Source organism: Streptomyces sp. NPDC027672, from assembly GCF_055566335.1.
In genome coordinates this window covers 1-182,127 of the sequence record NZ_JBVHSO010000016.1, presented here as the reverse complement: position 1 = coordinate 182,127, position 182,127 = coordinate 1, and the positions used below count along the sequence as shown (strand labels likewise).

The following is a 182,127-nucleotide window of genomic DNA, read 5'->3' as shown; positions in this document are numbered from 1 at the left end:
CCCGGGCGGCTGGTGCGGGTACTGCTCCATCCTGGTCACCGCCAGATCATCCCAAGAACGAGTGGGGGCCCACTGTTCAGCGCGCCACACATGACGCTAGCGTGGAGGCACCTTTGCACACGCGGGAGCTCGGAGCACCGGGCTGAGAGGGCGCTGACCTCCGTAGACGCGATGTTTCACGTGGAACGAGCGATGGTCCACGGGGAATGTCGGCAGACGGGAACCGCTGCGTCGACCGCCGAACCTGTTACCGGGTAATGCCGGCGTAGGGAGTAGGTCTCATGACCAACAAGGACGCACGCACGCCTGCCTCCGTCCAGGACGAGAAGTCCCCGGAGGCCGGGAAGTCCATCGGCTGGCACAAGGCGTATGTCGAAGGCTCGCGCCCCGACCTGCGCGTGCCGGTCCGTCAGGTGCATCTCACCAACGGGCAGTCGGTCACGCTGTACGACACCTCGGGCCCGTACACCGATCCACTCGTCGACACGGACGTCCGCAGGGGACTGTCACCGGTGCGGGAGAACTGGATCATCGCCCGTGGCGACACCGAGGAGTACGCGGGCCGTCCGGTCCGTCCCGAGGACGACGGGATCAAGCACACCTCGCCGCGCGGTGGACTGCGGAACCTGGACGCGGTCTTCCCCGGACGTCCCCGGCAGCCTCGGCGGGGCCGCGACGGCCAGGCGGTCACGCAGCTCGCGTACGCCCGCCGGGGCGAGATCACGCCGGAGATGGAGTTCGTGGCCCTCCGGGAGAACGTCTCTCCCGAGGTGGTCCGCGAGGAGATCGCGGCGGGCCGGGCGGTACTGCCGGCCAACGTCAACCATCCGGAGATCGAGCCGATGATCATCGGCAAGCGGTTCCTGGTGAAGGTCAACGCCAACATCGGCAACTCCGCCGTGACGTCCTCCATCGAAGAGGAGGTCGACAAGATGACCTGGGCGACCCGCTGGGGCGCCGACACGGTCATGGATCTGTCCACCGGGCGCAATATCCACACCACCCGCGAGTGGGTGCTGCGCAACTCCCCCGTCCCTATCGGCACGGTGCCGCTCTATCAGGCCCTGGAGAAGGTCGACGGCAGGGCCGAGGAGCTGACCTGGGAGATCTACAAGGACACCGTCATCGAGCAGGCCGAGCAGGGCGTGGACTACATGACCGTCCACGCGGGCGTCCGGCTTGCGTACGTCCCCCTCACCGCCAACCGCAAGACCGGGATCGTCTCGCGCGGCGGCTCGATCATGGCCGCGTGGTGCCTGGCGCACCACAAGGAGTCGTTCCTGTACGAGAACTTCGAGGAGCTGTGCGAGATCCTCGCCGCCTACGACGTCACCTACTCGCTGGGCGACGGGCTGCGGCCGGGGTCGATCGCGGACGCCAACGACGAGGCCCAGTTCGCCGAGTTGCGGACGCTCGGAGAACTCAACCGGATCGCCAAACGGTTCCACGTACAGACGATGATCGAGGGCCCCGGGCACGTCCCGATGCACAAGATCAAGGAGAACATCGACCTCCAGCAGGAGATCTGCGATGAAGCTCCGTTCTATACGCTCGGCCCGCTGACCACGGACGTCGCGCCGGCGTACGACCACATCACCTCCGGCATCGGTGCCGCGATGATCGCCTGGTGGGGCACGGCGATGCTCTGCTACGTCACGCCCAAGGAGCACCTGGGCCTGCCCAACCGGGACGACGTCAAGACCGGTGTCATCACCTACAAGATCGCCGCGCACGCGGCGGACCTCGCCAAGGGGCACCCCGGTGCCCAGGAGTGGGACGACGCCCTGTCCGACGCCCGCTTCGAGTTCCGGTGGGAGGACCAGTTCAACCTCGCCCTGGACCCCGACACGGCACGTGAGTTCCACGACGAGACCCTGCCGGCCGAGCCCGCCAAGACGGCCCACTTCTGCTCCATGTGCGGTCCGAAGTTCTGCAGCATGAAGATCTCGCAGGACATCCGGCGTGAGCACGGGGGCAGCCGGACCGAGATCGAGGAGGGCATGGCGCAGAAGTCGAAGGAGTTCGCGGCCTCCGGCAACCGGGTGTACCTGCCCATCGCCGACTGACCCGCGGCCTCCAGGACGCCGAGCTACCCGGGGCGGCGCGGCGGCCGCCCCGGAGGGCGTTCTCCTCAGACCGTCTCCCGCGCCACAGGCTTCTCGGGCTCCTGGCGGGACGGCCATGCGCCGCGGTCTCCTGGCCGGGTGGGCGGCCGGGTCACTCGGGCCGGTGCTCCGGGCCGCCGAAATCCGGGCTCGTGTAATCGGGGCTGGTGTAGCCGGGGCGGTCGGACCCGGTGCCGTCGGCGGGGCTGCTGAAGCCGGGCCGGCCGTAGCCCAGTCGCGGCATGCGGCCGGTCGGCGCGGACGGCGCCGGGTGGTGTGCGGCGGGACCGGGCCCGGCCAGCGCCTCCCGGAGGAAGGGCAGGATGCCACGCTCCAGCAGGGCGTCCCGCCACGCCTCTCTGGCTCTGGCCAGCTCCTCGTGTGCCGTGTCCCGGGCCCGGGCGTCCGCCGGGGCGCGGTTGCGCAGCGCGGCGAGCAGCAGTCCGACGGCGGCAACCAGGATCGTCACCGCGGTGAGGGCGCCGAACACCCAGCCGGTGGTGAGCAGGGTCCGGGCGAGGGCCTGCCCGGGGTCCAGCACCTTCAGGATGTAGCCGACGAGCAGGAAGATGACCGCCGCCGTCCCGGACAGCAGGGGCGCCAGGACCGCGATCACCGCGACGGCGCCCGCGCCGGTGCTCCCGGCGGCTTCACCGAGGGCGGTGGAGAGGTCGGTGCCGGGCGAACCAGAGCCGGGGGCGGCGGAGTCGGCGGTGGCGGACGGAACGGACAGCGCCGGCTGGCGCAGCGCGTCGCGGAGTCCGACGTAGCGCTGGTATTCGGCCGCCGCGGCTGCCGTGATCAGGGCCGAGGCGTCGAGCGCCATGGTGCGCAGTTGTCCGGCGTCGAACCGGTCTCCGACAGCGGCCAGTTCCGGCCGGTGCGGAGCGGAGCGCAGCGCCTCGCCGAGGAGCCGCTCGAACTCCTGGTGGTCCTCGCTCCGCAGGTGCTGCGGAAGGCTGTTCATGTGCATCCCCCGATGCTCCGTAGGGCTGGGACCCGCACGGTGACGGGCCCGTCGGGCAGAAACGGAGGGGAGCCTGCTACGGGTAAGGCGATGGTAGAGCCGGGACGGCGCGCGGTGACAGGGGATTGCCGGAAATTGCCGTCCGGCCTGCGCGGACGCGACCGGCGGGCGGTGCGCCTGAGGACCGGTCAGTTCTCCAGGGGAAGCTCTTGGACCAGCAGCTTTCCGGCCATGGTCACTCCGCCGTCCATGGCGATGGCGAGTCCGCCCGCGTAGACGTGCGGTCCCTCGACCACCGGGCCCGTGCTCTCCTCGCCGTCCTCGGAGCCGACTTCGCCGAGCAGGTAGGGAATGGGACTGTGCCCGTGAACGACCCGGGTGCCGCCGTACGTATCGAGGAGGGCACGCACGGCGTCGGCGCCGCCCTCGTCGCGGAAGGAGAAGCGCTTGGTGAACTTGCGGAACAGGTCCCAGACCTCGTCGGCGTCGTTACGGGTCAGAGCCTCGCGGACGGTGTCGTTGACCGCCTCGATGGAGTCGCCGTAGTCCAGGTAGGCGGTGGTGTCGGAGTGGATGAGCAGATAACCGTCGACCATCTCGACCGCGTCCAGCCGGGCCATCCACTGCAGATGGTGGTCCTGGAGACGGTCCATGTCCGTCTTCTGGCCGCCGTTGAGCAGCCAGGCCGCCTGGAAGGTGGCGGTGCCCGCGCCGGAGTTGACGGGCGTGTCGCCGAACCGCTTGGCGCCGAGCAGCAGCAGCTCGTGGTTGCCCATGAGGGCCTTGCAGTAGCCGCCCGCCGCGGCGGCCTCGGCGGACAGCCGCATGACCAGGTCGATGACGCCGATGCCGTCCGGGCCGCGGTCGGTGAAGTCGCCGAGGAACCACAGCCGGGTGGTGCCGGCGCACCACTGGCCCGAGGCGTCGATCAGGCCCTGTTCCCGCAGGGCGGCCAGCAGCTCGTCGAGATAGCCGTGGACGTCACCGACGACGTACAGCGGTCCGGGGCCAGCCGCGGGCTGCGGGGCCGGGGCGGCGGGAGCCGGTTCGACGGGGACCTGGAGGGTGTCGCCGCGGTTGATGACCGGCAGGTCGCGCTGGGTGGGGGTGTAGCCGTCGGGGTACGCCTCGTCGCCGGCCGGGAGGGCGTCACCGGGGTGGACGCCGTGGACGTACGGACCGGTCTCGTGCACGTACGCGGGTACCCGGAAGTCGCGCAGCGTCGCCGTCCGCTCCGCCTCGGGTCCCTGACCGGCCCCCTGAGTCATCAGACCCCTCCACCATCGCGCCGCATCTGCACCGCTTCGGACTGCCTGGTCGCAGCGGTCCGCGGTGTCGTGGGCCCATCATAGGAACGCGCGTCGCGCCGTGTGATGACCCAGGGGTGGTGAATCGGAACAAGACTCCAGTTCACCGCGGCTTTCGTCCCGTTTGAGCAGATGTTCGACCGGCTTTCGGCCGATCGATCCCCGGACCGGCCGGTCACCGTATCGCACCGGCCGGGCGCACGCCGGACACGCGCCGCTCCGGAGGCGTGTCGCACCGGACGGCGCGGCACGCCCGGGCGCTATCTGTCGTCCGGTGTCCGCGGCGGGCTGACCGTCGTGCGCGGGGACCGCCGCTGCGAGGAGGTGCGCACGATCAGCTCGGTCGGTATCACCTGCTCGACCGGCTGCTCGGACTCGACGCCCTCGATGGCGTCGATGAGGAGCTGGACGACGGCGGTGCCGATGCGGCGCGGCTTCAGCGAGAGCGTGGTGATGGGCGGCTCGGTGCTGGCGTACATGATCGACTCGCTGCAGCACACCAGCAGCAGGTCGTCCGGGACGCGCAGGCCGTAGCGGCGCGCGGCGGCGAGCAGGTCGGTGCCGTTGGGGTCGAACAGTCCGTACACCGCGTCGGGCCGGTCGGGCCGGGCGAGCAGCCGGTCGGCGGCGACGGCGCCGGCGCACGGATCGTGTGCCGGGTACGCCTCGTAGACCGGGTCCTGGCCGACCCGTTCGCACCAGCGCAGGTAGGCGGTGGTCGACAGGTGGGTGTAGGTGTCCGTCGAGGTGCCGGTCAGCAGGCCGATGCGGCGGGCGCCGGCGTCGGCGAGGTGGTCGAGGATGCCGAGTACGGCGGCCTCGTGGTCGTTGTCGACCCAGGCGGTGACGGGGATGGAGCCGGCCGGGCGGCCGTCGGAGACGACCGGAAGTCCCTGCCGGACGAGTTCGCTGACGACCGGGTCCTGGTCGGAGGGGTCGATGACGACCGTGCCGTCCAGGGCCACGTTGGACCAGACGTCGTGCCGGGAGGTCGCGGGCAGGATGACCAGGGCGTAGCCGCGGGCGAGCGCGGCGGAGGTGGCGGCCCGGGCCATCTCGGCGAAGTACGCGAACTCGGTGAAGGTGAAAGGTTCATCCCCGTACGTCGTCACGGTCAGGCCGATCAGGCCCGACTTGCCGGTACGGAGGGTGCGGGCGGCGGCCGAGGGGCGGTACCCGAGCCGGTCGGCGACCTCGCGGACATGGCGCCGGGTGGCATCCGGGAGACGGCCCTTGCCGTTGAGGGCGTCGGAGACGGTCGTGATGGAGACCCCGGCGGCGGCGGCGACGTCTCTGATGCCCGCCCGGCCCGGCCGACTGCCTCGACGTGAGGTTTCCGCGCGGCTCACCTGGTGCTTCCCTGCTGCTGTCATGGCGAGCCGATAGTAGGGCTCATGCGGTGGGGTAGTGCGGACGCATATGCACGCATTGGCAGGCACGTTTCTGCATGGCCGTATGGGGTGAACAGCCTTAGAAAACAAGGTAGTTGAGCCCATTAGTGATAAGACATGCCTTGTCAATGCGGATGGGCCTGCCAACTGTCCGAGGTCTCGAAGAGGTCTCAACTCACCTTCACGAGGGACGCGCGCCACGGCGCAAGCTACCGGCGCATAGATATATGTACGGTGCGCCCCCGAAACGTACGCCTTCGTACAGGGATGCCCGTGATGCCTTCCGGGGCGGCGGGGGCCGCCTCTCCTCCGGTACCGGCGCCCGCGTGCTCCGCCCTTGCCGGACCTGTACGCAGCGGGGCGGAATCCTCATAAGGTGAGGAGTATTGGATGCCGGCGGTGTCGACGGTCCGCCGGTGGTCGCGAGGAGGACTGCGGTGAGCGAGACGAGCCCGAAGCTGCGCGCCGAGCTGGAGGGTATCCCCACCTACAAGCCGGGTAAGCCCGCCGCGGCCGGCGGACCGGCCGCCTACAAGCTGTCCTCCAACGAGAACCCGTACCCGCCGCTGCCGGGTGTGCTGGAGAGCGTGACCGCGGCGGCCTGCGACATCAACCGCTACCCGGACCTGGCCTGCGCCGGGCTGATGGAGGAGCTGTCCGAGCGCTTCGGGGTGCCGCTCTCCCACCTGGCCACCGGGACCGGCTCGGTGGGGGTCGCCCAGCAGCTCGTCCAGGCCACCAGCGGCCCCGGTGACGAGGTGATCTACGCCTGGCGGTCGTTCGAGGCGTACCCGATCATCACGCAGGTCAGCGGGGCCCGGTCGGTGCGGGTGCCGCTGACGCCGGACGATGTGCACGACCTGGACGCGATGGCGGACGCGATCACCGACCGGACGCGGCTGATCTTCGTCTGCAACCCGAACAACCCGACCGGCACGGTGGTGCGGCGGGCCGAGCTGGAACGGTTCCTCGACCGGGTGCCCGGCGATGTGCTGGTGGTGCTGGACGAGGCCTACCGGGAGTTCATCCGCGACCCCGAGGTGCCCGACGGTGTCGAGCTGTACCGGACGCGGCCCAACGTCTGCGTGCTGCGGACCTTCTCCAAGGCGTACGGGCTGGCCGGGCTGCGGGTCGGTTTCGCGATCGCCCATGAGCCGGTGGCGGCCGCGCTGCGCAAGACGGCGGTGCCGTTCGGGGTGAGCCAGCTGGCGCAGGAGGCGGCGATCGCCTCGCTGCGGGCCGAGGACGAGCTGCTCGGCCGGGTGGGCTCGCTGGTGTGCGAGCGCACGCGCGTGGTCGACGCGCTGCGGTCCCAGGGCTGGCAGGTGCCCGAAACGCAGGCCAACTTCGTCTGGCTCCGGCTGGGGGAGCGGGCGGCGGCGTTCGCGCAGGCCTGCGAGGAGCACGGGGTCGTGGTCCGGCCGTTCCCGGGCGAGGGTGTGCGGGTGACCGTCGGGGAGAACGAGGCGAACGACATCTTCCTGAAGGTGGCGGAAGCGTTCCGCAAGGAGATCTAGGACCTCTGAACGGCTTGGGCGGACTCGTCCGAGCCGTGTCCGGACCGGGCCGGGACCACGGGGTCTGGTCCGGCCCGGTCCGAAGGTGTAGAGCCGGCCGGCGTCGGCTCTACTCCTCGGTCAGTTCCACCCGGACGGGGTCGCCGTCCCGCACGGTCGCCAGAAGGCCGGCGTCCCCGTCCAGGCTGCCGAGGATGTTGCACGGGCTGGCGAGACGGCACTCGGTCCCCTGGGAGAGGGGCGTCGGGCCGTAGGGCAGGGCGAGGGCGTCTCCGTCCGTCCAGAAGGCCACCGTGCCCGGTTCCACGACCTGGCGTGCGTCTGTTTCACGTGGAACAGAGACGCCTGTGTCGAAATACACCTCCTCACCCCAGGTGCGCGCCGTCGAGGCGAGGCGCAGGGCCTTGGCGAGGGCCTGCGTGGTCGGGGTGCCGGCGTCAAGGGTCGCGGTGAGGTTGCCCGCGGGCCAGGAGATCCGTATCCGCATGGCGCGCAAGTCAACAAGATGTTGAAGGTACTGCCAAGACCTTGACGCGGCGGCGAAGGGGGGACCCCCCTGTCGCGACCGAAAATCAGTGGGTCATAATGGCTTGTGAATGTGAACGCGTTCACAAGCGCGTCCCGTTTGCTCCTGTATGCGGGTGGCAAAAGGGGCAAACCGCCGCTGTACGACGCCGTAGTAAGGAGAGTGCCGACGTGGACCTGGCTTTGGCGCCGGAGACACTTGCGCGCTGGCAGTTCGGCATCACCACCGTCTACCACTTCCTGTTCGTTCCGCTGACGATCTCCCTGGCCGCGCTGACGGCCGGGCTGCAGACGGCCTGGGTGCGCACGGAGAAGGAGAAGTACCTCAGGGCGACCAAGTTCTGGGGCAAGCTCTTCCTGATCAACATCGCGATGGGTGTGGTCACCGGCATCGTGCAGGAGTTCCAGTTCGGCATGAACTGGTCGGACTACTCGCGCTTCGTCGGTGACATCTTCGGCGCCCCGCTCGCCTTCGAGGCGCTGATCGCCTTCTTCTTCGAGTCCACGTTCATCGGACTGTGGATCTTCGGCTGGGACAGGCTGCCGAAGCGGATCCATCTGGCCTGCATCTGGATGGTCTCGATCGGCACGGTCCTGTCGGCGTACTTCATCCTCGCGGCCAACTCCTGGATGCAGCACCCGGTCGGCTACCGGATCGACCAGGCGAAGGGCCGGGCGGAGCTGACGGACTTCTGGGCCGTGCTGACCCAGAACACCGCCCTCAGCCAGGCGTTCCACACCCTCTCGGCGGCCTTCCTGACCGGTGGGGCCTTCATGGTGGGCGTCTCCGCCTACCACCTGGCCCGCAAGAAGCACATCGGGGTGATGAAGACCTCGCTGCGGCTCGGCCTGATCACCGTCGTCATCGCCGGACTGCTCACCGCGATCAGCGGCGACACGCTCGGCAAGGTGATGTTCAAGCAGCAGCCGATGAAGATGGCCGCCGCCGAGGCGCTGTGGGACGGCCAGCAGCCGGCGCCGTTCTCGATCTTCGCCTACGGCGATGTGGACAAGGGCCACAACAGCGTGGCCGTCGAGATCCCGGGCCTGCTGTCCTTCCTGGCCGACGACAACTTCACCTCGTACGTCCCCGGCATCAACGACGTCAACAAGGCCGAGCAGCAGAAGTTCGGGCCCGGCGACTACCGGCCCAACATCCCCGTCGCCTTCTGGGGCTTCCGCTGGATGATCGGCTTCGGCATGGCCTCCTTCACCATCGGCCTGGCCGGACTCTGGCTGACCCGCAAGAAGTTCATGCTGCCGCAGCACCTCAGGACCGGCGAGGACGAGGTGCCCCACCTGGTGCTGTTCAAGAACAAGGCGCTCAGCCCCGGGCTCACCCCCTGGTTCTGGCGCATCGCGACCTGGACCATGGCCTTCCCGCTGATCGCCAACTCCTGGGGCTGGATCTTCACCGAGATGGGCCGCCAGCCCTGGGTCGTCTACGGCGTGCTGCGGACCCGGGACGCGGTCTCCCCTGGTGTCTCCCAGGCCGAGGTCCTCATCTCGATGGCCGTCTTCACGGCGCTGTACGCGGTCCTCGCCGTGGTCGAGGTCAAGCTGCTCTCGAAGTACGTCAAGGCAGGCCCGCCCGAGCTGAGCGAGGCCGACCTCAATCCGCCCACGAAGCTCGGCGGCGACACGCGTGACGCCGACAAGCCGATGGCCTTCTCGTACTAGGCCGGAGGAAAACAGTCATGGAACTTCACGACGTCTGGTTCGTCCTGATCGCCGTCCTGTGGACCGGCTACTTCTTCCTGGAGGGCTTCGACTTCGGAGTCGGCATCCTCACCAGGCTGCTGGCCCGCGACCGGCCCGAGCGCCGGGTGCTGATCAACACCATCGGCCCGGTCTGGGACGGCAACGAGGTCTGGCTGCTCACCGCGGGCGGCGCCACCTTCGCCGCCTTCCCGGAGTGGTACGCCACCCTCTTCTCCGGCTTCTATCTGCCGATGCTGGTCATCCTGGTCTGCCTGATCCTCCGGGGTGTGGCCTTCGAGTACCGGGCCAAGCGGCCGGAGGAGAGCTGGCAGCGGAACTGGGAGACGGCGATCTTCTGGAGTTCGCTCATCCCGGCGTTCCTGTGGGGCGTGGTCTTCGGGAACATCGTGCGGGGCGTGAAGATCGACCGGAACTTCGACTACGCCGGCAGCCTCTGGGATCTGTTCCACCCCTACGCCCTGCTCGGCGGCCTGGTGACGCTCACGCTGTTCACCTTCCACGGAGCGGTGTTCACCGCCCTCAAGACCGTCGGGGACATCCGGGCACGGGCCCGGAAGCTGGCCCGGTGGGCGGGCCTGGCCACGGCCCTCGTGGCGCTCGCCTTCCTGCTGTGGACCCAGGCGGACAGCGGTGACGGCGCGAGCCTGATCGCCCTGGTCGTGGCCGTCGCCGCCCTGGTCGCCGCGCTGGTGGCCAACCAGGCGGGCCGGGAGGGCTGGGCGTTCGCGCTGTCCGGCGTCACCATCGTGGCCGCCGTGGCGATGCTCTTCCTCTCCCTCTTCCCGAACGTCATGCCGTCCACCCTGAACGGGGACTGGAACCTGACGGTCACCAACGCCTCGTCGAGCCCTTACACCCTCAAGATCATGACCTGGCTGGCGGCGATCGCCACCCCGCTCGTCGTGCTCTACCAGGGCTGGACCTACTGGGTGTTCCGCAAGCGGATCGGCACGCAGCACATCGCTCCCGACGCTGCCGCCGGAACCGCGCACTGAGTCCGCCGAGGGTGGGTTTCACGTGAAACACACCCTCTGGGCCGAAGGGCATGTTTCACGTGAAACCCATCGATCCCCGTCTGCTGCGATACGCCCGCGCCACCCGTTTCTTCCTCGTGGCCGCCGTCGGTCTGGGAGCCGTCGGGGCCGGAATGGTCATCGCTCAGGCGATGCTCGTCGCCGAAATCGTCGTCGGCGCGTTCCAGCACGGACAGTCGGCCGCCGATCTGCGCACCCCCTTGCTGCTGCTGGCGGGCGTGGCCGTGGGCCGGTCGATGGTCGCGTGGCTCACCGAACTCGCGGCTCACCGCGCGAGCGCGGCCGTGAAGTCGGAGCTGCGCGGACGGCTGCTCGACCGGGCGACGGCGCTCGGTCCGGGCTGGCTGAGCGGGCAGCGGACCGGCTCGCTGGTCACTCTGGCCACCCGCGGGGTCGACGCGCTGGACGACTACTTCTCGCGCTATCTCCCGCAACTGGGACTCGCCGTGGTCGTGCCGGTGGCGGTGCTGGCCCGGATCGTCACCGAGGACTGGGTGTCGGCGGCGATCATCGTCGGCACCCTGCCGCTGATCCCGCTGTTCATGATGCTGATCGGCTGGGCGACCCAGTCCCGGATGGACCGCCAGTGGAAGCTGCTGTCCCGGTTGTCCGGTCACTTCCTGGACGTGGTCGCGGGACTGCCGACGCTGAAGGTGTTCGGCCGGGCCAAGGCGCAGGCCGCGTCCATCCGGCGGATCACCGACGAGTACCGGCAGGCCACGCTGCGGACGCTGCGGATCGCCTTCCTCTCCTCCTTCGCGCTGGAACTGCTGGCCACGCTGTCGGTCGCGCTGGTCGCCGTGACGATCGGAATGCGACTCGTCCACGGCGACATGGACCTGTACACCGGCCTGGTCATCCTGGTGCTGGCGCCCGAGGCGTATCTGCCGCTGCGGCAGGTGGGAGCCCAGTACCACGCGGCGGCGGAGGGACTGGCCGCGGCGGAGGAGATCTTCTCCGTGCTGGAGACCCCGGTGCCGGCCGCGGGCAGCGGAGCGGTGCCCGCGGGCGCCATTGCCTTCGAAGACGTGGGCGTCCGCTATCCCGGCCGCTCCTCGGACGCGGTGAGCGGTGTGTCGTTCACCGTCGAGCCTGGTGAGACCGTCGCCCTGGTCGGGCCGAGCGGAGCGGGCAAGTCGACACTGCTCAGCGTGGTGCTGGGCTTCGTACGGCCCACCGAGGGGCGGGTGCGGATCGGCGGCGCGGATCTCGCCGGCCTCGACCTGGCGCAGTGGCGGTCACGGATCGCCTGGGTGCCGCAGCGGCCGCACCTGTACGCCGGGACCATCGCGGAGAACGTGCGGCTGGCCCGGCCCGGGGCCGACGACAGCGCCGTACACCAGGCTCTGCGGGACGCGGGTGCGTGGGAGTTCGTGGCGGCGCTGCCCGAGGGCGCGGACACCGTGCTCGGGGAGGACGGCGCCGGGCTGTCGGCGGGCCAGCGGCAGCGGCTGGCGCTGGCGCGGGCGTTCCTCGCGGACCGGCCCGTGCTGTTGCTGGACGAGCCGACGGCCGCGCTGGACGGGGCGACGGAGGCGGACGTCGTGGCGGCGGTGCGCAGGCTCGCCGCCGGGCGGACCGTGCTGCTGGTCGTGCACCGGCCCGCGCTGCTGGACGTGGCCGACCGGATCGTACGGCTGGACGGCGCCGGGCTCCTGGAGCACCCGGAGTACGGCCGGCCGGTCCGGGACCTGCCCCTGGATCCCGGCCCGCGACCGGCCTTCGCCGCACCCGGCCGGCCCGCAGACGAACCGGGCCCGCGACCGGCCGTCGCCGCATCCGGCCGGCCGGAGGACGAACCGGGCGGGTCCCGGCCCGGCGGGCGCGAGCGGGATGTGCTCGCGCGGGTCCGAGAGCTCGGCCAGGGCTCCCGGGGACGGCTCCTGGGTGCCCTGCTGCTGGGCGCGCTGGCGCTGGGGAGCGCCGTCGGGCTGATGGCGACCTCCGGCTGGCTCATCTCCCGGGCCGCGCAGCAGCCGCCGGTGCTGTATCTGATGGTGGCCGTGACCGCGACCCGGGCCTTCGGGATCGGGCGGGCCGTCTTCCGGTACGCCGAGCGGCTGGTGTCGCACGACGCCGTCCTGCGGATGCTGGGCGGCACCCGGGTCGCGGTGTACCGGCGGCTGGAACGACTGGCACCCGCGGGGCTGCGCGGTGCCCGGCGCGGTGATCTGCTCACCCGGCTGGTCGCGGACGTGGACGCCTTCCAGGACTACTGGCTGCGCTGGCTGCTGCCCGCCGGAGCCGCCCTCGCCGTCTGCGCCGCCTCGGTCGGCTTCACGGCCTGGCTGCTGCCCGAGGCCGGCGCGGCCCTCGCGGCGGGCCTGCTCGCGGCGGGCGTGGGCGTCCCCGCGCTGACCGCGACCGCGGCCCGGCGGACCGAGCGGCGCCTCGCGCCCGCCCGGGGAGTGCTCGCGACCCGCGTGACCGACCTGCTCACCGGTACCGCCGAGCTGACCGTCGCCGGTGCGCTGCCGGCCCGTGCGGACGCGGCCCGGCGGGCCGACGGCACCCTCACCCGGATCGCCGCGCGCGCCGCCGCCGTCACCGGACTCGGGGACGGCCTGACCGCGCTGATCGCCGGGCTGACCGTCACGGCCACCGCGCTGTGCGGCGCGCAGGCGGTGGCGGCCGGCCGGCTGGGCGGGGTGGCGATGGCCGTGGTCGTGCTGACCCCGCTGGCCGCCTTCGAGGCCGTACTCGGACTGCCACTCGCCGTGCGCTACCGGCAGCGGGTGCGCCGCAGCGCGGAGCGGGTGTACGAGATCCTGGACGCCGCCGACCCCGTGCGCGAGCCGGACGTGCCCCGGCAGGTGCCCGCCTCGCCGTTCCCGGTGGTCCTCAAGGGCGTGACCGCGCGGTACCCGGGGCAGCGGCGGCAGGCGCTGGCCGGGCTGGACCTCACGCTGGAGCAGGGGCGCCGCATCGCGGTGGTGGGAGTCTCCGGTGCGGGCAAGACGACCCTCGCGCAGGTGCTGCTGCGGTTCCTGGACGCGGAGGCGGGCTCGTACACCCTCGCCGGTGTGGACGCGGGCGCCCTGGCGGGGGACGACGTGCGGCGGCTGGTCGGGCTGTGCGCGCAGGACGCGCATCTCTTCGACAGCTCGGTGCGCGAGAACCTGCTGCTGGCCAGGAAGGACGCGACCGAGGCCGAACTGCGCGGAGCGCTGGCCCGGGCCCGGCTGCTGGACTGGGTGGACTCGCTGCCCGACGGCCTGGACACCCTCGTCGGCGAACACGGGGCCCGGCTCTCCGGCGGGCAGCGGCAGCGGCTGGCGCTGGCCCGCGCGCTGCTGGCCGGCTTCCCGGTGCTGGTCCTGGACGAGCCCGCCGAGCACCTGGACCTGGCCACGGCGGACGCGCTCACCGCCGATCTGCTGGCCGCCACGCAGGGCCGCACCACGCTGCTGATCACCCACCGGCTGGCGGGGCTCGACGCGGTGGACGAGGTGATCGTGCTCGACGCGGGCCGGGTGGTGCAGCGGGGGCCCTACGCGCGGCTGAGCGCCGAGGACGGGCCGCTGCGGGAGATGGCCGCGCGCGAGGCCGCGGCCACGGCACCGGCCGGAGCGCGCTGAGGCCCGGCGCCCCCGACCACCGCGGACGCCCGCTCCCGACCACCGCTGACGCCGGACGCCCGCGCCGACGACCACCACGGACGCCGGACACCCGCGCCCCCGACCACCGCCGACGCCGGACGCCCGCACTCCGGGCCACGGGTGCCGGACGGGCCACCCGCGCCCTGGGCCACGAGTGCCGGGCGGGACGATGCCCCCTGGACCGCGTGCGGCCTACGGCAGGCGGCCGGCGAGGAGTCGTTCGATCACCACGGCCACACCGTCGTCGTTGTTGGCGACCGTGCGGCCCGACGCGGCGGCGACGGCGTCCGGGTGGGCGTTGCCCATCGCGTACGACTGGCCGGCCCAGGTCAGCATCTCGACGTCGTTGGGCATGTCACCGAAGGCCACGACCTCCTCGTGCGAGATGCCACGCTCGGCGCAGCACAGGGCGAGGGTGCTGGCCTTGGAGACGCCGGAGCCGCTCAGTTCCAGCAGGGCGCTGGGGCTGGAGCGGGTGACGTTGGCGTGGTCGCCGACCGCCAGGCGGGCCAGGGTGAGGAAGGCGTCGGGGTCGAGGGTGGGGTGGTAGGCGAGGATCTTGAGCACGGGCTGGTGGGCGTCCGGGCCGTCGGCCGAGAGCAGTTCCTCGGCGGGCAGGAGGGTGTCGGGCACCTCCATGTGCAGCTTGGGGTAGTCCGGCTCCTGGTGGAAGCCGTAGGTCTGCTCCACCGCGAACACCGTGCCGGGCGCCGCCTCGCGCAGCAGCCGTACGGCGTCCAGGGCATGGTGCCGGGCCAGTTCGCGGACCTTCACGAACCGGTGGGCGCCGGGGCCGCCGTGCAGGTCGACCACGGCGGCGCCGTTGCCGCAGATGGCCAGGCCGTGACCGTGGACGTGGTCGCTGACCACGTCCATCCAGCGGGCCGGCCGGCCGGTGACGAAGAAGACCTCGATCCCGGCATCCTCCGCGGCGGCCAGCGCCGCGACGGTCCGTGCGGAGACCGACTGGTCGTCGCGCAGCAGGGTGCCGTCGAGGTCGGTGGCGATCAGCCGCGTCGGCAGGGCGGCGGCAGGGGTCCCGGGCTCTCTGGTCGCTGAGGTCACCCGGCCATTCTCCCGCAGGGGTCCGCACGGCCGTGCGGGGGTGTGCACGGATGAGACGCGGCCGGCGTTCCGCGGGCTGGCGGGAGGCGCCGGCCGCCGGTCAGGCGAGCTGGGCGGGGGCCTCCATGGCGATCCGCTCGAAGACCTTCTCGTCCGTGGCGAACACCGAGTCCGGGACGGGCCAGTGCAGCACGATCTCGGTGAAGCCCAGTTCCCGGTGGCGGCCGGCGAAGTCCACGAACGCGTCCAGGGAGGCCAGCGGCCGGCCGCGGTCCGGGGTGAACCCGGTGAGCAGGACCTTGTCCAGCTCGGCCAGGTCCCGCCCGGTGGCCTCGCACGCCTCGGCCAGCTTGCCGAGCTGTCCGCGCAGGGCCGCGACGGACTGCTCCGGCGTGCCGGTCTCGTACAGCTTCGGGTCGCCGGTCGTCACCCACGCCTGGCCGTGGCGCGCGGCGAGCCGCAGACCGCGCGGGCCGGTGGCCGCCACGGCGAACGGCAGCCGGGGGCGCTGCACGCAGCCCGGTATGTTCCGCGCCTCGTGGGCCGAGTAGAACTGGCCCTCGTACGACACCGCGTCCTCGGTGAGCAGCCGGTCCAGCAGGGGCACGAACTCGGCGAGGCGGTCCGCGCGCTCCCGCGGGGTCCAGGGCTCCTGGCCGAGGGCGGTGGCGTCGAAACCGGTGCCGCCCGCGCCGATGCCGAGGGTGACCCGGCCGCCGGAGACGTCGTCCAGGGTGATCAGTTCCTTGGCGAGGGTGACCGGGTGGCGGAAGTTCGGCGAGGTGACCAGCGTGCCGAGGCGCAGCCGCTCGGTGACCCCCGCGGCCGCCGTCAGCGTCGGGACGGCACCGAACCAGGGGCCGTCGCGGAAGCTGCGCCAGGACAGGTGGTCGTAGGTGTACGCCGTGTGGAAGCCGAGCTGTTCGGCGCGCATCCACGCCGAACGGGCACCTTCGTGCCAGCGGCGGTACGGGAGGATCACGGTGCTCAGACGCAGACTCATGCGTCCGAGCGTAAGCGGACCCGCGGACGGAACCGGCCGGTCCGGACGGCCGGCTCCGGTCACGGGAGACGCAGATCACACGGGTTGTCCCGGAACCGGGTTTGATCCACAGCCAAGCCCGGTTATCCACAGGCCATGTGGCGAAGTTGTGGACAACCGGTGGACCGCGGGCGGGCGGCCGGCCGCGCCCGCGGGCTCGCTCACAGCCGCGGCTCCACCCGCGCGATCCGCCGCAGCAGTCCCGGCGCGAACCGCGACAGCAGGTGGGCGCCCCGGGCCTCCGGGGTCACCGGTGCCACCGGCTTGTCGTGGACCACCGCGTCCAGGATCGCGTCGGCCACCTTCTCCGGCGGGTAGTTGCGCAGGCCGTACAGCCGGGCGGACCGCTGCTGCCGGCGGCGCTGCTCCGCCTCGTCGACGCCGGTGAAGCGGGCCGTGGAGGTGATGCCCGTGTTGACGAAGCCCGGGCAGACCGCGGTGACGCCGATGCCCTGGCCGGCCAGCTCGGCGCGCAGGCACTCGGAGAGCATCAGCACGGCCGCCTTGGAGGTGCTGTAGGCCGGCAGGGCGCGGGAGGGCTGGTATGCCGCCGCCGAGGCGATGTTGACGATGTGGCCGCCCTGGCCGCGCTCGGCCATGCGGGCGCCGAAGAGGCGGCAGCCGTGGATCACGCCCCACAGGTTCACGTCCAGCACCTTGCGCCAGTCGTCGGCCGTCGTGGTGAAGAAGGAGCCCGACAGGCCGATGCCCGCGTTGTTGACCAGCACGTCCAGCACGCCGTACGCGCGGTGGACCGTCTCCGCCAGCTTCTCCATGGCCTGCTCGTCGGAGACGTCGGCGGGCTCGGCCCACGCCTCGGGCGCGCCGGCCAGCCGGCACAGCTCGGCGGTGCGGGTCGCCGCCTCGGCGTCGCGGTCGACGGCGATCACGCGCGCGCCGGCCTCCGCGAAGGAGAACGCCGTCGCCCGTCCGATGCCGCCGCCCGCGCCGGTGATCAGCACGAGCTGCCCCGCGAACCGCTCGGCGTGCCGGCCCGTGGGCCGCTCGGCGGGCCGGCCGCCCTCCACGGACCGGACGAACTCCGCGATCCAGGAGGACACCTGGTCAGGGCGGGTGCGCGGGACCCAGTGCCGGGCCGGCAGCGTCCGGCGGGTCAGCCGGGGCACCCAGCGGTCCAGGTCGTCGTAGAGCCGCTCCGAGAGGAACGCGTCGCCCCGGGGGGTGATGAGCTGCACGGGCGCGTGCGCGTAGGCGTCCGGGCGTGGGCGGCGCAGCCGGGCGCGGACGTTGTCCCGGTAGAGCCAGGCGCCGTGGGCGGCGTCGGCGGGCAGGGAGGCGGTCGGGTAGTCACCGGCCGGCACCCGCTCGACCCGCTCCAGGATCCCGGGCCAGCGCTTGCCGAGCGGGCCGCGCCAGGCCAGCTCGGGCAGGGCGGGCGTGTGCAGCAGGTAGACGTACCAGGACTTGGCGCCCTGGCCGAGCAACTGGCCGATCCGCCGGGGCGTCGGACGCTTCAGCCGCGCGTTGATCCAGTGCCCGAAGTGGTCCAGGGACGGACCGGAGATCGAGGTGAAGGAGGCGATGCGGCCCTCCGTGCGGGCGGCCGTGACGAACTCCCAGGACTGCACCGAGCCCCAGTCGTGCCCGACGAGATGCACCGGCCGGTCCGGGCTGACCGCGTCCACGACGGCCAGGAAGTCGTCCGTGAGCTTGGCGAGCGTGAAGCCGCCGCGCAGCGGCCGCGGCGCCGTGGAGCGGCCGTGGCCCCGGACGTCGTAGAGCACCACGTGGAACCGGTCCGCCAGACGCGCGGCGACCGGTGACCAGACCTCCTTGCTGTCCGGGTAGCCGTGCACCAGGACGACCGTCGGCTGTGCCGGGTCGCCCAGTTCGGCCACGCACAGTTCGACCCCGCCGGTCGTCACCCGGCGCTCGCGCGCGTCTTCCCGTGTCACTTCGCCTCCGCCCAGCGCCGCACGTGCGGCAAGTCGTCGTCCAGCCAGAACGCGCTCTCCTCGGCGTCCCGGGAATCGGTCACCACCAGGATCTCCTCGAACTTCGCGCCCGTACCCCGGAAACCGAGGTGCGGTTCGACCGCCCACAGGCCCGGCCGCGGCGGATGGTCCGAGAAGCGGTACGGCGACCACAGCGGCGACCAGCCCTCGCGGTGGCCGTGCAGCGCGTCGGCGGCCAGGCCCTTCAGCGACTGCGTGCCGAACCCGAACAGGTGCGGGGAGAAGCGGCGCGGCCTCACCCGGTCCACCTTGTGGGCGATCACCCCGAAGGGATAGGCGCGGTGCCGGTTGGCGTAGCCCTGGCGGACCATGAGCCGGTCCACGTCCTGGTAGATCTCCCGCAGCGGGCGCCGCTCGCGCACCTCGCGCAGGATCAGCTCCCGGTGCGCCTCCAGATCGGCCATCAGCCGGTCCTGCACCGGGTTCACGCCCAGCGAACCCGAGTAGCCGATGTCCGCCGTGTATCCCTCGTAGACCGGTGCCATGTCCAGGATGAACGGCATGCCCGGCTCCAGGGCGCGGTCGGTCGGGAAGAACTGGAGCGGGAGGCGGAAGTTCACGAACGCCGTGCGGTCGCCGAACCAGGCGAAGGGCAGATGGAACCAGTCGCGCACCCCCCGTCCGCGCAGCCACTCCCGCTGCATCCGCGCCGCCTCGCGCTCGGTGACGCCCGGTGCGAGGCGGGCCGCGACCGCCTCCGCGCACTCGTAGGCGAGGCGCTGCACCCGTCTGAACCCCCGCAGGTCCGCGGAGGGTCCGCTGCTCACTGCCGTCGTCATGCCGCCCCGTCCCGTCGAGCGCGCTACGCGTCCGTAACTTGACACGGGTGAATCTCGCAGCTTGTTAGAGGCGGCGTCAATAGGCGGGATCAAGGGCTGTGGACGACAGCCGTCCGGCGCCCCGGGGGGACCCCTGGGTGGGGAACCCCGAGACACCCGTACTACCTGGGACTGAGACGCAAACGGCTCTGAGGTCTGACGACGGACGTGGTCCGGATCACTACCGTCGGAGAGGTGACTGTGATCGCGACCGAAAGCCTGAGCAAGCGGTTCCCCCGGGTGACCGCGCTCGACCGGCTGTCCGTGGACATCGGGCCCGGTGTGACCGGACTCGTCGGAGCCAACGGCGCCGGCAAGTCGACCCTGATCAAGATCCTGCTGGGGCTGGCCCCCGCCACGGAGGGCCGGGCCCGGGTGCTCGGCCTCGACGTCGCCACCGACGGCGCCGCCATCCGTGAGCGCGTCGGGTACATGCCGGAGCACGACTGCCTGCCGCCGGACGTCTCGGCCACCGAGTTCGTCGTCCACATGGCCCGCATGTCCGGCCTGCCGCCCGCCGCGGCCCGCGAGCGCACCGCCGACACCCTGCGCCACGTGGGGCTGTACGAGGAGCGCTACCGCCCCATCGGCGGCTACTCGACCGGCATGAAGCAGCGGGTGAAGCTGGCCCAGGCCCTGGTGCACGACCCCCGGCTGGTCTTCCTGGACGAGCCGACCAACGGCCTCGACCCGGTCGGCCGGGACGACATGCTCGGCCTGATCCGCCGCATCCACACCGACTTCGGCATCTCGGTCCTGGTCACCTCGCACCTGCTGGGCGAACTGGAGCGCACCTGCGACCACGTCGTCGTCATCGACGGCGGCAAGCTGCTGCGCTCCAGCTCCACCACCGACTTCACCCAGACCACGACCACCCTCGCGATCGAGGTCACCGACAGCGACGCCCACCCGGACGGCACCCGCGCGCTCCGCGAGGCGCTGCACGCGCGCGGGGCCGAGACGCACGCGGAGGCCGGCGGACTGCCCGGCGCCGGACACATCCTGCTGCTGACCGCCACCGGCGAGGAGACGTACGACCTGGTCCGGGACACGGTCGCCGGACTCGGCCTCGGCCTGGTCCGCATGGAGCAGCGCCGGCACCACATCTCCGAGGTGTTCACCAGCGAAGAGCAGCGGAAGGAGGCCGTCGGACATGGCGGTTGAGCATCCCCCGGCCATGCCGGCCGGCGACCAGAGCCGCATCCACGACATCGGCTACCGCGGCTACGACGGCCCCCGCCTCGGCCGCTCCTACGCGCTCCGCTCGCTGTACTCGCAGTCCCTGCGGGGCGCCTACGGCCTCGGCCGCTCGGTCAAGTCCAAGGTGCTGCCGATGCTGCTGTTCGCGGTGATGTGCGTGCCGGCCGCCATCATGGTGGCCGTCGCCGTCGTCACCAAGGCGCACGAACTGCCGCTGTCCTACACCCGGTACGCGATCGTCATGCAGGCCGTGATCAGCCTGTACATCGCCTCCCAGGCCCCCCAGGCGGTCTCCCGCGACCTGCGCTTCAAGACCGTGCCGCTGTACTTCTCGCGGCCCATCGAGACCGCCGACTACGTCCGCGCCAAGTTCGCCGCGCTCGCCTCCGCGCTGTTCGTCCTCACCGCCGCCCCGCTGCTGGTGATGTACGTGGGCGCGCTGCTGTCCAAGATGGGCTTCGCCCACCAGACCAAGGAATTCGCCCAGGGACTGGTCGCCGTGGCCCTGCTCTCCCTGCTCTTCGCCGGCATCGGCCTGGTCATCGCCGCGTTCACCCCGCGCCGCGGCTTCGGCATCGCCGCCGTGATCGCCGTGCTGACCATCTCCTACGGCGCGGTCTCCACGCTCCAGGCCATCGCCGACACCCAGGGCAGCGCCGGCGCGGTCCCCTGGATCGGCCTGTTCTCCCCGATCACGCTGATCGACGGCGTGCAGTCGGCGTTCCTCGGCGGCACCTCCGCCTTCCCCGGCGGCTTCGGCCCGTCCCGCGGCGAGGGCGTGGTCTACGTCCTGTGCGCGCTGGGCGTGACCGCCGCCTGCTACGGCATCCTGATCCGCCGCTACCGGAAGGTGGGACTGTGACCGTCCTCAGCATCGACCACGTCTCCCGCTGGTTCGGCAACGTGGTCGCCGTCAACGACATCACCATGACCATCGGCCCCGGCGTCACCGGCCTGCTCGGCCCCAACGGCGCCGGGAAGTCCACCCTGATCAACATGATGGGCGGCTTCCTCGCCCCCTCCACCGGCACGGTCACCCTCGACGGCCGCCCGGTGTGGCGCGACGAGTCCGTCTACCGGCACATCGGCGTCGTCCCCGAGCGGGAGGCGATGTACGACTTCCTGACGGGCCGCGAGTTCGTCCTCGCCAACGCCGAGCTGCACGGCCTCGGCGACAAGGCCGCCCGGCGCGCCCTCGCCACCGTGGAGATGGAGTACGCGCAGGACCGGAAGATCGCCACGTACTCCAAGGGCATGCGCCAGCGCGTGAAGATGGCCAGCGCCCTGGTGCACGACCCGTCGCTGCTGCTGCTGGACGAGCCGTTCAACGGCATGGACCCGCGCCAGCGCATGCAGCTGATGGACCTGCTGCGCACGATGGGCGACGAGGGCCGCACCGTGCTGTTCTCCTCGCACATCCTCGAAGAGGTCGAGCAGCTCGCCCGGCACATCGAGGTCGTCGTCGCCGGCCGGCACGCGGCCAGCGGCGACTTCCGCCGCATCCGCCGCCTGATGACCGACCGCCCGCACCGCTACCTGGTGCGGTCCAGCGACGACCGGACCCTCGCGGCGGCGCTGATCGCCGACCCGTCCACGGCCGGTATCGAGGTCGACGTCACCGAGGGCGCGCTGCGCGTCCAGGCCGTCGACTTCGGCCGCTTCACCGCCCTGCTGCCGAAGGTCGCCAGGGACCACGGCATCCGGCTGCTCACGGTCTCGCCGTCCGACGAGTCCCTGGAGTCAGTCTTCTCGTACCTGGTCGCGGCGTAGGAGGCCGAAGATGTACGACCCCACCGTCGCCCGACTCACCTACCGGGCCCTGCTGGGCCGCCGCCGGGCGCTCATCCTCGGCGCGCTGCCCCTGCTGCTGCTCGTGATCTCCGTGGCCGTGCGCGCCCTGACCGGGGCCGACGACCAGACCGCGGCCGACGTCCTCGGCGGTTTCGCGCTCGCCACCATGGTGCCGCTCATCGGCGTCATCGCGGGCACGGGCGCGATCGGCCCGGAGATCGACGACGGCTCCGTGGTGTACCTGCTGTCCAAGCCGCTCAAGCGGCCCACGATCATCTACACCAAGCTCATCGTCGCCATCGCCGTGACCATGGTCTTCTCCGCGGTGCCGACCCTGATCGCGGGCCTGATCCTGAACGGCAACGGCCAGCAGATCGCCGTCGCCTACACGGTCGCCGCGCTGGTCTCCTCCATCGCCTACTCGGCACTGTTCCTGCTGCTGGGCACGGTCTCCCGGCACGCGGTGGTCTTCGGGCTCGTCTACGCCCTGGTCTGGGAGGCGCTGTTCGGCTCGCTGGTGCCGGGCGCGCGCACGCTGAGCGTCCAGCAGTGGTCGCTGGCCGTCGCCCACAAGGTGTCCGGCACCGATCTGGTGACCTCCGACGTGAGCCTGCCGACGGCCACCGCGCTGCTGGTCGCGGTCACCGTCCTGGCCACCTGGTACGCCGGCCAGAAGCTGCGGTCGCTGACGCTGGCCGGCGAGGAGTAGCCGGCGGGCGGCGCCGGTGGCGGGGCGCCCGGTTTATTCGATGGCGTCCAACTCGGCAGAGGTGCACAGTGGTTGTACCGATCCGCCGGGAACGTCCCGGCGCCGCGTACCGGGAGTGGAGGCGGGCGATGTCCATGCACGGCACTGCGTCCGGCTCCCGACAGGGCAGCCTGAGGCGGGCTCCGGAGTGAGCACCACTGCTCCGTAGGGCCCAGGGAGCTGCCCGGGGCGGTCGCTTCGAGCACGTGGGCCTCTTCGCTCACGTGGACCGCCCACCCGGGGGATTGGCCGAGTGGTAAGGCACCGGCTCACCGAGCCGTGTCGGGCCGTGACACGCCCGCGCACGTTCGATCCGTGCATCCTCCGCGATCCGTCGCCGTCCGGGAGCCTTCCGGCCCCGGGCGGACCCGTGCCTGTCCGGCATGATCCGGACGAGAGGCCCTAGGCGAGCAGTCGCTCCAGTACCACCGCGATGCCGTCGTCCTCGTGGGAGGTCGTGACCTCGTCGGCCACCGCCTTCAGTTCCGCGTGCGCGTTGGCCATGGCCACGCCCCGGGCGGCCCAGGCGAACATCGGGATGTCGTTGGGCATGTCACCGAAGGCGATCGTGTCGGCGGCCTTCAGGCCCAGCCGGCGGGCCGCCACCGACAGACCCGTCGCCTTGGACAGGCCGAGCGGGAGCAGCTCCACGATGCCCGCACCCGCCATGGTCACCGTGACGAAGCCGCCGGCCGCCTGCCGGGCCGCCTGCGCCAGCTCGTCGTCATCCATCGTCGGATGCTGTATGTAGATCTTGTTGAGCGGAGCCGCCCAGAGGTCGGAGACGTCCCTGAAGGGCGTGCCGGGCAGGCTGCCCGTGAGCGCGTACCCCGGGCCCACCAGCACGTCCCCGTCCAGGCCGTCCCGGGTGGCCGCCAGGTACAGCGGACCCACCTCGGCCTCGATCTTGGCCAGGGCCACGCCCGCCAGCTGCCGGTCCAGGGTGACCGAGGTCAGCAGACGGTGCGCGCCGGCGTCGTACACCTGGGCGCCCTGGCCGCAGACGGCCAGGCCGTCGTAGCCGAGACCGTCCAGGACGTGCCGGGTCCGGGAGACCGCGCGGCCGGTGACGACGATGTGCACCGCGCCCGCCGCGGTGGCCGCGGCGAGCGCGTCACGGGTGCGCCGCGACACGGAGCCGTCCGGGCGCAGCAGTGTTCCGTCGAGGTCGGTGGCGACCAGTCCGTACGGGAAGGTCACCGGGCCACCGGCTCCAGGACCTCCCGGCCGCCCAGGTACGGGCGCAGCACCTCGGGGACGCGGACGGAGCCGTCGGCCTGCTGGTGGTTCTCCAGGATCGCCACGATGGTCCGCGGTACGGCGCACAGCGTGCCGTTCAGGGTGGCCAGGGGCTTCACCTGCTTGCCGTCGCGCATCCGGATGGACAGCCGGCGGGACTGGAACTCGGTGCAGTCCGAGGTCGAGGTCAGCTCGCGGTACTTGCCCTGGGTCGGGATCCACGCCTCGCAGTCGAACTTGCGGGCGGCCGAGGAGCCGAGGTCACCGGAGGCGACGTCGATGACGCGGAACGGCAGCTCCAGCGAGGTCAGCCACTGCTTCTCCCACTCCAGCAGGCGCTGGTGCTCGGCCTGGGAGTCCTCGGGGGCGACGTACGAGAACATCTCGACCTTGTCGAACTGGTGCACGCGGAAGATGCCCCGGGTGTCCTTGCCGTGCGAACCGGCCTCGCGGCGGAAGCACGGGGAGAAGCCCGCGTAGCGCAGCGGCAGCCGGTCGGCGTCGATGATCTCGTCCATGTGGTAGGCCGCCAGCGGGACCTCGGAGGTGCCGACCAGGTACAGGTCGTCCTTGTCGAGGTGGTAGACGTCCTGGGCGGCCTGGCCGAGGAAGCCGGTGCCGGCCATGGACTGCGGGCGGACCAGCGCCGGGGTCAGCATCGGCGTGAAGCCGGCCGCGGTGGCCTGCGCGATCGCCGCGTTGACCAGGGCCAGCTCCAGCAGGGCGCCGACGCCGGTGAGGAAGTAGAAGCGGGATCCGGAGACCTTGGCGCCGCGCTCGACGTCGATGGCGCCGAGCAGCTGGCCCAGCTCCAGGTGGTCGCGGGGCTCGAAGCCCTCGGCGGCGAAGTCCCGGATCGTGCCCCGCGTCTCCAGCGTGACGAAGTCCTCCTCGCCGCCGACGGGTACGTCGGGGTGGACGAGGTTGCCGAGCCGGAGCAGCAGCTCCTGGGTCTCGGCGTCGGCCGCGTCGCGCTCGGCGTCGGCGGCCTTGACGTCGGCCTTCAGCTGCTCGGCCCGCTTGAGCAGCTCGGCCTTCTCCTCGGCGGCGGCCTTGGGGATCAGCTTGCCGAGCTGCTTCTGCTCGGCTCGCAGCTCGTCGAAGCGGACGCCGGAGGACCTGCGCCGCTCGTCGGCAGACAGGAGGGAGTCGACGAGCGCGACGTCCTCTCCACGGGCACGCTGGGACGCGCGCGCACGGTCGGGGTCCTCACGGAGCAGGCGAAGGTCAATCACGGGCCCAAGGCTACCGGTGCGGGGTCGCGGCCCACGAATCACTATTCCGGTGAGTTCGGATTCGCTCCGTACGTTCCGTTATGCGGTAATTGCCGGGTGTGTTCTGATCTTTCGCTTCGCGCGTCAAGGCGAAAGTGTCTCACTCCCTGGGACGGAGCAGGTGCCCGGTGCCCGGTTGACCGGATTCCCTTGTGGAGAGCGGGATTTGGCGGACCGGTTGTCCACAGAGATCCACACCTCGCACAGAGTTATCCACAGGCTGTGGGAACGATCTGTGGACTTCGGAAATGATCACCTCGGAAACCGTGACTGCACCGATGAATTCCCGGGTCAAACCCGAGCGACACCCACTTTCGGGTGGAAAACGGTCGCCCCAAAAGATGAACCTCAGGAAACAGATGCACGAAGGGTGACCCGGAGGGTAGTGGTCCGCGCGGGAACCCACAGGCCGATTTGTCGACCCGATCGCCCCGTCCTGTCGACTTGTCCCCAGGTCGAGAAGGGCCCCTGTGGATAACTTCTGTGGATAACGTTCGTGTGCAGGTACGACTGGTCAGAACCGGCCGTCCTGGCAGCGCGCCACCCAGTCCGCCGCCGCCATGAACTCCTCGTCCGACATCCCCGGCGGCGTCGGCCGGGCCTTCTCCAGGGCGATGTCGGCCCGCGGATACGAGCCCAGGAAACGCACCTGGAGGCAGATCCGCCGCAGCCCCATCAGCGCCTCCGCCATCCGCCGGTCGGCGATATGGCCCTCGGCGTCGATGCAGAAGCAGTAGTTGCCGATGCCGGCGCCGGTCGGCCGGGACTGGAGCAGCATGAGGTTGATGCCGCGCGAGGCGAACTCCCCGAGCAGATCGCGCAGGGCGCCGGGGTGGTCGTCCCGCTGCCACAGCACCACCGAGGTCTTGTCCGCCCCGGTGGGCGAGGCCGGCCGGGCCGGGCGGCCCACCAGCACGAACCGGGTCTGCGCGTTCTCCGCGTCGTGGATCCCGGTCTCCAGCGCTTCGAGGCCGTACCGGGCGGCGGCGAACTCGCCCGCGAAGGCGGCGTCGTAGCGGCCCTCCTGGACCAGGCGGGCGGCGTCCGCGTTCGAGGCGGCCGACTCCCACCGGGCGTCCGGCAGATGCGCGCGCAGCCAGTTGCGCACCTGCGGCTGGGCCGCCGGGTGGGCGGAGACCGTCTTGATGTCCGACAGGGTGGTGCCGGGCCGGACCAGCAGCGCGAAGGTGATCGACAGCAGCACCTCGCGGTAGATCGTCAGCGGCTCGCCCGCGACCAGCTCGTCCAGGGTGGTGGTGATGCCGCCCTCGACGGAGTTCTCGATCGGCACGAACGCGGCCTCCGCCTCGCCGGCCCGGACCGCGTCCAGCGCGGACTGCACCGACACATACGGGATCAGCTCCCGGGTGGCGGCCTCCGGAAGCGTGCGCAGGGCGACCTCCGTGAAGGTGCCCTCCGGGCCGAGATAGGCATAGCTCGCTGGCATGCTCCTCACCCTAATGGCCGTAGAGGGCCCCGACGCAGGTGTCTCAGGAATGCCACTCGACCGGGTGGTTTGAGCGCGGTTCATCCTTCCAGCAGCCGCTGGCCGACGTATTCGCCCTTCGCCGCGCCGCCCGGCACCGCGAACAGCCCGCTCGCCTCGTGCCGGATGAACGGCGACAGCGCGTCGCCCCGGTCCAGCTTGCGCTGTACCGGGATGAAGCCGCGCACCGGGTCCGCCTGCCAGCAGACGAAGAGCAGGCCCGCGTCCGGGGTGCCGTCCGCGTCGATGCCGTCGTGGTAGGAGAAGGGCCGCCGCAGCATGGCCGCGCCGCCGTTCCGGTCGGGCCGGGTGATGCGCGCGTGCGCGTTCAGCGGGACGGCGTAACCGCCCCCGGCGTCGGTCTTCTCCAGGTCCATCGGGGTCGTCTCGTCCCCTCCGGACAGCGGCGCCCCGTCGGCCTTGCGGCGCCCGATGACCTGCTCCTGGGCGGTGAGCGACAGCTTCTCCCAGTCGTCCAGGAGCATGCGGATGCGCCGTACGACCGCATAGGAGCCGTTCGCCATCCACGCCGGCTCGCCCGAGGCGGGCACGAAGACGCGCTGGTCGAAGTCGGCGTCGGCCGGCTTCGGATTGCCGGTGCCGTCGAGCTGGCCCATGAGGTTGCGGGCCGTCATGGGGCGGGCGGTGGCGCCCGGGGTGCGGTTGAAGCCGTTCATCTGCCAGCGCACCCGCGCGGCCGAACCGGCGTCCTTCTGGAGCGCGCGCAGCGCGTGGAAGGCGACCAGGGCGTCGTCCGCGCCGATCTGCACCCAGAGGTCACCGTCGCTGCGGGCCTTGTCGAGCCGGTCGGAGGAGAAGTCCGGCAGCGGGTCCAGCGCGGCCGGCCGCTGCTTCTCCAGTCCGGTCCGGGTGAAGAAGCTGTGCCCGAAGCCGAACGTGACGGTCAGCGAGGAGGGGCCCGCGTCCCGGGCCACGCCGGTGTCGTCGTGCGGCGCGGGCTCGCCCGCCATCAGCCGCTCGGCCGTCGCCGACCAACGGCGCAGCAGGGCCGCCGCCTCCTTGCGGCCCGCGCCCGCCGCCAGGTCGAAGGCGATGAGATGGCCGCACGCCTGGAGGCCCTCGGTGATGCCGGGCTGATGTTTCCCGTGAAACATCGCCCGCCCCGAGCCCACCGAAGTCAGCGGGGTGGCCTGGGCGGGTGCGGCGGCATAGCCCGCGGCCCCGCCGGCCGCGCCGAGGACGAGCCCGGTGGCACCGGCGGTGCCGAGCAGCGCGCGCCGCGAGACGCCGCCGCGCGCCGCGGTGGACCCGGGCTGCGCGGCCGGCGCGTCGGGTGTACGGACCTGGGAGAGGGACTGGTCGGGCATGGGTGTGGTTCAGCCGATCTGCGCGTTCTTGGAGACGGTCACCTGGTCGACGTCGGAGGTGCGGACCGTGACGGCGACCTTCCAGTCGCCGGCCACGGGCAGCTGCACCCCGCTCGCCGACCAGTGGCCGGTGGTGATGTGGTCGGGGTTCACGGGAAGCGGGCCGATCTTCTTCGCCTCCAGGGTGAAGGAGACCTTCACCTCGGGGACGTCGAAGGCCTGGCCGTTGGACCGCTGGACGTACAGGTGCATCTCGTTGGCGCCCACCCGCGCGGGGTCCAGGTCGATGCTGACGACGCCCTTGCCGCCGGTGCCGCCGGTGTCGAACGGCATGTCCAGGGTGAGCGCGCCGGACGCCTGCGCCGTGCCGGAGCCGGTCGTGGCCGAGGTGGCCGCCTTGGCCTCCTGTTCGGTGCGGCCCGGCTCGGTCTGGGTGAGCGCGGTGGTGACGGCGAGCAGGACGACGGCGACGCCGGCCTCGGCGAGCACCGAGCGGCGCAGCCCGAAGCGGTGCGCGTCGGCGTCCCGCAGCCGCTTCTGCCGGGCGGCGTCGACGGCCGCGCGCTGCCGGGCGAGCTGAGCGGCACGCCGGGCGTCACCGGTGCCGGTGCCCGTGCCGGAACCCTTGCCGGTACGGGCACCGGCTCCGGCACCAGCACTGGCACCGTGATCGGCACCAGCTCCAGTTCCGGCCGCGTTGCCCTCCCGGTCGTCCTTGCCCTTCCCGGTGCCGCCGCCCTTGCCGCCTGCGCCGCCCGTGCCACCCGTGCCGCCCGTGCCCCCGCTCTCGCCGGTCGCCCGCGCCGCCGGGACCTGTTCCCTGCCCGCCTCGGTCCGCCTGGCCTTCCCCGGGCCCGGGGCCCGGTCCGTGAGCCGGGCCGCCCAGCGCCGGGACAGCGCCGCGATGCCGACCAGCACCGCCACCAGCGCGATCTTGACCAGCAGCAGTTGCCCGTACCGGGTCTCGGTGAACGCCGTCCAGGAGCCGAGCTGCCGCCAGGACTGGTAGACGCCGGTGGCGACGAGCGCGAGGACGGAGCCGAAGGCCAGCCGGGAGAAGCGGCGGACGGCGGCGGCCTCGACCGGGGTCTCGGCGGGCGCCCGGTACAGCGCGGTCAGCAGGGCCGTCAGGCCGCCCAGCCAGGCGGCGACGGCCAGCAGGTGGACGACGTCCACCGGCATGGCGAGGCCCGGCTGGAGTCCGGTGGAGGCGTGCTCGGCCATGGCCCAGCTGGTCGCGAGCCCGGCCGCGACGACCACTCCGCCGACCGCGAGCCCGAAGGTCAGGTCGCGTTTCTCGGTGCCGTCCTCGCGCCGGGTGTAGGTGCCGAACAGGACGGCGACGAACAGCGCGGCGGCGGCGAGCAGCAGCAGCCGGGAGACCAGCGCGGCGCCGGTCTTGGTCTGGAGGACCTGGCCGAGCAGGTCGAGGTCGAAGACGTCGGCGAACCGGCCCGAGCCGGTGTAGGAACCGCGCAGGAGCAGCAGCCACAGGGTGGCCGCGGTCAGCGCGACCCAGCCGCCGACGACCAGCCGCTGGAGGGCCCGCACGCCCGCGCCGCGCTGCCAGCAGGCGAGCACGAAGGCCGCGCCGCCGGCGAGCACGATGAAGCCGGCGTACGACACGTACCGGCCGAACGCGTAGAGGCCGCCCACGACTCCGCCGCCGGCGACCGGCCCGGTGCCGGACACGACGGTCGGCGAGGGCGCCCCGATGGAGAAGGTGTAGGCGCCGGCGACGGGATGGCTGTCGGCGGAGACGACCTGGTAGGTGACGGTGTAGGTGCCCTTGGCCAGGCCGCTCTTCAGCTGCACGGCGTACGTCGTCCCGCCCACGCTGGCGGGGCCGCCGGTCTGGACCGGCTTGCCCCGGGGGTCCAGGACGCGCACGGAGTCGTCGCTCAACGCCACCTTCTCGGAGAAGGTGAGCGACACCCGGGTGGGCGCGCGGTCGGCCACCGCCCCCTGCGCGGGGTCGCTGCCGGTCAGCGCCGCGTGCGCGGAGGCCGGTCCGGCGCCCGCCAGCAGCGCGCCGGTGACGGCGAGCAACAGCAGCAGCAGGACCCGCAGGCGGGGGGCGGTGGTCCGGGTCACGGTGGTCCCTCCCTCAGTGTCCGGTCGACGGGGTGTACGTGGCGGCCTTCACCGGCATCTCGACGGTGAGCGGCCCGGACTTGGCGAAGGTGAGCTTCACGGTGACCGTCTGGCCCTGCTTCGGCGCCCGCTTCAGCTTCTCGAACATCAGATGGTTGCCCCCGCTGCGGAACACGAGCCGGCCGTGCGCCGGTATGCCGAAGGAGGATTCCTCCGCCATGGCGCCGCCGCTGGTGCTGTGCATGGTGACCTGGCCGGCGACATCACTGCTGACCGCGGTCAGCTCGTCGCCGGCCCCGCCCTCGTTGGTGATCGTCAGGAAACCGGCCGCCATGTCCGCGGAGACGGGCTGGGGCATGTAGGGGGAGGCGACGGACAGGTCCGCCCGGTCCGGGGTGCCGGAACCGGAGTCCGAGCAGCCCGCGAGGGCCAGGGCACCGGCGAGCGCGCACGCGGCCAGGCCGGCGGTACGGCGCCTCACGGTGCGGCTCCCTCGACCAGCTTCGGCAGGTCCCGGGTGTACTCGCCGACCGTGGTGTTCTCGCCGTAGAGGACGTAACCGGCGTCGGTCTTCGGCGAGAAGGCGACGACCTGCGTGCCGTGCATGGAGACCAGCTTGCCGTTCTTGTCCTTCCTCGTCGGCTCCACCGCGATGGCGACCGACCGGGCGCCCGCCTGGATCTTGGTGAAGTCACCGGTCAGGCCGATGAACTGCGGGTCGATGCCCTTGAGCCACTTGCCCAGTTCGGCGGGTGTGTCGCGGCCGGGGTCGGTGGTGACGAACACGACCCTGAGGTCGTCCTGTTCCGCCTTCGGCAGCGCCTTCTTGGCGACGGCGAGGTTGCTCATCGTCGTGGGGCAGATGTCCGGGCAGTGGGTGTAACCGAAGTAGAGCAGGGTCGGGTGGCCCGCGGTCTCCTTGCGGAGGTCGTACTTCTTGCCGTGCGTGTCGGTGAGGACCAGGCCGGGCTTGTCGAACGGCTGGTCCAGCACCGTGGCGGCCTTCTTCGCGTCGGAGCCGCCCGAGACCACGGCGATCGGCGAGTCGCCGTCGTCCCCGCCACCGCAGGCGGAGAGGGTCAGGGTGGCGGCGGCGAGCAGCGCGGCCGCGGCGAACGTCTTCTTGCGCATAGGAAAATGTCCCAGATGTGTGAACTCCGGCGCGCACCGGGATCACCCGGCCGCCCTGTCGGACGGCCGGGTGACGCCCGGTGCGCGCCGCGGACCGAGAGGCTCAGGCGGCGGTGCGGCGGCGGCCGGCGAGGACGCCGTAGGCCACGCCGACGACGCCCACGACGATGCCGGCCACGCCGAGCACGCGGGCCGTGGTGTCGCTGCCGCCGTCGGAGTCCCCGGCGGCCGTCTTCTCGGCCGCGCCGGTCTTGTCACCGGTGTCCGCGGCGCTCGCCGCGCCGTGCTCGTCGTCGGCGGCGGCGGACAGCTCCAGGACCGGGGCCGGGTTCTCCGGTTCGTCCTGGCCCTGCTGCGGCACCTCGATCCAGCGCACGACCTCCTTGTCGGAGTAGGTCTGGATCGCCTTGAAGACGAGCTGGTCGGCGTTGTCGGGCAGGGCGCCGAGCGAGAGCGGGAACTTCTGGAAGAAGCCGGGTTCGATGCCCTTGCCGTCGGCGGTCCAGGTGACCTTGGTGACGGCCTCGTCGATCTTCTCGCCGTGCATGGTCAGCGGCTTGTCCAGCTTGGACTTGGTGACGGTGGCCCGCCAGCCGGGCACCGGCTGCGGCATCACCGAGGCGATCGGGTGGTCGGCGGGCAGGGTGACCTCCAGCTTGTCGGTCGAGGCGTCGTCACGCTCGTTGGGGACCTTGAAGTCCACGACGGCGTAGCCGCCCTTGGCCGCGGTGCCCTCGGGCTGCACGGTGACGTGCGCGAACGCGGGGCCCGACAGGGCGAGGACGGCCGAGCCGGCGACGAGGACGGCGGCGGTGATACGGGAAGCCTTCATGGCGCGAACCACTCCACTGGGTGTGAGATCCGTTGCTGATCGGGAGTACGCGCGCGCGGGGCCGTGTCACTCGTGGTGACCCGGAGGAAGATGCGCACGCGCGTGTGCCGCACGACGGCGGCCCTCCCGTCCGGCGGCCGGCTCCGTGTGGCTGGAGCCGGCCCCGGTCGGCCGGAGTGGTCGTCGCGTCGTGTCAGGCGGGGAGGAGGAACGCGGCCGCGGGCGGACCGCGCCGGATCACCGTGTGCTGGAGTACGGCGGTGTGCGGGGCCGGGTGCTCGTCCCGGTCGGGACGACGGCCGCGCGGCCCGGGCCCGGCGTCGGGCAGCAGCCCGGCGCACAGGACGCGTACCAGCGCGAGCGCGGCGCGCAGGGACCGTACGAGCGCCCCCTCCGCGACTCCATGCGCCGACAGCTCGATCAGCCGCAGCACGGCCAGGTCGCCGCGGCGCAGCAGCCAGCCCGCGGCCACGGCCGCGAGCACGTGGCCGAGCAGCATCGGCAGCGAGGGCAGCAGCCCGGCCGAGGCGCCCGCGGCGTCGTGCGCGTGCCCCAGGGCGCCCAGCGAGTCCAGGGTCGCCGTCGGCCGCCCGGCCCGGTCCACGAGCCGGGCGCCGAACAGCAGCCGGAAGGCGTGGCCGGGGGTCAGGGACGCCGGGCTCGATCCGCACACCAGCCGGGCGGCCTGCTCGACCAGCGCGTGGTCGCTCAACGCCGCTTTCGTGGACCCGGTGGCGGCCATCGGCCCCATCGGCGCGCCGCCGGTCATGGCCCCGTGCTGGCCCAGCCCGAACAGCGTGTGCAGCACGGTCTGTCCGAGGGCGAGCAGCACGGCGATGCCGGGCAGCGTGCGGGCCCGCCCGGCGAGCGGGGCCACGAGCAGCAGGGAGCCGAGGAAGCCCGCGCCGAGCGTCCACAGCGGCACGCCCGCGCAGGAGGCCAGGGTGTGCCCGCACGCGGCCAGCGCGACGCAGACCGCGGCGAACACCGCGGCCCGCAGGGTCCGGAGCCCGGCTCCGGAAGGCGCCGTGCGCGCGTGGGGGGCAGTCATGGCGGGCTCATCATCGCACTGCCCGTGCCGGTGCGCTGCGGCAGGTCGCCCGAGCCGTCCCTCCCGGCCCGCACCTGGCCGCCCATACACCGATCAGCGCCCGGGCGCATCGGCCATATGGGCCCGGTCACGCCGACGGAGTGCTTACGGCCGCCTACGGGCGGCAATACGTAACGGTATGTCGAGCCGCGGCCAGGAGGCTGGAGCATGAGCATCTGGTGGTCACTCCATCTGCGCCGCGAGGCCGCGAGCGTACCGCTCGCGCGCCGGCTGCTGATCGGCACGATGGAGACGGCGGGCGTCGACCCGGAGATCTCCTACGACCTCTCGGTCGCCCTGAGCGAGGCCTGCGCGAACGCCGTCGAGCACGGCGGGGGCCCCGCGTCCGGCGCCTCGGAGGCGTACCGGGTGACGGCGTACCTCGACGGCGAGAAGTGCCGGATCGAAGTGTCCGACTCCGGGCCCGGTCCGGTGCCCGTCCCGGACTTCCGGCCCGCCCGCGCGGACGCCGAGCACGGACGCGGCCTGTTCCTGATCCGGGAACTGGCCGACCACGTCCACATCGGGGCGAAGCCCGGCCGGGACGGGACGGTGGTCAGCTTCGACAAGATCCTGAAGTGGACGAGGGACCCCTCCCTGCTCACGGCGTAGAGAGATCCCTTCCTGCTCACGGCGTAGCGGACGGACGGACGGCCGGGCACCTTCCCGGTGCCCGGCCGTCCGTTCGGTGCCTCAGCCCTTCAGGGCGGCCATCCACGCCTCGACCTCGCCGGACCGGCGCGGCAGCCCGGCGGACAGGTTCCGGTTGCCGTCCTCGGTCACCAGGATGTCGTCCTCGATCCGCACGCCGATGCCGCGGTACTCCTCCGGCACGGTCAGGTCGTCGGCCTGGAAGTACAGACCCGGCTCGACGGTGAGGACCATGCCCGGCTCCAGCGTGCCGTCCACGTACGTCTCGGTGCGCGCGGCGGCGCAGTCGTGGACGTCCATGCCGAGCATGTGCCCGGTGCCGTGCAGGGTCCAGCGGCGCTGGAGGCCCAGCTCCAGGACGCGCTCGACCGGGCCCTCGACCAGGCCCCACTCCACGAGCCGCTCGGTCAGCACGCGCTGGGCCGCGTCGTGGAAGTCGCGGTACTTGGCGCCCGGCTGGACGGCCGCGATGCCGGCCTCCTGGGCGTCGTACACCGCGTCGTAGATCTTCTTCTGGATCTCGCTGTACGTGCCGTTGACCGGCAGCGTGCGGGTGACGTCGGCGGTGTACAGCGTGTGCGTCTCCACGCCGGCGTCCAGCAGGAGCAGGTCGCCGGAGCGGACCGGGCCGTCGTTGCGCACCCAGTGCAGGGTGCAGGCGTGCGGGCCGGCCGCGCAGATGGAGCCGTAGCCGACGTCGTTGCCCTCCACGCGGGCCCGGAGGAAGAACGTGCCCTCGATGTAGCGCTCGGAGGTCGCCTCGGCCTTGTCGAGGACCTTCACGACGTCCTCGAAGCCGCGCACGGTGGAGTCGACGGCCTTCTGCAGCTCGCCGATCTCGAACTCGTCCTTGACCAGCCGCATCTCGGAGAGGAAGACGCGCAGTTCCTCGTCGCGCTCGGCGGTGACCTTGTCCGTCAGGGCCGCCTCGATGCCGGCGTCGTAGCCGCGCACCACGCGGACCGGGCCGGTGGCCTCGCGCAGGCTCGCGGCCAGCTTGCGCACGTCGGCGGCCGGGATGCCGTACAGCGCCTCGGACTCGCCGAGGGAGTGGCGGCGGCCGACCCACAGCTCGCCCTGGCCGGAGAGCCAGAACTCGCCGTTCTCCCGGTCCGAGCGCGGCAGCAGGTGGATCGTCGCCTCGTGGCCGTCGCCCTTCGGCTCCAGGACCAGGACGCCGTCCTCGGTCTGGTTGCCGGTGAGGTACGCGTACTCCACGGAGGCGCGGAAGGGGTACTCGGTGTCGTTCGAGCGGGTCTTCAGGTTGCCCGCCGGGATCACCAGACGCTCGCCCGGGAAGCGGGCGGAGAGCGCGGCGCGGCGGCGCGCGGTGTGCGCGGCCTGCTCGACGGGCTCCAGGTCACGCAGCTCGGTGTCGGCCCAGCCGGACTTCATGTTCTCGGCCAGCTCGTCGGACAGGCCCGGGTACAGGCCGTTCTTCCGCTGCTTGACGGTCTCCTCGGCCTCGGTCTCCGGGCCCTCCGCGGTAGCGGAGTCGGGCACAGCCGGGTTGAGCTCGTCGGACACGTGATCCTCCTCGATACGCCAGTGATCTCCCCCGGGGCCCGCGCGCTCCCGCTTGTGGCCGGGCGGGGACCACCATCATCGTACGGTCGTACCGAGAGCGGGCGGGGGCGGATGACCTGTTATGCCCGGTCATACCGGCCGGCCGCGCCGCCGCGCTCAGTCGAAACGGGCTGCCAGCAGGACCACGTCCTCCGTGCCGCCGGCGGCGTCCGCGCGGTCCGGGCCGTCCGGCAGGACCGTGCGCAGCACATGGTCGGCGACGGCGCCCGGATCGTGCCGCAGCGCGCGCGGGACGCTCGCGGCGGCGGCGTGCAGCCGGGCGAAGGCCCGGTCCGCCGGGTCGCCGGTACGGTGCAGCAGCCCGTCGGTGTAGAGCAGGACCGTCTCCCCGGCCTCCGCCTGGACCTCCGCGCTCGGCGCCTCCCAGCAGGCGAGCATGCCCAGCGGCGCGGAGACGGTGGTCTCGGCGAACTCGGTGCGCCGCTCGCCGGTCAGCAGCGGCGGGCTGTGCCCGGCACCGGCCAGGGTGATCTTGCGCAGGGCGGGCTCGCAGTAGGCGAACAGGGCGGTGGCCGAGCGGGCGGGCTCGGTCAGCCGCAGCAGCAGCTCCAGGTCGGACAGGACGGCGACCGGGTCCTCGCCCTCCATCACGGCGTACGCGCGCAGCGAGGCGCGCAGCCGGCCCATGGCGGCCACCGCGCTCGGCCCGCGGCCGGTGACCGAGCCGACGGACAGGCCGAGCGCGGCGTCCGGCAGCGGCAGCGCGTCGTACCAGTCGCCGCCGCCGCACGGCCCGGTGTGGTGCCGGGCGGCGAGCTGGACGCCGGGCACCCGGGGCAGCCGGGCGGGCAGCAGTCCGTCGGTGATGGCCGCCACCCGGGCGCGGGTGCGCTCCACCTCCAGCAGCCGGGCCAGGTGCTCGGTGGCGTGCCGGGCGTACAGGCCGGCGAGGTGGCGGCGGCGCTCGTGCGGCTCGGCCGGCTGGTCGTAGAGCCAGACCGCCGCGCCGAGCCGGCCGGCGGACTCGGTCGCGAGGGGCAGGGCGTAGCTGGCGGAGTAACCGAGGCGGGCGGCCACCTCGCGGTGGCGTGGGTCCAGGCCGTCCTCGGCGAACAGGTCCGGGTGCAGGATCTCGGCGCCGCCGCGGGTGTCGTACGGCAGGGCGCCGCGCGGCACGGTCTCCAGGTGCCCGAGGTCGGCGCGGCCGAGGCCGAGGCCGAGGGTGGTGCGGGGGCCGAGGCCGTCGGCGGGTTCCAGGACGGCCAGGCCGCGGCGGGCGCCGACCAGGGCGGCTCCGGCGCGCAGCAGTTCGTGCAGGGCGGCGTCGAGCGTGCTGGTGCGGGAGAGGCGTTCGGTGAGTTCGTGCAGGGTCGTCAGGTCGGAGACCCAGCCGGCCAGCCGGTCCTGGAGCAGCGCGCCCGGAGCGGGGGCGTGGGGGGCCGGAACGGCGGCGGCGCCCGGGACGGACGGGGCCCCGGAGACGGCGGAGGCGGATGCGACAGTGTGTGCGGGGGTGGGAACTGTGGGATCGATTCCGGCCACTTTCGGAGGGTGCGGGGCGTTCATGGCGTCCGGCTTCCAGACCGGTGCGTATTGCTGAAAAGCATCGCAAACCCCCATGTCATTCTGCGCCGCTAGCAGTGTCTCCACATGTACACGCACTCGTGAGGGGATGTCCAGCATTGTCCTGCGGGGATTCCTGGTGTCCATGGGACACGCGACGTTTTTGTCCGAACCCCTTGCCTTACCGCCAAGTTGGCTAAAAACTGCCTTAGGTATCGGTCGATTGCGGTCGACTGGCCCTGTTCCACGGAGCGTCACAACGGTCGTGATGGGTACGTACTCGGAGAAGGCCAGGGGTGGTTGGGGGCCACCCGGAACCTGGCGGCGGACCCGGGCGTCATAGCCACCGACGGCCGAGCCCCATCCTCCCGTGGCGGAGGCGGAGAGAAACACGCGCGACGGCAAAACGCCAGACTTCGCCACCCCCGCACCGCGACCGTGCTTTTGATAGACGGACCAACGGACTATCGGACGCGGAAGCGGCCACGCTCGACCCTTTGGGGTTCCCCCTGCCGTACGCGGGGGTGTGATGCGCCATCAGATACGCACAGTGAAGTGATCGACACATGGTGTGATGTAGCCCACGGTGTTGCCAGCGGTGCAACGGAAAGGAACGAGCGCTCATGCGCGAGATCCTCGGAAGGCGACGCAGGCTCCTGTCCAGGCGGAACGGCGGGAAGCCCGAGCTGATCGGCGCGGCCCTGACCTTCGCGGCGCAGTGGCAGTGGCCGGTTCTCCCGGGTGTGGGGCCGGCTCCGCGGGGGCGGGCCCGCTGCGCCTGCCCCGACCCCGAGTGCACGGTGCCCGGTGCGCATCCCTTCGACCCCGGGCTGCTCGCGGCCACCACCGACGCGCGCATGGTGCGCTGGTGGTGGACCAACCGGCCGAGCGCCCCCATCATCCTGGCGACCGGAGGCGGCGCGCCCTGCGCGGTCAGCCTGCCGGCCCTCGCCGCCGCCCGGGCCCTGGCCCTGCTCGACCGGCGGGGCATGCGGCTGGGCCCGGTGATCGCCACGCCCAGCCGCTGGGCGCTGCTGGTGAAGCCGTACTCCATGGAGCAGCTCGGCGAACTGCTCTACGCCAAGGACTTCGTCCCCGGCTCGCTGCGCTTCCACGGCTCGGGCGGCTATGTCGCCCTGCCGCCGTCCGAGACGGGCGAGGGCGCCGTGCGCTGGGAGCGGGCCCCGCTGCCCGGCTCGGCCGCGCCCTGGGTGCCCGATGTGGAGGCCGTGGTGGACGCCGTGGTCGACGCCCTCACTCGTACGGGTGTGAGCGCGCCCGAGTTGTAAGGGTGTCGGGCGCGGCCGGGGCGGTCGCGGGCCGTCGGCTCGTTATCGTCCGGACATGCTGCGTCATTCCGGCGGCCACAGAGCCTCCGCCCCGCCCGCCGGCGGCCGGCCGCAACGGCTGCGTCTGCTCGCTCTTGGCGCCGTCGTGGCGGCCGTGGCCGCGCTGCCGCTGGCCGTGGCGTCCGCGGGCCAGGTGGGCGACGCCGGCCGGACCGCCGTACCGGCCGCTCCCCTCGGCGACGCCAAGACCGGCCGGGGCGGCGGGGCTGATGAGCCCGGCGGGACCGGTTCGGCGGGCAGGAGTGGCGAGTCCGGCGGGACGGGTTCGGCCGGCAGGAGTGATGAGGCTGGCGGGACTGGTGCTGCCGGGACCCGTGGGGCCGGTGGGGCTGGTGCGGCCGGTGCGGACTCCGCTCGTCGCGCGCCGTTCCTGCTCGGTGTCGGGCTCGCCACCGCCGCCCGCTGCGGTCCCGAACTCACCTCGCCGGACGGCATCGAGGCCCAGACCTGTGTGCTGAGGCAGGGCGAGGACACCTGGGCGCGCACCTACTACCGCAACGCCACCGGCGGGTCGCTGGACTCGGTGCTGAGCCTGATGGGTCCGGGCGGCCGGACCGTGCAGACGCGCTGCGTCACCGGGACCGACGACGCGCCCGCCACCTGTGAGACCCCGCGCGAGCGCAACCGGGGCGGGCCGGACGCCTACACGGCCGTGACCGAGTTCGCCGCGCACGGCGCGAGCGGAGCGCTGCTGCTCCGCTCGGGCAGCAACTCCTGAGCCGTACCGGGGAGTTGACTCTTCGCGACGCGCCGTAGAGCACGGGCGGCGGGATGTCCCGCGGCCGCGGCGGGGCGCGTGCGGACATGGAAAGACCCGGTTGCTGGCGACGGGGGATGCACCAGCAACCGGGCTACTGGAACGGTAACAAGAGATCGGCGGTTCGCAAATTCCGACTTGGCGATTCGGACACCGATTTCCCTGTCAAAACGCCGAGTTGTGACAGGAGTCACCTGCCGCGCGGTCCGGCGCCACGGCTGACCGACCGGTCAGCCGTGGCACCCGTGCCGGAGCGCGTCAGCTGAGCGTGACCTGCCGGTTGGTCAGCCCGCCGCGCGCCCGGCGCTCCTCCGGCGTGAGCGGTTCGCGGACGGCGAGGGCGGCGGCGAGGCGCTCGGCGAATTCGGCGGCCGGCTTCTCCACGTCCTCGGCCGAGACCCCGCTCGGCAGGTCCCAGACCGGCACGGTGAGGCCGTGAGCACGGAAGGAACCCACCAGCCGGGTGCCTTCGCCGAGGCGGGACCGGCCCGCCGCGTGCAGTCGCGCGAGAGCGTCCAGAAGCTGCTCCTCCGGATGCGGCATGACCCAGCGCAGGTGGTTCTTCTCCGGGGTCTCGCACCAGTAGGCGGCGTCCACGCCGGCCAGCCGCACGGTCGGGATGGCGGCGGCGTTGGCCCGCTCCAGGGAGGCGGCCACCTCCGGGGTGGCGTTCTCCGCGTCCGGCACCCAGAACTCGAAGCCGCTGTGCACGACCGGCTCGAAAGCGCTCTCCGGGTCCAGCAGGTCCTGGAGGCGCGGGCCTTCGGCGGGGGCGCGGCGGCCCTGCACCGGAGTGCCCGGCTCCGCCTCCAGCGCGCGCAGCAGCGTGTCGGCGAGGTCGCGGCTGATGTCACCGGACGCCGTGTCGTTCTGCAGGCCGATCAGCACCGAGCCGTCGTCCCGGCGCAGCGCGGGCCAGGCCATCGGCAGCACCGTGGCCAGCGTGACCGACGGGACGCCCTCGGGCAGGCCGTCCTTCAGGGTCAGTACGGCGGTGGCGGCCGGGACCAGCTCGCGCAGCGCGACCCAGTCGCGCTCGCCGGGCAGTCCTTCGAACGGGCGCTGCACCAGCTCGGTCGCGGCGTGCGCGGCGGCCCGGCCGTGGCAGGCCTTGTAGCGCCGGCCGCTGCCGCAGGGGCAGGGTTCGCGGGCGCCGACAACCGGGATCTCCCCGTCGGTCAGCGGCGGCTTGGCCTTCGTCTGGGGTCGCTTCTTGGCCATGGTGGGTGTCTCCCGGTTACGGCTCTTCTCGTACGGCGGGAGCCTAGCCGTTCGGGCCGTGACCGACGGGAACCTGTGGACGACGTGCGGCGGTCGGGGCCGGCGGTGCCGGAACGGCGCGGTGGCGGGCCCGTGGCCGGCTGGATGAACGTGCAGCCTTGGCCGGCGCCCGCGCGCGACGCCGGCCGATTGGCTCCGCGGGCCGGCGCCCGCGCGCGACACCGACCGGACGAACCCGTGTTCGTGCCCGTATCCGTATCCGCCGACCCTGCCCGGTCAGTCCAGGTCCTCGAACGCCTCCGCGAAGTCCAGGCCGGACAGGTCCGGCAGCGCCACCTCCGCCAGGGCCGGCAGCGCGAGGTCCGGGAGCGGGGTGTCCGGTGTCCTGGGCCGGGTGACGCGCGTAGCGAACGCGTCGCGGCGGCAGCCGGCATCGGGATCGTGCACGTCTCCGTGCACCACCACCCAGACCGTCACCTCGCCCCGCGCCTCGTCGCGGACGCCCCAGTCGTCGGCGAGCGCCGTGATGATGTTCAGCCCCCGGCCGCCGTGCGCGGTCACCGAGGGGGTGGCCGGCGCCGGGCGGGTCGGGCCGCCGCCGTCCGTGACCTCCACGATGAGCCGCCCGCCGGTGTCGACCCGCCACGCGGCGCGCACGTCGCCGTCCCCGGCCGGTGCGCCCCCGAGCGGCCGCCCGTGTTTGCAGGCATTGCTCAACAGTTCCGAAAGGATCAGTACGGCATCGTCGATGACCGATTCCGCCACGCCCCCGCCGCGCAGCTGCGCCCGCATCCGGCGCCTCGCCTCGCCCACGCCCGCAGGGCCATGGGGTACGGCCATGCTCGACGACGTGGGCACTTCCTGTGCCACCACCAACGCCACCCCCGAGACCTCCTTCGCCCCACGCCAGGGTGTGGATGCCCTGTTGGCCTGTACCGGAAACCGGCCCATCGTCTTCCGGTGACGCATTCGTCCCGTCCGGACACGCGGTGAACGCGCCGGTGCACTCCCTGTGACGGTCCGGGCGGGGCAGGCCGCCGCTCAGCGGCCGAGCCGGCGCAGCACCGCGCGCGGGCGGTTGGTGATGATGGCGTCGACGCCCAGGTCCACGCAGAGGTCGACGTCCTCGGGCTCGTTCACCGTCCACACGTGGACCTGGTGCCCGGCCCGCTTCAAACGCTCGATGTAGGCGGGGTGGTTGCGCACGATGCGCATCGAGGGGCCCGCGATGCGCACGCCCGCGGGCAGCCGGCCGTCGCGCAGCCGGGGGGACACGAACTGCATCAGGTAGACCGTCGGCAGCACCGGCGCCGCAGCCCGCACGCGGTGCAGCGAACGGGCCGAGAAGCTCATGATCCGCACCGGTGACTCGGCGGCCGTGGCGGGCGCGTCCAGGCCGAACCGGTTCAGCAGGGCCAGCAGCCGCTCCTCGACCTGGCCCGCCCAGCGCGTCGGGTGCTTGGTCTCGATGGCCAGCTCCACCCGCCGCCCGGCGTCCGCGACCAGCTCCAGCAGCCGCTCCAGGGTGAGGACGGAGGTCTCCTCGCGGTCCTCCGGCCGGTGCTCCCAGTCGGGCTCCTCGTCCCGCCCGTGCCAGGCCTCGCCGGTCTTCCAGGAGCCGAAGTCGAGGGCGGCCAGGTCGGCGAGTTCCAGCGCCGAGACCGCGCCCCGGCCGTTGGAGGTACGGTTCACCCGCCGGTCGTGGACGCAGACGAGATGGCCGTCCGCGGTCAGCCGTACGTCGCATTCCAGGGCGTCGGCGCCGTCCTCGATCGCCTTGCGGTACGCGGCGAGGGTGTGCTCGGGGGCGTCTTCGGAGGCGCCCCGGTGGGCGACGACCTGGAGGGAGCGCTGTGGTGCGTGGGTCACCGGGTCATGGTGCCACCGCCGCCGGGTAGGCGGGGGCGGGGATGCCCGCGCCGGGCGGACAGGCGGATACCCCCTGATCGCTTATATAACTAACGCGATGAAGGTCGTAATAGATCCTATATAAAGAAGACCGCCGGACCCACAGGCACCGCTTATGGTGCTCTGACGGGCCGTGGGAAAAGCTGGCTGCGACAACAGTGCGACCGACGACAACAGGCGTGGACCGAGGAGAAGAGCTGTGAGCACCGAGAACGAGGGCAACGCGGTACCCCCGGCGCCGTCCGTACCTCCCGTGCCGGTGGCCTCTCCCGCCGCTTCCCCGCAGAGCCCCGCGGCCGAGGCGAGCGCACCGGCGGCACCGGTGCCGCCGGCGCCCCAGGAGAGCCCCGCGGCCCCGCCCGCCGCCCCCGCGTCCGACCAGGGCCCGGCGTACGGGCAGGGTCCGTCCGGCCCGGCGCCCGACGGCTCCTGGCCGCCTCCGCCGCCGGTCACCCCGGCCTACGGCGACGGCGGCGCGGCCTACGGCAACGGCGGCGGCCCGGCGTACGGCGACGGCGGCCACGGCGGCCCGGGAACCGGCTGGGGAGCCGCGTACCACCAGCCCGCGCCCAAGCCCCGCGGACGCGGCGGCCTGGTGGCGGCGGTCCTGGTGGCCGCGCTGGTCGCGGGCGGCCTGGGCGGCGGCCTCGGCTACACACTGGCCAAGGACCGCGACGACCACGTCTCCACCACCGTCTCCGCCTCCGACGGCGCTGCGCAGATCAAGCGCGCGCCGGGGACGATCGCCAACGTGGCCACCAAGGCGCTGCCCAGCACGGTGACGATCCAGGCCGAGGGCAGCAACGGCGAGGGCGGCACGGGCACCGGGTTCGTCTTCGACACCCAGGGCCACATCGTCACCAACAACCACGTGGTCGCGGAGGCGGTGGACGGCGGCAAGCTCACGGCCACCTTCCCGGACGGCAAGAAGTACGACGCGGAGGTCGTCGGCCACGCGCAGGGCTACGACGTGGCGGTCATCAAGCTGAAGAACGCCCCGTCCGACCTCAAGCCGCTCGCCCTCGGCGACTCGGACAAGGTGGCCGTCGGCGACGAGACCATCGCGATCGGCGCGCCGTTCGGCCTGTCCAACACGGTGACGACGGGCATCATCAGCGCCAAGGACCGTCCGGTGGCCTCCAGCGACGGCAGCTCCAGCAGCAAGGCGTCGTACATGAGCGCCCTGCAGACCGACGCGTCCATCAACCCGGGCAACTCCGGCGGCCCGCTGCTGAACGCCTCCGGCGCGGTCATCGGCATCAACTCGGCGATCCAGTCCACGGGCAGCGGCGGCTTCGGCTCGGGCCAGTCCGGCTCGATCGGCCTGGGCTTCGCCATCCCGATCAACCAGGCGAAGTACGTCGCCCAGCAGCTGATCAAGACCGGCAAGCCGGTGTACGCGCGCATCGGCGCCTCCGTCTCCCTGGAGGACTCCAGCGACGGCGCGAAGATCACCGACCAGGGCACGGACGGCGCCGCCCCGGTCGAGTCGGGCGGCCCGGCGGACAAGGCCGGCCTCAAGCCCGGCGACGTCATCACCAAGCTGGACGACCACGTGATCGACAGCGGCCCCACCCTGATCGGCGAGATCTGGACCCACAAGCCGGGCGACAAGGTGGCGATCACCTACAAGCGCAGCGGTCAGGAACACACGGTGGACCTGACCCTGGGCGCCCGCGAGGGCGACAGCTGACCCGGCCCGCCCCCGGCCCGGCGCCGGGCCGGTAATCTGTACCCGCGCCGTCGATCTCCGGCGACGCGGGGAGGCGTGCCCGAGCGGCCGAAGGGAACGGTCTTGAAAACCGTCGTGGCAGCGATGTCACCGTGGGTTCAAATCCCACCGCCTCCGCGCAGGTCATAGATGTGCAGGTAGAAGGGGTGTCTCTCCCAAGAGGCACCCCTTCTGCGTGGGCGCCTGTCTCACCTTGTTCCGGCTCTGTCACGTCCGTTGATCAGTGCGTGTGGACCAGACGTGGACCAGATGGTGCGCTCTCGAGTTCCGGTGCGGAGTTCTAAGAACCGGCCCCCCCGCACCTGTGACGGAGCCATCCCCGCTTGTGCGGGGAGCAGTGCGGCGGCAAGACTGCGCTCGGTGGGTTCGGCATCGGTGCCTCAAACCGCTACAGGCTGGCGCGGTGCGCTGTCACACACGCCGTGTGCTTGGTCAGAGGTGCGCTGCAGAGCAGCAGAACGCAGGCTCGCTTCCTGCTGCTGCCCTGTGCCAGAGGCTCGTGACTACGCGGCCGTGATCGAGGCTCGCCTTGGCCACCGAAAGATTCCTGATCGAGTACTGAGTCGCCGTCGTACTTGGCAGCCGCTCCTTCGGTTCACTCTGCGCACAAGGCACATAACCGAACCAGGCGCCTATATCGCCTACAGCAATAGACCGGGTGACCGAACGGAAGAGGAGCTGCTGAAAGCAGACGCAGCCCTCGGTGCCCTACTCAAGATGCTCCAGGGAGCTACTGCCGCAGGGGCTGACCAAACGTGAGGGTCGTCGCCTTGCTTCGATGGCGATGCGCGGGTGGCGAGTGACGGGCATCAGGGAAACCGCACGCCCTTTCGGGGAGCGAGGGCGGCACGGGGTGGGCCTACTGCGGCAGCAGCTCGATTTCAATGGCGAGCGCGCCGAGCGCTTCCTTCTCCGCCGGATAGATCTCGCGGATATTGGCGAGCTGCTGCTCACGAGAGGAGGCCGGGTTGACGTTCGCCGGCCCCTCCCCGTCGAGGAGTTGCTCGAATGTCTTGTACTCGGTGACCCGCTTCACCAGGACGTGACAGGTCTCGTCCGTGCCCTTGATGCGAAAACGGATGGCGTCTCCGGCGGCCAGGTCTTTGAGGTGGGGATACTTCACCCTCACCTCGATCGTCTTCTGACCAGCGGTGACAAGGTTGAAGTACCGGCGGTAGAGGTTCAGTTCGTGGACGCGCGTGGCGGCAGCTTCCGTCATCGGGCGGGAACGCTCCTAGCGGTTGCGGTGGACATGAGCCGGCCGAGTTCACCGGCCGAGTACGAGCGGAAGAAGTGGCGGGGGTCGGCGAGTAACACGTCCGCCAGGCCGAGCAAGCGGTCGACGTACTCATCCAACGAGCCTGGCCACTCCCGGGTGTCGAGCATCCACGGGGCCGCACCGTCCGGCAAGGGCGCGCGCCCCTCGCGGATCAGGGACTTGGACAGCTTCGCACCCGTGTCCGTGACGACCTGTGGGCAGAACAGCCGGGCGGGCAACTGCCCGCGGGTGAGGCCGACCGCCTGTAGGGCACCGTCGACGAGGATGCATCCGGGCATCCAGTCGCTGCCTTTGACCATGACGTGCAGCGTGCCGGCTGCCCCGCCGATCATCAGTTCCTTGACCAGATTCCGGTAGAGCGTGGCAAGGTCCAGGCAGCCGCCGCCCGCCGGTTCGATGAGTACCTCGTACTCGCCATGGTGAAGGCACACGGCCGAGACCGTTGCCCGCTCGGAGCCGTCGTCACGTACGTGGGTCCGCTCGGCGTACTTCTCCGCCCACCCGCAACCGGGACGCGGGCAGGGAACGCGGACATGCGGCACGCCGGACGACGGGGACAGATACCAGCGGGCAGCGTCCATGCGGGGCAGCGCCCGCAGCCAGGTGCGCCGGAAGTGCTGGGCCGCTTGCTGCTGGGTGTACGTCTCAACCGAGAACGGCACGTTCAGCCGCTCAGAGAGCGCGGTGAACAGCGGTCGGTAGAGCTTGTCGATCTGTTCGGTGATGCCGGCCGCGCCGAAGGCGTGAGCGTAGGCGCGCTGGTAGCGGTGACCGCTCTCCTTGTCGATGACGATGGCGTGCGGAGCGTTGTCGAGGGCACCGAACTGCACAACGGCCGGGACGCCGAGCCGGCCCCGGATGCGGGCCGCCGTGGCGAAGGTGAGCGACTGGACCAGAGACGTTCCGATGTGTGGGGCGCCGTTGATCTGCGTTCCCACGACGAACACGATCCGCTCGGGCTCCGCGTTGACGATGTGTGGCCTGAGCAGGTCTTCCGCACTCGTGAGCGCGTTGGCGAGCACAGTGTTCGGCGATACGGGATAGGTGGTCACCGCGTCTTCCCCTCGGTAGATGGGCAGGACTGCACCGCGCACAGACGGGGCGTGCTTTGGCGATCGCGTGGTGGACCCGCCTCCGCGCCGGAGGCAACCAGGAAGGACGCGGGGGCGGGGATCGTCGGGAGGTGGTGCCGCCCCCTGGTCTCTGGTGGCGACCAGACCCCACCAGGAGCGGAGTGAGCAGGGGGCAGGAAAGGGGATCAGGAAAACGGGCGCCCGTCGCGGGCAGCCAGTGCTACTGGCTGAGACCGAGAGACATACCGGTCACCAGGCCGCGTGCTCCACTGATCATGATGACGAACAGGACTCCCGCATACCGGCCGAGGGCACACGGCCCCCGACTACGCCCATGACGACGCCGATCCGGTCACGGGCCTGATCCTTTGCCAATTCACCGATGCCTGGTCTGGTCTGCTGGTTGCTCGCCATGCGGACGAGCATCCTTCGACTCATCGGGACGTCGGAACCTCCGACAAGCCCCACTTCGGGACGTCCCGCGTCGGATAGAACGTCCCTAGTGCCGTCCCGGGGTGTTGGGAGAGATTGGGATGCCGAACGAGAGATTACGTGCTGCCATGGCGGCCGGCGGCTGGACGTACGCCGCCCTTGCGGACGAGGTAGAAGTCGATCCCAAGTCCGTAGAGAGGTGGGTGAATCTGGGGCGTACGCCGCGTCGGGCCACGGCCGTGCTGACAGCGGAAGTACTAGGAGAAGACGTGCACGCTCTATGGCCCGCGCTTCGGCAGACACGCCCTGCCCGCGTCGTCAGTCCCGACCTTGTGGCTCTGTACGACCAGCGGGCGGACATCCCCGTGTCCACCTTTGTGGACATGCTGACCCGGGCCCGCGAGCACATCGACGTGTTGGTGTATGCCGCCGTCTTTCTGCACGAGGCCTACCCGAGGCTCAACGAGCTTTTGACGGAGCGAGCGACCGAGGGTTGTGCGGTCCGTATCGCACTCGGTGACGCGGATAGCTCACATGTTCGCGAGCGTGGCGAGGAAGAGAAGTTCGGCCACGGAATTCAGTCCCGTTGCCGTCTCGCACTTATGCACTATCGCCCCCTTGCCGAGGTGCCAGGCATCGAGGTGCGCACCCATGCCACCACGCTCTACAACTCGATTTACCGGGCCGATGATCAGGCACTGGTCAACGCTCATGTCTGGGGCGTGAACGCCTATGGTGCCCCTGTTTGGCACCTGCGCCGAAGTGGGTCAGGCGGCATGTTCGATACCTACGCTGACAGCTTCGCTGCGGTATGGGCGACCGCGACGCCAGTCCGGGAAGGGTGATCATGGCGCGGACCGAGTACTACGACGATCCTGCCGCCCCCGAGCCCAACAGCTTGGTCGTGGCGGCGTCCGCGGTGGTTGTGGACGGTGAGGGGCGCATCCTCCTCCAGCGCCGGCGGGACAGCGGTCTGTGGGCTCTGCCCGGCGGCGGCATGGAGATGACCGACTCGCTGCCGGGAGCCGCCGTCCGCGAGGTGAAGGAGGAGACGGGCCTGGACGTGGAGATCACCGGGCTCGTCGGGACCTATACCGACCCGCGCCACGTCATCGCCTACACGGACGGTGAGGTGCGCCGACAGTTCAACGTCTGTTTCACGGCCCGGGTCATCGGCGGCCGGCTCGCGATCTCGGACGAGTCCACGGAGCTTCGGTTCGTCCAGCCAGAGGACATCGATCAGCTGCCGATGCACCACACGCAGCGGCTCCGGATCGGTCATTTCCTGGAGCACCGCGAACGGCCCTATCTCGGCTGACCTGGAGCACCGCGCCGGTGCTGGTCCGCCGAGCGTGACAGGCGCGAGCGCGCACGGGGCTGTCACTCGATGGCCGGGTCCTCCTGGGACTGGTGTACGGCTGTGCGTACCGCCCGTTCGACCTCGTGCGGGTCGGTGCCCGTCGCCTCGGCGCGGGCGGTGATCGCCTCGTGCACCGCGTCCGAGGCCGCGCAGAAGCGGCGCCGCTGCTCGTCGTACGCGGCGCCGGTGAGGCCGGCGAGGCGGGCGCGTTCCTGTTCGGCGATGTGTTCCAGTCTGATCAGTTCGTCGGGTATGTCCTTCACGCTTCGGATCGTAGGAGGCTTCGCGCCGCCGCGCGCGCGGGACCGTCAGGGCGTGGGGCCGGGAGGCGGGGTGTGGCCCGTCATCCGGGCCGCCGAGGCGATCGTCGCGCGGGCCTCGCTCTCCGGCAGGCCGGTGTGCCGGGCGGCCTCGGTCAGCGGGTCGGCCAGGGCGGGTCCGATGCCGTTCTCGTAGGCGCGGCAGGCCGCCCAGAACAGGCGGGTGTTGCGCTGGCCCTCGTGCGCGGCCAGGACGAACCGGATCAGGCCGCGGCCGTGGTCGCCGGTCGCGGGCGGCGCCGGCCGGTGGGGCCGGGGCGGCGGCAGGAGCAGGTGCAGCAGGGACGGCGGGCAGGGCGCCGGGGGCAGCTCGGCGGTGCCGGGTACGGCGGTGTAGACGCCGTGGTCGGTGCGGGAGCCGGGGCCCACCAGATAGCCGCCGGCGCCCCGGATGTCGATGCCGGGGGCGAGCCGGCCGGCCGAGTTGGGGACGACGGTGCCGGGCGGGCCGGTCAGCCACAGATGGCGGCCTCCGCTGGGCGTGCGGACGACGACCGTCTCCGGAATCGTGAACAGATGGCGCAGGGCCAGCTCGCGCAGGGCGGCCGGGGCGTCGGTGCCGGACTTGGTGTCCAGGTCGACGCCGATCAGGTGGTACGGCGGCAGCCCGCAGGCGATGCCGTAGCCGGTGGCCCAGGGCGCGGCGGCGAACAGGGCGCGGACGCGGTCCGGGTCGGCGGAGGCGTCGTGGACACCATGGCCGAAGCGGCCGCATGCGCCGTGGCAGGGCGGCCCGGCCGGTGCCGCCGCGGTCTGGTGGGGCGAGCGCAGGGCCGGCAGCTTCGTCCGGGACAGCGGAAGGACGGCCAGGCCGCGTTCGGCGGCGGACAGGGCGTGGGCGAGGGCCAGCGTCGTGGCCTGCCGGTCGGTGGTGGCCATGAGTTCATGGTCGTACGTATGTTCGAGAAAGGGAAGGGTGAAGGGTGAGGGTGCAGGTCCGTAGGCCGTAGGTCGTAGGCCGCCCCGAGCCCGGTGGGCGGCGGAGCCTCAGGGTCGTACCCGGAGCCGGACGCAGGCGCACTCCACCTTCAGGAGGTGGGGCAGGCCCCACCCCTACAACCTGAGGGGGACTCCGCTTCGGGACCTGCGGCCGATCCCCGCCGCACGGGCCGCTCCTAGCGTGGACGGCATGACCACACCCGTCTGCACCAGCGCCTCGGCCGCCGCCGCACCCGGGCGGCAGACCCCTGCCTACCCGTCCTTCACGTCGTACGTGCGGGCGCGCCAGCCGGTCCTGCTGCGCACCGCGCGCTCGCTGACCGCGAACCCGAGCGACGCCGAGGACCTGCTGCAGACCGCCCTCGCCAAGACCTACGCCGCCTGGGAGGGGATCGAGGACAAGCGGGCGCTGGACGGCTATGTGCGCCGGGCGCTGGTCAACACCCGGACCTCCCAGTGGCGCAAGCGCAGGGTGGACGAGTTCGCCTGCGACGAGCTGCCCGAACCCGAGCCCGCGACCGGCGGCGACGACCCGGCCGAGCGGCAGGCGCTGCACGACGCCATGTGGCGGGCGGTGCTGCGGCTGCCGGCGCGGCAGCGGGCGATGGTCGTCCTGCGGTACTACGAGGACCTCAGCGAGACGCAGACCGCCGAGGTGCTCGGGGTGTCGGTGGGCACGGTGAAGTCGGCGGTGTCCCGCGCGCTCGGCAAGCTGCGCGAGGACCCCGAGCTGGTGCCGGCCCGCTCTCAGGGACATGTTCGATGACCCGTTCCTAGTGACATACCGCGTGGTATGTGCGCAGAATCAGCGCACCCCCTACTACCGGGTAGGAACGCCACGGGCCATGTCGCCAGGAGGACTCCGTGCTGAGCACCATGCAGGACGTACCGCTGCTGATCTCCAGGATCCTGACCCACGGGTCCACGGTCCACGGATCATCGCTGGTGACCACCTGGACCGGTGAGCCCGAGCCGCGCCGGCGCACGTTCGCCGAGATCGGCACCCGCTCGGCCCGGCTGGCGCACGCCCTGCGGGACGAACTCGGCGTGCGGGACGACGACCGGGTGGCCACGCTCATGTGGAACAACGCCGAGCACGTCGAGGCCTACTTCGCGATCCCCTCCATGGGCGCCGTCCTGCACACGCTGAACCTGCGGCTGCCCGCCGGACAACTGGTGTGGATCGTCAACCACGCGGCCGACAAGGTCCTCCTCGTCGACGGCTCGCTGATCCCGCTGCTCGCGCCGCTGCTGCCGAAGCTGCCGGCGGTCGAGCACATCGTCGTCTCCGGTCCCGGCGACCGCACCCCGCTCGCCGGCGCCGGCGCCCGGGTGCACGAGTACGAGGAGCTGATCGCCGGCCGGCCCGGCCACTACGACTGGCCGGAGCTGGACGAACGCCGGGCCGCCGCCATGTGCTACACCTCCGGTACGACCGGTGAGCCCAAGGGCGTGGTCTACAGCCACCGCTCGGTCTACCTGCACTCCATGCAGGTCAACATGACCCAGTCGATGGGCCTGACCGACCAGGACACCGCGCTCGTCGTCGTCCCGCAGTTCCACGTCAACGCCTGGGGCCTGCCGCACGCCACCTTCATGACCGGCGTCAACATGCTGATGCCGGACCGCTTCCTCCAGCCGGCCCCGCTCGCCGAGCTGATCGAGCGGGAACGGCCCAGCTACGCGGCGGCTGTCCCGACCATCTGGCAGGGGCTCCTCGACGAACTCACCGCGCGCCCCCGGGACATCTCCTGCCTCGCCCAGGTCACGATCGGCGGCGCCGCCTGTCCGCCGTCCCTGATGGCGGCCTTCGACGGGCTGGGCGTGCGGGTCCGCCACGCCTGGGGCATGACCGAGACCTCCCCGCTGGGCACGGTGGCCTGCCCGCCGGCCCACGCCCTGGGCACCGACGAGGAGTTCGGCTACCGCGTCACCCAGGGCCGTTTCCCGGCCGGCGTCGAGGCCCGGCTCACCGGCCCCGCCGGCCAGCGCCTGCCCTGGGACGGCGTGTCGGCCGGCGAGCTGGAGGTGCGCGGCCCCTGGATCGCGGGCGGCTACTACAACGGCCCCGGCGCCGAACCCCTGCGTCCCGACGACAAGTTCACCGCGGACGGCTGGCTGAGGACGGGTGACGTCGGCATCATCTTGCCGGACGGCTTCCTCACCCTCACCGACCGCGCCAAGGACGTCATCAAGTCCGGCGGCGAGTGGATCTCCTCGGTCGAGCTGGAGAACGCGCTGATGTCCCACCCGGACGTCGCCGAGGCCGCCGTGGTCGCCGTACCGGACGAGAAGTGGGGCGAGCGCCCGCTGGCCGTGGTCGTCCGCCGGCCGGGCGCCGCCGCGGACTTCACGGCCCTGCACGCGTTCCTCGCGGCGGAGGGCGGGATCGCCCGCTGGCAGCTGCCCGAGCGCTGGACGGCCGTGGAGTCGGTGCCGAAGACGAGCGTGGGCAAGTTCGACAAGAAGCTGCTGCGCCGGCAGTACGCGGACGGCCACCTGGACGTCACCCGGCTGTAGCGCCGGGCGGGGCCGTCGAGCGGGTCCAGTGGGCCGCTGGGCGAGGGCCGCCGAGCGAGTCCAGTGGGCCGCTGACCCGGGCAGGTCACGCCGTACCGCTGGCCCGCTCACCGCCGTAAGGCCCCCGGGCCTCACCGCCGTAAGGCCCCCGGGCATCACCGCCGCAGGCCCGGCCTCACCGCCGTAAGACCCCCGCCGTCACCGTCCTACGGCCTCCGCCCGGCCCGTCTGCGTGGGCAGTGCCGTCGTGGCCCAGCCCAGGATCAGCCACACGCCCGCCACCGTGCACACCCCGGCCCAGCCCCAGTGCCCGAAGGCGGGGCCGGCGGCGGCCGAGGCGAGGGCGCCGCCGGCGAAACCGGAGACGACGTAGGCCGTGTTCGCGGTGGCCGGGGTGGCGGTCGTGGTCAGGGCCAGGGTCTGGTTGGCCACATGGGAGGCGACCAGGGCCGCGTGGATCGCGATCGCGGCGGCGAACAGCGCCGGCAGCACCTGCCCGCCGAGCCAGAACAGCGGTACGGCGACGGCGGCCAGCGCATACGCGGTGCCGACGACCCGCCCCGCGCCGAACCGGTCCACCAGGCCGCCGGCCAGCGGCGCCACCACGGTGGCGGTCAGCCCGAAGAGGCCGAAGAGTCCCGCGGTCGCGGTGGACAGGCCGTACGCCGGGCCGGTCAACAGCAGGGCCAGCGAGGTCCACAGGGCGCTCCAGGCGCCGAACATGCCCGCCTGCCGGACGCACGCCCGCCACAGCTCGGGCGAGCCGCGCAGCAGTCCCGGCAGCTCGGCGATGCCGGAGAACAGCCCGCCGCGCCGTACCCGCGGCTCGGCCGGCAGGGCCAGCGCGGTGGCCAGTCCGAGGGCCAGGGTGAGGACGGCGGAGCCGCCGAACACCCAGCGCCAGCCGAAGCCCTGCCCGGCCAGACCGCCGAGCACGCGGGCCGCGACGATGCCGGTGAACAGCCCGGCGATGACGGCCGCGACATGCCGGGCGCGCCGGTCGGCCGGGGCGCGCGCGGCGACCAGCGGGACGAGCAGCTGGGGTATGACGGTCGCCGCGGCGGCGACGAACACGGCGGCGGCGAGCGCCGCGGTGCCCGGTGCCACGGCCGCCGCGAGCAGGGCCGCCGTGGTGACGACGGACAGCCCGCCGACGAGCCGCCGGCGGTCGACGCGGTCGCCGAGCGGCGCGAAGAAGAGCAGGCCCGCCGCGTAGCCGAGCTGCGCGACCGAGGCGATCCAGGCGACGGCCGGCGCGGTGGTGCCGAAGTCGCGCGCGATCAGCGGGAGCAGCGGGGCCGCGAGGTAGATGTTGGCGGCCGTGACGGCGGTGCAGACGGCGATGAGCAGCAGGAAGAGGGTGCCGGAGGCCGGCCGCACGCGGGCGGGGGCCTGGTCGTGCGAGGTGCGGCGGGTGGTGGTGGCTGACGGCATGAGCGGAAGTACTCCTTAGAGCCGACTCACACAACTAACTGGTTGGTTGCAATGCTCCAACAGCGTGCACCGGCTGGCGCATTCCCGTCAACCAAATAGTTGGTTACCGCCCTGTGGGCCCCTACCCTGGTGCTCATGGCAACAGTGAGGGATCCCGAGGCCACCAAGGCCCGCATCTTCGAGGCGGCGGTCGCCGAGTTCTCCCGGCACGGCATCGCGGGCGCCCGCATCGACCGCATCGCCGCCGCCGCCAAGGCCAACAAGCAGCTCATCTACGCCTACTTCGGCAACAAGGCGGACCTGTTCGGCCAGGTCCTCGGCCGGTGCATGGTCGACCTGGCCTCGGCCGTCCCCGTCGACCCCGACGACATCGACGGCTGGGTGGACCGCCTCCTCGACTACCACTCCGCCCACCCCGAACTGCTGCGCCTGCTCTTCTGGGAGGGCATGGAGTACGGCAGCGCCGAGCTGCCCGACGAGCCGGCCCGCCAGGACCACTACGCCCGCAAGGTCGCCACCCTCCAGGACGGCCAGGCCCGGGGCGTCATCACGGACGCCATCCCGGCCGGCGACCTGCTCATCCTGCTGACCGCGCTGACCAACTGGATGACGGTCGTCCCGCAGATGCGGCGCATCCTGGCCGGCACCCGCGAGACCGACCAGGACCGCCTGCGGGCCTCCGTCAAGGAGGCGGCCCGCAGGCTCGTCGCCCGCTGACACCCGGCCGGACCCGGACGGAGAGGCCCATCCGGACGGGATGGCCCTGATCCGGTCCGGGAGGCCCTGATCCGGACCCGGAGGCCCTGCCTCGGTCCGGGAGGCCCTGATCCGGACCGGGAGACCCCGATCCCGACCCGTGGACCCGGACCCGGCCCCGAATCCCCTAGTTGGTGCCGATCCGGGCCAGCAGGTCCACGATCCGGCTCTGCACCTCGGTGCTGGTGGACCGCTCGGCGAGGAACAGCACGGTCTCGCCCGAGGCCAGCCGGGGCAGCTCCACCTGATCGACGGCGGCGGTGTAGACGACCAGCGGAGTGCGGTTGAGCTGACCGTTCGCCCGCAGCCAGTCCACGATCCCGGCCCGCCGGCGGTGCACCTGCATCAGGTCCATCACCACCAGGTTCGGCCGGAACTGTCCCGCCAGCGTCACCGCGTCGTTGTCGCTCGCGGCCCGCGCCACCTGCATCCCGCGCCGCTCCAGCGTCGAGGTCAGCGCCAGCGCGATCTCCGCGTGCTCCTCGATGAGCAGCACCCGCGGCGGATGCTGCTCGCTGTCCCGAGGGGCCAGCGCCTTCAGCAGGACGGCGGGATCGGCGCCGTACGCCGCCTCGCGCGACGCCTGGCCGAGCCCGGCCGTCACCAGCACCGGCACCTCGGCGGCCACCGCGGCCTGGCGCAGCGACTGCAGAGCCGTCCGGGTGATGGGCCCGGTCAGCGGGTCCACGAACAGCGCGGCGGGGAAGGCCGCGATCTGCGCGTCGACCTCCTCGCGCGAGTGCACGATGACCGGCCGGTAGCCACGGTCGCTGAGCGCCTGCTGGGTCGTCACGTCCGGCGCGGGCCACACCAGCAGCCGGCGCGGGTTGTCCAGCGGCTCCGGGGGCAGCTCGTCGTCCAGCGGCTGCGGGCGCGGGGTGTCGGCCACCTCCACGGCCCCGCCGGGACCGTCCAGCGGCTCCGGCCCCTCGGCGGCGTCGGGCTCCGGGGCGCCTATGGCGTACGACCGCCCGACCCCCTCGGTGCCCGGCACCGGCCGGGCCGGCCCGCCGAGCGGCGCCTGCGGCCCGGGCGCCTGCCCGGCCGGCGCGGACTGCGGCGGTACGGCGCTCTGCCCGGCGAGCGGGGACTGCGGTACGGCCTGCTGCCCGCCGGGCGCCGGGTGCGCGGGCGCCGGTTCGGACGCCGGGTGCGGCCGGGCCCCCTGGTCCGGGCGGCCGGCCGGGTCGGGCGGCGTGCCCAGCTTGCGCCGGCGGCCGGAACCGCCGGGCGCGTGCGGCGGCGGCGTCGGCTGCTGCACCTGGGCCGCCTGCCGGGCGAACGGCACGCCCTGCCCGAGCGTGCGGACGGAGATCGCCCGTCCCTGGGTGGAGTCCGGATCGACCGGCCCGCCGCCCATGGCCTCGGCGGGCAGGGGCTGCGCGGCGCGCTGCGGCCGGACACCGGGGGTGCCGGCGGGCGGGGTGGGTGCGGCGGGTGCGGCCGGGGTGCCGGGCGCGGCGGGCGCCGGGGGTACGGCGGCTCCCGGGGGGAGCGGGGCGCCTGGTGCCGGGGCGGCGGGCGCCGCGGTGCCGTGCGCGGGGGTGTGCGGCGCCGTCGTAACAGGAGCCGCGCCCGGAGCGGGCGTGCCGTGCGCCGGCGTGCCGGGGGCTGCCGTCGCGGGGGCGGCCGGGATGCCCGCGCCGCCGGTGTCGCCGGTACCCGGCCACTGGTGCGGGACACCGGCCGTGGGACCGCCGGCGGGCGGCACCGGAACCGGCCGGCCCGCTGCCGGCACCTGGCCGGTCGCCCCGCTACCGGGTGCCGTCTCGGCGGGAAGCGGGAGCGGGCCGGGTGCCGCCACCGGGGTGCCGGCGGGCGGAACACCCGGTCGCGCGGCGGGCGTGGGCTGCGGTGCCTGCCCGGGGGCGGGCTGCGCGGCGGTGCCCTGGACGGGCGTGCCCGGGGCCGGGGCGGGCGGTGCCGCCGGGGTGGGCGACTGTCCGCCGGGTGCCACGGGGCCGGCCTGGGCCGGAACGCCCTGACCGGGAGCGGGCGGTACGGCCGTCCCCTGCGGGGCCTGGCCGGGCACGGTGCCCGGCGCCGTCGCCTGGGATGCCTCGGGCGGCTGGGCCACGGCCCGGCGCCGGCGGCCGGTCGGCGCACTGGTGGGATGCGGCTGCGGCGGGGTGTGGTCCTCGCCCTGGTCGAGCGGTACGGCGTCGTGCCGGCCCTCGACGGACACCGGCATCCGCGCGGGCATCCGCACCTGACCGGGCAGCGGCCCGGCACCCGGCGCCACCGGCCCGGCCGTACCGGCACCCGGAGCCACCGCGTCCGTACCAGCGTCGGCACCGGCACCGGAAGGAGCCGGTACGCCCGTGCCCGGAGCCGTGCTCGTGCCCGGAACCGTGCCCGTCGTCGGGACCGTGCTCGTCGCCGGGGTCTCGCCGCCGGGGGTACGGTCGGCCTCGGCCGGGGGCAGGGCGAACACCGTACGCGGGCCGCTCGCCTCCTGCGCCGCGGCTCGCTCCGCGGCGGCGGCCAGCGCACGCCGGCGCCGTCCGGTCGGTTGCGCGTCCTCGGCGGCCACCGCCTCACCGCCCTGCGCCGGGACCGTTTGGCCCTCCTGCGCGGGAACGGCCCGCGCGCTCCTGAGCGCCTGCGCACCCGGAAGCGCCTGTGCGCCCGGAAGTCCCTGTGCGCCCGGAAGTCCCTGCGTACCCTGCGCGCCCGGGAGGCCCTGGCCGCCCGGTGCCGGTGCGCCGCCTGCCGCGGGCAGGGCCGGCGGCAGGGCGGCCTGCGGGGCGTCGGTGTCCCGGCGGGCGCGCCGGCCCGTGGGCGCGGGCATGCCCTGCGGGGGCACGGTGCCGCCGAGCCCCGTGTTCGAGGCGGCGGCCCCCGCGCCCTGTTCGGCCGCGGTCACCACGGCGCCCTCGGCCACACCCGCACCGGAACCCGCGGGATCACCGTCGGCGGGCCGGGCACGGCGCCGTCCGGTCCCGCCGGACGCGTCCTCCGGGCCCTCGGCCGGGACCGCGTCGTTCCCCTCGACGGGCGCGGCGGCCCGCCGCCTGCGCCGCCCGGTGGGCGTGGGCGCCTCGAATTCGCCGGTGTCGCCCGCGTCCGTCTCCAGGAAGGCGTCCGTGGAGCCCCGCCGGGCCCGCCGCCGGCCGCCCCCGATGCCCTGTCCGTCCGTGCCGGCGTCCTCCGCGCCGGCCTCGCCGCCGTCCGGCCGCGCGCCGGCCGCGGCGGCCGGGGGCAGTGCGCCGGCCGTCGTGTCCGGGAGCTGTGCGGTGCCCGCGGCAGCCCCGCTCCGGGGCGCCGCCACGTCCTGCGGGGCCCGCGCGGCGACCGCGCCCGCCCCGCCGCCGAGCGGCACTTCGAGGACGTACGCGCTGCCGCTCATGCCCGGCACCTCGTGCGTCTGGAGCACCCCGCCGTGGGCGCGCACGATCCCGCGCACGATCGGCTCGTGCACCGGGTCTCCGCCGGCGTACGGCCCGCGCACCTCGATCCGGGTCACCTCACCGCGCTGGGCGGCGGCGATCACGACGGTGTTGTCCAGGTAACCGCCCGCCGACACGGGCGTGTTGCCGGTGGCGTCGACGCCGGCCACGTCCGCCACCAGGTGCGCGAGCGCGACGGCGAGCCGTCGCGGGTCGACCTCGGCCTCGATGGGCGGCGCGTGCACGGCGAACTGCACCCGGCCCGGGCCGATCAGCTCCACGGCCCCGTCCACACCGGCGGCGACGACGGCGTCCAGCATCACCTTCGTACGGGTGATGTCCTCGCTGCCCGCGTCCAGCCGCTGGTAGCCGAGGACGTTGTCGATAAGGGTGGTGATCCGCGAGTACCCGGCGGACAGGTGGTGCAGGACCTGGTTCGCCTCGGGCCACAACTGCCCGGCGTCGTCCGCCGCCAGCGCGGACAGCTCGTGCCGCAGCTCGTCCAGCGGCCCGCGCAGCGACTGCCCGAGCAGGGTCAGCAACTGCTCGTGCCGCCCGGCGAGGGCCTCGTAACGGTCCTTCTCCCGCTCGGCGAGCGCGGCGTAGCGCTCCTCGCCGGCCGCCAGCTCCTCCGCGTGCTCCTCGCGCAGTTCCTCGATCTCGGCGACATGCCGCTGGCGCAGGGCGGTCAGGTCGGAGGCGTGCTCTTCGGCGAGCCGCTCCAGCTCCTCGGCGTGCGCCTGCTCCAGCGCGGCCTTCTCCTCCGCCAGGGCGTCGTACGGCCGCCGGTCGGTGAAGGTCATCACGGCGCCGACGAGCTGGTCCCCGTCGCGCACCGGCGCGGTGGTCAGATCGACCGGCACCCTGCGGTCGCCCTTGGACCACAGCGTCTGCCCGCGCACCCGGTGCTTGCGCCCGGAGCGCAGGGTGTCGGCGAGCGGTGACTCCTCGTACGGGAAGGGCGTGCCGTCGGCGCGGGAGTGCAGCACCAGGGCGTGCAGCTCCTTGCCGCCCAGCTCGCCGGCCCGGTATCCCAGTATCTGGGCGGCGGCCGGGTTGACGAGCACGATCCGCCCGTCCGTGTCGGTGCCTACGACGCCTTCCGAGGCCGCCCGCAGGATCATCTCGGTCTGCCGCTGCGAGCGGGCCAGCTCCGCCTCGGTGTCGACGGTCCCGGACAGGTCCCGGACCACGATCATCAGCAGCTCGTCGCCGGTGTAGCCGTAGGCGTCGTACGCCTGTTGCCCGTTCTCCAGGTTCGCGCTGGTGACCTCGACCGGGAACTCCGTCCCGTCGGTCCGCCGCGCGACCATCCGGGCCGGCTTGGTGCGGCCGCGGGGGTCCATGTGGTCGGGCCGCCGCATGGAGCCGGGGATCAGCCGGGAGTCGAACTGCGGCAGCAGATCGAGCAGCCCGCGCCCCACGAGAGCCGTGCCGGGCGTCTCGAACGCCTCCAGCGCGATGGTGTTGGCGTTGACGACGGTTCCGTTGGCGTTGACCAGGACCAACGCGTCCGGCAGCGCGTCGAGTATGGCTGCGAGGCGAGCAGCGCCTCGGGATGGCCTGCTGCTCACGAGACGCCTTCCTCCCTGTTACCGCACCTTGCCGACCGCTCGGGCCATCTTGCCAAGGGGCCCGCGACGTGTCACGCGAGGGAGTCTAAGGGCACGGGTCGCCGTAGCGGCGCCGGATGACCGGGAGGTCCCACGGGGAAGTGACGGGGAACGTGTGACCGAGGCCCCGGCTCCGCACCACCTCCCCGGGACCTTTACGGAACCGGTGCGTCCGTCCAGACGCCCAGGTCATCCGCTGTCACCACGGTCAGGCGGAGGCGCCGGGACGGGGCAGCAGGGGCACCATCCGGTCCCAGCGGGCCGTCTGGCAGCCGTCCCTGCGGTCGTACGAAGCGTCAACCGGGCGCCCGGCCCAGGTACCCGTGACACGGGCGGTGGCCGGGCCGCCGTAGAGCAGGGTGCAGGTGGTGCCCTCGGGCACCGGCGCGAAGGGGTCGCGGCCCCAGCGGGTGTTCTCGTCGAGCACCCGGCAGGCCCCGGCGGCGTCCGGGTGCCGGCCGGCGCCGGGGTGGCAGTACACCTCGTACGTCCCGTCCCGTCCCTCCCCGGCGTGCCGGACCACCACGGTGAGGTGATCGCGCTGGTCCTCGGACCGGACGGGCGGCGGCAGGGCGGCGGCACCCGCGACGGCGGGGACGGCGGTGAGCGGGACGAGGGAGGCGGCGGCGGCACAGGCCGCGGCGAGGAGGCGGCGCGCGGGCGCCGGCAGTACGGAGACCATGCGCTGTCCAACGCCGGAGCCGCCGAGACGTTGCGCCGCCCCGCCGGGGAAGCCCTTTGCCCTGCGGCCCGCCTGCCTAGTACCGTAGGGGGCGATTGGTGACAGGGCGCTCGCCTGTGTCATCATCTGCACGCACCGATCGCGCGCTCGCGTGAGCGGTTGTGCTGGAGGCGTCGCCTAGTCCGGTCTATGGCGCCGCACTGCTAATGCGGTTTGGGCCTTAAAGCCCATCGAGGGTTCAAATCCCTCCGCCTCCGCTCCACCGAAGCCCCGGTCCCCAGGACCGGGGCTTCGTCGTTCCCCGCCCACGTGGCTCCGTAGCCCGCTGTCGACGTTTCCGCAGGTCACAAGGGGTGTGCGGAGCGGATTTCACATGACGGCGGCAGTCATGTAATGTTCTTCCTGTCGCCGCGAGCGGGCCGAAAGGGCCGGGAGCGGAGGCAAAACAAAAGAACAAGCACTCGTAGCTTAACGGATAGAGCATCTGACTACGGATCAGAAGGTTGCAGGTTCGAATCCTGCCGAGTGCACACAGACAAGAGGCCCCGGATCACTCCGGGGCCTCTTGCGTTGGTGTCTCACTGAATCTCACGCGTCACCGTCCATGAAATCGGGTTCAGTGCGAGCGCAACGTCCGTCGTACTGCGCTGATGAGGTTCTGAGCGTCAACGCCGTACACGGCGGACTCCCGGAGCGTGTGCCAGACCCGCAGGTAGGTGGCCACGCTCTCGGCGTCGTCCAGCCACAGTTCCGCATGCCAGTCCTCGGCGATCACGAGCCTGTCGTCCAAGATCCAGAAACCGTTGGCTGTCGGGATCTTGAGCGAGGCGCCGAGCGGGATGATCCCCAGCTCCACGGTGTCCATGCCGACGATGCCCGCGAGTCGATCGAGTTGGCCGGCGAGGACAGACGGAGGACAGATCAGGGCGTGGAGGGCCGCCTCCCACACCAGGGCGTGGAACTTCCGGCCTGCCTCGTACAACCACTCCTGGCGCCGCATGCGGGCGCGGACGGCAGCATCTGTGTCGCGGACCGAGCCCTGGAGATCTGCGTACCGCAGGAAGATGTGCCGTGCGTAGTCGGCAGTCTGCAGCATGCCGGGGACGACGGACTCCTCCCAGGCGTGGATGGCTTGGGACCGACCGACCTCAAGGTTCCAACCGTCCTGCACGGGCCGGTGCCCGGCGGCCAGTTGCCGGCGCCAGGAGCGGATGTGGGACTCGAAGCCCTTGAGCCGGGCGTCCAGTTCATCGACGACGTCCGGCCGGCCGACGCCTCCGGCCCAGGCCCGCAGGTCTTCGCTGGTGGCGGTCTGCCGGCCGTTCTCCAGCTTGTAGATCTTCGAGTGTGGCCAGCCGAGTCGCTGTGCCAGTTGCGTGCCGGTGAGCCGTCCTCCCGGGGCCGACAGCCGGAGTTCCCTCAAGCGCAGCCCGAGGGCCTCCCTGGCCTGCTGGAAGTCTGTGCTCACTGGTTCCGCTCGCTAGTGGTCGGCGCCGAGTCGCGCCGCGAACACGTCGTACGGGACGGACCCGTGCACCGCTGCGTCGCGGACCTGGCAGTACCGCACGACCTCGGCAGGCTCCGTGACGACCTCGACGTCATGGAAGGCGTCCTCGTCATCGAAGCGCAGCACGGCCACCAGCCGGCTGTCGAAGATCCAGAAGTCCTCCGCGGGCAGCCGGAGCCGCTCCGCGTCCTCGCGCCACAGGTTCCGCACGTCCTCACCCGTTGCCGCGTTGCACCTCGCGTAGTCGAGCAGGAACAACTGTCCCTCGGCCGGCGGGTTGTCGACGACGCGTACCCGCCCGACGTACTTGCCGCCGGCCGTCTGCCGGCGGATGTTCGCGCACCACTCGCTGTCGAGGTCGCATGGGACCGTGCCGGTGGCCAGGAACTCCGCGTACCCAGGATCCTGCCGGTCCGATGCGTAGCCCTGACGTGTCTCCAGGTGCCAAGCCGAGTGCTCGAAGGTCTCGAAAAGCTGCCCGAACTCTCCCAGGCCGATCAGCTCGGGCACGCGGGTGACCTCCTTGGGCCCGTGATGGACGAGGAGTTCACGCGGCACGATCACTGCGGCATCTCCCGGGCCGAAGTGCTGGAGCTGGGCGATGTCCTCGGGGTCGGTGACCGGCGTTCCTTGAATGATGATCTCGCCGGAGTCGAGATCCTCGTGAACGGCGGGGCAGCCACCGTTCTTGCTGTCGGTGCCGTTGAAGCGCAGTCGTCGTGGCACGGTCGCCTCCCATGGTGTGGGGCCCTGTCGCCATCAGCATCACCGGCGCCGATGCGCCCGCACCACAGCGTGCACCCCCTCGCGTGAGACCACGCGAGAACAGTCCGTCAGATGGAGAGAACATTCGAGAACATCGCATCGCGGCCAGTACTTCCCCGTCCATACCGTCCTGTCCATGGTCACAGCACGCTCCGATGGTGATCCCTTCACAGTCATGGAATCCCTGCGTGCGGCTCTCGGTCAGGCACGGATCGCGTCCAGGCCTGGACAGGCCGGCAGACGGGGCGGGCTCGAACCGGTACGGCACGACCTGTCTCCGAAGGAGTAGTCCATGACCGTCACGCTCGACCGGCCTACGAGCACCCGCACACGGGACCCGAAGGAACTCCTCAACGCCGTCCAGCCCCACGTCAAGCACCTGACGATCAACGTGCTGGACAGCGGCATGACCCTCTGGGACCGCGAGGCCGCCCTGCTGCTGCGTGACCACACGATGGTCCGCGACATGGCCGAACGCATCCTCGGCAACGCCGTCATGTACACCATCGGCTGCATGGAACACCCCGAGGTCCACCTGGGCGTCGGCAGGCTCGTCGACATCGGCGTTCACCAGCTCATCCTCGACACTCCGGTGTGGTGGGCCCTGTGCGACGTGTACAACGAGGGCCGCTACAAGCACCACGCCCCGTTCGTCGAGCGCCGCCGCGACGGCCTCTGCCTGCGCACGTCGGACTTCCTGAAGTCCATCGGCTTCGGCGTCGACGAGGAGCTGTGGGCGATCGACGGCACGGACTGCTCGCCGTGCGACAACAAGGTCCCCGACAGCCACTGAACGGCCCTACGCCGGCCCCTGTCCTCGGTCCCCCGGAGGACAGGGGCCGGCCCTGGTGAAGAGGAACCGCCTTGCCCGCACAACACGACATCGCCGCCGAGACGGAGCTGTGGGACACCTTCGCCCAGTCCGCCTTCAAGGACGACGCGGAGCCCGGCTTCTGCTGGACCCAGTACGCCGGTCACGGACCGGGTCCGGAACTACTCGGCGACCCGCGCTCCGTTCTGGAGATCGGCTGCGGCACCGGCCGTGCCCTCGCCCACCTCGCTCAGCGCGGCATCGCGGCTCGGGGCGTGGACCTGTCTCCCGTCATGGTCAAGAAGATCACCACGAAGTGGGCCAGCACTGGCGCGGAGTTCGTGTGCTCCGAGGTCCTGGAGTACCTGGGCGAGCACCAGGATACGTACGACGCCGTCTTCTCGATCTTCGGAGCCGCCTGGTTCACTGACCCGAGCCGCCTCTTCCCCCTTGTCCGCCAGCGGCTCAGCTCCGGCGGCGTCTTCGTCTTCTCACAGCCTCCCGCCATCCCCGGCGCTTACGGGCCCCAGGGCATGTACAAGGGAGGCTTCGCCGGCAAGGCGATGTTCACCTACCGCTACAGCTACCGTCCGGCCGTGTGGGAGCGCCTGCTGACCCGGGCCGGGTTCCTCACGGCCGATGCCCAGGTACTCGATGCCCCGCGCCCTGGTCACATCGGAACGCTCCTTGTTCGCGCAGTCGCACCGTGACCACTGTGTACGTCCAGCTCAGTCGCTCTTCGTGAGCACACAGACGAGAGGCCCCGGATCACTCCGGGGCCTCTTGCGTTTTCCCTGTCATCCGGGTGGGGTGAATACCTCGTCGGCGCTTCGGGGCTCCGTGCGTGGTTGCCGGTTGAGCTTGTGGCGTTGGATGGAGGACTGGCGGTAGACCTCTTTGCGGGCCCGCATGATGTTGCCGAGGGGGGCGTGCTCGGCGGTGACCCGCCAGGGGGTGAAGGACAGCGAGTCCATCCGGTCCAGGTTCTCCGGGCCGGAGATGTCCTGCCGCGGGAGCCGCAGTCTGGCCACGGTGACGGGTGGCGAGAGCCGTTCGGGCCACTCCACGGTGGTGTCCTCCACCGGCATGCGCGCCAGGTCCGTGCAGAGCTGGACCTGGATGTCGAAGGCGTAGGGCCGCTCGCGCAGTTCGGCCTCCAGAGCCGGCCGGAAGACTTCCGGTGCGGAGGCCGGGTCGATGTCGCGCCGGACCACCGCCGCGGCGCACTGCGGGTCGGGGGTGATGCGCACCTTGGCGATGTAGTCGCCGTGCCTGACCGCGCCCATGGTCCAGTAGCTCGACAGCAGGACGTTGAGGGGCTTGGTCTTGGACAGGCGCAGGAAGGCCAGGAACTCGTCCCACGCCCAGTCGTCCCGGTCCAGCGTTCCCTTTCCGGTCACGAACTCGGTGAAGAAGCGGTGCGCGCCGGGCCGGCCCTGGGAGAAGTAGGCCGGCGCGTCCAGGAACAGTTCCTGGATGAACAGGTAGTGCTCGACCGTGTTGCAGAAGAAGACCGGCCCGTTGATATTGGCGTAGTCGAAGGTGCCCGTGTCCGGTTCGTCGTCCAGCAGGGTCGGGCCGGGGACGCCGAACAGCTTCAGCGCCAGTCCGGTGGCGGCGCCCAGCCGTGCGTCGGCCCCGGCGTGCGGCGAGCCGTTGGAGAAGCGGATGAGCGCGTCGTGGGTCCCCGGCGTGGCGTAGATGCCCTGGGCGTACTCGGGGGGCAGCCCGTCGAGGATCTCCACCTCTGCGCGGATCAGGCCGTAGCCCTTGGCGTGGGCGTCGCGCAGGGCCTGGCCGGTGCCGCCGGCCTCGACGGAATCGGTGATGTAGTTCTCGGTCTTCTCGATCACCGTCTGCACATGCCGGTCGAAGTCGGGGTCGTCGTCTTCGACGTCGGGCGTGTAGCGGACGAACTGTGCTGCCATGGCTTCGACCTCTTCGTCAGAGCGTGCTCGGGCCTCGGGAGGGTGGGGATGCCCTCAGTCCTCCAATGCGGCGAGCCAGCGCAGGGCACGCAGACCCGGTACGAAGCAGTACTCGCCGCCGCGGGTGACCACGAAGCTGGGCAGGTTGCGCAGGCGGCGCCGGACGGGCTTCTCCGGGATGGTGGCGCTGCCGGTCCCGTCGTGGTGTCCGGCGACCGGGTCCTTCTCCCCGGGGTAGCCGATGAAGTTGCCGTCGTTGACCCACTCGGCCTTGATGAACTCGAACTGCCGCTCCAGGTGGGCGCCGATGAACACGCCCACCAGGCCGCGGTCGGCGCCGTCGTCCTCCAGCACGCCCTCGGGCAGCGGCGGGCCGTAGGTGGTGCCGCGGCGGATGAGCCGGTGCATCCGCGCGTCGCCGACGATGGTGGCGTCCCGGGGGTTGTTGCGGCGGATGTGCGCTCCGGCGGGGCACCGCAGGCCGCGGTCGTCGTTCTCCCGGTACATGAAGTTGTTGACGCGCTGCGGATCGGCCGCCAGTTCCGGGTCGTCGCGCTCCGGTGCCAGCGCCAGCGGCGCCCCGCTCGGCCAGCGCCCGACCATCTTCGCCGCCAGCAGTTCCTTTTCCTCGGCGCCGGAGCTGTTGGCGCGCAGGTACCGGCGCCAGGCCGCCACGTCGGTGCGGATCTTGCGGACGGCCACGTAGGTGCCGTTGCGCCCCAGCACGTCGGGGCTGGGCATGGGCGGCAGGTTCCCGGTCTCGTCGGGGTAGCCGAGGATGAACTCACCGGCCTTGATGGGCGCTTCCTGCGGGTTGGAGCCGGGCAGTCCGACGCCCTCGATGTTCGGATGGCTGATGCCGTCGCGGAAACCGAAGGTGGTGCGTCCGGTCGGGAGCTGGTGGACGTCCTGCTGCCAGATCACCTCGACGCCCGGGGTCTCCCGGTAGGCGATCCGGGCCCGTTCCAGTTCCGCCTCCAGCTTCCCGCTGTCGGAGGACAGGGCGCTCAGCGCGATGTGGACGTCGCCCGTCCCGAAGGGTTTCTCCCAGTGGTCCGGCGCGTTCTCGCCCACGTCGCCGATCAGTTCCGCCCGGGCGGCCATGCCCTCGCGGAACGCCCGCGGGAAGCTGTCCAGCGACTCCTGGGGCAGCCCCAGGGCCACCAGCCCCTGGTAGGTGAGCGCCACGGCCACCCAGGCGTCCTGGGTCAGGTCCACGCTCGGCAGGCCGCCCGAGGTCAACGGGAGCAGCCGCCGCAGCAGGGCGCGTCCGGCGTGGCGGTCGTCGACGCGCAGGAAGATGAACTTCCCCTCGTACGGCACGGGCCGCGGGCGCAGTGCCCCGCTCTGGACGTCCTCGATCTCGATGTGCACGCTGGCGGCGCTGTTCGTTGCCGTCGTGTTCATGATTGCTCGTGCCTCCGCATCGGGCCTCTGTCCGGGCCGGCCTGCGGCGGTCGCCCCGTACCCGCCGGCAGGGTCCGCCGACGTGGCGCCGGTTCCGAGGCCCGCGAGCCCGGCATGATCCACACGAGAGGTCCTAGGCCGAGGCTTCCTCCAGCAGCCGCTGGAAGGCCGGTGTGGCCACCAGCTGCGCGTTGGCCGGGTCGTCCAGTGCCGCCCGGAACTCCGCGGTGTCCAGCACCTCCTCGAACGCCTCCTCCACGCGGTGGTCCTTGTAGATCTGCTGAACGGTCAGATCGGGATAGGCGCTGACGAAGACCCCTGCGGGCGCTTGGTGGGCGACGAACCACTCCTTGACTCCGGGATCTTTGATGCCGGGGAACCCCTCGCTGTGCGAGAAGACCTTGTCGAAGCGCTCCCCGACCACCGTCTTGGCGAAGTCGTCGATGTAGGTGTCCCAGGAGCCGTCGAAGACGCTGGCGAACATGAACCGGGTGTCGTCGTCGAAGATGACGTGCCGCGCGTCATGCAGGGTGCCGATCTGGCGCACCGCCTCGTGGACTTTTTCGGCGTCCCCCGTGTCGGAGAGCTCGGCGAGCACCTCCCGCAGTGCGCCGGCCTCTCCGGGCTTGATCTTGGTGATCACGGTGAACTCGTTGCAGACCCCGTCCGACCTGCCCGGACGGTCGGGGTGAGCCGACTGGCTCGCTTTTGTGGTTGCGGTCATCGGGAGACTCCCCGCCACGGATCGGTGTGAGGATGGCCAAGCACCAGGAACGGAGGCGCCATCGGCCCCACCGCTCCATCCTCACCGCGCGTACGCAGCCCCGCATCCCGGGCCCTGAGGCGCCGCGCCTCGGGGCGGACAGAGGCTCCCGAGGACAGACCGGGCCCGGCGCAGGAAGATGGGACAGGTCCGTGCGTGCCGGGCACGGGGTCGTCACCTTCCCGGTCGGCCGCTTCCGCGCCGCCGTGCCCCCGCGACGCACCCGGCGCGGGAGGACCCGCCGTCCGGGCGGCCGGGGCTCCCGCCTTCGCCGGCCGTTGTCCGCGCGCGGGGCATCGCCACCCCCACCTCGCAGGAGGCAACCATGGGCGCAGTTCTCGGTGACGTGCTGGGTTTTGCGGCCGGTGTCGCGGTCAGCCCGCTTCCGATCATCGCCGTCATCCTCATCCTGGCCACGCCCCGGGGACGCCTGAACGGCATTCTCTTCACCGTCGGCTGGATCCTGGGGCTGGCGGCGCTGGGTACGGTGATGCTCTTGATCGCCTCGCCCGCGGGTGCCTCCGCCCACAAGCATCCGGCCACCTGGGTGGGCGCCCTCAAGCTGGCTCTCGGCCTGGTCCTGCTGGTCTTCGGCGCCCGGCAGTGGCGGCGGCGCCCGAAGGACCCCTCGCAGGCGAAACTGCCGAAGTGGATGGGGGCGATCGACCGCCTCGCGCCAGTCAAGGTCTTCGGGCTCGGCGCGGGTCTGGCCGCGCTCAACGCCAAGAACGCCCCGCTGACCATCGCCGCGGGCGCCGCGATCGGCTCGGCCGGACTGCCCGCCGGTCAGCAGGCCGCCTCGCTGGCGGTCTTCGTCGTGATCGCCACGCTCGGCCTGCTGGTCCCGCTCGGCGTCTACCTCCTCGGCGGCGAGCGGGCCCGGACCACGCTCGTGAACTGGAAGGACTGGGCGGCTCAGCACAACGTCGCGGTGATGGCCGTCCTGTTCTTCGTCCTCGGACTGAAGCTGATCGGCGACGGCGTCTCCGTCCTCACCTCCTGACCGGGCGGGGTACGGCCCCGCCCCCGCCTCCTCGACGAACGGCCGGACAGCCGGACAGCCGGACGGTCGGACAGCCGGGCCGGCGGGCCCGGTGTCCCACTCGGTGGTCATCGCGGCGGTGTGTCCCCAGGCCCTAGCCTGGCCGCACCTGCTTCTCACCGACGGAGGACTCTCGTATGACCACGCCGTTCGTTCGTCCGGAACCGCCGTACTACGTCGTGATCATCACGACCCGGCCCACCGAGGATCTCGAAGGCTATGCGGAGATGAACGCGCGCATGGGCGAGCTGGGCGCGGCACAGCCGGGTTATCTCGGCCGGGAGTCGCTGACGGACGAGGACGGCCGGGACCTCGTCGTCCTCTATTACCGGGACGAGGCGTCGATAACGGCGTGGAAGGCCCACCCCGAGCACCTGGAGGCGCAGCGGCTCGGGCGGGAGCAGTGGTACGCCTCGTACCGCGTGGAGGTCGCGCGGGTGGAGCGCGCCTACTCCTTCAGCCGGGACTGAGCGGCCGGGGCCGCAGTGGTCTTGCCGGGGCGCGCGGCACCCCCTGCCAGGCCGTCACGCGAGGGCGGGGCGGGGTCGGCGGGGGTGTCGGCGCGCTGGAAACGGTGCCTCGGGAGGGTGCGCCGGGGCGGCCGGGTGAGGGTGATCTGCCGTACCACCTGCTGGAAGCAGGCCAGGGACGCGAAGCTGGGCAGGGCCGCGGCCGAGATGTCGATGATCTGCTTCGGCGCCTGGGCGACGCACAGCGTCATGGCGAAGCCGGTGAACAGCACCAGGACGCACCAGGAGTGGAAGGCCCGGCGCTGGTGCAGTGCCGCGCGGAGGATCGACAGCGACGCCACCAGCCACGGGCCGAAGACGAGGAGGGGCCACACGGAGCCGGCGTCGCTCTGCATCCGGGACTCCGCCACGAACCGCAGCGGGTCGTAGGAGACGAAGCCGCCGAACGTGCTGACGGCGGACGCGATGACCGTGACCAGGGCGGCGGCGACATAGCTGGCGATGCGGATCGCGTCCCGGTCCCGCCGCTCCCGGACCCTGCGGTGGTTGTGCCGCCGGCCCCGCACCGGCGGGAGTTCCGCCGTGATCTCCACCAGGGCTTCGTGCGGGGTCTTCTGCTCCTCGCCGGTGGGGAACTCCCCGTTGCGCGCCGTCGGGACGCCGGGCTGCTGTTCCTCCATGGCGTCCTGGAGCATGAAGGCCAGCTCTTCGGCGGGGTCCCAGCCGGAGTCCGGCGGCACCAGGGGGGACTGGAAGGCGTCGACGGTCGCCCGGTGCCGGCCGCCACCACCGCGGTATCCGTAAGGATAGTCGGGGAATTCCGGATAATGTCCCGTTGGTTCATCGTACATGATGTGGCTTCGTCATTCCGCCGACGTGCCACGGGAATCGACACCGACCCAGCGTCTCGCCAGGTCCTTTTCCAGGCGGCTCATGGCCTCCATGAAATCCCGGAGGATTTCCTCGGACACCTCGAGGCTGACGGGAAGGCCTCCCTTCACCAGCCGCCCCTTGGCCTCGGTGGCGCGGGCCGGTGCGGGCATGTAGGTGTAGGAGCCCAGGCGCGTAGCTCGCCCGGCGGGACTGTGTGACCGCTCCGGGAGGGATTCGAACGCCTGCTCCCTGGTTGCCTTCCTCATATCCGAAGTAACGTGCCTGTTGGGGCTTGGGTGCGCGGCGAACGGGTGAAGGTTGGCCGGAATGGTCGTCCTTTTCTATTATCGACCGGTCTCGTGCGTCCTTATTAGTTATGAAAAGCAGGTCGTGGGGCGCGGACGCTCAGCACTCCTCGGCGGGGTCGTTCCGGTTGAGTTTCTCCAGGTATTCGTGGGCCAGGTCCGTGGTGCGGGTCAGCCAGTCGGTGACGATCGCCAGCTCCTGCGGGGAGTAGGCGGAGAAGAGGGCCGTCAGGCGCTTGTGGTGGCCCGCGTACACCGCCTCGACCCGGGTGACGGCCTCCGGTACGGCGGCCACGCGCACCCGGCGGCGGTCGGCTGGGTCCGGACGCCGGGTGACGTAGCCGGCGCGTTCCAGGCGGTTGAGGATGCCGGTCACCGCGCCCGTGGTGACGTGGGCGCGGGCCGCGAGGTCGCCCGCCGTCAGCAGGTCGTCGCCGGCCTCCAGGACGAAGGCGAAGCAGGTCAGGTCGGTGACGGTCAGGCCCAGCCGCCGTGCCAGCTCCTGCTGTCCGATGAGGTGGGCGGCGATCAGGTGGTCCATCGCCGACAGTGCCTGGGCGGGGGTGGCGGGCCGGCGCGGCGTGCCGTGCATCTTTCGCGTTCCCTTAGTTCGTGAGATATTCGGGCTGTTAATTGCTTAGTCCGTGAGAGAACTGTGCTGCGTTCCCTGGAGGCGGCTCCATGAGTCTGTACGACGAGGGTCACACGATCGCCGGCTGGACCGGCTTCGCCATCGCGACCGTGGGAAGCGGTGTGGCGGGGTGGGGAGTGTGCGCGGCCTCGCTGCCGCTGGTCGTCGGCGGACTGGCCGTCGTGGCGGCGAGCGTGCTGGTGACCTGGCTGCTGCATCTGGCCGGCTGGGGCAAGCCGCCGGGGATACGGCCGCGGGAGCAGTGGGGGCTGCGGGCCCGGGACACGCGGGCCCGCCACGGCCATGCCGGGTGTGTGAGCTGCCGGCTGGCGGGCCGGGGACGGCGGGCCGAAGCGGCGGTTTCGGCGCCGGTGCATGCGCCGGTGACCGGGGCGACGCCCGCGGAAGCGGCGCCGCTGGCTCCTGTGGAGTGAGCGGGCCTGGGCCTGGGGAGTGAGCGGGCCTGTGGAGTGACGGACCGGTTGAGTGTGCGGACCGGCTGAGCGTGCGGCCCGGTCGAATGTGCGGACCGACCGAGTGAGGGACCGGTCGAGTGTGCGGGCCGGTCGAGTGTGCGGGCCGGTCGAGCGAGTCAGCCGGTCGGGCCAGCCGACCGTCGGACCAGCGGCCCAGTTGACCGTCGGACCAGCGGACGAGCCGACCGTCGTACCAACGGACCGTCGGACCAGCCGACCGGCCGAGTGAGCGCACTCCCGTCCTCCTCCGCGCCGGACGCGCTCCCGTCGCTGAGCCCGTTGTCAGTCCCGCCCCCTACCCTCGTCGGTGATGGCACAGGTGTGGAAGTGCATGGGGCTCCGCTGGTCGCCGGACGGGCCGGTGCTGGTCTGGGACGGCGAGCGGCGCAGCGCGCTCACGTGGGGGAAGCGGGTCGCCTTCGCCGTGCCGGAGGGCAGCGTGCGCCGGTGTGTGGGGGCGCGGGGGAACCTCTGTCCGCTGCGGGCCGCCGTGCCGGGGCGGAGCACGGGGGCCCGGTGCGAGGAGTGCGCGCGGCTGGACCGGGCGCACTCGGTGGCCGCCGACACGCTCGCGGACGACCCGCGGCCGTACCGGGTGTATCTGGCGTGGTTCGGGCCCGGGCTGCCGAAGGTCGGCATCACCGCCGCCGAGCGCGGTCCGGCCCGGCTGCTGGAGCAGGGCGCCGTCTGTTTCAGCTGGCTCGGCACCGGTCCGCTGATGGCCGCGCGCCGCACCGAGGAGCTGCTGCGGGCCGCGCTGCGGGTGCCGGACCGGGTGCCGTACGCCGAGAAGCGGGCGGTGCGCTCGGCGCTGCCGGAGACGGAGGCGGCGCGCGCCGCCGAGGTGCGGGAGCTGCACGCGCGGGCCGTCGCGCTGCCCGGGTGGCCGCAGTCGCTGCGGCCGGAACCCTGCCATGTGGTCGATCACGTCCGCGCGTTCGGGATCGACGCGGCTCCCGGTGCGGCCGGCGCGATCGTGGAGCTGGTGCCGGGCGGGGCCGTGCGCGGTGAACTGGTCGCGGCCGCCGGGCCCGATCTCCACCTGGCGGCCGGCGACCGCGGGGTCGTCGTCCTGGACACCCGGCTGATGACCGGCTGGGAGCTGCTGCCGGCCGGGACCGCGGCGGCCGGACACTCCTTTCCGGTACGGGAGTTCGGCCGGGCGCCGGACGCGCTGTTCTGACCCGGGGCGCCGGAGGCGGGACACCGGAGGTCCCCCGGGAGGTTCCCAAGGGTTTCTCAGAGAAATCACAGATTCTGGAAAGCGTCTTCTCACCGGGCGCCGCCAAGGTGTCCCCCATGACCACGACCTCGCCCCAGGGGCGCACCGAACTGCTGAGGCCGGACGGGAGCCCCGTCCGGGTGCTCGTGGTGGACGACGAGCTGTCGATCACCGAACTGCTCAGCATGGCCCTCCGTTACGAGGGCTGGCAGATCAGGAGTGCGGGGGACGGGCAGGGCGCCGTGCAGGCGGCCCGCGAGTTCCGGCCCGACGCCGTCGTGCTCGACATGATGCTGCCGGACATGGACGGCCTGGCCGTGCTCGGCCGGCTGCGGCGCGAACTGCCGGAGGTGCCCGTGCTGTTCCTCACCGCCAAGGACGCGGTGGAGGACCGCATCGCCGGGCTCACCGCCGGCGGCGACGACTACGTCACCAAGCCGTTCAGCCTGGAGGAGGTCGTCGCCCGGCTGCGGGGCCTGATCCGCCGGGCGGGCGCCGCGGACCGGCGGTCCGAATCGGTGCTCGTCGTGGGCGACCTGACGCTGGACGAGGACAGCCACGAGGTGACGCGGGGCGGGGATTCCATCCACCTCACCGCCACCGAGTTCGAGCTGCTGCGCTTCCTGATGCGCAACCCCCGGCGGGTGCTGAGCAAGGCCCAGATCCTGGACCGCGTGTGGTCCTACGACTTCGGCGGCCAGGCCAATGTCGTCGAGCTGTACATCTCCTACCTGCGGCGGAAGATCGACGCGGGCCGCGAGCCGATGATCCACACCCGGCGGGGGGCCGGTTACCTGATCAAGCCCGCCGTGTCATGAGCGGCCGGCGTCCGCGGCGGCGCCGGACGGGGCAGCCTCGCACCCTGCGGACACGGCTCGTCTTCGCGTCGGTGACGCTGGTCGCGGTGGTGTGCGCGGTGATCGGGACGGTGACGACCCTGGCGCTGCGCTCCCATCTGTACGACCAACTGGACCAGCAGCTCGGAGAGGCCACGGCGCGGGCGTCGGGCGCCTTCCCGCCGCCGGGCCCGGACACGGGCCTGCCCGGCGAGGACGGCCGGCGGCTCCCGCGGCGCAAGCCGAGCGACCTCGGCGCCTTCGTCAAGTACGGTCCCCAGCCCAGCGGTTCCCTCGTGGCCGTCGTCACCGGCACCACCGTCACCGGCGGCAAGGTCGGCAAGCAGTCCGCGGCCACGTTCGCCATGAGCGCCGTGGACCTCACCGCCGCCCAGAAGAGCGCTCTCGGCGAGGTCGCCCGGGACGACCGGGCGCACACCGCGCGGCTGCCGGGGCTGGGCACGTACCGCGTCCGCTTCCGCAGCGGCTACTACGTCGGCATTCCCACCCGGGAGACCGACGACAACATCGACACGCTCATCCTGGTCGAGGTCAGTGTCACCGCCGCCGGTCTCGTCGCCGCCGGTATCGCCGGGCACGTGCTCGTCGGCGTCGCCACCCGCCCGCTGCGCCGGGTCGCCGCCACCGCCACCCGGGTCTCCGAACTCCCGCTGCACACCGGCGAGGTGCACCTCAGCGAACGGGTCCCGGAGGCGGAGTGCGACCCGCACACCGAGGTCGGCCGGGTCGGCGCCGCGCTCAACCGGATGCTCGACCACGTGCACGGCGCCCTGCACGCCCGGCAGCGCAGCGAGACGCGGGTACGGCAGTTCGTGGCCGACGCCAGCCATGAGCTGCGGACCCCGCTCGCCTCCATCCGCGGCTACGCCGAGCTGACCCGGCGCGGACACGAGCGGGTCGGGCCCGACACCCGGCACGCGCTGAGCCGTATCGAGTCCGAGGCCGGGCGGATGACCCTGCTCGTCGAGGACCTGCTGCTGCTCGCCCGGCTCGACGCCGGGCGCCCGCTCCGGTTCGAGCCCACCGATCTGGTCCCGCTGGTGGTCGACACGGTCAGCGACGCGCGGGCGGCGGGCATGGACCACGACTGGCGGCTCGACCTGCCCGATGCGCCGGCCCCGGTATCGGCGGACGCGGCACGGCTCCAGCAGGTGCTGGTCAATCTGCTGGGCAACGCCCGCAAGCACACGCCCCCCGGTACGACCGTCACCGCGCGGGTGCGCCGGCGCGGGCCGTGGGTGTGCGTCAACGTGCAGGACGACGGGCCGGGCATCCCGGCGGAGCTGCTGCCGCACGTCTTCGAGCGGTTCGCCCGCGGCGACTCCGCGCGCTCCCGGGCCACCGGGTCGACGGGCCTGGGGCTCGCCATCGTGCAGGCGGTGACCGGGGCGCACGGCGGTGCCGTGACCGTGGACAGCGTGCCGGGGCGCACGGTGTTCACGGTGCGCCTGCCGGCACTCACGCCGGCCACCCCGGAGCCGGCGCTCATCGCGGCCACCCCGGAGCCGGCACCGGGCGGCGGCCCGCCAACCGACCGCACGCACCCCGCCCCCCGCACGCACCCGGCGCCGAACACGCGCCCCGCCTCGCATTCACAGGCCTGGCACAGCGTCAGCACACGGGTGGAACAGGGCGCCTGAGGAGAGTCGGGTCATGCCAACCGACTCTTCTCCCGGCACCCTGCCGGCGCGGGAGCACCTCCCGGCCGCGGACGCCGGAACGCCTGTCCTGGACGTAGTGATCCCCGTCTACAACGAGGAGAAGGACCTCCAGCCGTGCGTCCGGGGACTGCACGAGCACCTCGCGCGCACCTTCCCGTACGCGTTCCGCATCACCGTGGCGGACAACGCCTCCACGGACACCACCCCGCTGGTGGCGGCACGCCTGGCGGCGGAGCTGCCCGAGGTCACCGCCGTCCGGCTGGAGCAGAAGGGACGGGGGCGGGCGCTGCGGACCGTGTGGTCGGCGTCGGACGCCCCGGTCCTCGCCTACATGGACGTCGACCTGTCCACCGACCTCAACGCCCTGCTGCCGCTGGTCGCCCCGCTGATCTCCGGCCACTCGGACCTGGCGATCGGCTCCCGGCTCGCCCGTGCCTCCCGGGTCGTACGCGGCCCCAAGCGGGAGTTCATCAGCCGGGCCTACAACCTGATCCTGCGCGGTTCGCTCCAGGCCCGCTTCTCCGACGCGCAGTGCGGCTTCAAGGCGATCCGGCGGGATGTGGCCCGAGTGCTGCTGCCGCTGGTGGAGGACACCGGCTGGTTCTTCGACACCGAGATGCTGGTGGTGGCCGAGCGGGCGGGCCTGAGGATCCACGAGGTGCCGGTGGACTGGGTCGACGACCCGCACTCCACCGTGCACCTCGTGCGGACGGCCACCGACGACCTCAAGGGCGTGTGGCGGATCGGCAAGGCCCTGGCCACCGGCTCGCTGCCGCTGGACCGGCTGGCCCGGCCCTTCGGCGACGACCCGCGCGACCGCGAGCTGACCGGCGTGCCCGGCGGCCTGGCCCGCCAGCTGGCCGGCTTCTGCGTGGTCGGCGCCCTGTCCACCCTCTGCTACCTGCTGCTGTACAGCGGCTTCCGGCAGTTCGCCGGCGCGCAGACCGCCAACGCGCTCGCGCTGCTGGTCTCCGCCGTGGCCAACACGGCCGCCAACCGCCGGCTCACCTTCGGGGTGCGCGGCCGGGGCGGCGCGGCCCGGCACCAGGCGCAGGGCCTGGTCGTCTTCGGCATCGGCCTCGCCCTGACCAGCGGCTCGCTCGCCGCCTTGCACACGGCCTCCGCCGGCCCGGCGCACTCCACCGAGCTGGCGGTGCTCATCGCCGCCAACCTCGCGGCGACCGTGCTGCGGTTCCTGCTCTTCCGCGCCTGGGTGTTCCCGGACCGCCCCCAGACCCCGCTGCCTCGCCCCCGTTCCCCGCACCCGGACGACCGGACCCGTGAGCGGACGTACGGGGAAGGGGACGGCCGGACGTACGGCCGGACGTACGGCCGGACGGGCGAGCGGACCGCGTACGAGCCGGGGACCGGCACCGACACCACCCTGCGGCCGCGTTCGGCGCGCCCGCACGACACCGACCCGGGGGATGCCCGATGACCGCCCACTACGACCCGCCGGCCGCCCGGCAGAACGGCACGACCGCCGGGGAGGAGCCACCGGCCGCGCCGCCCGGGGCGCCCGGAGCGGACCAGTCGGACCAGCCGGGGCAGCCGTTCCCGCACCGGTTGTGGCGCGGCCGGCCCGAGGACCCCCGCTGGGCGCGCCCGGCCCTCCTCGCCCTGCTGACCGCCACCCTCCTGCTCTACCTGTACGACCTCGGCGCCTCCGGTTACGCCAACTCCTTCTACTCGGCGGCCGTCCAGGCGGGCAGTACCTCCTGGAAGGCGTTCTTCTTCGGCTCGCTCGACGCGGGCAACGCCATCACGGTCGACAAGCCGCCGGCCGCGCTGTGGCCGATGGCGCTGTCGGTGCGGCTCTTCGGCCTGAACTCCTGGGCGATCCTCGCGCCCGAGGTGCTGATGGGCGTGGCGACCGTCGCCGTCGTCCACGCGGCCGTACGCCGCCGGTTCGGCCCCGGGGCCGGCCTGATCGCGGGCGCGGTCCTCGCGCTCACCCCGGTCGCCGCGCTGATGTTCCGGTTCAACAACCCCGACGCCCTGCTGGCCCTGCTGATGACGGTGGCCTGCTACCTCGTCGTCCGGGCCGTGGCCGACGGCCGGACCAAGTGGCTGGTGTGGGCCGGCGTCGCGATCGGCTTCGCGTTCCTCGCCAAGACGCTCCAGGCGTTCCTGATCCTGCCGGCCCTGGCGGCCGTGTACGCGGTCTGCGCGCCGGTGCCGCTGCGCAAGCGGCTCGGGCAACTGGCGGCGGCGACGCTCGCGCTGGTCGTCTCGGGCGGCTGGTGGGTGGCCGTGGTCGAGCTGTGGCCGGCCTCCTCCCGCCCGTACATCGGCGGCTCGCAGAACAACAGCTTCCTGGAGCTGACCTTCGGCTACAACGGGCTCGGCCGGCTCAACGGCGAGGAGAGCGGCAGCGTCGGCGGCGGTGGCAGGGCGGGCGGCACCGGCATGTGGGGCGAGACCGGCTGGGACCGGATGTTCGGCTCCGACATCGGCGGCCAGATCTCCTGGCTGCTGCCCGCCGCGCTGATCCTGCTGGCGGCCGGCCTGTTGGCCACGCGCAGGGCCCGCCGGACGTCCGTCACCCGGGCCTCGTTCCTGGTGTGGGGCGGGTCGCTGCTGATGACGATGGCGGTCTTCAGCTTCATGGCGGGCATCTTCCACCAGTACTACACCGTGGCCCTCGCGCCCTACCTCGCGGCCGTGACCGGCATGGGCTCCGCGCTGCTGTGGCAGCGGCGCCGGGACTGGCGGGCCGCGGTCACGCTCGCCGCGGCCGTGGTCGCGGCGGCGGCCTGGGGCTACGTCCTGCTCAACCGCACCCCCGACTACCTGCCGTGGCTGAAGTGGCTGGTCCTGACCGGCGGGCTGGCCGCGGCGCTCGGACTGGTCTTCGCCGGCCGGACCTCCCCGCGCCTGGCCCGCGCGGTGGCGGCGGCTGGCCTCGTGGCCGCGCTGGCCGGACCGGCGGCGTACACCCTGAGCACGCTCCGGCAGGGCCACACCGGGTCGATCGTCACGGCGGGACCGGCGGGCGCGAGCAGGATGGGCGGCCGGGGCGGCCCCGGCGGCCCCGGCGGTCCCGGCGGTCCCGGCGGGGACGGCGGCATGGGCCCGCGCGGCGGCTTCGGCGGCGGCCTGCCCGGGCAGGGGCAGCCGAACCCGCAGGGCGGACAGGGGAGTCAGGGCGGACAGGGCCCGCAGGGCAACGGCTTCCCGGGCGGCGGTGGTCTGCCGGGCCAGGGCGGGAGCGACGGCACCGGCCAGCGGAACGGCGGCGGCTTCGGCTTCCCCGGCGGCCGGGCGGGTGAGGGCGGCGGAGGCGGCGTCGGCGGCCTGCTGAACGGCGCGGACGTGTCGGCCGAGGCCCGGCGGCTGCTGGCGCGCAACGCCTCGCAGTACACCTGGGCGGCGGCCTCCGTCGGCTCGCAGAACGCGGCCAGCTACCAACTCGCCACCGGAAAGGCGGTGATGGCGATCGGCGGCTTCAACGGCACCGACCCGTCCCCGACCCTGGCCGGGTTCAAGAAGTACGTCGCGGACGGCCGGATCCACTACTTCATCGCCGGCGGCGGTATGGGCGGCGGTGGCATGGGCGGGGGCGGCACCGCCTCCGCGATCAGCTCCTGGGTCCAGGACACCTTCGAGAAGGTGACGGTGGGATCGGCGACCTTCTACGACCTCACGCGGAAGAAGTAGCGGCCGGCCTCCCGTCCGGAAAACATGCTGTACACCGTATAGCGGCCCCTATACGGTGTACAGCATGCCCGTATCGCATGGTCATCCCCGCCGTTGGCTGATCCTCGGCGTCATCTGCCTCGCGCAGCTCACCGTGCTGCTCGACAACACCGTCCTGAACGTGGCCATCCCCTCGCTCACCCGGGAGCTGCGCGCGACGACCTCCGACATCCAGTGGATGATCAACGCCTACTCCCTGGTCCAGTCGGGCCTGCTGCTCACCGCGGGCAGCGCCGCCGACCGCTACGGCCGCAAGAAGATGCTGCTCACCGGGCTCGCCCTGTTCGGCGCCGGCTCCCTGGTGGCCGGACTCGCCGACAGCACCGGCCGGCTCGTCGCCGCGCGGGCCGGCATGGGCATCGGCGGTGCCCTGCTGCTGACCACCACACTGGCCGTGGCGATGCAGATCTTCGCCCCCGAGGAGCAGCCCAAGGCGATCGGCGTGTGGAGTGCGGTCAACGCGCTGGGCTTCGCCGGCGGCCCGCTGATCGGCGGCTTCGTCCTCGACCACTTCTGGTGGGGCGCGATCTTCCTGATCAACCTCCCGGTGGTGGCGCTGGCCCTGGCCGCGGTGGCCGCCCTGGTGCCCGAGTCCCGCAACCCGCGCGGCGACCGCCCCGACCTGCCCGGCGCGCTGCTGTCCACCATCGGCATGGCCGCGCTCGTCTACGCGATCATCTCCGGCCCCGGACACGGCTGGACCTCGGCGCGGGTGCTCGCCACGGCGGCCGTCGCGGTGCTGGTGCTGGCCGCCTTCGCCTGGTGGGAGAGCCGGGCCGGGGAGCCGATGCTCGACCTGTACTTCTTCCGGGACCGGCGGTTCACGGGCGCGGTCGCCGGGGCGGTGCTCATCACGTTCGGCATGGGCGGCGCGCTGTTCCTGCTCACCCAGCACCTGCAGTCCGTGCTCGGCTACGGGCCGCTGGAGGCGGGTCTGCGGACCGCCCCGCTGGCGCTGACGGTGGTGCTGCTCAACTTCACGGGCGTCTCGGCGAAGTGGGCGGCGCGGCTGGGCACCCCGGTGTCGATCGCGCTCGGGATGGCGCTGATGGCGGCGGGACTGGTGGCCATCGCCGAGACCGGCGGCCACGGCTATGCCGGCACGCTGCTGGGGCTGCTGCTGATCGGCGCGGGGTGCGCGGTGGCGAATCCGGCGATGGCGCACGCCATCATGAGCGCGATCCCGCCGGAGAAGGCGGGTGTGGGCGCCGGCATCAACGGAACGTTGGCCGAGTTCGGGAACGGTCTTGGTGTCGCCGTCCTCGGTGCTGTGCTCAGCTCTACGGTGGCGTCGGGGAAGTCCCTGGCCGACGGGCTGGGCACCGGTCAGCTGGTGGGCGCGGCGGCCGTGCTGCTGGGCGGTCTCCTGGCGGCGGGACTGCTGCGGCGGGCGGAGCGGGTGCCGGCCTGACCACCCTGGGCACCCGTTCCCGCCGGGACGCCCTAAGTTGGGACCGTGGCCGGGAACAGGCGGGGACAGTGGCCGGAATCGAGAAAGGTGCGCCGGTGACGAAGGCAGCGGGCCGGTCGGCGCGGGACAGCGTGTGGCTGTCGGGCAAGAGCGGGCGCGGCGGGCGCGGCGGGCAGCCCTCCGGGCTCGACCGGGAGCGGATCACCGAGGCGTCGGTGCGGCTGCTGGACGCCGAGGGCCTGGCGAGGTTCTCCATGCGCCGGCTGGCCGGCGAGCTGAACGTGACGGCGATGTCCCTGTACTGGTACGTCGACACCAAGGACGACCTGCTGGAACTCGCCCTGGACGCGGCCTTCGGCGAGCTGCGGCTGCCCGGCGAGGAGGACACCGCCGACTGGCGGGAGCAGTTGCGGGCGCTGGCCGCGGAGTACCGGGCGCTGCTGGTGCGGCACCCCTGGCTGTCACCGCTGGCCGGGCGCTACCTCAACATCGGGCCGCACGCGCTGGTCTTCTCCCGCACGGTGCAGCGGGTCGTCGGCCGGGCCGGGCTGCCGGAGAACCGGGTGACGAGCGCCATCTCGGCCGTCTTCCAGTTCGTGTACGGCTACGGCACGATCGAGGCCCACTTCCTGTCCCGGATCACGGACTCGGGGCTGACCCCGGACGAGTACCACGCGCAGGCGATGCGGTCGGTCCAGCAGGAGCCGGGGACCGCGGCGTACATCCAGGAAGCCAAGCGGATCATGGACGCCCGCGGCGGTGACACGGTCGCGGAGATGATGGACCGCGACTTCACCTTCGCCCTGGACCTGCTGGTCGCCGGCATCGAGGCGATGGTCGCCCGGGGCTGACCGCGCCCCGGTCCTGCTACTCGTCCGTCACCAGCCGGGCCGGGAAGCCGCCGGTCGCCACCGGACCCCACCGCTCCGGCGTCACCCGGATGAGGGACTTGCCCTGCTGGAGCATGGCCGCGCGGTACTCGTCCCAGTCCGGGTGCTCGCCGGCGATGTTCCGGTAGTACTCGACCAGCGGTTCCACGGAGTCGGGGGCGTCGACGACCTCGGCCGTGCCCTCGATCTGCACCCACGGGCCGTTCCAGTCGTCGCTGAGGACGACCAGGGCGACCCGCGGATCGCGCCGGGCGTTGCGGGTCTTGGCCCGCTCCGGATAGGTGGAGACGACGATCCGGCCGGAGTCGTCCACCCCGCAGGTCAGCGGGGACGCCTGCGGGGAGCCGTCGGCCCTGCGGGTGATCAGCAGGGCCCGGTGGCGGGGCCGTACGAAGTCCAGCAGCTCGGCCGGCGACACTCGGGTGGTGGTAGCGATGTTCGGTGCCATACCAGCACCCTAGGGGCAACCGGCCCGCTCGTGGCTGACCCTGCTGTGCCTACGCCTGGGGCAGCGAGTCGCCCTGCACCGCCTGGATGTCCAGCTCCACCTTCAGCGTGGTGCCGATGGCGGCGATGCCCGCCTGGAGGACCTGGTTGTAGTTCATCGCGAAGTCCTCGCGGCGCAGTTCGGCGGTGGCCCGGAACGCGGCGCGGGTGCCGCCCCACGGGTCGGCGCCGGTGCCGAGGTAGGCGAGGTCCAGGTCGACCGGCCGTACGACACCGTGCAGGGACAGCTCGCCGCGCACGGTCCAGCGGTCGGGGCCGGCCTGGGTCAGGTCCGTGGAGCGGTAGGTGATCTCCGCGTGGCGTTCGACGTCCAGGAAGTCCGCCGAGCGCAGGTGCGTGTCGCGCATGCCGTTGCCGGTGTCGATGGACGCCGCCCGGATCACCGCCTCCACCCGTGACTTGGCGATGTCGTCGGGCGCGATCTCGATCGTGCCGCCGAACTCCGTGAACCGGCCGTGCACGCTGGAGATGCCCAGGTGCTGGGCGACCGCGGCGACGGAGGAGTGCACCGGGTCGATGGTCCAGGGGCCGGGCGGCGGCAGCTCGGTGCCGCCCTGCCGGGCCAGCGTGACCGTGCCGACCTCGGCCCGGCCGCTGGCGGTGACGATGGCGCTGGACGCGGCCGGCGCGTATCCGATGGCGGTCACGATCACGGTGTACGCCCCCGGGGCCAGCTCGGTGGTGTCCCGTACGGCCCCCTCGGCGTCCGTCTCGGCGCGCAGCACCTGCGAACCGGTCATGTCCGTCACCGTGACGACCGCGTGCGACACGGCCCACCCGTCCCGCGTACGGATCTTCGCGGTCAGTCCCATCCCGTTTTCTCCCTGAAAAGGCTTAAAAAGTGGTCGTATGAGACCGGCCCGTGGCGGGCGCGCCCTCCGCTCAGGGCGCGCGCCGCCACGGGCCGGGGTGTGGCTACTCGCCGGGGTGGGCGAGTTCGATGTCGTGGCCGTCCACGCCGGGGCCGGTCACGGTCAGCGCGGTGGCCACCGGCGGGTAGCCGGTCGCGATGACGGTGTACTCGCCGCCGTCCAGGTCGGTGAAGGCGTACGCCCCGTCCGACCCGGTGGTGGCGCTGCCGACCACGTTGCCGGCCTGGTCGACCAGGGTCACCCGGGCGTCGGCCAGCGGACCGTGCGGGGCCCGGACGACACCCTGGAGCCGGGCGCCGGCGTCCAGGTCGACCTCGACGCGGGTGACGCCGGTGGCGCCGACCTCGACCGGCAGGGCGCGCGGCCGGTAGCCGCTGGCGTTGACCGCGACGGTCACCGTGCCCGGCACCAGCTCGGTGAGGGCGAAGTCGCCCTGCTCGCCGGTGGCGGCGGTGGCCAGCAGGTCACCGCGCACATCGGTGACGATCACCATGGCGTCCTTGACCGGCAGCGCGCTCCCGGCGGCCCGGACCACACCGGTCAGCCCGCTGGTGCCGCTGAGCAGGATGTCGTACGACAGCGGTTCCTCGCCCACCACGACGGTGGAGGCCTGCGGCTGGTAGCCGTCGGCGGAGGCGATCAGGACGTACGACCCGGTGCCCGGCGCGGCGAGCGCGTAGGAACCGTCGGCCTGGGCGACCGAGCGGCCGAGCTGGCGGCCGGAGAGCGAGATCAGCGTGACCGCGGCCTGCGGGACCGGGGCGCTCTCGGCGCCGCGGACGAAGCCGTGCACCGGGGTGCCGCCGTCACCGGCGCCGGCGCCGGGTTCGGCGACCGTGGCGACGGCCGTCATCGGCCGGGTCTCCACGGCGGTGCCGTCGGCCGGGCTGGTCACGGCGACCGCGGCCGGGACCGGAGCCGGGGCTGCGGCGGCCTGGGCGGCGGCCGGGGCCTCGGCCTGGGCCGGGGCGGTGGTCTCGGCGGACTGCGCGAGCGCGCCCTGCGTCCTCAGGGGGACCTCCTTGATGAAGAGCGTGATCAGGAAGGCGACGGCGGCGAGGCAGCCGGCGATCAGGAAGACGTCGGCGATGCCGTGGCCGTAGGCGCTCTCCATCAGCGTCCGGATGGGCGCCGGGAGGGCGTTCATGTCCGGGATGCTGTCGGTCGAGCCCGAGCTGCCGGACAGGGCGGCCTGGTACTTGGGGCTGAGCGCGGAGACGCCGTCCTCGACGTAGTGGGTGATCCGGCGGGACATCACGGCACCGAGCGCCGAGACGCCGACCGCACCGCCGAGCGAGCGGAAGAAGGTGACCGTGGAGCTGGCCGAGCCGAGGTCGGAGGGCGCCACCTGGTTCTGCGTGGCGAGCACCAGGTTCTGCATCATCATGCCGATGCCGAGACCCAGCAGCGCCATGAAGATGGCCATCTTCCAGTAGTCCGTGTCGTACCGGATGCCGCCGAGCAGCAGCAGGCCGGCCGTGACCAGCACGCCACCGCTGACCAGCCACGCCTTCCAGCGGCCGGTGCGGGTGATGAACTGACCCGAGACGGTCGAGGAGACGAACAGACCGCCGATCATCGGGATGGTCATGACGCCCGACATCGTCGGGGACTTGTCGCGGGCCAGCTGGAAGTACTGGCTGAAGAACACGGTGCCGGAGAACATCGCGATACCGACGAACAGCGAGGCGAGCGACGCCAGCGTGATCGTGCGGTTGCGGAACAGGCGCAGCGGGATGATCGGCTCGCTCGCCTTGGACTCCACGAGCACGAACAGCGCGCCCAGGACGATCGAGCCGCCGACCATCGCGCAGGTCTGCCAGGACAGCCAGTCGTACTTGTCACCGGCGAAGGTGACCCAGACCAGCAGCAGGGAGACGGCGGCGGCGATCAGCGTCGCGCCGCCCCAGTCGACCTTGACCTCGCGCTTGACCACGGGCAGGTGCAGGGTCTTCTGCAGCACGATCAGCGCGATGATCGCGAAGGGCACGCCGACGTAGAAGCACCAGCGCCAGCCCAGCCAGGAGGTGTCGGTGATGACACCGCCGAGCAGCGGGCCGCCGACGGTGGCGACGGCGAAGGTGGCACCGAGGTAGCCGGAGTAACGGCCGCGCTCACGCGGGGAGATCATCGCCGCCATGACGATCTGCGCCAGGGCGGACAGACCGCCGACGCCGATGCCCTGGAACACCCGGAAGGTGATGAGCATGCCGGGGTTCTGCGACAGCCCGGCCGCCATCGAGGCGACCACGTAGATGATCAGGGCTATCTGGACGAGAGCCTTCTTGCTGTACAGGTCGGCCAGCTTGCCCCACAGGGGAGTGGCCGCGGTCATCGACAGCAGGGCGGCGGTGACCACCCAGGTGTAGGCGGACTGGCCGCCGCCGAGGTCCCCGATGATGTGGGGCAGGGCGTTGGAGACGATCGTGGACGACAGGATCGCCACGAACATGCCGAGCAGCAGCCCGGAGAGGGCCTCCATGATCTGCCGGTGCGTCATGGGCGCGTCGCCGTGGGAGCCTCCCCCGTGCTTGGCGTGAGCCCGCACACCGGCTGGTGTGGTCGTTGCCATGGGCTTCCTTTTCTTACGTGCTTGCGGGTGTACGGGTGGTCTCTTCGACTACGGGGGCGGGGATGCGGACCGGGGCGGACCGGCAGTCACCGAAGGACGTACGCAGCCGCGTCATCAGCCGGATCAGCTGGCCGACCTCCTCGTCGGACCAGTCCGCCAGCCGCTCGGCCAGCAGGTGTGTGCTCCGGCGGGACAGCTCGTCGAGCTGCTCCATTCCCTCCGGTGTCAGCCGCAGGATGCGCGAACGCTTGTCCGCGGGGTCCGGCAGCCGCTCGATCCAGCCGTACGCGGCGACGTGCGCGACATGGCGGCTGGTGACCGACATGTCGACGGCGAGCAGTTCCGCCAGCTTGCTCATGCGCATGTCGCCGTGACGGCCGAGCAGGGTCAGCACGGCAGCCGAGCCGGCCGGGCAGTCGGGCGGAAGGATCCGCTCCATGTCCCGTTTCACGGCTCCGACGGCACTGAGCTGACGCGCCAGCTCTTCAAACTGCGCCCGCTCGGCCATCACACCTCCCGTATTCGTTGCTTGGGGCAACCATACGACTGTTTGGTTGCTGAAGGCAAACAAGCTCGGAGGCGGGCGCGCAAAAAGTTGGCAAAGGCAAGTGTTGCGAACGTAAATATGCAGGTGAGTGCGGGTGACGTGCCCCCGTCTGTCCCGGTGGCCCCGCACTTGGGCCGGTCGGCTGGATTCGCTAGGGTCTCGGGGCATGGCTAACACCCAGGGCCCCCAGGGCAATTACGACCCCGCCGGCAGCACCCAGATGTTCCGCGCGTTCGTCGACGAGGCTCCTCAGGGGCGGCAGCAGCAGGCGGCTCCGTCCGGTCCCCGGGTCGGGCTGATCATCGGTGTCATCGTGGCGCTCGCCGTGGTGGCCGGCGTCGCCTGGCTCGCGCTGAAGTAGACGACCGGCCGGCACCGGCGACGAGGCGTCGGTGCCGCCTCGCCGGCGGCGCATCACCGGTGTCGAATCGTGGGTCGCTAAGCGCCGGCGTCGAGACGCCGGCGCGGTAGGGACTCGTGGCGGCGGCGCGGCACGGGCTCGTGGCGGCGGGCCAACCGCCGGATCGTGGGCGTGCGTTGACATCAGCCGGACCGGCGCGCGCTGATGTGGCGCGCGGCTCTCCCGCCGCACGTACCGACCGACCGGCCCCTGCCGACCGCGTGCCGTCACCGTCCGGGTGCCGTCACCGTCCGGCCCGACCCACGCAAACGGTCACCACGCCGCCCAGGACGGCGACGGCCGCCGGAGCGCCCGAAGGCGCCCCGGCGGCCCTGCGTGGGATCACGCCGTACGGCTACGAAGCCGCGCGCGGGAAACGGTCCCGGTGCCTCAGTCGGAGATCAGGCCGTCGCGGAGCTGGGCCAGGGTCCGGGTCAGCAGCCGGGAGACGTGCATCTGGGAGATGCCGACCTCGTCACCGATCTGCGACTGGGTCATGTTCGCGAAGAAGCGCAGCATGATGATCCGGCGCTCGCGCGGCGGGAGTTTGGCCAGCAGGGGCTTGAGGGACTCGCGGTACTCCACGCCCTCCAGCGCCGCGTCCTCGTAGCCGAGCCGGTCGGCGAGCGAGCCCTCGCCGCCGTCGTCCTCCGGGGCCGGCGAGTCCAGCGAGGAGGCGGTGTAGGCGTTGCCGACCGCGAGGCCGTCGACCACGTCCTCCTCGGAGACGCCGAGCACGGCGGCCAGCTCCGTCACCGTGGGCGAGCGGTCCAGCTTCTGGGACAGCTCGTCGCTGGCCTTGGTGAGGGCCAGCCGCAGCTCCTGGAGCCGGCGCGGGACCCGCACGGACCACGAGGTGTCGCGGAAGAACCGCTTGATCTCGCCGACCACCGTGGGCATCGCGAAGGTCGGGAACTCCACCCCGCGCTCGCAGTCGAACCGGTCGATCGCCTTGATCAGGCCGATGGTGCCGACCTGGACGATGTCCTCCATCGGCTCGTTGCGGGAGCGGAAGCGCGCCGCCGCGTACCGGACCAGCGGGAGGTTCAGCTCGATCAGGGTGTCCCGGACGTAGGCCCGCTCGGGGCTGTTCTCCTCCAGCGCGGCCAGGCGCAGGAACAGGGACCGGGACAGCGTGCGGGTGTCGAGGTTCGCCGCGGCCTCCGGGGCCGGGAGCGCCTCGGCGGACGGGCCGACGGCCGGGGCCGGCACGGCGTCGAGGACGGTGACGCCGTCGAAGCCGTCGAGGACGTCGAGAGCGTCGAGCTGCTTGGGCGCTGCCTCGCTCTTCGTGGGCGTCAGCACCTTCGAGCTGCCCTGGTCTGCGGACATGCCACCCCCTTTGGGTCGCGGGACGGTCGCGGCGGCGCCGTCGTGGAGCAACGCAGCCTTCACCTGAATACCGGTGCCGAAGCCCCGGCAAACGCGCTTCCCGCAGAATGTCACATGTCGGCAACGCGCTGTACCGACATGTCGACACCCAAGACCCGAATACCCCCTACGAGACAGGGGCCTGACGGTGTTTCGGACCGGGAGCACCGGCATCTGCCCTGGTGAGCGAGGCGCTTGTGCCGGTCGCCACCCGATCGGGTAGGCGATGCAGCGCCGTGCGCGCCGTGCTTCCGTGCGCCCGCTGTGCACCGGGCGGGCGCCGGCGTGCCGTGGGCCCGGCACCGGTGAACTCCGCGTAGTGTCCGCGGGTTACGCGTCGATGCGGTTCGCGGAGCGCAGCCGCTGGAAACTGCGCGCGAGCAGCCGGGAGACGTGCATCTGGGAGACGCCGAGTTCCGCGCTGATCTGGGACTGGGTGAGGTTGCTGTAGTAGCGCAGCAGCAGGATGCGCTGTTCGCGCTCGGGGAGCTGGACGAGCAGATGGCGGACGAGGTCGCGGTGTTCCACGCCGTCCAGGGCCGGGTCCTCGTAGCCGATGCGGTCCAGCAGGCCGGGCAGTCCGTCGCCCTCCTGGGCGGCCTCCAGCGAGGTGGCGTGGTAGGAGCGCCCCGCCTCGATGCAGCTGAGCACCTCCTCCTCGCTGATCCGCAGCCGCTCGGCGATCTCGGCGGTGGTCGGCGAGCGGCCGTAGAGCGTGGTCAGGTCCTCGGTCGCGCTGTTGACCTGGACCCACAGCTCGTGCAGCCGGCGCGGCACGTGGACCGTGCGGACGTTGTCCCGGAAGTAGCGCTTGATCTCGCCGACCACGGTGGGCATCGCGAAGGTCGGGAACTGCACGCCCCGGTCCGGGTCGAACCGGTCGATGGCGTTGATCAGGCCGATGGTGCCGACCTGGATGACGTCCTCCATCGGCTCGTTGCGGGAGCGGAAGCGGGCGGCGGCGTAGCGTACGAGCGGGAGGTTCGCCTCGATCAGCGCCCCCCGCACGCGGTGGTGCTCCGGCGTGCCGGGGGTGAGTTCCTTCAGCTCGGTGAAGAGCACCTGGGTCAGGGCGCGGGTGTCCGCACCACGGCGCTTCTCGGGGGCCGGCGGAGTCGGGGCTGCCGCCTCGTCCTGAGGCGGCGCAGTACTGGCCGACACGGTCAACGCCACCTCTTCATCCGTCAATCATCCGTCAAAAGCGGTCATAGCATCACAAGACATGTGCACCGTGTGCAAGCACCCGATAACGCCGTGTTGTCCTCAAATATCGACAAGTTGGGGCATCGGGCACAGGAAAGCCCCCCACCGGAACGGCGGGGGGCTGCGGGGAGCGCGGGGCTCAGAACTCGTAGTCGGCGATCACCCAGGTGGCGAACTCGCGCCAGCGCGCGACGGCCGCCTGGTGGGCCGGGTGCTCCGCGTAGCGCTTGAGCGCGCCGGCGTCCTCGACGGCCGAGTTGATCGCGAAGTCGTAGGCGTCGGGCCGTTCGCTGATGTTCCAGGCGCACTCCCAGGACCGCAGCTCCCCGATCTGCCCGCCGAGGGCCCGGAAGGCCTCCGCGCCCTCGGTGACCCGCGGGTCGTCGCGGTCGACGCCCTCGTTGAGCTTGAAGAGGACCAGATGGCGGATCATGGGATGTACCTCAGCTCTTTCCGCCGTTGGCGGCCCAGGTCATGAAGTCGCCGACGGCCTTCGCCGCGTCCGATATGCCCTCGAAGCCTATCTGCACGTAGTCGGCCGCCTTGGCCGGGTCCGTGATGATCACGTACAGCGCGAAGACCACGAGCACGTACACGGCGATCTTCTTGGCGTTCACCGCCACCACGGCCTCCCCTGTGCCAGTGCCCCGTGGGCCCCTGCTGCCGGGCGCGAGTGTAACCTCCGGAGCCTCACCCACGGTCAACAGCACGCCGTGGCACGGCGGTTGCGGGCGGGCGTACGCGAAAGGCCCCGCCGTCGGCGGGGCCCTCTGCGAGCGGTAGCGGAGGGATTTGAACCCTCGGTGACTTGCGCCACACTCGCTTTCGAGGCGAGCTCCTTCGGCCGCTCGGACACGCTACCGAGGGAGACCTTACAGCACAGTGCGGCATGGTTAGAAATCGATAGCCGCCGACGCCACGCGGGACTCGCCGACGGCCCGGCGACGGTCCCGGCGGCGGCCCCTCAGCGGTGCCGACGGCGGACCGGCGCGGGCCGTCAGCGCCACGGCGGCGGACCGGCGCGGCCCGTCAGCGGTTCCGGAAGAAGTCCGTGAGCAGCCGGGCGCACTCCGCCGCGAGCACGCCCTCGATCACCTCCGGGCGGTGGTTGAGCCGCCGGTCGCGGACCACGTCCCACAGGGAGCCGGCCGCGCCGGCCTTGTCGTCCCGGGCGCCGTAGACCACCCGGTCCACCCGGGACTGGACCAGCGCGCCCGCGCACATCGTGCACGGCTCCAGCGTCACGACGAGCGTGCACCCGGTCAGCCGCCACGCGCCGCCCGTGCCGGGGACGCCGCCCGCCGCCGTGTGCAGCGCGGCCGCCGCCCGCCGGAGGGCGAGGACCTCCGCGTGGGCCGTGGGATCACCGGTGGCCTCGCGTTCGTTGTGCCCGGCGCCGAGCACCGTCGTACCGTCCGGGGACAGCACGACGGCGCCGACGGGGACGTCCCCGCCCCGGACGGCCAGGGCGGCCTGGTCCAGGGCGAGCCGTATCGCCGGCCGCCAGGGGTCCCGTACCGGGTCCGGTGTGTCCTGGAGGTCGCGTGCCGTGGTCAGCGGACGGTCTCCAGTACCTCCGAGGCACCCAGCGCCTCGGCGATCGTGCTCAGCGCGTCGTCGTCCAGGGCCCGCAGCTCCTTCTCGCTGATGCCGAGGTCGTCCAGGACGCCGCTGTCGCCCACCGGGCCGTGCGGCACCGCGTCGGCGCCGCCGGTCTCCTCCTCGTCGTCCTCGACGGCCTCGGCGTCACCGTCCTCCGTGCCGTCGAGGTCCAGGGCGTCCAGGTCCGGGCCGTCGTCCGCGCCGGGCTTCCGGCCGAGCAGTTCGTCGGTGAGCAGCAGCTCCCCGTACGCGCTGCGGCTGGCGGCGGCGGCGTCCGAGACGTAGATGCGAGGGTCGTCCTCGCCGTCCACGCGGACGACGCCGAACCAGGCGTCCTCGTGCTCGATCAGGACGAGCACCGTGTCCTCGTCGGGAGAGGCTTCCCGGGCCAGGTCGGCCAGATCCGACAGGGTCTCCACATCGTCGAGCTCCGTGTCGCTCGCTTCCCACCCGTCTTCGGTGCGCGCGAGCAGTGCGGCGAAGTACACCGTGACTCTCCCACTGGTCATAGGCGTGCCGGTTGGAGGTCCCCCCGGCGGAGGTACGTGGGCGGAGAGAGCCTGGGCTCCGAGCCCCACCCACTCGGAATCGTGGCAGAAACAAAGCGTTCAGGGGACGTCTTCGGCTCCCTGTGTCCGGCTGTCCCGACCGTTGGTCCGCGATCGGGACAGCGGCCTGCTCATTGCCGCCACCTGCGGATCGTACGCGGGTTTTCCGCCGCCGCCACGCACGCCCCACCACCCCAACACGGGTACGTACGAGGAACTTCCGGGCCGTGTACGGCTACCAGCGGAACGTTCGCATACGCAGCGCGTGGCGCAGCCGGGCGGCCTTGGCGCGCCGGGGCTGCACCCGGGCGCGCAGCTCCCGGGCCTCGGCGAGATCGCGCAGGAACTGGGCGCGCCGCCGGCGGCGCTCGGCCGCGCTCTCGTAGTTGTCGGGCAGGTCAGGCAGGTCAGACACGTCACACCACCCCAGTCCGTCCCTCCCACTTTCCCCCGGACGGCCGGTTTCACGCCAGAGTGAGGCTGTCCCGGGGCGCAGGTACCGTTAGGGACATGCGTCTCCATGTCGTCGACCACCCCCTGGTCGCTCACAAGCTCACCACGCTGCGCGACCAGCGCACCGACTCCGCGACCTTCCGGCGGCTCGCCGACGAACTGGTCACCCTGCTCGCCTACGAGGCGACGCGGGACGTGCGGACCGAGGCCGTCGACATCCAGACACCGGTCGCCCGCACCACCGGCGTGAAGCTGGCCCGCCCCCGCCCGCTGGTGGTGCCGATCCTGCGGGCCGGCCTCGGCATGCTGGACGGCATGGTCCGGCTGCTGCCGACCGCCGAGGTGGGCTTCCTCGGCATGATCCGCAACGAGGAGACGCTCCAGGCGTCCACGTACGCCTCGCGGATGCCGGAGGACCTGTCGGGCCGCCAGGTGTACGTGCTGGACCCGATGCTGGCCACGGGCGGCACGCTGGTCGCGGCGATCCGGGAGCTGATCCAGCGCGGTGCGGACGACGTGACGGCCGTGGTGCTGCTCGCCGCGCCGGAGGGCGTCGCGGTGATGGAGCGGGAGCTGGCGGGGACGCCGGTCACCGTGGTCACCGCGGCCGTGGACGACCACCTGAACGAGCTGGGGTACATCATCCCGGGGCTCGGGGACGCGGGCGACCGGCTGTACGGGTCCGCGGAGTAGTCCGCGCGGGTGACCGGCGCTCTCCGGGCGCCGGTCAGCAGCCCTTCCGCACGGACGGCGCGGGTTCGGGGGACGCGGGGGTCCGCGTGACCGCCGGCCGCGCGGCCAGGCCCTTGAAGGCGTCCCCGATGATCAGGTCGACATCGGCCCGGGGGCGCGCGTCGGCGCGCGTCAGGGCACCGGTGAGCTGGGTGCCGAGCACCCGCAGCGAGGTGTCCTGGGCGGCGGGGGAGCCGAGGAGGAGGCCGGGAGCCTTGACCTTCTTGTCGTACTGCTTCGGCGCGTTGCCCACGGTGCCGATCCGGAAGCCGCGCTTCTTCAGCTCGTCCGCGGTCTTCTTGGCGAGCCCGGCGCGCGGCGTGGCGTTGTAGACGTTCACGGTGATCCGGCCGGGCGCGGGCAGGGACTCGGTCCGGGCCGCCGGGGCCGCGGCGGCCTTGGTCCGGCAGTCGGCCGTGCGGCCGGCCGCCGTGGCCTTCGTGCCGCCGGTGAAGACGTCGACGAGCTGGAGGACGCCCCAGCCCAGCAGACCGAGCACGGCGACGGACGCCACCGCGACGGCCACGAGCCTGCCGCGCCGGCGGGGCGGACGCATACGGGGGTACTTGCCCCCCGTGATCCGGTACTGGCCGCCCATGCCCGGAGGAGTCAGCATGCTCATGAGCGCAGCGTAATGCGCCTGGGCGGCGATGCCTATCAGATGATCAGCCGATGGGGTTCAGCGGAACCCGAAAGGGCCAACCGCCGTGTCGTGCGGGTCAGTCCAGTTCGAGCACGCGCGCGTGCAGCACCTGGCGCTGCTGGAGGGCGGCGCGGACCGCGCGGTGCAGTCCGTCCTCCAGATACAGGTCGCCCTGCCACTTCACCACGTGCGCGAAGAGGTCGCCGTAGAACGTCGAGTCCTCCGCGAGCAGGGTCTCCAGGTCGAGCTGCTGCTTGGTGGTGACGAGCTGATCGAGGCGGACCGGGCGCGGCGCGACGTCCGCCCACTGCCGGGTGCTCTCCCGGCCGTGGTCGGGGTACGGCCGGCCGTTTCCGATGCGCTTGAAGATCACACGGAAAGCCTACCGGTCAAGACGTTCCGGGCGCAGCCATGGCGGTCGAGTGCGACGCTTGAAAAGAACGGATGAACCGGGCATAGGGGTTACTACGGGAACAGGGGCCGGAGATGAGTGACAGCGAGAGCGTGCCCCCCGCCGGCTCCGGGCCCGGTGCCGCGCTGCCCGCCCCGGCCCGGCAGATCGCCTCCGGATACGCCTTCACCGGCCCCGCGCTGGACCTCGGCGCCCTGCTGTGGGACGGGCGGTGCCACCCGGACGCGCCGGTCCGCGTCCCGCTGTCCGTGCTCAACCGGCACGGCCTGGTCGCGGGCGCCACCGGCACCGGCAAGACCAAGACGCTCCAGTTGATCGCCGAGCAGCTCTCGGCGCGGGGCGTCCCGGTGTTCCTCGCGGACGTCAAGGGCGACCTGTCCGGCATCGCGCGGCCCGGGACGGCGGACGACCGGGTGCGCGAGCGGGCCGCCGAGGTCGGCCAGGAGTGGCGTCCGGCCGGCTTCCCGGCCGAGTTCTACGCGCTCGGCGGCCTCGGCCACGGCATCCCGGTCCGCGCCACGGTCACCAGTTTCGGCCCGGTGCTGCTGGCCAAGGCGCTCCGGCTGAACCAGACCCAGGAGCAGTCCCTCGGCCTGGTCTTCCACTACGCCGACACCAGGGGCCTGGAGCTGATCGACCTCAAGGACCTGCGCGCGGTGGTCGCCTTCCTCGCCTCCGACGAGGGCCGGCCTGAACTGCGGACCGTCGGCGGGCTGTCCGGCGCCACGGCCGGGGTGATCCTGCGGGCGCTGACGGCCTTCGAGGCGCAGGGCATGGCGGACTTCTTCGGCGAGCCGGAGTTCGATACGGCGGACCTGCTGCGCACGGCGCCGGACGGCCGGGGCGTCGTCTCCGTCCTGGAACTCGCCGCCGTGCAGGACAGACCGCTGCTGTTCTCCACCTTCCTGATGTGGCTGCTCGCCGACCTCTTCCACGACCTGCCCGAGATCGGCGACCCCGACCGGCCCAGGCTGGTCTTCTTCTTCGACGAGGCGCACCTGCTGTTCCAGGATGCCTCCCGGGCGTTCCTGGAGTCGGTCACCCGAACCGTCCGGCTGATCCGCTCCAAGGGCATCGGCGTCTTCTTCGTCACCCAGACCCCGAAGGACGTGCCCGGCGATGTCCTCGCCCAGCTCGGCAACCGCGTCCAGCACGCGCTGCGCGCCTTCACCCCGGACGACGACAAGGCCCTGCGGGCGACCGTGCGGACCTTCCCGCGGTCGGGCTACGACCTGGCGGAACTGCTCACCGGCCTGGGCACCGGCGAGGCCGTGGTGACCGTGCTCGGCGAGGGCGGCGCCCCGACCCCCGTCGCCGCCGTCCGGCTGCGCGCGCCGGAGTCCTTGATGGGCCCGGTGGACGCCGCCGCGCTGGACGAGGCCGTCCGGGGTTCCGCGCTCCACGCACGTTATGCACAGGCTGTGGACCGGGAGTCGGCGTTCGAGAAGCTGAGCGCGCGACCGCCGCGGGCGGCCCCGGCCCCGGCCCGGGGGCGCCGGAAGGCGCCCGAGGAGGAGCCGTCGCTGGTCGAACAGGTGGTGCAGAGCGGCGCGTTCAAGTCCCTGGCCCGCTCGGTCGGCAGACAGCTCGGCCGGGAGATCACCCGCTCGCTGTTCGGTACGGCCCGGCGGAGGCGGTAGGCCGCCCCCGCCGGGGTCCGCTCAGCGGTCCCGGTCCTCGGGTGGCCGCTGCGGCGGGGAAGTGCGCTGGTCCGGCCCGGGCGCCGGGGCGCGCCGGGCCTCCGCGCGCAGCAGGGCGCGCAGGACGGCGTACGGATCTGTGGTCATGGCTGTGCTGCTCCTCGCGTCGAACCGACCGGCCTGGTGGGTACGGCGGGGCGGTCAGCAGCGCAGGACCACCGTGCGCGGCAGGCACGCGGGGTACGGCGCCCGGAGCGGGCCGGGGCGCGGGCGGACCGCCGGCCGGGCGGGCGCCGGACCGGGCGGCAGCGCGGGGCGCTCGGGTACGCCCGCCCGCTGGGCCGGGCGGTCCGGCGGCCGCGGCACCGTGCCGGGTACGTCGTGCTCGGCGCTCTCCGCGACCACCGGGAAGTCCACGAGATCGGGCGCCGGTACGGTGGCGCCGGGCACCCACAGGACGAGCAGCAGCACGAGGATCCGCAGCCGGCGGCGGCCGGGGAACGCGCGGGTGCTGCTCCTGCTCATGGTCGTTGTTTCCCCGCCCGGACGGGACGGGCCGCACGCCACGCCGGAGAACCATCCGTTCGGGTGTATGCGAGCGGCCCGAGTTGACGGCCGGTCAGACGGTGCGCGGCACCCGGCGGGCCCGGCCGCGGATCCCGAGCGCCGTGACGATCTCCACGATGCCCACCGCGAGCAGCCAGATTCCGCCGACGAGGGTCAGCACCGCGACCGACTCGAACGGCGAGTCGATGAGCACGATCCCGGCGATGAGGGTGAGCACCCCGAGGAAGATCTGCCGACCGCGTGCGGGCGTGCGGGGGTCGTGCACGGCGGCCACGGTCTGGGTGATCCCGCGGAACAGCCAGCCGATGCCGATCCACAGCCCGAGCAGCAGGATCGACTGCATGGGCCCGCGGAAGCAGAGCAGGCCGAGCAGGATCGACAGCGCGCCGCTGATGAAGGCGAGCACGCGCAGCGAGGTCGTCTGGTGCGTGCCGAAGGCCGCCACGAGCTGTAAGACGCCGCTGTAGAGGAGATAGAGCCCGAACAGCACGCCGACGGCGAGCAGCGAGGCGCCCGGCCAGACCAGCACCAGCACGCCGAGCACCAGGGAGCCCAGCCCGGTGAGCAGGACGACCTGCCAGGCGGCCCGGGACAGGGTGTGCAGCGGGCCCTCGAACGGCGGTTCCGGTTCCGGGTGCCCGCGCGCCCGTTCCGTCGTCGGGTGCCCCTGGTGCGGGTCGGCCGCGTGGGTGTGCCGGTCGTCGTACTCGCGGTTCCCGTGCGGGCCGCCGCTCGGTGCCTCGGTCATGCTCCATGCTGGGCGCGGCGGCCCGGCGGGAGCCACCGGAGTGGGCCGTACGGGTGACACGCCCGCGCTGCTACTTCTCCTTCCCCTTCTCGTTCTCCTTCTTCTTCGCTGCCTTCGTCTGCTGCTTGAAGGCACGCACCTTGGCCAGGGACTCCGGGCCGGTGATGTCGGCGACGGACCGGAAGGTGTCCGGCTCGCCGTAGGCACCGGCGGCCTCCCGCCAGCCGGCCGGCGCGACCCCGAGCCGCTTGCCGAGCAGGGCCAGGAAGATCTGCGCCTTCTGCCTGCCGAACCCCGGCAGCTCCTCCAGCCGGCGCAGCAGCTCGGCCCCGCTGGAGGCGTCCCGCCAGACCGCCTCCGCGTCCCCGTCGTAGTGCTCGACGAGGTACTGGCAGAGCTGCTGGACGCGCTTGGCCATCGACCCCGGGTAGCGGTGCACCGCGGGCTTCTCGGCGAGCAGCGCGGCGAAGGCCTCCGGGTCCGTCGCGGCGATCTCGTGGGCGTCCAGGTCCTCGGTGCCGAGCCGGTCGGCGATGGTCCGGGGGCCCTTGAACGCCCACTCCATCGGGATCTGCTGGTCCAGCAGCATCCCGGTCAGCGCGGCGAGCGGGGAGCGCCCGAGCAGCGCGTCGGCCGCGGGGTCCTGGGCGAGGTGCAGGGTGACGTCCATGGGCCGATGATCCCGCGCGCCCGGCCACGACGCGCGCGGTCCCCGCGTCACCTGCGCGGTTCCCGCGCCGCCCTCTCCGGTCGCCCTTTCCTGTCTCTCCGGTCGCCCCGCGCCGTCCCCGCGTCGCCGGGCGGGACCGTCCGGCGCCCGGGCGTGGTGCGGCGGAGAGCCGTCCGCCCGCGCTCGCTCCGCCGGTGAGTCGTCCGCCCGCCTGCCATACGGGCGTGGCGCGGAGGGAGAGCCGTCAGTCCGCCCCGGCACCCGTGCTCGGTGCAGTGGGGAGTCGTGCGTCCGGCGCCGCGCTCGCTCCGCCGGGAAGCCGCCCGCCCGCCGTCCGGGCACGGTGCACCGGCGGGCCATCCGCTCGCCCAGCGCCCGCGTCCCGCCCCTGAGCCGTCCGTTCGTTCAGTCCGCGCGCCAGTAGCCCAGTGCGTGCACCCGCTGCTTCGGCACGCCCAGGTCCTTGCGGACGTAGGCGGCGAGGGTGCGGGTGGTCGCCGTGTCGCAGGCGATCCAGACGTAGGGCCGCGGGGTGCCGGCGAGGACGGCGGGCAGCTCGGCGCGGACCCGTGCCACCAGGTGGGCGCCCGCGTCCCGGCGCGGAACGGACCGTATCTCGTGCCGGCCGGGCTCCGTCCGGCAGGGCAGTCCCGCCGGTTCGCCCTCGAACCAGACGGTGGCCGGGGCCGGAGCCAGGGCGCCGAGGAGGGAGTTGAGCGCGGGCAGCGAGGCCGGGTCGCCGATCGCGAGGACGTGGGAGGGCGCCGGGTCCGGGTGCTGGAAGCCGGTGCCCTGGACGGTGGCCTCGATGGTGTCGCCGGGCCGTGCGGTCCGGGCCCAGTCGGAGGCCACGCCCTCGTGCAGGGCGAACTCCAGGGCGAAGGTGCCGGCGGCCGGGTCGGGGTCGACCAGGGTGTAGGCCCGCTGGTGCGGCCGGCCGTGGTCGGAGAACCACAGCCGTACCCACATCGTCGGGTGGACGCCGGCCGCGGCGAGCAGCCCGCCGTCGGACAGCCGCAGCCGGCGGTAGCGCGGGGTCACGTCCTCGGTGTCGAGGACGGTCAGCATGAAGTCCTTGGCGCGCAGCAGTTTCAGCACCGCGCCCTCCCAGCCCCGCCCCTGCCCCATGACCCCTCCACCGTTCGCGTACGATTCCGCCACAGAAAAACTTAGGCAAGGCTAACCTAAAGATCGAGGGAGTCCTGGTGGCCATCGAGATCTACCGCGATGCCTGGGGCGTCCCCCATCTGCGCGCGTCCGACGCCCGGGAACTCGCCCGCGCCCAGGGCCTGGTCACCGCCCGCGACCGGGCCTGGCAGCTCGAGGTCGAACGGCACCGCCTCCAGGGCACCTCCGCCTCCTTCCTCGGCGCCGGCGCCCTGTCCTGGGACGTGTTCGCCCGCCGGGCCCGGCTCGCCGACACCGCCCGCCGCTGCTTCGCCGCGCTGGAGCGCCGGGACCCGCGGACGGCGGACTGGGTACGGGCGTACGCCGACGGCGTCAACGACGGGCTGGCCGCCGGCGCCCGCCGCGCCCCCGAGTTCGCCCGCACCCGGCTGGCCCCGGGCCGCTGGCAGCCCTGGACACCGCTCGGCGTCTGGCTCGGCACGCACATCCTCTTCGCCGGGTTCCCGGCCAAGCTCTGGCGCGAGCAGGCGACACGGCACCTCGGACCGGAGGCCGTCGGCCTGTTCGCCACCGACGGGCCCGGCACGGCGGGCAGCAACGGCTGGCTGCTCACCGGCGAGCGCACCGCCACCGGGCACGCGCTCCTCGCCGGCGACCCGCACCGCGTCATCGAGGACCCCGGCGTCTACCAGCAGATCCGCCTGTCCTGCCCCGAGTTCGACGTGCTCGGCCTGGCGGTGCCCGGCGTGCCCGGCATTCCGCACTTCGGCCACACCGGCACCGTGGCCTGGGCCATCACCAACGCCATGGCCGACTACCAGGACCTCTACCGGGAACGGCTGCGCCGCACCGGCGCGGGCGTCGAGGCCCTCGGCCCGGACGGCGCCTGGCACCGCGCCGCCCGCCACACGGAGACCGTCCACATCGCGGGCGAGCCGTCCCTCGGCATCGAACTCCTCGAGACGGCCCGGGGACCGGTGATCGCGGGCGGCCCGGAGGGACTGGACGGCACGGGCGGTACGCCCGGACAGGACGGCGCGACCGAGGCGCTCGCCCTGCGCTACCCGCCCCGCGTCACCGAAGACCTCGGCTTCGGCGCCCTCCTCCCGCTCCTGCGCGCCCGCACCGTCGCCGACGTCGACCGGGCCCTGGACGCCTGGGCCGAGCCGGTCAACGTCGTCCAGGCCGCCGACACCGCCGGCGGCACCCTGCACCGCGTCGCCGGCCGGGTCCCGCGGCGCGCCGAGGCCAACCGCCGCCACCCGGTCCCCGCCTGGGAGCCCGGCCACGACTGGCACGGCACGCACGAGATGCCGTACGGCGGACTCACCGACGGCATCGCGGTGATGGCCAACACCCACGGCCCGGCCACCCCGCTCGGCGTCGAGTTCGCCCCGCCCCACCGCGCCGCCCGGATCCGCGCGCTGCTCACCGCCCGCCGCGCCTGGACCGCCGACGCCATGGCCGCGATCCACACCGACACCCACCTCGCCTCCGCCGCGCCCCTGCTGGACCGGCTCGCCGCCCTCACCGGCCTCACCCCCGCCGCCGCGGCCCTGCGCGGCCGCCTGCTCGCCTGGGACCGCCACATGGACGCCGGCAGCACCGACGCGGCGGCGTACGCGGCGGTGCGCGGCGCGGTCGTACGCCGGCTCGCCGCGCACCCGGTCCTCGCCCCGCTCGCCGAACCCCCGGCCTACCCGGACGTCCTGCGGCCCTGGCTCGCCCTCGTCCCGCGTATCGCCTACGCCCTCGAACACCTGCTGAGCACCGAGGACCTGTACGGCATCGACCGCACGGCCGTCGTACGCGATGCCCTGGAGGAGACCGCCGCCGCCGCGCTTGCCCGTCCCTGGGCCGCCACCCACCGCCTGGCTCCCTGGCGGGCGCTGCCGGACGGGCCGTACCCGGACTCCGCCGAACCCGGGCTCGGCGGCGACCACGACTGCGTGCTGTGCACCTCGGCCGTCCCCGGCCACACCGACCGCGCCGTCCGCGGCCCGGCCGCCCGCTACGTCTGGGACCTGGCCGACCGCGACGACAGCCGCTGGGTGGTGCCCTTCGGCGCCGACGGCGTCCCCGGCAGCCCCCACCACCGCGACCAGCTCCCGCTGTGGCTGACGGGCGAACTGGCCCCCGTGGTCACCGACTGGGCACTGCTCACCCCCGAGCCGGCCACCGACGAACACCTCGAGGAAGACCGATGACCGATCTGCACGTCCAGCACATCGACGGCTACGGCACCGTCCGCGTCCGCCCCGTCGACCCCGAGGCCGACGCGGAGGTGCTCCACGCCTGGGTAAGCGACGAACGCGCCGCGTTCTGGGGCATGAACGGCCTCGGCCGGGCCCGGGTCGCCGAGGTCTACGCCCACCTGGCCACCCTCGACACCCACCACGCCTACCTGGTCACCAAGGACGGCGAACCGGCCGCGCTCCTCCAGACGTACGAGCCGTCCGCCGACCGGGTCGGGGAGTGCTACGACGTCCGCCCCGGCGACCTCGGCGTCCACCTCCTGCTCGCCCCCGCCGGCCCCGGCGGCCGGCGTCCCGGCTGGACGTCCGCCCTGCTGCGGGCGTTGACGACGTACACGCTGCTGGTCCTGGACCGCCGCCGGATCGTGATCGACCCGGACGTGCGCAACACCAAGGCGATCGAGCGCTTCGAACGCCAGGGCTTCGAGCGCGGCCCCGCCGTCGTCCTGCCCGAGGTCGTCCTGCCCGACGTCCACCTGCCCGAGAAGCACGCCCAACTCGCGTTCCTGGACCGGGCGGTAGCCTTCCCCGGGTGACGACGCCCGAAGAGCTGACCGCGCACTACGGCCTCGAACCCCTGCCCCGCGAAGGCGGCCTGTTCCGGCGCACCTGGGCCGGGCCCGAGCGACCGGACGGCCGTCCCGAGGGCTCGGCCATCGTCGTGCTGCTCACCGCCGGCGACTACTCCGCCCTGCACCGCCTGCCCTTCGCCGAGGTCTGGCACTTCCACCTCGGCGACCCGCTCCACCTGCTGCTCCTCGCCCCCGACGGCACCACCCGCCGCCCCGTCCTCGGCCCGGACCTGCGCGCCGGCCAGCACCTCCAGCTGACCGTGCCGGCCCGCACCTGGATGGGCGCGCGGGTGGCGGCGGGCGGCGCGTGGACGTTCTTCGGCTGCACGATGGCCCCCGGGTTCACCTACGCGGACTACGAACACGGCGACCCGGCCGAGCTGACGGCGCGTTACCCGGCCGAGGCCGCCCTGATCACGGAACTCTGCCGCCCATGACACCCCCCGCGCCCCTGCTCGACGGACAGACCGCCCTGGTGACCGGCGCGGGCGGCGGCATCGGCCGCGCCCTCGCCCTGCGCTTCGCCGAGCACGGCGCCGCGGTGGCCCTGCACTGCCGTACGGCCCTCGCCGACGCCACCGACACGGCGCGCCGCATCCGGGCGGCGGGCGGCCGGGCGACCGTGCTCCAGGCCGACCTGACGGACGAGGCCGCCTGCCGGCGCCTGGTCGAGGAAGCGGCGCACTGGTCGGCCGGCCGGCTCACCGCACTCGTCAACAACGCGGCCGTCCAGCCGGTCCAGCCGCTCCCCGGCATGACCGCGGACGACTGGCGCGGGGTCGTCGACACCAACCTGACCAGCGTCTTCGCCTGCACCCAGGCGGCCGCCGCCGTCCTGCGCGCCCAGGGCGGCGGCACCATCACCCATATCGCCTCCATCGAGGCCGGCCACCCGGCCCCCGGCCACGCCCACTACGGCGCGGCCAAGGCGGCGGTGGTCGTGCACGCCCGCGCGGCCGCCCTGGAGTACGGCCCCGACGGCATCCGCGTCAACACGGTCTCGCCCGGCCTGATCGACCGGCCCGGACTGGCCGCGTCCTGGCCGGACGGCGTACGGCGCTGGCTCGCCGCCGCCCCGGCCGGCCGCCTGGGCCGCCCCGAGGACGTGGCCGACGCCTGCGTCTTCCTCGCCTCTCCGCTGGCGTCCTGGATCACCGGCCACGACCTGGTGGTGGACGGCGGAGTGACGGCCCGCCCGGCCTGGTGAGCGCGCGGCCCGCTTCCCCCGTACGTATACCGGGGCCCTGTCACGGAGCACGGGCGGAGGGGACGGAGGCGGAGGGTGCTGCGCGAGGGACACCGGGGCAGACGACGACACCAGGGCTCGCCCCGGCACACGAGGGCTACGTGCACGGGCCTGGCTGAGCTGCGGGGGCGGGTGCTGCTCGGGGGGCTGTCGCTGGTCCGGCGCCTGACGCTGCCGCGGGGTCTGGCCTTGGTCCGGCGTCTGGTCCTGTTTCGGCGCCTGATGCTGGTGTGGGGCTTGGCCCTGGTCCGGCTACCGGTGCCGGTCCCGGGCCCGCGCTCTGTCCCGCGTCCCCGTACGGTCCTCGCCCTGCTGCCCGTGCTGCCCGTTCTGCTCCTGGGGCTGGTCCTCGGGACGGCGGCCCCGGCCTCGGCGCACACCGTGCTGCGCGGGGCCGACCCGGCCGACGGAAGCGTCCTGCGCACCGCGCCCCGCCGGATCACCCTCGTCTTCACCGAGCCGGTCGGCCTGCCGGCCGGCTCCTTCCGGGTCTACGACCCCGGCAACCACCGGGTCCGCACCGGTCCCGCCGGCCACGCCCCCGGCCGCTCCGACACCGCGCGGGTCACCCTGCCCGGCGGGCTGGCCACCGGCACGTACACGGTGGCCTGGCGGGTGGTGTCGGCCGACAGCCACCCGGTGTCCGGCGCCCTCACCTTCTCGGTGGGCGAACGGACGGCGGCACCGGCCCCGCTCCCGGACCGTACGGAGAACCGCGCCACCACCGCCCTGCACACCATCGCGCGCTATCTCGCCTACCTCTCCCTGGCCCTGCTGCTGGGCACCGCCGCGTTCACGGCCTACTGCCGCCCGCCCGCGTCGGCCCGGCTGCGCCCCCTCGCCCTGACCGGCGCGGTCACGCTGGGCGCCGCCACGACCGCCGGGTACCTGCTGCGGGCGCCGTACGAGGAAGGCACCTCCCCGGCGACCGCGCTCAGCCTCTCCGCCCTCGCCCACACGGCGACGACCCGCCCCGGTCTGCTGCTCCTGGCCCGGCTGGCGCTGCTGCTCCTGGCGGCGGGCTGCGCGGCCCTGCTGCGCCGGCGCCGCATCCGGCCGCCGCGCCGCGCGACCCTCGTGACGACCGCCGTGCTGGCCCTCGCCCTGTCCCTGACCTGGACCGCGTCCGACCACGCGGCGGCGGGCATCCAGGTCCCGGCGGCGCTGGTCTCCGCCACCCTGCACCTGCTGGCCACGGCGGCCTGGCTGGGCGGCCTGGCGGCCCTCCTGCGGACGCTGCGCCGCGCCCCGGCCGGCGGCCTGCCCGCCTCGGTCCCGGAGCGCTTCTCCCGGCTGGCCACGGTCTCGGTGACCGTCCTGGCCCTGACCGGCGTCTACCAGTCCTGGCGGGGCCTCGGTTCCTGGCAGGCGCTGACGGACACGGCGTACGGCCGCACCCTGCTGGCCAAGCTGGCGGCCGTCACCGCGCTCCTGCTCGCGGCGGCCTGCTCCCGCACCTGGACGCGCCGGGCCGCACGGGGACCGGTGGCCCCGCACCTCCTGCGCCGCTCGGTCCTGGCCGAGACGACGGCCGCCGTCCTGGTCCTCGCCCTGACCACCCTGCTCACCGGCACCGCGCCCGGCCGTACGGCGACGCGGTCCGCACCGCCCGTCCCGGCACCGGCGGGCCTTCCCACGGCGTCCGTCACCACCCTCCCCTTCGACACCGGCGCCCCCGGCGGCCACGGCAGGGTGCAGATCACCCTGGATCCCGGCCGGGTGGGCGAGAACTCCGTCCAGGCGGTGGTCTACGGCCCCGACGGCGGCCTCGCCGCGGTCCCCGAACTCCGGGTCACCCTCACGCTCCCGGCCCGGCGCGTGGGCCCGCTGGACACCCGCCTCACCGACCGCGGCGGCTACTGGGCCGTCGACGCCTTCGTCCTCCCGTCCTCCGGCACCTGGACGCTGAAGGCGACGGTCCGCGTCTCGGAGGTGGACCAGGCAACGGCATCGGCCCCCCTGCAAGTGCCGAACCACTGATCCGCCCCCGGAACACGGACAACGACGAAGGGCCCCACCGCAAGCGGTGGGGCCCTTCGACATCGTGCCCGGTGAGGCACTGGCGGAGGATACGAGATTCGAACTCGTGAGGGGTTGCCCCCAACACGCTTTCCAAGCGTGCGCCCTAGGCCTCTAGGCGAATCCTCCGCCGCAAACATTACATGACCGAGGAGGGTGCTCGCGTCCCCCGTTCCCGCAGGCCGTCCCCGGGTGGGGTCGCGGGGGACGGCGGGTTCGGACCGGGGGCCGCCATCGGGTACTGTGGAGCACAGCCCCTCACGCGGCGCTATCTGACTGAACTCCCCCAGGGCCGGAAGGCAGCAAGGGTAAGTCGGCTCTGGCGGGTGCGTGGGGGGCGCTTGCGTTCCCGGAGCCACGGGCGGAGCCGCTTGTCAGTGGGCGCCATTAACCTCGTATGCGTGTCGTCTCTCGCGCTGTACCGCCGCTATCGCCCGGAGACCTTTGCCGAGGTCATCGGGCAGGAGCATGTCACCGACCCGCTGCAGCAGGCGCTGCGGAACAACCGGGTCAATCACGCGTACCTGTTCAGCGGGCCGCGCGGATGTGGCAAGACGACCAGCGCGCGCATCCTGGCCCGCTGTCTGAACTGTGAGCAAGGTCCCACGCCGACCCCCTGCGGGGAGTGCCAGTCGTGCCGCGACCTCGCGCGGAACGGGCCCGGCTCGATCGACGTCATCGAGATCGACGCGGCCTCGCACGGTGGTGTGGACGACGCCCGTGACCTGCGCGAAAAGGCGTTCTTCGGCCCCGCGGGCAGCCGGTACAAGATCTACATCATCGACGAGGCCCACATGGTCACGTCGGCCGGTTTCAACGCCCTGCTGAAGGTCGTCGAAGAGCCGCCGGAGCATCTGAAGTTCATCTTCGCGACCACCGAGCCCGAGAAGGTCATCGGCACCATCCGGTCGCGGACCCACCACTACCCGTTCCGGCTCGTGCCCCCCGGGACGCTGCGTGACTACCTCGCCCAGGTGTGCGGGCAGGAGGACATCCCGGTCGCGGAGGGCGTCCTGCCGCTCGTCGTGCGCGCCGGCGCGGGTTCCGTGCGTGACTCCATGTCCGTCATGGACCAGCTCCTCGCCGGCGCCGGCGAGGACGGTGTGACGTACGCCATGGCGACCTCCCTCCTCGGTTACACGGACGGCTCCCTGCTCGACTCCGTCGTGGAGGCGTTCGCCACCGGTGACGGCGCCGCCGCCTTCGAGGTCGTCGACCGCGTCATCGAGGGGGGCAACGACCCGCGCCGCTTCGTCGCCGACCTGCTGGAGCGGCTGCGGGACCTCGTCATCCTCGCCGCCGTGCCGGACGCCGTGGAGAAGGGCCTCCTCGACGCCCCGGCCGACGTGCTGGAGCGGATGCAGGCCCAGGCCGAGACCTTCGGCGCCGCCGAGCTGAGCCGCGCCGCCGACCTGGTCAACGAGGGCCTGACGGAGATGCGCGGCGCCACCTCGCCCCGCCTCCAGCTCGAACTGATCTGCGCCCGCGTCCTGCTCCCGGCCGCCTACGGCGACGAGCGTGCCCTGATGGCCCGGCTCGACCGCCTGGAGCGGGGCGTCGCCTTCTCGGGCGGCGGTGCCGTGCCGGCCATGGGGTACGTGCCCGGTCCCGAGGCGCACGCCGCCGCGGCCGTGGCACCGGGGGCCGGTGCCGGCGCGCTCTCCGTGCCGACCGGTGGCGGGCCCGCGGCGGTCCGTGCGGCCGTCCGGGGCCCGGGTGCTCCGGGTGCCACGGGTGATCCGGCGGTCCAGGGTGCTCCGGCCGCCCCGGCCCCCGCTCCCGCGGCTCAGCCCCCGGCTGCCTCCGCTCCCGCTCCCGCCCCCGCGCCGGTGCCTCCGTCCGCCCCGGCCGCCCCCGCCCCGGCTCCCGCTCCCGCCCCCGCTCCCGCGGCTCAGTCCCCGGCCGCCTCCGCTCCCGCCCCCGGCGCCTGGCCCACCGCCGCGTCCGCCGGTGGCGGCCGGCGGCCCGGTGGCTGGCCCACGGCCGGCGGGCGGCCGGGCGAGGGCCCCGGCCGTCCGGCCCAGCAGCAGCCGGCCCAGCAGCCGGCCCAGCAGCCGGCCCAGCAGCCGGCCCAGCAGCCCGGCCGGGCCGTGCCCGCCTCCGCGCCCGCGGCCCAGGCCCCGGCGCCCGCCCCGGCCGCTCCCGCCGGTGGTCTCGACCCCCGCGCGCTCTGGCCGAACATCCTGGAGGCCGTCAAGAACCGCCGCCGCTTCACCTGGATCCTGCTCAGCCAGAACGCGCAGGTGACCGGCTTCGACGGCACGACCCTCCAGCTCGGCTTCGTCAACGCCGGCGCCCGTGACAACTTCGCGAGCAGCGGCAGCGAGGACGTGCTGCGGCAGGCGCTGGCCGAGCAGTTCCACGTGCAGTGGAAGATCGAGGCGGTGCTCGACCCGTCCGGCGGCGGCTCCGCCCCGCAGGCCCCGGGCGGCACGTCCGGCTACGGCGGCGCGTCCGCCGGCGGCTACGGCAGTGCCCCCGGCGGTGGCTACGGCGCCCCGGCCGCCCCCCGCCCGGCGGCGCCCCAGCCGGCCCCCCAGGCGCCCGCCGCACCCCGGCACAGCGCTCCGGCCGGGCCCGCGCCGGCGTCCCGGCCGGCCGCGCCCGAGCCGCCGCCCGTCGCGCCCGAGGACGACATCCCCGAGGACGACGATCCGGACCTGGACGAGTCGGCCCTGTCCGGCCACGAACTGATCGTGCGCGAGCTGGGAGCGACGGTGGTGGAAGAGGTCTCCAACGAGTAGCCGGCGGCCGGGGGCTGCCGCCCGGTCCGGCCTCCCGGCCGCCCCGCACGGGCCGGTTTTGGAGGAAGCTCCGAGAAACCCGGGCCCCGGGCTTCGGTGGCCTTGCCAGTAGGCTGACCCCCGTGAAGGTCCTTGTCATCGGAAGCGGCGCCCGCGAACACGCCCTGTGCCGCTCCCTGTCCCTCGACCCCGACGTCACCGCGCTGCACTGCGCCCCCGGCAACGCCGGGATCGCCGAGGTGGCCGAGCTGCACCGGGTCGACGCGCTCGACGGCGCCGCGGTCGCCGAGCTGGCCACCGGCCTCGGTGCCGAGCTGGTCGTCGTCGGCCCGGAGGCCCCGCTGGTCGCCGGCGTGTCCGACGCCGTCCGGGCGGCCGGCATCCCGGTGTTCGGTCCCTCCGGCGAGGCCGCCCGGATCGAGGGCTCCAAGGCCTTCGCCAAGGACGTCATGGCCGCGGCGGCCGTGCCGACCGCCCGCTCGTACGTCTGCACCACGCCCGAGGAGGTCGCCGAGGCCCTCGACGCCTTCGGCGCCCCGTACGTCGTCAAGGACGACGGGCTCGCCGCCGGCAAGGGCGTCGTCGTCACCCCGGACATCGAAGTGGCCAAGGCGCACGCCGCCGGGTGCGACCGGGTGGTGATCGAGGAGTTCCTCGACGGCCCGGAGGTGTCCCTGTTCGCCGTCACCGACGGCGAGACGGTCGTCCCGCTCCAGCCCGCCCAGGACTTCAAGCGCGCCCTGGACGGCGACGAGGGCCCGAACACCGGCGGCATGGGCGCGTACTCGCCGCTGCCGTGGGCCGACCCGAAGCTGGTCGACGAGGTGCTGCAGACCGTGCTCCAGCCGACGGTGGACGAGATGCGCCGCCGGGGCACGCCCTTCTCCGGGCTGCTCTACGCCGGTCTGGCGATCACCTCGCGCGGGGTCCGGGTCATCGAATTCAACGCCCGCTTCGGCGACCCGGAGACCCAGGTCGTGCTGGCCCGCCTGCGGACCCCGCTGGCCGGCGTCCTGATGGCCGCCGCCACCGGGCACCTCGCCGACCTGCCGCCGCTGCGCTGGAGCGAGGACGCGGCCGTCACCGTCGTCGTCGCCTCGCACAACTACCCGGACACCCCGCGCACCGGCGACCCGATCACCGGCCTGGACGCGGTGGCCGCCGAGGACGCCCCGCACGCGTACGTCCTGCACGCCGGCACCCGGCGGGACGGCGACGCGGTCGTCAGCGCCGGCGGACGCGTGCTGTCCGTGACGGCCACCGGCCGGGACCTGACCGAGGCGCGCGAGCGGGCGTACCGGGCCGTGGGCCGGATCGGCCTGGACGGCTCGCAGCACCGCACCGACATCGCGGCGAAGGTGGCGCAGTCCGCGGGCGCCTGAGCCCCAGCCGTCTGACCTGCGCTTACGTCATCCAGGCCCCGGATCCACGATCCGGGGCCTGATCTTTGCTGTGCGTCACCCAGCTCTGACCAAAGCCATTCCATCGGGTGAGCAATCGCCTATCCGGCTGACGAGGGCCCGGGCCCCAACTAGGGTGCCGCGCAAGCGTTCCGGCACTTGGCCCACCGGCATTGCGATGTCGGTGGCGGGTGCCACAGTGGGGGAGTGACCAACACCAGGGCAGCACGCGATCGGCAGAGAGGGGGCGAGGGCGGCACGTGACCGGAATCGGTGTGGAGGCGGGCGCACAGGCCGCGCGCTCCCGGGCCCTCGCCGTGCTGCGGGTCCGGGGCCGGGCGCTGGCCGTGGCCCTGCTGCCCGCGGGCGCCGCGGTGATCCTGCTGGCCGGCGGCTCCACCGGTCACCTCACCGGGCCGGGCTGGGACGCCGCCCGCTGGGCCGTGGGCGGGTGCGCAGTGCTGGTGCTGCTGGCCGCGGCCGCCGTCGCCCTGGTCGTGGCCCGGGCCCGGCCCGCCATGAGCCCGACGGTGCCGGTCGCGGAGGAGTCCGCCCCGGATCTGTACCGGATGGTGCGCGACCTCGCCGACCGCCTGGACGTACCGGTCCCCTCCGCCATAGCGCTCACTCCCGACTGCGACAGCTGGCTGGAGGACCGGGCGCACTCCGCGCACGGTCCGCCCGCGCGTCCGGCGCCCGACGAGCCGGCGGGCCAGGGCCGCCGCCGGGCGCCCACCGCGCCGGTCCTCGTCATCGGCTCCCCGTTCCTGTGGTGGATGCGCGTCGGCGAACTGCGCGCGGTCCTCGCCCCGGTGATCGCGGGTACGGGCCCTTCGGCGCACCCCGACATAGCCGCCGCCCGCCGCTTCGTGCGCGGTCTGGACGCGGCCGTGGCCGTCGCCTCGGCACCGGGCCGCCGAGCGCCGCTGCGCGGGCTGTGCGCGGCCCTCGGCTGGGTGGTCCGGCTGCTGCTGCGCGGCTGCCAGGAGCACGCCACGCAGATGGAGCGCGGGGTCGCCGCGGCGGCGGCCGAGCGCGCCCAGGCGGTCGACTACGGCCTGCGGATCGTCGCCCAGGAACAGGTCGGGCTCGCGTACGCCGGCTGGGACCGGCTGCTGACCAGGGTGGCGCTGCCCGCCTGGCGCATGGGCCGCTGGCCGTCCCGGCTGGACGCGGGCGTGGTCGCGGCGCTCACCGAGCTGTCCCGCCGCGACCGGCTCGCCGAGGGCTTCGCCTCCCGGCTGGGCGAGCGGCCGGCCTGCGATCTGCTGGAGGAGCCCGGCGTGGTGGACGAGGCCACGTCCCTGCTCGCCGCCCACCTGTTCCACGGGGGTCCCGCGGAGTCCTGTGCCGACTGGGCGCCGGTGGACTGGCAGGCGTATCCGGAGGAGGTCGTGGACCGCACCTGGCGCGCCGACGCGGCCCGCCTGCACCGCGCCCTGGACGCCCTGGGCGTACGCCCCTCCCACGCCCCCGGCCCGACCGCCCCCACCCTCTCCCGGGTCCTGGACCACCTCACGACCCACCCCGTCCCCGACGCCGACCCCCCGCCGGGAGAGCCCGCGCCGACCCCGGCCCCCGAGACCCACCCCGCCGCACCCCCCGTCCAGCCCGCCGACACGCTGGACCTCCCCAGCGACGACGTGCCTCCGACGAACCCCGAGCCCCACCCAGCGACGGCCCCGACGACCGCCCCCGGCGAGCCGTCCGCAGGGTCCGCCCCCGGCGAGTCCGTCCGGCAGACCGCCTCTGGCGGGGCCCCCGCCCAGCCCGCATCCGGCGGGGCCGCCGCCGGGCCCGCTCCCGGCGAGGCCCCCGCGCGGCCCGCATCCGGCGGGTCGTCCGCGCAGCCGGCCGGGGAGACGACCACCGGCGAGGCCGTCGTACCCCCCGCCGCAGGGTCCGCCCCCGGCGAGCCCGCCCGACAGCCCGCCTCTGGCGATGCCCCCACCCAGCCCGCTCCCGGCGGGGCCGCCGCACGGCCCGCCCCCGGCGAGGCCCCCACCCAGCCCGCATCCGGCGGGTCGACCGCGTACCCGGCCCCGGAGACCGCGGCCGGCGAGCCCGCCGTGCCCCCCGTCCCCGGCGAGCCGTCCGCAGGGTCCGCCCCCGGCGAGTCCGTCCGGCGGACCGCCTCTGGCGATGCCCCCGCCCAGCCCGCTCCCGGCGGGGCCGTCGCCCAGCCCGCCTCTGGCGATGCCCCCGCCCAGCCCGCTCCCGGCGAGGCCCCCGAACGGCCCGCATCCGGCGGGTCGACCGCGTACCCGGCCCCGGAGACCGCCGCCGTCGAGGCCCCTGCGGCGCCCGCCCCCACCGGCCCCGACTGGCAGCCCGCCCCCGGCGAGCCCTCCGCGCCATCCGCACCCGTCGAATCCGCGCCCCCCGCCCCCGGCGAACCCCCCGCACAGCCCGCCCCCGGCGGGTCTCCCGCGCACTCGGCCTCCCAGCCCGCCCCCGGCGCAGCTCCCCCGCCTCCCGGTTCGGAGACCCTCGACGAGGGCGGGGTCCCCCGACCGGGGGTGTCCGCGTTTGACGTTGCCACCCGCACGGGTGATGCGGAGGGGCCTGGGATGGACGCCTGCGGCGACGCCGGGGCGGAGTCGGCCGACACCGCCGGTACGGATCGCGGCACCACCCTCGCCGCCCGCCTCAGCGCCGAACTGGCCCGCGAGGAAGCCCGCGTGCGGAAGGGCAAGGGCGCGGCCAAGGGCAAGGGCGCGGGCGTGTCCCCCGTCGGCCAGGCCCCCGGCAACCCCCCGTGGAACGCCTGCGACTGCGGGCTGCCCGGCCTGTCCCCGTTCCCGCTGCAACCCCAGCGCACCGCCCGTGAGCTGCTCGCGGACCACGTCACGGCGATGGTGTGCTGCGCGGCCGTGGACACCGCGGGCGCGGTCCCCGCCCTGGACTGGCTGGACGGCCCGTCCCTGCTGCTGGGCGGCGAGCGGGCCGCCGACCTGACGCCCCGGGTGCTCCGCCTGATCGAGGAGGGAGACCCGGGCCCGCTGCGCGACTGGCTGGCCGCGTCCGGCATACGCCCGGAGAAGCCCGTACGGCTCGTCTGACACCGTCGCGGCCCCCGCCCGACGCTGTCCCGCCGTTACGGAAAGACGTCTTCCACTTCAGGTCAATTCGACACGACCAGTGACTGGCCACACGCGTTATGTGATGTGCTGGAACCGACCACGCCCTTGGCAAAGGCGCGCGACATACGTCAGCGCGGCCGGGCCCCGCCGAGGACGGCGAGAACAGCAGACCCGCGAGCACCGCCGAGACAGTCACGGGGGGCATGAGGGAGGGGAGCGACCATGGCCTCGGACCACATTCGCCGCTGGGAGTCCGGAGCGCTCGCGCACGCCGTCACCGATCCGTTCGGCCAGGGTCCGGTGCCCTGGCTGCGCGGCAGCGAGATGTACTACGACGACACCGGCCAGGTGCTTCCCTGGTACGTCGACCCCAGCCCGGAGCAGCTCGGCGGAGGCGCCCGCGGACGGATCCCGGTGCCGCGCGTGACCCTGGCCGGCCTGCGCTCGTCCGACGACGTGCGCCGCCAGATCAAGGGCTTCACCTCCAGCGGCGCGGTCGCGCCCGGCGAGGCGATCGACTTCCACATCACGGTAGACCCGCCGCAGGAGTTCGGCGTCGACATCTACCGCATCGGCCACTACGGCGGCGACGGCGCCTCCAAGGTCACCACCAGCCCCCGGCTCTCCGGCATCGTCCAGCCCCCGCCGCTGACCGCCGACCGCACGGTCTCCTGCCACCACTGGTGGCTGTCCTGGCGCCTCCAGGTGCCCTCGTACTGGACCATCGGCGCCTATGTCGCCGTCCTGACCACCGCCGACGGCTACCGCTCCCACGTGCCGTTCACGGTGCGCGACGACCACCCGGCCGACCTGCTCCTGCTGCTGCCCGACGTCACCTGGCAGGCGTACAACCTGTATCCGGAGGACGGCCACACCGGTGCCAGCCTCTACCACGCCTGGGACGAGAGGGGCCGACTCCTCGGCGAGTCCGACGCGGCCACCACGGTCTCCTTCGACCGGCCGTACGCGGGCGCGGGCCTGCCGCTGCACGTCGGCCACGCCTACGACTTCATCCGCTGGGCCGAGCGCTACGGCTACGACCTCGCCTACGCCGACGCCCGCGACCTGCACGCCGGCCGGATCGATCCGACCCGCTACCGCGGCCTGGTCTTCCCGGGCCACGACGAGTACTGGTCGGCGCCGATGCGCCGGGCCGTCGAGGACGCCCGCGACCGGGGCACCTCGCTGGTCTTCCTCTCCGCCAACACCATGTACTGGCAGGTGGAGCTGGGCCCGTCCCCGTCCGGGGTGCCGGACCGGCTGCTGTCCTGCCGGAAGCGCAAGGGCCCGGGCCGGCCGGTGCTGTGGCGGGAGGTCGACCGGCCCGAACAGCAGCTGATCGGCATCCAGTACGCGGGCCGGGTGCCCGAGCCGCAGCCGCTGATCGTCCGCAACGGCGGCCACTGGCTGTGGGAGGCGACCGGCGCGCACGAGGGCGACGAGATCGCCGGGCTGGTCGCCGGCGAGGCGGACCGGTACTTCCCGCGCACCGCGCTGCCCGAGCACGACGAGCGCATCCTGCTCGCCCACTCGCCGTACACCGACAGCGACGGCGTCCTGCGCCACCAGGAGACCTCGCTCTACCGCGCACCCTCCGGAGCCTGGGTGTTCGCCTCCGGCACCTTCGCCTGGTCCCCGGCCCTGGACCGGCCGGGCCACGTCGATCCGCGCGTCCAGCGCGCCACCGCCAATCTGCTCGACCGCATCTGCAAACGCGACTGATCCCCGCCCGCCCGTCCCCTCCGGACCCCGACCGGCCGCCGGCCGGCCCCATACGGGAGAATCGAGGCACTTGTACAGAACCACGGGGAGGAACCGTGTCCGGATTCGTCGAAAAGCCCGAACCGATCGAGGTTCCGGGCCTGGTGCACCTGCACACCGGAAAGGTGCGCGACCTGTACCGGAACGAGGCGGGCGACCTCGTGATGGTCGCCAGCGACCGCATGTCCGCCTATGACTGGGTACTGCCCACGGAGATCCCCGACAAGGGCCGCGTCCTCACCCAGCTGTCCCTGTGGTGGTTCGACCAGCTGCGCGACATCGCCACGAACCACGTCATCGGCACCGAGGTGCCCGAGGGCGCCCCGGCCGACTGGGCGGGCCGCACGCTGGTCTGCAAGTCGCTGGAGATGGTCCCGGTGGAGTGCGTGGCCCGCGGTTACCTCACCGGTTCCGGCCTCGTCGAGTACCGGCAGTCCCGTACGGTCTGCGGCCTCGCCCTCCCCGAGGGCCTCGTCGACGGCTCCGAACTGCCCGCCCCGATCTTCACCCCGGCCACCAAGGCCGAGGTCGGCGAGCACGACGAGAACGTCTCCTACGAGGAGGTGGCCCGCCAGGTCGGCGCGGAGACCGCCGCCCACCTGCGCCAGGCCACGCTCGCGGTGTACGCGCGGGCCCGGGACATCGCCCGCGACCGCGGGATCATCCTGGCGGACACCAAGTTCGAGTTCGGCTTCGACGGCGACACCCTCGTCCTCGCCGACGAGGTCCTCACCCCGGACTCCTCCCGCTTCTGGCCGGCCGACCAGTGGCAGCCGGGCCGCGCCCAGCCGTCGTACGACAAGCAGTTCGTGCGGGACTGGCTGACCTCGCCGGAGTCCGGCTGGGACCGGAGGAGCGAGCAGCCTCCGCCGCCGCTGCCGGAGCAGGTCGTGGCGGCGACCCGGCAGAAGTACGTGGAGGCGTACGAGCGGCTGACGGGCAGCCGCTGGAGCTGACGGAACGCGAGAAGACCCCGGTCCAGTGGACCGGGGTCTTCTTCGTGGAGCGGACGACGAGGCTCGAACTCGCGACCTCAACCTTGGCAAGGTTGCGCTCTACCAACTGAGCTACGTCCGCACTGCGCCGTGGCGCGACAGCAACTATACCCAACCTCGCCCGGGTGCGGGACACACTGCCGCCCGGCGGTTCCCGGCACCCGGCCGGGGAGGGACGGCCGCGCGCGGTCCCCGGCGACAGCGCGGCCCGCCGGCGATCTCCACGGCCGGTGCGCCGTAGGCGGCGGGCGCTCGGCGGGTCCGCCGCCCACGCGGTCGGCTGCGCGTGCCCGGCAACGACCGCGCCTGCGGCCAACTCGGGCCCGGTACAACGGTTCGCGGGGCGCACGGTACGGATGATCCCGGTGCGCCGACGGTCGCGGCGGTGAACCGGCGGACGGCGGGCCCACCGGCCGCGCGCGCCCGTTCCCTCTGTCCGGACCGCCCGCGCTCGGCATCCAGCGGCCGGGCGGTGTGGTGCGCGGAGATGTGACGGTCTTCACTCCGGAAACCCGGGACCGGAACCCGGGAGGCGGGAAACGAGAAGACCCCGGTCCAGTGGACCGGGGTCTTCTTCGTGGAGCGGACGACGAGGTTCGAACTCGCGACCTCAACCTTGGCAAGGTTGCGCTCTACCAACTGAGCTACGTCCGCACTGCCCCCGACCGGCTCCCACCGATCGGTGCGAGCACCAGCCTACCTGATCCACAACCGTGGTCGGGCCGGCGGTGCCAGAGCGGGTGACAGGAATCGCACACTGCGCCTTCCCCCTGGAAGGGGGATGTTCTACTACTGAACTACACCCGCATCGTCCTCGGGATCCGGCCTTTCGGCCTCGCCCCTCGGCGTGCTCCAGACATTAGCTGATCAGCAGGGGGGTAGCGCAAGTCGGCTCCCCCCGCGCCCCCGTCCAGCCCAAGTGCACGGCCCTCAGGGCACCCTGACGGGCCCTGAGGGCTCGCCCCTTCGCGGGCTCACTGCGCGGCGCTGAACGCCTCGTAGACCTTCTTCGGGATGCGTCCCCGGGCCGGGACGTCCATCTTGTTGGCCTGCGCCCAGGCGCGGACGGCCGCCGGGTCGGGGGCGACCTCCGTCTGCTTGTACGCCTTGCCGGACCGCGACCGCTTGCGGCCGGCCTCGACGTACGGCGCGAGCGTCTTGCGCAGTTTCTCGGCGTTGGTTTCGTTCAGGTCGATCTCGTACGACTTGCCGTCGAGTCCGAAGGCGATCGTCTCCGCCGCTTCCGAGCCGTCGATGTCGTCAAAGAGAGTGACCACGACCTTTTGCGCCACGAATAATCGGTCCCTTCGTGCGGCACGTCGTTACAGCTCAACGCCGACGACATGCCGAGTATCGGCTATTGCCAATTCATTTGTACAGTGCCCGGCAATGCAAAGTGAAGCCCGACTAAATCCGTCCGCGTGTCCGGGTGCAATAGGTGCGGCGGGGCGGACTGTGGAACTTTCCCAGAACTTTTCTCGGGTGCGCGGCTCCGACACCCGATCGTGATGCGCCTCACGTACTTTCCTCCAACTCTACCCGCGTAGAAATTTTGTGCGGGTAGTCTGAAGGGACCTGCTCAGCACCACACACCGGGAGTGCCAGTGGCACGCGTCGTAGTCGACGTCATGCTCAAGCCGGAGATCCTCGACCCCCAGGGCCAGGCGGTCCAGCGTGCGCTGCCCCGCCTGGGATTCGAAGGGATCTCGGACGTACGTCAGGGAAAGCGTTTCGAACTGGAAGTGGAGGGGCCGGTCGACGAGGCCGCGCTCGCCCGGATCCGCGATCTTGCGGAATCCTTCCTCGCCAACACCGTGATCGAGGACTTCACCGTCCGGGTCGACGAAGTCGCGGAGGCGGCCAAGTGACCGCTCGTATTGGCGTCGTCACTTTCCCGGGCAGCCTGGACGACCGGGACACCCGGCGTGCGGTGCGTATCGCCGGGGCCGAACCGGTGGCCCTCTGGCACAAGGACAAGGACCTCAAGCAGGTCGACGCCGTCGTCCTGTGCGGCGGCTTCTCCTACGGCGACTACCTGCGGGCCGGCGCCATCGCCCGCTTCTCGCCGGTGATGGACTCCGTGATCGAGCAGGCGAAGGCCGGGCTGCCGGTCCTCGGCATCTGCAACGGCTTCCAGATCCTCACCGAGGCCCACCTCCTGCCGGGCGCCATGCTGGGCAACGACCACCTCCACTTCATCTGCCGCGACCAGAAGCTGCGGGTGGAGAACGCGGAGACCTCCTGGACCAGCGACTACCGCGCCGGCCAGGAGATCCACGTCCCGCTGAAGAACATGGACGGCCGGTACGTCGCCGACCCCTACACGCTGGACAAGCTGGAGGCCGAGGGCCGGGTCGCCTTCCGGTACCTCGACTTCAACCCGAACGGCTCGCTCAACGACATCGCCGGCGTCACCAACGAGGCCGGGAACGTCGTCGGCCTCATGCCGCACCCCGAGCACGCCGTCGAGCCGCTGATCGGTTCCGGCCGGACCGACGGGCTCCCGTTCTTCACGTCGATCCTCAAGAAGCTGGTGGGCGCATGAGCCGGACGCCTCTGGACACGGTCGGGCACGCGGCCGCGACCCCCGACGTCGAGCTGCCCTGGGCCGAACTCGGTCTGAAGAAGGACGAGTACGAGCGGGTGGTGGAGATCCTCGGCCGCCGCCCGACCGGCGCCGAACTCGCCATGTACTCGGTCATGTGGTCCGAGCACTGTTCGTACAAGTCCTCCAAGGTCCACCTGCGCCAGTTCGGCGAGAAGGCGCCGCAGTCGGACGCGCTGCTCGTCGGCATCGGCGAGAACGCCGGCGTGGTGGACGTCGGCCAGGGCTACGCGGTCACCTTCAAGGTCGAGTCGCACAACCACCCGTCGTACGTCGAGCCCTACCAGGGCGCGGCCACCGGTGTCGGCGGCATCGTCCGCGACATCATCGCGATGGGCGCCCGCCCGGTCGCGGTCGTGGACCCGCTGCGCTTCGGCGCCGCCGACCACCCCGACACCAAGCGCGTCCTGCCGGGCGTGGTCGCGGGCATCGGCGGCTACGGCAACTGCCTGGGCCTGCCCAACATCGGCGGCGAGGTCGTCTTCGACGCCTGCTACCAGGGCAACCCACTGGTCAACGCCGGCGCCATCGGTGTGATGCGGCACGAGGACATCCACCTGGCGAAGGCGTCCGGCGCGGGCAACAAGGTCATCCTCTACGGCGCCCGGACCGGCGGCGACGGCATCGGCGGCGCCTCCATCCTGGCCTCCGAGACCTTCGACGACGCCAAGCCCTCCAAGCGCCCCGCCGTCCAGGTCGGCGACCCCTTCCAGGAGAAGCTCCTCATCGAGTGCACCCTGGAGGCCTTCCGGGAGAAGCTGGTCGTCGGCATCCAGGACCTCGGCGCGGCCGGTCTGTCCTGCGCGACGAGCGAGCTGGCGTCCAACGGCTCCGGCGGTATGCGCGTCACCCTGGACGACGTCCCGCTGCGCGACTCCACGCTCTCGCCCGAGGAGATCCTCATGAGCGAGTCGCAGGAGCGCATGTGCGCGGTCGTGGAGCCGGACAAGGTCGGCCGCTTCCTGGAGATCTGCGAGAAGTGGGACGTCATCGCCACGGTCATCGGCGAGGTGACCGACGGCGACCGGCTGGAGATCTTCTGGCACGGCGAGAAGATCGTGGACGTCGATCCGCGCACGGTCGCGCACGACGGCCCGGTCTACGAGCGTCCGTACGCCCGCCCCGACTGGCAGGACGCCCTCCAGGCCGACGACGCGAACAAGCTGCCCCGCCCGGAGACGGCCGAGGAGCTGAAGGCCCAGGTCCTGAAGCTGGTCGGCTCGCCGAACCAGGCGTCGAAGCAGTGGATCACCTCCCAGTACGACCACTTCGTGCAGGGCAACACCGTCCTCGCCCAGCCGGAGGACTCCGGCATGATCCGCGTGGACGAGGAGACCGGGCTCGGCGTCGCCATCGCGACGGACGGCAACGGCCGGTACGCGAAGCTGGACCCGTACACGGGCGCCCAGCTCGCCCTCGCCGAGGCGTACCGGAACGTGGCCACCACCGGCGCCAGGCCGCTGGCCGTCTCCGACTGCCTGAACTTCGGCTCGCCAGAGGACCCGGCCGTGATGTGGCAGTTCGCGGAGGCCGTGCGCGGCCTGGCGGACGGCTGCCTCCAGCTCGGCACCCCGGTGACCGGCGGCAACGTCTCGCTGTACAACCAGACCGGCGAGGCCGCCATCCACCCCACCCCGGTGGTGGCCGTGCTCGGCGTGATCGACGACGTCGCCCGCCGCACCCCGGTCGCCTTCCAGGAGGAGGGCCAGCTGCTCTACCTCCTCGGCGACACCCGGGAGGAGTTCGGCGGCTCGGCCTGGTCCCAGGTGATCCACGACCACCTCGGCGGCCTGCCGCCGGCGGTGGACCTGGAGCGGGAGCGGCTGCTCGCCGAGATCCTGATCTCCGCCTCCCGCGACGGCATGATCGACTCCGCGCACGACCTGTCCGACGGCGGTCTGGTCCAGGCCGTGGTCGAGTCCGCGCTGCTCGGCGGCAAGGGCGCGCGGCTGGTCGTACCGGACGGCCTGGACGCCTTCACCTTCCTGTTCTCCGAGTCGGCCGGGCGCGCCGTCGTCGCCGTGCCGCGCTCGGAGGAGGTGCGGTTCAACGACATGTGCGGTGCGCGCGGCCTGCCGGCCACCCGTATCGGTGTCGTGGACGGCGACGCGCTGGAGGTCCAGGGCGAGTTCACGCTGACCCTGGCCGAGCTGCGCGAGGCGCACGAGAGCACGATCCCGGCGCTGCTGGCCTAGCCGGGACCCGCCGCGTCACCGGCCGGCCGGGACAGCGCACCCGGCCGGCCGCACCGGCGGTGTCACGGACGCGGCGGGCCCGCCCGGTGCCCCGGGCGGGCCCGCCGCGTCTGCGGACGGCCCGCGGGGGAACCGGGCGAAGTCACGGCCGGCGCCGCTGTATTGACTCGTCGGGCGGGCCCGCGCCCGCATAGGCTCGGCGCCATGCCACCGGTCAGGAAACGCGCGCGCAGCTACGACCCCGCCAGGACCCGGGCCGCGGTCCTCGCCCAGCTCGGCCACGTACGGGAGGCCGTCCGCGGGCTCGACGCCGAGCGGCTCGCCCTGCCCACCCGGCTCGGCGACTGGACCGTACGGGACCTGGCCGCGCACATCGGCATGGCCGTCACCGCCGTGCAGCGGGCCGCGGACCGGCCGGCGCCGCCGAGGCAGGACGTCCGGGTGGCCGAGTGGGCCTTCGCGCCCGCCGGCAACTCCGCCGCCATCGCCGACGCCACCCGGAAGCTGGCCGCGGACCATCCGGACCTCGACGCCTACCTCGCCGACGCCGAGCAGGGCCTGCGCGCCCTGCTCGACGGGCAGCCCGGCGGCCGGCTGCTGGAGACCAGCGCGGGCGCCCTGCCGCTCGACGACTACCTGGTCACCCGGACCGTCGAACTCGTCGTCCACACCGACGACCTGAACGCCGCCGTCCCGGGCCTCGACGTGCCCCAGGACCGGCAGGCGCTGGCCGCCGCCACCCGGCTGCTCGCCGACGCCCTCGCCGTGAAGGCGCCCGGCGGTTCCACCGAGGTGCGGGTGCCGCCGTACGCCGTCGTGCAGTGCGTGGAAGGGCCCCGGCACACCCGCGGCACCCCGCCGAACGTCGTGGAGACCGACCCGCTGACCTGGATCCGGCTGGCCACCGGCCGGCTGGCCTGGGCGGACGCGGTGGCCGGCGCGCAGGTCAGCGCGAGCGGGGAGCGGGCGGACCTGGGCGGCCTGCTGCCGTTGCTGGCGTGACCGCGGCGCGGGGCGGGCGGCCGTACGCCACGCCGCTGCCCCGCGTGCCGTGACCGCCGTCCGCAAGGCGGCGGAACCGGGGGCTGCCCGGGCGCGTCGAACCGGCATGAAACGGTATAAGAAGCGTCTGCTCCTGGCCGCGTTCCCGCTTCTGGTGGCCTGCGGTGCCGAAAAGGCGGACAGTGGGGCGATGGCCGCGTCCGAACCGGTGACCGGCGTCGAATGGCGGGTCGACAGCGTCACCGCCGGCGGCGCCCGCCACAGCGCGCCCCCCGGCGCCGCGCCCCGCCTGCGCATCGGCACCGACGGCACCGCGGCCGGCAACCTCGGCTGCAACCGGTTCAGCGCCCACGCCACCGTGCACGGCGACCGGATCACCTTCGGCGCGCTGCGCACCACCCGGATGGCCTGCGACCGGGCCCGGATGGACTTCGAACGGGCCCTCGCCCGGGTGCTCGACGGCCAGACGCTCACCGGCGCCGCCGGACCCGGCAGCCTCATGCTCACCAGCGGTCACGGTGACCGCGTGCACCTCACCCGTGGCACTCCCGGCTGATGTGCGACACCTCACTCGAAGAGCCCGGGAAACCTTTACCTAGGGCCTCGCGCGGCCCGCCCCGGAACCGGCCGGTCCGCCATGGTATGCGGTCTGACCTGCGAAGACGTAGAAACCACCAAGAGGGTCCCACGGGCGCGTCCACCGGCGGCGGCCCCTCCCCAATTCGGACCAGTGGTCGACCTCGCCTACACTCGGTGGCGTGCCACGTGGTGACGGTCGACTCAATCACGATCTGCTTCCCGGCGAAAAGGGCCCCCAGGACGCTTGCGGCGTCTTCGGCGTCTGGGCTCCGGGTGAAGAGGTCGCAAAGCTCACGTACTTCGGGCTCTACGCCCTCCAGCACCGGGGTCAGGAATCCGCGGGAATCGCGGTCAGCAACGGCTCCCAGATCCTCGTCTTCAAGGACATGGGCCTGGTCTCCCAGGTCTTCGACGAAACCTCGCTCGGTTCGCTCCAGGGTCATATCGCGGTCGGACACGCCCGCTACTCGACCACCGGCGCCTCCGTGTGGGAAAACGCCCAGCCGACGTTCCGTGCCACCGGGCACGGTTCGATCGCGCTCGGCCACAACGGCAACCTGGTCAACACGGCGCAGCTCGCCGAGATGGTCGCCGCCCTGCCCAACGACAACAACAGCCGCTCCACCCGGGTCGCGGCCACCAACGACACCGACCTGCTGACGGCCCTGCTGGCCGCCCAGGTCGACGAGGACGGCAAGCCGCTGACCGTCGAGGCGGCTGCCCACGCGGTCCTGCCGCAGGTGCGGGGCGCCTTCTCGCTCGTCTTCATGGACGAGCACACCCTCTACGCCGCCCGTGACCCGCAGGGCATCCGCCCGCTGGTCCTCGGCCGACTGGAGCGCGGCTGGGTGGTCGCCTCCGAGAGCGCCGCCCTGGACATCACCGGCGCCAGCTATGTGCGGGAGATCGAGCCGGGCGAGTTCGTCGCCATCGACGAGAACGGCCTGCGCAGCTCCCGATTCGCGGAAGCGAAGCCCAAGGGCTGTGTCTTCGAGTACGTGTACCTGGCCCGCCCGGACACCGACATCGCCGGCCGGAACGTGTACCTCTCCCGGGTCGAGATGGGCCGCCGGCTGGCCAAGGAGGCCCCGGCCGAGGCCGATCTGGTCATAGCGACCCCGGAGTCCGGCACCCCGGCCGCCATCGGCTACGCGGAAGCGTCCGGCATCCCCTTCGGCGCCGGCCTGGTGAAGAACGCCTATGTGGGCCGTACGTTCATCCAGCCCTCGCAGACCATCCGCCAGCTCGGCATCCGGCTGAAGCTGAACCCGCTGAAGGAAGTCATCAAGGGCAAGCGCCTGGTCGTCGTCGACGACTCGATCGTGCGCGGCAACACCCAGCGGGCCCTGGTCCGCATGCTCCGCGAGGCGGGCGCCGCCGAGGTGCACATCCGCATCTCCTCCCCGCCCGTGAAGTGGCCCTGCTTCTTCGGCATCGACTTCGCCACCCGCGCGGAGCTGATCGCCAACGGCATGACCATCGAGGAGATCGGCACCAGCCTCGGCGCCGACTCCCTCGCCTACATCTCCCTCGACGGCATGATCGAGGCGACCACGATCGCCAAGCCGAACCTGTGCCGCGCCTGCTTCGACGGCGAGTACCCGATGGAGCTGCCGGACCCGGAGCTGCTCGGCAAGCAGCTGCTGGAGACCGAGCTGGCCGCCGGTCCCGCCGCCACGGCCGCGGCCGACGCGATCCGCCGCCCGTAACACCCCCGCAGTACGACACGAAAGCTCTCACAGCCATGTCTGAGACAACTGGTGCCAGCTACGCAGCGGCGGGCGTCGACATCGAGGCGGGCGACCGCGCCGTCGAGCTGATGAAGGAGTGGGTGAAGAAGACCCAGCGCCCCGAGGTCCTGGGCGGCCTCGGCGGCTTCGCCGGGCTCTTCGACGCCTCCGCCCTCAAGCGCTACGAGCGCCCGCTGCTCGCCTCCGCCACGGACGGCGTCGGCACGAAGGTCGACATCGCCCGCCGCCTGGGCGTCTACGACACCATCGGCCACGACCTGGTCGCCATGGTCATGGACGACATCGTGGTGTGCGGCGCCGAGCCGCTGTTCATGACCGACTACATCTGCGTCGGCAAGGTGCACCCGGAGCGGGTCGCGGCCATCGTCAAGGGCATCGCGGAAGGCTGTGTGCTGGCCGGCTGCGCCCTGGTGGGCGGCGAGACGGCCGAACACCCCGGTCTGCTGGGCGCGGACGACTTCGACGTCGCCGGGGCCGGTACGGGCGTCGTGGAGGCCGACCGGCTGCTGGGCGCGGACCGCATCCGCACGGGTGACACCGTGATCGCCATGGCGTCCTCCGGTCTTCACTCCAACGGGTACTCCCTGGTCCGCCACGTCCTGCTGAACACGGCCGGCCTGGCGCTGGAGGCGGAGATCGCGGAGCTGGGCCGCACCCTCGGCGAGGAGCTGCTGGAGCCCACGAAGATCTACTCGCTGGACTGCCTGGCGCTGACCCGCACCGCCGAGGTGCACGCCTTCAGCCACATCACCGGCGGCGGGCTCGCCGCCAACCTGGCCCGGGTGATCCCGGACGGCCTGCACGCCGTGGTCGACCGCTCCACCTGGAGCCCGGGCGCCATCTTCGACCTGGTCGGCAGGACCGGGCAGGTGGAGCGCCTGGAGCTGGAGAAGACCCTGAACATGGGCGTGGGCATGATGGCGATCGTGCCGGCGGAGTCCACCGACGTGGCCCTCACGACCCTGGCCGACCGGGGTGTGGACGCCTGGGTGGCCGGCGAGATCACCGGGCGTGGCGAGAAGACGACCGGCGCCGAGCTGGTGGGCGACTACGCGTGAGGCGGGGCCTCCGGGTGTCCGGAGGCAGCGCAAAACCCGGTCCGGTGCTGAACGCCCCGGACCGGGAAAGTGCGGCGAAGATGCGGCTTGTGCGCCGCAGGCCTACGCGCCTCGACGATGCTGTGAGGGACCCTCGTCCTCGTCGTCGTCCTCGTAGAGGTCGGCGTAACGGGAGTACAGGTCGTCGTCGTCATGCTCATCGTCCGTGAAACGGTCGCCGTTAGGCGGCTGATTCGACGTCGATGCGCCCAGCTCCTCGGCCAGGCGTGAGAGATCCGTCCCGCCGCTGTTGTACTTCAGCTGGCGGGCGACCTTCGTCTGCTTGGCCTTGGCCCGGCCGCGCCCCATGGCTCGACCCCCTCAACGACGGGGCTCGACGGCCCCAGAGTCTGACACGCGTTCATGTTCCGGATCGGACTCTCCGTGGAGAGGCCGGTCCGTAGGGCTTCCACGGTACCTGAGCCCGCGGCCCTACGGTACGTCGCCCGCAGCACGCGCGTCTGCCCAGGACCTTCGAGGCGCCCTGTCCTCGCTGGTCAGTGGCGATTTTAACCACTTCTCGGGGAACGACCCGCCGGGGGAAGTGAGAGTTCTCTCGAAGTTCCCGCCGACGGGTACCGCTCAGGTGTGCGAACGGGTGGCGTCCGCGGCCCGGGCCGCGCGCGCGTCGGCCATCCGCTGCTCGGCGATCCGGTCGGCCGCGGCGGCCGGCGGAATCCCGTCCTTCTTCGCACGTGCGAATATGGCCAGCGTGGTGTCGAAGATCTGCGCGGCCTTCGCCCGGCACCGGTCGAAGTCGAACCCGTGCAGCTCGTCGGCCACCTGGATGACCCCGCCCGCGTTCACCACGTAGTCCGGCGCGTAGAGGATCCCGCGGTCGGCGAGGTCCTTCTCCACACCCGGGTGGGCCAGCTGGTTGTTGGCCGCACCGCAGACGATCCCGGCGGTGAGCACCGGCACGGTCAGGTCGTTCAGGGCGCCGCCGAGAGCGCACGGCGCGTAGATGTCGAGTCCCTCGGTCCGGATCAGCTCCTCGGTGCCGGCGACGGCCGTCACTCCGGCGGGGTGCTCGTCCAGGACGCGCCGGACGGCCTCCGCGCGCACGTCCGTGATCAGGACCTCGGCGCCCTCGTCGAGCAGGTGGCGCACCAGGTGGTGGCCGACCTTGCCGACCCCGGCGACACCGACCCTGCGGCCGCGCAGCGAGGGGTCGCCCCACAGGTGCTGGGCTGAGGCGCGCATGCCCTGGTAGACGCCGAAGGCGGTGAGCACCGAGGAGTCGCCGGCGCCGCCGTTCTCGGGCGAGCGGCCGGTGGTCCAGCGGCACGCGCGGGCCACGACGTCCATGTCGGCGACGTACGTGCCGACGTCGCAGGCGGTGACGTAGCGGCCGCCGAGGGAGGCGACCATGCGGCCGTAGGCGAGGAGCAGCTCCTCGGTCTTGTCGCGCTCCGGGTCGCCGATGATCACGGCCTTGCCGCCGCCGTGGCCGAGCCCGGCCATGGCGTTCTTGTACGACATCCCGCGCGCGAGGTTCAGCGCGTCGGCGACGGCCTCGGCCTCGGTCGCGTACGGGTAGAAGCGCGTGCCGCCGAGGGCGGGGCCCAGGGCGGTGGAGTGGACGGCGATCACGGCCTTGAGGCCGCTGGCGCGGTCCTGGCAGAGCACGACCTGCTCATGGCCGCCCTGGTCGGAGTGGAACAGGGTGTGCAGGACATCGGCAGGCGCGCCGGTTACGTCGGTCACTGTGGTGACTCCTGTGGACTAGCGGCGAGTGGGTCGGTCCCCGTACGGGTGGCGGGGAGCCGTGGCATGAGCGTAGAGCCTCGGCCCCGTCACCATCCGCTGCGTGTTCAGGATCACTCTCACGGGGCCCTGGCGCACGGATGACCGTGGCACGATGCGCAGTGGTTTCGAGCCGGGCCCACTGGGGAGGGAGCAGGCGTGCCGAAGGTGTCTTCCGTGGTCGTCCCCTATGCCGCCTACCTGCGTGTGTACGAGCCGCTGGGCGCCTTCCCGGAAGCCGAGCGCGCGCACTGGGCGCGCTACGCCCGCCGCCCCGACCGCCCCTCGTACCAGGACGAACTGCGCTCCTCCCTGGCCGACTTGGTGGCCGTCCCGCCGATCGCGGTCCCGGTGCGGGAGAGCGGGGACGCCTTCGTGCTGGAGGTGGACGGGGTCGTCTGCGTCTGCCCGTGGCGGACCCGGCTGCGCGGCTGGCAGGCCCTGGACGGGCCGGCGGAGGAGCTGCCCCCGCCGGTGCTGGACGCCGTGCTGCCGCCGGTGGTGCGCCGGCAGGCCGCGCAGGACTACGAGCGCTGGCTGGCCCGCAACCCCGACGCCCGCCCGTGGATCCGCACCGCGACCTGGCACGTGCCGCTGAACTGGTTCGTGCTGGTCGCGGACGAGGAGCGGCGGTACGACAAGGGAACCGCCGACGTGCCGCCGGTGCTGCGCTACCGCACGCCGATGGTGCAGGCCCGGCGCCGGGTGGCCCGGGCACTGCGGGCGCTGCGGGACGCCGTCGAGGACAGCGCGCTGACCGACGGGCTGCTGGACGTCGGCCGCTGGCTGGAGGAGTTCCACCCGCGCTCGCTGGTGGAGCTGGACTACGGCGGGCTGGTGCACGTGCTGCCGGCGGGCGAGCTGGAGGACGACCACTCGGCGGCGGACGTGGCCGCCGGCATCGAGGCGCTGCGCCGGGGCGACGGAACGGCCGCCGCGGAGGCGTACGGGCGGCTGGTGGAGCGCTGGCGGGCGGTCCGGGACCGGCGTTCCGCGAACTGAGTGACGTGCGTCACGGCCAAACCGGTGCCGGACGACGTACGTTCTCTCTCGCTTCGACCGGCTGACGGAGCGTTGGTCCGGATCTGGACTTTTATCCCAAGGGTGATGGACGGCACTTACAAGGCCCTTGCCCTGGAAGCCACCCCTCGTGCCAAAATAGGACAAGGAGTCCGGGGAGGACTCCGTCCGTCCACCTATGCTCAACTGTGGGCGGAATCTCAGCATTGCACGCTTTGGGGGGTCCGGTGACTCCTGAACGCCACTGTGACTGATCGTCACAGTGGCGTGACTGTCCGCTATGGCATGGTCCATCGGCTTCCGTCGCTGATGAACACCTGGGAGGGCAATTCCATCGGTTTGGCCGACGCGGCTGGACAGATGGTGTAGTTGTAGTGCCGAGGACAAGCCGTTCGTCCTATAACCGACTCGACTCGCGTCCGCCATTTCGGGCAACGCGGGTCAAGGTGCAGAATTTAGAGGAAAGAACCGAGAAGGTTCGGTTCTCCCGAGGAGGCCGCTCATGACCGCTCGCACCCCTGATGCCGAGCCGCTGCTGACCCCGGCTGAGGTCGCCACCATGTTCCGTGTCGACCCCAAGACGGTCACGCGGTGGGCGAAGGCCGGCAAGCTCACGTCCATCCGCACGCTCGGTGGGCACCGCCGCTACCGCGAGGCCGAGGTTCGCGCACTGCTGGCGGGCATCCCGCAGCAGCGCAGCGAGGCCTGAACAACTCCATAACCGGGCAAGACGGACGGTCCCCCAACCGGCCGAGGCGCCCGAAACCCTAGCTCCAAGCGACGCGGGACCTGCCCCAACAGGTCCCTCGCCCAAGCCGAAGACAACGTTGTAGGCAAGCGACACAGGGTGCGTCGTCGATCGCGCTGGACTCCGCCGGGTCCAGCGCGATTTTTTTGTGCGCGGAAGCCGGGGCGGGGCGGTGCCGGTGGGCGTCCTTGTCGGAGTCTGGGGATGCCTGTCGGAACCGCTGTGCGCGCGTCATGGGCACGGTGCAATTGCACATATTAAATTGACCTGTTGTATGACAGGGGTAAGTGCCTCTGTTTTCCATGCTCATGCGGTGACTCCCGTCACACGGCAGGATGCTTGCTGCCCGCGACCCGCATGCGCTAAAGAAGTGTGTCCTTCTCAGAGTCCCACCGCTGTACGGGTGTTGGGGCTCCGCGGGGTCCGGGGGCCGCTTCACGCGCGCCGCGGCCGGCCGTCCTCTCCGGCGTCCCGTCCGCTCTCCTGGTCGTACGGCCCGGTGTCCATCGCCAGGCGCAGGAGGCGGTGACAGACGGGGCAGTGGCGGGTGAGGTGCCGGTAGGACGAGGCGGCCGCCAGATGGGCCCTCAGGAGCGCTCGGGTCTCGTGCCTGACCGACGTAGCCATACGCCACCTCCAGGGGCCGCACAGAGGGAACGGGCCCTGCTCCCTGGGTACCGAGGGAAGGCGGCCCCGTCAACCCGGCGCGCTGCCCGGGTCGCGTCCCGGGCGGGCATACGACTGAGGCCCGCGTCCCTGACGGGATGCGGGCCTCAGCCTTCATGCGGTCCTGACGGGATTTGAACCCGCGGCCTCCACCTTGACAGGGTGGCGAGCACTCCAAACTGCTCCACAGGACCTTGCTCGCGGCGCTTGTTCGTGCGTTGCGCTGCGAGAAGGACTGTACAGGAGGGTGAGGGTCCTGGTCGAACTCACCCTCCGTACGGCAGCGGTTACGGCAGTGCCGCGTCGATCGCCTTCACGATCCGCTTGTCCGAGACCGGGTACGCCGTGCCCAGCGCGTGGGCGAAGTAGCTGACCCGGAGCTCCTCGATCATCCAGCGGATGTCCAGCACCTGCTGCGGCACCGGGCGGCCCTGGGGGAGCTGTTCCAGCAGCCAGGCGTACTCGTCGCGCATCTCGTGGACCTTCTCCATGCGGGTGGTGTCCCGCTGGACGTTGGCCGGCATCTGCTGCAGGCGCCGGTCGGCGGCCACCAGATAGCGCATCAGGTCGGGCAGCCGCCGTATGCCGGCCCAGGTGACGAAACCGGGCTTCACGAGGGCGTCGAGCTGCTTGCGCACGTCCGTCAGGTTCGCCAGCAGCACGGGGCTCGCGACGGCCTTCAGACGGCGCTCACAGGCCTGCCAGGCGGCGAGCACCTGCTGCACCTGGGCCACCGTGCGGACCGTGGTGTCCACGATCTCCGCGCGCACCTTGTCGTACAGCTTGCGGTACGACTCCTCGTCCCACGCCGGGCCGCCGAAGTCCGCGATCAGCTTGTCCGCCGCGGCCGTCGCGCAGTCGTCGAACAGGGCCTGGATCGACCCGTGCGGATTCGCGGACAGGGCCAGCTTCTGCTGGTTCGTCAGCTTCTCGGACGCGAACTTGGCCGGGTTCACCGGGATGTTGCGCAGGATCAGCCGGCGGGTGCCCTTCCACATGGCCTCGGCCTGCTCGGCCTCCGTGTCGAACAGACGGACCGACACCGTGTCACCGTCGTCCACCAGCGCCGGATACGCCTTCACCGGCTGGCCGGCCCGGCGCGTCTCGAACACCCGGGTCAGCGTGCCGATCGTCCAGTCCGTGAGGCCCCTGCGCTCCAGCGACTCGCCGCCCTCGCGGGACGCGGTGGCCGCCGCGGCCTGGGACAGGGCCTGGCGCGCCTTCGGCTTCAGCCGCAGCTTCAGCGTCTCCAGGTCCTTGTCCTCGGCCAGCTTCCGGCGCCGCTCGTCGACGATCCGGAAGGTGATCTTCAGATGGTCGGGGACCTTCGCCCAGTCGAAGTCGTCCGCCTCGAAGGGCACGCCGACCATCCGCTTCAGCTCGCGGGCCATCGTGACGGCCAGCGGTTCCTGGAGCGGCACCGCCCTCTCCAGGAACGCCTTCGCGTAGTTCGGCGCCGGTACGTAGTGGCGGCGGATCGGCTTGGGCAGGGAGCGGATCAGCTCCGTCACCACCTCCTCGCGCAGCCCCGGGATCTGCCAGTCGAAGCCCTCGTCCGTGACCTGGTTGAGCACCTGGAGCGGGATGTGCACCGTCACACCGTCGGCGTCCGCGCCCGGCTCGAACTGGTAGGTGACCTTGAACTTCAGGGCGCCCTGGCGCCAGGTGTCCGGGTAGTCGGCCTTGGTGACCGCCTCCGCCGACTCCCGGATGAGCATCTCCCGCTCGAAGTCCAGGAAGTCCGGCTGCTCCTGCCGCTTGCGCTTCCACCAGGAGTCGAAGTGGGCGCCGGAGACGACGTGGGCGGGCACCCGCTGGTCGTAGAAGTCGAACAGCGTCTCGTCGTCCACGACGATGTCCCGGCGCCGGGCGCGGTGCTCCAGCTCCTCGACCTCGCTGAGGAGTCTGCGGTTGTCGGCGAAGAACTTGTGGTGGGTGCGCCAGTCGCCCTCCACGAGCGCGTTGCGGATGAACAGCTCGCGGCTCGTCTCCGGGTCGATGCGGCCGTAGTTCACCTTCCGCTGGGCGACGATCGGGACGCCGTACAGCGTGACCTTCTCGTACGCCATCACGGCCGCCTGGTCCTTCTCCCAGTGCGGTTCGCTGTAGGTGCGCTTGAGCAGGTGCCCGGCGAGCGGTTCGACCCACTCCGGCTCGATCCTGGCGTTGACCCGCGCCCACAGGCGGCTCGTCTCCACCAGCTCGGCCGACATCAGGAACTTCGGCTGCTTCCGGAACAGCGCCGAGCCCGGGAAGACGGCGAACTTGGCGCTGCGGGCGCCCAGGTACTCGTTCTTGTTGCCGTCCTTCACGTCCTTCATCCCGATGTGGGACAGGAGGCCGGCCAGCAGGGAGACATGGACGCGGTCGGCCGGGGCGTCGTCCTCGTTGAGGTGGATGCCCATCTGCTTGGCGACCGTGCGCAGCTGCGTGTAGATGTCCTGCCATTCGCGGATGCGCAGGAAGTTCAGGTACTCCTGCTTGCACATCCGGCGGAAGGAGCTGGAGCCCCGCTCCTTCTGCTGCTCGCGCAGGTAGCGCCACAGGTTCAGATAGGCGAGGAAGTCGCTGGTCTCGTCCTTGAAGCGGGCGTGCTGCTGGTCGGCCTGGGCCTGTTTGTCGGCCGGGCGCTCGCGCGGGTCCTGGATGGACAGCGCGGCGGCGATGACCATGACCTCGCGGACGCAGCCGTTCTTGTCGGCCTCCAGCACCATCCGGGCCAGCCGCGGGTCGACCGGCAGCTGGGCCAGCTTGCGGCCGGTGTCCGTGAGCCGCTTGCGCGGGTCCTTCTGGGCCGGGTCCAGCGCGCCCAGCTCCTGGAGCAGCTGCACGCCGTCACGGATGTTGCGGTGGTCCGGCGGGTCGATGAACGGGAACTTCTCGATGTCGCCGAGGCCGGCCGCGGTCATCTGGAGGATGACGGAGGCGAGGTTCGTGCGCAGGATCTCCGCGTCCGTGAACTCCGGGCGGGCCAGGAAGTCGTCCTCGGAGTACAGCCGGATGCAGATGCCGTCGGAGGTACGGCCGCAGCGGCCCTTGCGCTGGTTGGCGCTGGCCTGGGAGACCGGCTCGATGGGCAGCCGCTGGACCTTGGTGCGGTGGCTGTACCGGCTGATCCGGGCGAAGCCGGGGTCGATGACGTACTTGATGCCCGGAACGGTCAGGGAGGTCTCGGCGACGTTGGTCGCCAGCACGATCCGGCGGCCGGTGTGCGGCTGGAAGACCCGGTGCTGCTCGGCGTGGGACAGCCGCGCGTACAGCGGCAGGACCTCCGTGGAGCGGTACCTCTTCTTCTCCAGGGCGTCCGCGGTGTCCCGGATCTCCCGCTCGCCGGAGAGGAAGACGAGGATGTCGCCGGGACCCTCGCCCATCAGCTCCTCTACGGCGTCGGTGATGGCGGTGATCTGGTCCCGGTCGGCGTCCTCGGCGTCCTCCTCCAGCAGCGGCCGGTAGCGCACCTCCACCGGATACGTCCGCCCGCTGACCTCGATGATCGGCGCGTCGCCGAAGTGCCGCGAGAAGCGCTCGGGGTCGATCGTCGCGGAGGTGATGACGACCTTCAGGTCCGGGCGTTCCGGCAGCAGCCGGGCCAGGTAGCCGAGCAGGAAGTCGATGTTCAGGGACCGCTCGTGGGCCTCGTCGATGATGATCGTGTCGTAGGCGCGCAGCTCGCGGTCGGTCTGGATCTCGGCGAGCAGGATGCCGTCCGTCATCAGCTTGACGAAGGTGGCGTCCGGGTTCACCTGGTCGGTGAAGCGGACCTTCCAGCCGACGGCCTCGCCGAGCGGGGTCTTCAGCTCCTCGGCGACACGTTCGGCGACGGTGCGGGCGGCGATCCGGCGCGGCTGGGTGTGCCCGATCATGCCGCGCACGCCCCGGCCCAGCTCCATACAGATCTTGGGGATCTGCGTGGTCTTCCCGGAGCCGGTCTCACCGGCCACGATGACGACCTGATGGTCGCGGATGGCGTCCGCGATCTCGTCCTTCTTCTGGCTGACCGGCAGCTGCTCGGGATAGGTGACGGCCGGGACGCGGGAGCGCCGCTCGGCCATCCGTTCCGCGGCGCGGCCGATCTCGGTCTCGATCTCGGTGAGGACGGCGGTGCGCGCCTCGGGCTTACGGATCTTGCGCGCGCCCTCCAGCCGCCGCCCGAGCCGGTGCGCGTCGCGCAGCGACAGCTCGGTCAGGCGGGAGGCGAGGGTGCCGAGGGCGGGGGCGGGATGCGTAGACATACGCGGTCCAGGATCTCACCTCGGCGGAAAATCACGCGAACGATTTGACTCGGGGCGAGATATCACTAGATGACCTAGCGTGGTCGATATGTCCGCACCCCGTCATGGTGAGCACGGCCGCCCGAAGACCCGAGCGGAGCGCTGGACGGCGTTCCGGCAGTCCCCGTTCCTGCCGGCCACGGTCCTGCTGTTCATCCTCTCGGCCGCGGCCGGCCTCTTCGCCGGCTCCTACACCTACGCCATGGCCAACCCCACCCCGCACAGCATCCCCACCGCGGTGACCGGCCACCACGACGAACCGGCCGCCCGGCGTTTCATCGACGGGATGGAGGAGGCGCTGGGCGCCTCGATGAAGGTGCACCCGTACGGCAGCCGGCGCGAGGCGGTGCGGGCGGTGGACGAGCAGAAGGTGTTCGCGGTCCTCGATGTGCCCGCCGGCGGCCGGGCGGTCACGCTGGACGTGTCGGGGGCGTCCGGGGCGACGGTCGCCCAGGTGCTCGGGGAGGCGGCGCAGCGGGCCGGCCAGGCCACCGGCACCACGGTGGTGGTCCGGGATCTCAAGCCGTTGCAGCGGGGCGATCCGCGCGGGCTGGCCATCTTCTACATCACCCTCGCCGCCGTGATCCTCGGCTTCGTCGGGGCCATCCAGCTCAGCGTGCACGCCAAGGCGCTCAACCCGATGGAGCGGATCGCCTACATCATCGCCTACGCCTTCCTCGGCGCGTTCACGATCGCCGCGGTGGTGGACTGGTGGCTGGGCGCGGTACGGCTGCCGTTCGTCGAGTCCTGGCTCATCCTCGCCCTGACGATGTTCACCTCCGGCATGGTGTTCACGATGTTCAACACCCTGGTCGGCCGGTGGGCCATGCTGCCGACCTGGGGCCTGATGGTGCTGCTGGGCAACCCGTCGTCCGGCGGCGCCGTCTCCTGGCCGCTGCTGCCGTCCCCGCTCGGCACGATCGGGCGCTGGCTGCCGCCCGGCGCCTCGGTGAACGCCCAGCACACCGCCGTGTACTTCCCGGGCTATCAGCACGCGTTCCCGTTCCTGGTGCTGACGGGCTGGGCGCTCGTCTCCTGCGCGGTCTTCCTGATCTGGCGCCACCGCCACCCGGGCGGCCGCTCGGTCGGTCACACCGAGGAGATCTAGCCGAGGCGATCGGGCGGAGGTGGTCCGGCGCAGGTGATCCGGCCGCGGGGCGCTACGGCGCGGACCGGGCGGACGGCGTCTGCGGGGCCTGCGGGGCCTGCGGGGCGGTCTCGGGGTGCCGGCGGGCCGGGCCGTCGCCGAGGGCGATCGAGCGCGCCGTGTTGGAGACCGCCTTGATGCCCAGATAGGCGGTGGTCACCCCGCTGACGGCGGTGAACGCGGCGGTGAGAAGACCGACGATCACCGACTTGTCCCCGCCGAGCTGCCACACGCCGAAGACCGCGATCCCGGCGATGGCGAGATTGGTGACGATGACCGCGGTCAGCCCGTACCTGGCCCGCTCCTTCTCCAGGCTGTCGTCCCGTATCGCTGCGTACTCGTCCCGGCTCATGACTCCCCCCGTCCTCGCGCACCACGCGCGATCAGCCCGAACGTAGCGGCGGCCGGGCGCACTGCCAAGGCGTCACCGGCCGCCGGCGCCGAGGAGGGCGGCGACCTCCCGCGCCGGCCACCGCTCCCCGGCACCGGGGCAGGCCGCGACGTACGCCGCGACCGCTTCCGCGTCCCAGGCGCCGGCGGACAGCAGACCCTCGGCCAGGAAGCGGACGTAGGCGGCGGAGGGCGCGACCCACGGCACGTCGTGCAGGCCCCACGGCGCCGTGAAGGTCAGCACGGGCAAGCCCGCCAGCCGGCCGGCACAGACGAGCGTCTCGTAGCGCCCGTCCCCGAGGACGGCCCGCCCGCGGGTGAGCACCTCCTCCAGGTCCAGGTCCCCGTCCGGCTCCCGGTACATCTCCTGCGCCGCGATGTCGGCGAACTGGCCGCTCGTCACCAGATGGGCCCTGGCCAGCACTCGTCCGCTGGGCTGAGGGTCGTAGAAGGCCCGCCCGCCGCCCCAGACCGGGGAGTGGGTGGCGAAGTACATCGCGCCGGTCAGTTCCACAGGGACCGACCGGGCCGGCATGGCGGGGTCGCGGCAGCCCGGGTACTCCCTCGCCGCGCCGGGCGGACGCCCGCCCTTGAGGTAGGCGGCGAGCCGGTCCAGGTGCGTGTTGGAGCCGTAGGAGGTGTACCAGACCCGTTCGGGATGCCGGTCGGACGGCAGGGCCGGGTCGATGCTCGGCAGGGCCTTCACCATGGGCTGCTCCGTCGGCGTACCGCGTGGCATGGCTGATACGGAAGAACCCCTCTCCGGGATTCCCGGAGAGGGGTTCAGGCCCTGGTCAGGGCGGTTGTGGCTGGGGCCGGGGTCGAACCGGCGACCTTCCGCTTTTCAGGCGGACGCTCGTACCAACTGAGCTACCCAGCCACGGTGTTTCACGTGAAACACCAGCGGTCCTGACGGGATTTGAACCCGCGGCCTCCACCTTGACAGGGTGGCGAGCACTCCAAACTGCTCCACAGGACCAAGCGTGTGTGCAACAGTGTTGCACACGGTAATGCGTGCCCCCAACGGGATTCGAACCCGTGCTACCGCCTTGAAAGGGCGGCGTCCTAGGCCGCTAGACGATGAGGGCTATCGGCCCGCCTGGGCGCTTCTCAGCGCGTCGGGGACGTGAGAAGCATATGGGATGGCGGGGGCTATCGCCAAAACGCTTTACGGCGCGGTCGTCGCGGTGCCCGTCGGGGAGGCGGGAGCGGAGGGCGAGGGGGAGCGCGGACCGCCGGTGGCGCCGGGCTGGTTCTCCTCCGCGAGATGGCGGCTGACCTCCGCCGTCGTCAGTCCCAGGCCGCCCAGCTCGATCGCGTCCCAGGCCTGCAGCCGGTGGCTGTCCCGGTCGAAGTAGAGGATCGACGCCTCGATCGGGGCGGGGTGCTCGTGTTCCACGGCGCGCAGTCCGCTGCCGCCGGTGGAGCCCTCCATGCGCAGCCGGGTGCCGTACGGCAGCGTCTTCGTGCCCTCGTGGTGCAGATGCCCGCAGAGCGCCAGCGGCACCAGGCCGTCCGTCTCCCGGGCGGCGGTCGGCTCGTGCGCGATGGCCACGTCCACGGGCGTGCCGGCCGCCTGCTGGTCGCGCAGGGCGCTGGCCAGCCGGGCGCCCGCCAGCTCCTCGGCCGCCTCGCCGCCGGGCACCGTCGAGCGGTCCGGGGTGAACTGCGGGTCGCCGGTGCCCGCGAACCGCAGGCCCGCCACCGTCTCGGCCCGGCCGTCGTCCAGGACGTGCACGTTCCTCATCCGCTCCAGATAGCGCTGGGTGGTCCGCGAGTCGTGGTTGCCGCGCACCCAGACGTACGGCACGCCCAGCTCCCGGACCGGGTCCAGGAAGCCGTTCTCCGCCGCCGTGCCGTGGTCCATCGTGTCGCCGGAGTCGACGATCACGTTCACCTGGTACTGCTTCACCAGAGAGCCGATGATCTTCCAGCTCGCCGGGTTGAGATGGATGTCCGACACGTGCAGGACCCGGATGGTGGAGGGGTCGGGCCGGTAGGCCGGGAGGGTGGAGGTGGCGTCGTAGAGCTTCGTCACGTTCGTCACCAGGCGTGCCAGCTCCTTCTGGTAGACGTCGAACTCCGTGACGATGCTGCGGGCGTTGCCGACCACGGACGGCGCCGAGCCGAGCAGCCCGGAGAACCTGGGCTCCAGGACCGACTTCGGGTTCCAGGTGGCGTACGCCGACGCGCCCGAGGCCGCCAGCAGCACCAGGGCCAGCCCGCCGGCGGCCAGGGCCCGGCGCGGCCGGCGGTAGACGGCGAGACCGAGCGCCGTGGCCCCGGACACCACGGCGACGCCCGAACGCACGGCCAGGTCCAGCGCCCCGTGCTCGACGTCCCGGGCCACCTCCTCCTGGAGCCCCGAGAGCCGCTCCGGGTGGTCGACCAGCGCCCGGGAGCGCAGCGGGTCCAGCCGGTCGACGTTCACGTCCAGGCGGAGCGGCGCCGCGTGGCTGTCCAGGGAGAGCGCGCCCAGCGGGGACACGTTGATCTTCGTGCCGCCGGTGAGGGACGGACGCAGCGCCATCGTCGTGTCCACCGGGCCGACCGGGGCCCGGACGCTGCCGACGATCAGCAGGCCCAGCCAGGCCCCGGCGAGGACGACCGCGGTCAGACCGAGGGCGCGTGACCAGGGGCGCGGGCGGGCGGCGAGTTCCAGACGGGGGAGCGGTCGGTGCGGGGTCCGGTTCGGCATGGCGCTCAGGGCTGGGACGGGGTTGCGGGCATTGGTCCCGTATGCCCATGTCACGGGGTGGATATGCGGCGCCGTTCCCGGACAATGGCCCTGTGCTGGAGATGACGCGCGAGGAGTTCGAGGAACTGGTCGCCGAGGCGCTGGACCGGATCCCGCCGGAGCTGACACGGCTGATGGACAACGTCGCGGTGTTCGTCGAGGACGAACCGCCGGCCGACGATCCCGAGCTGCTCGGGCTGTACGAGGGGACGCCGCTGACCGAGCGGGGCGAGTGGTACGCCGGCGTCCTGCCGGACCGGATCACCGTCTACCGCGGGCCGACGCTCAGGATGTGCGCGTCCCGCGAGGACGTGGTGGCGGAGACCGAGGTGACGGTGGTCCACGAGATCGCCCACCACTTCGGGATCGACGACGCCCGGCTGCACGCGCTCGGGTACGGGTGAGGGGTCCCGGGCGAGGAGTCCCGGGCGCGGCGCGTGTCCTCTTGCGGGCGGCGGGAGTTGGGGAGGTTGACTCCTTCCCTCTGCCTCCGGAGGTGGCCGCAGTGCGCCCCATGTACGTACCCGTCCGGCTCGCCGTCACGGTGCTGGCCGTCACCACCGCCGCCGGCTGCGTGAACGTGGGCGACGACGCGGACCGGGCCCGCCCTTCCCACTCGGCCGGGCAGCGGGGCGGGGAGGTGCCCGACGGCGGGCCGGTGGCGGGCGCGGGCGGCTTCGCCGGCGAGGGCTGGGCCGGCCCCGGCACCCACGGGCACGGCGGCAAGGCGAAGCCCGGGAAGTCCGCCCGGGCGTCGGCGCCGCCGCCGGGTGCGGACCGCGCGACGCAGGCGCCCCGGAAGCCGGGCAAGCCGGGGAAGCCCGGTGAGCCGGGGGCGACCGCCGCGCCCGGCGACCCGGTGCCGACCAAGGCGCCGCCGACGCCTCCGGCCACCTCCGCCCCGCCCGAACCACCGCCCTCCACCCCGCCGCCGCCCGCCTCGGAGCCGCCGTCGGCCGAGCCGTCCGCGTCGGCGCACGACGAGACGGGGCCCCAGCTCGGCCAGCGGGAGCCGGCACCGGCGGCCGGCCTGGCGGCACCGAGGCGCCACCGGACGTAACGCGCCCACCGCGCCCACTGCCTCCACCGCGTCCACAATGCGTCGCGTCCACGGTGTCCACGGGGCGGCCGGACCCTCGCTGACGTGCGGCTCTACGGTCCGGTTTGCCTTCAGGGGTGGTAGGTGCGTATGGTGGTAGATCGTTTGATCCCATTTGCCCGGCGCCACCACAGAGCGCGCCGTGTGGCGCGTACTCTCCTTTGCCGTGGCGGACCGCATCGAGGCGGTCGTGAGCGAATCACGGAGTTGACGGGCGCGTGCCGACGAGACTCCGGAAGGTTTCGCATTCGCATGTCCGTGTCCAGCACTGACCAGATCGTCGTATCCGAGAACGAGAACGAACTCATCGACACCGAGAACGCACTCGTCGACGAGACGACCGAGGTCACCGAGGCCCCCGAGGCCGCTGACACCACCGAGTCCCCCCAGATCACCTTCGCCGACCTCGGCCTCCCCGAGGGCATCGTGCGCAAACTCGCGCAGAACGGCGTGACGACCCCCTTCCCGATCCAGGCCGCGACCATCCCGGACGCCCTGGCCGGCAAGGACATCCTCGGCCGTGGCCGCACCGGCTCCGGCAAGACCCTCTCCTTCGGCCTGCCGACCCTGGCCCTGCTGGCCGGCGGCCGCACCGAGAAGCGGCGGCCCCGCGCCGTCATCCTCACCCCGACCCGCGAGCTGGCCATGCAGGTCGCCGACGCCCTCCAGCCGTACGGCGACGTGCTCGGCCTGAAGATGAAGGTCGTCTGCGGCGGTACGTCCATGGGCAACCAGATCTACGCCCTGGAGCGCGGCGTCGACGTCCTCGTCGCCACCCCGGGCCGGCTGCGCGACATCATCAACCGCGGTGCCTGCTCCCTGGAGGACACCCGGATCGCCGTCCTCGACGAGGCCGACCAGATGTCCGACCTGGGCTTCCTGCCCGAGGTCACCGAGCTGCTCGACCAGGTCCCGGCCGGCGGTCAGCGGATGCTCTTCTCCGCCACGATGGAGAACGAGATCAAGACCCTGGTCGACCGCTACCTGACCGAGCCGGTCCTGCACGAGGTGGACGCGGCCCAGGGCGCGGTGACGACCATGTCGCACCACATCCTCATCGTGAAGCCCAAGGACAAGGCGCCGGTCACGGCCGCGATCGCCTCCCGCAAGGGCCGCACGATCATCTTCGTCCGCACCCAGCTGGGCGCCGACCGCGTCGCCGAGCAGCTGCGCGAGGCCGGGGTGAAGGCCGACGCGCTGCACGGCGGCATGACCCAGGGCGCCCGTACCCGCACGCTGGCCGACTTCAAGGACGGCTACGTCAACGTCCTGGTCGCCACCGACGTCGCCGCGCGCGGCATCCACGTCGACGGCATCGACCTGGTGCTGAACGTGGACCCGGCCGGCGACCACAAGGACTACCTGCACCGCGCCGGCCGCACCGCGCGCGCCGGCCGCACCGGCACGGTCGTCTCCCTGTCGCTGCCGCACCAGCGCCGCCAGATCTTCCGCCTGATGGAGGACGCCGGCGTCGACGCGGCCCGTCACATCGTCCAGGGCGGCGACGCCTTCGAACCGGAGGTCGCCGAGATCACCGGCGCCCGCTCCATGACGGAGGTCCAGGCCGAGTCGGCCGCCAACGCCGCCCAGCAGGCCGAGCGCGAGGTGGCTCAGCTCACCAAGGAGCTGGAGCGCGCCCAGCGCCGCGCGACCGAGCTGCGCGAGGAGGCCGACCGGCTGGTCGCCCGGGTCGCCCGCGAGCGCGGCGAGGACCCGGAGACGGCGGTGGCCGAGGCCCAGGCGACGGCGGCTGCCGAGCAGCTCGCCGTGGCCGAGGAGCCGGCAAAGCGCGCGCCCGAGCGCGAGGAGCGTCCGGCGGCCTCGGCCCCGTACGAGCGCCGTGAGCGTCGTGACGACCGGGGCGGGCGTTCCTTCGAGCGTCGCGATGACCGCCGGGATGACCGTGGTGGCCGTGGCTTCGAGCGTCGTGACGACCGGGGCGGCCGTTCCTTCGAGCGTCGTGACGACCGCCGGGACGACCGTGGTGGCCGTGGCTTCGAGCGTCGTGACGACCGCGGTGGCCGTTCCTTCGAGCGTCGCGATGACCGCCGGGACGACCGTGGCGGCCGTTCCTTCGACCGCCGGGACGACCGCGGTGAGCGCCGCGACGACCGCGGCGACCGCCGTCCGTTCGACCGCGACCGTGGTTTCGAGCGCCGGGACGACCGTCGCGACGACCGCCGTGACGACCGTGGCGGCCGTTCCTTCGAGCGCCGTGACGACCGGGGCGGCTTCCGCCGGGAGGAGCGCGGTGGCTTCCGCCGCGACGAGCGCACCGGGCACCGCGGCAGCGACCGTCCGTTCAACCGCGACCGTCGCGACGACCGTCCGGGCTTCCTCCCCCACTCTCGGCGGCCCTCGAGCGGGGGGACCCCCACCGGCGGCCACGAGCGCCCCGGTCGGCGTGACGACCACCGTGGCACCGGCTCCTTCGGGCGCCGCGACGACAAGCCGCGCTGGAAGCGCAACGGCTGACGCCGACTTCAGGCAAGGGCAAGGGCCCGCACGACACCGTTCGTGCGGGCCCTTCCGCATGCCCGGCGCCCGGCGCATATGACATCGCCCGGCAGGGCATTGCTGGGGGCATGACAGATGAAGCGGGCGCGACGGGAAAGCCGGGAGCGGCGAGGGGAACCGGCACGACGGGAGCGCCGGGGGATACGGGGGCGGGCGGGCAGCGGTCCGCGGCCGGCCTGTCGGACGAGGAACGGCTGGCCCAGCTCGGTTACACCCAGGTCCTCGCCCGCCGGATGTCGGCGTTCTCGAACTACGCCGTCTCCTTCACGATCATCTCGGTGCTCTCCGGCTGCCTGACGCTCTACCTCTTCGGCATGACCACGGGCGGCCCCGCGGTGATCACCTGGGGCTGGGTCGCGGTCGGTCTGATGACCCTGTTCGTGGGCCTGTCGATGGCCGAGATCTGCTCGGCGTACCCGACCTCGGCGGGCCTGTACTTCTGGGCCCACCGGCTGGCGCCCGCGCGTTCGGCGGCGGCCTGGGCGTGGTTCACGGGCTGGTTCAACGTACTGGGCCAGGTGGCGGTGACCGCGGGCGTCGACTTCGGCGCGGCCTCCTTCCTGGGCGCCTATCTGAACCTCCAGTTCGGCTTCGGGGTGAGCCCCGGCCGTACGGTGGCGCTGTTCGCGGCGATCCTCCTCCTGCACGGCCTGCTGAACACCTTCGGCGTCCGGATCGTCGCGTTCCTCAACAGCGTGAGCGTGTGGTGGCACGTCCTCGGCGTCCTGGTGATCACCGGCGCGCTGGCGCTGGTCCCCGACCACCACCGGTCGGCGTCCTTCGTGTTCACGCACTTCGTCAACGAGACCGGCTGGGGCAGCGGCCCCTACGTCGTCCTCCTGGGCCTGCTGATGGCCCAGTACACCTTCACCGGCTACGACGCCTCCGCCCACATGACCGAGGAGACCCGCGACGCCGCCACGGCCGGCCCGAAGGGCATCGTCCGCTCGATCTGGACGTCCTGGATCGCCGGCTTCGTCCTGCTCCTCGGCTTCACCTTCGCCATCCAGTCGTACGACAGGGAACTCGCCTCCCCGACCGGCGCCCCGCCCGCCCAGATCCTCCTGGACGCGCTCGGGGCGACGGCCGGCAAGCTGCTCCTGCTGGTGGTGATCGGCGCCCAGCTCTTCTGCGGCATGGCCTCCGTCACCGCCAACAGCCGCATGATCTACGCCTTTTCCCGGGACGGCGCGCTGCCCTTCTCCCGCCTCTGGCGCACGGTGAGCCCGCGCACCCGCACGCCCGTGGCGGCGGTCTGGCTGGCCGCGCTGGGCGCCCTCGCCCTCGGCCTGCCCTACCTGATCAACACGACGGCCTACGCGGCGGTGACCTCGATCGCGGTCATCGGCCTGTACATCGCCTACGTCATCCCGACCTTCCTGCGGGTCCGCAAGGGCGCCGCGTTCGACCGCGGGCCCTGGCACCTGGGCCGCTGGTCGGGGGTGATCGGAGCGGTGTCGGTGACGTGGGTGCTGGCGATCACGGTCCTGTTCATGCTCCCGCAGGTGTCCCCGGTCTCCTGGAAGACCTTCAACTACGCCCCGGTCGCCGTCCTGGTCGTCCTGGGCTTCGCCGCGACCTGGTGGCTGGCCTCGGCCCGCCACTGGTTCCTCACCGGCCGCCCCGCCCAGGCCGAAAAGTAACCCTCCCGCCCCTCCGACACCGCCGCACCCCCGATACCCGATCGGCGACACGTCCCGGTCCGGCTATGCTCGGACAGGCAACATCGCCTGGGCCCTTAGCTCAATTGGCAGAGCAGTGGACTTTTAATCCATTGGTTGTGGGTTCGAGTCCCACAGGGCCTACGGCGGCGGGTGAGGGGGTCACCCCCTCTGACCTGCTACGCAGCGCTCGGGTCGGCCTCGGTCGACTCGGGCGCTGTGTCGTTCTCCGGCTCTTGCGTGAGCGATGCGTGAGCGGATGCGCCTGTGTCCTGCGGATCGGCCGGGACCGAGGCGGACGGTTCGGCATGCCGGACGTGGCGTCCGGGTCCGGTCATGGCCGGGCGCGGTCGTCGGGAAAGCGTTGTGCCGGGCGCCACCGGGCAGAAGTCTGCTCCCCGTGACCACAACAGAGGCTGCGAACACCGCACCGTCCCGGCTCGTCCGTTCCTTCGGCCAGCTCGCGGACCTGGACCCCGACCGACCGGTCGTGACCCTGTTCAGCGGCGGGCTGGACAGCTCCTATCTGCTGCTGCGCCTGCGCCGGATGGGGCTGCGCGAGGTGCACGCCGTGAGCGTGGACATCGGCGAGGACGAGTCCGGCCCCTACAAACGCCAGGTGGCCGAGGCGCTCGGCGCACGGCTCCACCTGCTCGACCGACGCGCGGAGTTCGCCGACCGTTTCGTCGCACCGGCTATCGCCGCGCAGGCCGTGTACCTCGGCATCCACCCCGTCAGCTCCACGCTCAGCCGTCCGCTCATCGCGGAGACCGCGGTGCAGCTGGCCCGCTCGCTGGGCGCACAGGCCGTCCTGCACACCGCCAACCGCTCGCAGAACACCCTGCGCCGGCTCAACGGAGCGCTGGCGCTCCTGGGGTACGAGGGCGCGTACGGCAGCCCGTACGACCTCGACCCCGTCACCCGTGAGGACAAGCTGAACGCCCTGCGCGCCGCCGGGGTCGACCTGCTGGCCGGACGGATCGTGAGCGGCGACTCCAACCTGTGGTGCCGCGAGTTCGAGTCGGGGATCCTCGACGATCCCGAACGGCACGAGGTGCCGGAGGAGATGTACGCGTGGAGCCGGCCCACCGCCGCGCCGGGCGCCACCGAACTGCTCACCGTCACCGTCGAGAACGGCCGCCCCGTCGCACTGGACGGGGCCCGGCTGCCGCTCACCGAGCTGATCGAGCTGCTCAACCGGCGCGTGGGCGCCTACGGGCTGGGCCGCTACTCGGGCCTGGAGCACCTGGACCACGGCGAGAAGGTCCTGGAGATCCGCGAGATGCCGGCCGCCTGGCTGCTGCTGAGCACCTACCGGCACATCGAGAGCGCCTGCCTGGACGCCGAACTCGTCCTGCAGAAGCGGCACCTGGAGCAGCTCTGGGTGCGGGAGGCGCTGGAGGGCCGGTGGTTCGGCGAACTGCGGCTGGCCGCCCAGTCGTTCGTCGACGCCTGCGCGTCCCGGACCAGCGGCAGCGTCACCTGGCGGCTGCGCACGGGCGGTGCCGACACCCGGTCCATCACCGCCGGCCGGCCGCTGTACCTGCGGGACCGGGAGGAGTGGGAGGAGCTGGCGATCGCCGCCGAGTCGGCGCCGTTCGACGCTCCCGCCGTCCCCGCGCTGCTTCCCGCGACCGCCTGACCACACCCCGCTTCCCGACGTACGGAGTCGCACCCATGACCACCGCCCTCGCCCACCCCGCCGCCCTCGACGCCGTCGCCGCCCTGTCCGGGCCCGGCGGGCATCTGATGCCGTCGGCCGCGCTGTCCTCGCTGCTCGGTGCCGACGCCTCCGACTGGGCGCGGTTCGCCGCGCACTGGGACGAGCTGACCCTCGACACTTACATGGCCGACGGCGGCACGTACCGCTTCCGCCGCTACGGCCAGTTCGACCTGGATCCGGCCGCGGGGGAGCTGACGCTGCTGCCGCACGAGCCGTACCGGCAGGACACCGACGTCAACCCGCTCAACGGCGGCATCGAGCGGATCTTCGACCCGCTGACGGTGTCGTTCGTGGGCGACCCGCTGCTGCGCTCGGTGCTCGTCACGCTCGGCCGGATCTTCAGCTCCGCCCTCGGCCGGGAGACAGACGGCACCCGGCGCTGGAACGTCAAGCTGCACCCGTACCGGATCAGCGCCGCCGACGGACAGGTGGGCCAGCCCGCTCCCGAGGGCCGGCACCGCGACGGGGTCACCTTCATCACCTCGCTGCTGATCGGCCGCACCAACGTCGTCGGCGGCGAGAGCGGGGTGTACGCCGACTCGGGCGCCCACCTGCTGACGACTACGCTGTCCGAGCCCGGTGACCTGCTGCTGGGCGACGACCGCCGCACGCTGCACTCGGTGACCCCGGTGCACCCGGTGGATCCCGCGCTGCCCGCACACCGTGACGTCCTGGTGATCGCGTACACAGCGCGCTGAGGGCCGGCCCCGCGCGCCGGGCGCCCGCCCCTTTCGCAGCACCGTCTTCGCAGCACCGTCGTCCCCAGTTCCCCAGAGGAGTGCCATGACCGTCACCGCGGCCCGCAGCGGCCGGCTGACCGATCTTCCCGTCCTGCTGGTCGCGGTGGTGTGGGGCTCCAGCTATCTGGCCGCCAAGGGTGTCACCACGGAACAGACCGTGCTGGCCGTGCTGGTGCTGCGGTTCGCCGTGGTGCTGCCGGTGCTGGTCGCCGCGGGCTGGCGGCGGCTGCGCGGCCTGAACGCCGTGCAACTGCGCGGGGCCGGACTGCTGGGACTGATCCTCGCCGGGATCTTCCTGCTGGAGACGTACGGCGTGGTGCACACCTCGGCGACCAACGCCGGGCTGATCATCAGCCTCACCATGGTGTTCACCCCGCTGGCCGAGAGCCGGGTGCGCGGCACCCGGCTGCCGGGCGCCTTCATGACGGCCGCCGGGCTCTCGGTGCTCGGCGTGGCGCTGCTCACCCAGGGCGCCGGTTTCAGCGCCCCGAACGGCGGCGACCTGCTGATGCTGGGGGCCGCCGTCGTCCGTACCGTGCATGTCCTGGCCATGTCCAGGATGGAGTCGGTACGCGGAGCGGACGCGCTGTCGCTGACCACCGTCCAGCTGGGCGGGGCGGTCGTCGTGTTCGCCGCGCTGGTGGCGCTGCCGGGCACCGGCGCCTCGCCCTGGGCGGCCGCGGCCGGCTTCGGCGCCGGGGACTGGCTCGGGCTGCTCTATCTGTCCGCGTTCTGCACCCTGTTCGCGTTCTTCGTGCAGATGTGGGCGGTGCGCCGTACCTCCCCGTCCCGGGTGAGCCTGCTGCTCGGCACCGAGCCGGTGTGGGCCGCGGCGGTCGGCATCGCCGTCGGCGGGGACCGGCCCGGCTGGCCGGGCCTGCTCGGCGCCGTCCTGGTGCTCGCCGGCACGGCGTGGGGGAGGTCGGTGGCGGACCGGGAACGGGGAGCCGCGAATGTCACGGAGACGGCGGTCACCGGGACGGGAGCCGAGGCCACGGGTGCCGGGGCCCGTCCGGCGGATCAGGTCGCGGGACAGTGACGGCGCCTCGCCAGCGCAGGTGAGCGGGGGGCGATGGGGGTACCCCGCATGCCCTTGAGGCAGTGAGAGAGGGGGTGCCGGGCCTTCGCGTCCGGGACGGGATCCGTTGGACAGGCCCTGAGGCCGCGGTGGGAGATCAGGCGTCCAGCCAGCCGAGCCGGACGGCACAGGCCCCGGCCTGGAAGCGGCTGGCGGCACCGAGGCGTTCGGTCAGCTCGGAGACGAGGCGGCGGATCGTGCGTTCGGAGACGCCGAGCTTGCGGGCCATGGCCTCGTCGGTGAGTCCGCCCGCGAGCATCCGCAGCAGTTCCAGGTGGCGTCCCTCGGGGCGCCATGCGCCGTCCGGCCCGGCCGCCGCGTCGCTCAGCACGTTCGCCGCCGCCCAGCAGTGCTCGAAGATCTCCCGGAACACTCCGACCAGCGTCTCTCCTCGGAGGATCACCGCCGTGATCTCGCCGATGGCCGACGGCGGCACCGGTACCAGCGCGGTCGAGCTGTCCACGACGATCAGCCGCAGCGGCAGCGTGTGCGCGGTGCGCACCTGCGCCCCGGCCGCGCTCAGCCGGCGCAGGTAGGACGCCATGTGCGGCACGGCCGCCGCGGAGCCCAGGTGGATCGTGCGCATGCGCACCCCGCGCCCGATCACCGCGAGGTCCCGCCCCAGGCCCGACTCGACCATCTGAGCGGGCAGCGCGCGTCCGGGGTGCAGCGACAGCACCTCCTCCTCGACACGCCGGGACACGTCCTCCAGCGCCGCCGAGACGTTCGCGGCACCGGTCACCACCTCCATCCGCACCGGGAGCAACTCCCGTGCGTACACCGGCTGGAAGTCCGTGAGGATCCGCGTCAGCGCGGAACGCGTCCGCTGCACGGAGCTGAGCAGCCCGGCCGTGTGCTGCTCCTCCTCCACGAGGAGATTGCGCAGCGCGGTGTCGGGCGACAGCGCCGTCCACCCGTTCCCGCTGTCCGGGGCCGGCACGAACAGGCGTAGTCTGTTGAGGAGTTGGAGGGCGTCGGCGAACTCCGCGTCGCTCCAGCCGCGCTCGCCGATCACGCTCTCGGGGTGCCAGTTCGCATCCTCCAACGCCATGCGATAGAGCTCCTGCGCACGCTCCTTCACATCCATCGGGCACCTCTCTGTCGTCCCCCGGCGCGACCGCCCCCCGGCCGGGCGCCCAGTGGATCTTAGGAACGTCCCTGCTCAGCTGGCCAGACAAGGTCCGGCATACGGACGCGGCGGGAGCCGGGCGAAGCCGTCCGGCCCTGGCCATGGCCGGTCCCGGAACCAGCGGAGACATGGCGGTGGGTGACCGTCCCGGCACATGCTGACGGCACACCGCGTACTCGCGCACCGCACACCCAGCCCACCCCGATCCCGGAGGTTCGCCATGCCCGCTCCGTCCCCCGCGTCCGTCCCGTCCCCCGCGTCCGTCCGGCGTCGGCTCCGGCGTGTCGCCTCCGCCGTCGCCCTCGCCGCCCTGCTCGCGGGCGGCGTCTGCGTCGCGGGTGCACCGGCGGCGGGCACCACGGCCGTCGCCGCCGGCTCCGACTCCCTCATCTGGGGCTGACCGCCGTGTCCGTACCGGCCGTCGCCGTCGTCGCCCCGCTCACCGGGCCGCGAACGGCCGCGGGCACCGTCCTCCTCGCCGAGGTGGACCGGCTCCGTGGCGGCGCCCCGGGAACGGCCGACTGGCAGGTCTTCCACGAGACACCCGGTGTCGCGCACACCGTGGTGGCCGGCGGCTTCACGGCGGTCGTCGGCCACGCCGACCCGTCGGTCGCCGACGGCGCGCTGGAGGTCTACCGGCAGGCCGGACTGCCCTGTCTGCTGCCGCTGCTTCCCGGCCGCGCGCCCGCGCTGAGCTGGGCACCCGACGAAACCCACCTCGCCCGCGCGCTGGCCGACGCCGCGCTCGCCCTCGCCGCGAGGGCGCTGACGGTGGCGTACGACGACGACCAGGACAGCACCGGGCTGGCCGGGCTGCTCGCCGCGCAGGCACGGGCGACGGGGCTCGCCGTACGGACCGGTGGGGGCACCGGTGACGTCCTCGCCCTGCTCGCCCCACAGCACCGGTTGCCGGCCCTCCTGCGCGCCCGGGAGGGGGAGTCGTGGCGGGCCGTGCTGGTGGTGACGGACTGCGGGCTGCCGTCGTTCGACGCGCTCGTGACGGCAGCCGCTCGACTGCCCGTGTGGGCCGTCCATGCTGAGCCCTGTCTGGTCCGCCGTACCCGGGCGGCCGTGGCCTCGCTGGCCGCCGCCCTGGCCGAGGACCCCTCGCTGCGGGGCGCCCGGCTCGCCTCGCGGGTCCTGTCCCGCTCGGCGCTCCTGATCGGTCCGGACGGCGGTGTGCTCGGCGGGGGGCGGCGCGTGTCACGGCTGTCCGCGGTGTGCCCGATCCGGGCCGCGGCCCGGGAGAACGCCCTGACCGTCCCGCACACCCAGGCGGTCTGACTCCCGGCCCAGACGCCCCGCACCCCCGCCACCACACGCCACTGACCAACGGCACGCCCGGGCCGCGGGCTGCAATCGCCGAAGCGGCCGGGATCAGATGCATTTCCTCGACCGGGCTGACCGGCCGAGGCGCTTCGTCGTCCTCGGCCGCATGCGTGAGCTGCCCGGCCGGACCTCAGGCGCCCAGCTCCTCCTCGATCGCCACGGCCACGGCCGGCCAAGGTACCTTCGGCTCCCCGAACAGCCGCCAGTAGCGGTACGACGCGCGGACCAGGGAGCTGACGCCCAGCGCCGTCGCACCAGGTTCGATCGCCGCGATCACTCGGCGGGTGATCCCGCCTGCTCCTCGTGAGGCAGGACGGATGCCGTGCGCGACGAGGAGAGTGGCGGTGCGGACGGCGTCCAGGGTCGGTGGTGGGGCCAGGGACGCGAACCTGCCGAACACGAGGTCATTCCAGCCCGTCCGGGTCCGTGCCCAGGCCAGTCGTTCCAGACCGGTACCGAGGTCCACCGCCATGTGAGCCGGGTTGTCGCTGTTCCAGAGGAGGACGATGTCGCCGATGGGCAGGTCCACATGGTCGAAGTGAAGGGTGATGCCCTCGACCCGGCGGCGCCTCCAAGGGGTCAGCATGCCGTGGACGCCGATGTGGCGGGCATGGAATCCGAGCCGGGACAGCAGGCTGATCCAGCCGTCCAGGATGCTCCCGTACTCATCCATGTGCCGGATCGGCTGGACCCGGGAGATGTTGACGAACGAGGTCAGGAATCCCGGCCGGAGATCACCCGATGCCTCACGCTGTCCGGTGAAGCGGACAACAGGCTGGGGCAGGAAGCCACTGCGGTAGGTCACCGGACGCCCATCCTTGAGGAAGGGATCGAGAGCCTGGACCGCCGAGATCGTCAGCTCGGTCTCGCGTCCCCACCGAAGGGGCAGACAGCTGGCCTGCGGGACGCCCTGGGCCGCGAAGCCGGTCGTGAGCCCCGCCAGCAGTTCCTCCCACGACGGTGACCGACGAGGCGGACGGTATGGCGATCCTCTGTGCGCGTGCTCGATCTCGAGTCGTCTGTCGGAGACGGTGAACTTCCACTGGGTCCCGAGGGCGTGCCGAAGGACCTCAGGGATGAGGGCGCCCGAGGGAGGCGATGCCACGAACGGGCGTTCTCTGGGAGGACCCGTCAGCACGGCCGGCTCGCCATCGCCATGAAGTGGCGGGCCGGATCGAAGCGGTCCATCCCGATCTCCTGGACCTCCGCGTACTTCAGGGCGTCAGCCTTCTCGATCGCCTGCGCCAGGAGCTCCGCTGCCCTCTCGTCGTCCACGGTGGGATCGGCCACCGCCACCACGCCGGTCTGCTCGCACAGAGCGGCTTCGGCGCATGTGCCCTCGCGCCAGGTGAGCGCGGCCATGGGGGTGCCGGCGCGGAGGGACTCGCCGAAGACCGCGGCGCCGGCCTCCACGTACGTCCGGGCGCAGGTGTAGACGAAGACGGAGGCGCCGCGGAGGGCGGCCGTCTTGGCGGGGCCGCCGAGTTCACCGAGCCACTGCACGTGGTCGGCGTGGAAGAGGTGGTGGTGGCGTCGTACGTACGCGTCGTCGAAGACGGGTCCGGCGATCCGTATCCGGCGTCCGAGGATCTTGGCGGCTCGGACAGCGAGGTGCGGCGCCTTCTCCTCGTCTATGCGGCCGAGCCACAGGAGATCGCTCCCGGCGGTGGCCGGCGGCTCCTCCTCGTCCAGGCCGAGATGGACGGCGAGTTCGGGGATCGGCCGGTGGCCTGCGTACCGTTCGATCATCTCGGGCGAGTAGCAGTAGAGCCGCGAACGCAGGCCGTCGAAGGCGGTGTCCGCGTGGGGGAAGACGGGTGAGTGCTGGAACGTGGCGACGTCGCAGTCCAGTTCGTCCCAGGTGCGGGTCCAGGCCGGCAGCGACGGGTATTCGTGCCCCACGACCAGCAGGTCGTATCCGTCACCGCGGAGCTCCCGCTCGGCGAGTGATCCGGCGGTGATGTCCTCCAGACGGACCGGCCGACGGACCCAGTCGCTCTCCAGGCCCGTGAGCCAGCCCGGCCCGAGGAGGTGTACGTCGGCGCCCGCGGCACGGGCGCCCACCGCGATCGCCCACAGCCATCGTTCGATCCCGCCGTATCCGGCGGGTGGGAAGGCGTAGCTACCAGGGAAGTCGCAGACGCCGACGAGCACTATGCCTCCGGGGTTCCGTCCGCCGAGATCCGGCGGAAGCCGAGGTACGGGAAGAGGGATTCGGGCAGGACGATCGAGCCGTCCTGCTGCTGGCACTGTTCGAGGAGTGCGGCCAGGGTGCGGCCGATGGGCAGACCGGAGCCGTTGAGTGTGGCGACCAGCTTGGGCTTGCCGTCCTCGCCGCGCGTGCGGATGCCCGCCCGGCGGGCCTGGAAGGTGCCGAAGTCGGAGACCGAGGAGATCTCCCGGTAGGTGTTCTGGCTGGGGATCCAGACCTCGAGGTCATAGGTGAGCCGGGCGGAGAAACCCAAGTCGCCGGCGGCCAGCTTGACCACGCGGTAGGCGAGCCCGAGCTCCTTCAGGCACGCCTCGGCGTGGCCGACCATCGTCTCCAGCTCGGCGTCTGCCGTCTCCGGATCGACGATCTTGACCATCTCGACCTTGGAGAACTGGTGCTGGCGGATCAGGCCGCGGGTGTCGCGCCCGTAGGAGCCCGCCTCCGAGCGGAAGCACGGGGTGTGGGCCGTGAGGGCCAAGGGCAGCTCGGCGGGCGGGATGATCTCGTCGGCGTAGAGGTTGGTCAGCGGCACCTCGGCCGTCGGGATGAGGAAGAGGTCACGGTCGGCGGCGCCGGTTTTGAACAGGTCTTCCTCGAACTTCGGCAGCTGGCCGGTGCCGGTCATCGTCTTGCGGGTCACCAGGTACGGGACACCGTGCTCGACGTAGCCGTGGCGGCGCGTGTGCATGTCGAGGAAGAGCGTGGCCAGGGCCCGCTCCAGGGCGGCGCCGGCGCCACGGGACACCGCGAAGCGCGAACCGGAGAGTTTCGTGGCGCGGGCGAAGTCGAGGATGCCGGTGGCCTCGCCCAGGTCGACGTGGTCCTTCGGCTCGAACGAGAACGCCGGCGGGGTGCCGACCCGGCGGATCTCGACCGCGAACTCCTCGGAGTCGCCGTCCGGGGCCGCGTCGTCGGGGAGGTTCGGGATGGTCAGGAGCAGTTCGCGCAGCTCTTCCTGGACCTTCTCCTGCGCGGCCTCGATGCCGCGGATCTGGTCCTTCAGCTCGCGGGCGCGCTCCTTCAGTTCGGAGATGTCCCCGCCCTGCTTGGCTGTCCGCTGGACCTCGCTCGCCACCCGCTTGGACTCTGCCCGCAGCTCGTCGGCCGAGCGGATGTTCCGGTTGCGCCGGGACTGGAGGTCTTCCAGCCGGGACAGGTCCAGGGAGTAACCGCGACGAGCGAGCCGACGTACCGCTTCGGCACCCATGTCCATCAGGGCGCGGGCATCATGCATGGGGAAGATCCTTTTTATCCGGCGAGTGGGATGGGGATACCGCGTCGACGGTAGCAACCGCGGGCCCTCGCCGATCCGCGATATCGACGCGTCACCACCGATGGTGATCTCGCGCGGAGCGACCCTCGATGAAGGCCGGCGGGCACCGGCAGCCCGTCGCCGATCAGCACGCGATGGCCAGGGAGTTGCAGCACGGCGAGCACGCCTCCGAGCATCCTGCGCTGACCTCCTCGTCACGATTCGCTCCGAGAGGCCTCCGCTGTCGCCAAGAGGTCGCCGAGCACTGTGGCCATGGGCGCCGCTCGCGGGTCGCTGGACTCCATGTAGAAGAGGAGACCGTCGACGGCCAGGAGGCGGCACCAGCGCACCAGCACGGGAACGGGAATCCGGGAGACGCGCGAGCCGATGCCCAGTCGCCTGGTGGTGCCGCGCCCGAGGTCGTAGTAGACGGTCCAGAACGCCCAGTCGAACGCGGGGTCGCCCACCATGGGAAGGGGGTCGATCAGCCGGGGGTGCCCCAGCCGGTCGAACAGCACGTTCTCCCGGTACAGGTCGGCGTGCAGCACCGTCGCCCTGCGCGACCCCTCTTCCAGGTCGGTGGCGGCAGGGAGCCCGGCTCGGACGAGGGGACGCCGGCTGCCGAGGTCGAGTTCGCGTAACCGCCGCCCGATCCGAGGCCGGATTTCTCGGGCGAGGTGGTCGGTGAGGAGCGGAAGCCGCTCCGGCCGGCGCCTGTGCCGCCCCAGGGTGTGCAGTCCCTGAAGGGCCGCCGCCACGGTCTGCGACTCCCCCCTCGGCCGGTCCGCACCGCCAGGCCGCCCCCCGACGAGTTCGAGAGCGGCGGTGGCCAAGTCGCCCCCGGCGTGCACGACCTCGGCGGTCGGCCCACGGGCCCAGAGCCGTAACGCCTCCACTTCGTGGCGGAAGCGAGACGGATCAACCCACGCCTTGAGCAGCAGCGGACGCCCGTCGAGACCGGCCGCGGTCGCGAGCACCGAGGCGTGTCCGGCGTCGTGATACTCCCCGAGCGAAAGTTTCCAGCGCTCCGCCGCCCGGGCCAGCCGCTCCGGGACGGAGTCGAGCGACGGCTCGACCGCAGGCCCGTAGTGCGTGAGCAGCCGGTGGCGGGATCCCGCGGGGATCTCTCCGAGCGTCCGCTTCGTCATCAGCTCAGCACGAGACCGTCGGAGACGAGTTCGTCCGTCAGGGCCGGGAACGCGCCCAGCGCCTCCGCCACGAGGGCCTGCACCTTGTCGATCTCGGCGTCCGGGGCGGAGAGGCGGACCAGGATGCGCCACGGTTCATCCAGACGCTGACCAGTGGTGCTGACCAGATGCACTTCCGCGTGTCCGTCCGTGGCCTCGTGCAGGCGCAGGGCCAGACGCTGGGCGGCGATGTTGTAGAGCTTTCCGACGTGGTAGACGGGGTTCTTGCCGTTGGCGCCCTCCAGGTTCATCGGCCGCAGCGGCGTGATCAGCCCGTTGACCCGGTTGCCCCGCCCGACGACGCCCTCGTCCCCCGACTCGATCGAGCTTCCGGTGTAGGTCAGGTAGAGCTCGTCCTGGTCCGGGACGTCGCGGGCGTTGAGCCGGAAACGCACCCGGGCGCCAGGCAGCCGGAGGCCGGCCAGCCGGTGGCACTCGGCCAGGACGGTCTCCTTGTTGCGGAGGTACTCGGCCCGGCCGGCGACGTGTCGTGACTTCTGCGGCACGCACAAGACGATGTCGGCCTCGTCGCCGTCCCAGAAACCCATGAGCTTGACGTCGGATCCGCACCACGCGTGGGTGAGGGTGAACTCGCTCTCGCCGGAGAAGTGGTTCACCACGTCGCGGACGAACGACTCGAAGGTGTTCTCGGGAGCCCATCCGGTGCCCAGCGAGGTGTCGTTCGAAAGCCGCACCCGGCGCTCGCGGAGGTCGGCGACGGAGCGGGGGCTGAACCAGCGCGTGCGGTCGGGGACCCCGTCACCGGTGAGGACCGCCCCCGGGCTGGAGTTGCTGGTGATGTTGAAGACGATGTCGAGATGGTCCGCCGCCTCGGGAAGCCGCTCGGCGAAGAACGCCCGGACCTCGGCCTCGACGATCTCCTCGACCGGGATCGTCTCGCCTCCGCACCTGGGTGCCGCGCGCCCGTTGACCAGGACCCGGATCGGGGCTGTCATCTCACCTGCCCCGTAGCGGACTTCGCTGGCACCGCCGAGGAGGGCGAGCTTGTCGAAGTTGTGGTGCAGCACGGCGCCGAAACGCGCGACGGTGTGGTGGCTGTAGGCGCGGGACAGCCGCTCGGCGAGGTGGTCGGCCAGGGTGTCCGGGTGGCCCAGGCCCTTCCGCTCGACGATGGCCGTGGTGTCCGGTCTGGCCATGGCGGTGTCGATGACGAGGTGACTGTTGCCGATGGTCGTGCTCGTACGAGGCATCACGCACTCCCGTTCAGGGGTTTCCCGGCGGCTTTCTCGGTCTCCTGGGACAGTAGGCAAGGAACCCCGCAGCACCCCGGAAAATCCTTCCGGGGTACCTTTCGGCCATGAGGTGATGCTCAGGACATGCGAGGGATGGCAGAGCATCTGACCGTCGGCGAGCGCGTCGCCTGGTACCGGCGCCGACGCGGCCTTTCCCAAGAGGTCCTGGCCGGCCTGGTCGGACGCTCCACGGACTGGCTGAGCAAAGCGGAGAATAACCGGATCGAACTCGACCGCCTCTCGGTGATCACCGCGCTCGCCGAGGCCCTCGACGTCTCTCTCGGGGACCTGCTCGCCGAACCGACTCTCATGGAGTGGTCCGACGGCAGCGGCCGCGGCACGGTCCCCGCCCTGCGTGAAGCCCTCATGGACTACAAACAGCTCACCCCCTTGCTGGGGCTCCCATCCACCGACGAACCACCGGCTCTGGAGGACCTGCGGGCCGATGTCAGGGAAGTCCTCGATGCCTATCAGGTGTCCCGGTACGGCTTCGCGACTCGACGGCTTCCCCTCGTCCTGGCCGACGCCCTCGCTGCCTCCCGCTCGTACTCAGGGCGTGAAGGGGAGACAGCCCATGCCGAACTCGCCCTGGCCTACCACGGAGCGGCCATGGTGCTGGGCAAGGTCGGGGAGTCGGAACTGGCCTGGATCGCCGCCGACCGTGGCCTGGCGGCAGCGCAACAGAGCGGCCGGAACACGGTGACGGGTTCGCTCTTCCGCGCGGTCACGCACTGCCTGATGGCCAGTGGCCGCTTCACCGCGGCGATCCAGCTGGTGAACGACGCGGCAGCCGTCATGCAGCCCGGCCTGGGCACGGCGAACGACGAGTACCTCTCGGTCTACGGCACGCTCTTCCTCGCCGGCGCCATGGCGGCCGCCCGAGCGGAGGACCGGGCCACCACCCGCACCTTCCTCCGCGAAGCCGATGAGACCGCGCAGCGACTGGGTGCCGACGCCAACCACCTGTGGACGGCCTTCGGCCCGACCAACGTGGCCATCCACTGCGTGGCCACCGCCGGAGAGCTCGGGGACGTCCAGATAGCCGCGGACCTCGGGCAGCGCATCGACACCAGCGGCTTGCCTGTGGAACGGCGCGTGAGGCACGGCCTCGAAGTCGCCCGAGCCCTCAGTGCCCGGAAGCGGACGGACGAGGCCCTGGCCACTCTGCTGGACGCCGAGCGGGCCGCCCCCGAACAGGTACGCCACCACTACCTGAGCCGTGAATTGGTCATCGGCTGGATCCGCGGCACCCGAGGCCGTCCCTCCCGTCCCGTGGCAGACCTGGCCCGCAGGATCGGCGTCGTCGGCGGCTAGAGTCCGTCGCGTGAGCGAGAACGAGCACGAAGCGAAGATGTCCCGGCCGCGCATGGCAGCCGGCGCGCTCTTCTTCGACGACGCCGACCGGGTGCTGCTCGTCGAACCCTCGTACAAGGACTATCGCGACATCCCCGGTGGCTATGTGGAGAAGGGTGAGTCACCCTTGCACGCCTGCGCGCGCGAAGTCCACGAGGAACTCGGCATCGAGCCCGCCATCGGCCGCCTGCTCGTCGTGGACTGGGCGCCGAACCCCGGAGAGGGGGACAAGGTCCTCTATCTCTTCGACGGGGGCCGCCTCACCGCGGACGAGTGCCGGCACATCGAGCTGCAGGCCGACGAACTCCGCGGTTACGCCTTCCACGATGTCGAGGAACTGCCGGAACTCACCATCCCCCGGCTCGTACGCCGTATCACCGCCAGCATCGAGGCCCGTGCTCACGGGGTGACCGCCTACCTGGAGCACGGGGTGGCGCCGGGAGCAGCGCGCTGAGCCAGAGGCGACCTCGGCGAGCAGGACCACCTCACTCATCAGCCGCCCGAAGATTTGCAGTGGCCGCCCCGCATCCGGGGTTACGGCGTCCGGTACGCCCGTAGGAACGTGTTCACCCCGCCGTCGATGAGGCGGTCCCGCTCCGTGGGAGGGAGGGGGAGGACGCCGTAGTGGGTGAACTGGACGATCGTGTGCGAGATCAGGGCCATGAACTGGCTCGCCGCCAGGGACGCGTCGCCGTGGAGGTTGAGCAGGCCCGCCTTCTCCAGGCGGGTCATCGCCTCGGTGAGGGCCCGGCCGACCGGGGCGGAGCCGGCCTCGTGCCAGGCGGTGAGGACCTCGGGCGGCACGTGGTCGGCCTCCGCGTGGATGTGGCGGACCAGGGCGAAGTGGTTGGCGTACTCCGTCATGAGCCCGATGAAGCCGCGGGCCAGGGCGACGAGGTCGCGTTCGAGTTCCGCGGGGCGTGCCGGGCGCGCGGGGTCCAGGACCGTGCGCAGACAGGCCAGTTGGGCGTCGCGGACCTCGCTCGACGTCCAGGTCACGACCGTTTCGAAGAGCTGGGCCTTGCCGCCGGGGAAGTGGTTGTAGAGCGTCCGCGTGGAGACGCCGGCCGCGGCGGCGAGCGCGTCGACCGAGGCGCGCGCATAGCCCTCGCGGCCGAAGACCGTGCAGGCGGCGCTCGCGATGGCCATCTGTTTCTGCAGCTTGCGCGGCGGTACCTCGTGCCGCGCCCGGTCCAGCCGGGACTCGTTCGTCTCGCCCACGCCGCCTCCTTCGCGCTCGGCCCACCTTAACCGAGGTACAACGACCATTGTAATTTTTACAACGAGCGTTGTAGTTTGCTGTCGCGGGTCTCGTCCGGGGCCCGCTCAGCGACCGCTCATGGGGGACTGCCGTGTCCGTTACCGATTCCGTCACCGAGGCCCGTACCGCCGCGGCGGACCGTCCGCTCCGCGTCGCCGTGATCATCGCCAGCGTGCGCGAGGGGCGCCTCGGGCCGGCGGTCGCCGACTGGTTCCTCGGTACCGCCGCCGCGGCCGCACCCGACGCCGAGTTCGACGTCGTCGACCTCGCCGCCGTCGACCTGCCGCTGGTGATGCCGGGCTGGGGCGGAATGCCGGGCCCCGCGGCCGTCGCCGCGCTGCGGGACGTCTCGCCGCGGCTCGCCGCCGCCGACGCGTTCGTCGTCGTCACGCCCGAGTACAACCACAGCTTCCCGGCGGCCCTGAAGAACCTCCTCGACTGGCACCTGCGCGAATGGCAGGCCAAGCCGGTCGGCTTCGTGTCGTACGGCGGTCTCGGCGGCGGTCTGCGCGCGGTCGAGCAGCTCCGGCTGGTCTTCGCCGAGCTGCACGCCGTGACCGTGCGGGACTCGGTCAGCCTGCACGGCCCCTGGTCCGGCCTGGGCGAGGACGGCGTGCCGCGCGACGCCGAGGTCTGCGCCGGCGCCGCCAAGGGCATGCTCGGCCAGCTCCTGTGGTGGGGCCGCGCCCTGCGCACCGCACGCGCCGAGCGCCCCTACGCGGGCTGAGGACGACGGCGGTGAGCACGCTCCGGTGTACCCGCTCGCGCTCGCCGCGGTGATCCCGGTCGCCGCCTGGGCGATGGCCCGGATCGGCGCCGAGCGGACCTACGTCCTCGCGCTCTGCCTGTTCACGCCGGGCTCCCTGCTCGCCGCCTGCGCCTGGGACGCGGCCGTGACCCGTTTGGGCGCCGGGCCGAGCCGTCTGGGAGTACGGCTGAGCGTCCACCGACCTCCGAGTTACCCCGCCGTCAGCTCCGTGAGGTCCGTTCGGTCCGGCAGCTCGGGCAGGTCGGGCAGGTCGGGCAGGTCGGGCAGCTCCGGCAGGGGCAGTGTGTGCCGGGTGTGGAGGGCCTTGGCCCGCAGGTAGCGGACGTTGTGGGCGGTGGTGAAGACGCCGGTGGGCACCCGCTCCCGTACGGTGATGCCCCGCGCGCGCAACTGCTCGGCCTTGTCGGGGTTGTTGGAGAGCAGGTCCAGCTCGGTGACGCCGAGGGCGGTGAGCATCTGCGCGGCGGCCGTGTAGTCGCGGGCGTCCTCCGGGAGCCCGAGGGCGGCGTTCGCCTCGTAGGTGTCCAGGCCCTGGTCCTGGAGGGCGTACGCGTCCAGCTTGTTGTAGAGGCCGATGCCCCGGCCCTCCTGGCGCAGGTAGAGCAGGATGCCGCCGCGGCCGGCGACGCGCTCGACCGCCTCGCGCAGTTGCGGGCCGCAGTCGCAGCGCGCCGAGCCGAAGACGTCGCCGGTCAGGCACTCGGAGTGCAGCCGCACCAGCGGGACCGGGCCGGGCTCGCCCAGGACGACGGCGAGGTGCTCCCGGCCGTCGGTGAGACCGTGGAAGGTGACGAGTTCGGCGTCGGCGCGGTAGCCGTCGGCGAAGCGCAGCGGTACCCGGACGCGGGCGCGCGGGGTGGCGGCGGGGAGGTCGGGCATGCGGAATCCCTCCGGGCGAGGTGCTTCACATTTGAAGCAGTGGTGGACCGGACCCTACCTTGTGCTTAAAAGTTAAAGCAATTGGCCCCGCCGGGCCTCGGGGTCTCCGGCACGGGAACCGCCCAGGTCAGCAGGGAGACGAGCGGCGCCGCCAGGGCACGTCGTCCGCCCCGGGATCCGGGCCCTCGCCCTGCAAGCCGCGCGCGATGCTCGTGCAGATCTCCTCCAACTGCCCCACCTGCTCCTCGGTGAGCCGGTCGAACAGCAGGGTGCGGACCGTCTCGACGTGCCCGGGCGCCGTACGCTCCAGGACGGCCCGCCCCTCGTCCGTCAGCGCCGCGAGCGAGGCACGCCTGTCCTCGCGGCAGTTCTCCCGGCGCACCAGCCCGTCCCGCTCCAGCCGGTTCACCACGTACGTCAGCCGGCTGCGGGTGATCTTCAGCGTCTCGGCGAGATCGGTCATGCGCAGCCGCCGGCCGGGGGCGTCGGAGAGGTTGGCCAGCACCGAGTAGAACAGGTGCGGCATGCCGCCCTCCTGCTGGAGCTGCCGGTCGACCGCGTCCTCCAGGAGGCGGGAGGCGGCGATGTAGGCGCGCCAGGCGCGCTGCTCCTCGGGAGTGAGCCAGCGGGTCGTCATGCCGCCAGTGTAGGTTTGTTTAAAACTTGAACCAAGACGGCCGTGCCACCGCCCGCCCCGAAGAAGCCACTCTCCGCCCCGGAAGAATCCACCGCCCGCCCCGGAACCGTCCGCCCACAAGAATCCGCCCGCCCCGGAAGAAAGAGCGCCGATGCCCCTGCCGTACGTGCTGCTGTCCGCCGCCGTCTCCCTCGACGGCTGTCTGGACGACACCGGCCCCGAGCGGCTCCTGCTGTCCAGCCCGGCCGACTTCGACCGGGTCGACGAGGTGCGGGCCTGGGCCGACGCCGTCCTCGTCGGCGCCGGCACCCTCCGCGCCGACAACCCGCGCCTGCTGGTCAACTCCGCCGAGCGGCGCGCCGCCCGGCGGGCGGCGGGCAGACCGGAGTACCCGCTGAAGGTCACCGTCACCGGTTCCGGCGATCTCGACCCGGCGGCGCGCTTCTGGCACACCGGCGGCGACAAGCTGGTCTGCACGACCGACCGGGGCGCCGTACGGGCCGCCCGGCTCCTCGGCCGCACCGCCGACGTCGTCCCGCTCGGCCCCGTCCTGGACTGGCGGACCCTGCTGGAGCACCTGCACGACGTGCGCGGGGTGGAGCGCCTGATGGTCGAGGGCGGCGGCACGGTCCACACCCAGCTCCTCCAGCAGGGCCTCACCGACGAACTCCAGCTCGTCCTCGCCCCGCTGTTCGTCGGCGACCCCGCCGCCCCACGGCTGTTCGGACCCGGCGCCTACCAGGGCGGACGGCTGCGGCTGCTCGATACCCGCCGGATCGAGGACGTGGTCCTCATGCGGTACGCGCCCACGGCCCCCGGCACCGGCCCGGACGCCACCGCCGCCGACCGCCACTGGCTGCGCACCGCCTGCGACCTCGCGGCCCTGTGCCCGCCCTCGGAGACGGCGTTCAGCGTCGGCGCGGTCGTGGTCGCGGCGGACGGCACGGAACTGGCCCGGGGCCACTCGCGCGAGGGCGGCGATCCCGTGGTGCACGCGGAGGAGGCCGCGCTCGCCAAGACCGATCCGGCCGACCCCCGGCTGCCCGGCGCCACGGTCTACAGCAGCCTGGAGCCGTGTGCCCGCCGCGCCTCCCGGCCCGCGCCCTGTGCCGAGCTGATCCTGCGGGCGGGGGTGCGCCGGGTGGTCACCGCCTGGCGGGAGCCCGACACGTTCGTGACCGCGGCGGACGGGACGGGTGTGCTGACGGCTGCGGGCGCCCGGGTCGTCGTACTGCCGGAGCTGGCGGACCTGGCCAAGGCGCCGAACGCCCATCTGCCGGGCTGAGCCCCCGGGCACGCGGGGAAACGCCGAGGGCCCGGAATCCACTGGATTCCGGGCCCTCGGCCTTCAGTAGCGGGGACAGGATTTGAACCTGCGACCTCTGGGTTATGAGCCCAGCGAGCTACCGAGCTGCTCCACCCCGCGTCGTTGTGACTCCAGTGTACGTCATCCACAGGGGTGCTCGCACATCGCTTCCCCGCGGCCCGCCGGACGGCCCGCCGGGCGTCACGGAAGGTGATCGGGCGGGCGCCGTGCGCATAACAACTGAGTCACCATCAAAACCCGGGGTGACTGCTGAACATTCCCGGGCGCCGGTCAACTCGTCGGGTTTGCCGGGGTATTGAGGGATAACTCCACCACCGAAAACGGTAATGATCACGCTGGACGGCTTGGAAAGTGACTGGCAAGTCTATTAACGTTCGATAACGCAGCGCGGTCGTCCCAGCCGTCACAGAAGGCGGCTCCGCGCGCACGCGCCGAATCCCGCAAGGGAACCGGGGAACCACCATTCCGGGGTGAATCACGCGGGTACCGCAGTGGACTCAGGGGAGCCCACGACCGGTATACGCGCGTAGGAGACCTTCCTGCTCCGAACCCGTCAGCTAACCCGGTAGGCGGAGGAAGGAAAGGAGCGCGCCCGCGTGGCGTCCAACCGGCCTGCCCCCGAAGCCCTGTCCATACCGGCACAGCGCGAGTCCGAGCCCGAGATCTTCGGCTACGGCGCCCACCCCGCCGACGACGGCCCGTGGGAGGAGTGGAACCCCACCGAGGAATCCGTCGCCCCGGTCCGCGGCCGGCACCGGGTCGCCAAGCAGCGCGGCGGCTTCGCGCGCAGCTCCACCGTCCTCGGCGTCGGCGTCATCGCCGCGGTCGGCGCGGGCGGCATGGCCAGTGCCAACTCCGGCAAGCCGCCGGTCTCCCTCGCCCTGCCCGATCTGCCCTCCGTGGGCTCCCTCTTCGACGACGGCTCCGCCGACGACCAGGCGTCCGAGGCCACCGCGACCGCCGCGCTCAGCACCGTCGCCGTGGCCGCCGGGGACACCCGGGGCGACGCCGACGCGGGCGAGCTGCTGCGCAACCGGATCATGGCGCAGGCCGAGCAGCAGCAGGGCCAGGCCGACAGCAAGGCCACCGCCGCCGCGCTCGCGGCCGTCGGGAAGCAGAGCGCCGAGGCCGCCGCGCAGGCCGAGAAGGAGGCCGCCGCCGAGGCCGTCGCCGCCCAGCACAAGGCGCAGGCCGACGCCGAGAAGGCCAAGGCGCAGGCCGAGAAGGCGGCGCAGGAGAAGCGGCTGGCCGAGCTGGCCAAGCAGTACGCGCTGCCGACCTCCGCCTACACGATCACCGCGACGTTCGGCCAGGGCGGGACCATGTGGTCCTCCGGCCACCACACCGGTCTGGACTTCGCCGCCGCCGCCGGCACCCTGATCAAGGCCGTGCACAACGGCACGATCACCGAGGCGGGCTGGGCCGGCTCCTCCTACGGCTACCGCACGATCCTGACCCTGGACGACGGCACCGAGCTGTGGTTCTGCCACCAGTCCTCGATCAACGTCACCGCCGGCCAGAAGGTCGCCACCGGCGAGGTCATCGGCCGCGTCGGCTCCACCGGCAACGTCACCGGGGCGCACCTGCACCTGGAGGTCCACCCCGGCGGCGCGCCCGCCGGCATCGACCCGATGGCGTGGCTGCGCGACAAGGGCCTCAACCCCTGACCCGCCCCTGACCCGGGTCCCTCGACCGGACCGGTCCGGGCTCGCGGGCCCGGGTCCCGCACCGGTCCTGATCAGGTTCCGGTCCGGCCCCGGCCCGGTCTGATCCGGTCTGATCCGGGCGGCGGGCCTCCGCTCCCGCCGCCCGCGCCGTGAAACTCGGCGCCGGGGGCGGGATGCGATCGCCCGCCGCCGGCGTTGGCACCGGGTATGACGTCACTTCGTACACTCGGCTCCTCCGACCTCGAGGTCTTCCCGCTCTCCCTCGGCGGCAACGTCTTCGGCTGGACGGCCGACGAGCAGACCTCCTTCGCCGTCCTCGACGCCTACACGGCCGCGGGCGGCAACTTCATCGACACCGCCGACGTCTACTCGGCCTGGGTCCCCGGCAACAAGGGCGGCGAGTCCGAGACGATCATCGGCAAGTGGCTCGCGGAGCGCGGCAACCGCTCCGACGTGGTCATCGCGACCAAGGTCAGCCAGCACCCCGAGTTCCAGGGCCTGTCCGCCGGCACCATCAAGGCCGCCGCCGACGCCTCCCTGCGCCGTCTGGGCACCGACTACATCGACCTGTACTACACCCACTTCGACCAGCCCGAGGTGCCGGTCGAGGAGATCATCGGCGCGCTGGACGAGCTGGTGAAGGCCGGCAAGGTCCGGCACATCGCCGCCTCCAACATCAGCGCCGAGCGCCTGGAGGAGTCCCTCGGCTTCTCCGACCGCGAGGGCCTCGCCCGCTACGTCGCCGTCCAGCCGCACTACAACCTGGTCTCCCGCGACACCTACGAGGGCGCGCTCCAGGACGTCGCCGGCCGCGAGGGCCTGTCCGCCGTCCCGTACTTCGCGCTCGCCTCGGGCTTCCTGACCGGCAAGTACCGGCCCGGTACGACCGTCGACAGCGCCCGGGCCGGCCAGGCCCAGGCCCACGCGGACTCCGCGCGCGGACAGAAGGTGCTGGCGGCCCTGGACGAGGTCGCCGCGGCCCACGAGGCCCCGGTCGCCACGGTCGCGCTGGCCTGGCTGGCCGCCCAGCCGACGGTCACCGCCCCGATCGCCTCGGCGCGCACGGTGGAGCAGCTTCCGGCGCTGCTCGGCGTGGCGGAGCTGAAGCTGACGGAGGCCGAGGTGGCCAAGCTGACGGAGGCGTCGGCCTAGAACGTCTCGTTCGGATCATGCCGGGCCGCACCCGTCCGGACCGGCCGGGGCGGCCGCACGCGGTCCGGCTACGTCCGGTACGGGTTGTACGCGGGGTACGGCACCGCCGGATACCCGTATCCGTAGGCCACCGGTCCCGCGTACACCGGCCGGGCCGGTGCCGAGGCCCGGGCCGCGTACTCCAGCGCCGGCCGGGCCACGTGCCGGCGCTGCCACAGCTCGTCCAGCAGTTCCCGCTCCCGCACGGTGAAGTCCGCCCCGGCCCTGCCCGCGCGCCCGCGCCGCCGCAGGAGCGCCAGCGAGGTGGCGTACCCCTCGTACCGGGCCACCTCCCGCGCCGCCGGGCGGCCGTGGTGGTGCCGGGCGTAGTCCCGGGCCATCCGGCGCGCCGCCATCGAGCCGAGCGTGAACGGCTCGGCCGGACCGATCCAGCCGGCCGCCGCGTACGCCGGCAGCTCCGCCCGCACGGTGCGCAGCTCCCGCTGCCGGGTCCGGACCGCGAGCCAGGTCAGCAGCCCGAACGCGGGCACCATGAAGGCGCCGTAGACGGCGAAGAAGCCGTACTCGCCGAAGGTGGCCGAGCCGTTCCAGAAGGCGTGCATGCCCATCGCGAGGAGCAGTCCGCCGGCCGGCAGCAGGACGCGCCGCACGTGCTGCCGGTCGGCGGACAGCGCGGCGATGCCGAAGCCGATGCCGGTGAGGACGGTGAACAGCGGGTGCGCGAACGGGGACATCACGATGCGCACGAAGAAGGTGGCGGCGGTGACGGAGGCGATGCCGCGCCCGCCGGTGAGCTGGTCGGTGCCGAAGGCCGTGCCGAGGTAGAGGATGTTCTCGGTGAACGCGAACCCGGTGGCGGTGACGCCCGCTATCACCATCCCGTCCACGATCCCGGTGAAGTCCCGCCGGCGGAAGAGGAACACCAGCAGGACGGCGGCGGCCTTGGCGGACTCCTCCACGATCGGCGCTATCACGGTGGCGCCGAGGGTGTCGGCGCTCGCCGGGTCCGCGGTGGAGGTGGCGATCCATCTGGTCGCGAAGCTGTTGGCCACGATGGCGATGAGCGCCGCCGCGCAGGCGCCCCAGGCGAAGGCGAAGACCAGGTTCCGCCAGGGGCCCGGCCGCACCCGGTCCAGCCAGCGGAAGGCGGCTATCAGCCAGGGCACCGGCAGCACGCCGAGACCGAGGCCGACGAGGAAGCCCTCCGTGCCGGTCTGCCGCCGGACCAGCGCGAGGATGACCAGGCCGGACAGGGCGAGCAGCGAACTCAGCGCCCCGTACCGCACCCACCTGCGCTGCCACCAGTGCGGGTGGTGGAGCACACCGTCGCCGGGGCTCGGGGGATACGTCGGGAACGGAGGACTGGTGGCCACGGCATCGACCCTAACGGTGGCGGGACGAGGGGCTGATCGGATTTCCGGGACGGCCCGGGCCCGGTGGTGCGGGCGGGCGGACTGCCCGGCGCGGGTCAGCGGTCCCGGTCGTGGGGTACGCGGCGGAACAGGAGATCGTGCACCACGTGACCCTTGTCCAGTCCCTGTCCCTCGAAACGGGTCAGCGGCCGGAACGCCGGGCGCGGCGCGTAACCACCGTCCGGCCGGGTGTTCTCGAAGCCGGGGTGCGCGGTGAGCACGTCCAGCATCTGCTCGGCGTACGGCTCCCAGTCCGTGGCGCAGTGCAGGACCGCGCCGGGCTTGAGCCGGCTCGCGGCGAGCGTCAGGAACTCGGGCTGGATGAGCCGCCGCTTGTGGTGCCGCTTCTTGGGCCAGGGGTCCGGGAAGTAGACGCGCAGCCCGTCCAGCGCGTCCGGGCGGAGCATCTCCCGCAGCAGGATGATCGCGTCGCCGTTGGCCACCCGGATGTTGGACAGGCCGTTGCGGTCGGCGAGGGCCAGCAGATTGCCCTGGCCGGGTGTGTGCACGTCGACGGCGAGGATGTTGGTGTCCGGGTCGCCCGCGGCCATCTGCGCGGTGGCCTCGCCCATCCCGAAGCCGATCTCCAGCACCACGGGCCGGTCGTCGCCGAACAGCTCGCCGAGGTCGAGGACCCGCTGTCCGTCGATGTCCAGTCCCCACTTGGGCCACAGCCGCTGGAGCGCGTCGGCCTGCCCGGCCGTCACCCGGCTGCGGCGCGGCTGGAAGCTGCGGATCCGGCGCTCGAAGTGCGAGCCGGCGGGATCGGCCCTGGGCCCGTCCGGGAAGCGCGGCTCGCCCTTGGCCCGGGTGTGCCGGACGGGCTCGCCGCCGGCGTGGGGGGCCGCGGGCGGGGCATCGGGGGAGTTCGGTGAGTCAGCCACAGTACGACCGATTTTAAGGGTCCGGGCGGGTCAGTCCGCCGAGCGCAGCAGGCCCAGTGCCCGGCGCCCGATCTCCCGCCCGATCGGCAGGGACGCGGTGGCCGCGGGCGAGGGCGCGTTCAGCACGTGCACGGCCCGTGCCGCCTCCCGGATCAGGAAGTCGTCCACGAGCGTTCCGTCCCGCAGCACCGCCTGCGCCCGCACCCCGGCCGGCGCCGGCCGCAGGTCGGCGGCGGTCACGGCGGGCAGCAGTCTTCGCACCGCCTCCAGGAACGCTCTCTTGGACACCGAGCGGTACAGCTCGCCCGCGCCGTAGCGCCAGTGCCGGCGGGCGATCGCCCACGCGCCCGGCCAGGCCAGCGTCCCGGCCAGCTCCCGGGGCCGTACGTCCCGCCGGCCGTACCCCTCCCGGGCCAGCGCCGGCACCGCGTTCGGGCCGATGTGCACCCCGCCGTCGATCCCGCGCGTCAGGTGCACCCCGAGGAACGGGAAGGCCGGGTCCGGCACCGGATACACCAGGCCCCGCACCAGGCCCGGCCGCGCCAGCTCGTAGTACTCCCCGCGGAACGGCACGATCCGCATCCCGGGCTCGTCGCCGGTCAGCCGGGCCACCTCGTCGCAGTGCAGTCCGGCGCAGTTCACCAGCACGCGGGCGCGGACGATCTCGCCGGCCGCGGTGAGCACGGCCACGCCCCGCTCCGGCCGCCGGTCGACCCGGACCACCCGCGCGCCGTACCGGATCTCCGCGCCGGAGGCCCGGGCCAGCTCCCGGGCGACGGCCGCGTAATCGCACACGCCGGTCGTCCCGACGTGTATCGCGGCGAGACCGCGCACCTCCGGTTCGTACGCGGCGATCTGCGCGGGGCCCAGCTCGCGCACCGGGATGCCGTTCTCCCGGCCCCGCTGCACCAGGGCGTGCAGCCGCGGCAGCTCGGCCCGCTCGGTGGCGACGATCAGCTTGCCGGTGACGGCGTGCGCGATGCCGTACTCGGCGCAGAACTTCACCATCTCGGCGGCGCCCCGCACCGCGTACCGCGCCTTGAGCGAGCCCGGGCGGTAGTAGATCCCGCTGTGGATGACGCCGCTGTTGCGGCCCGTCTGGTGCCGGGCGGGCCCGGCCTCCTTCTCCAGCACGGTCACCCGCGTGCCCGGCGCGGCCCGCGTGATCGCGTACGCCGTCGACAGCCCGACGATTCCCCCGCCGATCACCAGCACGTCACAGTCGTACGCCCCGGCCCACACCCGCACCACCTCCGCCTCCGATAGTGCACTGCGCCACTGACAGTGCCTTCAAACGCGGGGCGGCACGGGCGGCGCCGACGAGCGCGGGCGGCCGCGCACCGCCCGCGCACGCGCAGACACGCGGGGTCACGGCCGGGCGGGCCCGGCGGTGCCGGGAGCCCCGGCCTACGCGGTCGTCATCAGCAGCGGCCGGGCCCGCTCCCGCAACTCCACCACCTGCGGCTCGTCCCCGTACGGCTCCAGCCGGTGCAGCAGGTCCTTCACGTACTCGGTGGTCCGCGCCGACGAGATCCGCCCGGCCACCTCCACGGCCCGCACGCCCTGCTCGCAGGCCGCGTCGAGGTTGCCGGACTCCAGCTCGGCGACGGCCGAGACGACCAGCCGCAGCCCGTGCGAGCGCACGAACTCCTCCGTCGGCTTGGACAGGGCGTGCTCGGTGAAGCGCCGCACCTGCCGGGGCGCCTTCAGGTCGCGGTAGCACTCGGCGGCGTCGGCGGCGAACCGGTCGTATCCGTAGAAGCCGAGCCAGGAGGGATCGTTGTCGCCCTCCCGGGACCGTTCGAGCCAGCCCTCGGCGGCCTTCAGCGCCGCGCCCGCCGCCTGCGCGTCGCCCGCGCGCGCGTGGGCCCGCGCCTCGACCAGCCGGAAGAAGCTCATGGTGCGGGCGGTCGCCAGCCCCCGGTTCCGCTCCAGCGCGGCCTGCGCGAGGTCCACGCCCTCGTCGCCGAAGCCCCGGTAGGTGGCCTGCAGCGACATGGAGGCGAGGACGTACCCGCCGAGCGGGACGTCCGCCGCCGCGCGCGCGAGCCGCAGCGCCTGGATGTAGTACCGCTGCGCGGCCTCCTGCTGGCCGGTGTCGAAGGCCATCCAGCCGGCGAGCCGGGTCAGTTCGGCGGAGGCCCCGAACAGGGCGCGGCCGACCTCGTCGGAGTAGGAGCCGAGCAGCAGCGGCGCCGCCTCGACCCGCAGGCACTCCGGCACCATCGACGAACGCCAGTCCCCGCCGCCGTACTTGGAGTCCCACCGCCGGGCGTCCTCGGCGGCCTCCCGCAGCTTCTGCACGTCGCTGTGGCCGACTTTGAGCGGTGCGCCGGACCCCTCGGCGGAGCCCGCCTCGCGCGCGACCGAGCTGTCGGCGGGGGTTATCAGCCAGCGTGAGGCGGGCGTCGCGTAGGCGCTGACCGCGAAGGAGCCGGCGAGGGACTGCCAGATGCCGCCGGAACCGGCCCGGCGCCCGGCGAGGTCCAGGCGGTACAGCTCGGTCGCCGACTTCACCGCCTGGCCCACGTCCCGGGGGAAGGCGAGGCCCACCTCGGGCGCCGGATCGGCGTCCGCCAGGCCGATCTCGTGCAGCGGCACCGGACGGCCCAGCTTCTGGCCGATGGCGGCGGCGATGAGGTGCGGCGCGGCGCCCTGCGGCACCATGCCCTTGGACACCCAGCGCGCCACCGACGTCTTGTCGTAGCGCAGCGTCAGTCCGCGCTGGGCCCCCAGATCGTTGACACGCCGGGCGAGGCCGGCGTTGCTGATTCCCGCGAGGGCGAGAACGGCGCCGAGTTTCTCGTTCGGCCCGCGTTGCTCCCTGGACATGCGCCACCCCTCGACACAGACGGCTGCCGCACTGGCATAACCACGCGGCATTCGTAAACCCAGCGTAGTTCGCCGCATCCCAAGCGTTAAGGGGCATTGTTCCGGATGGCGGGATTGTGGTCCGTGGGCCGGCGCCGGGCCTGTACGCACCGTGCACGGGGCGTCGCCGCGTGCCCCCGGCCGTGTGGCCGTGCGCCTGCCCGTGCGCTCTTCTCCGGCCATCCGGAGAGCGGTTCCATGGCTCGTGCGTGGGTCGGCCCGCTGTACTGGATCCAGTGGGCTGGGGGACACCGCCGCCTTCATCCCCGCGGGTGGCGGACCGGTCCGGGAGGCGTCACCCGCCTCCCGGACCGTGCGTGTGTACGGGCCGCCGGGCCCGGCGCCGCCCTGTACGGAGCGTGCTCATCGCGCACGACGCGCCGTGGATTTGGCTGAAAATCATTCCTTAGAAGTACCGCGTATGTCCGCCGCGACCATGGAACTTGAGGGCGCACGGGGGGTTTTGGGGGAGCGTATTGGGGGCGCATTCGCGCCGCACCGGTCGGCCGCCGCCCCCACCGCCCACAGCCGGCACCCGCCGCCCGCCCGCCGGTCCGCCCGGCCCGCACCGCCGACTCCCCCGGGCGAAGGCGGCGCCACCGCGCCTCCGCGCCGTGCCCTTCATGGCAGCATGGGGTCCGGTTCGTACGGTGCACGGGTGGTCCACAGTCCGCGGAGGCGTCGATGCGGTGGTTGGTGGGGTGGAGCAGCACCGCCGCGCGCGCCGCCGGGCCCGGACCGGCGGGCACGGTCGGGTACGACGGCGAGACCCTGCACCCGGTCGGCTCCCACCTCCTGTGGGGCGACCCGGACCCGCTGTGGGCCGTCGGCGACTGGCGGCCGGACGAGGTGCGCGTGGTGCACGCCGACGCCGGGCACCGGATCGCCGTCCTCGGCATCTGCGGCGCCACCGACGAGGAGCTGCGGCGCGGCCTGTTCACCGCGCGCGGGGGAGCGGTGCGCCACCTGACCACCTGGCCCGGCAGCTACACGGCCGTCGTCCAGGCCGGCCGCCGCGTCACCGTGTGCGGCGATCTGGCGGGCGCCCGGCCGGTGTTCTACACGCCCTGGGCCGGCGGCACCGCCTACGCCACCGCCGCGCTGCCCCTCGCCGACCTCGTCGAGGCCCCGCTCGACTTCACCCATCTCGCCGCCCTGCTCGCCGCCCCGGACGTGCCGGCCGCGCGGCGCGACACCACCCCGTACGAGGGTGTGCGGCGCATTCCGCCGGGGCACGCGCTGGTGCTGCGCGCCGGAGCCCGGGAGGTCGCCGGGTACGAGCCGGTCGCCTCCCTCGCGGTGGCCGCGCCCCCGGCCGACCCCGGCCGCGCCGTGGACGCCGTGCGCGACGCCCTCGTGGAGGCGGTCCGCACCCGGCTGTCGGCCCCCCGGCACGTGCCCGACCTGGATCCCGGGCCGGTGCCCGGCATGGGGCCGGCCGAGCGGCGGGCCGCGCGCGGGATGCCCGTCCCCGGCGTCGGCGCCGACCTGTCCGGCGGGCCCGCCTCCGCCACCCTCGCGCTGCTGGCCGCCGGGCTGCCCGGCCGGCCCGGCACGCTCCTCGGCCACGGCACGGGCGCCGGCGAACGCCTCCTCGCCGTCACCTTCAACGACCTGGCCGTGGCCGGCCACGAGGCCGAACTCGAACGTGCCGGCGCCCTCGCCGCGGGGCCCCGGCTGCACCACGTCGTGGTCACCGGCGGCGCGGAGACCCTGCCGTACGCCGACCTCGACGGCCCCCTGACCGACGAACCGGGCCCCTGCCTGGTCCAGGCGGCCCGGCACCGGGCGCGGCTCGCCGCCGGCAGCGCCGACCACTTCACCGGCCACGGCGCCCGCCAGGTCCTGGACGCCCACCCGGCCCGGCTCGCCGACCTCCTGGTGGACCGCCGGCGGCGCCATCTGGTCCGGCCGGTCACCGCGCTCGCCCGCGCCGACGGCTCGGTGCTGGTCCCCGCGCGTGTGTACGGCGCGGCCCGGCGGCTGGCCCGCACCCCGTACCGGGCGGGCCTGGAGGAGCTGGCCGAGCGGCTGATGCGGCGCCGCTTCGACGAGCCCAAGGGCGCGGCCGACGCCTCCCTCGCCGCGCTGACCTGGGCCGCACCCGGGCCCGCCGCCCGGTGGCTGACGGGCGAGGCACTGGCTGAAGTATCGGTTCTCCTCCAGGCGGAGGCCGACCGCTCCGCCAGCGGCGCGCTGCGGCCCGGCGACTACCGCGCCCGTGCGGCCCTCGCCCGGCACGCCGCCGACCTCCGCGTCCTGGAGCAGGCCGCGGAGATCCGCTCCCAGCGCCTGCACGCGCCCTTCCTCGACAACCAGGTCGTCCGCGCCTGCCGTGACCTGCCCGAGGCCCTGCGCGTCCGGCCCGGCGCCCGCGCGGCCATCCTCCGCACGGTCCTGGAGGGCGCCGGCGTCACCGACCTCCCGGCCGGCTGGGGCGCTCCCTCCCAGGCCTCCACGGCGGCCGCCGCGCGCGCGGGCCTGCGGGCCGCGGCCGATCCCCTGCTGGACCTCTTCGCCACCCCGCTGCTGGCCGACGCCGGGCTGGTGGAGGCGCGGGTCGTCCGCGACGCCCTGCGGGCCGGCGCGGCGGGCGAACCGCTCGCCCTGGACGGCCTGGCCGACCTCGTCTCCCTCGAAGTGTGGCTCCGCCGCCTCCTCGCCCGCCGGGGCACCTGCTGGACCGGCACCCCCGCCCGCTCCCGCGCGGTCCCGTCGGGGATCCAGCCGCGGCGCAGCGCGCTCACTCCGGGAGGCTGAGGAGGCCGGTCCGGGCAGTCCGGGCCGGTCCGGTTCGGGTCCGCACGTGAGTGCGCGGAGGCCGGGCCGGTCCGGTTCGGGTTGGCCGTGGGTGCGCGGGGGCCGGTCCGGGCCGGGTTCGCCGTGGGTGCGGAGGCCGCGCCGGTCAGGGTTGACCGTCGGTCCGTAGCCCCCTGCGGGCCGTCCGGTCGTGCTCGCCGTGCGTCCGCGGAGGCCCCTCAGGGGCGTCCGCGACGGCGGGGGCGCCGCGCCGCCGCCGAAACCCCCGTGCCCCGGGTCCGCGTCCCCCGCCACAATGTCCGGGTGCGGTACGGAATCCTGGGCGTGACCCAAGCAGCGGACGACCAGGGCACACCCGTACCCGTCGGCGGCCCGCGGCTGCGCGCGCTCCTCGCCGCCCTCGCCCTGCGCCCCGGCCGCACCAGCACCCCCGCCTCCCTCGTCGACGAGATCTGGGCGGACACCCCGCCGCAGGACGCCCCCGCCGCCCTCCAGGCCCTCGTCGGCCGTCTGCGCCGCGCCCTCGGCCGGACCGCCGTCACCTCCACCCCGGGCGGCTACCGCCTGGAAGCCACCGAGGACGACGTGGACCTCCACGTCTTCGAACGGCTCACCCGCACCGGCACCGCCGCCCTCGCCGCCGGCGACCCGGCCACCGCCCACCGCACCCTCACCGAGGCCCTGTCCCTCTGGTACGGCCCGGCCCTCGCCGACCTCCCCGACCGCACCGCCGCCACCCGCGCCGAGGCCCTGCGCCTGGAGGCGGTCCGCGCCCGCGCCGCCGCCGCCCTCGGCCTGGGCCGCGCCCGGGAGGCTGTACCGGAGCTGCGGGAGCTGACCGCCGCCCACCCGTACGACGAGTCCCTGCACGTGCTGCTCATCCGGGCCCTGCGCGACACGGGCCGCCCGGCCGACGCCCTCGCCGCCTACGAAGCCGCCCGCCGCACCCTCGCCGACACCCTCGGCACCGACCCCGGCCGGGAACTCAGGGACCTGCACACGTCATTGCTGACACAGCAGGACCCCGCCGCCCCGCCGCCCCCGCGGACACAGCACCCGCAGTTGCCGTCCGCCGTCCGGCCTCCCGGGCGCACCGGCAACCTCCGCCCCCGTCTGACGTCCTTCGTCGGCCGGGAACCCGAACTGGAGGCCATCCGCGCCGACCTGCACCGGGCCCGCCTGGTCACGCTCACCGGACCGGGCGGCTCCGGGAAAACCCGCCTCGCCGAGGAGGCCGCCGCCACCCACCCCTCGGCCTGGCTGGTCGAACTGGCCCCGCTCGACCGGCCGGAGGCGGTACCCGGCGCGGTGGTCAGCGCGCTCGGCCTGCGCGAGACCGTGCTGCTGACCAACGAGCTGGGCACCCCGCAGGCCGACCCCACGGCCCTGCTGGTCGAGTACTGCGCCCCGCGCAGCGCCCTCCTGGTCCTCGACAACTGCGAACACGTCATCGCCGCGGCCGCCGGCCTCGCCGAGACCCTCCTCACCCGGTGCCCCGGACTCACGATCCTCGCGACCAGCCGGGAACCCCTCGGCGTCCCCGGGGAGTCGGTACGCCCGGTCGAGCCGCTCGTCCCCGAGCAGGCGCACCGCCTCTTCGCCGAGCGCGCGCGTGCCGTCCGCCCCGACGCCGGCGCGGTGCTCGCCGACACGGAGGCCGTCACGGAGATCTGCCGCCGGCTGGACGGACTGCCGCTCGCCATCGAGCTGGCCGCGGCCCGGCTCAGGCTGCTGACCCCCCGGCAGATCGCCGACCGCCTGGACGACCGCTTCCGCCTGCTCACCTCCGGCAGCCGCACGGTCCTGCCCCGCCAGCAGACCCTGCGCGCGGTCGTCGACTGGTCCTGGGACCTGTTGGACGAGGGCGAGCGGACGGTGCTGCGCGAGGTCTCGGTGTTCGCCGGCGGCTGGGACCTCGCGGCGGCCGAGGCCGTCTGCACCGGCCCCGTGGCGGACCTGGTCGGCGCGCTGGTCGACAAGTCCCTCGTGGTCGCCGCCCCGACCGGCCCGGCCGGCACCGGCATGCGTTACCGCATGCTGGAGACCATCCACGAGTACGCCACCGAGCGCGCGGCCGAGGTCCCCGGACTGCGCGCGGCAGCCGAGCGGCGCCACCGCGCGTGGGTGCGCGCGCTGGTGGAGGAGGCCGAGCCGCAGCTCCGGTCGGCCGCCCAACTGCCCTGGTTCTCCCGCCTGGAGACCGAGCTGGACAACGTCCGCGCCGCCCTGGACCGCGCGGTCCGCGCGGGCGACGAGGCGGAGGCGGGCGCCGTCGTCCTGGCCATCGGCTGGTTCTGGTGGCTGCGCAGCCACCGCCGGGAGGCGATCGGCTGGGTGCGGCTGGTGCTCCGCCTGGGCGCCGCCCTGGACACCCTGCCCGCCGGCGCGCCGGCCGGCGACCTGGCGGCCCGGGTGGCGGCCGCCGACCCGGTGGGCGCCTTCCTCGCCGACCCCGCGGGCGCGGCCCGGCACCCGCTGGCCGCGCTGCGGATGGACCTGCGCATGCTCGACCTGTTCCTGACCTCCGAGACGGACGCCGGCCACCTCGCGGGCGGGGACCGGGGCCCGGAGTACGTCGCGCGGGTGCGGGCCGCCTACGAGTGCGGCGGTCCCCGGGCCGCCCGGCTCCCGGGCATCGTCTGGCCGCTGACCGCCTACTACCTGGGCGGCCCGGCCGACATCCGTCCGGTCATGACCGAGTCCGTCGCCAACGCCCGCAGGTACGGCGGCGACTGGGAGGTCGCGGTCACCCTGATGTACCGCGCCCACGTGACCGTCGACTCGCCGGGCAACCTCCGGGGCGTGGACGAGGACCTGGCCGAGCTGCGCGTCCTCGGCCGGCGGGTCGGCGACCGCTGGGTGCGGGCCCAGGTGTGCGGCGCGGCCGGCGAGGCGGCCATGGCGCGCGGCCGGTTCGACGAGGCACGCGGCGAGTACGAGGAGGCGCTGCGCCTGGCCTGCGAGGTGGGCGCGGACGCCGAGGCGCCGTTCCTGCTGGCCCGGCTCGCCGAGATCTCCTACCGCTCCGGCGACCGGGACGGCGCGCTGGCCGTCCTGGACGAGGCGGAGGCGACCGCCGACCGGCACGCGGTGCCCGAGTCACGGGCCTTCGCGCTGCTGCTGCGCGCCCACATCGCCCTGTACGACGGACGGACCGCCGAGGCCCGCGAGCTGTACGAGGCGACCCTCGCCCAGCTCCGGGACGCCGCGCCCCCGCCGCAGTTCGTGGCGGCCCAGCGCACGGTGGAGGGCCTGCTGCTGGCCGCCGAGTCGGGCCCGGCGCACGGGCTGCCGGTCCTGGCCACGGCGCTGCGCGAGGCCGTGGACCAGCGGTGCGCCGAGTCGATCACGGCCGGGCTGGCGGACACCGCGGCCGGGCTGCTCGCCCGGCTCGGCGATCTGCCGGGCGCCGTACGGCTGTTCGCCGCCGCGGACCGGTGGCGCGACGGCCGCCCGCGGCCCGAACCCGAGCGCGGTGAGGCGGCCCGGACCCGGGCCGAGGCCCGCGCGGCGCTCTCCGCCGGCCGGTACGACGCCGAGCGCGCCCGGGGCGCCTCGCTCGGCGTGCCGGACGTGCTGCGCGAGCTGAGCGCCACGGCGGCCGCCGCGACCGCCCGGCAGGGCGCGCCCGGGAACGGGTGAACCGGGGTTACCGGCAGGTGAGGCGGGAGTGCGCCCAGTCCGCCGGCACGACCCGGCCGAAGGCGCCGCCGTGCGGCTCCACCACGAGCCGTACGGTGGTGCGCCCGGTGAGGTCCACATGGACGGGGACGGCCGGCTCGCGCCCCTTGACCGGACCGGACCGCCACAGCGGGACTCCGTCGGCGTAGACGGCGAAGGAGACCTCGCCGCGGCCCAGGGCCATGTCGTCCACCCCGGCCAGGGCGTCGTACGCGGCGCACGGCCGGTTCAGGGCGATGGTGACGGAGGACTCGCCGGACACGGTGATGCCGCGCGCGTACGCCGTACCGTCGATCGACATGCCGTACCGCTGCCACACCCAGCCGCTCTCGCCCAGCCGGATCTCGGGCTCGGTGCCGTCGCCGGTGACGTCGTAGCGCAGCTCGCTCAGCTCGTAGACGGCGGACGCGGGCGCCGGGGTGGGCGTCGGGGTCGGGGTCGGGACGGGCGTCGGGGGCGGCTTGGGTGTGGGCTTCGGCCTGGGGGCGGGCTCCGCTGGGGGCCTCGGGGTCGGGGTCGGGGTGGGCCTGGGGGCCGGTGTGGGCGTCGGGGTGGGCGCGGGCGTGGCTGTCCGGGCCGGCGTCCGGGGCGATGCCGGGGCCGGTGTCCGGGTCGGAGCCGGGGCCGGGCCGGGAGCGTGGTGCACCGGCTTGGGCGAGGGGCTGGGCAGGGGCTTCGCCGGTGCGGGCGGCGGGGTCTCGGACCGTACGACCGGTGGGGACGGCGCCGGCCCGGCGGCCACCCGCGCCGGCCGGCCGTCGTCCACCAGGGCCAGCGCGACCGCGGCGGCGGCCACCGCGACCACCCCGGCCGCGATCCCGGCCTTCACCGGCGCCCCCAGCCCTTGCCGGACCGCGGCCCCGCCCGCCCCGCCGGACGAGCCGGCGGCCCCGGCGGCGGCCCCCGCCCCGGCGCCGCCGGCCACGATCCCGAGCGCCTTGGCGTATCCCGCGGCCCCGAACCAGCCGATGACCGCGACCGGTACGACGGCGGGGATGCCGTTCGCGACCTCCTCGAGCTGCGCCGCCGCCAGCCGGCACCGGGCACACTGCGCGAGGTGCTCGCGCAGGCCCCGCTCGGCCCGGACGCGCAGCTTGCGGCGGGCGTAGCCGCCGAGCCGGTCGGCGTAGCGGGCGCACTCCTCGTCGGCGGTGAGGGCGGCGCTGACGTGCGCCTGGAGATAGGCCTGCCGGAGCCCTTCGCGCGCGCGGCTGGCGAGCACCCGGGTGCCGTTGGCGTCCAGCCCGAACAGGACGGCCACCTCGCTCGGCGACTCGTCCTCCACCTCGGTGTGCCACAGCACGGCCTGCCAGCGCTCGGGCAGGGAGCGGAAGGCCCGTGCGGCCATGGACTGCTCGGCCGCGTGCAGGGCGCGCGCGTCGGCGCCGAGACCGAGCGTGCCGTCGCCGGACGTCTCCGCGGCCCGCGCGGCCTGTCCGGCGAACAGGGCGAAGTCGTCGACGAGCTGCTCACGCCGGGCCGACCGGGCCCAGTGCGCGGCGACGCGCCGTACGGAGGTCAGCAGATAGGCCCGTACGGCGTGCTCGGGCCCCGCACCGCCGCGCACCGCCTGGAGCATCGCCGCGAACACCTCGGCGGTGAGGTCGTCGGCGGTGTGGCCGTCCCGGCAGCAGGTCCGCGCGTACCGCCGCACCGCGCCGGCGTGCCGCCGGTACAGCTCCTCGTAGGCGGAGTCGTCCCCGGCGCGCATCCGTTCGATCAGCTCGCCGTCGCCGGGCGGTGTCCGCCGGGAGGCCGTCGGCACCCCGCCCGCGCGCTGCGCGGGCACGCTCCCGCCCCGGAGCCCGCCGGACCCACCCGCCGTGCCGGACCGGTCCGTTGTGCCGGGCCTGTCCGGGGGCGCGGACTGGCCCGGGGGCGCGGACTGGCCCGGGGGCGCGGACTGGCCTGGGGACGCGGACCGCCCGCCCTGTTCCGGTACGTACGGCGCGGCCGGCCCGTGCGTGCCCGCGTCCGCCCCGTCGTTCACGCCCGACCCGTCCCGCCCGTCAGCGCCCATCGCGGAAAGCCCCCGGCCCCGGCCCAGCCCCATCCGTCACCGGTTCAGCGTGCCACAGCCCTCTCCCTCCGAGGCGCCCCGCGCACATCTCGTCCGTTCATCCGAGCGGAACTCCTCCGCGCGCGCTCGAACACGGGCCGGACAGCCGTCCGTCCGGGCGCCCGGACGGACCGCCCGAGGGTCCACGGGTCCCGCGAAGGCCCGCCCGCGCCACCCGGCCGTGACAGCCGATCGGGTGGCGCGGGCGGGAAGCGGAACCGGCCGCCGGAAGCGGGAGCCGAGCCCCGGAGCGAGGCCGGAAACGATCCCGTGGCCGGGCCGCGTCAGACCGGCCGCGACCGCAGTCCCTCCAGCAGGATGTCCAGCAGCCGCGAGGAGGCCGCCGCCTGCTGCGCCGCGTCCGGCAGGGACGGCGCCGCCGTGGCGATCACCAGCAGCACGTCGCCCACCGACACGTCCGGCCGCAGCGCGCCCGCCGAACGGGCCCGCTCCACCAGTTGCCCGACCACGTCGAGCAGGGCACCGGCCCCGGCGTCGTCGTCCGCCGCCGGAGCCTCCGCCACGAGCCGCAGCTCGACGCCGACCGGCTGCACCCGCTGCTGGGGCACCCGGGTGTCCGCGAGGACACCGACCGCGCCCACGGCGGGGAACGCCCCGGCGGGGCCCTCCTCGCCCGGCGCGGCGGAGCCGACCCGCAGCACCTGCGGCGGCAGCAGCCGCCCGGCGCCCGAGGCGACGGACGTCCGCAGGAACCGCGACAGCGCCGACCACGGCTCGTCCTCCTGTCCGAGCGCCGCCCGGGCCTGCTCGGTCAGCCGTGCCGTCTCCTCCTCCGCGATCCGCCGGACCAGCACGTCCTTGCTGGGGAAGCGCCGGTACACCGTGCCCACCCCGACCCGGGCGCGCCGCGCCACGTCCTCCATCGGCGCGCCGTACCCCAGCTCGCCGAACACCTCACGCGCCGCACGCAGCACGTGTTCCAGATTGCGCTGTGCGTCCACTCGCAGCGGAGTCGTCCGCGCCCCGTCAGCGCGTCCGGCACCCGCCGTGCTCATCGATGTGCCACCGGGCGCGACGACGGTCGCGGATGCCCAATGCGTCTCCTGAACATGCATGTATTCCCCCGGTAATGTCGTCTCCCCCCGGAGACTCTCCCCGCCACTGAACCCGAGGTGCGCGAAAGCCGGCATCGGCCTCGACCGGAACCGCCCGTCGCGGGTCCGTTCGACCACATTCCCTACACCTCGTCGACACACGAACATAGTTGAGACGAAGTCAATTCAGAAGGGGCAGGTTCCGTACAGTGCGCCCCCCGATCGGAGTACGCGGCGCGTACGTCCGGTTTCCCTGCCTTCCCCTTCTCCCGACCGGCCCCGCTGACCTGCCCCCTTTCGTCCCGCGGTGACATCGCGGCGGGCTGTGCGCCCAGCCGGCCGCCCGTCACACACCTTGCCGGGCCTGTGGACAAACAACAGCGCCGGGTGCGTCATGGGAGGGTGATGGAACGTGCGCGCATTCTCGTTGTCGGCGGTGGCTACGTCGGGATGTACACGGCCCTGCGCCTCCAGCGGAAGCTGAAGGCCGAGCTGAGGAGAGGCGAGGTCGACATCACGGTCGTCAGTCCCGACCCCTACATGACGTACCAGCCGTTCCTTCCCGAGGCCGCCGCAGGCTCGATCTCCCCGCGCCACGTCGTCGTACCGCTGCGCCGGGTCCTGGACCACTGTCACGTCGTCGTCGGCGAGGTCACCTCCATCGACCACGACGCGCGCACCGCCGCCGTCACCACCCTCGCCACCGCCGAGGAGGGCAGGACCGCCCGGCTCCTCGGCTACGACGAACTGGTGCTCGCCCCCGGCTCGGTCTCCCGCGCCCTGCCCATCCCCGGGCTCGCCGAGTACGGCATCGGCTTCAAGACCGTCGAGGAGGCCATCGGCCTGCGCAACCACGTCATCGAGCAGCTGGACATCGCCTCCTCCACCCGCGACCCCGCGCTCCGCGACGCCGCGCTCACCTTCGTCTTCGTCGGCGGCGGCTACGCGGGCGTGGAGGCCCTCGGCGAACTGGAGGACATGGCCCGCTACGCCGCGCGCTACTACCACAACCTCCGCCCCGAGGACATGAAGTGGATCCTCGTGGAGGCCACCGACCGCGTCCTGCCGGAGGTCGGCCCGGAGCTGGGCCGCTACACCGTCACCCAGTTGCGCCGCCGCAACATCCAGGTGCTGCTGGACACCCGCCTGGAGTCCTGCGCCGGCCGGGTCGCCGTGCTCAGCGACGGCCAGCGCTTCCCGACCCGTACGGTGGTGTGGACGGCCGGCGTCACCCCGCATCCGCTGATCGCCGCCACCGGGCTGCCGCGCACCGGCCGCGGCCGGCTGCGCTGCACCGCCCAGCTCACCGTCGACGGCACCGAGCACGCCTGGGCCGCCGGCGACGCCGCCGCCGTACCCGACGTCACGGCCGCCGCACCCGGCGCCGAGACCGCGCCCAACGCCCAGCACGCGGTCCGCCAGGCCCGGGTCCTCGGCGACAACATCGCCCACGCGCTGCGCGGCGAGCCCCTGGAGACCTACGCGCACCGGTACGCCGGCTCCGTCGCCTCCCTCGGCCTGCACCAGGGCGTCGCCCAGGTCTACGGACGCCGGCTCCGGGGCTACCCGGCCTGGTTCCTCCACCGCGCGTACCACCTCAGCCGGGTGCCCACCGTCAACCGCAAGGCCCGGGTGCTCGCCGAATGGACCCTCGCCGGGCTCTTCCGACGGGAGATCGTCTCGCTCGGCTCACTCGAACACCCCCGCGCGGAGTTCGAACTGGCGGCCGGGGGAAAGTCTCCCCACGACCCCTCCGCAGACCCGAAGGGGTCGTCCTGACCGGGCCCGGGAACTCCGCGGGGCACCGGGGCGTCTGACGGATGTCGCCGCGTCCCGCTCCCTGCCAGACTGCCCACGTCCTCGGACGGGTCCCCCGCCCGCCCACCGCACCCACGAGGCCTTTCCCACAGTGAACTTCACGCGCTGGAGCGCCCGGCTCCCCGGTACGCAGCGCCGCGCCGCCGCGCGGTCCGAGACGGCTGTCTCCCCGGACCGGCGGAAAGAAGGCTCCGTGCCCGCGGCCCGCGCCGTACGGACCGCCGACGGCACCCACCCGGTCCCCGCCGTCGACGAACTGCCCGCGCGTGACGTGCTGGACCGCGTCCCGGCCCTCGTCGCCCTCGTGCACGGCCCCGACCACCGCGTCGCCTACGTCAACGGCGCCTACACGACGGCCTTCGGCCCCCGCCCCGCCGGCGGCCCCGCCCGCGACGCCCTGCCCGAACTCACCGCGCTGGGCCTGCTCCCGCTGCTCGACCAGGTGCTGCGCAGCGGGAAGTCCCGCACCCTGAAGTCCCGCAAGGCCCCGGACGGCCGCTCGTACACCTTCACCTGCACCCCCGTCACCGAGGGCGGCGACCGCGACGCGGGCGTGCTCGTCTTCGCCACCGACGTCACCGACCACGCCGAGGCCGCCGAGCGCCTGCGCGCCAGCGAGCGCCGCCAGCGCGAGACGGCCGTCACCCTGCAGCGCTCCCTGCTCCCGCAGGAGCTGGAGCAGCCCGACGACCTGCGCATCGCCGCCACCTACCACCCCGGCGGCACCGAGGCCGCGGTCGGCGGTGACTGGTACGACGTGATCACCCTCGGCGGCGGCCGGACCGCCCTGGTCATCGGCGACGTCATGGGCCGCGGTGTGCGGGCCGCCGCCGTCATGGGCCAGCTCCGCACCGCCGTCCGCGCCTACGCCCGCCTCGACCTGCCCCCGCACGAGGTGCTCCAGCTGCTCGACGGCCTCGCCGCCGAGATCGACGCCAACCAGATCGCCACCTGCGTCTACGCCGTCCACGACCCGAACGAGGGCCGGCTGGTGTACGCCTCCGCCGGCCATCTGCCGATCCTGGTCCGCGACGAGAACGGCACGGTCTCGCGCACCGACGAACCCACCGGCCCGCCGCTCGGCACCGGCGGCTGGATCCACTCCTCCGGCAGCATCGCCCTCGGCCCCGGCGCCACGGCCGTCCTCTACACCGACGGGCTGGTGGAGCGCCGTGACGCGGACCTGGACGAGGGCATCGCCGCGCTCGAAGGCGCCCTGGCCGGCGCCACCGGCACCCCGCAGGTCGTCTGCGACCGCCTGGTCCGCTCGGCCGGCGTGACCGCCGACCACGACGACGACGTGGCCGTCCTCGTCCTCCAGCACCCGGCGCGCACGGGCCCGGACGGCGACCTCTTCCGCAACGCGGCCCTGGAACTCCTCGGCGGGGTCGAGGCGGCACCCCGGGCGCGGGCCTTCGCCTCCGGCGTGCTGACGAGCTGGCGCTTCCCGGCCGAACTGCACGACCTCGGGGTGCTCGCCGCCAGCGAGCTGGTCGCCAACTCCCTCCAGCACGGCACCCCGCCCATGCGGCTGCGGCTGCGCCGCACCGACCGCCGGCTGATCGTCGAGGTCACGGACGGCGACGACCACCTGCCGCGCCGCCGGCGCGCGGAGCCGGGCGACGAGTCCGGCCGGGGCATCGCCATCGTGGCGACGATCGCCACCGGCTGGGGCAGCCGCCGCACCCCGGGCGGCGGCAAGGCGGTGTGGTGCGAGTTCGCGCTGCCAAGGGAGTAGCGCCGCAGGGACGACATCGCAGGGGCAAACGCCGTAGAGGTACGCCACAGGGGTGCGGGCCGGCTTCCGGGCACGGGTCGTCCGTGCCCGGCCGCGCGGTCGCCCGCGCCCCTGGGCTGGCGGCCGGCTAGGCGGCCAGTGTCTCCGCCGGGGCCGCGCCCCGGGCGACCACCCGGCTGCCCGCGGCGGCCCACGGCTGGTCCTGCGCCACGGTCAGCCCGCGGCCGAGCCGCAGCGCCAGCGCGGTGATGCCCAGCGAGACCAGCAGGAAGGCCACGACGTACGGCCCGGGCAGCGAGGCGCCCAGCGGACCGCCCACCGCCGGGCCGATCGCCAGCGCGAGCTGCTTGACCAGCGCGAACGCCGAGTTGTACTGCCCGGCCATGCCCTCCGGCGCCAGATCGGCGACCAGCGGCGCGAGCGTCGGCGACAGCATCGCCTCGCCCAGCCCGAACAGCGCGTACGTCGACACGAACGCGGCCGTGGCCATCTCCTGGCTGCCGTGCCCCAGCCCCGCGTACCCGGCGGCCAGCCAGGCCACGGCCCAGATCAGGCCGACCGAGGCGATCACGCGGGACCGCCGGCGCCGCTCCACCAGCTTCAGCACGGCGAACTGGGCGACCACGATCATCAGCGTGTTCGCGGCCAGCGCCGTACCCAGCGCGGACGTGGAGATCCCGGCCGCCTCCACGCCGTAGGCGCTCAGACCCGACTCGAACTGGCCGTAGCAGGCGAAGAAGAGCACGAAGCCCAGCACGCACAACTGCACCATCGCCCGGTTCCCGATGAGCTGCCGCCAGCCGCCCTTCGCCGACGCGGCGGGCGCGTCCTCCATGCGCGGCGAGTGCGGCATGCGCACCGTCGCCAGCACCGCCACCAGCAGCAGGAACATCGCCGCCTCGATCGCGAACAGCAGCGTGAACGACGACACGCGCGTGGTGTCGACCAGATGGCCGCCGATGAGGCCGCCCACACCGAGCCCCAGGTTCTGCAGGAAGAACTGGGTCGCGAACGCGCGCGAGCGCGTGTCCGCCGAGGAGCAGTCCACGATCATCGTCGCCAGCGCCGGCTGCATCACGGCCTGACCGGCACCGAGCGCCGCCGCGGACACCAGCACGGCCGTGGCGCTGCCCGCCAGACCGAGGCTCAGCGCGCCCAGCGCGGCCGTCACCAGAGCGGCGAGCAGGACCGGCAGCGGGCCGCGCCGCACGATCGCCCGGCCGGCGAACGGCAGCACGATCAGCGCGGCCACGGCGAAGACGGCGAGCACGAGTCCCGCCGTCATGGCTCCCAGCTCCCGCACCTGCGCCACATAGACGTACAGGTACGGGACGGTGAAACCGAGCCCGAACGCGCTGAGTGCGTTGCCCACGTGGATCCGGCGCATCGCTGCGCCCCTCGCCCTGGTCACGTTCACCTCTCTCACTAGTTAGACCTGAAGACTTCGAAGCTAAAGTTCGAAGCTAAAGAGTACACAGTGAAGGACTTCAAGGCAAAGGGGCTGCGTGCCATACTGCGCCCATGGCCGACACCCGCGGCGTCACCGAGCCGACACTCGAAGAACAGATCGCCGCCTACCAGCGCGAGTTCCAGGACCTGGACCCCCAGGTCGAGAAGATCGTGTCGGCGCTGTCCCGGCTGAACCGCCGGATGAACGTCGCGTACGGCCGCCAGACCGCCGCCCTCGGCATCAGCAACGCCGAGTGGGAGGTGCTCAAGGCGCTCGTCCTGTCCGGCGCGCCCTACCGCATGGGCCCGAGCGACCTGGCCAAGCGGCTCGGCCTCACCCCGGCCGCGATGACCCACCGGATCGACCGCATGGTCGCCGAGGGTCTGGTCACCCGGGAGCGGGACGAGTCCAACCGCGTCCGGGTCATCGTGGAGCTGACGCCCGAGGGCCGCGAGAAGTGGCTGGAGGCCATGCGCCTGGCGACGGTGTTCGAGGGGGACCTGCTCCAGGACCTCACGCCCGCCGAGCGCGCGGTGCTCGGCGAGGTGCTGACCCGGCTCCTGCGCCGGGTGGAGCACGCGCAGCCGGACGCCGGCGGCCGGCTCAGCGACCTGGACTGAGACCCCGCAAAAGATGTTGACAGGGTGGGTTGACACCCCCTGGTGCGGTCCGTAAAGTTCTTCGGGTTGCCGCGGAGCCGTAACGGTTCTCCGACAGCGCCTCCGCCGCCTCGAGCGGCACCCCTCACACCTTCAGTGCGATCTCCCGAACGGGTTGCTTTCGGCGTGCCGGAATTCAATTCGAATAGGGACTCGGCGGCCCGATTGGGAATCGCCGGGCGGATCCGCTAAGGTTTGAGACGTCGGAAGGGCCAACGGCCCGGAAGACAAACCCCCCTGACTGGGAGTCAGACGCCGAAAGGATCTGATAGAGTCGGAACCGCCGGAAAGGGAAACGCGGAAGCGGGAACCTGGAAAGCACCGAGGAAATCGGATCGAGAAAAGATCTGATAGAGTCGGAAACGCA

General features: G+C 73.0%; 152 protein-coding genes, 15 tRNA genes, 1 other RNA gene and 1 riboswitch. Of the genes, 79 read left to right on the top strand and 89 right to left on the bottom strand.

Going from position 1 to position 182,127, the window contains the following annotated elements:
• Positions 1–281: 281 nt before the first annotated feature.
• Positions 282–2,066, top strand: a complete 1,785-nt coding sequence (thiC, locus tag ACZ4SV_RS31525) for a phosphomethylpyrimidine synthase ThiC (RefSeq protein ID WP_468008374.1) — start codon at positions 282–284, stop codon at positions 2,064–2,066.
• 151 nt (positions 2,067–2,217) lie between these two features.
• Here thiC and ACZ4SV_RS31520 read toward each other — a convergent pair whose 3' ends face one another.
• From ACZ4SV_RS31520 to ACZ4SV_RS31510, 3 genes are all read right to left on the bottom strand, one after another.
• Positions 2,218–3,078 (bottom strand): hypothetical protein, encoded by an 861-nt coding sequence (locus ACZ4SV_RS31520; protein WP_468008370.1) that lies wholly within the window; start codon positions 3,076–3,078, stop codon positions 2,218–2,220.
• 182 nt (positions 3,079–3,260) lie between these two features.
• Complete coding sequence (locus ACZ4SV_RS31515) at positions 3,261–4,340, bottom strand: metallophosphoesterase (RefSeq protein ID WP_365872921.1); 1,080 nt, start codon at positions 4,338–4,340, stop codon at positions 3,261–3,263.
• A gap of 299 nt (positions 4,341–4,639) precedes the next feature.
• Complete coding sequence (locus tag ACZ4SV_RS31510; RefSeq protein ID WP_365872919.1) at positions 4,640–5,752, bottom strand: LacI family DNA-binding transcriptional regulator; 1,113 nt, start codon at positions 5,750–5,752, stop codon at positions 4,640–4,642.
• Positions 5,753–6,207: 455 nt separating this feature from the next.
• Here ACZ4SV_RS31510 and hisC point away from each other — a divergent pair, with 455 nt between their 5' ends.
• Positions 6,208–7,287 (top strand): histidinol-phosphate transaminase, encoded by a 1,080-nt coding sequence (gene hisC / locus ACZ4SV_RS31505; RefSeq protein ID WP_468008364.1) that lies wholly within the window; start codon positions 6,208–6,210, stop codon positions 7,285–7,287.
• A 109-nt stretch (positions 7,288–7,396) separates the two neighbouring features.
• Here the strand turns inward: hisC and ACZ4SV_RS31500 are convergent, their stop codons facing one another.
• A complete protein-coding gene (locus ACZ4SV_RS31500; protein WP_468008362.1) occupies positions 7,397–7,774 on the bottom strand; it encodes a cyclophilin-like family protein in 378 nt (125 codons plus the stop codon).
• A gap of 209 nt (positions 7,775–7,983) precedes the next feature.
• Between ACZ4SV_RS31500 and ACZ4SV_RS31495 the strand changes: the two genes are divergently transcribed.
• The 3 genes from ACZ4SV_RS31495 to cydD are packed head-to-tail and all read left to right on the top strand — an operon-like array spanning position 7,984 to position 14,146.
• Positions 7,984–9,492 carry a cytochrome ubiquinol oxidase subunit I gene (locus ACZ4SV_RS31495; RefSeq protein ID WP_365872915.1) on the top strand — a complete coding sequence of 503 codons (1,509 nt, stop codon included), beginning with the start codon at positions 7,984–7,986 and terminating at the stop codon, positions 9,490–9,492.
• Between the two features lie 17 nt (positions 9,493–9,509).
• The gene (gene cydB, locus ACZ4SV_RS31490; RefSeq protein ID WP_468008357.1) at positions 9,510–10,529 is read left to right on the top strand and encodes a cytochrome d ubiquinol oxidase subunit II; all 1,020 of its coding nucleotides are present in this window, start codon (positions 9,510–9,512) and stop codon (positions 10,527–10,529) included.
• Between the two features lie 59 nt (positions 10,530–10,588).
• Entirely contained in the window at positions 10,589–14,146 is a 3,558-nt protein-coding gene (gene cydD, locus ACZ4SV_RS31485) for a thiol reductant ABC exporter subunit CydD (RefSeq protein WP_468008354.1), read from the top strand.
• A gap of 213 nt (positions 14,147–14,359) precedes the next feature.
• On the opposite strand, the gene ACZ4SV_RS31480 is transcribed toward cydD, so the two are convergent.
• The 4 genes from ACZ4SV_RS31480 to ACZ4SV_RS31465 form a co-directional block, all read right to left on the bottom strand.
• Positions 14,360–15,232 carry an HAD-IIB family hydrolase gene (locus tag ACZ4SV_RS31480; protein WP_468008351.1) on the bottom strand — a complete coding sequence of 291 codons (873 nt, stop codon included), beginning with the start codon at positions 15,230–15,232 and terminating at the stop codon, positions 14,360–14,362.
• 100 nt (positions 15,233–15,332) lie between these two features.
• The gene (locus ACZ4SV_RS31475) at positions 15,333–16,235 is read right to left on the bottom strand and encodes an LLM class flavin-dependent oxidoreductase (RefSeq protein WP_468008348.1); all 903 of its coding nucleotides are present in this window, start codon (positions 16,233–16,235) and stop codon (positions 15,333–15,335) included.
• 200 nt (positions 16,236–16,435) lie between these two features.
• Entirely contained in the window at positions 16,436–18,190 is a 1,755-nt protein-coding gene (locus tag ACZ4SV_RS31470) for an SDR family oxidoreductase (protein ID WP_468008346.1), read from the bottom strand.
• A complete protein-coding gene (locus ACZ4SV_RS31465) occupies positions 18,187–19,029 on the bottom strand; it encodes a M24 family metallopeptidase (protein WP_468008343.1) in 843 nt (280 codons plus the stop codon). The genes ACZ4SV_RS31470 and ACZ4SV_RS31465 overlap by 4 nt, the downstream gene beginning before the upstream one ends.
• Before the next feature lie 240 nt (positions 19,030–19,269).
• Between ACZ4SV_RS31465 and ACZ4SV_RS31460 the strand changes: the two genes are divergently transcribed.
• From ACZ4SV_RS31460 to ACZ4SV_RS31440, 5 genes are all read left to right on the top strand, one after another.
• Positions 19,270–20,232: an ABC transporter ATP-binding protein gene (locus ACZ4SV_RS31460; protein ID WP_365872949.1), complete on the top strand. Its 963-nt coding sequence runs from the start codon at positions 19,270–19,272 to the stop codon at positions 20,230–20,232.
• A complete protein-coding gene (locus tag ACZ4SV_RS31455; protein ID WP_468008341.1) occupies positions 20,222–21,130 on the top strand; it encodes an ABC transporter permease subunit in 909 nt (302 codons plus the stop codon). The genes ACZ4SV_RS31460 and ACZ4SV_RS31455 overlap by 11 nt, the downstream gene beginning before the upstream one ends.
• A complete protein-coding gene (locus ACZ4SV_RS31450) occupies positions 21,127–22,038 on the top strand; it encodes an ABC transporter ATP-binding protein (RefSeq protein WP_365872899.1) in 912 nt (303 codons plus the stop codon). The genes ACZ4SV_RS31455 and ACZ4SV_RS31450 overlap by 4 nt, the downstream gene beginning before the upstream one ends.
• A 10-nt stretch (positions 22,039–22,048) precedes the next feature.
• Positions 22,049–22,768, top strand: coding sequence for an ABC transporter permease (locus tag ACZ4SV_RS31445; protein WP_365872897.1), 720 nt, complete (start codon positions 22,049–22,051; stop codon positions 22,766–22,768).
• A 278-nt stretch (positions 22,769–23,046) separates the two neighbouring features.
• Positions 23,047–23,134, top strand: a tRNA-Gly gene (locus ACZ4SV_RS31440).
• Between the two features lie 75 nt (positions 23,135–23,209).
• Here the strand turns inward: ACZ4SV_RS31440 and ACZ4SV_RS31435 are convergent.
• The 9 genes from ACZ4SV_RS31435 to ACZ4SV_RS31395 form a co-directional block, all read right to left on the bottom strand.
• Positions 23,210–24,007 carry an HAD family hydrolase gene (locus tag ACZ4SV_RS31435; protein WP_468008337.1) on the bottom strand — a complete coding sequence of 266 codons (798 nt, stop codon included), beginning with the start codon at positions 24,005–24,007 and terminating at the stop codon, positions 23,210–23,212.
• On the bottom strand, positions 24,004–25,281 hold the full coding sequence (serS, locus tag ACZ4SV_RS31430) for a serine--tRNA ligase (protein ID WP_365872893.1): 1,278 nt from the start codon (positions 25,279–25,281) through the stop codon (positions 24,004–24,006). Before serS (ACZ4SV_RS31430) ends, ACZ4SV_RS31435 begins: the two co-directional genes overlap by 4 nt.
• Positions 25,282–25,834: 553 nt before the next feature.
• The gene (pheA, locus tag ACZ4SV_RS31425) at positions 25,835–26,767 is read right to left on the bottom strand and encodes a prephenate dehydratase (protein ID WP_468008336.1); all 933 of its coding nucleotides are present in this window, start codon (positions 26,765–26,767) and stop codon (positions 25,835–25,837) included.
• An 80-nt stretch (positions 26,768–26,847) separates the two neighbouring features.
• Positions 26,848–28,134, bottom strand: a complete 1,287-nt coding sequence (efeB, locus tag ACZ4SV_RS31420) for an iron uptake transporter deferrochelatase/peroxidase subunit (protein WP_468008333.1) — start codon at positions 28,132–28,134, stop codon at positions 26,848–26,850.
• Between the two features lie 9 nt (positions 28,135–28,143).
• Complete coding sequence (locus tag ACZ4SV_RS31415) at positions 28,144–30,228, bottom strand: copper resistance CopC/CopD family protein (protein ID WP_468008331.1); 2,085 nt, start codon at positions 30,226–30,228, stop codon at positions 28,144–28,146.
• A gap of 13 nt (positions 30,229–30,241) precedes the next feature.
• On the bottom strand, positions 30,242–30,709 hold the full coding sequence (locus ACZ4SV_RS31410) for a copper chaperone PCu(A)C (RefSeq protein ID WP_468008329.1): 468 nt from the start codon (positions 30,707–30,709) through the stop codon (positions 30,242–30,244).
• Positions 30,706–31,359, bottom strand: a complete 654-nt coding sequence (locus ACZ4SV_RS31405) for an SCO family protein (RefSeq protein WP_468008325.1) — start codon at positions 31,357–31,359, stop codon at positions 30,706–30,708. The genes ACZ4SV_RS31410 and ACZ4SV_RS31405 overlap by 4 nt, the downstream gene beginning before the upstream one ends.
• A gap of 103 nt (positions 31,360–31,462) precedes the next feature.
• Entirely contained in the window at positions 31,463–32,191 is a 729-nt protein-coding gene (locus ACZ4SV_RS31400; protein ID WP_397945872.1) for a YcnI family copper-binding membrane protein, read from the bottom strand.
• Between the two features lie 193 nt (positions 32,192–32,384).
• The gene (locus ACZ4SV_RS31395) at positions 32,385–33,242 is read right to left on the bottom strand and encodes a hypothetical protein (protein ID WP_468008322.1); all 858 of its coding nucleotides are present in this window, start codon (positions 33,240–33,242) and stop codon (positions 32,385–32,387) included.
• Positions 33,243–33,449: 207 nt separating this feature from the next.
• Between ACZ4SV_RS31395 and ACZ4SV_RS31390 the strand changes: the two genes are divergently transcribed.
• Positions 33,450–33,893, top strand: coding sequence for an ATP-binding protein (locus ACZ4SV_RS31390; protein ID WP_365873264.1), 444 nt, complete (start codon positions 33,450–33,452; stop codon positions 33,891–33,893).
• Between the two features lie 81 nt (positions 33,894–33,974).
• Here the strand turns inward: ACZ4SV_RS31390 and ACZ4SV_RS31385 are convergent, their stop codons facing one another.
• Together ACZ4SV_RS31385 and ACZ4SV_RS31380 are read right to left on the bottom strand one after the other, a co-directional pair.
• Entirely contained in the window at positions 33,975–35,459 is a 1,485-nt protein-coding gene (locus ACZ4SV_RS31385; RefSeq protein WP_468008320.1) for an aminopeptidase P family protein, read from the bottom strand.
• 156 nt (positions 35,460–35,615) lie between these two features.
• Entirely contained in the window at positions 35,616–37,142 is a 1,527-nt protein-coding gene (locus tag ACZ4SV_RS31380; RefSeq protein WP_468008318.1) for a PP2C family protein-serine/threonine phosphatase, read from the bottom strand.
• Between the two features lie 503 nt (positions 37,143–37,645).
• Between ACZ4SV_RS31380 and ACZ4SV_RS31375 the strand changes: the two genes are divergently transcribed.
• Positions 37,646–38,311 carry a bifunctional DNA primase/polymerase gene (locus tag ACZ4SV_RS31375; RefSeq protein ID WP_365873260.1) on the top strand — a complete coding sequence of 222 codons (666 nt, stop codon included), beginning with the start codon at positions 37,646–37,648 and terminating at the stop codon, positions 38,309–38,311.
• 55 nt (positions 38,312–38,366) lie between these two features.
• Positions 38,367–39,089 (top strand): hypothetical protein, encoded by a 723-nt coding sequence (locus tag ACZ4SV_RS31370; RefSeq protein WP_468008315.1) that lies wholly within the window; start codon positions 38,367–38,369, stop codon positions 39,087–39,089.
• 297 nt (positions 39,090–39,386) lie between these two features.
• On the opposite strand, the gene ACZ4SV_RS31365 is transcribed toward ACZ4SV_RS31370, so the two are convergent.
• From ACZ4SV_RS31365 to ACZ4SV_RS31355, 3 genes are all read right to left on the bottom strand, one after another.
• Complete coding sequence (locus ACZ4SV_RS31365) at positions 39,387–40,349, bottom strand: DUF5926 family protein (RefSeq protein ID WP_365873256.1); 963 nt, start codon at positions 40,347–40,349, stop codon at positions 39,387–39,389.
• A gap of 276 nt (positions 40,350–40,625) precedes the next feature.
• Entirely contained in the window at positions 40,626–41,318 is a 693-nt protein-coding gene (locus ACZ4SV_RS31360) for an ATP-binding protein (protein ID WP_397945871.1), read from the bottom strand.
• Between the two features lie 72 nt (positions 41,319–41,390).
• Complete coding sequence (locus tag ACZ4SV_RS31355; protein WP_468008310.1) at positions 41,391–42,218, bottom strand: glycerophosphodiester phosphodiesterase; 828 nt, start codon at positions 42,216–42,218, stop codon at positions 41,391–41,393.
• Between the two features lie 238 nt (positions 42,219–42,456).
• Between ACZ4SV_RS31355 and ACZ4SV_RS31350 the strand changes: the two genes are divergently transcribed.
• Together ACZ4SV_RS31350 and ACZ4SV_RS31345 are read left to right on the top strand one after the other, a co-directional pair.
• Positions 42,457–43,950: a S1C family serine protease gene (locus ACZ4SV_RS31350; RefSeq protein ID WP_468008307.1), complete on the top strand. Its 1,494-nt coding sequence runs from the start codon at positions 42,457–42,459 to the stop codon at positions 43,948–43,950.
• 69 nt (positions 43,951–44,019) lie between these two features.
• Positions 44,020–44,106 (top strand) — tRNA-Ser (locus tag ACZ4SV_RS31345).
• 742 nt (positions 44,107–44,848) lie between these two features.
• Here ACZ4SV_RS31345 and ACZ4SV_RS31340 read toward each other — a convergent pair.
• Positions 44,849–45,208, bottom strand: a complete 360-nt coding sequence (locus tag ACZ4SV_RS31340) for an ASCH domain-containing protein (RefSeq protein WP_365873248.1) — start codon at positions 45,206–45,208, stop codon at positions 44,849–44,851.
• The gene (locus ACZ4SV_RS31335) at positions 45,205–46,320 is read right to left on the bottom strand and encodes a hypothetical protein (protein ID WP_468008304.1); all 1,116 of its coding nucleotides are present in this window, start codon (positions 46,318–46,320) and stop codon (positions 45,205–45,207) included. Before ACZ4SV_RS31335 ends, ACZ4SV_RS31340 begins: the two co-directional genes overlap by 4 nt.
• Positions 46,321–46,874: 554 nt before the next feature.
• Here ACZ4SV_RS31335 and ACZ4SV_RS31330 point away from each other — a divergent pair.
• A complete protein-coding gene (locus ACZ4SV_RS31330; RefSeq protein ID WP_365873244.1) occupies positions 46,875–47,618 on the top strand; it encodes an XRE family transcriptional regulator in 744 nt (247 codons plus the stop codon).
• A 2-nt stretch (positions 47,619–47,620) separates the two neighbouring features.
• Entirely contained in the window at positions 47,621–48,091 is a 471-nt protein-coding gene (locus tag ACZ4SV_RS31325) for an NUDIX domain-containing protein (protein ID WP_365873242.1), read from the top strand.
• A gap of 62 nt (positions 48,092–48,153) precedes the next feature.
• On the opposite strand, the gene ACZ4SV_RS31320 is transcribed toward ACZ4SV_RS31325, so the two are convergent.
• Together ACZ4SV_RS31320 and ACZ4SV_RS31315 are read right to left on the bottom strand one after the other, a co-directional pair.
• Positions 48,154–48,396 carry a hypothetical protein gene (locus ACZ4SV_RS31320; protein WP_468008298.1) on the bottom strand — a complete coding sequence of 81 codons (243 nt, stop codon included), beginning with the start codon at positions 48,394–48,396 and terminating at the stop codon, positions 48,154–48,156.
• Between the two features lie 45 nt (positions 48,397–48,441).
• The gene (locus ACZ4SV_RS31315; RefSeq protein WP_468008295.1) at positions 48,442–49,332 is read right to left on the bottom strand and encodes a bifunctional DNA primase/polymerase; all 891 of its coding nucleotides are present in this window, start codon (positions 49,330–49,332) and stop codon (positions 48,442–48,444) included.
• Between the two features lie 250 nt (positions 49,333–49,582).
• On the opposite strand from ACZ4SV_RS31315, the gene ACZ4SV_RS31310 reads away from it, so the two are divergent.
• Positions 49,583–50,158 (top strand): SigE family RNA polymerase sigma factor, encoded by a 576-nt coding sequence (locus ACZ4SV_RS31310; protein ID WP_365873236.1) that lies wholly within the window; start codon positions 49,583–49,585, stop codon positions 50,156–50,158.
• Between the two features lie 98 nt (positions 50,159–50,256).
• Positions 50,257–51,912, top strand: coding sequence for a long-chain fatty acid--CoA ligase (locus ACZ4SV_RS31305; RefSeq protein WP_468008291.1), 1,656 nt, complete (start codon positions 50,257–50,259; stop codon positions 51,910–51,912).
• 198 nt (positions 51,913–52,110) lie between these two features.
• Here ACZ4SV_RS31305 and ACZ4SV_RS31300 read toward each other — a convergent pair whose 3' ends face one another.
• A complete protein-coding gene (locus ACZ4SV_RS31300) occupies positions 52,111–53,346 on the bottom strand; it encodes an MFS transporter (RefSeq protein WP_468008289.1) in 1,236 nt (411 codons plus the stop codon).
• A gap of 135 nt (positions 53,347–53,481) precedes the next feature.
• Here ACZ4SV_RS31300 and ACZ4SV_RS31295 point away from each other — a divergent pair, with 135 nt between their 5' ends.
• Complete coding sequence (locus ACZ4SV_RS31295) at positions 53,482–54,063, top strand: TetR family transcriptional regulator (protein WP_365873231.1); 582 nt, start codon at positions 53,482–53,484, stop codon at positions 54,061–54,063.
• Positions 54,064–54,229: 166 nt separating this feature from the next.
• Here ACZ4SV_RS31295 and ACZ4SV_RS31290 read toward each other — a convergent pair whose 3' ends face one another.
• Positions 54,230–59,065: a PAS domain-containing protein gene (locus tag ACZ4SV_RS31290; RefSeq protein ID WP_468008286.1), complete on the bottom strand. Its 4,836-nt coding sequence runs from the start codon at positions 59,063–59,065 to the stop codon at positions 54,230–54,232.
• A 247-nt stretch (positions 59,066–59,312) separates the two neighbouring features.
• Positions 59,313–59,786 (bottom strand): SSI family serine proteinase inhibitor, encoded by a 474-nt coding sequence (locus ACZ4SV_RS31285; protein ID WP_468008282.1) that lies wholly within the window; start codon positions 59,784–59,786, stop codon positions 59,313–59,315.
• A gap of 166 nt (positions 59,787–59,952) precedes the next feature.
• On the opposite strand from ACZ4SV_RS31285, the gene ACZ4SV_RS31280 reads away from it, so the two are divergent.
• Positions 59,953–60,043: transfer RNA gene (locus tag ACZ4SV_RS31280), tRNA-Ser, on the top strand.
• Positions 60,044–60,243: 200 nt separating this feature from the next.
• Positions 60,244–60,316 (top strand) — tRNA-Arg (locus ACZ4SV_RS31275).
• Between the two features lie 86 nt (positions 60,317–60,402).
• Here ACZ4SV_RS31275 and ACZ4SV_RS31270 read toward each other — a convergent pair.
• Positions 60,403–61,254: a helix-turn-helix domain-containing protein gene (locus ACZ4SV_RS31270; RefSeq protein ID WP_468008279.1), complete on the bottom strand. Its 852-nt coding sequence runs from the start codon at positions 61,252–61,254 to the stop codon at positions 60,403–60,405.
• A gap of 12 nt (positions 61,255–61,266) precedes the next feature.
• Positions 61,267–62,019, bottom strand: a complete 753-nt coding sequence (locus tag ACZ4SV_RS31265; protein ID WP_468008274.1) for a DUF6879 family protein — start codon at positions 62,017–62,019, stop codon at positions 61,267–61,269.
• A 331-nt stretch (positions 62,020–62,350) separates the two neighbouring features.
• Here ACZ4SV_RS31265 and ACZ4SV_RS31260 point away from each other — a divergent pair, with 331 nt between their 5' ends.
• Both ACZ4SV_RS31260 and ACZ4SV_RS31255 read left to right on the top strand, forming a co-directional pair.
• On the top strand, positions 62,351–62,851 hold the full coding sequence (locus ACZ4SV_RS31260) for a hypothetical protein (RefSeq protein ID WP_468008273.1): 501 nt from the start codon (positions 62,351–62,353) through the stop codon (positions 62,849–62,851).
• 71 nt (positions 62,852–62,922) lie between these two features.
• Positions 62,923–63,579: a class I SAM-dependent methyltransferase gene (locus tag ACZ4SV_RS31255; protein WP_468008272.1), complete on the top strand. Its 657-nt coding sequence runs from the start codon at positions 62,923–62,925 to the stop codon at positions 63,577–63,579.
• A gap of 87 nt (positions 63,580–63,666) precedes the next feature.
• On the opposite strand, the gene ACZ4SV_RS31250 is transcribed toward ACZ4SV_RS31255, so the two are convergent.
• From ACZ4SV_RS31250 to ACZ4SV_RS31240, 3 genes are all read right to left on the bottom strand, one after another.
• Positions 63,667–64,797 carry a catalase family protein gene (locus ACZ4SV_RS31250; RefSeq protein ID WP_468008270.1) on the bottom strand — a complete coding sequence of 377 codons (1,131 nt, stop codon included), beginning with the start codon at positions 64,795–64,797 and terminating at the stop codon, positions 63,667–63,669.
• Between the two features lie 54 nt (positions 64,798–64,851).
• Positions 64,852–66,204, bottom strand: coding sequence for a Dyp-type peroxidase (locus tag ACZ4SV_RS31245; protein WP_468008268.1), 1,353 nt, complete (start codon positions 66,202–66,204; stop codon positions 64,852–64,854).
• Between the two features lie 133 nt (positions 66,205–66,337).
• Positions 66,338–66,928, bottom strand: coding sequence for a hypothetical protein (locus ACZ4SV_RS31240; RefSeq protein WP_468008265.1), 591 nt, complete (start codon positions 66,926–66,928; stop codon positions 66,338–66,340).
• 364 nt (positions 66,929–67,292) lie between these two features.
• Between ACZ4SV_RS31240 and ACZ4SV_RS31235 the strand changes: the two genes are divergently transcribed.
• Both ACZ4SV_RS31235 and ACZ4SV_RS31230 read left to right on the top strand, forming a co-directional pair.
• Positions 67,293–67,970 carry a GAP family protein gene (locus ACZ4SV_RS31235; protein WP_397936681.1) on the top strand — a complete coding sequence of 226 codons (678 nt, stop codon included), beginning with the start codon at positions 67,293–67,295 and terminating at the stop codon, positions 67,968–67,970.
• Between the two features lie 176 nt (positions 67,971–68,146).
• Positions 68,147–68,479 carry an antibiotic biosynthesis monooxygenase family protein gene (locus ACZ4SV_RS31230; protein ID WP_365883504.1) on the top strand — a complete coding sequence of 111 codons (333 nt, stop codon included), beginning with the start codon at positions 68,147–68,149 and terminating at the stop codon, positions 68,477–68,479.
• Here ACZ4SV_RS31230 and ACZ4SV_RS31225 read toward each other — a convergent pair.
• From ACZ4SV_RS31225 to ACZ4SV_RS31215, 3 genes are all read right to left on the bottom strand, one after another.
• Positions 68,458–69,330, bottom strand: a complete 873-nt coding sequence (locus tag ACZ4SV_RS31225; protein ID WP_468008259.1) for a DUF2637 domain-containing protein — start codon at positions 69,328–69,330, stop codon at positions 68,458–68,460. The two genes, ACZ4SV_RS31230 and ACZ4SV_RS31225, sit on opposite strands and share 22 nt — an antisense overlap.
• 12 nt (positions 69,331–69,342) lie before the next feature.
• Positions 69,343–69,618, bottom strand: a complete 276-nt coding sequence (locus ACZ4SV_RS31220; RefSeq protein ID WP_365941657.1) for a hypothetical protein — start codon at positions 69,616–69,618, stop codon at positions 69,343–69,345.
• Positions 69,619–69,757: 139 nt separating this feature from the next.
• Positions 69,758–70,249 (bottom strand): MarR family winged helix-turn-helix transcriptional regulator, encoded by a 492-nt coding sequence (locus ACZ4SV_RS31215; protein ID WP_468008255.1) that lies wholly within the window; start codon positions 70,247–70,249, stop codon positions 69,758–69,760.
• Between the two features lie 89 nt (positions 70,250–70,338).
• Between ACZ4SV_RS31215 and ACZ4SV_RS31210 the strand changes: the two genes are divergently transcribed.
• From ACZ4SV_RS31210 to ACZ4SV_RS31175, 8 genes are all read left to right on the top strand, one after another.
• Complete coding sequence (locus tag ACZ4SV_RS31210; protein ID WP_468008252.1) at positions 70,339–70,722, top strand: HGxxPAAW family protein; 384 nt, start codon at positions 70,339–70,341, stop codon at positions 70,720–70,722.
• A 352-nt stretch (positions 70,723–71,074) separates the two neighbouring features.
• Positions 71,075–71,947, top strand: a complete 873-nt coding sequence (locus ACZ4SV_RS31205) for a DUF2797 domain-containing protein (protein ID WP_468008249.1) — start codon at positions 71,075–71,077, stop codon at positions 71,945–71,947.
• Positions 71,948–72,063: 116 nt separating this feature from the next.
• On the top strand, positions 72,064–72,804 hold the full coding sequence (locus ACZ4SV_RS31200) for a response regulator transcription factor (RefSeq protein ID WP_365883510.1): 741 nt from the start codon (positions 72,064–72,066) through the stop codon (positions 72,802–72,804).
• Entirely contained in the window at positions 72,801–74,483 is a 1,683-nt protein-coding gene (locus tag ACZ4SV_RS31195) for a sensor histidine kinase (protein ID WP_468008246.1), read from the top strand. Before ACZ4SV_RS31200 ends, ACZ4SV_RS31195 begins: the two co-directional genes overlap by 4 nt.
• Before the next feature lie 13 nt (positions 74,484–74,496).
• Positions 74,497–75,942: a bifunctional glycosyltransferase family 2/GtrA family protein gene (locus tag ACZ4SV_RS31190; protein WP_468008244.1), complete on the top strand. Its 1,446-nt coding sequence runs from the start codon at positions 74,497–74,499 to the stop codon at positions 75,940–75,942.
• Complete coding sequence (locus ACZ4SV_RS31185) at positions 75,939–78,164, top strand: ArnT family glycosyltransferase (protein WP_468008241.1); 2,226 nt, start codon at positions 75,939–75,941, stop codon at positions 78,162–78,164. Before ACZ4SV_RS31190 ends, ACZ4SV_RS31185 begins: the two co-directional genes overlap by 4 nt.
• 64 nt (positions 78,165–78,228) lie before the next feature.
• Positions 78,229–79,614, top strand: a complete 1,386-nt coding sequence (locus tag ACZ4SV_RS31180) for an MFS transporter (RefSeq protein ID WP_365874154.1) — start codon at positions 78,229–78,231, stop codon at positions 79,612–79,614.
• A 95-nt stretch (positions 79,615–79,709) separates the two neighbouring features.
• A complete protein-coding gene (locus ACZ4SV_RS31175; protein ID WP_468008238.1) occupies positions 79,710–80,465 on the top strand; it encodes a TetR/AcrR family transcriptional regulator in 756 nt (251 codons plus the stop codon).
• Positions 80,466–80,481: 16 nt separating this feature from the next.
• Here ACZ4SV_RS31175 and ACZ4SV_RS31170 read toward each other — a convergent pair whose 3' ends face one another.
• The 4 genes from ACZ4SV_RS31170 to ACZ4SV_RS31155 form a co-directional block, all read right to left on the bottom strand.
• On the bottom strand, positions 80,482–80,952 hold the full coding sequence (locus tag ACZ4SV_RS31170; protein ID WP_468008236.1) for a PPOX class F420-dependent oxidoreductase: 471 nt from the start codon (positions 80,950–80,952) through the stop codon (positions 80,482–80,484).
• A gap of 49 nt (positions 80,953–81,001) precedes the next feature.
• Positions 81,002–81,823 carry a YceI family protein gene (locus ACZ4SV_RS31165; protein WP_468008234.1) on the bottom strand — a complete coding sequence of 274 codons (822 nt, stop codon included), beginning with the start codon at positions 81,821–81,823 and terminating at the stop codon, positions 81,002–81,004.
• 103 nt (positions 81,824–81,926) lie between these two features.
• Positions 81,927–84,383, bottom strand: coding sequence for an MFS transporter (locus ACZ4SV_RS31160; protein ID WP_468008390.1), 2,457 nt, complete (start codon positions 84,381–84,383; stop codon positions 81,927–81,929).
• A gap of 85 nt (positions 84,384–84,468) precedes the next feature.
• Positions 84,469–84,963 carry a MarR family winged helix-turn-helix transcriptional regulator gene (locus tag ACZ4SV_RS31155; RefSeq protein ID WP_365874146.1) on the bottom strand — a complete coding sequence of 165 codons (495 nt, stop codon included), beginning with the start codon at positions 84,961–84,963 and terminating at the stop codon, positions 84,469–84,471.
• A 205-nt stretch (positions 84,964–85,168) separates the two neighbouring features.
• Between ACZ4SV_RS31155 and ACZ4SV_RS31150 the strand changes: the two genes are divergently transcribed.
• Positions 85,169–85,363, top strand: coding sequence for a hypothetical protein (locus ACZ4SV_RS31150; protein ID WP_365874144.1), 195 nt, complete (start codon positions 85,169–85,171; stop codon positions 85,361–85,363).
• Positions 85,364–85,792: 429 nt separating this feature from the next.
• On the opposite strand, the gene ACZ4SV_RS31145 is transcribed toward ACZ4SV_RS31150, so the two are convergent.
• The 8 genes from ACZ4SV_RS31145 to ACZ4SV_RS31110 form a co-directional block, all read right to left on the bottom strand.
• Positions 85,793–86,734 (bottom strand): RNA polymerase sigma factor SigF, encoded by a 942-nt coding sequence (locus ACZ4SV_RS31145; RefSeq protein ID WP_468008232.1) that lies wholly within the window; start codon positions 86,732–86,734, stop codon positions 85,793–85,795.
• Positions 86,735–87,103: 369 nt separating this feature from the next.
• Positions 87,104–87,940, bottom strand: coding sequence for an RNA polymerase sigma factor SigF (locus tag ACZ4SV_RS31140; RefSeq protein WP_468008387.1), 837 nt, complete (start codon positions 87,938–87,940; stop codon positions 87,104–87,106).
• A 175-nt stretch (positions 87,941–88,115) separates the two neighbouring features.
• A complete protein-coding gene (locus ACZ4SV_RS31135; RefSeq protein WP_397945853.1) occupies positions 88,116–88,409 on the bottom strand; it encodes a Dabb family protein in 294 nt (97 codons plus the stop codon).
• Between the two features lie 10 nt (positions 88,410–88,419).
• The gene (locus ACZ4SV_RS31130; protein ID WP_365874138.1) at positions 88,420–88,599 is read right to left on the bottom strand and encodes a hypothetical protein; all 180 of its coding nucleotides are present in this window, start codon (positions 88,597–88,599) and stop codon (positions 88,420–88,422) included.
• Positions 88,600–88,753: 154 nt separating this feature from the next.
• Positions 88,754–88,838 (bottom strand) — tRNA-Ser (locus tag ACZ4SV_RS31125).
• A 167-nt stretch (positions 88,839–89,005) separates the two neighbouring features.
• Positions 89,006–89,470: a tRNA adenosine(34) deaminase TadA gene (tadA, locus tag ACZ4SV_RS31120; RefSeq protein WP_468008385.1), complete on the bottom strand. Its 465-nt coding sequence runs from the start codon at positions 89,468–89,470 to the stop codon at positions 89,006–89,008.
• Between the two features lie 59 nt (positions 89,471–89,529).
• A complete protein-coding gene (locus ACZ4SV_RS31115; protein ID WP_365874164.1) occupies positions 89,530–90,066 on the bottom strand; it encodes a tRNA adenosine deaminase-associated protein in 537 nt (178 codons plus the stop codon).
• Positions 90,067–90,361: 295 nt separating this feature from the next.
• Positions 90,362–90,541 (bottom strand): hypothetical protein, encoded by a 180-nt coding sequence (locus ACZ4SV_RS31110; RefSeq protein WP_365874168.1) that lies wholly within the window; start codon positions 90,539–90,541, stop codon positions 90,362–90,364.
• 95 nt (positions 90,542–90,636) lie between these two features.
• Between ACZ4SV_RS31110 and upp the strand changes: the two genes are divergently transcribed.
• The gene (gene upp, locus ACZ4SV_RS31105) at positions 90,637–91,272 is read left to right on the top strand and encodes a uracil phosphoribosyltransferase (protein ID WP_365874134.1); all 636 of its coding nucleotides are present in this window, start codon (positions 90,637–90,639) and stop codon (positions 91,270–91,272) included.
• 34 nt (positions 91,273–91,306) lie between these two features.
• Here the strand turns inward: upp and ACZ4SV_RS31100 are convergent, their stop codons facing one another.
• The gene (locus ACZ4SV_RS31100) at positions 91,307–91,933 is read right to left on the bottom strand and encodes a LytR C-terminal domain-containing protein (protein WP_468008227.1); all 627 of its coding nucleotides are present in this window, start codon (positions 91,931–91,933) and stop codon (positions 91,307–91,309) included.
• Positions 91,934–92,030: 97 nt separating this feature from the next.
• Positions 92,031–92,327 (bottom strand): type II toxin-antitoxin system VapB family antitoxin, encoded by a 297-nt coding sequence (locus ACZ4SV_RS31095; protein ID WP_004943146.1) that lies wholly within the window; start codon positions 92,325–92,327, stop codon positions 92,031–92,033.
• Between the two features lie 113 nt (positions 92,328–92,440).
• Here ACZ4SV_RS31095 and ACZ4SV_RS31090 point away from each other — a divergent pair, with 113 nt between their 5' ends.
• A complete protein-coding gene (locus ACZ4SV_RS31090) occupies positions 92,441–94,006 on the top strand; it encodes a helicase HerA-like domain-containing protein (protein ID WP_468008225.1) in 1,566 nt (521 codons plus the stop codon).
• Between the two features lie 21 nt (positions 94,007–94,027).
• On the opposite strand, the gene ACZ4SV_RS31085 is transcribed toward ACZ4SV_RS31090, so the two are convergent.
• The 5 genes from ACZ4SV_RS31085 to ACZ4SV_RS31065 all read right to left on the bottom strand — a co-directional run bounded on the left by ACZ4SV_RS31085 (position 94,028) and on the right by ACZ4SV_RS31065 (position 97,119).
• Positions 94,028–94,153 carry a hypothetical protein gene (locus tag ACZ4SV_RS31085; protein ID WP_365874128.1) on the bottom strand — a complete coding sequence of 42 codons (126 nt, stop codon included), beginning with the start codon at positions 94,151–94,153 and terminating at the stop codon, positions 94,028–94,030.
• Between the two features lie 54 nt (positions 94,154–94,207).
• Positions 94,208–94,531: a hypothetical protein gene (locus tag ACZ4SV_RS31080; RefSeq protein WP_468008223.1), complete on the bottom strand. Its 324-nt coding sequence runs from the start codon at positions 94,529–94,531 to the stop codon at positions 94,208–94,210.
• Positions 94,532–94,625: 94 nt separating this feature from the next.
• Complete coding sequence (locus ACZ4SV_RS31075; RefSeq protein ID WP_468008221.1) at positions 94,626–95,321, bottom strand: HdeD family acid-resistance protein; 696 nt, start codon at positions 95,319–95,321, stop codon at positions 94,626–94,628.
• Between the two features lie 70 nt (positions 95,322–95,391).
• The gene (locus ACZ4SV_RS31070) at positions 95,392–95,991 is read right to left on the bottom strand and encodes an HhH-GPD-type base excision DNA repair protein (protein WP_397936709.1); all 600 of its coding nucleotides are present in this window, start codon (positions 95,989–95,991) and stop codon (positions 95,392–95,394) included.
• A gap of 405 nt (positions 95,992–96,396) precedes the next feature.
• Positions 96,397–97,119, bottom strand: a complete 723-nt coding sequence (locus ACZ4SV_RS31065; protein ID WP_468008218.1) for a siderophore-interacting protein — start codon at positions 97,117–97,119, stop codon at positions 96,397–96,399.
• A gap of 77 nt (positions 97,120–97,196) precedes the next feature.
• Here ACZ4SV_RS31065 and ACZ4SV_RS31060 point away from each other — a divergent pair, with 77 nt between their 5' ends.
• The 5 genes from ACZ4SV_RS31060 to ACZ4SV_RS31040 all read left to right on the top strand — a co-directional run bounded on the left by ACZ4SV_RS31060 (position 97,197) and on the right by ACZ4SV_RS31040 (position 103,172).
• On the top strand, positions 97,197–99,326 hold the full coding sequence (locus ACZ4SV_RS31060) for a penicillin acylase family protein (RefSeq protein WP_468008216.1): 2,130 nt from the start codon (positions 97,197–97,199) through the stop codon (positions 99,324–99,326).
• Positions 99,323–99,910 (top strand): GNAT family N-acetyltransferase, encoded by a 588-nt coding sequence (locus ACZ4SV_RS31055; RefSeq protein ID WP_468008212.1) that lies wholly within the window; start codon positions 99,323–99,325, stop codon positions 99,908–99,910. Before ACZ4SV_RS31060 ends, ACZ4SV_RS31055 begins: the two co-directional genes overlap by 4 nt.
• On the top strand, positions 99,907–100,383 hold the full coding sequence (locus tag ACZ4SV_RS31050; RefSeq protein WP_397936712.1) for a cupin domain-containing protein: 477 nt from the start codon (positions 99,907–99,909) through the stop codon (positions 100,381–100,383). Before ACZ4SV_RS31055 ends, ACZ4SV_RS31050 begins: the two co-directional genes overlap by 4 nt.
• The gene (locus tag ACZ4SV_RS31045; RefSeq protein ID WP_397936713.1) at positions 100,380–101,153 is read left to right on the top strand and encodes an SDR family NAD(P)-dependent oxidoreductase; all 774 of its coding nucleotides are present in this window, start codon (positions 100,380–100,382) and stop codon (positions 101,151–101,153) included. Before ACZ4SV_RS31050 ends, ACZ4SV_RS31045 begins: the two co-directional genes overlap by 4 nt.
• Before the next feature lie 261 nt (positions 101,154–101,414).
• Positions 101,415–103,172 (top strand): copper resistance CopC/CopD family protein, encoded by a 1,758-nt coding sequence (locus ACZ4SV_RS31040; RefSeq protein WP_468008380.1) that lies wholly within the window; start codon positions 101,415–101,417, stop codon positions 103,170–103,172.
• 80 nt (positions 103,173–103,252) lie between these two features.
• Here ACZ4SV_RS31040 and ACZ4SV_RS31035 read toward each other — a convergent pair.
• Positions 103,253–103,340: transfer RNA gene (locus ACZ4SV_RS31035), tRNA-Ser, on the bottom strand.
• 120 nt (positions 103,341–103,460) lie between these two features.
• Between ACZ4SV_RS31035 and ffs the strand changes: the two genes are divergently transcribed.
• The 6 genes from ffs to ACZ4SV_RS31005 all read left to right on the top strand — a co-directional run bounded on the left by ffs (position 103,461) and on the right by ACZ4SV_RS31005 (position 113,155).
• Positions 103,461–103,559: signal recognition particle sRNA small type (ffs, locus tag ACZ4SV_RS31030), an RNA gene on the top strand.
• Positions 103,560–103,612: 53 nt separating this feature from the next.
• Positions 103,613–105,955, top strand: a complete 2,343-nt coding sequence (locus tag ACZ4SV_RS31025; protein ID WP_468008209.1) for a DNA polymerase III subunit gamma and tau — start codon at positions 103,613–103,615, stop codon at positions 105,953–105,955.
• 122 nt (positions 105,956–106,077) lie between these two features.
• A complete protein-coding gene (gene purD / locus ACZ4SV_RS31020) occupies positions 106,078–107,337 on the top strand; it encodes a phosphoribosylamine--glycine ligase (RefSeq protein ID WP_468008207.1) in 1,260 nt (419 codons plus the stop codon).
• 278 nt (positions 107,338–107,615) lie between these two features.
• Positions 107,616–110,417, top strand: coding sequence for a hypothetical protein (locus ACZ4SV_RS31015; RefSeq protein ID WP_468008205.1), 2,802 nt, complete (start codon positions 107,616–107,618; stop codon positions 110,415–110,417).
• 243 nt (positions 110,418–110,660) lie between these two features.
• The gene (locus ACZ4SV_RS31010) at positions 110,661–112,160 is read left to right on the top strand and encodes a N,N-dimethylformamidase beta subunit family domain-containing protein (RefSeq protein WP_468008203.1); all 1,500 of its coding nucleotides are present in this window, start codon (positions 110,661–110,663) and stop codon (positions 112,158–112,160) included.
• A 95-nt stretch (positions 112,161–112,255) separates the two neighbouring features.
• On the top strand, positions 112,256–113,155 hold the full coding sequence (locus tag ACZ4SV_RS31005; protein WP_468008201.1) for a phosphoribosylaminoimidazolesuccinocarboxamide synthase: 900 nt from the start codon (positions 112,256–112,258) through the stop codon (positions 113,153–113,155).
• 45 nt (positions 113,156–113,200) lie between these two features.
• On the opposite strand, the gene ACZ4SV_RS31000 is transcribed toward ACZ4SV_RS31005, so the two are convergent.
• From ACZ4SV_RS31000 to ACZ4SV_RS30985, 4 genes are all read right to left on the bottom strand, one after another.
• Positions 113,201–113,276 (bottom strand) — tRNA-Gly (locus ACZ4SV_RS31000).
• A 496-nt stretch (positions 113,277–113,772) separates the two neighbouring features.
• Positions 113,773–113,848: transfer RNA gene (locus ACZ4SV_RS30995), tRNA-Gly, on the bottom strand.
• 81 nt (positions 113,849–113,929) lie between these two features.
• A tRNA-Gly gene (locus tag ACZ4SV_RS30990) sits at positions 113,930–114,001 on the bottom strand.
• A 167-nt stretch (positions 114,002–114,168) separates the two neighbouring features.
• Positions 114,169–114,486, bottom strand: coding sequence for a histone-like nucleoid-structuring protein Lsr2 (locus ACZ4SV_RS30985; RefSeq protein WP_365876874.1), 318 nt, complete (start codon positions 114,484–114,486; stop codon positions 114,169–114,171).
• A gap of 312 nt (positions 114,487–114,798) precedes the next feature.
• Here ACZ4SV_RS30985 and purS point away from each other — a divergent pair, with 312 nt between their 5' ends.
• The 7 genes from purS (at position 114,799) to purM (ending at position 122,384) form a co-directional block, all read left to right on the top strand.
• Entirely contained in the window at positions 114,799–115,062 is a 264-nt protein-coding gene (gene purS / locus ACZ4SV_RS30980) for a phosphoribosylformylglycinamidine synthase subunit PurS (protein WP_365876876.1), read from the top strand.
• Complete coding sequence (gene purQ / locus ACZ4SV_RS30975) at positions 115,059–115,739, top strand: phosphoribosylformylglycinamidine synthase subunit PurQ (protein WP_365876878.1); 681 nt, start codon at positions 115,059–115,061, stop codon at positions 115,737–115,739. Before purS ends, purQ begins: the two co-directional genes overlap by 4 nt.
• Positions 115,736–117,994 (top strand): phosphoribosylformylglycinamidine synthase subunit PurL, encoded by a 2,259-nt coding sequence (gene purL / locus ACZ4SV_RS30970; protein ID WP_468008198.1) that lies wholly within the window; start codon positions 115,736–115,738, stop codon positions 117,992–117,994. Before purQ ends, purL begins: the two co-directional genes overlap by 4 nt.
• A 204-nt stretch (positions 117,995–118,198) precedes the next feature.
• Positions 118,199–118,996: a maleylpyruvate isomerase family mycothiol-dependent enzyme gene (locus ACZ4SV_RS30965; protein WP_468008196.1), complete on the top strand. Its 798-nt coding sequence runs from the start codon at positions 118,199–118,201 to the stop codon at positions 118,994–118,996.
• A 190-nt stretch (positions 118,997–119,186) separates the two neighbouring features.
• On the top strand, positions 119,187–119,552 hold the full coding sequence (locus ACZ4SV_RS30960) for an META domain-containing protein (RefSeq protein WP_468008194.1): 366 nt from the start codon (positions 119,187–119,189) through the stop codon (positions 119,550–119,552).
• A 202-nt stretch (positions 119,553–119,754) separates the two neighbouring features.
• Entirely contained in the window at positions 119,755–121,284 is a 1,530-nt protein-coding gene (gene purF / locus ACZ4SV_RS30955) for an amidophosphoribosyltransferase (protein WP_365876886.1), read from the top strand.
• A 35-nt stretch (positions 121,285–121,319) separates the two neighbouring features.
• On the top strand, positions 121,320–122,384 hold the full coding sequence (gene purM, locus ACZ4SV_RS30950) for a phosphoribosylformylglycinamidine cyclo-ligase (RefSeq protein ID WP_365876888.1): 1,065 nt from the start codon (positions 121,320–121,322) through the stop codon (positions 122,382–122,384).
• A gap of 102 nt (positions 122,385–122,486) precedes the next feature.
• Here purM and ACZ4SV_RS30945 read toward each other — a convergent pair whose 3' ends face one another.
• Positions 122,487–122,732, bottom strand: a complete 246-nt coding sequence (locus ACZ4SV_RS30945; protein WP_365876890.1) for a DUF3073 domain-containing protein — start codon at positions 122,730–122,732, stop codon at positions 122,487–122,489.
• Positions 122,733–123,005: 273 nt separating this feature from the next.
• Positions 123,006–124,130, bottom strand: coding sequence for a Leu/Phe/Val dehydrogenase (locus ACZ4SV_RS30940; RefSeq protein WP_468008190.1), 1,125 nt, complete (start codon positions 124,128–124,130; stop codon positions 123,006–123,008).
• Between the two features lie 198 nt (positions 124,131–124,328).
• Between ACZ4SV_RS30940 and ACZ4SV_RS30935 the strand changes: the two genes are divergently transcribed.
• A complete protein-coding gene (locus ACZ4SV_RS30935; RefSeq protein WP_468008188.1) occupies positions 124,329–125,171 on the top strand; it encodes a DUF8083 family protein in 843 nt (280 codons plus the stop codon).
• 520 nt (positions 125,172–125,691) lie between these two features.
• The gene (gene bldC, locus ACZ4SV_RS30930; RefSeq protein WP_003949541.1) at positions 125,692–125,898 is read left to right on the top strand and encodes a developmental transcriptional regulator BldC; all 207 of its coding nucleotides are present in this window, start codon (positions 125,692–125,694) and stop codon (positions 125,896–125,898) included.
• A gap of 474 nt (positions 125,899–126,372) precedes the next feature.
• On the opposite strand, the gene ACZ4SV_RS30925 is transcribed toward bldC, so the two are convergent.
• The 3 genes from ACZ4SV_RS30925 to hrpA all read right to left on the bottom strand — a co-directional run bounded on the left by ACZ4SV_RS30925 (position 126,373) and on the right by hrpA (position 130,835).
• The gene (locus tag ACZ4SV_RS30925) at positions 126,373–126,564 is read right to left on the bottom strand and encodes a DUF6274 family protein (protein ID WP_468008186.1); all 192 of its coding nucleotides are present in this window, start codon (positions 126,562–126,564) and stop codon (positions 126,373–126,375) included.
• A gap of 158 nt (positions 126,565–126,722) precedes the next feature.
• A tRNA-Asp gene (locus ACZ4SV_RS30920) sits at positions 126,723–126,797 on the bottom strand.
• Positions 126,798–126,890: 93 nt separating this feature from the next.
• Positions 126,891–130,835 (bottom strand): ATP-dependent RNA helicase HrpA, encoded by a 3,945-nt coding sequence (hrpA, locus tag ACZ4SV_RS30915; RefSeq protein ID WP_468008184.1) that lies wholly within the window; start codon positions 130,833–130,835, stop codon positions 126,891–126,893.
• A gap of 88 nt (positions 130,836–130,923) precedes the next feature.
• Here hrpA and ACZ4SV_RS30910 point away from each other — a divergent pair, with 88 nt between their 5' ends.
• Positions 130,924–131,982, top strand: coding sequence for an ABC transporter permease (locus tag ACZ4SV_RS30910; protein WP_365882577.1), 1,059 nt, complete (start codon positions 130,924–130,926; stop codon positions 131,980–131,982).
• 52 nt (positions 131,983–132,034) lie between these two features.
• Here the strand turns inward: ACZ4SV_RS30910 and ACZ4SV_RS30905 are convergent, their stop codons facing one another.
• The 6 genes from ACZ4SV_RS30905 to ACZ4SV_RS30880 form a co-directional block, all read right to left on the bottom strand.
• Complete coding sequence (locus ACZ4SV_RS30905) at positions 132,035–132,373, bottom strand: hypothetical protein (protein WP_468008182.1); 339 nt, start codon at positions 132,371–132,373, stop codon at positions 132,035–132,037.
• A gap of 72 nt (positions 132,374–132,445) precedes the next feature.
• Positions 132,446–133,120 carry a histone deacetylase gene (locus tag ACZ4SV_RS30900; protein WP_468008377.1) on the bottom strand — a complete coding sequence of 225 codons (675 nt, stop codon included), beginning with the start codon at positions 133,118–133,120 and terminating at the stop codon, positions 132,446–132,448.
• Between the two features lie 97 nt (positions 133,121–133,217).
• Positions 133,218–133,291, bottom strand: a tRNA-Phe gene (locus ACZ4SV_RS30895).
• Between the two features lie 24 nt (positions 133,292–133,315).
• Positions 133,316–133,390, bottom strand: a tRNA-Asp gene (locus tag ACZ4SV_RS30890).
• 36 nt (positions 133,391–133,426) lie between these two features.
• A tRNA-Glu gene (locus tag ACZ4SV_RS30885) sits at positions 133,427–133,499 on the bottom strand.
• Between the two features lie 80 nt (positions 133,500–133,579).
• A complete protein-coding gene (locus tag ACZ4SV_RS30880; RefSeq protein ID WP_468008180.1) occupies positions 133,580–135,109 on the bottom strand; it encodes a metallophosphoesterase family protein in 1,530 nt (509 codons plus the stop codon).
• A 92-nt stretch (positions 135,110–135,201) separates the two neighbouring features.
• Here ACZ4SV_RS30880 and ACZ4SV_RS30875 point away from each other — a divergent pair, with 92 nt between their 5' ends.
• The 8 genes from ACZ4SV_RS30875 (at position 135,202) to ACZ4SV_RS30840 (ending at position 143,927) form a co-directional block, all read left to right on the top strand.
• Positions 135,202–135,552 carry a metallopeptidase family protein gene (locus ACZ4SV_RS30875; protein ID WP_365882569.1) on the top strand — a complete coding sequence of 117 codons (351 nt, stop codon included), beginning with the start codon at positions 135,202–135,204 and terminating at the stop codon, positions 135,550–135,552.
• A 110-nt stretch (positions 135,553–135,662) separates the two neighbouring features.
• Positions 135,663–136,208 carry a hypothetical protein gene (locus tag ACZ4SV_RS30870; protein ID WP_468008177.1) on the top strand — a complete coding sequence of 182 codons (546 nt, stop codon included), beginning with the start codon at positions 135,663–135,665 and terminating at the stop codon, positions 136,206–136,208.
• A 291-nt stretch (positions 136,209–136,499) separates the two neighbouring features.
• The gene (locus tag ACZ4SV_RS30865; RefSeq protein WP_468008175.1) at positions 136,500–138,722 is read left to right on the top strand and encodes a DEAD/DEAH box helicase; all 2,223 of its coding nucleotides are present in this window, start codon (positions 136,500–136,502) and stop codon (positions 138,720–138,722) included.
• Positions 138,723–138,832: 110 nt separating this feature from the next.
• Positions 138,833–140,407 carry an amino acid permease gene (locus ACZ4SV_RS30860; RefSeq protein ID WP_468008173.1) on the top strand — a complete coding sequence of 525 codons (1,575 nt, stop codon included), beginning with the start codon at positions 138,833–138,835 and terminating at the stop codon, positions 140,405–140,407.
• Between the two features lie 89 nt (positions 140,408–140,496).
• Positions 140,497–140,569 (top strand) — tRNA-Lys (locus ACZ4SV_RS30855).
• Between the two features lie 256 nt (positions 140,570–140,825).
• The gene (locus tag ACZ4SV_RS30850) at positions 140,826–142,067 is read left to right on the top strand and encodes an argininosuccinate synthase-related protein (protein WP_468008170.1); all 1,242 of its coding nucleotides are present in this window, start codon (positions 140,826–140,828) and stop codon (positions 142,065–142,067) included.
• A 35-nt stretch (positions 142,068–142,102) separates the two neighbouring features.
• Positions 142,103–142,846, top strand: coding sequence for a 2OG-Fe dioxygenase family protein (locus ACZ4SV_RS30845; RefSeq protein ID WP_365874478.1), 744 nt, complete (start codon positions 142,103–142,105; stop codon positions 142,844–142,846).
• Between the two features lie 85 nt (positions 142,847–142,931).
• Positions 142,932–143,927, top strand: a complete 996-nt coding sequence (locus tag ACZ4SV_RS30840) for a DMT family transporter (protein ID WP_468008167.1) — start codon at positions 142,932–142,934, stop codon at positions 143,925–143,927.
• A gap of 136 nt (positions 143,928–144,063) precedes the next feature.
• On the opposite strand, the gene ACZ4SV_RS30835 is transcribed toward ACZ4SV_RS30840, so the two are convergent.
• Positions 144,064–145,017: a helix-turn-helix transcriptional regulator gene (locus ACZ4SV_RS30835; protein WP_468008165.1), complete on the bottom strand. Its 954-nt coding sequence runs from the start codon at positions 145,015–145,017 to the stop codon at positions 144,064–144,066.
• A gap of 298 nt (positions 145,018–145,315) precedes the next feature.
• Between ACZ4SV_RS30835 and ACZ4SV_RS30830 the strand changes: the two genes are divergently transcribed.
• Together ACZ4SV_RS30830 and ACZ4SV_RS30825 are read left to right on the top strand one after the other, a co-directional pair.
• On the top strand, positions 145,316–145,495 hold the full coding sequence (locus ACZ4SV_RS30830) for a hypothetical protein (protein WP_468008163.1): 180 nt from the start codon (positions 145,316–145,318) through the stop codon (positions 145,493–145,495).
• A 5-nt stretch (positions 145,496–145,500) separates the two neighbouring features.
• Positions 145,501–146,379 carry a hypothetical protein gene (locus ACZ4SV_RS30825; protein ID WP_468008161.1) on the top strand — a complete coding sequence of 293 codons (879 nt, stop codon included), beginning with the start codon at positions 145,501–145,503 and terminating at the stop codon, positions 146,377–146,379.
• A gap of 175 nt (positions 146,380–146,554) precedes the next feature.
• Here the strand turns inward: ACZ4SV_RS30825 and ACZ4SV_RS30820 are convergent, their stop codons facing one another.
• The 5 genes from ACZ4SV_RS30820 to ACZ4SV_RS30800 all read right to left on the bottom strand — a co-directional run bounded on the left by ACZ4SV_RS30820 (position 146,555) and on the right by ACZ4SV_RS30800 (position 152,286).
• Positions 146,555–147,229 (bottom strand): hypothetical protein, encoded by a 675-nt coding sequence (locus ACZ4SV_RS30820; RefSeq protein WP_468008158.1) that lies wholly within the window; start codon positions 147,227–147,229, stop codon positions 146,555–146,557.
• Positions 147,230–147,555: 326 nt separating this feature from the next.
• A complete protein-coding gene (locus ACZ4SV_RS30815; protein WP_468008156.1) occupies positions 147,556–148,578 on the bottom strand; it encodes a glycosyltransferase in 1,023 nt (340 codons plus the stop codon).
• Complete coding sequence (gene serS, locus ACZ4SV_RS30810; RefSeq protein ID WP_468008154.1) at positions 148,578–149,870, bottom strand: serine--tRNA ligase; 1,293 nt, start codon at positions 149,868–149,870, stop codon at positions 148,578–148,580. The genes ACZ4SV_RS30815 and serS (ACZ4SV_RS30810) overlap by 1 nt, the downstream gene beginning before the upstream one ends.
• A gap of 233 nt (positions 149,871–150,103) precedes the next feature.
• A complete protein-coding gene (locus tag ACZ4SV_RS30805) occupies positions 150,104–151,036 on the bottom strand; it encodes an aminoglycoside phosphotransferase family protein (RefSeq protein ID WP_468008152.1) in 933 nt (310 codons plus the stop codon).
• The gene (locus ACZ4SV_RS30800) at positions 151,036–152,286 is read right to left on the bottom strand and encodes a methionine adenosyltransferase (protein WP_468008150.1); all 1,251 of its coding nucleotides are present in this window, start codon (positions 152,284–152,286) and stop codon (positions 151,036–151,038) included. The genes ACZ4SV_RS30805 and ACZ4SV_RS30800 overlap by 1 nt, the downstream gene beginning before the upstream one ends.
• 135 nt (positions 152,287–152,421) lie before the next feature.
• On the opposite strand from ACZ4SV_RS30800, the gene ACZ4SV_RS30795 reads away from it, so the two are divergent.
• Together ACZ4SV_RS30795 and ACZ4SV_RS30790 are read left to right on the top strand one after the other, a co-directional pair.
• Entirely contained in the window at positions 152,422–153,642 is a 1,221-nt protein-coding gene (locus tag ACZ4SV_RS30795; RefSeq protein WP_468008147.1) for a helix-turn-helix domain-containing protein, read from the top strand.
• 10 nt (positions 153,643–153,652) lie between these two features.
• Positions 153,653–154,135 carry an NUDIX domain-containing protein gene (locus ACZ4SV_RS30790; RefSeq protein ID WP_468008145.1) on the top strand — a complete coding sequence of 161 codons (483 nt, stop codon included), beginning with the start codon at positions 153,653–153,655 and terminating at the stop codon, positions 154,133–154,135.
• An 80-nt stretch (positions 154,136–154,215) separates the two neighbouring features.
• Here the strand turns inward: ACZ4SV_RS30790 and ACZ4SV_RS30785 are convergent, their stop codons facing one another.
• Complete coding sequence (locus tag ACZ4SV_RS30785; RefSeq protein ID WP_468008143.1) at positions 154,216–154,902, bottom strand: TetR/AcrR family transcriptional regulator; 687 nt, start codon at positions 154,900–154,902, stop codon at positions 154,216–154,218.
• A gap of 131 nt (positions 154,903–155,033) precedes the next feature.
• Between ACZ4SV_RS30785 and ACZ4SV_RS30780 the strand changes: the two genes are divergently transcribed.
• Positions 155,034–155,669 (top strand): NADPH-dependent FMN reductase, encoded by a 636-nt coding sequence (locus tag ACZ4SV_RS30780; protein ID WP_468008141.1) that lies wholly within the window; start codon positions 155,034–155,036, stop codon positions 155,667–155,669.
• A gap of 231 nt (positions 155,670–155,900) precedes the next feature.
• Here the strand turns inward: ACZ4SV_RS30780 and ACZ4SV_RS30775 are convergent, their stop codons facing one another.
• Positions 155,901–156,590: a GTP cyclohydrolase II gene (locus ACZ4SV_RS30775; protein WP_468008139.1), complete on the bottom strand. Its 690-nt coding sequence runs from the start codon at positions 156,588–156,590 to the stop codon at positions 155,901–155,903.
• Between the two features lie 127 nt (positions 156,591–156,717).
• Positions 156,718–157,227: a MarR family winged helix-turn-helix transcriptional regulator gene (locus ACZ4SV_RS30770; protein WP_468008137.1), complete on the bottom strand. Its 510-nt coding sequence runs from the start codon at positions 157,225–157,227 to the stop codon at positions 156,718–156,720.
• A 151-nt stretch (positions 157,228–157,378) separates the two neighbouring features.
• On the opposite strand from ACZ4SV_RS30770, the gene ACZ4SV_RS30765 reads away from it, so the two are divergent.
• Positions 157,379–158,512: a dihydrofolate reductase family protein gene (locus tag ACZ4SV_RS30765; protein WP_468008135.1), complete on the top strand. Its 1,134-nt coding sequence runs from the start codon at positions 157,379–157,381 to the stop codon at positions 158,510–158,512.
• A 67-nt stretch (positions 158,513–158,579) separates the two neighbouring features.
• On the opposite strand, the gene ACZ4SV_RS30760 is transcribed toward ACZ4SV_RS30765, so the two are convergent.
• Positions 158,580–158,653, bottom strand: a tRNA-Met gene (locus tag ACZ4SV_RS30760).
• Positions 158,654–158,973: 320 nt separating this feature from the next.
• Positions 158,974–159,141, top strand: a riboswitch (cyclic di-AMP (ydaO/yuaA leader).
• A gap of 9 nt (positions 159,142–159,150) precedes the next feature.
• Between ACZ4SV_RS30760 and ACZ4SV_RS30755 the strand changes: the two genes are divergently transcribed.
• Both ACZ4SV_RS30755 and ACZ4SV_RS30750 read left to right on the top strand, forming a co-directional pair.
• On the top strand, positions 159,151–160,221 hold the full coding sequence (locus ACZ4SV_RS30755) for a M23 family metallopeptidase (protein ID WP_468008133.1): 1,071 nt from the start codon (positions 159,151–159,153) through the stop codon (positions 160,219–160,221).
• Between the two features lie 207 nt (positions 160,222–160,428).
• Entirely contained in the window at positions 160,429–161,373 is a 945-nt protein-coding gene (locus ACZ4SV_RS30750; RefSeq protein WP_468008131.1) for an aldo/keto reductase, read from the top strand.
• A gap of 68 nt (positions 161,374–161,441) precedes the next feature.
• On the opposite strand, the gene ACZ4SV_RS30745 is transcribed toward ACZ4SV_RS30750, so the two are convergent.
• The 4 genes from ACZ4SV_RS30745 to ACZ4SV_RS30730 all read right to left on the bottom strand — a co-directional run bounded on the left by ACZ4SV_RS30745 (position 161,442) and on the right by ACZ4SV_RS30730 (position 166,501).
• Positions 161,442–162,746, bottom strand: coding sequence for a PrsW family intramembrane metalloprotease (locus tag ACZ4SV_RS30745; protein WP_397936751.1), 1,305 nt, complete (start codon positions 162,744–162,746; stop codon positions 161,442–161,444).
• Between the two features lie 95 nt (positions 162,747–162,841).
• Positions 162,842–163,669: a tRNA (guanosine(46)-N7)-methyltransferase TrmB gene (gene trmB, locus ACZ4SV_RS30740; RefSeq protein ID WP_468008129.1), complete on the bottom strand. Its 828-nt coding sequence runs from the start codon at positions 163,667–163,669 to the stop codon at positions 162,842–162,844.
• Positions 163,670–163,699: 30 nt separating this feature from the next.
• On the bottom strand, positions 163,700–164,920 hold the full coding sequence (gene lhgO, locus ACZ4SV_RS30735) for an L-2-hydroxyglutarate oxidase (protein ID WP_468008127.1): 1,221 nt from the start codon (positions 164,918–164,920) through the stop codon (positions 163,700–163,702).
• Between the two features lie 156 nt (positions 164,921–165,076).
• The gene (locus ACZ4SV_RS30730; protein ID WP_365874452.1) at positions 165,077–166,501 is read right to left on the bottom strand and encodes an MFS transporter; all 1,425 of its coding nucleotides are present in this window, start codon (positions 166,499–166,501) and stop codon (positions 165,077–165,079) included.
• 723 nt (positions 166,502–167,224) lie between these two features.
• Between ACZ4SV_RS30730 and ACZ4SV_RS30725 the strand changes: the two genes are divergently transcribed.
• Together ACZ4SV_RS30725 and ACZ4SV_RS30720 are read left to right on the top strand one after the other, a co-directional pair.
• Positions 167,225–169,300: an asparagine synthase-related protein gene (locus ACZ4SV_RS30725; RefSeq protein WP_397936756.1), complete on the top strand. Its 2,076-nt coding sequence runs from the start codon at positions 167,225–167,227 to the stop codon at positions 169,298–169,300.
• A 303-nt stretch (positions 169,301–169,603) separates the two neighbouring features.
• Positions 169,604–172,942, top strand: coding sequence for an ATP-binding protein (locus ACZ4SV_RS30720; protein WP_468008124.1), 3,339 nt, complete (start codon positions 169,604–169,606; stop codon positions 172,940–172,942).
• Between the two features lie 7 nt (positions 172,943–172,949).
• Here the strand turns inward: ACZ4SV_RS30720 and ACZ4SV_RS30715 are convergent, their stop codons facing one another.
• Together ACZ4SV_RS30715 and ACZ4SV_RS30710 are read right to left on the bottom strand one after the other, a co-directional pair.
• On the bottom strand, positions 172,950–175,001 hold the full coding sequence (locus ACZ4SV_RS30715; RefSeq protein WP_468008122.1) for a sigma-70 family RNA polymerase sigma factor: 2,052 nt from the start codon (positions 174,999–175,001) through the stop codon (positions 172,950–172,952).
• Positions 175,002–175,324: 323 nt separating this feature from the next.
• Positions 175,325–176,116 (bottom strand): TetR/AcrR family transcriptional regulator, encoded by a 792-nt coding sequence (locus ACZ4SV_RS30710; protein ID WP_397936761.1) that lies wholly within the window; start codon positions 176,114–176,116, stop codon positions 175,325–175,327.
• 384 nt (positions 176,117–176,500) lie between these two features.
• Here ACZ4SV_RS30710 and ACZ4SV_RS30705 point away from each other — a divergent pair, with 384 nt between their 5' ends.
• Both ACZ4SV_RS30705 and ACZ4SV_RS30700 read left to right on the top strand, forming a co-directional pair.
• Positions 176,501–177,874: an NAD(P)/FAD-dependent oxidoreductase gene (locus tag ACZ4SV_RS30705; RefSeq protein WP_468008119.1), complete on the top strand. Its 1,374-nt coding sequence runs from the start codon at positions 176,501–176,503 to the stop codon at positions 177,872–177,874.
• Positions 177,875–178,004: 130 nt separating this feature from the next.
• Positions 178,005–179,651 carry an ATP-binding SpoIIE family protein phosphatase gene (locus ACZ4SV_RS30700; RefSeq protein WP_468008117.1) on the top strand — a complete coding sequence of 549 codons (1,647 nt, stop codon included), beginning with the start codon at positions 178,005–178,007 and terminating at the stop codon, positions 179,649–179,651.
• Positions 179,652–179,778: 127 nt separating this feature from the next.
• Here ACZ4SV_RS30700 and ACZ4SV_RS30695 read toward each other — a convergent pair whose 3' ends face one another.
• A complete protein-coding gene (locus ACZ4SV_RS30695; RefSeq protein WP_468008115.1) occupies positions 179,779–181,038 on the bottom strand; it encodes an MFS transporter in 1,260 nt (419 codons plus the stop codon).
• A 134-nt stretch (positions 181,039–181,172) separates the two neighbouring features.
• Here ACZ4SV_RS30695 and ACZ4SV_RS30690 point away from each other — a divergent pair, with 134 nt between their 5' ends.
• Positions 181,173–181,721, top strand: a complete 549-nt coding sequence (locus ACZ4SV_RS30690) for a MarR family winged helix-turn-helix transcriptional regulator (protein WP_365883158.1) — start codon at positions 181,173–181,175, stop codon at positions 181,719–181,721.
• The last annotated feature ends 406 nt before the right edge of the window (positions 181,722–182,127 follow it).

Bases quoted from the DNA above. Each gene is read 5' to 3' on its own strand.
- thiC (WP_468008374.1), top strand. From the start codon at position 282: ATGACCAACAAGGACGCACGCACGCCTGCCTCCGTCCAGGACGAGAAG.
- ACZ4SV_RS31520 (WP_468008370.1), bottom strand. From the start codon at position 3,078: ATGCACATGAACAGCCTTCCGCAGCACCTGCGGAGCGAGGACCACCAG.
- ACZ4SV_RS31515 (WP_365872921.1), bottom strand. From the start codon at position 4,340: ATGACTCAGGGGGCCGGTCAGGGACCCGAGGCGGAGCGGACGGCGACG.
- ACZ4SV_RS31510 (WP_365872919.1), bottom strand. From the start codon at position 5,752: ATGACAGCAGCAGGGAAGCACCAGGTGAGCCGCGCGGAAACCTCACGT.
- ACZ4SV_RS31500 (WP_468008362.1), bottom strand. From the start codon at position 7,774: ATGCGGATACGGATCTCCTGGCCCGCGGGCAACCTCACCGCGACCCTT.
- cydB (WP_468008357.1), top strand. From the start codon at position 9,510: ATGGAACTTCACGACGTCTGGTTCGTCCTGATCGCCGTCCTGTGGACC.
- ACZ4SV_RS31475 (WP_468008348.1), bottom strand. From the start codon at position 16,235: ATGAGTCTGCGTCTGAGCACCGTGATCCTCCCGTACCGCCGCTGGCAC.
- ACZ4SV_RS31465 (WP_468008343.1), bottom strand. From the start codon at position 19,029: ATGACGACGGCAGTGAGCAGCGGACCCTCCGCGGACCTGCGGGGGTTC.
- ACZ4SV_RS31455 (WP_468008341.1), top strand. From the start codon at position 20,222: ATGGCGGTTGAGCATCCCCCGGCCATGCCGGCCGGCGACCAGAGCCGC.
- ACZ4SV_RS31445 (WP_365872897.1), top strand. From the start codon at position 22,049: ATGTACGACCCCACCGTCGCCCGACTCACCTACCGGGCCCTGCTGGGC.
- pheA (WP_468008336.1), bottom strand. From the start codon at position 26,767: ATGCCAGCGAGCTATGCCTATCTCGGCCCGGAGGGCACCTTCACGGAG.
- efeB (WP_468008333.1), bottom strand. From the start codon at position 28,134: ATGCCCGACCAGTCCCTCTCCCAGGTCCGTACACCCGACGCGCCGGCC.
- ACZ4SV_RS31405 (WP_468008325.1), bottom strand. From the start codon at position 31,359: ATGCGCAAGAAGACGTTCGCCGCGGCCGCGCTGCTCGCCGCCGCCACC.
- ACZ4SV_RS31400 (WP_397945872.1), bottom strand. From the start codon at position 32,191: ATGAAGGCTTCCCGTATCACCGCCGCCGTCCTCGTCGCCGGCTCGGCC.
- ACZ4SV_RS31395 (WP_468008322.1), bottom strand. From the start codon at position 33,242: ATGACTGCCCCCCACGCGCGCACGGCGCCTTCCGGAGCCGGGCTCCGG.
- ACZ4SV_RS31390 (WP_365873264.1), top strand. From the start codon at position 33,450: ATGAGCATCTGGTGGTCACTCCATCTGCGCCGCGAGGCCGCGAGCGTA.
- ACZ4SV_RS31380 (WP_468008318.1), bottom strand. From the start codon at position 37,142: ATGCTGGACATCCCCTCACGAGTGCGTGTACATGTGGAGACACTGCTA.
- ACZ4SV_RS31375 (WP_365873260.1), top strand. From the start codon at position 37,646: ATGCGCGAGATCCTCGGAAGGCGACGCAGGCTCCTGTCCAGGCGGAAC.
- ACZ4SV_RS31370 (WP_468008315.1), top strand. From the start codon at position 38,367: ATGCTGCGTCATTCCGGCGGCCACAGAGCCTCCGCCCCGCCCGCCGGC.
- ACZ4SV_RS31365 (WP_365873256.1), bottom strand. From the start codon at position 40,349: ATGGCCAAGAAGCGACCCCAGACGAAGGCCAAGCCGCCGCTGACCGAC.
- ACZ4SV_RS31360 (WP_397945871.1), bottom strand. From the start codon at position 41,318: ATGCGTCACCGGAAGACGATGGGCCGGTTTCCGGTACAGGCCAACAGG.
- ACZ4SV_RS31340 (WP_365873248.1), bottom strand. From the start codon at position 45,208: ATGACGGAAGCTGCCGCCACGCGCGTCCACGAACTGAACCTCTACCGC.
- ACZ4SV_RS31330 (WP_365873244.1), top strand. From the start codon at position 46,875: ATGCCGAACGAGAGATTACGTGCTGCCATGGCGGCCGGCGGCTGGACG.
- ACZ4SV_RS31325 (WP_365873242.1), top strand. From the start codon at position 47,621: ATGGCGCGGACCGAGTACTACGACGATCCTGCCGCCCCCGAGCCCAAC.
- ACZ4SV_RS31315 (WP_468008295.1), bottom strand. From the start codon at position 49,332: ATGGCCACCACCGACCGGCAGGCCACGACGCTGGCCCTCGCCCACGCC.
- ACZ4SV_RS31310 (WP_365873236.1), top strand. From the start codon at position 49,583: ATGACCACACCCGTCTGCACCAGCGCCTCGGCCGCCGCCGCACCCGGG.
- ACZ4SV_RS31300 (WP_468008289.1), bottom strand. From the start codon at position 53,346: ATGCCGTCAGCCACCACCACCCGCCGCACCTCGCACGACCAGGCCCCC.
- ACZ4SV_RS31295 (WP_365873231.1), top strand. From the start codon at position 53,482: ATGGCAACAGTGAGGGATCCCGAGGCCACCAAGGCCCGCATCTTCGAG.
- ACZ4SV_RS31285 (WP_468008282.1), bottom strand. From the start codon at position 59,786: ATGGTCTCCGTACTGCCGGCGCCCGCGCGCCGCCTCCTCGCCGCGGCC.
- ACZ4SV_RS31260 (WP_468008273.1), top strand. From the start codon at position 62,351: ATGACCGTCACGCTCGACCGGCCTACGAGCACCCGCACACGGGACCCG.
- ACZ4SV_RS31250 (WP_468008270.1), bottom strand. From the start codon at position 64,797: ATGGCAGCACAGTTCGTCCGCTACACGCCCGACGTCGAAGACGACGAC.
- ACZ4SV_RS31245 (WP_468008268.1), bottom strand. From the start codon at position 66,204: ATGAACACGACGGCAACGAACAGCGCCGCCAGCGTGCACATCGAGATC.
- ACZ4SV_RS31240 (WP_468008265.1), bottom strand. From the start codon at position 66,928: ATGACCGCAACCACAAAAGCGAGCCAGTCGGCTCACCCCGACCGTCCG.
- ACZ4SV_RS31235 (WP_397936681.1), top strand. From the start codon at position 67,293: ATGGGCGCAGTTCTCGGTGACGTGCTGGGTTTTGCGGCCGGTGTCGCG.
- ACZ4SV_RS31230 (WP_365883504.1), top strand. From the start codon at position 68,147: ATGACCACGCCGTTCGTTCGTCCGGAACCGCCGTACTACGTCGTGATC.
- ACZ4SV_RS31225 (WP_468008259.1), bottom strand. From the start codon at position 69,330: ATGTACGATGAACCAACGGGACATTATCCGGAATTCCCCGACTATCCT.
- ACZ4SV_RS31220 (WP_365941657.1), bottom strand. From the start codon at position 69,618: ATGAGGAAGGCAACCAGGGAGCAGGCGTTCGAATCCCTCCCGGAGCGG.
- ACZ4SV_RS31215 (WP_468008255.1), bottom strand. From the start codon at position 70,249: ATGCACGGCACGCCGCGCCGGCCCGCCACCCCCGCCCAGGCACTGTCG.
- ACZ4SV_RS31210 (WP_468008252.1), top strand. From the start codon at position 70,339: ATGAGTCTGTACGACGAGGGTCACACGATCGCCGGCTGGACCGGCTTC.
- ACZ4SV_RS31205 (WP_468008249.1), top strand. From the start codon at position 71,075: ATGGCACAGGTGTGGAAGTGCATGGGGCTCCGCTGGTCGCCGGACGGG.
- ACZ4SV_RS31200 (WP_365883510.1), top strand. From the start codon at position 72,064: ATGACCACGACCTCGCCCCAGGGGCGCACCGAACTGCTGAGGCCGGAC.
- ACZ4SV_RS31195 (WP_468008246.1), top strand. From the start codon at position 72,801: ATGAGCGGCCGGCGTCCGCGGCGGCGCCGGACGGGGCAGCCTCGCACC.
- ACZ4SV_RS31190 (WP_468008244.1), top strand. From the start codon at position 74,497: ATGCCAACCGACTCTTCTCCCGGCACCCTGCCGGCGCGGGAGCACCTC.
- ACZ4SV_RS31185 (WP_468008241.1), top strand. From the start codon at position 75,939: ATGACCGCCCACTACGACCCGCCGGCCGCCCGGCAGAACGGCACGACC.
- ACZ4SV_RS31180 (WP_365874154.1), top strand. From the start codon at position 78,229: ATGCCCGTATCGCATGGTCATCCCCGCCGTTGGCTGATCCTCGGCGTC.
- ACZ4SV_RS31170 (WP_468008236.1), bottom strand. From the start codon at position 80,952: ATGGCACCGAACATCGCTACCACCACCCGAGTGTCGCCGGCCGAGCTG.
- ACZ4SV_RS31165 (WP_468008234.1), bottom strand. From the start codon at position 81,823: ATGGGACTGACCGCGAAGATCCGTACGCGGGACGGGTGGGCCGTGTCG.
- ACZ4SV_RS31160 (WP_468008390.1), bottom strand. From the start codon at position 84,383: ATGACGCACCGGCAGATCATGGAGGCCCTCTCCGGGCTGCTGCTCGGC.
- ACZ4SV_RS31155 (WP_365874146.1), bottom strand. From the start codon at position 84,963: ATGGCCGAGCGGGCGCAGTTTGAAGAGCTGGCGCGTCAGCTCAGTGCC.
- ACZ4SV_RS31150 (WP_365874144.1), top strand. From the start codon at position 85,169: ATGGCTAACACCCAGGGCCCCCAGGGCAATTACGACCCCGCCGGCAGC.
- ACZ4SV_RS31145 (WP_468008232.1), bottom strand. From the start codon at position 86,734: ATGTCCGCAGACCAGGGCAGCTCGAAGGTGCTGACGCCCACGAAGAGC.
- ACZ4SV_RS31135 (WP_397945853.1), bottom strand. From the start codon at position 88,409: ATGATCCGCCATCTGGTCCTCTTCAAGCTCAACGAGGGCGTCGACCGC.
- upp (WP_365874134.1), top strand. From the start codon at position 90,637: ATGCGTCTCCATGTCGTCGACCACCCCCTGGTCGCTCACAAGCTCACC.
- ACZ4SV_RS31100 (WP_468008227.1), bottom strand. From the start codon at position 91,933: ATGAGCATGCTGACTCCTCCGGGCATGGGCGGCCAGTACCGGATCACG.
- ACZ4SV_RS31090 (WP_468008225.1), top strand. From the start codon at position 92,441: ATGAGTGACAGCGAGAGCGTGCCCCCCGCCGGCTCCGGGCCCGGTGCC.
- ACZ4SV_RS31085 (WP_365874128.1), bottom strand. From the start codon at position 94,153: ATGACCACAGATCCGTACGCCGTCCTGCGCGCCCTGCTGCGCGCGGAG.
- ACZ4SV_RS31080 (WP_468008223.1), bottom strand. From the start codon at position 94,531: ATGAGCAGGAGCAGCACCCGCGCGTTCCCCGGCCGCCGCCGGCTGCGG.
- ACZ4SV_RS31075 (WP_468008221.1), bottom strand. From the start codon at position 95,321: ATGACCGAGGCACCGAGCGGCGGCCCGCACGGGAACCGCGAGTACGAC.
- ACZ4SV_RS31070 (WP_397936709.1), bottom strand. From the start codon at position 95,991: ATGGACGTCACCCTGCACCTCGCCCAGGACCCCGCGGCCGACGCGCTG.
- ACZ4SV_RS31065 (WP_468008218.1), bottom strand. From the start codon at position 97,119: ATGGGGCAGGGGCGGGGCTGGGAGGGCGCGGTGCTGAAACTGCTGCGC.
- ACZ4SV_RS31055 (WP_468008212.1), top strand. From the start codon at position 99,323: ATGACCGATCTGCACGTCCAGCACATCGACGGCTACGGCACCGTCCGC.
- ACZ4SV_RS31045 (WP_397936713.1), top strand. From the start codon at position 100,380: ATGACACCCCCCGCGCCCCTGCTCGACGGACAGACCGCCCTGGTGACC.
- ACZ4SV_RS31040 (WP_468008380.1), top strand. From the start codon at position 101,415: ATGCTGGTGTGGGGCTTGGCCCTGGTCCGGCTACCGGTGCCGGTCCCG.
- ACZ4SV_RS31010 (WP_468008203.1), top strand. From the start codon at position 110,661: ATGGCCTCGGACCACATTCGCCGCTGGGAGTCCGGAGCGCTCGCGCAC.
- purL (WP_468008198.1), top strand. From the start codon at position 115,736: ATGAGCCGGACGCCTCTGGACACGGTCGGGCACGCGGCCGCGACCCCC.
- ACZ4SV_RS30965 (WP_468008196.1), top strand. From the start codon at position 118,199: ATGCCACCGGTCAGGAAACGCGCGCGCAGCTACGACCCCGCCAGGACC.
- ACZ4SV_RS30960 (WP_468008194.1), top strand. From the start codon at position 119,187: ATGGCCGCGTCCGAACCGGTGACCGGCGTCGAATGGCGGGTCGACAGC.
- purM (WP_365876888.1), top strand. From the start codon at position 121,320: ATGTCTGAGACAACTGGTGCCAGCTACGCAGCGGCGGGCGTCGACATC.
- ACZ4SV_RS30945 (WP_365876890.1), bottom strand. From the start codon at position 122,732: ATGGGGCGCGGCCGGGCCAAGGCCAAGCAGACGAAGGTCGCCCGCCAG.
- bldC (WP_003949541.1), top strand. From the start codon at position 125,692: ATGACCGCTCGCACCCCTGATGCCGAGCCGCTGCTGACCCCGGCTGAG.
- ACZ4SV_RS30925 (WP_468008186.1), bottom strand. From the start codon at position 126,564: ATGGCTACGTCGGTCAGGCACGAGACCCGAGCGCTCCTGAGGGCCCAT.
- hrpA (WP_468008184.1), bottom strand. From the start codon at position 130,835: ATGTCTACGCATCCCGCCCCCGCCCTCGGCACCCTCGCCTCCCGCCTG.
- ACZ4SV_RS30910 (WP_365882577.1), top strand. From the start codon at position 130,924: ATGTCCGCACCCCGTCATGGTGAGCACGGCCGCCCGAAGACCCGAGCG.
- ACZ4SV_RS30905 (WP_468008182.1), bottom strand. From the start codon at position 132,373: ATGAGCCGGGACGAGTACGCAGCGATACGGGACGACAGCCTGGAGAAG.
- ACZ4SV_RS30900 (WP_468008377.1), bottom strand. From the start codon at position 133,120: ATGGTGAAGGCCCTGCCGAGCATCGACCCGGCCCTGCCGTCCGACCGG.
- ACZ4SV_RS30880 (WP_468008180.1), bottom strand. From the start codon at position 135,109: ATGCCGAACCGGACCCCGCACCGACCGCTCCCCCGTCTGGAACTCGCC.
- ACZ4SV_RS30870 (WP_468008177.1), top strand. From the start codon at position 135,663: ATGTACGTACCCGTCCGGCTCGCCGTCACGGTGCTGGCCGTCACCACC.
- ACZ4SV_RS30865 (WP_468008175.1), top strand. From the start codon at position 136,500: ATGTCCGTGTCCAGCACTGACCAGATCGTCGTATCCGAGAACGAGAAC.
- ACZ4SV_RS30860 (WP_468008173.1), top strand. From the start codon at position 138,833: ATGACAGATGAAGCGGGCGCGACGGGAAAGCCGGGAGCGGCGAGGGGA.
- ACZ4SV_RS30845 (WP_365874478.1), top strand. From the start codon at position 142,103: ATGACCACCGCCCTCGCCCACCCCGCCGCCCTCGACGCCGTCGCCGCC.
- ACZ4SV_RS30840 (WP_468008167.1), top strand. From the start codon at position 142,932: ATGACCGTCACCGCGGCCCGCAGCGGCCGGCTGACCGATCTTCCCGTC.
- ACZ4SV_RS30835 (WP_468008165.1), bottom strand. From the start codon at position 145,017: ATGGCGTTGGAGGATGCGAACTGGCACCCCGAGAGCGTGATCGGCGAG.
- ACZ4SV_RS30830 (WP_468008163.1), top strand. From the start codon at position 145,316: ATGCCCGCTCCGTCCCCCGCGTCCGTCCCGTCCCCCGCGTCCGTCCGG.
- serS (WP_468008154.1), bottom strand. From the start codon at position 149,870: ATGCATGATGCCCGCGCCCTGATGGACATGGGTGCCGAAGCGGTACGT.
- ACZ4SV_RS30805 (WP_468008152.1), bottom strand. From the start codon at position 151,036: ATGACGAAGCGGACGCTCGGAGAGATCCCCGCGGGATCCCGCCACCGG.
- ACZ4SV_RS30800 (WP_468008150.1), bottom strand. From the start codon at position 152,286: ATGCCTCGTACGAGCACGACCATCGGCAACAGTCACCTCGTCATCGAC.
- ACZ4SV_RS30795 (WP_468008147.1), top strand. From the start codon at position 152,422: ATGGCAGAGCATCTGACCGTCGGCGAGCGCGTCGCCTGGTACCGGCGC.
- ACZ4SV_RS30775 (WP_468008139.1), bottom strand. From the start codon at position 156,590: ATGCCCGACCTCCCCGCCGCCACCCCGCGCGCCCGCGTCCGGGTACCG.
- ACZ4SV_RS30770 (WP_468008137.1), bottom strand. From the start codon at position 157,227: ATGACGACCCGCTGGCTCACTCCCGAGGAGCAGCGCGCCTGGCGCGCC.
- ACZ4SV_RS30765 (WP_468008135.1), top strand. From the start codon at position 157,379: ATGCCCCTGCCGTACGTGCTGCTGTCCGCCGCCGTCTCCCTCGACGGC.
- ACZ4SV_RS30750 (WP_468008131.1), top strand. From the start codon at position 160,429: ATGACGTCACTTCGTACACTCGGCTCCTCCGACCTCGAGGTCTTCCCG.
- ACZ4SV_RS30730 (WP_365874452.1), bottom strand. From the start codon at position 166,501: ATGTCCAGGGAGCAACGCGGGCCGAACGAGAAACTCGGCGCCGTTCTC.
- ACZ4SV_RS30725 (WP_397936756.1), top strand. From the start codon at position 167,225: ATGCGGTGGTTGGTGGGGTGGAGCAGCACCGCCGCGCGCGCCGCCGGG.
- ACZ4SV_RS30715 (WP_468008122.1), bottom strand. From the start codon at position 175,001: ATGGGCGCTGACGGGCGGGACGGGTCGGGCGTGAACGACGGGGCGGAC.
- ACZ4SV_RS30710 (WP_397936761.1), bottom strand. From the start codon at position 176,116: ATGCATGTTCAGGAGACGCATTGGGCATCCGCGACCGTCGTCGCGCCC.
- ACZ4SV_RS30705 (WP_468008119.1), top strand. From the start codon at position 176,501: ATGGAACGTGCGCGCATTCTCGTTGTCGGCGGTGGCTACGTCGGGATG.
- ACZ4SV_RS30695 (WP_468008115.1), bottom strand. From the start codon at position 181,038: ATGCGCCGGATCCACGTGGGCAACGCACTCAGCGCGTTCGGGCTCGGT.
- ACZ4SV_RS30690 (WP_365883158.1), top strand. From the start codon at position 181,173: ATGGCCGACACCCGCGGCGTCACCGAGCCGACACTCGAAGAACAGATC.